207 protein-coding genes, 1 tRNA gene and 2 pseudogenes (1 of these 210 only partly in view) are annotated in these 225324 nt (G+C 65.7%); 110 read left to right on the top strand and 100 right to left on the bottom strand.

Features of this window, described 5'->3' with window-relative positions:
• The first annotated feature begins 234 nt into the window (after positions 1 to 234).
• Together AC1ZV1_RS02900 and AC1ZV1_RS02895 are read left to right on the top strand one after the other, a co-directional pair.
• Entirely contained in the window at positions 235 to 1005 is a 771-nt protein-coding gene (locus tag AC1ZV1_RS02900; RefSeq protein ID WP_484295459.1) for an XRE family transcriptional regulator, read from the top strand.
• Positions 1006 to 1126: 121 nt separating this feature from the next.
• On the top strand, positions 1127 to 1453 hold the full coding sequence (locus AC1ZV1_RS02895) for a pyocin activator PrtN family protein (protein WP_484295458.1): 327 nt from the start codon (positions 1127 to 1129) through the stop codon (positions 1451 to 1453).
• Between the two features lie 163 nt (positions 1454 to 1616).
• On the opposite strand, the gene trpE is transcribed toward AC1ZV1_RS02895, so the two are convergent.
• The 10 genes from trpE to AC1ZV1_RS02845 form a co-directional block, all read right to left on the bottom strand.
• Positions 1617 to 3110 carry an anthranilate synthase component I gene (gene trpE / locus AC1ZV1_RS02890; RefSeq protein ID WP_484295457.1) on the bottom strand — a complete coding sequence of 498 codons (1494 nt, stop codon included), beginning with the start codon at positions 3108 to 3110 and terminating at the stop codon, positions 1617 to 1619.
• 214 nt (positions 3111 to 3324) lie between these two features.
• A complete protein-coding gene (locus tag AC1ZV1_RS02885; protein WP_484295456.1) occupies positions 3325 to 4143 on the bottom strand; it encodes a phosphoglycolate phosphatase in 819 nt (272 codons plus the stop codon).
• Entirely contained in the window at positions 4143 to 4817 is a 675-nt protein-coding gene (rpe, locus tag AC1ZV1_RS02880) for a ribulose-phosphate 3-epimerase (protein WP_484295455.1), read from the bottom strand. Before rpe ends, AC1ZV1_RS02885 begins: the two co-directional genes overlap by 1 nt.
• 189 nt (positions 4818 to 5006) lie before the next feature.
• The gene (locus tag AC1ZV1_RS02875; protein WP_484295454.1) at positions 5007 to 5834 is read right to left on the bottom strand and encodes an ABC transporter permease; all 828 of its coding nucleotides are present in this window, start codon (positions 5832 to 5834) and stop codon (positions 5007 to 5009) included.
• A gap of 13 nt (positions 5835 to 5847) precedes the next feature.
• Positions 5848 to 7095 (bottom strand): ABC transporter permease, encoded by a 1248-nt coding sequence (locus tag AC1ZV1_RS02870; protein ID WP_484295453.1) that lies wholly within the window; start codon positions 7093 to 7095, stop codon positions 5848 to 5850.
• Between the two features lie 123 nt (positions 7096 to 7218).
• Positions 7219 to 8268 carry an ABC transporter substrate-binding protein gene (locus AC1ZV1_RS02865; protein ID WP_484295452.1) on the bottom strand — a complete coding sequence of 350 codons (1050 nt, stop codon included), beginning with the start codon at positions 8266 to 8268 and terminating at the stop codon, positions 7219 to 7221.
• A gap of 68 nt (positions 8269 to 8336) precedes the next feature.
• Positions 8337 to 9446 (bottom strand): ABC transporter ATP-binding protein, encoded by a 1110-nt coding sequence (locus AC1ZV1_RS02860; RefSeq protein WP_484295451.1) that lies wholly within the window; start codon positions 9444 to 9446, stop codon positions 8337 to 8339.
• Positions 9447 to 9636: 190 nt separating this feature from the next.
• Positions 9637 to 10674, bottom strand: a complete 1038-nt coding sequence (locus AC1ZV1_RS02855; protein WP_484295450.1) for an ABC transporter substrate-binding protein — start codon at positions 10672 to 10674, stop codon at positions 9637 to 9639.
• Between the two features lie 165 nt (positions 10675 to 10839).
• Positions 10840 to 11469, bottom strand: coding sequence for a response regulator (locus AC1ZV1_RS02850; RefSeq protein WP_138212997.1), 630 nt, complete (start codon positions 11467 to 11469; stop codon positions 10840 to 10842).
• Positions 11470 to 11520: 51 nt separating this feature from the next.
• Entirely contained in the window at positions 11521 to 13932 is a 2412-nt protein-coding gene (locus tag AC1ZV1_RS02845) for a PAS domain-containing sensor histidine kinase (RefSeq protein ID WP_484295449.1), read from the bottom strand.
• Positions 13933 to 14099: 167 nt separating this feature from the next.
• Here AC1ZV1_RS02845 and AC1ZV1_RS02840 point away from each other — a divergent pair, with 167 nt between their 5' ends.
• Complete coding sequence (locus AC1ZV1_RS02840; RefSeq protein ID WP_484295448.1) at positions 14100 to 15152, top strand: alpha/beta hydrolase family protein; 1053 nt, start codon at positions 14100 to 14102, stop codon at positions 15150 to 15152.
• A 12-nt stretch (positions 15153 to 15164) separates the two neighbouring features.
• Here AC1ZV1_RS02840 and AC1ZV1_RS02835 read toward each other — a convergent pair whose 3' ends face one another.
• Genes AC1ZV1_RS02835 through AC1ZV1_RS02825 form a run of 3 tightly spaced genes read right to left on the bottom strand, consistent with a single transcriptional unit; the run spans position 15165 to position 17624 of the window.
• Complete coding sequence (locus AC1ZV1_RS02835; protein WP_484295447.1) at positions 15165 to 15929, bottom strand: DnaJ domain-containing protein; 765 nt, start codon at positions 15927 to 15929, stop codon at positions 15165 to 15167.
• 1 nt (position 15930) lies between these two features.
• Positions 15931 to 16605, bottom strand: coding sequence for an N-acetylmuramate alpha-1-phosphate uridylyltransferase MurU (gene murU / locus AC1ZV1_RS02830; RefSeq protein ID WP_484295446.1), 675 nt, complete (start codon positions 16603 to 16605; stop codon positions 15931 to 15933).
• On the bottom strand, positions 16602 to 17624 hold the full coding sequence (locus tag AC1ZV1_RS02825; RefSeq protein ID WP_484295445.1) for an aminoglycoside phosphotransferase family protein: 1023 nt from the start codon (positions 17622 to 17624) through the stop codon (positions 16602 to 16604). The genes murU and AC1ZV1_RS02825 overlap by 4 nt, the downstream gene beginning before the upstream one ends.
• A gap of 129 nt (positions 17625 to 17753) precedes the next feature.
• Between AC1ZV1_RS02825 and AC1ZV1_RS02820 the strand changes: the two genes are divergently transcribed.
• The 12 genes from AC1ZV1_RS02820 (at position 17754) to AC1ZV1_RS02765 (ending at position 32508) form a co-directional block, all read left to right on the top strand.
• Positions 17754 to 20525, top strand: a complete 2772-nt coding sequence (locus AC1ZV1_RS02820; protein ID WP_484295444.1) for an LPS-assembly protein LptD — start codon at positions 17754 to 17756, stop codon at positions 20523 to 20525.
• Entirely contained in the window at positions 20506 to 21798 is a 1293-nt protein-coding gene (locus tag AC1ZV1_RS02815; RefSeq protein WP_484295443.1) for a peptidylprolyl isomerase, read from the top strand. Before AC1ZV1_RS02820 ends, AC1ZV1_RS02815 begins: the two co-directional genes overlap by 20 nt.
• Positions 21799 to 21927: 129 nt before the next feature.
• Positions 21928 to 22929: a 4-hydroxythreonine-4-phosphate dehydrogenase PdxA gene (gene pdxA, locus AC1ZV1_RS02810; RefSeq protein ID WP_484295442.1), complete on the top strand. Its 1002-nt coding sequence runs from the start codon at positions 21928 to 21930 to the stop codon at positions 22927 to 22929.
• Between the two features lie 116 nt (positions 22930 to 23045).
• Positions 23046 to 23873 carry a 16S rRNA (adenine(1518)-N(6)/adenine(1519)-N(6))-dimethyltransferase RsmA gene (gene rsmA / locus AC1ZV1_RS02805; RefSeq protein ID WP_484295441.1) on the top strand — a complete coding sequence of 276 codons (828 nt, stop codon included), beginning with the start codon at positions 23046 to 23048 and terminating at the stop codon, positions 23871 to 23873.
• Positions 23870 to 24250: a Co2+/Mg2+ efflux protein ApaG gene (gene apaG, locus AC1ZV1_RS02800; RefSeq protein ID WP_484295440.1), complete on the top strand. Its 381-nt coding sequence runs from the start codon at positions 23870 to 23872 to the stop codon at positions 24248 to 24250. The genes rsmA and apaG overlap by 4 nt, the downstream gene beginning before the upstream one ends.
• Entirely contained in the window at positions 24250 to 25074 is an 825-nt protein-coding gene (locus tag AC1ZV1_RS02795) for a symmetrical bis(5'-nucleosyl)-tetraphosphatase (RefSeq protein WP_484295439.1), read from the top strand. Before apaG ends, AC1ZV1_RS02795 begins: the two co-directional genes overlap by 1 nt.
• A 42-nt stretch (positions 25075 to 25116) precedes the next feature.
• Complete coding sequence (gene glpE, locus AC1ZV1_RS02790; protein ID WP_484295438.1) at positions 25117 to 25446, top strand: thiosulfate sulfurtransferase GlpE; 330 nt, start codon at positions 25117 to 25119, stop codon at positions 25444 to 25446.
• A 288-nt stretch (positions 25447 to 25734) separates the two neighbouring features.
• The gene (locus tag AC1ZV1_RS02785; protein WP_484295437.1) at positions 25735 to 27657 is read left to right on the top strand and encodes a PrkA family serine protein kinase; all 1923 of its coding nucleotides are present in this window, start codon (positions 25735 to 25737) and stop codon (positions 27655 to 27657) included.
• A 104-nt stretch (positions 27658 to 27761) separates the two neighbouring features.
• Positions 27762 to 29033, top strand: a complete 1272-nt coding sequence (locus AC1ZV1_RS02780) for a YeaH/YhbH family protein (RefSeq protein ID WP_484295436.1) — start codon at positions 27762 to 27764, stop codon at positions 29031 to 29033.
• Positions 29030 to 30583: a SpoVR family protein gene (locus AC1ZV1_RS02775; RefSeq protein WP_484295435.1), complete on the top strand. Its 1554-nt coding sequence runs from the start codon at positions 29030 to 29032 to the stop codon at positions 30581 to 30583. Before AC1ZV1_RS02780 ends, AC1ZV1_RS02775 begins: the two co-directional genes overlap by 4 nt.
• 58 nt (positions 30584 to 30641) lie before the next feature.
• Positions 30642 to 31151 (top strand): DUF4136 domain-containing protein, encoded by a 510-nt coding sequence (locus AC1ZV1_RS02770; protein ID WP_484297493.1) that lies wholly within the window; start codon positions 30642 to 30644, stop codon positions 31149 to 31151.
• Between the two features lie 127 nt (positions 31152 to 31278).
• Positions 31279 to 32508 (top strand): multifunctional CCA addition/repair protein, encoded by a 1230-nt coding sequence (locus tag AC1ZV1_RS02765; protein ID WP_484295434.1) that lies wholly within the window; start codon positions 31279 to 31281, stop codon positions 32506 to 32508.
• 91 nt (positions 32509 to 32599) lie between these two features.
• On the opposite strand, the gene folK is transcribed toward AC1ZV1_RS02765, so the two are convergent.
• The gene (gene folK, locus AC1ZV1_RS02760; RefSeq protein ID WP_484295433.1) at positions 32600 to 33136 is read right to left on the bottom strand and encodes a 2-amino-4-hydroxy-6-hydroxymethyldihydropteridine diphosphokinase; all 537 of its coding nucleotides are present in this window, start codon (positions 33134 to 33136) and stop codon (positions 32600 to 32602) included.
• Positions 33127 to 33480, bottom strand: a complete 354-nt coding sequence (folB, locus tag AC1ZV1_RS02755; RefSeq protein ID WP_484295432.1) for a dihydroneopterin aldolase — start codon at positions 33478 to 33480, stop codon at positions 33127 to 33129. Before folB ends, folK begins: the two co-directional genes overlap by 10 nt.
• Positions 33481 to 33560: 80 nt before the next feature.
• Here folB and plsY point away from each other — a divergent pair, with 80 nt between their 5' ends.
• The gene (gene plsY, locus AC1ZV1_RS02750) at positions 33561 to 34130 is read left to right on the top strand and encodes a glycerol-3-phosphate 1-O-acyltransferase PlsY (RefSeq protein ID WP_484295431.1); all 570 of its coding nucleotides are present in this window, start codon (positions 33561 to 33563) and stop codon (positions 34128 to 34130) included.
• Positions 34131 to 34224: 94 nt separating this feature from the next.
• Here the strand turns inward: plsY and tsaD are convergent, their stop codons facing one another.
• Positions 34225 to 35250, bottom strand: a complete 1026-nt coding sequence (gene tsaD / locus AC1ZV1_RS02745) for a tRNA (adenosine(37)-N6)-threonylcarbamoyltransferase complex transferase subunit TsaD (protein WP_484295430.1) — start codon at positions 35248 to 35250, stop codon at positions 34225 to 34227.
• Between the two features lie 200 nt (positions 35251 to 35450).
• On the opposite strand from tsaD, the gene rpsU reads away from it, so the two are divergent.
• From rpsU to AC1ZV1_RS02720, 5 genes are all read left to right on the top strand, one after another.
• Entirely contained in the window at positions 35451 to 35666 is a 216-nt protein-coding gene (rpsU, locus tag AC1ZV1_RS02740; RefSeq protein ID WP_003085057.1) for a 30S ribosomal protein S21, read from the top strand.
• A 200-nt stretch (positions 35667 to 35866) separates the two neighbouring features.
• Positions 35867 to 37891, top strand: coding sequence for a DNA primase (gene dnaG / locus AC1ZV1_RS02735; RefSeq protein WP_484295429.1), 2025 nt, complete (start codon positions 35867 to 35869; stop codon positions 37889 to 37891).
• Positions 37892 to 37969: 78 nt separating this feature from the next.
• The gene (gene rpoD, locus AC1ZV1_RS02730; protein ID WP_484295428.1) at positions 37970 to 39820 is read left to right on the top strand and encodes an RNA polymerase sigma factor RpoD; all 1851 of its coding nucleotides are present in this window, start codon (positions 37970 to 37972) and stop codon (positions 39818 to 39820) included.
• A gap of 105 nt (positions 39821 to 39925) precedes the next feature.
• Entirely contained in the window at positions 39926 to 43660 is a 3735-nt protein-coding gene (locus tag AC1ZV1_RS02725) for a bifunctional diguanylate cyclase/phosphodiesterase (protein WP_484295427.1), read from the top strand.
• 16 nt (positions 43661 to 43676) lie between these two features.
• A tRNA-Ile gene (locus AC1ZV1_RS02720) sits at positions 43677 to 43753 on the top strand.
• Positions 43754 to 43860: 107 nt separating this feature from the next.
• Here AC1ZV1_RS02720 and AC1ZV1_RS02715 read toward each other — a convergent pair.
• Entirely contained in the window at positions 43861 to 44460 is a 600-nt protein-coding gene (locus AC1ZV1_RS02715; RefSeq protein WP_484295426.1) for a serine acetyltransferase, read from the bottom strand.
• A 421-nt stretch (positions 44461 to 44881) separates the two neighbouring features.
• Between AC1ZV1_RS02715 and AC1ZV1_RS02710 the strand changes: the two genes are divergently transcribed.
• From AC1ZV1_RS02710 to AC1ZV1_RS02700, 3 genes are all read left to right on the top strand, one after another.
• Positions 44882 to 45205, top strand: coding sequence for a hypothetical protein (locus AC1ZV1_RS02710; protein ID WP_484295425.1), 324 nt, complete (start codon positions 44882 to 44884; stop codon positions 45203 to 45205).
• 165 nt (positions 45206 to 45370) lie between these two features.
• Complete coding sequence (locus AC1ZV1_RS02705; RefSeq protein WP_484295424.1) at positions 45371 to 47551, top strand: putative bifunctional diguanylate cyclase/phosphodiesterase; 2181 nt, start codon at positions 45371 to 45373, stop codon at positions 47549 to 47551.
• Positions 47548 to 49116, top strand: a complete 1569-nt coding sequence (locus tag AC1ZV1_RS02700; protein WP_484295423.1) for a methyl-accepting chemotaxis protein — start codon at positions 47548 to 47550, stop codon at positions 49114 to 49116. The genes AC1ZV1_RS02705 and AC1ZV1_RS02700 overlap by 4 nt, the downstream gene beginning before the upstream one ends.
• Here the strand turns inward: AC1ZV1_RS02700 and AC1ZV1_RS02695 are convergent.
• The 5 genes from AC1ZV1_RS02695 to AC1ZV1_RS02675 form a co-directional block, all read right to left on the bottom strand.
• Entirely contained in the window at positions 49113 to 49271 is a 159-nt protein-coding gene (locus AC1ZV1_RS02695) for a YqaE/Pmp3 family membrane protein (RefSeq protein ID WP_017516589.1), read from the bottom strand. The two genes, AC1ZV1_RS02700 and AC1ZV1_RS02695, sit on opposite strands and share 4 nt — an antisense overlap.
• Before the next feature lie 531 nt (positions 49272 to 49802).
• Positions 49803 to 51152, bottom strand: coding sequence for a glutamine synthetase family protein (locus AC1ZV1_RS02690; RefSeq protein WP_484295422.1), 1350 nt, complete (start codon positions 51150 to 51152; stop codon positions 49803 to 49805).
• Between the two features lie 173 nt (positions 51153 to 51325).
• On the bottom strand, positions 51326 to 51877 hold the full coding sequence (locus AC1ZV1_RS02685; protein WP_192296265.1) for a helix-turn-helix domain-containing protein: 552 nt from the start codon (positions 51875 to 51877) through the stop codon (positions 51326 to 51328).
• Positions 51878 to 51890: 13 nt separating this feature from the next.
• On the bottom strand, positions 51891 to 53180 hold the full coding sequence (locus tag AC1ZV1_RS02680) for an NAD(P)/FAD-dependent oxidoreductase (RefSeq protein WP_484295421.1): 1290 nt from the start codon (positions 53178 to 53180) through the stop codon (positions 51891 to 51893).
• 106 nt (positions 53181 to 53286) lie between these two features.
• Complete coding sequence (locus AC1ZV1_RS02675) at positions 53287 to 54006, bottom strand: COG4705 family protein (protein WP_484297492.1); 720 nt, start codon at positions 54004 to 54006, stop codon at positions 53287 to 53289.
• A 334-nt stretch (positions 54007 to 54340) separates the two neighbouring features.
• Between AC1ZV1_RS02675 and fnr the strand changes: the two genes are divergently transcribed.
• Positions 54341 to 55042 (top strand): fumarate/nitrate reduction transcriptional regulator Fnr, encoded by a 702-nt coding sequence (gene fnr, locus AC1ZV1_RS02670; RefSeq protein ID WP_484295420.1) that lies wholly within the window; start codon positions 54341 to 54343, stop codon positions 55040 to 55042.
• Positions 55043 to 55202: 160 nt separating this feature from the next.
• Here the strand turns inward: fnr and AC1ZV1_RS02665 are convergent, their stop codons facing one another.
• On the bottom strand, positions 55203 to 57176 hold the full coding sequence (locus tag AC1ZV1_RS02665; RefSeq protein WP_484295419.1) for a PhoX family protein: 1974 nt from the start codon (positions 57174 to 57176) through the stop codon (positions 55203 to 55205).
• Positions 57177 to 57389: 213 nt separating this feature from the next.
• Entirely contained in the window at positions 57390 to 58097 is a 708-nt protein-coding gene (locus AC1ZV1_RS02660; RefSeq protein ID WP_484295418.1) for an MOSC domain-containing protein, read from the bottom strand.
• Positions 58098 to 58197: 100 nt separating this feature from the next.
• On the opposite strand from AC1ZV1_RS02660, the gene AC1ZV1_RS02655 reads away from it, so the two are divergent.
• Positions 58198 to 59076, top strand: coding sequence for a LysR family transcriptional regulator (locus tag AC1ZV1_RS02655; protein WP_484295417.1), 879 nt, complete (start codon positions 58198 to 58200; stop codon positions 59074 to 59076).
• 433 nt (positions 59077 to 59509) lie between these two features.
• Here the strand turns inward: AC1ZV1_RS02655 and AC1ZV1_RS02650 are convergent, their stop codons facing one another.
• From AC1ZV1_RS02650 to bioB, 11 genes are all read right to left on the bottom strand, one after another.
• Positions 59510 to 61288, bottom strand: a complete 1779-nt coding sequence (locus AC1ZV1_RS02650; protein ID WP_484295416.1) for an acyl-CoA dehydrogenase C-terminal domain-containing protein — start codon at positions 61286 to 61288, stop codon at positions 59510 to 59512.
• 208 nt (positions 61289 to 61496) lie between these two features.
• Entirely contained in the window at positions 61497 to 63293 is a 1797-nt protein-coding gene (locus tag AC1ZV1_RS02645) for an acyl-CoA dehydrogenase C-terminal domain-containing protein (protein ID WP_484295415.1), read from the bottom strand.
• A 119-nt stretch (positions 63294 to 63412) separates the two neighbouring features.
• A complete protein-coding gene (locus tag AC1ZV1_RS02640) occupies positions 63413 to 64693 on the bottom strand; it encodes a GGDEF domain-containing protein (RefSeq protein WP_484295414.1) in 1281 nt (426 codons plus the stop codon).
• Between the two features lie 171 nt (positions 64694 to 64864).
• Entirely contained in the window at positions 64865 to 66670 is a 1806-nt protein-coding gene (locus AC1ZV1_RS02635; RefSeq protein ID WP_484295413.1) for a phenylacyl-CoA dehydrogenase, read from the bottom strand.
• 310 nt (positions 66671 to 66980) lie between these two features.
• Positions 66981 to 67211: a hypothetical protein gene (locus tag AC1ZV1_RS02630; protein ID WP_484295412.1), complete on the bottom strand. Its 231-nt coding sequence runs from the start codon at positions 67209 to 67211 to the stop codon at positions 66981 to 66983.
• A 74-nt stretch (positions 67212 to 67285) separates the two neighbouring features.
• Complete coding sequence (bioD, locus tag AC1ZV1_RS02625; RefSeq protein ID WP_484295411.1) at positions 67286 to 67969, bottom strand: dethiobiotin synthase; 684 nt, start codon at positions 67967 to 67969, stop codon at positions 67286 to 67288.
• Positions 67970 to 67996: 27 nt separating this feature from the next.
• A complete protein-coding gene (gene bioC, locus AC1ZV1_RS02620) occupies positions 67997 to 68794 on the bottom strand; it encodes a malonyl-ACP O-methyltransferase BioC (RefSeq protein WP_484295410.1) in 798 nt (265 codons plus the stop codon).
• A complete protein-coding gene (locus tag AC1ZV1_RS02615; protein WP_484295409.1) occupies positions 68787 to 69512 on the bottom strand; it encodes an alpha/beta fold hydrolase in 726 nt (241 codons plus the stop codon). The genes bioC and AC1ZV1_RS02615 overlap by 8 nt, the downstream gene beginning before the upstream one ends.
• On the bottom strand, positions 69505 to 70710 hold the full coding sequence (gene bioF / locus AC1ZV1_RS02610) for an 8-amino-7-oxononanoate synthase (protein ID WP_484295408.1): 1206 nt from the start codon (positions 70708 to 70710) through the stop codon (positions 69505 to 69507). Before bioF ends, AC1ZV1_RS02615 begins: the two co-directional genes overlap by 8 nt.
• Positions 70711 to 70757: 47 nt before the next feature.
• The gene (locus AC1ZV1_RS02605) at positions 70758 to 71135 is read right to left on the bottom strand and encodes a hypothetical protein (RefSeq protein ID WP_484295407.1); all 378 of its coding nucleotides are present in this window, start codon (positions 71133 to 71135) and stop codon (positions 70758 to 70760) included.
• Between the two features lie 29 nt (positions 71136 to 71164).
• Positions 71165 to 72223, bottom strand: coding sequence for a biotin synthase BioB (bioB, locus tag AC1ZV1_RS02600; RefSeq protein WP_054907998.1), 1059 nt, complete (start codon positions 72221 to 72223; stop codon positions 71165 to 71167).
• A 241-nt stretch (positions 72224 to 72464) separates the two neighbouring features.
• On the opposite strand from bioB, the gene AC1ZV1_RS02595 reads away from it, so the two are divergent.
• The 8 genes from AC1ZV1_RS02595 (at position 72465) to rarD (ending at position 78801) form a co-directional block, all read left to right on the top strand.
• On the top strand, positions 72465 to 72758 hold the full coding sequence (locus AC1ZV1_RS02595; protein ID WP_484295406.1) for a hypothetical protein: 294 nt from the start codon (positions 72465 to 72467) through the stop codon (positions 72756 to 72758).
• A 40-nt stretch (positions 72759 to 72798) separates the two neighbouring features.
• Positions 72799 to 73533, top strand: coding sequence for a double zinc ribbon domain-containing protein (locus tag AC1ZV1_RS02590; protein ID WP_484295405.1), 735 nt, complete (start codon positions 72799 to 72801; stop codon positions 73531 to 73533).
• Between the two features lie 163 nt (positions 73534 to 73696).
• Complete coding sequence (locus tag AC1ZV1_RS02585; protein ID WP_484295404.1) at positions 73697 to 74359, top strand: class I SAM-dependent methyltransferase; 663 nt, start codon at positions 73697 to 73699, stop codon at positions 74357 to 74359.
• 70 nt (positions 74360 to 74429) lie between these two features.
• Entirely contained in the window at positions 74430 to 75194 is a 765-nt protein-coding gene (locus tag AC1ZV1_RS02580) for a TOBE domain-containing protein (RefSeq protein WP_484295403.1), read from the top strand.
• A 120-nt stretch (positions 75195 to 75314) separates the two neighbouring features.
• The gene (locus AC1ZV1_RS02575) at positions 75315 to 75686 is read left to right on the top strand and encodes a hypothetical protein (protein WP_484295402.1); all 372 of its coding nucleotides are present in this window, start codon (positions 75315 to 75317) and stop codon (positions 75684 to 75686) included.
• A gap of 68 nt (positions 75687 to 75754) precedes the next feature.
• Positions 75755 to 76729, top strand: coding sequence for a serine/threonine protein kinase (locus tag AC1ZV1_RS02570; protein WP_484295401.1), 975 nt, complete (start codon positions 75755 to 75757; stop codon positions 76727 to 76729).
• A gap of 57 nt (positions 76730 to 76786) precedes the next feature.
• Positions 76787 to 77782, top strand: a complete 996-nt coding sequence (locus AC1ZV1_RS02565; protein ID WP_484295400.1) for a lysozyme inhibitor LprI family protein — start codon at positions 76787 to 76789, stop codon at positions 77780 to 77782.
• 131 nt (positions 77783 to 77913) lie between these two features.
• Entirely contained in the window at positions 77914 to 78801 is an 888-nt protein-coding gene (gene rarD / locus AC1ZV1_RS02560; RefSeq protein ID WP_484295399.1) for an EamA family transporter RarD, read from the top strand.
• 647 nt (positions 78802 to 79448) lie between these two features.
• Here rarD and AC1ZV1_RS02555 read toward each other — a convergent pair.
• Positions 79449 to 79967, bottom strand: a complete 519-nt coding sequence (locus AC1ZV1_RS02555; protein ID WP_484295398.1) for a glycine cleavage system transcriptional repressor — start codon at positions 79965 to 79967, stop codon at positions 79449 to 79451.
• A gap of 19 nt (positions 79968 to 79986) precedes the next feature.
• The gene (locus AC1ZV1_RS02550; protein WP_484295397.1) at positions 79987 to 80436 is read right to left on the bottom strand and encodes an N-acetyltransferase family protein; all 450 of its coding nucleotides are present in this window, start codon (positions 80434 to 80436) and stop codon (positions 79987 to 79989) included.
• A 294-nt stretch (positions 80437 to 80730) separates the two neighbouring features.
• Between AC1ZV1_RS02550 and AC1ZV1_RS02545 the strand changes: the two genes are divergently transcribed.
• Positions 80731 to 82908, top strand: coding sequence for a malate synthase G (locus AC1ZV1_RS02545; protein WP_484295396.1), 2178 nt, complete (start codon positions 80731 to 80733; stop codon positions 82906 to 82908).
• Between the two features lie 368 nt (positions 82909 to 83276).
• Positions 83277 to 84806 carry an NCS1 family nucleobase:cation symporter-1 gene (locus AC1ZV1_RS02540; protein WP_484295395.1) on the top strand — a complete coding sequence of 510 codons (1530 nt, stop codon included), beginning with the start codon at positions 83277 to 83279 and terminating at the stop codon, positions 84804 to 84806.
• Between the two features lie 45 nt (positions 84807 to 84851).
• Here the strand turns inward: AC1ZV1_RS02540 and pcaD are convergent, their stop codons facing one another.
• Positions 84852 to 85649: a 3-oxoadipate enol-lactonase gene (pcaD, locus tag AC1ZV1_RS02535; protein WP_484295394.1), complete on the bottom strand. Its 798-nt coding sequence runs from the start codon at positions 85647 to 85649 to the stop codon at positions 84852 to 84854.
• A 96-nt stretch (positions 85650 to 85745) separates the two neighbouring features.
• On the opposite strand from pcaD, the gene AC1ZV1_RS02530 reads away from it, so the two are divergent.
• Entirely contained in the window at positions 85746 to 86621 is an 876-nt protein-coding gene (locus AC1ZV1_RS02530; protein ID WP_484295393.1) for a LysR family transcriptional regulator, read from the top strand.
• Here the strand turns inward: AC1ZV1_RS02530 and AC1ZV1_RS02525 are convergent, their stop codons facing one another.
• The gene (locus tag AC1ZV1_RS02525; RefSeq protein ID WP_484295392.1) at positions 86622 to 87374 is read right to left on the bottom strand and encodes a glutathione S-transferase family protein; all 753 of its coding nucleotides are present in this window, start codon (positions 87372 to 87374) and stop codon (positions 86622 to 86624) included. It lies immediately after the preceding gene.
• Between the two features lie 187 nt (positions 87375 to 87561).
• Between AC1ZV1_RS02525 and AC1ZV1_RS02520 the strand changes: the two genes are divergently transcribed.
• The 3 genes from AC1ZV1_RS02520 to AC1ZV1_RS02510 all read left to right on the top strand — a co-directional run bounded on the left by AC1ZV1_RS02520 (position 87562) and on the right by AC1ZV1_RS02510 (position 91588).
• Positions 87562 to 88065 (top strand): RNA polymerase sigma factor, encoded by a 504-nt coding sequence (locus AC1ZV1_RS02520; RefSeq protein ID WP_484297491.1) that lies wholly within the window; start codon positions 87562 to 87564, stop codon positions 88063 to 88065.
• Complete coding sequence (locus AC1ZV1_RS02515) at positions 88062 to 89024, top strand: FecR domain-containing protein (RefSeq protein WP_484295391.1); 963 nt, start codon at positions 88062 to 88064, stop codon at positions 89022 to 89024. The genes AC1ZV1_RS02520 and AC1ZV1_RS02515 overlap by 4 nt, the downstream gene beginning before the upstream one ends.
• A gap of 155 nt (positions 89025 to 89179) precedes the next feature.
• A complete protein-coding gene (locus tag AC1ZV1_RS02510; protein WP_484295390.1) occupies positions 89180 to 91588 on the top strand; it encodes a TonB-dependent siderophore receptor in 2409 nt (802 codons plus the stop codon).
• A gap of 126 nt (positions 91589 to 91714) precedes the next feature.
• On the opposite strand, the gene AC1ZV1_RS02505 is transcribed toward AC1ZV1_RS02510, so the two are convergent.
• Positions 91715 to 92572 carry a protein phosphatase 2C domain-containing protein gene (locus AC1ZV1_RS02505; protein ID WP_484295389.1) on the bottom strand — a complete coding sequence of 286 codons (858 nt, stop codon included), beginning with the start codon at positions 92570 to 92572 and terminating at the stop codon, positions 91715 to 91717.
• Positions 92573 to 92653: 81 nt separating this feature from the next.
• Between AC1ZV1_RS02505 and AC1ZV1_RS02500 the strand changes: the two genes are divergently transcribed.
• Both AC1ZV1_RS02500 and AC1ZV1_RS02495 read left to right on the top strand, forming a co-directional pair.
• Positions 92654 to 93604, top strand: coding sequence for a Vgb family protein (locus AC1ZV1_RS02500; protein ID WP_484295388.1), 951 nt, complete (start codon positions 92654 to 92656; stop codon positions 93602 to 93604).
• 25 nt (positions 93605 to 93629) lie between these two features.
• Complete coding sequence (locus AC1ZV1_RS02495; protein WP_484297490.1) at positions 93630 to 94259, top strand: glutathione S-transferase family protein; 630 nt, start codon at positions 93630 to 93632, stop codon at positions 94257 to 94259.
• A gap of 261 nt (positions 94260 to 94520) precedes the next feature.
• Here AC1ZV1_RS02495 and AC1ZV1_RS02490 read toward each other — a convergent pair whose 3' ends face one another.
• From AC1ZV1_RS02490 to rloA2, 6 genes are all read right to left on the bottom strand, one after another.
• The gene (locus AC1ZV1_RS02490) at positions 94521 to 94820 is read right to left on the bottom strand and encodes a hypothetical protein (RefSeq protein ID WP_484295387.1); all 300 of its coding nucleotides are present in this window, start codon (positions 94818 to 94820) and stop codon (positions 94521 to 94523) included.
• 11 nt (positions 94821 to 94831) lie between these two features.
• Positions 94832 to 96268 (bottom strand): cell envelope integrity protein CreD, encoded by a 1437-nt coding sequence (creD, locus tag AC1ZV1_RS02485; protein WP_484295386.1) that lies wholly within the window; start codon positions 96266 to 96268, stop codon positions 94832 to 94834.
• Between the two features lie 125 nt (positions 96269 to 96393).
• Positions 96394 to 97338: an IS110 family transposase gene (locus AC1ZV1_RS02480; RefSeq protein WP_484295385.1), complete on the bottom strand. Its 945-nt coding sequence runs from the start codon at positions 97336 to 97338 to the stop codon at positions 96394 to 96396.
• A 239-nt stretch (positions 97339 to 97577) separates the two neighbouring features.
• Positions 97578 to 98996, bottom strand: a complete 1419-nt coding sequence (gene creC, locus AC1ZV1_RS02475; RefSeq protein WP_484295384.1) for a two-component system sensor histidine kinase CreC — start codon at positions 98994 to 98996, stop codon at positions 97578 to 97580.
• Positions 98996 to 99685, bottom strand: coding sequence for a two-component system response regulator CreB (gene creB, locus AC1ZV1_RS02470; RefSeq protein WP_484295383.1), 690 nt, complete (start codon positions 99683 to 99685; stop codon positions 98996 to 98998). Before creB ends, creC begins: the two co-directional genes overlap by 1 nt.
• Positions 99686 to 99750: 65 nt before the next feature.
• The gene (gene rloA2 / locus AC1ZV1_RS02465; protein ID WP_484295382.1) at positions 99751 to 100272 is read right to left on the bottom strand and encodes a retropepsin-like aspartic peptidase RloA2; all 522 of its coding nucleotides are present in this window, start codon (positions 100270 to 100272) and stop codon (positions 99751 to 99753) included.
• A 135-nt stretch (positions 100273 to 100407) separates the two neighbouring features.
• Between rloA2 and AC1ZV1_RS02460 the strand changes: the two genes are divergently transcribed.
• Positions 100408 to 101307 (top strand): acyltransferase, encoded by a 900-nt coding sequence (locus AC1ZV1_RS02460; protein WP_484295381.1) that lies wholly within the window; start codon positions 100408 to 100410, stop codon positions 101305 to 101307.
• A gap of 6 nt (positions 101308 to 101313) precedes the next feature.
• Here AC1ZV1_RS02460 and AC1ZV1_RS02455 read toward each other — a convergent pair whose 3' ends face one another.
• Positions 101314 to 101877, bottom strand: coding sequence for a DUF2780 domain-containing protein (locus AC1ZV1_RS02455; protein WP_484295380.1), 564 nt, complete (start codon positions 101875 to 101877; stop codon positions 101314 to 101316).
• Positions 101878 to 101974: 97 nt separating this feature from the next.
• Positions 101975 to 102517, bottom strand: a complete 543-nt coding sequence (locus AC1ZV1_RS02450; protein ID WP_484295379.1) for a DUF2780 domain-containing protein — start codon at positions 102515 to 102517, stop codon at positions 101975 to 101977.
• A 290-nt stretch (positions 102518 to 102807) separates the two neighbouring features.
• On the opposite strand from AC1ZV1_RS02450, the gene mdtD reads away from it, so the two are divergent.
• The gene (gene mdtD, locus AC1ZV1_RS02445; protein WP_484295378.1) at positions 102808 to 104244 is read left to right on the top strand and encodes a multidrug transporter subunit MdtD; all 1437 of its coding nucleotides are present in this window, start codon (positions 102808 to 102810) and stop codon (positions 104242 to 104244) included.
• On the opposite strand, the gene rloA3 is transcribed toward mdtD, so the two are convergent.
• Both rloA3 and AC1ZV1_RS02435 read right to left on the bottom strand, forming a co-directional pair.
• The gene (gene rloA3 / locus AC1ZV1_RS02440; protein WP_484295377.1) at positions 104245 to 104757 is read right to left on the bottom strand and encodes a retropepsin-like aspartic peptidase RloA3; all 513 of its coding nucleotides are present in this window, start codon (positions 104755 to 104757) and stop codon (positions 104245 to 104247) included.
• Positions 104758 to 104867: 110 nt separating this feature from the next.
• Positions 104868 to 105077, bottom strand: coding sequence for a cold-shock protein (locus tag AC1ZV1_RS02435; protein ID WP_017520182.1), 210 nt, complete (start codon positions 105075 to 105077; stop codon positions 104868 to 104870).
• A gap of 321 nt (positions 105078 to 105398) precedes the next feature.
• Here AC1ZV1_RS02435 and dbpA point away from each other — a divergent pair, with 321 nt between their 5' ends.
• Positions 105399 to 106775 (top strand): ATP-dependent RNA helicase DbpA, encoded by a 1377-nt coding sequence (gene dbpA, locus AC1ZV1_RS02430; protein ID WP_484295376.1) that lies wholly within the window; start codon positions 105399 to 105401, stop codon positions 106773 to 106775.
• 148 nt (positions 106776 to 106923) lie between these two features.
• Positions 106924 to 109119: a YccS family putative transporter gene (gene yccS, locus AC1ZV1_RS02425; protein ID WP_484295375.1), complete on the top strand. Its 2196-nt coding sequence runs from the start codon at positions 106924 to 106926 to the stop codon at positions 109117 to 109119.
• 141 nt (positions 109120 to 109260) lie between these two features.
• Here the strand turns inward: yccS and AC1ZV1_RS02420 are convergent, their stop codons facing one another.
• The 6 genes from AC1ZV1_RS02420 to rpmE all read right to left on the bottom strand — a co-directional run bounded on the left by AC1ZV1_RS02420 (position 109261) and on the right by rpmE (position 114871).
• The gene (locus AC1ZV1_RS02420) at positions 109261 to 109995 is read right to left on the bottom strand and encodes a substrate-binding periplasmic protein (protein WP_484295374.1); all 735 of its coding nucleotides are present in this window, start codon (positions 109993 to 109995) and stop codon (positions 109261 to 109263) included.
• Between the two features lie 60 nt (positions 109996 to 110055).
• Positions 110056 to 110829: a phosphatase PAP2 family protein gene (locus AC1ZV1_RS02415; RefSeq protein WP_484295373.1), complete on the bottom strand. Its 774-nt coding sequence runs from the start codon at positions 110827 to 110829 to the stop codon at positions 110056 to 110058.
• Between the two features lie 178 nt (positions 110830 to 111007).
• Entirely contained in the window at positions 111008 to 112276 is a 1269-nt protein-coding gene (locus AC1ZV1_RS02410) for a malic enzyme-like NAD(P)-binding protein (protein ID WP_484295372.1), read from the bottom strand.
• Between the two features lie 103 nt (positions 112277 to 112379).
• Positions 112380 to 113831: a M48 family metalloprotease gene (locus AC1ZV1_RS02405; RefSeq protein ID WP_484295371.1), complete on the bottom strand. Its 1452-nt coding sequence runs from the start codon at positions 113829 to 113831 to the stop codon at positions 112380 to 112382.
• Positions 113828 to 114631 (bottom strand): thermonuclease family protein, encoded by an 804-nt coding sequence (locus AC1ZV1_RS02400; protein WP_484295369.1) that lies wholly within the window; start codon positions 114629 to 114631, stop codon positions 113828 to 113830. The genes AC1ZV1_RS02405 and AC1ZV1_RS02400 overlap by 4 nt, the downstream gene beginning before the upstream one ends.
• 24 nt (positions 114632 to 114655) lie before the next feature.
• Positions 114656 to 114871, bottom strand: a complete 216-nt coding sequence (gene rpmE / locus AC1ZV1_RS02395; protein ID WP_017520174.1) for a 50S ribosomal protein L31 — start codon at positions 114869 to 114871, stop codon at positions 114656 to 114658.
• 216 nt (positions 114872 to 115087) lie between these two features.
• On the opposite strand from rpmE, the gene AC1ZV1_RS02390 reads away from it, so the two are divergent.
• From AC1ZV1_RS02390 to AC1ZV1_RS02345, 10 genes are all read left to right on the top strand, one after another.
• Complete coding sequence (locus AC1ZV1_RS02390) at positions 115088 to 117307, top strand: primosomal protein N' (protein ID WP_484295367.1); 2220 nt, start codon at positions 115088 to 115090, stop codon at positions 117305 to 117307.
• A gap of 203 nt (positions 117308 to 117510) precedes the next feature.
• Complete coding sequence (gene argS, locus AC1ZV1_RS02385) at positions 117511 to 119250, top strand: arginine--tRNA ligase (RefSeq protein ID WP_484295366.1); 1740 nt, start codon at positions 117511 to 117513, stop codon at positions 119248 to 119250.
• Positions 119251 to 119256: 6 nt separating this feature from the next.
• On the top strand, positions 119257 to 120069 hold the full coding sequence (locus AC1ZV1_RS02380) for an SPOR domain-containing protein (protein ID WP_484295365.1): 813 nt from the start codon (positions 119257 to 119259) through the stop codon (positions 120067 to 120069).
• A gap of 143 nt (positions 120070 to 120212) precedes the next feature.
• Entirely contained in the window at positions 120213 to 120749 is a 537-nt protein-coding gene (gene hslV, locus AC1ZV1_RS02375; RefSeq protein ID WP_017520170.1) for an ATP-dependent protease subunit HslV, read from the top strand.
• Positions 120750 to 120777: 28 nt separating this feature from the next.
• Positions 120778 to 122118: an ATP-dependent protease ATPase subunit HslU gene (gene hslU / locus AC1ZV1_RS02370; protein WP_484295363.1), complete on the top strand. Its 1341-nt coding sequence runs from the start codon at positions 120778 to 120780 to the stop codon at positions 122116 to 122118.
• Positions 122119 to 122210: 92 nt separating this feature from the next.
• Positions 122211 to 122582 (top strand): gamma-butyrobetaine hydroxylase family protein, encoded by a 372-nt coding sequence (locus tag AC1ZV1_RS02365; RefSeq protein ID WP_448678819.1) that lies wholly within the window; start codon positions 122211 to 122213, stop codon positions 122580 to 122582.
• Positions 122583 to 123106: 524 nt separating this feature from the next.
• A complete protein-coding gene (gene phaC, locus AC1ZV1_RS02360) occupies positions 123107 to 124786 on the top strand; it encodes a class II poly(R)-hydroxyalkanoic acid synthase (protein WP_484295362.1) in 1680 nt (559 codons plus the stop codon).
• A complete protein-coding gene (phaZ, locus tag AC1ZV1_RS02355) occupies positions 124783 to 125787 on the top strand; it encodes a poly(3-hydroxyalkanoate) depolymerase (RefSeq protein WP_484295361.1) in 1005 nt (334 codons plus the stop codon). The genes phaC (AC1ZV1_RS02360) and phaZ overlap by 4 nt, the downstream gene beginning before the upstream one ends.
• 332 nt (positions 125788 to 126119) lie before the next feature.
• On the top strand, positions 126120 to 127802 hold the full coding sequence (gene phaC / locus AC1ZV1_RS02350) for a class II poly(R)-hydroxyalkanoic acid synthase (RefSeq protein WP_484295360.1): 1683 nt from the start codon (positions 126120 to 126122) through the stop codon (positions 127800 to 127802).
• Between the two features lie 260 nt (positions 127803 to 128062).
• A complete protein-coding gene (locus AC1ZV1_RS02345; RefSeq protein ID WP_484295359.1) occupies positions 128063 to 128677 on the top strand; it encodes a TetR/AcrR family transcriptional regulator in 615 nt (204 codons plus the stop codon).
• Positions 128678 to 128755: 78 nt separating this feature from the next.
• Here AC1ZV1_RS02345 and AC1ZV1_RS02340 read toward each other — a convergent pair whose 3' ends face one another.
• The 3 genes from AC1ZV1_RS02340 to AC1ZV1_RS02330 all read right to left on the bottom strand — a co-directional run bounded on the left by AC1ZV1_RS02340 (position 128756) and on the right by AC1ZV1_RS02330 (position 130554).
• On the bottom strand, positions 128756 to 129688 hold the full coding sequence (locus AC1ZV1_RS02340) for a phasin family protein (RefSeq protein ID WP_484295358.1): 933 nt from the start codon (positions 129686 to 129688) through the stop codon (positions 128756 to 128758).
• Positions 129689 to 129698: 10 nt separating this feature from the next.
• On the bottom strand, positions 129699 to 130109 hold the full coding sequence (locus AC1ZV1_RS02335) for a phasin family protein (RefSeq protein WP_484295357.1): 411 nt from the start codon (positions 130107 to 130109) through the stop codon (positions 129699 to 129701).
• A 169-nt stretch (positions 130110 to 130278) separates the two neighbouring features.
• Positions 130279 to 130554, bottom strand: coding sequence for a polyhydroxyalkanoic acid system family protein (locus tag AC1ZV1_RS02330; protein ID WP_024767449.1), 276 nt, complete (start codon positions 130552 to 130554; stop codon positions 130279 to 130281).
• A gap of 150 nt (positions 130555 to 130704) precedes the next feature.
• Between AC1ZV1_RS02330 and ubiE the strand changes: the two genes are divergently transcribed.
• From ubiE to AC1ZV1_RS02260, 14 genes and pseudogenes are all read left to right on the top strand, one after another.
• A complete protein-coding gene (gene ubiE, locus AC1ZV1_RS02325) occupies positions 130705 to 131487 on the top strand; it encodes a bifunctional demethylmenaquinone methyltransferase/2-methoxy-6-polyprenyl-1,4-benzoquinol methylase UbiE (RefSeq protein WP_045212891.1) in 783 nt (260 codons plus the stop codon).
• Positions 131484 to 132110, top strand: coding sequence for a ubiquinone biosynthesis accessory factor UbiJ (locus tag AC1ZV1_RS02320; protein ID WP_484297489.1), 627 nt, complete (start codon positions 131484 to 131486; stop codon positions 132108 to 132110). The genes ubiE and AC1ZV1_RS02320 overlap by 4 nt, the downstream gene beginning before the upstream one ends.
• Complete coding sequence (gene ubiB, locus AC1ZV1_RS02315) at positions 132107 to 133717, top strand: ubiquinone biosynthesis regulatory protein kinase UbiB (protein WP_484295356.1); 1611 nt, start codon at positions 132107 to 132109, stop codon at positions 133715 to 133717. Before AC1ZV1_RS02320 ends, ubiB begins: the two co-directional genes overlap by 4 nt.
• A gap of 83 nt (positions 133718 to 133800) precedes the next feature.
• The gene (gene hisI / locus AC1ZV1_RS02310; RefSeq protein ID WP_484295355.1) at positions 133801 to 134214 is read left to right on the top strand and encodes a phosphoribosyl-AMP cyclohydrolase; all 414 of its coding nucleotides are present in this window, start codon (positions 133801 to 133803) and stop codon (positions 134212 to 134214) included.
• The gene (locus AC1ZV1_RS02305) at positions 134204 to 134542 is read left to right on the top strand and encodes a phosphoribosyl-ATP diphosphatase (RefSeq protein WP_017520156.1); all 339 of its coding nucleotides are present in this window, start codon (positions 134204 to 134206) and stop codon (positions 134540 to 134542) included. Before hisI ends, AC1ZV1_RS02305 begins: the two co-directional genes overlap by 11 nt.
• A 27-nt stretch (positions 134543 to 134569) precedes the next feature.
• Entirely contained in the window at positions 134570 to 134818 is a 249-nt protein-coding gene (locus tag AC1ZV1_RS02300; RefSeq protein ID WP_484295354.1) for a twin-arginine translocase TatA/TatE family subunit, read from the top strand.
• Between the two features lie 3 nt (positions 134819 to 134821).
• The gene (tatB, locus tag AC1ZV1_RS02295; RefSeq protein WP_484295353.1) at positions 134822 to 135346 is read left to right on the top strand and encodes a Sec-independent protein translocase protein TatB; all 525 of its coding nucleotides are present in this window, start codon (positions 134822 to 134824) and stop codon (positions 135344 to 135346) included.
• Positions 135343 to 136140, top strand: a complete 798-nt coding sequence (gene tatC / locus AC1ZV1_RS02290) for a twin-arginine translocase subunit TatC (protein WP_484295352.1) — start codon at positions 135343 to 135345, stop codon at positions 136138 to 136140. Before tatB ends, tatC begins: the two co-directional genes overlap by 4 nt.
• A complete protein-coding gene (locus tag AC1ZV1_RS02285) occupies positions 136137 to 136844 on the top strand; it encodes a 16S rRNA (uracil(1498)-N(3))-methyltransferase (protein WP_484295351.1) in 708 nt (235 codons plus the stop codon). Before tatC ends, AC1ZV1_RS02285 begins: the two co-directional genes overlap by 4 nt.
• 145 nt (positions 136845 to 136989) lie before the next feature.
• A pseudogene (locus AC1ZV1_RS02280) lies at positions 136990 to 138021 on the top strand (methyl-accepting chemotaxis protein); the annotation flags it as partial.
• A gap of 48 nt (positions 138022 to 138069) precedes the next feature.
• Positions 138070 to 138942 (top strand): methyl-accepting chemotaxis protein, encoded by an 873-nt coding sequence (locus AC1ZV1_RS02275; RefSeq protein ID WP_484297488.1) that lies wholly within the window; start codon positions 138070 to 138072, stop codon positions 138940 to 138942.
• A gap of 352 nt (positions 138943 to 139294) precedes the next feature.
• A pseudogene (locus AC1ZV1_RS02270) lies at positions 139295 to 140335 on the top strand (methyl-accepting chemotaxis protein); the annotation flags it as partial.
• A 33-nt stretch (positions 140336 to 140368) separates the two neighbouring features.
• Positions 140369 to 141241, top strand: coding sequence for a methyl-accepting chemotaxis protein (locus AC1ZV1_RS02265; protein ID WP_484297487.1), 873 nt, complete (start codon positions 140369 to 140371; stop codon positions 141239 to 141241).
• 100 nt (positions 141242 to 141341) lie between these two features.
• On the top strand, positions 141342 to 141776 hold the full coding sequence (locus tag AC1ZV1_RS02260) for a UPF0158 family protein (protein WP_484295350.1): 435 nt from the start codon (positions 141342 to 141344) through the stop codon (positions 141774 to 141776).
• A gap of 293 nt (positions 141777 to 142069) precedes the next feature.
• On the opposite strand, the gene AC1ZV1_RS02255 is transcribed toward AC1ZV1_RS02260, so the two are convergent.
• The 3 genes from AC1ZV1_RS02255 to mexA are packed head-to-tail and all read right to left on the bottom strand — an operon-like array spanning position 142070 to position 147845.
• Complete coding sequence (locus tag AC1ZV1_RS02255; protein ID WP_484295349.1) at positions 142070 to 143527, bottom strand: AdeC/AdeK/OprM family multidrug efflux complex outer membrane factor; 1458 nt, start codon at positions 143525 to 143527, stop codon at positions 142070 to 142072.
• A 1-nt stretch (position 143528) separates the two neighbouring features.
• The gene (locus AC1ZV1_RS02250) at positions 143529 to 146672 is read right to left on the bottom strand and encodes an efflux RND transporter permease subunit (RefSeq protein WP_484295348.1); all 3144 of its coding nucleotides are present in this window, start codon (positions 146670 to 146672) and stop codon (positions 143529 to 143531) included.
• A 15-nt stretch (positions 146673 to 146687) separates the two neighbouring features.
• Positions 146688 to 147845, bottom strand: coding sequence for a multidrug efflux RND transporter periplasmic adaptor subunit MexA (gene mexA, locus AC1ZV1_RS02245; protein ID WP_484295347.1), 1158 nt, complete (start codon positions 147843 to 147845; stop codon positions 146688 to 146690).
• 270 nt (positions 147846 to 148115) lie between these two features.
• On the opposite strand from mexA, the gene AC1ZV1_RS02240 reads away from it, so the two are divergent.
• Entirely contained in the window at positions 148116 to 148550 is a 435-nt protein-coding gene (locus AC1ZV1_RS02240; RefSeq protein ID WP_484297486.1) for a MarR family winged helix-turn-helix transcriptional regulator, read from the top strand.
• Between the two features lie 51 nt (positions 148551 to 148601).
• On the opposite strand, the gene AC1ZV1_RS02235 is transcribed toward AC1ZV1_RS02240, so the two are convergent.
• From AC1ZV1_RS02235 to AC1ZV1_RS02225, 3 genes are all read right to left on the bottom strand, one after another.
• Entirely contained in the window at positions 148602 to 149177 is a 576-nt protein-coding gene (locus AC1ZV1_RS02235; RefSeq protein WP_236172723.1) for a YceI family protein, read from the bottom strand.
• 28 nt (positions 149178 to 149205) lie between these two features.
• A complete protein-coding gene (locus AC1ZV1_RS02230) occupies positions 149206 to 149760 on the bottom strand; it encodes a cytochrome b (RefSeq protein WP_484295346.1) in 555 nt (184 codons plus the stop codon).
• A gap of 176 nt (positions 149761 to 149936) precedes the next feature.
• A complete protein-coding gene (locus AC1ZV1_RS02225; RefSeq protein ID WP_484295345.1) occupies positions 149937 to 151424 on the bottom strand; it encodes a flavin monoamine oxidase family protein in 1488 nt (495 codons plus the stop codon).
• Between the two features lie 192 nt (positions 151425 to 151616).
• Here AC1ZV1_RS02225 and AC1ZV1_RS02220 point away from each other — a divergent pair, with 192 nt between their 5' ends.
• Entirely contained in the window at positions 151617 to 153020 is a 1404-nt protein-coding gene (locus AC1ZV1_RS02220) for an adenosylmethionine--8-amino-7-oxononanoate transaminase (protein ID WP_484295344.1), read from the top strand.
• A gap of 65 nt (positions 153021 to 153085) precedes the next feature.
• A complete protein-coding gene (locus AC1ZV1_RS02215; protein ID WP_484295343.1) occupies positions 153086 to 153805 on the top strand; it encodes a 16S rRNA (uracil(1498)-N(3))-methyltransferase in 720 nt (239 codons plus the stop codon).
• Positions 153806 to 153818: 13 nt separating this feature from the next.
• On the opposite strand, the gene AC1ZV1_RS02210 is transcribed toward AC1ZV1_RS02215, so the two are convergent.
• The 10 genes from AC1ZV1_RS02210 to pilG form a co-directional block, all read right to left on the bottom strand.
• Positions 153819 to 154430 carry a LysE family translocator gene (locus tag AC1ZV1_RS02210; RefSeq protein ID WP_484295342.1) on the bottom strand — a complete coding sequence of 204 codons (612 nt, stop codon included), beginning with the start codon at positions 154428 to 154430 and terminating at the stop codon, positions 153819 to 153821.
• Positions 154431 to 154504: 74 nt separating this feature from the next.
• Positions 154505 to 155305, bottom strand: coding sequence for an AraC family transcriptional regulator (locus AC1ZV1_RS02205; RefSeq protein ID WP_484295341.1), 801 nt, complete (start codon positions 155303 to 155305; stop codon positions 154505 to 154507).
• A gap of 7 nt (positions 155306 to 155312) precedes the next feature.
• Entirely contained in the window at positions 155313 to 155828 is a 516-nt protein-coding gene (locus AC1ZV1_RS02200) for a chemotaxis protein CheW (protein ID WP_484295340.1), read from the bottom strand.
• Between the two features lie 11 nt (positions 155829 to 155839).
• Positions 155840 to 156874 (bottom strand): chemotaxis protein CheB, encoded by a 1035-nt coding sequence (locus AC1ZV1_RS02195; RefSeq protein WP_484295339.1) that lies wholly within the window; start codon positions 156872 to 156874, stop codon positions 155840 to 155842.
• On the bottom strand, positions 156867 to 165299 hold the full coding sequence (locus tag AC1ZV1_RS02190) for an Hpt domain-containing protein (protein WP_484295338.1): 8433 nt from the start codon (positions 165297 to 165299) through the stop codon (positions 156867 to 156869). Before AC1ZV1_RS02190 ends, AC1ZV1_RS02195 begins: the two co-directional genes overlap by 8 nt.
• Positions 165300 to 165323: 24 nt before the next feature.
• Positions 165324 to 166187: a protein-glutamate O-methyltransferase gene (locus AC1ZV1_RS02185; protein ID WP_484295337.1), complete on the bottom strand. Its 864-nt coding sequence runs from the start codon at positions 166185 to 166187 to the stop codon at positions 165324 to 165326.
• A 62-nt stretch (positions 166188 to 166249) separates the two neighbouring features.
• On the bottom strand, positions 166250 to 168298 hold the full coding sequence (locus AC1ZV1_RS02180; protein WP_484295336.1) for a methyl-accepting chemotaxis protein: 2049 nt from the start codon (positions 168296 to 168298) through the stop codon (positions 166250 to 166252).
• A gap of 83 nt (positions 168299 to 168381) precedes the next feature.
• Entirely contained in the window at positions 168382 to 168918 is a 537-nt protein-coding gene (locus AC1ZV1_RS02175) for a chemotaxis protein CheW (RefSeq protein WP_017520132.1), read from the bottom strand.
• Positions 168919 to 168972: 54 nt separating this feature from the next.
• Positions 168973 to 169338, bottom strand: a complete 366-nt coding sequence (gene pilH / locus AC1ZV1_RS02170) for a twitching motility response regulator PilH (protein ID WP_024766237.1) — start codon at positions 169336 to 169338, stop codon at positions 168973 to 168975.
• Positions 169339 to 169384: 46 nt separating this feature from the next.
• Positions 169385 to 169792 carry a twitching motility response regulator PilG gene (gene pilG / locus AC1ZV1_RS02165; protein ID WP_015475142.1) on the bottom strand — a complete coding sequence of 136 codons (408 nt, stop codon included), beginning with the start codon at positions 169790 to 169792 and terminating at the stop codon, positions 169385 to 169387.
• A gap of 269 nt (positions 169793 to 170061) precedes the next feature.
• Here pilG and gshB point away from each other — a divergent pair, with 269 nt between their 5' ends.
• The 7 genes from gshB (at position 170062) to AC1ZV1_RS02130 (ending at position 176041) form a co-directional block, all read left to right on the top strand.
• The gene (gene gshB / locus AC1ZV1_RS02160; RefSeq protein ID WP_484295335.1) at positions 170062 to 171024 is read left to right on the top strand and encodes a glutathione synthase; all 963 of its coding nucleotides are present in this window, start codon (positions 170062 to 170064) and stop codon (positions 171022 to 171024) included.
• 56 nt (positions 171025 to 171080) lie between these two features.
• A complete protein-coding gene (locus tag AC1ZV1_RS02155; RefSeq protein ID WP_484295334.1) occupies positions 171081 to 171974 on the top strand; it encodes an energy transducer TonB in 894 nt (297 codons plus the stop codon).
• A gap of 75 nt (positions 171975 to 172049) precedes the next feature.
• Positions 172050 to 172619 (top strand): YqgE/AlgH family protein, encoded by a 570-nt coding sequence (locus AC1ZV1_RS02150; protein WP_484295333.1) that lies wholly within the window; start codon positions 172050 to 172052, stop codon positions 172617 to 172619.
• Positions 172616 to 173053 carry a Holliday junction resolvase RuvX gene (ruvX, locus tag AC1ZV1_RS02145; protein ID WP_484297485.1) on the top strand — a complete coding sequence of 146 codons (438 nt, stop codon included), beginning with the start codon at positions 172616 to 172618 and terminating at the stop codon, positions 173051 to 173053. Before AC1ZV1_RS02150 ends, ruvX begins: the two co-directional genes overlap by 4 nt.
• Before the next feature lie 157 nt (positions 173054 to 173210).
• Complete coding sequence (pyrR, locus tag AC1ZV1_RS02140; RefSeq protein WP_138519690.1) at positions 173211 to 173723, top strand: bifunctional pyr operon transcriptional regulator/uracil phosphoribosyltransferase PyrR; 513 nt, start codon at positions 173211 to 173213, stop codon at positions 173721 to 173723.
• A 45-nt stretch (positions 173724 to 173768) separates the two neighbouring features.
• The gene (locus AC1ZV1_RS02135) at positions 173769 to 174773 is read left to right on the top strand and encodes an aspartate carbamoyltransferase catalytic subunit (RefSeq protein ID WP_484295332.1); all 1005 of its coding nucleotides are present in this window, start codon (positions 173769 to 173771) and stop codon (positions 174771 to 174773) included.
• Positions 174770 to 176041, top strand: coding sequence for a dihydroorotase (locus AC1ZV1_RS02130; RefSeq protein WP_484295331.1), 1272 nt, complete (start codon positions 174770 to 174772; stop codon positions 176039 to 176041). Before AC1ZV1_RS02135 ends, AC1ZV1_RS02130 begins: the two co-directional genes overlap by 4 nt.
• Before the next feature lie 117 nt (positions 176042 to 176158).
• On the opposite strand, the gene AC1ZV1_RS02125 is transcribed toward AC1ZV1_RS02130, so the two are convergent.
• The 5 genes from AC1ZV1_RS02125 to pilT all read right to left on the bottom strand — a co-directional run bounded on the left by AC1ZV1_RS02125 (position 176159) and on the right by pilT (position 181679).
• Entirely contained in the window at positions 176159 to 177328 is a 1170-nt protein-coding gene (locus AC1ZV1_RS02125) for a trans-sulfuration enzyme family protein (protein WP_484295330.1), read from the bottom strand.
• Positions 177325 to 178698: a pyridoxal-phosphate dependent enzyme gene (locus tag AC1ZV1_RS02120; RefSeq protein WP_484295329.1), complete on the bottom strand. Its 1374-nt coding sequence runs from the start codon at positions 178696 to 178698 to the stop codon at positions 177325 to 177327. The genes AC1ZV1_RS02125 and AC1ZV1_RS02120 overlap by 4 nt, the downstream gene beginning before the upstream one ends.
• A gap of 199 nt (positions 178699 to 178897) precedes the next feature.
• On the bottom strand, positions 178898 to 179302 hold the full coding sequence (locus AC1ZV1_RS02115; RefSeq protein ID WP_484295328.1) for an NINE protein: 405 nt from the start codon (positions 179300 to 179302) through the stop codon (positions 178898 to 178900).
• A 91-nt stretch (positions 179303 to 179393) separates the two neighbouring features.
• Positions 179394 to 180539: a type IV pilus ATPase PilU gene (pilU, locus tag AC1ZV1_RS02110; RefSeq protein WP_236172740.1), complete on the bottom strand. Its 1146-nt coding sequence runs from the start codon at positions 180537 to 180539 to the stop codon at positions 179394 to 179396.
• Between the two features lie 105 nt (positions 180540 to 180644).
• Positions 180645 to 181679, bottom strand: coding sequence for a type IV pilus twitching motility protein PilT (pilT, locus tag AC1ZV1_RS02105; protein WP_484295327.1), 1035 nt, complete (start codon positions 181677 to 181679; stop codon positions 180645 to 180647).
• Between the two features lie 73 nt (positions 181680 to 181752).
• Here pilT and AC1ZV1_RS02100 point away from each other — a divergent pair, with 73 nt between their 5' ends.
• From AC1ZV1_RS02100 to AC1ZV1_RS02040, 13 genes are all read left to right on the top strand, one after another.
• The gene (locus AC1ZV1_RS02100; protein ID WP_484295326.1) at positions 181753 to 182442 is read left to right on the top strand and encodes a YggS family pyridoxal phosphate-dependent enzyme; all 690 of its coding nucleotides are present in this window, start codon (positions 181753 to 181755) and stop codon (positions 182440 to 182442) included.
• Positions 182443 to 182459: 17 nt separating this feature from the next.
• Positions 182460 to 183293 carry a pyrroline-5-carboxylate reductase gene (gene proC / locus AC1ZV1_RS02095; RefSeq protein WP_484295325.1) on the top strand — a complete coding sequence of 278 codons (834 nt, stop codon included), beginning with the start codon at positions 182460 to 182462 and terminating at the stop codon, positions 183291 to 183293.
• A gap of 5 nt (positions 183294 to 183298) precedes the next feature.
• On the top strand, positions 183299 to 184513 hold the full coding sequence (locus AC1ZV1_RS02090; protein ID WP_484295324.1) for a hypothetical protein: 1215 nt from the start codon (positions 183299 to 183301) through the stop codon (positions 184511 to 184513).
• A 142-nt stretch (positions 184514 to 184655) separates the two neighbouring features.
• Positions 184656 to 185249: a YggT family protein gene (locus AC1ZV1_RS02085; RefSeq protein WP_045212986.1), complete on the top strand. Its 594-nt coding sequence runs from the start codon at positions 184656 to 184658 to the stop codon at positions 185247 to 185249.
• A 6-nt stretch (positions 185250 to 185255) separates the two neighbouring features.
• Entirely contained in the window at positions 185256 to 185546 is a 291-nt protein-coding gene (locus AC1ZV1_RS02080) for a DUF167 domain-containing protein (protein WP_484295323.1), read from the top strand.
• Positions 185547 to 185664: 118 nt separating this feature from the next.
• Positions 185665 to 187632 (top strand): dynamin family protein, encoded by a 1968-nt coding sequence (locus AC1ZV1_RS02075; RefSeq protein WP_484295322.1) that lies wholly within the window; start codon positions 185665 to 185667, stop codon positions 187630 to 187632.
• A 98-nt stretch (positions 187633 to 187730) separates the two neighbouring features.
• Positions 187731 to 188870: a homoserine O-succinyltransferase MetX gene (gene metX, locus AC1ZV1_RS02070; RefSeq protein ID WP_484295321.1), complete on the top strand. Its 1140-nt coding sequence runs from the start codon at positions 187731 to 187733 to the stop codon at positions 188868 to 188870.
• An 8-nt stretch (positions 188871 to 188878) separates the two neighbouring features.
• The gene (gene metW, locus AC1ZV1_RS02065) at positions 188879 to 189499 is read left to right on the top strand and encodes a methionine biosynthesis protein MetW (RefSeq protein ID WP_484295320.1); all 621 of its coding nucleotides are present in this window, start codon (positions 188879 to 188881) and stop codon (positions 189497 to 189499) included.
• A gap of 34 nt (positions 189500 to 189533) precedes the next feature.
• Complete coding sequence (locus AC1ZV1_RS02060) at positions 189534 to 189956, top strand: DUF4426 domain-containing protein (protein WP_484295319.1); 423 nt, start codon at positions 189534 to 189536, stop codon at positions 189954 to 189956.
• A complete protein-coding gene (gene rdgB, locus AC1ZV1_RS02055) occupies positions 189953 to 190546 on the top strand; it encodes an RdgB/HAM1 family non-canonical purine NTP pyrophosphatase (RefSeq protein WP_484295318.1) in 594 nt (197 codons plus the stop codon). Before AC1ZV1_RS02060 ends, rdgB begins: the two co-directional genes overlap by 4 nt.
• Positions 190543 to 191730: a radical SAM family heme chaperone HemW gene (gene hemW, locus AC1ZV1_RS02050; RefSeq protein WP_484295317.1), complete on the top strand. Its 1188-nt coding sequence runs from the start codon at positions 190543 to 190545 to the stop codon at positions 191728 to 191730. Before rdgB ends, hemW begins: the two co-directional genes overlap by 4 nt.
• Positions 191731 to 191814: 84 nt before the next feature.
• On the top strand, positions 191815 to 192138 hold the full coding sequence (locus AC1ZV1_RS02045; protein WP_017520106.1) for a DUF3392 domain-containing protein: 324 nt from the start codon (positions 191815 to 191817) through the stop codon (positions 192136 to 192138).
• A gap of 44 nt (positions 192139 to 192182) precedes the next feature.
• Positions 192183 to 192437, top strand: a complete 255-nt coding sequence (locus AC1ZV1_RS02040) for a hypothetical protein (protein ID WP_017520105.1) — start codon at positions 192183 to 192185, stop codon at positions 192435 to 192437.
• Between the two features lie 71 nt (positions 192438 to 192508).
• Here AC1ZV1_RS02040 and AC1ZV1_RS02035 read toward each other — a convergent pair whose 3' ends face one another.
• From AC1ZV1_RS02035 to AC1ZV1_RS02015, 5 genes are all read right to left on the bottom strand, one after another.
• Complete coding sequence (locus AC1ZV1_RS02035; RefSeq protein WP_484295316.1) at positions 192509 to 193855, bottom strand: DUF1329 domain-containing protein; 1347 nt, start codon at positions 193853 to 193855, stop codon at positions 192509 to 192511.
• 167 nt (positions 193856 to 194022) lie between these two features.
• Positions 194023 to 194694 carry a tRNA (guanosine(46)-N7)-methyltransferase TrmB gene (gene trmB / locus AC1ZV1_RS02030; RefSeq protein ID WP_484297484.1) on the bottom strand — a complete coding sequence of 224 codons (672 nt, stop codon included), beginning with the start codon at positions 194692 to 194694 and terminating at the stop codon, positions 194023 to 194025.
• A gap of 136 nt (positions 194695 to 194830) precedes the next feature.
• Positions 194831 to 195637, bottom strand: a complete 807-nt coding sequence (locus tag AC1ZV1_RS02025; RefSeq protein ID WP_484295315.1) for a thiazole synthase — start codon at positions 195635 to 195637, stop codon at positions 194831 to 194833.
• A gap of 59 nt (positions 195638 to 195696) precedes the next feature.
• Positions 195697 to 195897, bottom strand: a complete 201-nt coding sequence (gene thiS, locus AC1ZV1_RS02020; RefSeq protein WP_205338666.1) for a sulfur carrier protein ThiS — start codon at positions 195895 to 195897, stop codon at positions 195697 to 195699.
• 100 nt (positions 195898 to 195997) lie between these two features.
• A complete protein-coding gene (locus AC1ZV1_RS02015; protein WP_138519710.1) occupies positions 195998 to 196366 on the bottom strand; it encodes a DUF423 domain-containing protein in 369 nt (122 codons plus the stop codon).
• A 32-nt stretch (positions 196367 to 196398) separates the two neighbouring features.
• Between AC1ZV1_RS02015 and mtgA the strand changes: the two genes are divergently transcribed.
• Positions 196399 to 197121: a monofunctional biosynthetic peptidoglycan transglycosylase gene (gene mtgA / locus AC1ZV1_RS02010; RefSeq protein WP_484295314.1), complete on the top strand. Its 723-nt coding sequence runs from the start codon at positions 196399 to 196401 to the stop codon at positions 197119 to 197121.
• Here the strand turns inward: mtgA and AC1ZV1_RS02005 are convergent.
• The 5 genes from AC1ZV1_RS02005 to ftsY form a co-directional block, all read right to left on the bottom strand.
• Complete coding sequence (locus AC1ZV1_RS02005) at positions 197118 to 197732, bottom strand: hypothetical protein (RefSeq protein ID WP_484295313.1); 615 nt, start codon at positions 197730 to 197732, stop codon at positions 197118 to 197120. The two genes, mtgA and AC1ZV1_RS02005, sit on opposite strands and share 4 nt — an antisense overlap.
• 83 nt (positions 197733 to 197815) lie before the next feature.
• Positions 197816 to 198670, bottom strand: a complete 855-nt coding sequence (gene rpoH, locus AC1ZV1_RS02000; RefSeq protein WP_484295312.1) for an RNA polymerase sigma factor RpoH — start codon at positions 198668 to 198670, stop codon at positions 197816 to 197818.
• A 110-nt stretch (positions 198671 to 198780) separates the two neighbouring features.
• Positions 198781 to 199791 carry a permease-like cell division protein FtsX gene (ftsX, locus tag AC1ZV1_RS01995; RefSeq protein ID WP_484295311.1) on the bottom strand — a complete coding sequence of 337 codons (1011 nt, stop codon included), beginning with the start codon at positions 199789 to 199791 and terminating at the stop codon, positions 198781 to 198783.
• Positions 199791 to 200462, bottom strand: coding sequence for a cell division ATP-binding protein FtsE (gene ftsE, locus AC1ZV1_RS01990; RefSeq protein WP_138519714.1), 672 nt, complete (start codon positions 200460 to 200462; stop codon positions 199791 to 199793). Before ftsE ends, ftsX begins: the two co-directional genes overlap by 1 nt.
• Positions 200459 to 201892 (bottom strand): signal recognition particle-docking protein FtsY, encoded by a 1434-nt coding sequence (ftsY, locus tag AC1ZV1_RS01985; protein WP_484295310.1) that lies wholly within the window; start codon positions 201890 to 201892, stop codon positions 200459 to 200461. The genes ftsE and ftsY overlap by 4 nt, the downstream gene beginning before the upstream one ends.
• Before the next feature lie 206 nt (positions 201893 to 202098).
• On the opposite strand from ftsY, the gene AC1ZV1_RS01980 reads away from it, so the two are divergent.
• Genes AC1ZV1_RS01980 through AC1ZV1_RS01965 form a run of 4 tightly spaced genes read left to right on the top strand, consistent with a single transcriptional unit; the run spans position 202099 to position 206139 of the window.
• The gene (locus tag AC1ZV1_RS01980) at positions 202099 to 203469 is read left to right on the top strand and encodes a M16 family metallopeptidase (RefSeq protein WP_484295309.1); all 1371 of its coding nucleotides are present in this window, start codon (positions 202099 to 202101) and stop codon (positions 203467 to 203469) included.
• Positions 203462 to 204973 carry a M16 family metallopeptidase gene (locus AC1ZV1_RS01975; protein ID WP_484295308.1) on the top strand — a complete coding sequence of 504 codons (1512 nt, stop codon included), beginning with the start codon at positions 203462 to 203464 and terminating at the stop codon, positions 204971 to 204973. Before AC1ZV1_RS01980 ends, AC1ZV1_RS01975 begins: the two co-directional genes overlap by 8 nt.
• The gene (gene rsmD / locus AC1ZV1_RS01970; RefSeq protein WP_484295307.1) at positions 204973 to 205581 is read left to right on the top strand and encodes a 16S rRNA (guanine(966)-N(2))-methyltransferase RsmD; all 609 of its coding nucleotides are present in this window, start codon (positions 204973 to 204975) and stop codon (positions 205579 to 205581) included. Before AC1ZV1_RS01975 ends, rsmD begins: the two co-directional genes overlap by 1 nt.
• 3 nt (positions 205582 to 205584) lie before the next feature.
• Positions 205585 to 206139, top strand: a complete 555-nt coding sequence (locus AC1ZV1_RS01965) for a hypothetical protein (RefSeq protein WP_484295306.1) — start codon at positions 205585 to 205587, stop codon at positions 206137 to 206139.
• Positions 206140 to 206144: 5 nt separating this feature from the next.
• Here AC1ZV1_RS01965 and AC1ZV1_RS01960 read toward each other — a convergent pair whose 3' ends face one another.
• Both AC1ZV1_RS01960 and AC1ZV1_RS01955 read right to left on the bottom strand, forming a co-directional pair.
• On the bottom strand, positions 206145 to 207140 hold the full coding sequence (locus tag AC1ZV1_RS01960; RefSeq protein ID WP_484295305.1) for a tetratricopeptide repeat protein: 996 nt from the start codon (positions 207138 to 207140) through the stop codon (positions 206145 to 206147).
• A 71-nt stretch (positions 207141 to 207211) separates the two neighbouring features.
• Positions 207212 to 207565: a hypothetical protein gene (locus tag AC1ZV1_RS01955; protein WP_484295304.1), complete on the bottom strand. Its 354-nt coding sequence runs from the start codon at positions 207563 to 207565 to the stop codon at positions 207212 to 207214.
• A 108-nt stretch (positions 207566 to 207673) separates the two neighbouring features.
• On the opposite strand from AC1ZV1_RS01955, the gene AC1ZV1_RS01950 reads away from it, so the two are divergent.
• Together AC1ZV1_RS01950 and AC1ZV1_RS01945 are read left to right on the top strand one after the other, a co-directional pair.
• A complete protein-coding gene (locus tag AC1ZV1_RS01950; RefSeq protein ID WP_484295303.1) occupies positions 207674 to 208669 on the top strand; it encodes a hydrolase in 996 nt (331 codons plus the stop codon).
• Positions 208670 to 208751: 82 nt separating this feature from the next.
• Positions 208752 to 209168 carry a GNAT family N-acetyltransferase gene (locus AC1ZV1_RS01945; protein WP_484295302.1) on the top strand — a complete coding sequence of 139 codons (417 nt, stop codon included), beginning with the start codon at positions 208752 to 208754 and terminating at the stop codon, positions 209166 to 209168.
• 7 nt (positions 209169 to 209175) lie between these two features.
• On the opposite strand, the gene AC1ZV1_RS01940 is transcribed toward AC1ZV1_RS01945, so the two are convergent.
• A complete protein-coding gene (locus AC1ZV1_RS01940) occupies positions 209176 to 209829 on the bottom strand; it encodes a TetR/AcrR family transcriptional regulator (RefSeq protein ID WP_484295301.1) in 654 nt (217 codons plus the stop codon).
• A 245-nt stretch (positions 209830 to 210074) separates the two neighbouring features.
• On the opposite strand from AC1ZV1_RS01940, the gene AC1ZV1_RS01935 reads away from it, so the two are divergent.
• The 6 genes from AC1ZV1_RS01935 (at position 210075) to ggt (ending at position 216625) form a co-directional block, all read left to right on the top strand.
• Positions 210075 to 211505 carry a coniferyl aldehyde dehydrogenase gene (locus AC1ZV1_RS01935; protein ID WP_484295300.1) on the top strand — a complete coding sequence of 477 codons (1431 nt, stop codon included), beginning with the start codon at positions 210075 to 210077 and terminating at the stop codon, positions 211503 to 211505.
• Between the two features lie 48 nt (positions 211506 to 211553).
• Positions 211554 to 212099: a twin-arginine translocation pathway signal protein gene (locus AC1ZV1_RS01930; protein WP_484295299.1), complete on the top strand. Its 546-nt coding sequence runs from the start codon at positions 211554 to 211556 to the stop codon at positions 212097 to 212099.
• A gap of 39 nt (positions 212100 to 212138) precedes the next feature.
• Positions 212139 to 213734 (top strand): GMC family oxidoreductase, encoded by a 1596-nt coding sequence (locus AC1ZV1_RS01925; RefSeq protein ID WP_484295298.1) that lies wholly within the window; start codon positions 212139 to 212141, stop codon positions 213732 to 213734.
• Between the two features lie 199 nt (positions 213735 to 213933).
• Positions 213934 to 214413, top strand: coding sequence for a pantetheine-phosphate adenylyltransferase (gene coaD, locus AC1ZV1_RS01920; protein ID WP_024767001.1), 480 nt, complete (start codon positions 213934 to 213936; stop codon positions 214411 to 214413).
• Positions 214414 to 214546: 133 nt separating this feature from the next.
• On the top strand, positions 214547 to 214798 hold the full coding sequence (locus AC1ZV1_RS01915; RefSeq protein WP_484295297.1) for a YfhL family 4Fe-4S dicluster ferredoxin: 252 nt from the start codon (positions 214547 to 214549) through the stop codon (positions 214796 to 214798).
• 123 nt (positions 214799 to 214921) lie between these two features.
• Positions 214922 to 216625 carry a gamma-glutamyltransferase gene (ggt, locus tag AC1ZV1_RS01910; RefSeq protein ID WP_484295296.1) on the top strand — a complete coding sequence of 568 codons (1704 nt, stop codon included), beginning with the start codon at positions 214922 to 214924 and terminating at the stop codon, positions 216623 to 216625.
• On the opposite strand, the gene AC1ZV1_RS01905 is transcribed toward ggt, so the two are convergent.
• The 6 genes from AC1ZV1_RS01905 to nudE all read right to left on the bottom strand — a co-directional run bounded on the left by AC1ZV1_RS01905 (position 216626) and on the right by nudE (position 221941).
• The gene (locus tag AC1ZV1_RS01905; protein WP_484295295.1) at positions 216626 to 218473 is read right to left on the bottom strand and encodes a Na/Pi cotransporter family protein; all 1848 of its coding nucleotides are present in this window, start codon (positions 218471 to 218473) and stop codon (positions 216626 to 216628) included.
• Between the two features lie 73 nt (positions 218474 to 218546).
• Entirely contained in the window at positions 218547 to 218885 is a 339-nt protein-coding gene (locus AC1ZV1_RS01900; RefSeq protein WP_484295294.1) for a multidrug transporter, read from the bottom strand.
• Positions 218886 to 218968: 83 nt separating this feature from the next.
• Positions 218969 to 219547 carry a lysophospholipid acyltransferase family protein gene (locus AC1ZV1_RS01895; protein ID WP_484295293.1) on the bottom strand — a complete coding sequence of 193 codons (579 nt, stop codon included), beginning with the start codon at positions 219545 to 219547 and terminating at the stop codon, positions 218969 to 218971.
• A 97-nt stretch (positions 219548 to 219644) separates the two neighbouring features.
• Entirely contained in the window at positions 219645 to 220457 is an 813-nt protein-coding gene (gene mutM, locus AC1ZV1_RS01890; protein ID WP_484295292.1) for a bifunctional DNA-formamidopyrimidine glycosylase/DNA-(apurinic or apyrimidinic site) lyase, read from the bottom strand.
• A gap of 99 nt (positions 220458 to 220556) precedes the next feature.
• A complete protein-coding gene (cysQ, locus tag AC1ZV1_RS01885; protein ID WP_484295291.1) occupies positions 220557 to 221375 on the bottom strand; it encodes a 3'(2'),5'-bisphosphate nucleotidase CysQ in 819 nt (272 codons plus the stop codon).
• Complete coding sequence (nudE, locus tag AC1ZV1_RS01880; protein WP_484295290.1) at positions 221375 to 221941, bottom strand: ADP compounds hydrolase NudE; 567 nt, start codon at positions 221939 to 221941, stop codon at positions 221375 to 221377. The genes cysQ and nudE overlap by 1 nt, the downstream gene beginning before the upstream one ends.
• 126 nt (positions 221942 to 222067) lie before the next feature.
• Between nudE and yrfG the strand changes: the two genes are divergently transcribed.
• A complete protein-coding gene (yrfG, locus tag AC1ZV1_RS01875; RefSeq protein ID WP_484295289.1) occupies positions 222068 to 222730 on the top strand; it encodes a GMP/IMP nucleotidase in 663 nt (220 codons plus the stop codon).
• Positions 222731 to 222782: 52 nt separating this feature from the next.
• Here the strand turns inward: yrfG and lysM are convergent, their stop codons facing one another.
• Complete coding sequence (lysM, locus tag AC1ZV1_RS01870; protein WP_484295288.1) at positions 222783 to 223220, bottom strand: peptidoglycan-binding protein LysM; 438 nt, start codon at positions 223218 to 223220, stop codon at positions 222783 to 222785.
• Positions 223221 to 223369: 149 nt separating this feature from the next.
• Between lysM and AC1ZV1_RS01865 the strand changes: the two genes are divergently transcribed.
• From AC1ZV1_RS01865 to AC1ZV1_RS01855, 3 genes are all read left to right on the top strand, one after another.
• Positions 223370 to 224269 (top strand): LysR family transcriptional regulator, encoded by a 900-nt coding sequence (locus AC1ZV1_RS01865; RefSeq protein WP_484295287.1) that lies wholly within the window; start codon positions 223370 to 223372, stop codon positions 224267 to 224269.
• 93 nt (positions 224270 to 224362) lie between these two features.
• Positions 224363 to 225199 (top strand): formate dehydrogenase accessory sulfurtransferase FdhD, encoded by an 837-nt coding sequence (gene fdhD, locus AC1ZV1_RS01860; RefSeq protein WP_484295286.1) that lies wholly within the window; start codon positions 224363 to 224365, stop codon positions 225197 to 225199.
• A gap of 28 nt (positions 225200 to 225227) precedes the next feature.
• Positions 225228 to 225324, top strand: the 5' end (the start) of a protein-coding gene (locus AC1ZV1_RS01855) for an FdhF/YdeP family oxidoreductase (protein ID WP_484295285.1). Its footprint extends 2225 nt past the window's final position; only the first 97 of its 2322 coding nucleotides appear in the window; its start codon is at positions 225228 to 225230; the stop codon falls past the right edge of the window.

Below are 225324 nucleotides of genomic sequence, written 5' to 3'. Positions count from 1 at the left end.
GCGCGGGCGGTGCCTTCCCGGCCCGCCCGCGCCCTCCAGCCTGCCCCGCGCATCGCGCTTCGCAGGCAACCCACGGCGTCCTTGCCGCGGTGAAGGGGAAGCCGTTCGCTTCCCATCAGCCAATCGGACTTTGTCTGTCCGATGGACTGCTGGCTTTTATAATTACAACCATAGCTATATCAAGTCAACACCAAAGCTATTTACACGCTACAACCCAGGAGGTAGAGTGCCGCCATGGACAAGACTTCCTCATCGACGCTGGCCGACCGCCTGAAACAGGCGATGGCCTCGCGCAACCTCAAGCAGGAAACCCTGGCCGAAGCCGCCGGGGTTTCGCAGAACACCATCCACAAGCTGACCTCGGGCAAGGCGCAGAGCACGCGCAAGCTGATCGAGATCGCCAGCGCGCTCGGGGTCTCGCCGACCTGGCTGGCCACCGGCGAGGGATCGCCGACGCCGGGCACCAGCGCACCCGCGCCGCGCCCTGCCGACGGCAGCCCGTTGCGTCTGGAACCGCTGCACCCATGGGATAGCGACACACCGCTGGACGAGGACGAAGTGGAACTGCGCCTGTACAAGGAAGTGGAACTGGCGGCCGGCGCCGGCCGCACTGCAGTGCGTGAGATAGAGGGGCGCAAGCTGCGTTTCTCGTACGCCACGCTGCGCGCGGCGGGGGTCGATCCAGCGGCCGCGATTTGCGCCCAACTCACTGGCAACAGCATGGAGCCGCTGATCATGGATGGCTCCACCATCGGCATCGACACGGCCACCACGCACATCACCGACGGCGAGATCTACGCCCTGGAACACGAGGGCATGCTACGGGTGAAGTTCGTCTACCGCCTGCCGGGTGGGGGCATTCGACTGCGCAGCTTCAACCGCGATGAATACCCCGACGAGGAGTACCCGCCGGAGCAGTTCGACAGTGGGCAGATCCGCATGATCGGCTGGGTCTTCTGGTGGTCCACGGTGCGCCACCGTCGCGCACCGACACTGGTGCGCTAACACTGATTGGCAGACAAACAGCCCCGCTTCGGCGGGGTTTTTCTTGCGCGCCGATTGAAGAGAAATACAACCTTTGCTATATTTGATCCTGTCGCCACCACCATCGGAACAGGAGAGTCCCATGCAGTCGACCGCAGATATCCGCCCCGCCCCGCGCCCGGAGACGGTGAGCCTGGTCTATCAGATCTTCGGGGATGTCCTGGTGCCACTGGAGCAGGTGCGCGAGCGCTGGTTCCGCAACCTGAACCGGGAAAATTTCAGCAAGGCGCTGTCCTGCGGACGGATCGCCCTGCCGGTGACCACGCTGGACGACAGCCACAAGGCCATGCAGTACGTCGCGGTGGATCACCTGGCGGCCTATGTGGAAGAGCGTTCGCAGCAAGCGGACGCCGCGCTGGCCCGGCGCAGGGCGAACCTGCAGGTGGTGGAGGCGCGGCAGGCAGGCTGACCAAACCTGTAGGAGCGAGCTTGCTCGCGAACCGCCCAGAGACGGAGCAGCCGGAATACTCTGTTCGCGAGCAAGCTCGCTCCTACGAAGAGCCGCCCAGGCGACAACTTCGAGCCCAATAAAAAGCCCCGCCGAAGCGGGGCTTTTTCATCCAGTCAGCAACTCAGTCGCGACCATGCACCTTGGCGGTGTGCTCGGCCAGCGCCACGGCGCGGAACATCGCGCGGCGCTTGTTGATGGTTTCTTCCCACTCCGCCGCCGGCACCGAGTCGGCAACGATGCCGCCGCCGGCCTGGACGTGGAGTTCGCCGTTCTTGATTACCGCGGTACGGATCGCGATGGCGGTGTCCATGTTGCCGTTCCAGGCGAGGTAACCCACGGCGCCGCCGTAGACGCCGCGCTTGACCGGCTCCAGCTCGTCGATGATTTCCATCGCTCGGATCTTCGGTGCACCGGACAGAGTACCGGCCGGCAGGATGGCGCGCAGGGCGTCCATCGCGCTCAGCTCCGGCTTGAGCTGGCCGTTGACGTTGGAAACGATGTGCATGACGTTGGAGTAGCGCTCGATCACCATCTGCTCGGTAACCTTCACCGTGCCGGTGTCGGACACACGGCCAACATCGTTGCGGCCCAGGTCGATGAGCATCAGGTGCTCGGCGATTTCCTTGGCGTCGGACAGCAGGTCCTCTTCCAGCGCGCGGTCCGCCTCTTCGGTCGCGCCACGCGGGCGGGTGCCGGCGATGGGGCGCACGGTGACCTCGCCATCCTCGACGCGTACCAGCACTTCCGGCGAACTGCCGACGACGTGGAAGTCGCCGAAGTTGAAGAAGTACATGTAGGGCGTCGGGTTGAAGCAGCGCAGCGCACGGTACAGGTCGATGGGCGCGGCGGTGAAGTCGATGGACATGCGCTGCGACGGCACGACCTGCATGCAGTCGCCGGCGAGGATGTATTCCTTCACGGTGTCCACTGCGCGCTCATAATCCTCGCGGGTGAAGCTGGCGCGGAACTGTGGTTCAGGGGCGTTCACCGCGCTGAAATCCAGGCCGCGGCGCGGAGTGATCGGCTGGCGCAGGCGCTCCAGCAGCTCTTCCAGCTGGGCCAGGCCGTTGTCGTAGGCATCGGCCTGGGCCGGATCGGCAAGGACGATCGCGTGCATCTTGCCGGCGAGATTGTCGAACACGACCACCGCGTCGGAGACCATCAGCAGGATGTCGGGATTGTTCAGCGGGTCCGGGTTCGGGCACTGCGCCAGGCGCTGCTCGACGTAGCGCACGCAGTCGTAACCGAAGTAGCCGACCAGCCCACCGTTGAAGCGCGGCAGACCGGCGATGGTCGGTACGCGGTAGCGCTCCTTGAACTCCTCGACGAAGGCCAGCGGGTCGGCGCATTCGAAGCTCTCGGTCTCGACACCGTCGACCTTGATGCTCGCCCGGTGGCCGTACACTCGCAGCACGGTGCGGCTGGGCAGACCGATGATCGAGTAACGCCCCCACTTCTCGCCACCCTGGACGGATTCGAGCAGGTAGGTGTTGGGGCCGTCGGCCAGCTTCAGGTAGATCGACAGCGGGGTGTCGAAGTCGGCCAGGGTTTCGCAGGTCAGCGGAATGCGGTTGTAGCCTTCGGCGGCCAGGCGCTGGAATTCTTCGCGGGTCATGATCAGCCTCGTGGAATAAGAGCCTGTTTAGGATCTCGCGAGCTAGAGCGGAACAAGGCGAAATCGTTTGAGAGAGCGGAGTTTACACGCAGTAAATGAGCTTCTCGAAAGCGATTTCAACGCGGTGCCGCCGACGCGCAGCAGATAGTAAACGGGCTCTGAGGGGGGAAACGGACTTGGGTGCACACACGCCGGTCACACCGGCCACAGGATGTCAGGCGCGCCAGCGCCAGCGGGCCAGGGCCTTGATGACCTTCATCCAGAGTGTGTGGGGAGCCGTTTCCACGGTGCTGTCTCGCTGAGCGGGAGTTGAGGCGGAGTCGGGCAACACTATCGCTTTGCCCGAGTCGAAGCAAGGCAGCAGATGGCGCAGGTCGTCGAGCACCAGCGTCGGGGCTTCCTCGGCGATGGGGCGGCCGTGGTTGTAGCCGTAGCTCAGGCCCACGCTACGCACGCCGGCGGCCTTGGCCGCGAGAATGTCGTTGCGCGAGTCGCCGACGAACAACGCCTGCTCCGGCGAGACACCGGCCATCTTCATCACGAACAGCAGCGCGGCCGGGTCAGGCTTCTGCTGTGGCAGCGTGTCGCCGCCGATGATCCAGCGGAAGAACTTGCCCAGCTTCATCTCGTCCAGCAACGGGCCGACGAACCGCTCGGGCTTGTTGGTGATCAGCGCCAGCTCGACGTCACGCTTCTTCAGCCACTTCAGGGTCTCGATCACGCCGGGGTAGACCACGGTCAGCGCATGGCTGTCAGCGTAGGCATCCATGAACAGTTCGAGGGCGCGCTCGGTGTCTTCCTCGCTGACGTCATCGTGCTCGATGTCATTGGCCAGGGCGCGGCGCACCAGCACCCGCGCACCGTTTCCGACCCAGTGGCGCACGGCGTCGAGCCCCGCTGGCTGGCGACCGAGCGCCAGCAGCATCGTGTCCACCGCAGCGGCCAGATCGGGAACCGAATCCACCAGGGTGCCGTCCAGGTCGAACATCACCAGACGCGGCAACCCGGCGAACGGCAGTTGTGCAGCACTCATCACGTGCGCGCCTGCGCCAGCTCAGCGTGCATGGCGCGGATGACCTCGGCGTAGTCCGGTGCGTTGAAGATGGCGGAGCCGGCGACGAAGGTGTCGGCGCCCGCTTCGGCGATCTCGCGGATGTTCTTCACGTTCACCCCGCCGTCGATCTCCAGGCGGATATCGCGGCCGGAGGCGTCGATCAGCGCGCGGGCTTCGCGGAGCTTGTCGAGGGTGCCGGGGATGAACTTCTGCCCGCCGAAGCCGGGGTTCACGCTCATCAGCAGGACCATGTCGATCTTGTCCATCACGTACTTCAGCGCGTCCAGCGAGGTGGCTGGGTTGAACACCAGGCCGGCCTTGCAGCCGCCGTCCTTGATCAGTTGCAGGGAGCGGTCGATGTGCTGCGAGGCTTCCGGGTGGAAGGTGATGTAGGTGGCGCCGGCCTCGATGAAGTCACCGATGATGCGGTCCACCGGGGAGACCATCAGGTGCACGTCGATGGGCGCGGTGACGCCGTACTTGCGCAGCGCCGTGCAGACCATCGGGCCGATGGTCAGGTTCGGCACGTAGTGGTTGTCCATCACGTCGAAGTGGACGATATCGGCACCGGCAGCGAGCACCTTGTCCACATCCTCACCCAGGCGGGCGAAGTCGGCGGACAGGATCGACGGAGCGATGGCGTAGGGTTGCATGGCGCACCTCTGTGGGCGGAAATCACGGATGGCGCGCATTGTAGCCGCTCGGGCGACTCGAAGGGGATTCGACCGATAGCCGATGCGAAAAGTACTGGAGGGGCAGGAAAGTCAGGCAAAAAAAATCGCGGCTCGGCCCCGCCCCTGTGGGTGAGCACAGGGGCGCGACCGTCCGCGAAACACTGTGAATCAGGACGTCGGTGCGGTACGCAGTTTCTCGCTGCGGCCGCGCAGCCACTCGAGGGTCAGCAGGAGCACGACGGAGAAGCCGATCAGCAGGGTCGCCGCGGCGGCGATGGTCGGGCTGAGGTTCTCGCGGATGCCGCTGAACATCTGGCGCGGCAGGGTGGCCTGCTCGGGGCCGGCGAGGAACAGGGTCACCACCACTTCATCGAAGGAGGTGGCGAAGGCGAACAGCGCGCCGGAAATCACACCGGGAGCGATCAGCGGCAGGGTGACCTTGAAGAAGGTCAGCACCGGCGGCGCGCCCAGACTGGCAGCGGCGCGCACCAGGTTGTAGTTGAAGCCCTGCAGGGTCGCCGACACGGTGATGATCACGAACGGCACACCCAATACGGCGTGGACGATGATCAGCGAGATGTAGCTGTTGCCCAGGCCCAGCGGCGCGAAGAACAGATAGCTGGCCACGCCGATGATCACCACCGGCACGACCATCGGCGAGATCACCAGGCTCATGATCAGCGCCTTGCCGCGGAACTCGCCGCGGGTCAGGCCGATCGATGCCAGGGTGCCGAAGACCATCGCCAGCACGGTGGCCGCCGGGGCGACGATGATGCTGTTGGTCAGCGCACGCATCCACTCGGCGGAGTTGAAGAAGTCGGCATACCAGCGCAGGGAGAAGCCCTGCAGCGGGTAGACCAGGAAGGTGCCGGAGTTGAACGACAGCGGCACGATGACCAGTACCGGCAGCACCAGGAACAGCAGGATCAGGCCGCAGAGGGTGCGCAGGGTGTAGAACCACACGCGCTCGATCGGGGACATGTAGGGGCTCAGCATCTTCTTCTCCTCATCAGCCCAGGCGCAGGCGGCTCGCGCCCACCAGCCAGCCATAGATCACGTAGAGCACCAGGGTGGCGAACAGCAGTAGGCCGCCCAGGGCCGTGGCCATGCCCCAGTTGATGGTGGTGTTGGTGTAGAAGGCGACGAAGTAGCTGACCATCTGATCGTTCGGGCTGCCCAGCAGCGCCGGGGTGATGTAGTAGCCGATCGACAGGATGAACACCAGCAGGCAACCGGCGCCGACGCCGGCGACGGTCTGCGGGAAGTAGACCTTCCAGAAGCTGGCGAACGGATGGCAGCCCAGCGAGATCGCGGCGCGCATGTAGCTGGGGGAAATACCCTTCATCACGCTGTAGATCGGCAGGATCATGAACGGCAGCATGATGTGGACCATGGAGATGTACACGCCGGTGCGGTTGAACACCAGCTGCAGCGGCTGGTCGATCAGGCCCATCTTCAGCAGCGCGCCATTGATCAGGCCGCCCGACTGCAGCAGGACGATCCACGCGGCGACGCGTACCAGGATCGAGGTCCAGAATGGCAGCAGCACCATGATCATCAGCAGGTTGGACTTGCGGGTCGGCAGGATCGCCAGCAGGTAGGCCAGCGGGTAGGCCAGCGCCAGGCAGATCAGGGTGATCACCGCGCCCATCCAGAAGGTACGGGCGAAGATGTCCAGGTAGATCGACTGGTCGGGCGTGGCGCGGGCGATTTCGCCCAGGTCATCGATGCGGTGATCGAGCGCCGCCAGCAGGTAATAGGGGGTGACGGAGCTGGCGTTGCGACGGATCGCCTGCCAGTAGGCCGGGTCGCCCCAGCGCTCGTCGAGACCTTCCATCGCGTCCTTGTACGACGCCGGCTGCTCCTTGAACGGCAGCGCGCGGGCGGTCTTGGACAGCAGGCTGCGGTAGCCGGCCAGCTCCATGTTCAGGCGCTTGGACAGGTCACCGATGGTCTGGTTCTTGCGCGCGGCGACCAGGTCGTCGCTCAGCGCCTTGTACACCGCGTCCGAAGGCAGCGACTTGCCGTCCCATTCGGAAATGGCGTTGACGGTCAACGGCAGTGCGCCGACGACCTCGGGGTTGTTCACGCTCTTGTAGAGCAATGCCGCGATGGGCACGAGGAAGGTCAGCAGGAGGAAGAGCAGCAGGGGCAGGACCAGCGCCTGCGACTTCAGGCGGTTCATCCGCTCCGCGCGCGCCAGGCGCTGCTTGAGGGTGGGGCCGGCGACCTCGTTCATCGACACAGCGGTGGCCATAGCGAACTCCGGTAAAACGGGCCGCCCGGGAGCGGCCAAGGTGTGGTGTCAGGAGGAGCCGCCGCGAGGGGGCGGCGGTTCCGGTCCGTCGCGGCTCGGGCAGCCGCGAGGGTCAGGGGACGCTTACTTGGCAGCCCAGGCGTTGAAACGCTGTTCCAGCTGCTCGCCATAGTCAGCCCAGAAGGTCACGTCCATACCGACCTGGCCCTGCATGTTTTCCGGGGTGGTCGGCATGTCTTTCAGCAGTTCCTTGCTCAGCAGCGGTACGGCGTTCTTGTTGACCGGGCCGTAGGCGATGTTTTCGGAGTAGGTCTTCTGCTGCTCGGGCTGAACCGAGAAGGCGATGAACTTCAGGCTCTCGTCGACCTTCTTGGCGCCTTTCGGGATGGCCCAGGCGTCGAAGTCGTAGATGCCGCCGTTCCAGACGATCTTGAGGTTGCTCTCTTTCTGCACGGCGGCGATGCGGCCGTTGTAGGCAGAGCTCATGACCACGTCACCGGAGGCGAGGTACTGCGGCGGCTGAGCACCGGCTTCCCACCACTGGATGCTCGGCTTGATCTCGTCGAGCTTCTTGAACGCGCGGTCCTGGCCTTCCTTGGTAGCCAGCACCTTGTAGACGTCCTTCGGCGCAACGCCGTCGGCCATCAGGGCGAATTCCAGGGTGTACTTGGCGCCTTTGCGCAGGCCGCGCTTGCCCGGGAATTTCTGGGTGTCCCAGAAATCGGCCCAGCTGGTCGGTGCGGTCTTCAGTTTGTCGGCGTTGTAGGCCAGGACGGTGGACCACACGAAGAAGCCGACGCCGCAGTTGCTCACGGCACCCGGGACGTAGTCTTCGGCCTTGCCGAGAATGGCCGGGTCGATGGTCTCGAACAGGCCTTCGTCACAACCGCGGGCCAGCTCCGGCGATTCGACTTCCACCAGGTCCCAGGAGACGCTGTTGGTATCGACCATGGCCTTCACCTTGGCCATTTCACCGTTGTACTCGCCGGCGACGATCTTGTTGCCGGTGCTCTTCTCGTAGGGGCCGTAGAACGCCTTCACCTGGGCGTTCTTGTTGGCGCCACCGAAGGACACCACGGTCAGGTCGGTGGCGGCCATGGACTGGGCCGCGAAGGCCACGCCCAGAGTCAGCGCTGCGAGTTTGAGCCCCGATGCTTTCAAGGACTTCGACATTATTGTTGTCTCCACAGTGTGCAGGTTTGTTTTTCTTGGATGCGTCCGGGAGTGGCCGGGCCGCGCTGTTACACCGCGGACAGTGGGTCGAGCGCGCGGACGTGCTCGACTTCCCAGCCCAGCGGAACCACGTCGCCAACACTGAGCGCAGGATCGAGCTCGGCGATCGGCTGTTTGACGAAGAAATCGGTACGGCCGCAGACCTCCAGGCGAATGCGCACGTGGTCACCCAGGTAGATGAACTCGGCGACGCGGCCGGAGAAGCGGTTCACGCAGTTTTCGCTGTGGCCGTTCAGGCGCACGCGCTCGGGGCGGATCGACAGGCTGACGGTGTCACCAACATTGCCGACGTTGATCGCCAGTGCCTCGACCTTCTCGCCACGGGCCAGACCCACGGTGCAGCGGTCGCCATTGCGGGCCTGGAGCTGGCCGGCAATGCGGTTGTTCTCGCCGATGAAGTTGGCGACGAAAGAGTTGCGCGGGTGTTCGTAGAGCTCGGCCGGCGGGGCGATCTGCTGGATCTCGCCCTGATGGAACACGGCCACGCGGTCGGACATGGTCAGGGCTTCGCCCTGGTCGTGGGTCACGTAGACCACGGTCACGCCCAGACGCTGGTGGATGTGCTTGATCTCCATCTGCATGTGCTCGCGCAGTTGCTTGTCGAGCGCACCCAGGGGTTCGTCCATCAGTACCAGCTGCGGCTCGAAGACCAGCGCACGGGCCAGGGCCACGCGCTGCTGCTGACCACCGGAAAGCTGACCGGGATAGCGACCGGCGAAGGTGTCGAGCTGGACCATCGACAGCGCACGCTTCACACGTTCGCTCACATCGGTCTTGCTCATGCCGCGCACGGAGAGCGGGAAGGCGAGGTTCTCGGCCACCGTCATGTGCGGGAACAGGGCATAGTTCTGGAACACCATGCCGATGTCGCGCTTGTGCGGGGGGACGTTGTTGATGGCGCGGCCGGCGAGCTGGATTTCACCGGCGGTGGGAGTTTCGAAACCAGCCAGCATCATCAGGCTGGTGGTCTTGCCGGAACCGGACGGCCCCAGCAGTGTCAGGAATTCGCCTTTGCGAATGTCCAGATTGAGGTCCTTCACGATGAGGGATTCGCCGTCGTAGCTCTTCTGGACGCCACGGAAACTCACCAGCACATCGTTTGCCTGATTCTCGGCCATCACCGCACCTTTGTTTTTTTGTAAATGCCGTTGATCTCAAGCCTAGAGAAGCTGGACCGGCGCGCAAATCGGGCGGTATGAGAGATTGCTATAAGGCTTAGAGAGGATGCTTTGTAGGGATCGCCCTACAAAAAATAGCGAATTGGCATGTCGGACCCGCAGCGCGTGCAGCGGGTCCCGACGGCAGCCGTCAGCGCTTGGCCCAGGCCTGGAAACGCTGCTCCAGCGCATCCCCGTGCTCGGCCCAGAACGCCACGTTCATGCCCACGGCATTGGCGATGTTCTGCGGCGCGGTGGGTAGGTTGGCGGCGACGTCCGGCGCCAGCAGTTCCACGGCCTTGCGGTTGGTCGGACCGTAGGAAATGTTCTCGGCGAAGGCCTTCTGCTGCTGCGGCTGGCCGGCGAAATTGACGAACTGTTCGGCCAGTTCCTTCTTGAACACGCCCGAGGGCAGCGCCCAGAAATCGAAGTCGTAGATGCCGCCGGCCCAGACCATGCGGAAGCCCTTCTGCTCGGCCTGTGCCGCGGCGATCCGGCCGTTGTAGGCGGAGCTCATCACCACGGTGCCGTCGGCGAGATCACGCACCGGGTCCTGGCCGGACTTCCACCAGTTGATGTTCGGCTTCAGCTCATCGAGCTTGCGGAAGGCACGGTCGACGCCGTCATTGGTGGCGAGCACCTTGTAGACGTCCTTGGGCGCGACGCCGTCGGCCATCAGGGCGAATTCGAGGCTGTACTTGGCGCCCCAGCGCAGGCCGCGCTTGCCGGGGAATTTCTTCGTGTCCCAGAAATCCGCCCAACTGGTGGGCGTGCCCTGCAGCTTGCTCTGGTTGTAGGCCAGCAGCGTGGTCCAGACGAAGATGCCGACGCCGCAGGGCTGCACGGCGCCGGGAACGAAGTCGGCGGTGTTACCCAGGGTCTTGGGATCGAGCTTCATGAACAGCCCTTCCTCGCAGCCGCGTGCGAGCTCGGGGGCCTCGACTTCCACCACGTCCCAGGAGACATGGCTGATTTCCACCATGCGCTTGAGCTTGGCCAGGTCGCCGTTGTAGGAGCCGTGGACGACGGCGTTGCCGGTCACTTCCTTGAACGGCTTGTAGAAGGCCGCTTCCTGGGCCTGCTTGTTGGCGCCACCGAAAGAAATCACCGTGACATAGTCCGCCAGCGCCGGCATCGCAGCGCTCCCCAGCAGGCCGAACAGCAGCCCTCCCCTTACCGCTCGCAACATCTTCTTCTCCTTGTTATCACGACGTACTGCATGAAGCCGGCCATCATTCCCTGCCTCACGCCCGCTAGATAGACGGCTTGTTACAGAAATCGGACACGTCGCACAGAGTGAAGGGAAAATTCAGCGAGCCATCTGCCGCAGATCAAGTCGGCAGCGCGGGCGGGATCAGACGAGCTTGTGCTCCATGGCGTAGCGCACCAGATCCGCCACCGAGTTGGCGTTGAGCTTCTGCATCAGCCGCGCCTTGTGGGTACTGATGGTCTTGCTGCTGACCGCCAGTTGCTGGGCGATCTCGTTCACGCCTTCGCCCTGCACCAGGCGCTCGAACACCGAGAATTCGCGTTCGGAAAGCAGCGCGTGGGGCGGCCGCGAGTCGGTGAGACCGACTTCGAAAACCATGCGATCGGCGAGATCGGGATCAATGTACCGACCGCCGCTGGCGACCTTGCGGATCGCCGTGAGCAGCAGCGCCGGATCGCTGTCCTTGGTGGCGTAGCCGGCGGCACCTACCTTCAGTGCGCGGGCGACCATCTGCACCTCGTCGTGCATGGACAACATGAGAATCGCTGGCGGGTTGTTCAGTGCGCGAATGCGCGGGATGGCTTCGAGGCCGTTGACACCGGGCATGGAGATGTCCAGCAGGACCACTTCGCAGGGCGTCTGGCGCAGGGTTTCGAGCAACTGCTCGCCGTTGGTGGCTTCCCCCACCACCTGCAGGTCCTTGGCCATGCCGATCAGTTGCTTGATGCCCTCGCGCACGATCGTATGGTCTTCCGCCACCAGCACTCGAATCACCGCCTTTCCTCCCGTTCCACGCTTGTCATTGTCGTTATGGTTGTCGCCCGGTTACCCGCCTCGTGAGCGCAATGGCACCCGGATCAACAACGTGGTGCCCTCCCCGGGCTGGCTGTCGATCTGCAGGGTGCCGCCGAACATCAGCACCCGCTCGCGCATGCCGACCAGGCCAAAGGAAACACCCTGGCGCGTGGCATGCGGGTCGAAGCCCACCCCGTCATCGGCGATGCGCAGGCACAGCTCGCGCCCTTCGACACTCAGTTGCAGTTCCACAGTATGCGCCTGGGCATGGCGCATGACATTGGTCAGCGCCTCCTGGAGGATGCGGAACAAGCCGATGGCCTTGGCGTCGGACAGCTCCGGCGGGTTCTCCGGCACCTCCACCAGGCAGGGAATCTGCGTGCGCGATTCGAAGCGGCGCGCCTGCCATTCGACCGCGGAGCCGATGCCGGCATCGAGGATCGGCGGACGCAACGCGGTGGCCACGTCGCGCACCAGCTGGAACAGCTGGGCGATCAGGCGCTTCATGTTGTCCAGGCGCTCGCGCAGGCCGCTGTCCAGCTCGGCATAGGCCAGTTCGCACATGGAGGTTTCCAGCTTGAGCACGGTGAGCACCTGGCCCAGCTCATCGTGCACTTCGCGGGCGATGCGCGCCTTCTCCTCCTCCCGCACGCTCTCCAGGTGCGCCGACAGCTCGCGCAGCTGCGCGCGGGAATCCTGCAGCTCCAGCTCGATCTGCTTGTGCTCGGTGATGTCCCAGACCACGCCGTCCCAGGCCGGCCGGCCGTCATCCAGGGTACGCACCGTGGCCTTGATGTCGACCCAGCGCGGCTCGTGGCTGCGGGTGAGGATACGACCCTGCCACAGCCAGTTGCGGTGGCCTTCCACGGCGTCCAGTTGGCTGGCCAGATAGCTCTCGCGCTCGGACGGATGCACCAGGCCCATGATGCCCAGGCCGCTCTCGCGCAGGTAACCGGGTGAGTAGCCGAGCGAGGTTTCACTACCACCGGTGATGAAGCTGATATAGGCGAAATCGGAGTCGTCGTCCGGTGCGTTCGGCTCCAGGCGGAACACCAGCCCCGGCACGTTGGCGGCGATGCCCTGCAGGCGCGCCTCGCTCTCCTCCAGCGCGGCGCGGGCGCGGCGGCGCTCGGTGACGTCGGTAAGGAACACCAGCAGGTACTCCGAATCGCCGAAGCGCAGGAAACTCAGCGATACATCCGCCGGCAGCCACTGGCCGTCGGCGCGCAGGCAGCGAGTCTCGAAGCTCAGCGGCGCCTCGTCGGCGTTGCGCGCACGGCGCCAGAGGTTGAGCCAGCGATCCATGTTCAGGGTCGGTTCGAAGTCCGACAGCGGCCGGTCCACCACGGCGCCCGGCAGGTAGCCGAGCATCTCTTCCGCGGCGCGGTTGGCGTAGCGCACGTGGCTGTCCCAGTTGACCCAGAGGATGCCCACGGTGCTGCTGTCGATGGCGAACTGGGTCAGGCGCAGCGCCTGCTCCGCCGCCTGGCGCAACTCGATATCGCGGCGGGCGGCGAGCAGGCGCGACTCCAGCGCGCGGTGCTGGCGACGCAGCCAGAGCAGCGCGGCAACCGCGAACAGCAGCAGCAGGCCAAGCAGAATGCAGAGGTTCTGCCAGAAGCCGGGCGAGGAGCCCAGGCGCGGATAGGTCGGCTGCAACCAGCGCTCGTGAAGCTGGTCGAGATCCTTGGCCGGGACCGCGCGCAGCGCAGCGTCGACGATCCCTGCCAGCTCGGGCAGCCCGCGACGGGTCGCCACGCGCAGCAGTTGCGGGTAGCCGATGTCGGCTACCACGGAAAGGCCGGTGAACTCGGTTTCCCGGGTCAGGCGTGCCAGCTGTGCCTCATCGATCACCGCGTAGTTGGCTTCGCGGCCGAGCACCTTGCGCAGGACTTCGCGGTCACTGTCGACGACCTGCAATGTCAGCCCCGAATAGGTTCCGCGCAGGTAGTCGACCACCGAACCGGGCCCGCGCACGGAGACGGACTCGCCTTCGCCGAGGGTGTCCAGTTCCACCGACGTACCACTGCGACGGTCTCCCACAACGAGGCGCGGCACGCGCAGGTAGGGGTCGGAGAACAGCCAGTCACGCAGCGTCGCGGGGGTCTGGCTGACACCGGGCGCAAGGTCGATTTCGCCGGCGCGCACGGCCTTTTCCAGCGCTGCCTGGTCGGGATAGGTGCGCCACTCCAGGCTGACGTGCAGGGCCTTGGCCAGCCACTCCAGCAGCTCGACATTGGCCCCGGAGAGCTGCTGCAGACGGCGGTCCTGCTGCACGTAGGGAGCCTCGAGCACAGCGCCGACGCGCAGCTGCGGGTGCTCCGCGAGCCAGGCAAGCTGCGCCGCATCCAGCGCCAGCGGCGGCGTGGCGGTTTCCGCCACGGTCAGCATGGGCAGGCAGCAGAACCAGGCCAGGCAGGCTTTCCAGAACAGACGACTCATGCCGACAGCACCATGGATTTCACTCGGGTCAACGCAAAGGGCCGGCATACCTTACAGCAACCCCGGTTGAACCCGGCACGCCTGCGCCTGACAAAGCTACTACAAGCCGCTAGGCTGGCCGCACTCTCGCCCGCCGCTTGCTGCCCACCAAGACTGGGATATCACCGATGCCGCACTTGCCTCGCCCGACACTTCTTGCCCTCTGCCTGTCCCTCGGCCTGTCGCCGCTGTGCACCAGCTGGGCCGAAGACGCCAAGCCCGCCGCCGACCAGAAGCCGGCCGCCGAACCGGTGGCAAGGCCGGCGGTCAGCGAGCGCAGCCAGGACGAAGCCAGCGGCCTGGTGCGCCAGTTGCCCGAAAGCGAGCGCCAGGAGCTCAAGGCCGGCGACGAGACCTTCCTCGCCCTCTGGCTGCCGGCCAACACCGCCGACGCCGAAGGCGCGGTGGTCCTGGTCCCTGGCGACGGCGAAAGCGCGGACTGGCCGGTGGCGGTCGGCCCGCTGCGACGCAAGCTTCCCGACGCCGGATGGCAGACCGTGGCCGTCACCCTCCCTGACCCGCAGAGCACCGCGCCTGTGCCGCGTCCGAAGGAGTCACCCGACAAGGCCAGCGCCGACACCGACGCCAGCGCTGCCGACAGCGCCAGCAAGCCCGAGGTGAAAGGCAGCGCTGGCAGCGCAACGCCGACGCCTGAAAGCACCGGTGAAGCGGGTAGCGCCGAACCGGCCCAGGCCAGCGCCGAGGCCCCACCGCCGCCCACTGACCCGGTGGAACTGCGCAAGGCCCACGCCGAACGGGTGCTGGCGCGCATCCAGGCCGCCGTCGAACTGGCCCAGCAGCACCATCCCAAGACCATCGTCCTGCTCGGCCACGGCACCGGCGCCTACTGGGCGACCCGCTACCTGGGCGAGCGCACCCCGGCCGAGATCAAGAACCTGCTGCTGGTGGCGCCGGAGATGCCACGCGACTTCAAGCCGTCGCTGGAAGAGACCGTGCCACTGCTGAACCTCGCGACCGGCGACTTCTACTACAAGGACAGGGACCCGGACGTGGCGGCCGCGAAGCGGCGCCTTCAGGCCAGCAAGCGGCAAAAGGCGCCGAACTACGTGCAGATCGGCATGAGTGCCCTGCCCGGCGACCTGGGCACCGAACAGGACCAACTCTACCGGCGCATCCGCGGCTGGCTGTCGATGCACCTGGAACCGATCGAGCAGCCCTGACGGCTGCCCGACTCAGCGAAAACCGCGGCGCTGGCGCACTAGCAGGTAGGCCGCCTGGATTTCGCGGGTCCTGCTGGTCGCCGCGGCGATCCGCTCGGGGCTCGCGCCCATGCCTTCGAGCTTGTCCGGGTGGTTCTGGCTGATCAGTTTGCGGTACGCGCGCTTGATCTCATCCGGCTCGCTCTCGGTCGTCACCCCCAGTAATCGCAGCGCTCCGGTATAAGACTCGCGCGGCGTGGCCGGCGGCTTCGGTGGCTCTGCGCCCGCCGCCAGCGCCAGCACTCTCGAGCGCGAGAGCCCCAGTGCATCGCCCCACTGCAGCAGCAGACTCTTCTGCGCAGCGCTCGGCGTACCCCCTGCCCAGGCCATCCGCCAACACGCCTGGATCAGGCCCTCGGCAGTGGCCTCCTGGCCATTGCGCTGGCGCAGACCAACGTCAAGCAACTCGCCGCCCGGCTTGCCACGACCGAAGGCATCGATGGCCTGGCGACGAGCCTTATCGTCCAGTTGCAGGCGCTGCATCTCGCTGCGTGCCTGCTGGATGTGCGCCTCGACCACGCGGCCTCGCACCTTGGCCAGCCGACCGAGCAACAGGAACAGCAACTCCTGGTCGCCCACCTGCGGCCCACCGCGCAGCGCCTCAAGCAGGCCTCGCCAGGTGCGCTTCTTCAGACGCCGGTCGAGTACCTGGCCGAGCAACGCCCCGAGCATCGCACCCGGAATGCTCGCCAACGCCCAACCGGCGATGACTCCGACCAGAGTACCCGGCCAGAACACCTCAGCCCTCCGCCAACTGGCGTTCGACTTCCGCCAGACGCTCGTGGGTACCGACATCGATCCAGCGACCACGGTGGTGCACGCCGCTCACGCGCCCGGCCGCCATCGCCTGGCGCAGCAGCGGCGCCAGCTTGAAGGCGCCGGACTCGCAGCCTTCGAACAGTTCCGGGCGGAGGATGGCAATACCGCTGTAAGTCAGGCTCGGATGACCTTCGCGGTAATCGCTGACGCGACCGCCAGTCAGGCAGAAATCACCGCGTGCGTGATGGTCCGGGTTGTCCACCAGCACCAGGTGCGCCAGGTCACCCTCGGCCAGCGCACCCTGCAGGCTGGCGTAGTCGAAGTCGGTCCAGATGTCGCCGTTGGCGATGACGAAGGCGTCGGCTCCCAGTAGTGGCAGCGCCTTGAAGATGCCGCCGCCGGTTTCCAGCGGCTCGCCCTCGGGCGAGTAGCGGAGGCTCACGCCGAAGGCCGATCCATCACCCAGGTGATCCTCGATCTGCTGGCCCAGCCAGGCATGATTGATCACCAATTGATCGAAACCGGCCTTGCGCAGAGCCTGTAGCTGGTACTCGATCAGCGGCACGCCACCGGCACGCACCAGCGGCTTGGGCGTGTGAAGGGTCAGCGGGCGCAGGCGTTCGCCCTTGCCCGCGGCGAGGATCATGGCCTTCATGCGGGATGCGTCTCGTCGTTGGGCAGGCTGGCCAGCAGGGCAGCGAGGTCAGCCAGTTCCGGCCGGCGCGCGATGACGCTTCCCAGGTAACGGAAGAAGCGCGGCACGTCGCCCAGGTAACGCGGCTTGCCATCGCGGTGGCAGATGCGCGCGAAGATCCCGATCACCTTCAGGTGGCGCTGGGCGCCCATCAGGTCGCTGGCGCGGAAAAAGGCATCGAAGCTGTCCGGCAGTGGAATGCCGGCGGCCTGCGCCTTGCGCCAGTAGCGGGACAGGCCGTCATGCACGCGCGGCTCCGGCCAACTGAGGAAAGCGTCCTTATAAAGGCAGGTCACGTCGTAGGTCACCGGGCCGTAGACCGCGTCCTGGAAATCCAGGATGCCGGGGTTCGGCTCGCTGAGCATCAGGTTGCGCGGCATGTAGTCGCGGTGCACGAACACCCGCGGCTGATCCAGAGCGCTTTGCACCAGCAAGTCGCAGGTGCGCTCCCAGCGGGCGAGCTGCTCGCCGTCCAGGGTCACGCCCAGGTGACGCTGCAGGTACCACTCGGGGAACAGTTGCAGCTCGCGGCGCAGCAGGGCTTCGTCGTAGGTCGGCAGGCGCTCGGCGACATCGACCTGCTGGAACGCGACCAGGGCATCGAGGGCGTCCTCGAACAGCGCTTCGGCATTCTGCGCGGTGAGCACGTCCAGGTAGGTCTGGCGCCCCAGATCATCGAGCAGCAGGAAGCCCTGCTCGACATCCTCGGCGAGAATCTTCGGCACGTGCACACCGGCCTCGGCCAGCAAGCCGGCGACCTTGATGAAGGGGCGGACGTTCTCCTGGGGCGGTGGCGCATCCATCACGATCAGGCTGCGACCGTCGCCCTGCCAACGGAAATACCGGCGGAAACTGGCGTCGCTGCTGGCCGCCGTGAAGCTGGCCTCGGGCACCGGGCCCCAGCCCTGCGCGTTGAACACTGCGGGCAAACTCAAGTCCAACCAGCCGATCATCTGCTGGTAACGGGCATCCTGTGACATCTTTATGGGTTCTCCACGGCCCTAGCCGTTGCGCGGGTCATGCTTTATTATCCAGCATCTTTTTGAGCCCATCGAGAGGCGTGCGGTCCGCTTTGGGCCGATGGCTCGCAGGAAGCCCGGATTAACAAGATGGCAGTGAATTTCCCCGTGTTCCGTAGAAAATTCCCCTTACTGGTGACCGGTGGCCTGCTGGCTATCCAGCCGCTCGCCACTGTGACCGCGGCACCCGGTGAGCAGTTCGCCTGCCAGCCTTCCGCGTCCGGCGCCTGGGACTGCTCCTCGCAGAGCAGCGCCAGCAGCGTACCGCGTCCGCAGCATGGCGCCAGCTCGGTCAGCGCCGGCGGCACTGCTGCGGCCAGCAGTTCGAAGTCCTCGGGCAGCTCGAGCAGCAGCGCTGGCGAAGCGCCGAAGCAACTGGTCACCGAGTCCGGCGGCCGCGGCCTGAAGTCGCGCAGCAGCGACTACAGCCACCTCGACTGGATCCCCCGCGACAAGCTTACCGCCGCCCAACAGGCGGAGATCGGTCCGTACTGCGGCGGCGAATACGTCGAGCCGATCCGTCCGGGCATGAACGACAAGACCCCGAACGACGAGGCACCGACCTACGTCTCGGCGAAAGTGTCGCGCTACGAGCAGGAAAAGCAGATCGCCACCCTCGCGGGCAACGTGGTCCTGCGCCAGGGCAGCATGCAGGTCGAGGCCGACGAGGCCAACCTGCACCAGGCCGAAAACCGCGGCGAACTGGTTGGCAACGTCAAGCTGCGCGACAACGGCGCGCTGATCGTCGGTGACCATGCCGAACTGCAACTGGACAACGGCGCGGCGAAGATCGAGAACGCCGAGTACGTCATGCACCAGGCGCAGATCCGCGGCAGCGCGCTGTACGCCAAGCGCCAGGAAGACGCGATCATCCAGCTCAAGGACGGTACCTACACCCGCTGCGAACCCAACAGCAACGCGTGGGTCCTGAAGGGCAACAACATCAAGCTGAACCCGGCCACCGGCTTTGGCACCGCGACCAACGCGACCCTGCGGGTGAAGGACATTCCGGTCTTCTACACCCCGTACATCTACTTCCCGATCGACAACCGTCGTCAGTCCGGCTTCCTGGCACCCTCCTTCGCCAGCTCGACCGACACCGGGTTCACGCTGACCACGCCGTACTACTTCAACCTGGCGCCCAACTACGATGCCACGTTGTACCCGCACTACATGGTCAAGCGCGGTCTGCTGATGGAAGGCGAATTCCGCTACCTGACCCACAGCAGCGAAGGCCAGGTCAACGCCGCCTACCTGAACGACAAGAACGACGACCGCAAGGACTTCCCGCAGTACACCGATACCCGTTGGCTGTACGGCTGGAAAAACGTCAGCGGCCTCGACTCGCGCGTCCTCGCTCAGGTGGACTACACCCGCATCAGCGACCCGTATTACTTCCAGGACCTGGATACCTCGCTGGGCATCGGCTCGCCGACCTACGTCAACCAGCAAGGCATCCTGACCTACCGCGGCGACAGCTACACCGCCCGCCTGAACGCCCAGGCCTACCAGCTGGCGACCGTGACTGACGTCACCCCGTACGATCGTCTGCCGCAGCTCACGCTGGATGGCAAGCTGCCATTCAACCCGGGCGGACTGAACTTCACCTACAGCACCGAAGCCGTGCGCTTCGACCGCGATCTGGATGAGGGCTACTACCGCCTCAACGAAACCGATCCGACGCTCTACGCACGTCCAGATACCTACCTGCGCGGCCTGGCTCGCGCTACCGGCGATCGCTTCCACGCCGAACCAGGTATCAGCCTACCGATGAACCGCAGCTGGGGCTTCCTGACGCCCACCGTCAAGGCCATGTACACCAAGTACGACCTCGACCTGGACAGCCAGGGCAAGGCCACTCTGCCGAGCTACATCAACTACGACAGCAGTCCTGATCGCTCGCTGGGCCTGGCCAAGCTGGACAGCGGCCTGTACTTCGACCGCGACACCACCTTCGGCGGAACCAAATTCCGTCAGACCCTTGAGCCGCGCGCGATGTACCTCTACGTGCCGTACAAGGACCAGGACAACCTGCCGACCTTCGACACCGGCGAATTCACCTTCAGCTACGACTCGCTGTGGCGCGAGAACCGCTTCACCGGCCGTGACCGTATCGGTGACGCCAACCAGTTGTCCCTCGGCCTGGGCTCGCGCTTCATCGAGGATGATGGTTTCGAGCGCGCCTACATCGCCGCCGGCCAGATCTACTACTTCAGCGACCGCCGTGTTCAACTGCCGGGCCTGACCGAGAACGACCTGCTCGCCAGCGGTGCGAAGAACCCAGACGCCGACACCTGGCGCTCGCCCTACGCGCTGACCGGCATCTACCGCTTCGACCATGACTGGTACGCGAGCTCGGACTTCAACTGGAACCCGAACACACACCACACCGACAACGGCAATCTGATGTTCCACTATCAGCCTGAAGCCGATCCTCGCAAGGTGCTCAACGCCGGCTACCGCTATCGAGCGGACAGCAAGCGGTTCAACCCGAGTACCGGCCAGTTCGAATACGGCAGCGACGAGTACAAGATCGAACAGCATGATTTCTCGTTCATGTGGCCGGTCCTGCCGCAGTGGGCTGCCATCGGCCGCTGGCAGTTCGACTACAACCAGAGCCGCACGCTGGAAGCCTTCGGTGGCTTCGAGTACGACAGCTGCTGCTGGAAGCTGCGCCTGATCAATCGTTACTGGGTCGACTACGACGACGAGCAGTTCGTGACCTCGACGTCCAAAGCCGACCGCGGTGTTTTCCTGCAAATCATCTTGAAGGGCCTTGGCGGCGTAGTTGGCAGTCAGGTGGAAGGCTTCCTCGACCAAGGTATCCAGGGTTATCGTCAACGTGAAGACAATTCTATGTAAGGCCCTGCGCCCGCTGATGCTGGGCGCGCTGTTGGCAAGTTCCGTCGTACACGCCGAAGTGATTCCACTGGACCGCGTGGTCGCCATCGTCGACAACGACGTGGTGATGCAGAGCCAGTTGGACCAGCGCCTGCGCGAAGTCCGTGCAACCATCCAGAAGCGCGGCGCGCCGCTGCCGCCCGAGCACGTGCTGACTCAGCAGGTGCTCGAGCGACTGATCATCGAGAACATCCAGTTGCAGATCGGCGACCGCTCCGGCGTTCGCATCACCGACGAAGAGCTGAACCAGGCCATGGGCACCATTGCCCAGCGCAACAACATGAGCCTGGATCAGTTCCGCGCCGCCCTGTCCCACGACGGCCTGTCCTACGATGAGGCCCGCGAGCAGGTGCGCCGCGAGATGATCATCAGCCGGGTGCGCCAACGCCGTGTGGCCGAGCGCATCCAGGTCAGCGAGCAGGAAGTGCAGAATTTCCTCGCCTCTGACCTGGGCAAGATCCAGCTCTCCGAAGAGTACCGTCTGGCCAACATCCTGATCCCGGTTCCCGACAGCGCCTCGCCGGAAACCGTCCAGGCTGCCGCCCGCCAGGCCCAGGAGATGTATCAGCAGCTCAAGCAGGGCGCCGACTTCGGCCAACTGGCGGTATCCCGCTCGGCCGGCGACAACGCCCTAGAAGGCGGCGAGATCGGCTGGCGCAAGGCTGCCCAGCTGCCCTCCCCGTTCGACAGCATGATCGGCAGCCTGGCCGTGGGCGACGTGACCGAGCCGGTCCGCACCCCGGGCGGCTTCATCATCCTCAAGCTGGAAGAGAAGCGCGGCGGCAGCAAGATGCTGCGTGACGAAGTCCACGTCCGCCACATCCTGCTCAAGCCCAGCGAAATCCGCAGCGAGGAAGAGACCCAGCGCCTGGCCGAGAAGCTCTACGAGCGCATCCAGGCCGGCGAGAGCTTCGCCGATCTGGCGAAGAAGTTCTCCGAAGACCCAGGCTCCAAACTCAACGGCGGCGACCTCAACTGGGTCGACCCGGAATCCCTGGTACCGGAATTCCGCGACGTGATGAACAACGCGCCGCAAGGCCAGGTGACCAAGCCGTTCCGCTCGCCATTCGGCTGGCACGTCCTGGAAGTCCTCGGCCGTCGTGCCACCGACAGCAGCGACAAGTTCCGCGAGCAACAAGCCGCCCAGACCCTCCGCGCACGCAAGTACGACGAGGAACTGCAGGCCTGGCTGCGCCAGATTCGCGACGAAGCCTACGTCGAGATCAAGCAGTAAGCCGCTTGAGTCGCCCATGAAGAAACCCGGCCTTGGCCGGGTTTCTTTTTGCCCGCCGAACGCTACGAAGAACCAAGGCTTCGTCGTAGAGTAGAACCATCCGCTGCAAACCCTGACTTGAGAGTCCTGATGAGCAACTCCCACCTGTTCGCCCTCACCCCCGGTGAACCTGCCGGCATCGGCCCCGACCTCTGCCTGCTGCTGGCCCGCGACGCGCAACCGCATCCGCTGGTCGCCGTCGCCAGCCGAGAGCTGCTGGGCCAGCGCGCCACCCTGCTGGGGCTGGGCATCGACCTGCAGGAAGTCGGCCCCGGCCACTGGCCCAGCGCCGCCGCGCCGGCCGGCACCCTGTATGTCTGGGACACCCCACTCGCCGCTCCGGTCGAGCCGGGCAAGCTGAACCAGGCCAACGCCGCCTATGTGCTGGAGACCCTGACCCGCGCCGGCCAAGGCTGCCTGGACGGGCATTTCGCCGGGATGATCACCGCGCCGGTGCACAAAGGCGTGATCAACGAAGCCGGCATCACCTTCTCCGGCCACACCGAATTCCTCGCCGACCTCACCCACACCGCCCAGGTGGTGATGATGCTCGCCACCCGCGGCCTACGTGTGGCGCTGGTGACCACGCATCTGCCGCTGCGTCAAATCGCCGATGCGATCACGTCGGATCGCCTGGAACGCGTCACCCGCATCCTCCACGCAGACCTGCGCGACAAGTTCGGCCTGGTCAATCCGCGCATTCTGGTCTGCGGCCTGAATCCCCATGCCGGCGAAGGCGGTCACCTCGGCCACGAAGAGATCGACGTGATCGAACCGACCCTGGAGCGCCTGCGCAACGAGGGCATGCAGCTGATCGGCCCGCTGCCGGCCGACACGCTGTTCACCCCCAAGCACCTGGAGCACTGCGATGCGGTGCTGGCGATGTACCACGACCAGGGCCTGCCGGTGCTCAAGTACAAGGGCTTCGGCGCGGCGGTGAACGTGACGCTGGGCCTGCCGATCATCCGCACCTCAGTGGACCACGGCACCGCGCTGGACCTTGCTGGAACCGGGCGGATCGACAGCGGCAGCCTGCAGGTCGCACTGGAAACCGCTTACCAGATGGCCGACGCCGGCGCGGGAACCCGCTGATCCCCGGCATTCCGCTCAGCCAGCGTTTCGTGCTGGCCGCGCCGGGCTGGTAAACTGATGGTTTTTCCGCCTCCAGCCGGCCGCCGCAAGCGCCCGGCTGCTCTCCGGAGCCTTCGATGTCCGAACTTTTCCAGCACCGCGCCCGTAAACGCTTTGGGCAGAACTTCCTGCATGACGCCGGGGTGATTCACAAGATCCTGCGTGCCATCGCCGCCAAGGAAGGCCAGCACCTGCTGGAAATCGGCCCGGGCCAGGGCGCCCTGACGGAAGGCCTGGTGGACAGCGGCGCGAAGCTCGACGTGATCGAGCTGGACCTGGACCTGATCCCGCAGCTGAAATGGCGCTTCGGCCTGAAGCCCAACTTCAGCCTGCACCAGGGCGATGCCATGAAGTTCGACTTCGCCACCCTGACGGCCTCTCCCGAGGACAAGCTGCGCGTGGTCGGCAACCTGCCCTACAACATCTCCACCCCGCTGATCTTCCATCTCCTGGACCACGCGTCGCTCATCCAGGACATGCACTTCATGCTGCAGAAGGAAGTGGTGGAACGCCTGGCCGCCGAGCCGGGCAACGGCGACTGGGGCCGCCTGTCGATCATGGTGCAGTACTTCTGCCGCGTGGATTACCTGTTCACCGTCGGCCCGGGCGCATTCAACCCACCGCCGAAGGTCGAGTCGGCCATCGTTCGCCTGGTGCCCTACGCTGATCCCCCTCATCCGGCCAAGGATCGCCGTGTACTGGAGCGCATCGTCCGCGAAGCCTTCAACCAGCGCCGCAAGACCCTGCGCAACACCTTGCGCACCCTGATGAGCGTCGAAGACATCGAAGCCGCCGGCGTCGACCCGACCCTGCGCCCCGAACAGCTCAGCGTCGCCGACTTCGTCAGCCTGGCCAACCGCTACAGCGAAACCAACCCGGAAGCCGAGCAAGGACCGACCGCATGAGCGACCCGCGCTACCAGGTCAGCGTCAGCGTCACCACCCGCCACCTGCCCGAGCAATCCCATCCGGAGCAGCAGCGTTACGTGTTCGCCTACACCGTGACCATCCACAACCACGGCGAGCTGGCCGCCAAGCTGCTGACCCGCCACTGGGTCATTACCGACGGCGATGGCCACGTGCAGGAAGTGCGCGGCGCCGGCGTGGTCGGCGAAAAGCCGCTGATCGAACCAGGCGCCAGCCACACCTACACCAGCGGCACCGTGATGGCCACCAAGGTCGGCAGCATGCACGGCAGCTACCAGATGGTCGCCACCGACGGTCACCACTTCGAGGCCGAGATCCCGGCCTTCCGCCTCGCCGTACCGGGGGCGCTGCACTGATGGCCACCTATGCCGTCGGCGACCTGCAGGGCTGCCTGGAGCCGCTCAAGTGCCTGCTCGATCAGGTGAAGTTCGACCCGGCCCAGGACAAGCTGTGGCTGGTCGGCGACCTGGTCAACCGTGGTCCGGCGTCGCTGGAGACCCTGCGCTTTCTGTATGCCATGCGCGATTCGCTGGTTTGCGTGCTGGGCAACCACGACCTGCACCTGATTGCCGTGGCCTACAACGCCGAACGCCTGAAAAAGAACGACACCCTGCGCGAGATCATCGAGGCGCCGGATTGCGCACAACTGATCGAATGGCTGCGGCAGATGCCGCTGATCCATCACGATGCCCAGCGCGACATTACCCTGGTGCACGCCGGCATCCCGCCGCAGTGGACCGTGGAGAAAGCGCTGCTGCGCGCCGCCGAGGTCGAGAAAGCCCTGCGCGACGACAGCCAGTTGCCGATGTTCCTTGACGGCATGTACGGCAACGAGCCGGCCAAATGGGACAAGAAGCTGCACGGCATCGAGCGCCTGCGAGTGATTACCAACTACTTCACGCGCATGCGCTTCTGCACCCCCGACGGCAAGCTCGACCTGAAATCCAAGGAAGGCCTGGACACCGCCCCGCCAGGCTACGCCCCCTGGTTCAGCTATGCCGAGCGCAAGGCTGCCGGGCGCAAGATCATCTTCGGCCACTGGGCCGCGCTGGAAGGCCAGTGCGACGTCCCCGGCCTGTTCGCCCTCGACACTGGCTGCGTGTGGGGCGGCAGCATGACACTGATGAACGTCGACACTCTCGAGCGCATCCACTGCAGTTGCGCCGACAAACCAGAATGATTGCAGCGGAGCCAAAAGCTCCGCGCCTTGCGAGGTAACACCATGAGCGACTTCAAGCGCATCGCCCCCGACCTGGCCCAGCAACTGCGCGAAACCGGCGCCCAGGTCGTCGACATCCGCGACCCGCAGAGTTACGCGATGGGCCACATCAGTGGCTCGCGGCACATCGACAACTACTCGGTGGCCGACTTCATCCGCGAGGCCGACATGGACGCACCGCTGGTCGTGGTCTGCTACCACGGCAACTCCAGCCAGAGCGCCGCGGCCTATTTCGTCCAGCAGGGCTTCTCCGAGGTCTACAGCCTCGATGGCGGCTTCGAACTGTGGCGCAGCGTCTATCCCGCGGATACCAGCGCCGGCGGCTCCGACTGAAAGCCCTTACGAAAGGGGCGGATTAGCCCCTTCAAAAAATCTGTAACTTCTCGCTCTTTCGTCCTTTACACATCGAAGAACGAACTATCCTTTCCCTCAGGCCATCCAAAAAAGGGAGAGCCGGCACACCGGCTTCCGGTTAATCGGCAGTGACCATTGGGGGCGGATCAGGGCAGTGGCCAGGTTCCGTTGGAGTTCTGGGGGATTCTCGCCTGCAGCGCTGGCAGCCCGACCGCACCCGCACAGACCGATCCGGCGCCGGCTCCATGCATCGAGCGAGGAGACGTCATGAGCATTTTCAGTCACTTCCAGGAACGCTTCGAAGCGACCCGTCAAGAAGAGTACTCCCTCCAGGAGTACCTGGATCTCTGCAAGCAGGACAAGATCGCCTACGCCACGGCCGCCGAGCGGATGCTGATGGCCATCGGCGAGCCTGAACTACTCGACACATCCGTCGATTCCCGCCTGTCGCGGATCTTCTCCAACAAGGTGATCCGCCGTTACCCGGCCTTTGCCGACTTCCATGGCATGGAGGAGTGCATCGACCAGATCGTCTCCTTCTTCCGCCACGCCGCCCAGGGCCTGGAAGAGAAGAAGCAGATCCTTTACCTCCTGGGCCCGGTCGGCGGCGGTAAATCCTCCCTCGCCGAGAAGCTCAAGCAACTGATGGAGCACGTGCCCTTCTACGCCATCAAGGGCTCGCCGGTGTTCGAATCGCCCCTGGGGCTGTTCAATCCGGACGAAGACGGCGCGATCCTCGAGGAAGACTACGGCATCCCGCGCCGCTACCTGCGCTCGGTGATGTCGCCCTGGGCGACCAAGCGCCTCAACGAATTCGGCGGCGACATCAGCCAGTTCCGCGTGGTCAAGCTGCACCCCTCGATCCTCAACCAGATCGCCATCGCCAAGACCGAACCGGGCGATGAGAACAACCAGGACATCTCCGCGCTGGTCGGCAAGGTGGATATCCGCAAGCTGGAAGAATTCCCGCAGAACGACGCCGACGCCTACAGCTACTCGGGCGCGCTGTGCCGGGCCAACCAGGGCCTGATGGAATTCGTCGAGATGTTCAAGGCGCCGATCAAGGTCCTGCACCCCTTGCTCACCGCGACCCAGGAAGGCAATTACAACAGCACCGAAGGCCTCGGTTCCCTGCCCTACAGCGGCATCATCCTCGCCCACTCCAACGAATCGGAATGGCACAGCTTCCGCAACAACAAGAACAATGAGGCTTTCATCGACCGGATCTACATCGTCAAGGTGCCGTACTGCCTGCGCGTCTCCGATGAAATCAAGATCTACGACAAGCTGCTGATCAACAGCTCCCTGGCGCACGCCCACTGCGCACCGGACACCCTGAAGATGCTCTCGCAGTTCTCCGTGCTGTCGCGCCTGAAGGAGCCGGAAAACTCCAACATCTACTCGAAGATGCGCGTCTACGACGGCGAGAACCTCAAGGACACCGATCCCAAGGCCAAGTCGATTCAGGAGTACCGCGATACCGCCGGGGTCGACGAGGGTATGGCCGGGCTTTCCACCCGTTTCGCCTTCAAGATCCTCTCCAAGGTATTCAACTTCGATCCGCATGAAGTCGCCGCCAACCCGGTGCACCTGCTCTACGTGCTGGAGCAGCAGATCGAGCAGGAGCAGTTCCCCCCGGAAACCCGCGAACGCTACCTGCGCTTCCTGAAGGAATACCTGGCGCCGCGCTATGTCGAGTTCATCGGCAAGGAAATCCAGACCGCGTACCTGGAGTCTTACAGCGAGTACGGCCAGAACATCTTCGACCGCTACGTGCTGTACGCCGACTTCTGGATTCAGGACCAGGAATACCGCGATCCGGAAACCGGCGAGATCCTCAACCGCGCCGCCCTCAACGAGGAGCTGGAGAAGATCGAGAAACCGGCTGGCATCAGCAACCCGAAGGACTTCCGCAACGAAATCGTCAACTTCGTGCTGCGCGCCCGTGCCGGCAACAACGGCAAGAACCCCAGCTGGCTGTCGTACGAGAAGCTGCGCGTGGTGATCGAAAAGAAAATGTTCTCCAATACCGAGGACCTGCTTCCGGTCATCAGCTTCAACGCCAAGGCGAGCAAGGAGGATCAGCAGAAGCACAACGACTTCGTCAAACGCATGGTCGAGCGCGGCTACACCGAGAAGCAGGTGCGCCTGCTGTCGGAATGGTATCTGCGGGTTCGCAAGTCGCAGTAGTCTGCCATCGGCGCGGCGGCATTCCCGCCGCGCCGGTCGCCGTCGCATTCGGACCTGTCCGTGGCGGCTCCACGCCGTTGCGCAACAGGCCCTGAGGAGCATTCATGAGCTACGTCATCGACCGGCGTCTGAACGGCAAGAACAAGAGCACGGTGAATCGCCAGCGCTTCCTGCGGCGTTACCGTGAGCACATCAAGAAGGCGGTCGAAGAGGCCGTCAGCCGCCGCTCCATCACCGACATGGAACACGGCGAGCAGATCAGTATTCCTGGCCGCGATATCGACGAGCCGGTCCTGCACCATGGTCGTGGCGGCCGCCAGACGGTGATCCACCCCGGCAACAAGGAATTCACCACCGGCGAGCACATCCCGCGCCCCCAGGGCGGCGGCGGCGGTCGTGGCGCCGGCAAGGCGAGCAACCAGGGCGACGGGATGGACGACTTTGTCTTCCAGATCACCCAGGAGGAATTTCTCGACTTCATGTTCGAGGACCTGGAGCTGCCCAACCTGGTCAAGCGCCACCTTACCGGCAGCGATACCTTCAAGACCGTCCGCGCCGGCATCAGCAACGAGGGCAACCCCTCGCGCATCAACATCGTGCGCACCCTTCGCTCCGCCCACGCGCGGCGCATCGCCCTGTCCGGCTCCACCCGCGGCAAGCTGCGCGCGGCGATGGCGGAGCTGGAACGCCTGAAGCGCGAGGAACCGGACAACCTCGGCGACATCCAAAACCTGGAGCAGAAGATCGCTGCCATGCGCGCGCGCATCGACAAGGTGCCGTTCCTGGACACCTTCGACCTCAAGTACAACCTGCTGGTGAAACAGCCCAACCCGACCTCCAAGGCCGTGATGTTCTGCCTGATGGACGTCTCGGGCTCGATGACCCAGGCCACCAAGGACATCGCCAAGCGCTTCTTCATCCTTCTCTACCTGTTCCTCAAGCGGAACTACGAGAAGATCGAGGTGGTATTCATCCGCCACCACACCAGCGCCCGTGAAGTCGACGAGGAAGAATTCTTCTATTCCCGAGAGACCGGCGGGACCATCGTCTCCAGCGCCCTGAAGCTGATGCAGGAGGTGATGGCCGAGCGCTATCCCACCAACGAATGGAACATCTACGCCGCCCAGGCTTCGGACGGCGACAACTGGAACGACGACTCGCCGGTCTGCCGCGACATCCTGATGAAGCAGATCATGCCGTTCGTCCAGTACTACACCTACGTCGAGATCACCCCGCGCGAACATCAGGCGCTGTGGTTCGAGTACGAGAAGATCCGCGACACCTTCGAAGACAGCTTCGCCCAGCAGCAGATCGTCTCCGCCTCGGACATCTACCCGGTGTTCCGCGAGCTGTTCCAGAGGAGGCTCGTCGCATGAGCAAGCGCCAGCCGATCGCCACCGGCTCGGAGTGGACCTTCGAGCTGATCCAGCAGTACGACCGCGAGATCAGTCGTCTCGCCGAGCGTTATGCGCTGGACACCTACCCCAACCAGATCGAGGTGATCACCGCCGAGCAGATGATGGATGCCTACGCTTCGGTCGGCATGCCCATCGGTTACAACCACTGGTCCTACGGCAAGCACTTCCTCAGCACGGAAAAGAACTACAAGCGCGGCCAGATGGGCCTCGCCTACGAGATCGTGATCAACTCCGATCCGTGCATCGCCTACCTGATGGAAGAAAACACCCAGTGCATGCAGGCATTGGTGATCGCCCACGCCTGCTATGGGCACAACAGCTTCTTCAAGGGCAACTACCTGTTCCGCACCTGGACCGATGCCACCTCGATCATCGACTACCTGGTGTTCGCCAAGTCCTACATCAACAAGTGCGAGGAGCGGTACGGCATCGACGCGGTGGAAGACCTGCTCGACTCCTGCCACGCGCTGATGAACTACGGCGTGGACCGCTACAAGCGACCCTACCCGATCTCCGCCGAGGAAGAGAAACAGCGCCAGAAGGAGCGCGAGGAGCAGATCCAGCGCCAGGTCAACGACCTCTGGCGGACCATCCCCAAGGCCACCGGCAAGGACAAGGAACAGGGCCTGGCCCGCTACCCCAGCGAGCCGCAGGAAAACATCCTCTACTTCATCGAGAAGAACGCCCCGCTGCTCGAACCCTGGCAGCGCGAAGTGGTGCGCATCGTGCGCAAGGTGGCGCAGTACTTCTACCCGCAGCGCCAGACCCAGGTCATGAACGAAGGCTGGGCGACGTTCTGGCACTACACCCTGATCAACGACCTCTATGACGAAGGCCTGGTCAGCGACGGCTTCATGATGGAGTTCCTCCAGTACCACACCAGCGTGGTCTACCAGCCCGGCTTCGACAGCCCCTACTACAGCGGCATCAACCCCTATGCGCTGGGCTTCGCCATGTACCGCGACATCCGACGCATCTGCGAGAACCCCACCGAGGAAGACAAGCGCTGGTTCCCGGACATTGCCGGCAGCGACTGGCTGGCGACCATCAAGTTCGCCATGAAGAGCTTCAAGGACGAGAGTTTCGTCCTGCAGTTCCTCTCACCCAAGGTGATTCGCGAGTTCAAGCTGTTCAGCATCCTCGACGACGACCAGAAGGACGACATGCTGGTCGACGCCATCCACGACGACGACGGCTATCGCAAGATCCGCGAAACGCTGGCCGCCCAGTACAACCTCGGCAACCGCGAGCCGAACATCCAGATCTGGGACGTCGACCGCCGCGGCGACCGCTCGCTGACCCTGCGCCACCAGCAGCACGACCGCAAACCCCTGGGCGAATCCACCGACGACGTGCTCAAGCACCTGCATCGCCTGTGGGGCTTCGACATCCACCTGGAGACCCTGCAGGGCGAGAACATCGTCAACACCTTCCACATGCCCCCAAAGGGTGAACGCGACAGCGAGGAGGGTTACCCGCGGCTCGACCTGATCATCCCACCCATTTGATCGGTTGACCGGAGCAACAGGCATGACAAGCATGGCGGCAACCCCGCTGGAGACCGCCATGCGTCTGTTCGCCATTCTCCTGCTCTGCCTTGCTGTCGCGACCTGCAGCAACCCAACTCCCCACGCCCAGGTCGCGCATCCCGCCGATGCGCGCCTGGCCGGGCTGCTCGACTTCCAGCTGATGCCGCCGGAAAACGCCGTCGACGCCCTGCCCTACCGAAGCCGTTATCCCCTGATCAACGCCCAGGTGCGCCAAGGGCTGATCGAGCGCGGCTACCGCGAAAGCGCCACGCCGCAGCTGCGCGTCTATTACTGGCTGGCGCTGCAGGATGCGCCGCTGGAATTCAAGGTCGACGTCCCACCGCCCGACCCGCTCGGCCCCTACCTCGCCATCCACCGCCTGCGCGATGAAACCGGCACCCTGCGCCTGCGCCTGACCGATGCACAGGAGCAGACCCTCTGGGAAGGCACCGTCAGCACCGGCCTGAGCCCCGCCCACGCCAGCACCGCCCTGCTGCAGGACGCCGTCGGCGCACTGCTCCAGCAGATTCCCGCCGCCGCACCGTAATTCCGCTCCTACGCGAAACCTCAGCCAACCTGTAGGAGCGAGCTTGCTCGCGAACCGCCCGAACACCCTCAGCTTGAAGCGAAGGCCCAGAACCCCGAAGCTATCCTGCAGAACAGGAGACAGCTTCATGCAGATCTACAAGGTGGGCGGCGCCGTCCGCGATCGCCTGCTCGGCATCCCCTTCAGCGACACCGACTGGGTGGTGGTCGGCGCCAGCGCCGACGACATGCTTGCCCGGGGCTACCGCCCGGTCGGCGCCGACTTCCCGGTGTTCCTCCACCCGAAGACCGGCGAGGAATACGCCCTCGCCCGCACCGAACGCAAAAGCGGGCGCGGGTACGGCGGATTCACCTTCTACGCCAGCCCCGACGTCACCCTGGAAGAAGACCTGATCCGCCGCGACCTGACCATCAACGCCATGGCCGAGACCGATGACGGCCAGGTCGTGGACCCCTACCACGGCCGGGAAGACCTCGCCGCCCGCCTGCTACGCCACGTCTCCCCGGCCTTTGCCGAAGACCCGCTACGCGTCCTGCGCGTCGCGCGCTTTGCCGCGCGCTATGCCCCGTTGGGCTTCAGTGTGGCGCCGGAAACCCTGGCGCTGATGCGCGCGCTGTCCGAATCAGGCGAACTGGAAGCCCTGACCGCCGAACGCAGCTGGAAGGAAATTTCCCGCGCGTTGATGGAGTCACGCCCGGATGTATTCATCCAGATCCTGCGCGACTGCGGCGCCCTGGCTGTGCTGATGCCGGAAGTCGACGCCCTGTTCGGCGTGCCGCAGCCGCCAGAGCACCACCCGGAAGTGGACACCGGCGAGCATGTGTTGGCCGTCCTGCGCGAATGCGCCAGGCACGACCAGCCACTGAGCGTGCGCTGGGCCTGTCTGGTCCACGATGTAGGCAAGGGCGAGACTCGCGAGGAGGAATGGCCCAGGCACCACGCCCACGAACACCTGGGGCTGCCGCTGATCGACGCGATCAACGCGCGCTTCAAGGTCCCGCGGGAATGCCAGGAACTGGCGCGGCTGGTGGGCGAGTACCACACCCACTGCCACCGTGCACTGGAGCTGCGGCCCAACACCCTCCTTGAGCTGCTGCAGTCCTTCGACGTCTACCGTCGGCCGCAGCGCTTCGAAGAGTTCCTCGCCGCCAGCGAGATGGACGCCCGCGGCCGCCATGGGCTGGAGGATCGAGCCTATCCGCAGGCGGAGTACCTGCGTGGCGCCGCGCAGGCCGCCCGCGCGGTCGCGGTGCAGCCGCTGCTGGAGAAGGGATACAAGGGCGCCGAGCTGGGTGAAGCGCTCAAGCGCGAGCGCCTGACAGCCCTCAAGGCCTACAAGGAAAGCCACGGCGCCTAAGAGCACCGCGGAGGGATGAACGACGGGCTCTCACTGCAGGAGCGGGCCGTACCCGCGATGGCGCCCATGGGGCGCTCCTACAAGTGAGGCGTCAAGCCGCCGGATGCGCCTCGATCAGCGCCGCCGGCGTCAGCTCCGCGCCGCGCCACTGGAAGGGAACCGGCCAGAGTTTCTGCGCGATCTGTGCGCCCGCCCACAGGTCTGCAAAGGTACGTTGCGCCCCCGGATACTCAATCTCGGGCGCCAGCAACGCCAGCGGCCAGAGCACGAAGGCATTTTTCAGCACCTCGGCGCGCGGCAGTGTCAGGCCGTCGAACTCACCGTGCAGATCGCCATACAGCAGCACATCGATGTCCAGCGGCAGACCCTTGCGCTCCGGCGCATAGCGGCCGTTGTCCGCCTCGATGTGCTTGAGCCGCAGACTCAGCTCCGCCAACGGCAGATCGGTGTGCGCGACGATCACGAAGTTGTAGAAGGGGCCGCTGCGAATGCCCACCGGCTCGCTCTCGAAGACCGGCGAGCAGCGGATGTCCTCGAGGAAACCGTCCAGCGCTTCCAGGCCCGCGAGCAGATGGCGCTCGCGCTCGATGTTGCTGCCCAGCCCGAGGTACACCGTCGTCAGCGGCATCCGCGTTCGATCTCCACACCCACGCCGATAGCGGCCGCAACGGCGCCGGGCTTGGTGACTTTCAGGCGCAGCCACTGAATGCCGAACTCTGCCATCAGCAGCTCGGCGAGGCGCTCGGCGAAGGTTTCCACCAGTTGGAAGTGCGCGTCACGGGCGAACGCCAAGACGCGCTCGGAGAGCACGGCATAGTCCAGGGCCTTGGCAATATCGTCGTCGGCCGCTGCCGGGCGGTTGTCCCAACCCAACGTCAGGTCCAGGCGCAGGCACTGCCGGATACCCCGTTCCCAGTCGTAGACGCCGATCACGGTGTCCACTTCCAGCCCCTCGATGAAAACTCTGTCCACTGACTGCATGCTCCAAGGCGACACGACAAGCGGCCGGCGCCCCGTTAGAATCGGAAACGACCTCGTCTCCGGTGGAAACCATGTTCTGGTTCTTGGCGATCCTCGCCTACCTGCTCGGATCACTGTCCTTCGCGGTACTCCTCAGTCGCCTGTTCGGCACCGCCGACCCGCGCGCCAGCGGCTCGGGCAATCCCGGCGCTACCAACATGCTGCGCCTGGCCGGCAGGAAGATCGCCATCCTCACCCTGCTCGGCGATCTCGCCAAGGGGCTGCTGCCCGTGCTCGTCGCCCGGCTGATCGGCCTGACCGATGTGCAGCAGGCCTGGGTCGGGCTGGCAGCGGTGATCGGTCACCTCTACCCGCTGTATTTCAATTTCCGTGGCGGCAAGGGTGTCGCCACCGCCGCCGGCATGCTGCTGGCCCTGTACCCGCCGGCCGCCCTGCTCGCCGCAGTCGCCTGGCTGGTGACCTTCAAGCTGTCGCGCACCAGTTCGCTCGCTTCCCTGGTGGCCACACCGCTGACCCTGCCACTACTGGCCTGGCAGGAACCTTCGGCCCTGCTGCCGATGACCGTGCTCACCGGCCTGATCGTCTGGCGTCATCGCAGCAACCTGCGCGACCTGATCGCCGGACGCGAACGTCACTTCTGAAGCGGCGAGCTTCCCGGCCCGCGTACCGCACTGCAAGCGAAAAAACGGCCCATGCCGCTCAGAGCATGTGCCGCGTCGTATGCAGCGTCATTATTCAGATCGCTGGCAGCGACTCCATTGGCCAACGCGCCTGGACGCCGATCGCCGGGCCGTCCTGCTGCCCGGCTGCCAGCCGCTGGCAGCCAGCATAGGCGATCATCGCGCCGTTATCGGTACAGAAGCGCGGACGGGCATAGAACACCTGGCCCTTCATCTCGCCGAGCATCTTTTCCAGATGCTGCCGCAGCGCCTGGTTGGCGCTGACGCCACCGGCAATCACCAGACTCTTCAGGTGTGTCTGCTTGAGCGCGCGCTTGCATTTGATCGTCAGGGTCTCGACCACCGCGGTCTGGAACGCCAGGGCAATGTCGCAGCGGGTCTGATCGCTGTCGTCACCTTCGGCGACGCAGCGCTGCCAGGTATTCAGGGCGAAGGTCTTGAGCCCGCTGAAACTGAAATCCAGGCCCGGACGGTCGGTCATCGGTCGCGGGAAAACGAAGCGACCAGCCATACCGCGCTCGGCCAGGCGTGCGATCTCCGGACCACCGGGATAGGCCAGGCCAAGCAGTTTGGCAGTCTTGTCGAAGGCTTCGCCGGCGGCGTCGTCCACGGACTCACCGAGCACCTGGTAACGACCAATGCCATCCACTCGAACCAACTGAGTGTGACCACCGGACACCAGCAAGGCGACAAACGGGAACTGCGGCGGCTGTTCTTCCAGCATCGGCGCCAGCAGATGACCTTCCATATGGTGCACGCCGACGGCCGGTATGCCCCAGGCGAACGCCATGGCCTGTGCACAGGACGCGCCGACCAGCAGCGCGCCCACCAGGCCGGGGCCGGCGGTGTAGGCGATGGCATCGATGTCTTCGGCGGTGCGGCCGGAGTCGTCCAGCACCTGGCGAATCAGCGGCAGCATACGCTTGACGTGATCACGGGAGGCCAGCTCGGGAACTACGCCGCCATAGATGCGGTGCAGATCGATCTGGCTGAACAGCGCGTCGGCCAGCAGGCCTTTCTCGCTGTCGTACAGGGCGACGCCGGTCTCGTCGCAGGAGGTTTCCAACCCCAGCACTAGCATGGGTTTGAGCCTTTACTCTGGGCAAAATTGAAGCCGCGCATCATAATCGCCGGCTGGGCTTCGGACCAGTGCTTTTCGATCGGAGGCTTTGCATTCCTCCGCCCGAACGTTTAATATCCGCAACCCTTGAAAACCGCCGACTCCGAACAACCGTCAGGAGCGCGATAAATCCTCCGGTAATCATTGAAGGTACGACCTGGATGCCCGCCGTCAAAGTTAAAGAGAACGAACCCTTCGACGTAGCTCTGCGTCGTTTCAAGCGCTCCTGCGAAAAAGCAGGCGTACTGGCCGAAGTCCGTAGCCGCGAATTCTACGAAAAGCCGACCGCCGAGCGTAAGCGCAAGGCCGCTGCCGCTGTTAAGCGTCACGCCAAGAAAGTGCAGCGCGAACAGCGCCGCCGCGAGCGCCTGTACTGAGTTACAGCGCTTCGTCGCACGCTTTCCGCATCGCCCGGCCCACTCGCCGGGCGAGTGCCTGAAACACGGCACCCCACTCCGATTCGCGTTCGCGGACTTCGGAGTTTTTGCTTTTCAAGCCCCATGCTTAGTCTCAAGCCTCGCTCGCGGCCTTGTCGCCCCGCGCTATGCTTGGGTCCACCCAGTGTCCCGATGAGTCTATGGCCGGCCTGATTCCACAATCCTTCATCGATGACCTGCTCAACCGCACCGACATTCTCGACGTGGTGAGTTCGCGCATCCAGCTGAAGAAGACCGGCAAGAACTACAGCGCCTGCTGCCCGTTCCACAAGGAGAAGACCCCCTCCTTCACCGTCAGCCCGGACAAGCAGTTCTATTACTGCTTCGGCTGCGGCGCCGGCGGCAACGCGCTCGGCTTCATCATGGACCACGACCAGCTGGACTTCGTCCAGGCCGTCGAGGACCTGGCCAAGCGCGCCGGAATGGACGTGCCCCGCGAGGAAGGCCGACGCGGCAACAAGCCCCGTCAACCAGTCGACTCGCCACTGTACCCACTGCTGGCCGCCGCCGCCGAGTTCTACCGCCAGGCGCTGAAAGGCCACCCGGCGCGCAAGGCTGCGGTGGAATACCTCAAGGGCCGCGGCCTGACCGGTGAGATTGCCCGCGACTTCGGCCTGGGCTTCGCCCCGCCGGGCTGGGACAACCTGCTGAAGAACCTCGGCGGCGACAACCTGCAGCTCAAGGCCATGCTCGACGCCGGCCTGCTGGTGGAAAACCCCGACAGCGGCAAGCGTTACGACCGCTTCCGCGACCGCGTGATCTTCCCGATCCGCGACAGCCGCGGCCGGGTCATCGCCTTCGGCGGCCGGGTACTGGGGGACGACAAGCCGAAATACCTGAACTCGCCGGAAACCCCTGTCTTCCATAAAGGGCAGGAGCTCTACGGCCTGTACGAGGCGCGGAAGAACAACCGGGATCTCGACGAGATCATGGTGGTCGAAGGCTACATGGACGTCATCGCACTGGCCCAGCAGGGCATCCGCAACGCGGTCGCGACCCTGGGCACAGCCACCAGCGAAGAACACATCAAGCGACTGTTCCGCATTGTGCCGAACATCCTCTTCTGCTTTGACGGCGACCAGGCTGGCCGCAACGCCGCCTGGCGTGCGCTGGAGTCGGCGCTGAGCAACCTGCAGGACGGACGCAAGGTGCGCTTCCTGTTCCTGCCCGAAGGCGAAGACCCGGACAGCCTGGTCCGTGCCGAAGGTCCCGACGCCTTCCGCGCCCGCCTCGCCCACCAGGCCCAGCCGCTGGCGGATTACTTCTTTCAGCAACTGACCCAGGAAGCCGACCCCAGCACGCTGGAAGGCAAGGCGCACCTGGCGACCCTGGCCGGACCGCTGCTGGAGAAGATTCCCGGCAACACCCTGCGCCTGCTGATGCGCCAGCGCCTGGGCGAGATCACCGGCCTGTCCGCCGAGGCCCTCAGCCAGATCAGCGCACCACGCTCCGGCCTTTCCGCCCAGGGCAGGCCCAGCCATGCGGCATCCCCTGTGCAGACGCACGGCTCGGACCAGCACGCCCACGAGTATGCCGACTACGACATGGGCCAGTTCGCAGAGCAGGGCGACAGTCATTATCAGGATGCTTCGAACTACTTCGAGGCGCCGATGGAGTTTTCCGCCGGGAACGGCGGAAGCAAGCAGGGCAAGAAGCCCTGGAAGGGCGATCGCAAATGGGACGGCAAAGGCAAGAAGGGCGATTTCGCGCCACGCCAGCCGCGCACCGAGATCAGCGTCGAATCACCGACCCTGACCGCGCTGCGCACCCTGCTGCACCATCCTCAACTGGCGCAGAGCGTCGAGGACGCAAGCCACTTCTCCAACGAGGGACAAACCTATTCGCAACTGCTCGCCGCACTGGTCGAAGCGTTGCAGAAGAATCCGAAGCAAAGCTCGATGCACCTTATCGCACGCTGGCACGGAACACCCCAAGGGCGCCTGCTACAGGTGCTGGCGGGGAAAGAGTGGCTGATCGATGACGGCAATCTTGAAAAGCAGTTCATCGACACCATTACTACACTTGCACACAACCAGCTGCTCAGCAGCCGTGAAGCCCGCCTGCACAGCGTGCTGCGAAAGAATCCCAGTGAACTGACCGACGAAGAGAAAGCGTTACTGCGGGAGCACTACAGCACCCCCTCTTCAACAGGCAGCCAGAGCTGAACTGGCGTCTGAAGCCTCGAATCTGGTATAATCCTCGGCTTATTTCAGCCCGCCAAGACCTTCAGTGGATAGGGTGTTATGTCCGGAAAAGCGCAACAGCAATCTCGTCTCAAAGAGTTGATCACCCGTGGTCGTGAGCAGGGTTACCTGACTTACGCGGAGGTCAACGACCACCTGCCGGAGGATATCTCTGATCCGGAACAGGTAGAAGACATCATCCGCATGATCAACGACATGGGGATCAACGTATTCGAGACAGCCCCGGATGCGGATGCCCTGTTGCTGGCGGAAACCGATACCGACGAAGCTGCCGCCGAAGAAGCCGCTGCCGCCCTTGCCGCGGTAGAGAGCGACGTTGGCCGCACCACCGACCCGGTGCGCATGTACATGCGTGAAATGGGTACCGTGGAACTGCTGACCCGCGAAGGCGAGATCGAAATCGCCAAACGCATCGAGGAAGGCATTCGCGAAGTCATGAGCGCCATCGCCCAGTTCCCTGGCGCGGTGGACGGTATCCTTGAAGAGTACAACCGCATCGTCGCCGAAGGCGGCCGTCTGTCGGACGTGCTCAGCGGCTATATCGACCCGGATGACGGCAGCCTGCCGGCAGAAGAAGTCGAGCCAGTCGGCCTGAAGGATGACGCCGAAGCCAAGGAAAAGGACGAAGAGGACGAAGAGTCCGACGGCGACAGCTCCGATGACGACGAAGGCGATGGCGGTCCGGACCCGGAAGAAGCCGCCCGTCGTTTCGGCGCCGTTTCCGAGCAGCTGGAAAAAGCCAAGAAGGCCCTGAAGAAACACGGCCGCGGCAGCAAGCAAGCCAGCGAGGAACTGCTCGCCCTGGCCGAACTGTTCATGCCGATCAAGCTCGTGCCCAAGCAGTTCGACGTGCTGGTCGCCAAGGTCCGCGATTCGCTGGACAGCGTCCGTCGCCAGGAACGCGCCATCATGCAACTGTGCGTGCGTGATGCCCGCATGCCGCGCGCCGACTTCCTGCGCCAGTTCCCCGGCCACGAAACCGACACCGCCTGGGTCGACACCGTACTCAAGGGCAAGCCCAAGTACGCCGAAGCCATCGAACGCCTGCGTGACGACATCCTGCGCAACCAGCAGAAGCTGGTCGACCTGGAAACCAGCTCGCAGCTGACCGTCGCCGAGATCAAGGACGTCAACCGCGCCATGTCCATCGGCGAGGCGAAAGCCCGTCGTGCGAAGAAGGAGATGGTGGAGGCGAACCTGCGCCTGGTGATCTCCATCGCCAAGAAGTACACCAACCGCGGCCTGCAGTTCCTCGACCTGATCCAGGAAGGCAACATCGGCCTGATGAAGGCGGTGGACAAGTTCGAATACCGTCGCGGCTACAAGTTCTCGACCTATGCCACCTGGTGGATCCGTCAGGCGATCACTCGCTCGATCGCCGACCAGGCCCGCACCATCCGTATTCCGGTGCACATGATCGAGACCATCAACAAGCTCAACCGTATCTCCCGCCAGATGCTGCAGGAGATGGGCCGTGAACCGACCCCGGAAGAGCTTGGCGAACGCATGGACATGCCGGAAGACAAGATCCGCAAGGTCCTGAAGATCGCCAAGGAACCGATCTCCATGGAAACGCCGATCGGTGACGACGAAGACTCGCACCTGGGCGACTTCATCGAGGACTCCACCATGCAGTCGCCGATCGAAGTGGCGACCAGCGAGAGCCTCAAGGAAGCCACCCGCGAAGTCCTCGCCGGCCTCACCGCTCGCGAAGCCAAGGTCCTGCGCATGCGCTTCGGCATCGACATGAATACCGATCACACCCTAGAGGAAGTCGGTAAGCAGTTCGATGTGACCCGTGAGCGTATCCGCCAGATCGAAGCCAAGGCGCTGCGCAAGTTGCGCCACCCGTCGCGAAGCGAGCATCTGCGCTCCTTCCTCGACGAGTGATGAAGAACCCCCGGCCTGAAACCGGGGGTTTTTCTTTGGGTCTTCCACGGGGCAAAGTGCCACGTCTACACTTCGGCGTAGTCCCCGCTTGGAATGAGGCCCTTCATGCCGCGTCTGCAGGCAGTTCTACTGTGGTGCCTCGCATTCTGGGCGGGACAGGCATTCGCCCTGAGCCTCACGCCCGAGGAGCAGCAGTGGCTGCAAGCGCATCCCACCTTGCGCCTGGGCGTCGATGCCTCCTGGCCTCCGTTCGAATTCCGTGACGTAGAGGGCCGTTACCAGGGCCTCGCGCCGATCTACGTGAAGTACATCAGCGAACAGCTCAAGGTGACGCTGGAGTCGGTGGAGCCATCCAACTGGACCGACCTGCTGCAACGGGCCCGAGACAATCGCATCGACCTGCTCCCCGGCGTCATGGCCACGCCCACGCGCCTCGATTACCTCAGCTTCACCCGCCCCTACCTCGATTTCCCGATCATCATCCTCGCGCGCCGGAACGGCCCGGAGCCGGCAAACGTGAAGGAGCTCTACGGGCTGAAGGTCGGCGTGGTCGCCCACTACGCACCCCACGAGCTGCTGGTCGCCAACCACCCCGATCTCAACCTGCAACCGCTGCCGAGCATCGCCGCCGGCCTGCAGGCCCTGGCTACCGGACAGGTCGACGCCTTCGTCGGCGACCTCGCCTCCAGCGTCTGGAACCTGCGCCAGCTCAAGCTCGAAGGCCTACAGATCAGCGGTGAAACGCCGTATCGCTACCAATTGGCGATGGCCGTGCCGAAAGACCAGGCGATCCTCGTCGGCATCCTCGACAAGGTCCTCGCCGACATGACGCCCGAGCAGATCGAGGCTCTACAGGCTCCCTGGGTTGGCGGTCTGGTGGATCGTCGCAGCGTCTGGCCCGAGGTGTTCCGCGTCGTTCTCCCCATCGCCCTGCTGACGGCCCTCATCCTGCTGGTGCTGTTCACCATGAACCGCCGCCTGCGCGGAGAAATGCAGCGCCGCGAGAAGCTCGAACAGGCCCTGCGCGACAGTGAACAGCACTACCGCGGCCTGGTGGAAAGCCTCACCGCCATCGCCTGGGAAATGCGCCTGACGGAGAACCGTTTCACCTACGTCTCGCCCCATGCCCAACGGCTGCTCGGCTACCCGATCAAGGACTGGCTCGAACCCGGCTTCTGGCAGCGCACCCTGCACCCGGAAGACGCTGAGCGCGCCATCCACTTCTGCCTCACCGAAAGCCAGGCCGGGCGCAACCACAGTTTCGACTACCGCATGCTCGCGGCCGATGGACGAATCGTCTGGATACGCGACATCGTCACGCTGATCCACCACGGCGACGACCTGATCCTGCGCGGCCTGATGATCGACATCACCGAAGCGACGCATACCGAGCAGGCCCTGCGCCTGTCCGAACAGAAATTCGCCTCGGTGTTTCACCACTGCCCGGACATCATCGTCCTCGCCCGCCGCGTCGACGGGCAACTGCTGGCGGTGAACAGCACCTTCGAGCAACAGATCGGCATTCCCGCCAGCGAGGCGCTAGGCAAGACCTCCACCGAACTGGGTATCTGGGGCGAACCCGGCATGGGCCCGGCGATGCTCGCGCGTCTGCAGGACGATCAACTGAACAACGTCGAGATCCCGCTGAACCGTCGCGATGGCACGCGCTTCACCGGCCTGCTGTCCGCCCAGCACGTCGTCCTCGACGACACGCCGGCGCTGGTGGTGGTCGTACGCAACATCTCCCAGGTCAAGGAAACCCAGGAACAACTGCGCGTCTCCGAGGAAAAATTCGCCAAGGCCTTCCACGCCTCGCCCGACGGCATGCTTATTTCGCGCATCAGCGATGGCCGGCTGGTAGAGGTGAACCAGGGATTTACCCGCATCACCGGCTACAGCCGCGAGGAAGCCACCGAGCGCTCCACCCTCGACCTGCGCTTGTGGGCCAATCCGGCCGACCGCAGCAAGTTGCTGGGCATTCTCGACAACACCCCCAGCGCCCCGGACTTCACCGCGCAGATCCGCACCCGCGACGGCAGCCTGCGCCTGTGCGAACTGTCCGCCCACCGCATCACCATCGGTAACGACGACTGCATGCTGACCATCGCTCGCGACATCACCGAGCAGCAGCAGATGCAGGAAAAGCTCCGTCTCGCCGCCACCGTTTTCGAGAGCACCGCCGAAGGCGTGATGATCACCGACGCGCGGCAGCAGATCATCGCGGTCAACCGCGCCTTCACCGAGATCACCGGCTACAGCGAGCAGGAAGCCCTCGGCAGCTCGCCGCGCCTGCTCGCCTCCGGCCAGCACGACAGCAGCTTCTATGTTGCCCTCTGGCATCAGCTCAATGCCGAAGGCCACTGGCAGGGCGAAATCTGGAATCGCCGGAAGAACCAGGAGCTGTACCCGGAATGGCTGACCGTCAGCGCCGTGCGCAATGCCGACGGCGAACTGTCGCACTACGTCGGCGTATTCGCCGACATCTCCACCCTCAAATACGCCCAGGCACGACTCGACTACCAGGCGCACCACGACCCACTGACCGGTCTGCCCAACCGGTTGCTGTTCGAAAGCCGCCTGAACGCCTCGCTCAAGGAAGCCCAGGAAGACGATCATCAGGGCGCCGTGCTGTTCCTCGACCTCGATCGCTTCAAGCACATCAACGACAGCCTCGGCCATCCGGTCGGCGACCTGCTGCTCAAATCCATCGCCACGCGCCTGCGCGAACAACTGCGTGACGTCGACACCGTGGCCCGCCAGGGTGGCGACGAGTTCATCATCCTGCTGCCCGGATTGCACCACGCATTGGACGCCGAACACGTGGCGAACAAGCTGCTGATCTGCTTCGACAAGCCGTTCATCGCCGGTGAGCAGGAGTTCTTCGTCAGCGCCAGCATCGGCATCTGCCTCTACCCCAGCGACGGCAGCGACGTCGCGACTCTGGTGAAGAATGCCGATGCCGCCATGTACCGGGCCAAGGCCCAGGGTCGCAACCGTGTCGAATTCTACACCCGCGAACTGACCTTCCAGGCCACCGAGCGCATGGCCCTGGAGCATGAACTGCGCCGCGCCCTGGAGAGCGACCAGTTGCAGCTCTACTACCAGCCCAAGCTCTCCCTGAGCACCGGCCTGCTCGTGGGCGCCGAAGCCCTGATCCGATGGAGACATCCGCAATTCGGCGCCATCTCGCCGGACCGTTTCATTCCCCTCGCCGAGGAGAACGGCCTGATCCTGCCTCTGGGCGACTGGGTGCTGCGCGAAGCCTGCCGGCAGATGAGCCGCTGGCAGGACAGCCACGCCGCCTTCGGTCCGCTGTCGGTCAACCTGGCTGGCGCCCAGCTGCGCCAGACCAACCTGGTCGAACGCATCCGCGAGCTGCTGACCCAGTACAACCTGCAGTCCTCGCGCCTGCAGCTGGAGATCACCGAAAGCTTCCTCATGCACCAGACCGAGGAAGCCCTGGCCATCCTGCACAGCCTCAAGCGCCTGGGCGTGCAACTGGCCATCGACGATTTCGGCACTGGCTACTCCTCGCTCAGCTACCTGAAGCAACTGCCGCTGGACACCCTGAAGATTGACCAGTCTTTCGTCCACGGCCTGCCGGACGACCCGCATGACGCCGCCATCGCCCGCGCCATCATCGCCCTGGGCCGCAGCATGAACCTCACGGTGATCGCAGAAGGTGTGGAACACGAAGCCCAGGAGCGCTTCCTCGAAGCCGAAGGCTGCGACCAGATCCAGGGCTACGCCCTGAGCGCCCCGCTGCCGGCCGACGCCTTTGCCAACAGGTTCCTGGTCCCGCTGCATCCGGTTGGCGCAAGCCAGAACGCACCGGTATAATCCGCCCGCCTTCTGGGGGCCTATAGCTCAGTTGGTTAGAGCAGAGGACTCATAATCCTTTGGTCCACGGTTCAAGTCCGTGTGGGCCCACCACCCTTCACAAACACGAAAGCCGCGCTTTGCGCGGCTTTCGTGTTTGTGGCCCTAGGAGAACCTGGCTAAAGTGACGATTGCGTCCCCCTGTAAGCCAGGTTGGACGATCATCGATCCGCTCGCTTGGACGTAATAGTCGCAAGATGGCGTGTATAGCAAACACTGTTATCTGGAACATCCCTGTTTACGAAGGCCATCGCCCCGATAGTGACGTTATCGCCGATGCGAATATTGTCGCCGATGATACAAACGTTGGCGCCCAACTCAACGTTATCGCCAATATGAATCAGTCCTGACTGTTTGGGAGAGATCACACCAATGGTGGTGTTCTGGCGAATGGACAAGTTCTCGCCTATTCGCACCTTGTCGGCAATGACGATGCTGGCGCGGTGAGCGATGCTCAGCCCAGCGCCTATTTCCGCTCCCAACATGATGTCGATCCCGTGGGTACGGATCAGCCGGCCATGTATGCGTCGCGCAACCTTCTTGTAGTTAATGAGCCCCTTGGGACGGCGATGCAGGTACTGAGCCAGCCGGAACCAGAACAGATAGTGTTTCTGCTCCTTATGGCTGATACGCCGGAGGATGGTTCTGATCTTCAGCTTCTTCCGTCCGCCGCCCATCACCTCAACACGCCAGTGCTGCTTGAGGCCTTCCCAATCCATGTACTTCACCTGCACCTCATCAAACGGGATGGATCCACTCACCTGTCCATCCCAAAACCGTATTATGAAATTCATCGAATTGTAACGAATCAGTATCTTTTCCAATACGATCCGGAAGGCAGAGGGTCAACGGACAGGACCAGTCGATACATTGAACGCGTAGATCAAGCTCTTGATTCGCTGGAACGGCACCGCGGGGGAATGCTCCGCGTGTACAACCACCCACGTCGATCAAATGCCATCTATCGGCTAATGGCTCCCCCAAACGTCAGAAATTAGCGCGACCAGCTTCCCGCAGTAGTTTTCCGCGGCAATTCGCGGCAGTTTTCCATCGCCGCAATGCGATCCACTTCACACCAGCCGTCGACCATCTGGCGCGCGTATCCTATCGACATGACAGGGGTCAATATCAGATAGCCACTAGCCATTAAATTGGCATCTCCCTGATATGAGTGAGCCCCTCATGACTCTCCACCGGTATCCAGTCCAGTTGCTGGTCACTTCCCAGGACCCGGCGCTGGCGCGCCAGGTTCGTGCACTGCTGGCGGCCTATGAACTGCCTTGCGCGGTGATGGAAGGACCACGCAACTGCGAACAGGCGCCGCTGTGCCGATGGTTCAAGGACGCGCCCTTGAGCGATTCGGCCCGTCTGCTGGCGCTGCTGGCCGATGCCATCGGAGTGCTGGAAAGGACCCGACATGCCTTCCGCTCCCGCGAGCTGGGCGAGCTGCGCCAGCGGCTGAGCGGCGCGTTGCAGGAGTTGTCGGGCCCTCGCTCCCTGGTGTAAAAGACTCCCACCCGCGTTCCGCCGTTGCGGAAGCTGGCTTTGCCGGGCAGGACTTGTGGGCCTGCAAGACAAAGCGCCGAGTTTGTCGCCGTCGATTTCGACTGGACGACGAGCCGGCGCTTTTTTCATGCCCGACAAAAACAGCAGACCCGCAAGGAGCCGAACATGGGCCTGGGACCGAAGCTCGATAGCGTGCTCGAGCGCATCGGCCTGTCGACGATGGAAGTCGATCAGCGCCTGAGTTACCTGGAGTGGCGAGAGGAGGATGGCGGCCATCTCCACGGCCGCGCCACCGAACTGGAAGGCTGCCACGAGCGCTTCATCGAGCAGCTCTACGACCACTTGCGCCACTACCCGCCGCTGGGAGCGATCCTCGCCGAGCCGGCAACGTTGGCGCGGCTGAAATGCAGCCAGTTCGAATACTACCGCCAGCTGTGGGACGCCCCGCAGGACGCCGACTACGTGCGCGACCGCCTGCGCATCGGGCTGGTGCACCAGCAGGTCGGCGTCGAGCTGAAGTGGTACATGGGCGCCTACCGCCTGTACCTGGACCAGATGCTCGCCGATCTGATGGGCGACGCTCCGGAAGCCAAGACCTACGCCAGCCTGCTCAAGCGGGTGTTCTTCGACATGTCGCTGGCCATCGACACCTACGGTGCTGCCCAGCGCCAGGCCCTGGAAGACAGCGAGGCGCGCTTCGCCCGCGCCCTGCGCGGCGCCAACGACGGTATCTGGGACTGGGACCTGGGCAACGACCGCCTCTACGTGTCCGACCGCTGGGCGCGCATGCTCGGCCTGACCCGCGACAACCTCGGCGAAGGCAGCACCAGCTGGTTCGCCCGCGTGCACCCGGACGACCTGCCCGGCCTGCGCAAGGCCATCGACGCACACCTGCGCGGTAGCAGCGCGTTGCTCAGCCACGAGTACCGCATCCGCCAACGCGACGGGAACTACCTCTGGGTGCTCGCGCGCGGTGTGGTCACTGACGGGCGCATGGCGGGTTCGCAGACCGATATCAGCCAGCACAAGGCCAGTGAGCACCAGCTCAGCCACGCGGCGCGGCACGACCCGCTCACCGGCCTGGGCAACCGACTGCGCCTGGACGAGTTGCTGCAGCAGGCCCTGATGCGCCAACGCCGCCCTGGCGCGCGCGAGTCCGGCCTGCTGTTCATCGACCTCGACCGTTTCAAGCTGATCAACGACAGCCTCGGCCACGCGGTGGGTGATCGCGTGCTGGTGGAAGTTTCCCAGCGCCTGCTGCGCTGCCTGCGGCCTGGCGACCACCTGGCACGTTTCGGCGGCGACGAGTTCGTCGTACTGCTGGACGACCTCGCCAGCCTGGTCGACGCCGAGCAGGTCGCGCAGCGCATGCTCGATTGCCTGCGCCAGCCGCTGCATGTGGACGGCCGCACCCTGGTGGTCAGCGCCAGCATCGGCATCACCGGGCTGATGACCGACGGCCAGACCATCGACACCCTGCAGGCTGCCGACCTCGCGCTGTACCGCGCCAAGGAAGCCGGCAAGGCGCAGTACGCACGCTTCAGCCTGGAGTTGCAGGCCGAGGCGCAGCGTCGACTGGATCTGGAAAGCGCCCTGGCCCAGGCCCTGCGCCGCGAGGAATTCAGCCTGCACTACCAGCCCATCGTCCGCCTGGACCGCGACTCGCCGCACTGGGAGGCCGTCGAGGTGCTGCTGCGCTGGAAACACAACGGCCAGTCGATCTCGCCGCTGGACTTCATCCCGGCGCTGGAGGAATCCGGCGAGATCGTTCCGGTAGGCGACTGGGTGCTGCGCCAGGCGTGCCGGCAGACCGCGCTGTGGCAGAGCCAGGGGCATCGCAACCTGTACTGCTCGGTCAACCTGTCGAGCCGGCAATTGCAGCAGCCGGGCTTCGCCGCGCGGGTGCAGCAGATTCTCGCCGAGAGCGGCCTGTCGCCGCGCAGCCTGGTACTGGAGATCACCGAAAGCCTGCTGATGCAGGACGGCGCGGAAACCCTCGCCTGCCTGCGCGAGCTGGCCGCCGAGGGTGTGCGCCTGGCGCTGGATGACTTCGGCACCGGCTATTCCTCGCTCGGCTATCTCAAGCGCTACCCGCTGCACATCCTCAAGGTCGACCGCAGCTTCATCACCCGCGTGCCGGACGATTCGGAACTCAGCGCCATTTGCCGCGCCATCATCGGCCTGGGCCACAGCCTCGGCCTGGAAGTGGTCGCCGAAGGCGTGGAGCGCCAGGAGCACCTCGACTTCCTGCGCAAGGAAGGCTGCCGCCACGCCCAGGGCTTCCTGTTCAGCAAGCCGCTGGCGCCGGAACAGCTCTTCCAGCCCCGCCTGGAGCACCAGCGATGAAGCAGAACCTGCCGATCACCGGGCGCCAGGTGGATGTCCCGGTCAATGCCAACATCCTCTCCACCACGGACCTCAAGGGAGCGGTCACCCATGTGAACCCGGACTTCATCCAGATCAGCGGCTTCGACGCCGAGGAGCTGGTCGGCTTCAACCACAACCGGGTGCGCCATCCGGACATGCCACCCGCTGCCTTCGCCCACCTCTGGCAGACACTGCAAGCCGGGCGCAGCTGGATGGGCCTGGTGAAGAACCGCTGCAAGAATGGAGACCACTATTGGGTCAGCGCCTTCGTCACGCCGATCCGCCATGGCGGCAAGGTGGTGGAATACCAGTCGGTGCGCACGCGACCCGGCGCCGAGCAGATCGACGCCGCGGAGCACCTCTACGCTCGCCTGCGCGCGGGCGCAACACTGAGCCGCCCTCGCCTGCCACTGGTGGCACAGCTGCTGCTCGGCCTGCTGCTGGGCCAGGCGGGCGGCGCCTTGCTGGCGCTGCTGCTGCCCAAGCTGACGGCCCTGGCCTTCCTGCTGGCGCTGGGCGTGTCCGGCGCCTGGCTGGTACTTCGCCTGCAACCGCTCGGCGCGCTGCTCGGGCGTGCACGGAAGATCGCCGACAACCCGCTGAGCCAGCAGCTCTACTCAGGCCGCACGGACGAGTTCGGCGAACTGGATTTCGCCCTCCGCATGCTGGAGGCGGAAACTGCCGCCGTGGTCGGGCGCATGGCCGACGCCTCGCATCAACTGGCCGAACACGCTGCGGCGCTGGCCGACGCCATGGCGGGCGGCAGCGCCGCCTCGCAACTGCAGCAGCGCGAGACCGAGCAGGTCGCCAGCGCGATGCAGCAGTTGGCACAGAGCGTCCAGCAGGTCGCCCGTCACGCGCAGCACAGCGCGGTGGCGGCGCAATGCAGCGAGCGCATCACCCAATCCGGGCATGAGGACGTACACGGCACGCGCGGGCAACTGGCCGCGCTGGAAGCCGGTGTACGCGCGGCGAGCACAGCAGTCGAACAACAGAAGGAACATAGCGAGGCGATCTCGCGAATGCTCGAGGTGATCCGTGACGTCGCGGGGCAGACCAACCTGCTGGCGCTCAACGCCGCCATCGAGGCCGCACGCGCCGGGGAAAGCGGGCGCGGTTTCGCGGTGGTTGCCGATGAGGTTCGCGCGCTGGCATCGCGCACGGAAAACTCTGCGCGGGACATCCAGTCGCTGGTCGGCAACCTTCAGCAGGGTGCCGAAGATTCGGTGCGGGCGCTATGGCACTGCTGCGACCAGGCAGCGGCCAGTCTGGCCCAGGCCGGGCAGGCGGCGGGAACGCTGGAGCGCATCAGCGAGCAGGTCTCGGCGATCCAGCGGATGAGCCTGGAGATCGCCGAAGCCATCGAGGAACAGGGCGTCGCCAGCGAAGACGTGCAGCGCAGCCTGCACGCCATTCGCGGCTCGGCCGACAGCAACGCGACGAAGGTCGACACCTGCCAGCGCAGCGCCGCGCGCATGGCGGAACTGTCGGCGGAGCTGCGGAGGCTGGCGGAGCATTTCTGGGAGGGCAGCCGGGCACTCTAGCGCTTGGCGATGATGTACACGGCGTGGACGATACCGGGGATGTAACCGAGCAGCGTCAGCAGGATGTTGAGCCAGAACGCGCCGCCGAAACCGACCTGGAGGAACACGCCCAGCGGCGGCAGAAGGATGGCGATGAGGATGCGGATGAAGTCCATGCGGTGGCTCCTTGTGAGATTGCTACGTGCATGGAGTGGACCGCAGGCAAGCGGAGCGGGTTCAGAGAATCTGGGTGGCTGCGACGCCTGCCTGCAGGAGCGCCCCATGGACGCGATTGCGAGCATGGCCCGCTTGTGAAGTTCTGCGCAGGGGCAGCCCTCTCCCCCGCCCTCTCCCTGAAGGGAGAGGGAGCTATCTGTGCCGGCTGACACTGTGGTTTCAGCCGCCACCCAACCAGTCCCCTCTCCCTTCAGGGAGAGGGTTAGGGAGAGGGAAAGCCCAAGTACGGACTTTCAGAGAAAGACAGTTGCTCCTACAGGTGGAGTCCGTGCCGGAGCCGCCCTCACCCCAGCCCTCTCCCAGAGGGAGAGGGAGCCGTCCGGCATGGCGGCGGGATTAGCGTTCGCCGGGGACCTCGGCTTTTCGTAGGATCGAGGGGGCGCCTAGTTCTTGCTCGCGAACCCGGCCCCGCTGCGGAGCTGTTCGCAAGCAATGACGATGGCGTCCCCCTCGCTCCTACAGGTTCAGCGTCACAGGAACCAGCGGTACTCCCGCGCGCTGACTTCGTTCATGAAGTCCAGGTGGTCGTGGCGCTTGTTCTCGCAGTAGACGAAGACGAACTCGCTGCCCAGGCCCTCCTTCACCACCGGGTGGTCTTCCATCTCGGCGACGGCGCCGAGCATGTCGCGGGGGAAGTCGATGCCGCTGGCGCGGTCTTCGTTCAGCGGCGGGATCGGCTCCTGGCGGGCTTCCAGGCCGTGTTCCATGCCGGTGAGGATCGCCGCGAGCACCAGGTACGGGTTGGCGTCGGCGCCAGCGAGGCGGTGCTCGATACGCAGGTTCTTGCCGTCAGACTCCGGAATGCGGATGCACGCATCGCGGTCTTCGAAGCCCCAGCTGGCCTTGCTCGCCGCGTTCACGCGGGAGCCGTAGCGGCGATAGGCGTTGTGGTTGGCGGCGAAGATCGGCATGCAATGCGGCAGCAGCTCCAGGCAACCGGCCACGGCGTGGCGCAAGGCCTGCTGGTTGTCACGGTCGAGCAGGTTGTTGCCGTCGCGGTCGTACAGGCTGACGTGCACGTGCATGCCGCTGCCCGGCGCATGCAGGTAAGGCTTGCTCATGAAGCTGGCACGGTAGCCATGCTTGAGGGCCACGCCGCGCGTGGCGCGGGTGAACAGCGCGGCCTGGTCGGCGGCGTGCAGGCCGTCGTCGCAGTGGGCGAAGTTGATCTCGAACTGGCCCGGGCCGATCTCGGCGGTGATGACGTTGGCGTCCACGCCCTGCTCGCGGGAGGCGTCGACAATCTCGTGGAGCACGTCGGAGAAGCGCGACAGGCGCTCGATGTGCATGTTCGGCTGGTCGTCCTCGTCGTCGCACAGCGGGTCGCGCGGGTACTGCGGCAGGCCGGCATCGAGCTTCTTGTCGAACAGGTAGAACTCCAGCTCGAAGGCCACCACCGGGCGGATGCCCTTGGACTCCAGGCGCTGCATGACGCGGGCGAGCACTTCGCGCGGCTCGAACTCGATGGGCGCTTCGGTGCCGTCGGAGCTGATCAGCATCTGCCCCAGCGGCTGGTTCTCCCAGCGCACCGGCTTGAGCGAGCTGGGGATCAGGCGGCGCGGCGCATCCGGATCGCCATCGTTGAAGCAGTAGTCGCCGATGGGATGCAGGCCGCCCTGAACGCCCAGCAACACGCAGTTCTGTGGCAGCTTCAGCGGGCTGCCGGCGGCGACCTTCTCGAGCATGTCCACAGGGTAGCGCTTGCCGTAGAAGTGGCCGGGAATGTCCAGGCAGATCAGGTCGACGTAACGAATGTCCGGGTATTGCTGGCGGAAGGCGCGGACTTCGCTGAGCAGGTCGGGATGCATCGGGCGGTTCATTGAGGTTGCCTTTTTGTTCTCGGGCGCTGGGAGAAATTTCGGGGCGGGACCGTCGCGAGCGAAGGCCAGGCAAGGCGGGAGTCGGCTCGGATGCGGAGTTTAGGCCGCTAAATGAGCAGTCCGAGCCGACTTCCAACGTCGCATGGGCGAGCCCAGCAGGTACCGGTCGAAATTCACGTGAAGATCCACAGCACCCTTGTCGGTTTGTCGGTGAGGTTGCCGTAACGGAACTGGCTGTGCGGCGGCAGCTGGAAACTGTCGTTGGGGTAGAGGGTGACGGTGTCGTCCTCGTACCAGATGGTCAGTTCGCCTTCGAGGACGAACCCGCCCTGCTCCGAGCTGTCGTCCAGGTGGCCCTCGCCGCTGGTGGCGCCGGGGGCGAGGATGCTGTCGAGCAGTGAGAAGCCGCCGGACATGTTCGGCGAGGCGAGGATGTCGGTGACGCCACCGGCGTAGTACAGGGTGCGGCGGTCGTTCGGCCGGGTCACCCAGTCGCGCTCGCGGCGGGTGTCGCCGGCGTAGAAGTAGGTCGTCGGCACGCCCAGCGCTTCGCTGATGGCGGTGAGGTCGGCGACGGTTGGTTGCGAGAGGCCGCGCTCGACCTGGGAAAGGAAGCCCACCGAGCGGCCGATCTGCTCGGCAAGCTCGCCCAGGGTGAGGTTCTTGTGCTTGCGCAGGTCGCGGATCAGCGTGGCAAGGTGTTCGTTGGCAACCGTCTGGGTCATGGCGAAATCCGATTCAGATGAAGTCCCGCAATCGATACCAGGCCTTGCCGACGGCTTCCAGTGGCGCGGCGAAGCGCTGGCCGCCGGGGAACCCGGGATTGCGGATGCGTTGATAGAGGTCAAGCTCGTCGCTGCGGCCGAACATGGCTTCGCTCACGGCATGGGCCGCGGCCAGGCTCGGCAGCACACCGTGGCCGGAGTAGCCCTGCAGCCAGTAGAGGTCGCCGCGCCGGCCGATGTCCGGGGTACGCCGCATGCTGCAGTCGATGTGCCCGCCCCAGGCGTATTCCAGCTCCACACCCTTGAGCTGCGGGAAGACCCGCTCGACATACGGGCGCGTGGCGGCGCGGATGTCCGAGGGCATGCCGCCCAGGTAGGTGCAGCCGCCGCCGAACAGCAGGCGATGATCGGGGGTCAGGCGGAAGTAGTCGAGGACGAACTGGTTGTCGGTGACGCAGCAGTTCTTCGGCAACAGCGAGCGCGCCAGTTCCTCGCCCAGCGGCGCGGTGGCGACCTGGTAGGTGCCTACTGGCAGGATGCGCTCGGAGACGTCGCGGTCCAGCCCGTCGATGTAGGCGTTGCAGGCCAGCACCAGGGAGGCGCAGCGCACGCTGCCATGCTCGGTGGTGACTTCATAGCCGTTGCCGCTCTCGCGGAAGCTCAGTGCACGGGTCTGCTCGTAGATGCGGCCACCGGCACGCTCGATGGCGCCCGCCAGGCCGTAGGCCAGTTTCAGCGGGTTGAGGTGAGCGGAGTTGGGGTCGTAGAGACCGGCCTGGTAGCGGTCGCTGGCGATCCACTGTGGCAGCTCTTCACGCGGGATGACCTGCAGGCCTTCGTAGCCCCAGCGGCGGTTGGCTTCGGCCTGCCAGTCGTAGAGCGAGCCGACCCGGCGTTGCAGCACGGCGGTCCACAGGTGGCCGATGCGGTAGTCGCAGTCGAAACCGTGGCGTTGCGGCAGGTCGCGCAGCTCGTGGGCGGCCCAGAGCATGCCTTGCCACAGGCGCAGCGCGCCTTCGTGGCCGAGGTCGTCCTCGATGGGGCCCAGGTCGCTGGACCAGCCGGGCAAGGCCTGTCCGCCGTTGCGCCCGGAGGCGGCCCAGGCGATGCGACTGGCTTCGATCATGCAGACCTGGCGGCCACCTTCGACCAGTTGCAGCGCCGTGTGCAGGCCGCTGAACCCGGCACCGATCACCAGGACTTCGCATTCCAGCGGCTCACGCAGCGCGTCGCGCGGCTGGATCAGCTCGGGGTTTGCGCCGGCGTAGTAGGTGCCGACCGGCTCAGGCGAACGCAGGAACATTGCAACCTCGTGAAATTGTTCTGATTATTTTTCATGAAAAATAACAGAACAAATTTCACAAGGCTAGCCCGTCGTCACTTTCGCGAGAGGGGCCGAGTGCGCTGGGTCAGGAAGACAGCACCGCGGCGCCGCCCTGCTCCTCGCGTTTCTGCCGCACGCTGACCACCACCACCAGCGCCACCAGGATGCCGGCGAGGATGGCCGAGGAACCGATGGTGCCGAAGTCCAGGCCGCCCTTCTCGTGGGACTTGGTCAGCACGTCGCCCAGGGTCGCGCCGAACGGACGGGTCAGCACGAAGGCCACCCAGAACAGCAGCACCGAGGACAGCTTGGTGAAGTAGTGCAGCACCACCACCACGGCGATCAGGCTGCCGATCAGCAGCGCGCCGCCGGCGAAGCCCAGGCCGGAGTCGTCGGCGAGGAAGTCGCCCAGTGCGGTGCCCAGGGTGTTGGAGAAGAGGATCGCGATCCAGTAGAACATCTCGCCCTTGAAGTTGCGGATGTTGTCCACCGACAGCGAGATACCGCTGAAACGCCAGGCCGCGAAGATCGCCACCAGGATACTGACGAGGATCGCCGAACCGGTGGCGTAGCCGAGCCCCAGGGTACGGTCCATGAAGTCGGACATGGTGGTGCCGGCGGTACTGGTGGAAAGGATCACCAGCCAGTAGAGCCAGGGTACGTAGCGCTTGCTGGCGAGCTGGCCGACCAGGGTGATCAGGAACAGGCTGATGAGGATCAGCGAGCTGACTGCGTAGCCGACGTTGAGGGTCATCGACAGCAGGTCGCCTGCGGTTTCACCCAGGGTGGTGGCGCAAATCTTCATCACCCAGAAGGCCAGGGTGATCTGTGGCAATTTGTTGTTCACGGGTCTGTCTCCGGAAATGAGCGGGATCGACGCAGGTCTTACCGAGTGATTGCGTCGCTGCACCCCGGAGTTGGCGGTCTCCCCCGATAACCCCCTGGCGCATGGTCGGGGAGACTGAAGGTGGCGCAGTGAAGAAAGGGTCAAGCGGGTATGAAAAATCCATTGGCCAACTTCGCGCCCGGCCCACCGACGGATGACAGATCACGTTCAGTTGCTATGGTTTTACGTGGGGGCAATGCGCCCGAGGACCGCTTGACTACGCGCGTGGCGCATGGGGATAGGGATGAATCAGATGATCAAACCGCAACCGTACTGCAAGAACTGCCGGCTGGCGCCGCCGACCCTGAGTGACGACAAGGTCCAGGAGCTCGAGGCGATCATCAAGCCGGGGCACCTGCTGCACAAGGGTGACTTCGTGTTCCGCCAGGGCGATCCGTTCCACAGCGTGTACCTGGTGCGCTCCGGTTCGATCAAGACCTTCACCACCAACGAGCAGGGGCTGGAAAAGATCACCGGCTTCTACTTCGCCACCGAGATCTTCGGCTTCTCCGGCATGGGCGAAGGCAGTTACCCGGTGTCGGCGCAGGCACTGGAAAGCACGCTATGCAGCGAGATCCCGTTCAGCCAGCTCGAAGAGCTGTCGATCCAGATTCCGGGGCTGTCGCACCAGATCATGCTGATGATGAGCCGCAAGATCCGCGAGGATCAGCAGATGAAGCTGCTGCTCTCGCGACTGAACTCGGACTCGCGCATCGCGGCCTTTCTGCTGAACATTTCCGCGCACTTCCGCGAGCGCGGCTTCTCCGCCACGCGCTTCCGCCTGAGCATGTCACGCAACGAAATCGGGGATTACCTGGGGCTGGCGGTGGAGACGGTTTCGCGTAGCTTCACCCGCCTGCAGAAACACGGCTTGATCCGAGTCGACGGACGGGAGACGGAAATCGTCGACTTCACCGAGCTGTGCGCGCTGGCCGGGGGTGAGGTCGAACTTTAAGGTTCCAGCGGACCTTGTTTGCGAGCAAGCCCGCTCCTACAGGGTCCGCATTCCCCCGATAGTTCCGTGCCAGCTCCTGCTTCTGCATGAGCCAGCTTGCTCGCAAACCACCCGAGCGGCGAGTCTCGCTAAAGCCCCCTCACCCTCGCCACTCTGCTCATCACGTCCCGATCACGCCACCATCGTCCTTGGTGATCACCAGCGTCGTGGAGCGCGGGATACTCTTGCCGTCGCTGGCCGGGAAGCTGATCCCTGGATGCTGGATGTTCACCCACAGCGTCTTGCCGTCCGGGGTCTGGGTGATGCCGGTCAGCTCGCAGCCGCGCGGGCCGACCAGGAAGCGGCGCACCTCGCGGCTGCTCGGGTCGGCGCAGAGCAGCTGGTTGCAGCCCATGGCCTGCATCGCCGGGACGTCATCGTCGTAGTCGGTCTCGATCCACAGGCGTCCGGCGGCGTCGAAGTACAGGCCGTCCGGCGAGGAGAAGATGTCGCCGTTGATGGTGCCGATCAGGTTTTCCGGCGCGTTGGCGCCCTGGTGCTCGCCGGCCAGCAGGAAGATGTCCCACTGGAAGGTGGTGGCGGTCGGGTCGCCGCCGGCTTCGTTCCAGCGCAGGATCTGCCCGTGGAGGTTTTCCTTGCGCGGGTTGGCGGCGTCCACCGGTTGCTTCTTGCCACGCCCGTCGTTGTTGGTGAGGCTGACGTAGACCTCGCGGGTGGCCTGCTGCACGGCGACCCACTCGGGGCGGTCCATCGGTGTGGCGCCCAGCTTGTCGGCGGCGGCGCGGGCGTTGACCAGCACCTCGGCCTGGCTGGCGAAACCGTTCTCGGCGGTCAGGCCGTTCTGCCCGTGCACCAGCGGCAGCCACTGGCCGCTGCCGTCGGCGTTGAAGCGCGCGACATAGAGCGTGCCTTCGTCGAGCAGGTCGCGATTGGCGGCGCGATCATCCGGGTTGAATGTGCCCGCCGGGACGAACTTGTAGACGTACTCGCCCTTGGTGTCGTCACCGTAATAGAAGGCCATTCGGTTGTCGGCGCCCAGCGAGAGGGTCGAGCATTCGCGGCAGAAACGGCCGACGGCGGTGCGCTTCTTCGGCGTGGAAGACGGGTCGAACGGATCGATCTCCACCACCCAGCCGAAGCGGTTCGGTTCGTTGACGTGGCCGCCGTGGGGCTGGTCGGCCCTGGGCGTGGCGTCGAAGCGCTCATCCACCGCTTCCCAGGCGTAGTAGTTGCTGAACGGTCCGTTGGACAAGCCGTAGCGCTTGTGCGAAACGCGCTTGGCGTAGTCGTCCTTGTCGCGGTTGACGAAGTACTGGTGCCAGTTTTCTTCGCAGGCGAGGTAGGTGCCCCACGGCGTGACGCCCATGGAGCAGTTGTTCAGGGTGCCGAGCACCTGTTTGGCCTCGGGATCGCTGGCGGTGCGCAGCAGGTCGTGGCCGGCCAGCGGGCCGGACAGGTCCAGCGGCGAACTGCCGGTGATGCGGCGGTTGTAGCTCGAGCCTTCGACGCGCAGCCACTGGCCGCCGGCGTCCTTCTTCACCTCGATCACGCTGAGGCCGTGGGCGGCGATTTCCTTGCGCACCTCGCCTTCCGGGCGGCCGCGCGAACCATCGGGGCGGTCCTCGAAAGTCTGGCCCTTGGGGTGCAGCGTCGGGTTGATGTACTCATGGTTGATCACCAGCAGGCCGTGACTGTCCGGCGCGTCCGGGAAGGGGAAGTAGTGCATGCCGTCATGGTTGTCGCCGGCCTGCAGCTCCTGGGCTTTCCAGTCTTCGCTGGCGTCGCCTTTCCAGGCCGGCGAGCCGCTCACCACGGCGTCGCCCCAGGAGAAGAACGGCCGCGCGCTGTAGCCCTCGGCGACGATCACTCGGTCGAACCTCGGGTCCTGCTGCACCGGTACGCCCTTGAAGCCGAGCAGCGCCGTGGGCACCGGGGCGTCGGCGGCGAACAGCGAGCGGCCGGGCAACAGGCCGCCGCCGAGGAAGCCGACCGCGCCCAGCACCAGGCTGTTCTTCAGCAGGCGACGGCGCGAGGCGTCAATGATCTCGCTCATCGGGACGTTGCCGGAGGGGTTGATCGATTGATCGTCGAAGGCGGCCAATCGCTCGTGAAAATCCTGGAAACGTTCGCTCATCAGAAGGTTCCTTCCGCACGGCCGCCTGTCTGACGGCTCGGATTGTCAGTAAAGCTCTCGGCGGAAGGTTAGGAACGGGGTGTTACGTCGGCATGACAACGCCGCCGAGCCTGATGGCAGGCTCGGCGGCGGGAATAAAAGCCGCCCCACAGGACCAAGACGACGTCCGGAGGCGGGCGCGAGGGCATTTGCGAAACAGTGCGGCGCAGCCACTCAGCTGTGCAGGCCGCCCTGCTCCGAACATTCGGGGCCCGCCAGGCGGGCCGTCCAGTCTTCGAGCACGCCACTGGTCAGGCGTTGCGCGGCGGTCTTGCGCCAGCGCAGGGAAAGCGCATCGCAGGCCATCATCAGGCGCAGCCCGGTGCGTTCCAGCGGATGGCCGAAGTACCAGTCCAGCAGGCTCGCCACGGTGAGCTGCGGGTAGTGCCGCTGCACCAGCTCCAGCGGCGCATCCGCGGCGACCATGCCGGAACGGCGCACCCGATAGAACCAGCCGCAGCGCCCCTGCTCCTGCACCTCTAAAGGCAGCTCGGGCAGGTTCCAGCGCCGTGCCAGGCGGTAGCTGGGCGAGCGCGGCTGGCTGACCTCGATCAGCGCGTCGCCCCAGCGGAACAGGTCGCCGATGCACACCTCGTGCTCATTGAGGCCAAAAGTCGACAGGTTCTCGCCGAAGGCCGGCTGTCGCCAGCGCGTCTGCGGATGCCGCTTGCGCCAGTGACGATAATGCTCGGCCGGATAGTGGTGCAGCGCGCGGTCCAGGCCGCCGTCGCGGCGCAGGTCGGACCGTCCCTCCCCGGGCAGCCCTTCGGCGCCGAGCCAGACTTCCTGATGCGCTTCCAGCCTGTCGATTTCGCTGAGCAAACCGCCCCAGCTCTCTTCGACTTTGCCTATGAATACGCCCTGGATGACGATGCTTTCCACCTTTGTCTACCCATCTGAGACAGCGGACAAGCGCTAGAGTAGAGGCCTGGATGGGTGACACTCCATTTCGATTTTCCAGTTTCGTTGATAAGCAGATCTTATGAACTTCCGCCAGCTCCGCTATTTCGTCGCGCTCTACGAGGAAGGCCATGTCGGACGCGCCGCCGAACGCCTGGCGATTTCCCAGCCGGCGCTGTCGCAGCAGATCCGACAACTGGAGCAGAACCTCGACGTCGCGTTGTTCCAGCGCAGCGGCAAGCGCCTGCTGCCGACCGCTGCCGCACACACGCTGTACAACCACGCGGTGCCGCTGCTCGAAGGCCTGGAGCGCGCCCGCGAGGCGCTTCGCGGCTTCCGTGGGCAGAGCGCGCGCAGCCTGGTCATCGGCGTGCTGCAAACGGTCAACGCGAGCCTGGTACCGCACCTGGTGGAGCGCCTGCACGCCGCGCAGCCACATCTGCAGGTGCGCATCTACGAACTCTCCGGCGTGGAGATCGAGCGCCGTCTGCTGATCGGTCAGTTGGACATTGGCATCGGCTTCCTGCCTCCTCGCCAGCCGGCACTGCACGGCGTCGAGTTGTACCCGGACGAACTGCAACTGGTGATCCCGGCGGACCATCCGCTCAAGGACTTCAAGAAGGTCTCGCTGGCCCAGGCGGCGGAACTGCCGATGTTGCTGCTCGGCGAAGAATTCCGCGCCCGGCAGATCTGGCAAGAACAGCTTGCGGCCATAGGCCGGCGACCACGGGTGCAGGCGGAGCTGAACCACATGGGCGGCATTCTCGACAGCCTGCCGCAGAGCCGCTTCGCCACCGTGCTCCCCGGCCGCGCACGGCAGATGCACAGTCATCCGAATCTGTTGTGGAAGCCGCTGAGCGAGCCACGCATCCCGTTGAGCGTAGGGCTGGTGTATCGCGACGCGCAGCGGCAGCAGCCGACAGTAGAGTTGTTGCGCTCGCTGCTGGACGGGGCCGTGTGATAGCGCTGGCGCCGACGAAAGCGGCTACCGGCCAGCCTGGAATTTCCCTGTGGGAGTGGGCCATTCCCGCGATCGCGCGCGTGGCGCGCGCCTGCAGGTCGGCGCCGTCCTGCCCCTCCAGCACACAGCCGATCGAAATCGCGGGCAAGAAAAAACCCCGCTTCTTGCGAAGCGGGGTTTTGCAGACCGATATCCTGACGTCCGTGCTAGCCACCGTCCTTGGTGGATTCCCTTGTTTCCGTATTGTCGTTGGCGCTTCCTGCGCAATGTCCTGACTGAGGAGAAGGTTACCGCCGTAAGCCTTTGTCAGAAAGACGCCGATCACCACCGCTGCTTGTAAGCTTTGGCTTACACGGTTTCGTTCTAGCGCCCTTCGGATAGGAAATATCCCCATAAAAAAGCCCCGCCGGAGCGGGGCTTTCGGGTCGAGCACTCAGAACTGCGCGGCGTCCAGCAGGTACAGCGACTCGCTGCCCGCCTTCACCGAAGCGCTCAGGGAGTGGATGCGCGGCAGCAGGCGGGCAAAGTAGAAGCGCGCGGTGCCCAGTTTGCTGGCGTAGAACTCGTCCTGGCCTTCCTTGCCCAGCGCAGCGCGAGCCATCAAGGCCCACATGTAGGCGTAGGCGGTGTAGCCGAAGGCGTGCAGGTACTCGACCGAGGCGGCGCCGATTTCGTTCGGGTTGCCTTTGGCACGGTCGAGGACCCAGGCGGTCAGCTCGTCGAGGTTCTGCACAGCGGCGTTCAGCGGGCCGGTGAACTCAGCCAGCTCGGCGGAGGCCGAAGCGGTGAAGGCGCGGATCTCGTCGGTGAACAGCTTGGCGTAGGCGCCGCCGCTGCCGACAATCTTGCGGCCCATCAGGTCCAGCGCCTGGATACCGTTGGTGCCTTCGTAGATCTGGGTGATGCGGCAATCGCGCACCAGTTGCTCCTGGCCCCACTCGCGGATGAAGCCGTGGCCACCGAAGATCTGCTGGCCGTGGATAGTGGTTTCCAGGCCCATGTCGGTGAGGAAGGCCTTGGCCACCGGGGTCAGCAGGGCGACCAGTTCCTCGGCGCGCTTGCGGGTGGTCGGCTCTTCGCTGTACTTGGCGGTGTCCAGCTGCATGGCGACGTAGCTGGAGAAGGCGCGGCCGCCCTCGTTCAGTGCCTTCATGGTCAGCAGCATGCGGCGCACGTCCGGGTGGACGATGATCGGGTCGGCGGCTTTGTCCTTGGCCACCGGGCCGGTCGGCGCGCGGCTCTGGATACGCTCGCGGGCGTACTCCACGGCGCTCTGGTAGGAACGCTCGCCGGTGGCCAGGCCCTGGATGCCCACGCCCAGGCGCTCGTAGTTCATCATGGTGAACATGGCGGCCAGGCCCTTGTTCGGCGCGTCGACGATCCAGCCGGTGGCGCCATCGAAGTTCATCACGCAGGTGGCGGAACCCTTGATGCCCATCTTGTGCTCGATGGAGCCACAGGACACGGCGTTGCGCTCGGCCAGGGAACCGTCGGCATTGACCATCACCTTCGGTACCAGGAACAGCGAGATGCCCTTGGAGCCGGCCGGCGCGTCGGGGAGCTTGGCCAGCACCAGGTGGATGATGTTCTCGGTCAGGTCGTGCTCGCCGCCGGTGATGAAGATCTTGGTGCCGGAAATCTTGAAGCTGCCGTCGGCCTGCGGTTCGGCCTTGGTGCGGATGATGCCCAGGTCGGTGCCGGCGTGCGGCTCGGTCAGGCACATGGAGCCAGCCCAGGTGCCGGCGTACATGTTCGGCAGGTACTTGGCCTTGAGTTCTTCGCTGGCATGGTTGAGCAGCGACAGGCAGGCACCGGCGGTCAGCATCGGGTACAGGCCGAAGGACAGGTTGGCCGAGTTGACCATTTCCTCGACCTGGGCGCCGATCACCTTGGGCATGCCCATACCGCCGAATTCCGGCGCGCCACCCACGCCCACCCAGCCGCCTTCGGCGTAGGTGCGGTAAGCCTCGGGGAAGCCAGCCGGGGTCTTCACGCCCTCGGCGCTCCAGCTGCAGCCTTCTTCGTCGCCGCTGCGGTTCAGCGGGGCGATCACACCGCCGGTGACCTTGCCGGCTTCTTCGAGGATCGCCGACGCGGTTTCGGCATCGACGGTCTCGGCCAGGGCGGGCAGTTCGGCCCAGAGATTGGCGACCTCGAAGACTTCATTGAGGACGAATTGCATGTCGCGCAGGGGAGCTTTGTAGTCAGCCATGATGGATCCTCGAACGAAAACGACGGCTGAACAGGCAGCCAGCGGTATCAGAATAGGAGGTACACGAAGGTACGCCGCCGGAGTTTACTCCAACAACTTTTCAGACTTTAAGCGTCATGTTGTGACCGTACAACTACAGATTGGTCACAATATGTAGCAAAAAACGAGGAGGCCCGCGGGATGCGGGCCTCCTCGTCTGGCGCGGGGATTAGAGGGCGAACTGCTCGGCCGACAGGCGCATCAGCACCTCGGAACCGGCTTCCGCCGCCGCCACGTGAGCCAGGGCGCGCGGCAGCAAGCGGCTGAAGTAGAACTCGGCGGTGGCCAGCTTGGTCTGGTAGTAGGCCGACTCGCTGGTGCCCTCGTCCAGCTTCTGCTGGGCGACGAGCGCCATGCGCAGCCAGAAGTAGCCGAGGGTGACGTAGCCGGAGAACATCAGGTAGTCGACCGAGGCGGCACCGACTTCGTCCGGGTTCTTCATGGCCGCCATCCCGACCTTCTGGGTCAGCTCGCCCCACTGCTTGTTCAGCGTCGCCAACTGGGCGACCTGCGCGTTCAGCTGCGGGTGCTCGGCGTGCTGCTGGCAGAACTGGTGCACGAGCTTGGTGAAGCCCATCAGCAGCTTGCCCTGGCTACCGAGGACCTTGCGGCCCAGCAGGTCCAGCGCCTGGATGCCGTTGGTGCCTTCGTAGATCGGCGCGATGCGGCAGTCCCGCACCAGCTGCTCCATGCCCCACTCGCGGATGAAGCCGTGACCACCGAATACCTGCATGCCGATGTTGGTGACCTCCAGGCCGGTCTCGGTCATGAAGGCCTTGCAGATCGGCGTGAGGAAGGCCAGCAGGTTGGCGGCGCGCTCGCGCTCCTCGGCGTCCTGGGACAGGTGTTCGATGTCCAGCAGTTGCGCGGTGAAGTAGGCCAAGGCGCGGTTGCCTTCGTTGAATGCCTTCATGGTCAGCAGCATGCGGCGCACGTCCGGGTGGACGATGATCGGATCGGCGGGCTTGTCCGGCGCCTTCGGGCCGGTCAGCGAACGCATCTGCAGGCGGTCCTGGGCGTAGCGCACGGCACCCTGGTAGCTGGTCTCGCCCAGGCAGAGGCCCTGCATGCCGGTGCCCAGACGCGCATGGTTCATCATGGTGAACATGCAGGCCAGGCCCTTGTTGGCTTCGCCGATGAGGAAGCCCTTGGCGCCATCGAAGTTCATCACGCAGGTGGCCGAGGCCTTGATGCCCATCTTGTGCTCGATGGAGCCGCAGGCGACGGCGTTGCGCTCACCGGCCTCGCCGTTCGCGTCCAGGTTAAACTTGGGCACGATGAACAGCGAGATGCCCTTGGTGCCCGCCGGCGCGTCAGGCAGCTTGGCCAGGACCAGGTGGATGATGTTCTCGCTCATGTCGTGTTCGCCGGCGGAGATGAAGATCTTGGTGCCGGTGATCGCGTAGCTGCCGTCCGCGTTGGGCACGGCGCGGGTCTTGATGATGCCCAGGTCCGTGCCGCAATGCGGCTCGGTGAGGCACATGGTGCCGGTCCAGACCGCACTGGTCATGCGCGGCAGGTAGGTGCTCTTCTGCTCTGCGGTGCCGTGGGCGTGGATGGCGGCCATGGCGCCCTTGGTCAGGCCGGGGTACATGCCCCAGGAACAGTTCGACGCGCCGATCATCTCGCTGACCAGCAGGCCAAGGGACGGCGGCAGCCCCTGGCCACCGAATTCCGGATCGCTGGAGACGCCGTTCCAGCCGGCCTCGACGTACTGCGCGAAAGCTTCCTTGAAGCCCTTGGGCGTGGTCACTACACCATTGTCGAAGTGGCAGCCTTCCTCGTCGCCGGAGCGGTTCAGCGGGGCGATCACCTGCTCGCAGAACTTCGCGCCTTCCTCGAGGATGGCGGCGAACATGTCCGGGGTAGCGTCGGTGGCGCCGAGGGCTTCGTAGCGGCCGGTGAAGTCGAAGACTTCGTCGGTGAGGAAGCGCACGTCGCGCAGGGGGGCCTTGTACTCGGGCATCGCGAATCTCCGTTCGGTTCAGGGCGCCAGAGCGGCGCGGAAACCTCGAACCTAACGGTCCATGAGCGCTCGGACAATCACGCTGCACGTGCTGAATGCGCGGTCATAACGCAGGCCGTTCAGGCGGTGCGCACCGCCCCGCGACGCGACTGCCCATGCACTGCCACGCGGTTGCGTCCGCCGCTCTTGGCCGAGTACAGCGCCTCGTCTGCGCCCTTGATCACTTCTTCCGGGCTACGCCGCTCGCCGTCGCGCTCGGCGACGCCGACGCTGATGGTCACCGAGACGGTCTGCGCCTCCTTGCCAGCGCGCTTGTTGCGGCCCTGGCGATCGTCCTTGGGCCGGTTGCCGCGGTCGCGCAGGTGCATGGCGTAGCCCTCGATGGCCTGGCGAACGCCGTCGAGGTAGGGCAGGCACTGCTCCACCGTCTTGCCGGCAAACACCAGGGTAAACTCCTCGCCGCCATAGCGATACGCCTTGCCGCCACCACCGGTGCGGCGCAGTTGGCTGGCGACCATGCGCAGCACCTGGTCGCCGACGTCATGGCCGTGGCTGTCGTTGAATTTCTTGAAGTGGTCCACGTCGACCATCGCCAGCACGTACTGCTGGCCCAGGCGCTGGAAGCGCTCGTTCAGCGCGCGACGTCCCGGCAACCCGGTGAGCTCGTCGCGGAAGGCCATCTGGTAGGCCTCGTGGGCCACGGCGCCGGCCAGGGTAAGCATCACCAGACTGGTCATCACGGTGAGCGCATGGGGCAGGATGAACACCTTGGGCAGCATCCACAGCAACCCGAGCAGGCCCAGCAGTTGCGCCGCGTGCAGCGGCCGCGGCTGGCGCACATAGGCGGCGACCAGGGCGATGAAAGCCAGGAGAAAACCGAGGTAGGACAGTTGCGCCAGGTTCATCCAGTGGCCGTGCAGCGCCGGCCAGTAGGTATCGCTGAGCAACTCCGCAAGGCCCTGCGGGAAGCGCTTGGCCAGGGCCGTCGCCACACCGGCCACGGCAATCAGCGCGGCGCTGCGGGCGAGCAGGTCCTGCAGCATGTGCATGCGCTCCTGCCAGATGCCGTACAGGCCGTAGAGCAGCGGCAACAGCACGCAGCAGAGATGGAATATCAGCGCTGCGTCCGGCATCACCACGCGGTGCGCCTGGAAGTAGTCGACCTGGTTGTCGAGCAGGAAGTAGGCGATATAGACCACCGATAGCATGAACAGCTGCCGCTGCCGGCCGTAGACCATGCACAGTGCGCCGCCGAGCAGGAGCAGCAGGGTCGGCAGGACGTTGAACAGCGAGATGAAGAAGTCGGACAGTTCGCCCACGGTGCCGACAGCGATGCCGGCCGGAATCAGCAACAGGGGGGTAAGGAAGTGGCTGAGCCGGTAGGGGGCTGTGGGTCGCACAGGGGGTTCCGCAGAGTGGGTGCCGGGCTCGCGGTCAGTCGATCGGCAAGTGGCGTAATGATGGCATTTTCTGCGGGGATTTGTGTGGGTTCGGATACGAAAAAGCCCGCCTTGCGGCGGGCTTCTTCCTGTTCAGCAGACGGACGGCGAACCGTCCGTCCAGAGCGCTGATCAGTAACCGAGGGCGAAATCTTCCTCGGCCAGGTCCATCAGGTTGTTAGCGCCGGACAGCATGGCACCCACGTGCGCGCGGGTACGCGGCAGGATGCGCTGGAAGTAGAAGCGCGCGGTCTTCAGCTTGGCCTGGTAGAAGGCCTCTTCGCTGGTACCGGCAGCCAGCTTCTCGGCAGCCAGGCGAGCCATGTCGGCCCAGAAGTAGGCCAGGCAGGCGTAGCCGGAATACATCAGGTAATCCACCGATGCAGCGCCGACTTCCTCGCGGTCCTTCATGGCAGCCATGCCGACCTTCATGGTCAGGTCGCCCCACTCCTTGTTCAGCGCAGCCAGCGGTGCAACGAACTCCTTCACGGCGTCGTTGGCTTCGTTGGCCTGGCAGAACTTGTGCACGATCTTGGTGAAGCCCTTGAGCGCTTCGCCCTGGGTCATGAGGATCTTGCGACCCAGCAGGTCCAGCGCCTGAACGCCGGTGGTGCCTTCGTACAGCATGGAGATGCGGCTGTCTCGGACGTTCTGCTCCATGCCGTGCTCGGCGATGAAGCCGTGGCCGCCATAGATCTGCACGCCGTGGTTGGCGGCTTCGAAGCCCACTTCGGTCATGAACGCCTTGGCGATCGGAGTAAGGAAGGCCAGCATCGAGTCAGCGGCTTTCTTCTCTTCTTCGTTCTGGCTGCGCTGGACGATGTCGACCTGCTTGGCAGCGAAGTACAGCATCGCGCGGTTGCCTTCGGCGAACGCCTTGGCGGTCAGCAGCATGCGGCGTACGTCAGGGTGCACGATGATCGGGTCAGCGGGCTTCTCCGGTGCTTTCGGGCCGGTCAGCGAACGCATCTGCAGACGCTCGCGAGCGTAGGCGATGCCACCCTGGAAACCGATTTCGGCGTGGGCCAGGCCTTGCAGCGCGGTACCCAGGCGAGCGGTGTTCATGAAGGTGAACATGCAGTTCAGGCCCTTGTTCGGCGGGCCGATCAGGAAGCCGGTAGCGGCGTCGAAGTTCATCACGCAGGTGGCATTGCCGTGGATGCCCATCTTGTGTTCGATGGAGCCACAGGAAACGGCGTTGCGCTCGCCCACGTTGCCTTCGGCGTTGGGCAGGAACTTCGGCACGATGAACAGCGAGATGCCCTTGGTGCCTTGCGGGGCGTCGGGCAGGCGGGCCAGCACGATGTGGACGATGTTGTCGGCCATGTCGTGTTCGCCAGCGGAGATGAAGATCTTGGTGCCGGTGATCTTGTAGGTGCCGTCAGCCTGGGGCTCGGCCTTGGTGCGCAGCATGCCCAGGTCGGTGCCGCAATGCGGCTCGGTCAGGCACATGGTGCCGGTCCACTCGCCGGAGACCAGCTTGGTCAGGTAGGCGTGCTGCTGCTCCGGGGTACCGTGGGCATGCAGGGTGTTCATGGCGCCGTGGGACAGGCCCGGGTACATGCCCCAGGACCAGTTGGCCTGGCCAACCATCTCGCTGATGGCCAGACCCAGGGATTCGGGCAGACCCTGACCGCCGTGCTCGACGTCATGGGCCAGGCTCGGCCAGCCGCCTTCGACGAACTGCTGGTAGGCCTCTTTGAAGCCGGTCGGCGTCTTGACGCCTTCCGGGCTCCATTTGCAGCCTTCCAGGTCGCCAGTGCGGTTCAGCGGAGCGATTACCTGTTCGCAGAACTTCGCACCCTCTTCGAGGATGGCATTGACCATGTCCGGGGTGGCGTCTTCGGCACCCGGCAGGTTCTGGTAGTGCGCTTCGTAGCCCAGCAGCTCGTCGCGAACGAAACGGATATCACGCAAGGGGGCCTTGTAATCAGGCATAGCGGTAAACCTCTACGAAGGGTTCTGGTTAATGGGCGACCGGTTGCTGCGGTCGCAGTGCGGGAGCATTCCCGGCCGCCCAGTCGGTGCGCGCACGCATCCGGACAGTCAAACAGGCGTTTGAAACATACGTTTACGCCATACCCTTGTCAAGCGCGCAAACCGACCATGCGGTCACGCTCGCCGGGCTGATCGCGGGGTGCTTTCGCGCAACGCTCATGAGGCTAATTAAAGCCCATGGCAGAGCGGCCGGCGTGTCTCAAGGACAGCCGGCCGCTCGGAAAGATTCAGGGATGGAAAACGGTTGCCGTCAGGCGCGGATATCGATGAGGGTGCCGAGCGTTTCGTCGGCGGCCTGGATGACCTTGGCGTTAGCCTTCACTTCGTGCTCGCCGCGGCGCAGGTCGACCAGGCGGTCGTTCAGCACTTCGCTGGGCGCGCTGCCAGCGGTGGAGATGTCGGTGCTGGCGCGGTCGACGCGGCGCTGGCCGTTCTGCACGCCATACAGGCCCGCAGAGAAAGCATTACCGGAGATTTCCATCGACACACCTCCACAACCGAAAGCAGCAAGTGGCCACTATTCAAGCAGACGACGTCCGCCAGGCCAAGGCCCGGTTACAAATCCAGGATACCCAGGTCCAGGTGCGCCGCCACTGCCGCCGGCGTCGCGCAGTCCAGGCGCGGCACGCGTCCGACGCAAGGTGCGGGGAGGCGTTCGGCAAGGGTCGCGAGGTTTTCTTCCAGACGAGAGGTCGTCGGGTCGACGATGTTCGCCACCCAGCCCGCCAGCACCAGGCCGTCGCGCTGGATCGCCTCGGCGCTGAGCACGGCGTGATTGATGCACCCCAGGCGTACGCCGACGACCAGGATCACCGGCAGTTCCAGGGCGATGGCCAGGTCGGAGAGGTTCTCCTCCCCTGCCAGCGGCACGCGCCAGCCTCCGGCGCCTTCCACCAGGGTGAAATCGGCGCCCTGTTCGAGTACCGAACGCACGGGCCCCTTCAACGCCTCAACCGTCAGCTTCACACCCTGCTCACGGGCGGCGAGGTGCGGTGCGATGGCGGGCTCGAAGGCGAACGGGTTCACCTGTTCGTAGGCCAGCGGCACGCTGCACTCGCCCAGCAGCGCCAGCGCGTCGGAATTGCGCAGGCCCTCTGAACTGCGCTCGCAGCCGGAAGCCACCGGTTTGGCGGCTGCCGTGGACAGCCCGGCCAGCCGCGCTGCATGCAGCAGGCCGGCGGCGATGGTGGTCTTGCCGATCTCGGTGTCGGTGCCGGTCACGAAGTAGGCGTGGGTCATGGCGTTCCTCTGCTGGTCTTGCCGGATTCAGTTCTTGCGCAGGACGGCGTAGACCACCCGGTAGGTCGCCGGCAGCCCCTCGGGCTGGCGGAAGTGCTCGTAGGCGGCGATCAGCGCACGTACTCGCTCGCGCCCGGTGAGGCCGTCGGGCCGCCCCGGGTTGAGGTTGTGCGCGCCGAGCGCCTTGAGTTCGTGGGTCAGGCTGCGCAGGTCGGAGAAGTGCAGGACGCGATCCTCGGTGCGCAGCTCCAGCACTTCGAGGCCGCTGCCCGCGCAGTGCTGCTGGTACTGCTCGAAGGCACGGAAGCGGTTTACGTGGACGAACCCGTCCACCGCTTCCCAGCTCTGCCGCAGCTCGCCCAGGGTGCCGATGCACAGGCTGCTGAAGGCCGCGACGCCGCCCGGACGCAGCACGCGGCGCGCCTCGCCCAGCACCGCAGGCAAATCCGCGCACCACTGGATCGCCAGGCTGGAAAACAGCAGGTCGCAGGCCGCATCGCGCAGTGGCAACCGCTCGGCGTCACCACCGATGAAGTGCTGTGCGCCGCCCTGCTCGCGGGCGTGGCGCAGCATGCCCTCGGCGATGTCGACAGACAGGCCCTGTGCCTGTGGATAGCGCGCCGCCAGGGCTCGGGTGAAGTAACCGGTGCCACTGCCCAGGTCGATCCAGCGCTGCGGCGCGCTCTGCGCCGGCAACAGCTCCAGCAAACGGTTCCCCACCGCACGTTGCAGTTCAGCCACCGCGTCATAGGTCGACGCGGCACGGGAGAAGGAAGCGGCCACCTGGCGTTTGTCGGGCAGCGCGCGGGTACTGCAATCAGGCATCGTCGCCCTCGTGGATGAAGTTCAGGATGGCGCCTGCCACTTCGTCCGGCTGCTCCAGCGGCAGGCCGTGGCTGGCACTGGGCAGCAGGCTCACTTCGACGTCCGGCAACCACTCCAGCAGCGCGTCGGCGGCGCTCGCCGGGACCAGCGCATCGTTGCCGGCGAACAGGTGCAGTTGCGGCCCCGGATAGCGCCCGAGTGCCGCGCGCGTATCGAGCTGGCCGAGCAACTGCAGGCCGGCGGTGAGGCCTTCGACATTCATCTGCGGCAACGCCACCTGCAGCTGGCGGGCGAGGGTGCGCGCATCGCGGGCGCCCTGGCTGACCAGCATCGTGAAGCGTTTGCGCACCAGGTGCGGTTCCAGCAGGAAGGCTTCGAAGAAGTCCTCGAAGACGTCGTTGGCCATGGCCTCCGGCCAGTCCTCGCGACGGCGGAAACAGAGGTTGCTGGCGATGGTGACCAGCCCCCGACAGGACTCGCCACGGCGCGCTGCCAGCTCGGCACCCAGCATGCCGCCCAGCGACCAGCCTGCGATCCAGGCGTCGTGAGCGACGTTGTCGTCCAGCTCGTCGAGCCAGACGTTCGGGTCGGCGTCCGCCGGCAGCGGCTCGATCTGCACGTTCAAATGCGGCGCCTGCTCCAGCAGCGCATCGCGCAGCGGTTCCAGGGGAGCGCTGCCCAGGCCCCAGCCCGGCAGCAGAATCAGTTGGTCACGCATCATCGCCCTCCTCGGCATCGATCTCTGCCAGAAGGCTAGACGACACGCGCTGCCAGCTTTCGGCGAGCGCCAACAGCAGGCGGTCGACCTGCGCCTCGGTGTGCGAGGCGGAGAGGGTCACGCGCAAACGCGCAGTGCCTGCCGGCACCGTGGGCGGGCGAATCGCCCCTACCAATATGCCGCGCTGGCGCAGCTCGGCGGAGAGCGCCATGGCCTGCGCACTGCCGCCGATGAGGATCGGCTGAATGGGCGTCGGGCTGTCCATCAGGCGCAGACCGATGGCCTCGGCGCCAGCACGGAAGCGCGAGATCAGGGCATTCAGATGGTCACGGCGCCAACACTCGGCGCGCAGCAGCTCCAGGCTTTTCAGTGTCGCGCAGGCCACGGCGGGCGGCTGGCTGGTGGTGTAGATGTAGGGGCGGGCGAACTGGATCAGCGTTTCGATCAGCGCCTCGCTGCCGGCAACGAAGGCGCCAGCGGTGCCAAACGCCTTGCCGAGAGTGCCAACCAGCACAGGCACGTCGTCCAGGCCCAGGCCGAAGTGTTCGACGATACCGCCACCGGTCGCGCCCAACGGGCCGAATCCGTGAGCGTCGTCGACCATCACCCAGGCACCTTTTTCCCGAGCCCTGGCGCAGAGCGCGGGCAGGTCGGCGAGGTCGCCGTCCATGCTGAACACGCCATCGGTGACGACCAGCGTGCTGCCTTCGGCCTTCTCCAGGCGGGAGGCGAGGCTGGCGGCATCGTTGTGCAGGTAGCGCGAGAAGCGCGCACCGGAGAGCAGCCCGGCGTCCAGTAGCGAGGCATGGTTGAGGCGGTCCTCCAGCACGCTGTCGCCTTTGCCGACGAGGGCGGTGACGGTGCCGAGGTTGGCCATGTAGCCGGTGGAGAACAGCAGCGCCCGCGGGCGACCGGTGAACTCGGCGAGTGCCAGCTCCAGCTCGTGGTGCGGGCCGCAGTGGCCGTTGACCAGGTGCGAGGCGCCACCGCCGACGCCCCAGCGCTCGGCGCCGGCACGCAGGGCGGCGATCACCTCGGGGTGATTGGCCAGGCCCAGGTAATCGTTGGAACAGAAGGCCAGCATCGGCTGGCCGTCGATGACCACGTCCGGTCCCTGCGGCGATTCCAGCAGCGGACGGCGGCGGTAGAGGTCCTCCGCCTGGCGCTGGGCCAGGCGGAAATCGAGGTCAAAGGACATCCCTGACGCTCCTTCAAATACGGATTATTGCCTCTATGGAAGCAGGCTCAGGACAACAGCAACCTGAACTCGGAGAGCGGCGGGCTGAATCGCAGAATCGCTCCAGATGTGGAGAGAACGACCACTTTGCTTCCCTTGATCTCGATTTGATCAAATGGGTTGGACCGCTCCGACATCAACAACCACAGAAGCTCACCGCCTGACTCCAGCGCGACGAAACCAATAGAGCCATGGGCAGCAGACTCACCGCACTTGATGCGAAAGCGGCCATCCTGAGTTGTCAATTGCGCCAGCACGCAGTCCGCATCTATCCAATGTTCAGCAGGCGCTGCTTCGGGCAGCAGAATCGGGATTCCCTCTACCAGGGTGTAAAGAGAACCATCGGCGACATGCAAGCCTTCGCTATCCGGCATCAGCCCATTCATCCACTGCGCCCGAAGCATCGCAGGCAAGATCAGGCCGAAGCCGCGTTGTAGAACAACTGGGAGTCGCGTTGTTCCACCAGCGCCTGCTCGATGGCGGCCTGGTGCACCTCGTCGGCGTGCTCCTCGCGCTCCTCGGGCTTGATGCCCAGACGCGCGAACAGCTGCATGTCCTTCTCGGCCTGCGGGTTGGTGGTGGTCAGCAGCTTCTCGCCGTAGAAGATCGAGTTGGCGCCGGCCATGAAGGCCAAAGCCTGCATCTGCTCGTTCATCTGCTCGCGGCCAGCGGACAGGCGCACGTGGGACTTCGGCATCATGATGCGGGCGACTGCCAGGGTGCGGATGAAGTCGAACGGATCGACGTCCTTCTCCTCGGCCAGCGGAGTGCCCTTTACCTTCACCAACATGTTGATCGGCACCGATTCCGGGTGCTCGGGCAGGTTGGCCAACTGGATCAGCAGGCCGGCGCGGTCGTCCACCGACTCGCCCATGCCGAGGATGCCACCGGAGCAGATCTTCATCCCCGCTTCGCGCACGTACGCCAGGGTCTGCAGGCGCTCGCTGTAGGTACGGGTGGTGATGATGTTGCCGTAGAACTCCGGCGAGGTATCGAGGTTGTGGTTGTAGTAGTCCAGACCTGCTTCAGCCAGGGACTGGGTCTGCTCCTGGGTCAGCTTGCCCAGGGTCATGCAGGTTTCCAGGCCGAGCTTCTTCACGCCCTTCACCATTTCCAGCACGTAGGGCATGTCCTTCGCCGACGGATGCTTCCAGGCGGCGCCCATGCAGAAGCGCGTCGAGCCGATGGCCTTGGCTTCGGCAGCGGCCTGCAGCACCTTCTGCACTTCCATCAGCTTTTCCTTGTCCAGGCCGGTGTTGTAGTGGCCGGACTGCGGGCAATACTTGCAGTCTTCCGGGCAGGCGCCGGTCTTGATCGACAGCAGGGTGGACACCTGCACGCGGTTCGGGTCGAAATGCGCGCGGTGCATCGTCTGCGCCTGGAACAGCAGGTCGTTGAACGGCTGTTCGAACAGGGCGCGGACTTCGGCAAGGGTCCAGTCGTGGCGGGTTACTTGGGCTGCGGTGGCACTCATCGGCAAAGTCCTTCGACGCTTGGGGGCGCCTCTTGTCTAGGGTGCCCCGGCGGCGCGCCACCGGGGAAATCAGGCTCAAGGCATCATAGGTGGAGCTGTGACGCTGTCAACCACTCTCGCGACACAGGTCGACAAGTGACTATTATTTGATCAATGACGACCATCTGGTTGCCGCTGCGGCCGAACCGATCCAGCCAATCACCGCTCCAATCAGACAGGACACTCAGGAGTCATACCCCAGATGGGAACAGAAGGATTCTTCGACGGCCTCGGCCAGATGGCCGGCAAGGCCATCCGCTTCATCGTCGATCTGCTGTCGGGCCTGCTCGGCGGGCTGTGGCGTGCGATGGACGACTTTTTCCACGGCCTGGCCCGGGCTGTGGGAATCGACGTCTCGATCTTCAGTTTCGTCCTGCTCTTCATCGGCCTGCTGTTTCTCTACAGTGGCATCCGCGCCTTCCTGCGGCGCTCGATCTTCGGTGGACTGATCTGGACGGTGCTGGGCCTGGTGGTGTTGAGCTGGCTGATTCACTGAGCCGCTCGCCTGCGAGCAGCCCCACCCATGGAGGGGCTGAATGCGGTTTCAGGATTGGCGCCCTAGCTGCTGGCGCGCTCACGTTCACTGTCTGCTTTGCGGCGCAACGGCGGAACACGTCGGCCTGCCGCTCTGCACCGGTTGTGACGACGACCTGCCCTGGCTCGGCGGACACTGCGCGATCTGCGCCCTGCCCTTGTCCGCCACCGGTTTGATCTGCGGCCACTGCCTGCGCCGCGCGCCGGCCTTCCAGCGCGTGGAGACGCCGCTGCGCTATGGCTTTCCCGTCGATGCGCTGATCACGCGCTTCAAGCACCAGGCCAATGCCCCACTGGGACGGTTGCTTGGTCAGTTGCTGGAGCGGCATCTGCTGCATGCCTACGAAGACGGGCTGCCGCGTCCGGATCGACTGATCCCCGTACCGCTGTCACGCCAGCGCGAGCGGCGACGCGGCTTCAACCAGGCGCAATTACTGGCAGGATGGCTGGCTGCTCCGCTCAAACTGCCTGTGGATAACCGCATTCTGCGCCGCACACAGGATACTCCGGCCCAGCAGGACCTGGATGCTGCCACGCGCAAACGCAACCTGCGCAATGCTTTCGCCCTGGCCCCTGGCGCAGCCGCCGAAGGCCTGCACCTGGCCTTGGTAGATGACGTGCTGACCACCGGCGCCACCGCCGAGAACATCGCCCGATTACTGAGCAGGGCCGGGGCCCGGCGCGTGGATGTCTACTGCCTCGCGCGGACACCCAGAGACCACTGGCTGCACCCCTGACGTAGCGCCGCACCGAGTGATCGGCTTCCGCCACGCTCACGACGCGGCAGATAACAAAATGACCAGCCTCCGCGTCATGCTCCCGAGACCTTCATTTCTTGATAGTTGGCACAGCGCTCGCCCGTGAGCTGTCTGCCCTCCCCTATCGGATCTGGAGTACGCAATGCCAAGTCAACCCAAGTCGCTTTATAAAGGACGTGAAAAATACACACCGACCACCGCCCGGAACTACGAGCAGAACCGCAAGCCAGCCACACACCGCGCCGAGATGGAATTGCTCGATCGGGTCTTCGAAATGATTCCACGCCAGCACTGGATACTGGACCTGCCATGCGGTGGTGGCCGGGTCACCCGCCACCTCGTCGAGCGGGGCTACCAGGTCATCGCCGGCGACCTCTCCGATTCCATGCAGGATCTGGCGCGCAACAACCTGCAGGACCTGCCCACGGAAACTGCGATCCTGAATCTGGACATCGAGCGCATTGCCCTTACTGATCGGAGCATCGACACCCTTCTGTGCTTTCGCCTGTTTCACCACTTCCCCGATCCGGCAACTCGCCAACGCGCCATTGCCGAAATGTGTCGGGTGGCGGACCGCTTCGTCGTCCTGTCCTACTTCAGCCCGCTGGCAATCACCTCGTTCAAACGCCAGCTGCGCTTCCAGCTGACTGGACGCACGTCACTGAAATACGCCACCTCACTGGCGGAAGTCAGCAGCTATTTCGCGCCTCTGGGTTTCCGCCTGCGCGCCAACTTTGCGCGCCTTCCCTGGCTGCATACCTTGCATGTAGCCCTGTTTGAACGCGACGAACGCTTCATCTGCTAGGTCCGTCGCGCTTGCGTTTTCCAACAGGCTGTCGGAGCCTCGTGGCATTCCAATAAGTACCCGCGAAACCATGACCACCCTCAGCCTGTTGACCCAACACGTAACCCGTCGCCCGCAGCGCATCGCCCTGCTGGCGCAGATCGCCCAGCTCGGCTCGATCACCCACGCCGCCAAGGCCGCGGGGATGAGCTACAAGACCGCCTGGGACGCCATCGACGAACTGAACAACCTCTCCGACCGGCCGCTGGTGGAGCGCAGCGTCGGCGGCAAGGGTGGCGGCGGCGCGCGCCTGACCCCCGAGGGCGAGCGCCTGCTGGCGCTGTACCAGCGCCTGGAGGCCCTGCGCGAACACATTGTCGAGCACGTCGAACACCAGGCCGACCTGGAACTCATCGGCCGCCTGATGATGCGCACCAGCGCGCGCAACCAGCTGCACGGCCGTGTCTGTGCGGTGGAGCCGTCCGGCCTCAACGATCTCATCAGCATCGAGCTGCCCGGCGGCTCGCGCATCCAGGCCCGCGTCACCCGCGAAAGCACCGAGAAGCTGGAGCTGGCCGATGGTGTGCCGGTGGTCGCGTTGATGAAGGCTGGTTGGCTGTATGTCGACCTGCCGCACATCCCCTGCCCGGAAGGCCTGAACACGCTGGAAGGCCACGTCGACGACATCCGTGAAGCCGAAGACGGCCCCAGCGAGGTGCGCATCCAGCTGCCCAGCGGGCAGATGCTCTGCGCCCTCACCGACCCGGAGCGCATCGAGATCCTTCACCTTCAGCCCGGTTCACCGGTGCGCGCGCAGTTCTCGCCCGCACAGGTGATCCTTGGCACGCCGCTGTAGCCTCGCGGCCACATGAGTTTCCCTGCCTCATATCAAACCCCGCGACGCCGGGTCGCGCTCCAATAGCCGACAGAGTTCCGCCCGGGCCGGGCGGAACCTTGGCTAACCGGAGTCCCCACCATGCGCCACCCACTCCTGCTGCTCACCCTGCTTTTTCTGCCCTTCGCCAGCTACGCCGGCCCCGACGTGCTGCGGGTTGGCGCCAGCCACGATCTGATGCCGATCCTGGAACCGGTGGTGGACCAGTACCAGATCGAGACCCACAATAAGGTGCTGCTGATTGGCGGCGTCGAAACCGAACTCGCCGAGCAGGTCCGTCAGGGCACGCCCTACGACCTGCTGCTGACACCGCTGCACAGCGCGGACAAGCAGGCCCAGCCGGTCAAGTGCAAGGTCCGCACGATGCAGAAACTGACCCTGGTACAGGGCGAGCGTCGAGCGCTGGCCACGGACTTCGTCGAGTACCTGAGGAAACACTGCGCCGACCGCTGAGGCGACTGCGCACCCAAAGGAGGCGGACTGGGTAAACTAGGCAGCTTTACCATTGCCGGAACGTCGCCATGTCCCATCCCTTTTCCGACCTCACCCCCGACCTGGTGCTGGATGCGGTGGAAAGCATCGGTTTCCTCAGCGACGCCCGCGTACTCGCGCTCAACAGCTACGAGAACCGCGTTTATCAGGTCGGCATCGAGGACAGCGAGCCGCTGATCGCCAAGTTCTATCGCCCAGGTCGCTGGACCACCGAGGCGATCCTCGAAGAACACGCCTTCTCCGCCGAACTGGCCGAGTGCGAAGTTCCCGTAGTCGCGCCGCTGGTGCATGAAGGCACGACGCTCTTCGAGCATGCCGGCTTCCGCTTCACCCTGTTTCCCCGCCGCGGCGGTCGCGCGCCGGAGCCGGGCAACCTCGACCAGCTCTATCGCCTCGGCCAGTTGCTCGGTCGCCTGCACGCCGTGGGCGCCAGCCGCCCGTTCGAGCACCGCGAGGCGCTGACGCCGCAGAACTTCGGCCATCAGTCCCTGGCCACCCTGCTGGAGGGCAATTTCGTTCCCAGGAGCCTGCTGCCGGCCTACGAATCCGTAGCCCGCGACCTGCTGAAGAAGATCGACGACCTCTATGCGCGCGTGAAGTACACACCCATCCGCATGCACGGCGACTGCCACCCCGGCAACCTGCTGTGCCGCGACGATACCTTCCATGTCGTCGACCTCGACGACTGCCGCATGGGCCCTGCCGTGCAGGACCTGTGGATGATGCTGGCCGGCGAACGCCAGGAGCGCCTCGGGCAGCTGTCCGAACTGGTGGACGGCTACCAGGAATTCCACGACTTCGACCCGCGCGAACTGCCGCTGATCGAAGGCCTGCGCGCCCTGCGACTGATGCACTACAGCGCCTGGCTGGCGCGGCGCTGGGACGACCCGGCGTTCCCGCCGAGCTTCCCCTGGTTTGGCACCGAGCGTTACTGGGGCGAACAGGTGCTGGTGCTGCGCGAGCAACTGGCGGCGCTGGATGAGGAGCCGTTGCGGCTGTTCTGACTTCTCCGTGCCGACGCAGGGGTGCTCGGCACTGTTTATCTTCAAGGAAGACACACCATGAAACGACTGCGCCTGCTCTTCATCGCATGCTTGTCGACCACTCTGCCTTCGGCGCTGGCCGCCAGTTTCGACTGCCAGAAAGCCAACACGCCGATGGAGCAAGCCATCTGTGCAAGCGATGACCTTTCAGCACTCGATGAGCAATTGGGTCTGACGTACCGCGCGCAGTTGGTCAGCCCTGAACTGGACCCGGTTCAACTGAAGAAAACCCAACGCAGTTGGCTGCGAAACACCCGGCAACGCTGTGAAGCCACCGAGGACATGACTGGCTGCTTGAGAGACGCCTACCGCGAGCGTCTCGAAGGGCTGGGACCTGCGACCAGCGTCGATGCCCAGGGCCGCGATTGGACGCAGGCGCTAAAGATCAGCAACGCCGCGCCGGGCTATGACTTTTTGCTCGACATGCAGCCTTGCACCGAGCGGACCTGCGAGGGCCCGGCCTTCCTCGGTATCCAGCGCACCGGCAGCACCACGGTGGCACAAGCGATCTACCTGCCCAATGTTTTCCTGACGCGGCAGGAGAACGGCCAGCCACTGGTGAACTCGGCCAGGCTTTACGATTACCAGGGCGTGATCAATGCCGGCGATTTCAACTTCGATGACCAGCCGGACTTTGCCGTGCAGAACGGCAACCGCGGCTCCTATGGCGGCCCGAGCTATGACGTATTCCTCTTTGATGGGGTGCGTCAGCGCTTTATCTACAGCCCGGATCTGAGCGGGCTGACCCTGGAAAACCTGGGCTTCTTCGATATCGACGGCAAGCGCAAACGGCTGATCACCTTTTCCAAGAGCGGCTGTTGCTACCACGAGAAGAGCGAATACGTGGTGGAAGGCAATCAACCGATCGAAGTGAAACGTGAGATAGAGGACGCTACAGGCGGCAGTGGAGATCCCGAGATGGTCCTGCTGAGCACCGAAGAACGGGTCGAAGGCCAATGGAAGACCACCGCCTCCCGCAAGGTGCCCTTCAAGGAACTGTACGGTGACCAGTAGTGAGCCGTAACGGCATCGTTACGTTCATTCGCCGGCGTCCCCAGGACATCCGGCGAAGCAGCACAGACAAGCCAGCGCGCGCGCCCTAGAATTGTGCAGCCACTCATTAGCTGCCTAACCAAGGATGTTCCATGGCCACCGCCAATCCCCGCCGGGGCTACGCCCTGGGCCTGACTGCCTATGTCATCTGGGGACTCTTCCCGATCTACTTCAAGCTGCTCGAACGCATTCCCGCCCTGGAGATCATCACCCACCGGGCCATCTGGTCGGCGGTGTTCGGCGCCCTGCTCCTGCTGGTGTGGAAGCACCCCGGCTGGTGGCGCGAGTTGCGCGAGAACCCCAAGCGCATCGCCGTTCTCACCGCCAGCGGCCTGCTGATCGCCAGCAACTGGCTGGTCTACGTCTGGGCAGTGAACAACGGCCACATGATCGAGGCCAGCCTCGGCTATTACATCAACCCGCTGGTCAACGTACTGCTGGGCCTTGTGCTGCTACGCGAGCGCCTGCGCCCGCTACAGTGGGTCGCGGTCGGCCTGGCCGCACTGGGCGTGGCGCAGCAGCTGTGGCAGCTGGGCAGCCTGCCCTGGGTATCGCTGGCGCTGGCGCTGACCTTCGGCTTCTACGGGCTGATCCGCAAGCAGGCGCCGGTCGCCGCGCTGCCGGGGCTGGTGGTGGAAACCTGGATCCTGCTGCCACTGGCGATCGGCTACCTCGTGCTGTTCGCCGACGGTCCGAGCGTGCATGCGGACTTCTGGACCACCAAGGACGCCATCTGGCTCGCCGCCGCCGGCCCGATCACCCTGGTGCCGCTGGTGTGCTTCAACGCCGCCGCCCGCCACCTGCCCTATGCGACCCTCGGCTTCCTGCAGTACCTGGCGCCAACCCTGGTGCTGCTGCAGGCGATCCTGTTGTTCGGCGAGCACCTGGACAGCACGCGCCTGATCTCCCTCTGCTGCATCTGGGCTGGCCTGTTCGTCTACAGCGTGGACATCTGGTACCGACTTTCCCGCGGCGACTGATCATTAATCGATCCACCGCCTGCAGGCCTTGCCCACCGTGGCTTACAGGCGGTCACCACCAGATTGTCCACAGCTCCATCCCGCAATGACGGGGATAACGGCCGTTTCGTCCACATGCCAGCACAGCGTGATATCCCCGCAGCGTTCTGCTCCGACCGCGCAACGTAGGCCGATCATTTATTGATCGATTATCTGCAGGCCCCGCTAGTAAAGGCCCGCAGCGATATTCCCCCGGCTTTTCCACAGACTGATCCCCGCTTCGTGTGGACGGAGAAAGGCTGTCCGATCAGAAAGTGGACAACTCCCTGTAACTCTCGGATAGCATGGCCTGCAGCATTTCATGAACGGCTTTTCCACAGGGTCTTCCAACAGATTTGTGCACAGCCATCGAATCCCCCAAGACGCAAACGTCCCCAGGGAAATCCTGAACAAAAAACGACCAAACCTTCGTATCGACCGAGAACAGTGGCTTTCAGAGACTTATCAACAGATTGCCCACGGCGCGATCCCCGTAATCTGCGCACAGGCTCAAAGCATTGAGTGGATAATCCAATCGCCCTGTAAGCCAACTAAAATGGGCCCTCCGTTAATCCGTCAACAGAGAGCCCACAGGTTTTTCCACAGAACCTGCGATCAGTGCACAGCACTCACTCGCCGCTGTGGAAATTCAGCTCGACCATCAGGTCGTCCGCCAGCTCTTCCAGCTTCTGCTGCAGGGTTTCCAGCGGCAGGGTCAGCGGCACGGCCAGCAGTGCCTCGGCATGGAACAGCGGCTCACTGCTCATCGGCGCAGGCAGCACCTCGGTCGTCAGGCGCTCCAGGTTCACGCCATGCTCGGCCAGCAGCTGGGTGATGTCACGAACGATGCCGGGGCGGTCGTTGCCCACCAGGTCGAGGTGGATCGGCTTCCAGTTGCACGCCGGCTCGATGCCGCTCTCCGCCAGCAATACCCGAATGCCATGCTCGCTCAGCTCCTGCAGGCCCTCCACCAGCTCGTCATAGCCCTCGGCGGGCACGGCCACGCGAAGGATCCCGGCGAACTGCCCGGCCATGCGCGACATGCGGCTTTCCAGCCAGTTGCCGCCGTGAGCGGCGATGCATTTGGCCACGCGCTCCACCAGACCGGGCTGGTCCTGGGCGATGACGGTCAATACGAGGTGGTCCATGAGCAGTCTCCGCGAAGGGCTAGGCCGTGAGGTCCAGCCAATAGGTGTAGAACTTGTCGTCCCGCTTGTAGCCCAGGCGTTCGTAGAGCGACTGGCCAGCGTGGTTGGTCTTCGCCGTCTCCAGCATCAGGCCGCATGCGCCCGTGCGTTCGCCGTGTGCTCGAGCAGCATTCATCAGCGCTTCGCCATACCCGTCGCGGCGCGCGGCGGGTAGGACGTAGAGGTCACTGACCAGCCAGGACGCCTGCAGCGCCAGGGAAGCGAAGAACGGGTACAACTGCACGAAGCCCACCGCCAGCCCATCGATGCTGCGCGCGATGAAGACCGTGGACTGCCCGCTGCCGATGCGCGCCGCGAGGAACTCGCGAATCGTCGCGTGGGGCGCGGGTACCTCGTAGAAATCCAGGTAGCCGGAAAACAGCGGAACCAGATCGTCCAGATCGGTGGGGGTGGCAAGCGTCACGGACATGCGGGATTCTCCAGGAGGGAAGAAGCAGTATAGGCACGGCGAGGTTAGCCGGCTGCGACGGGCTGCCACAGGTACCCATTCGGGTAATGCGTGTACAGTTTTAAGATTTATCTGGAACAATCCAAAGGATATTTGCGAACATAAGACCTGCTACGTGACTGATATGCGTACTTTGGTCTAACCGCGACGCTAGCCCACTGATTTTTCCCACGGCATCATGTAGTATTCCGCGGCTCGGACTACAAGGCGTTTTGCCTGTGTCCAGAGCTGGTCCTGAGCAGAGTGAGGCAAGCAATGACTGAACGCGTTCAAGTCGGTGGCCTGCAGGTCGCCAAAGTCCTTTTCGACTTCGTGAACAACGAAGCCATTCCCGGCACCGGCGTTGACGCCGGCAAGTTCTGGGCAGGCGTAGAAACCGTAATCAACGACCTGGCCCCCAAGAACAAGGCCCTGCTCGCCAAGCGCGATGACCTCCAGGCGAAAGTCGACGGCTGGCATCAGGCCCGCGCCGGCAAGCCGCATGACGCAGCCGCCTACAAGGCCTTCCTGCAGGAAATCGGTTACCTGCTGCCCGAGCCGGCCGACTTCCAGGCCAGCACCCAGAACGTCGACGAAGAAATCGCCCGCATGGCCGGCCCGCAGCTGGTCGTTCCGGTGATGAATGCGCGCTTCGCCCTGAACGCCGCCAACGCCCGCTGGGGCTCGCTGTACGACGCACTGTACGGCACCGACGCGATCAGCGAAGAGAACGGCGCCGAGAAGGGCAAGGGCTACAACAAGGTCCGCGGTGACAAGGTGATCGCCTTCGCCCGCGCCTTCCTCGATGAAGCCGCTGCGCTGGAAACCGGCTCCCACGTCGACGCCACCGCCTACGTGGTGAAGAACGGCGCCCTGGCCGTGACCCTGAAGAACGGCAGCGAGACCGGCCTGAAGAACGCCGCTCAATTCCTCGCCTTCCAGGGCGACGCTGCCAAGCCGAAGGCCGTGCTGCTCAAGCACAACGGCCTGCACTTCGAAATCCAGATCGACCCGACCAGCCCGATCGGCCAGACCGACGCCGCTGGCGTGAAAGACGTCCTGATGGAGTCCGCGCTGACCACCATCATGGACTGCGAAGACTCCGTGGCTGCCGTCGACGCCGCCGACAAGGTCGTGGTCTACCGCAACTGGCTGGGCCTGATGAAAGGCGATCTCGCCGAGCAGGTTTCCAAGGGCGGCAGCACCTTCACCCGCACCATGAACCCCGACCGCGTCTACACCAGGGCCGATGGTTCCGAGCTGAGCCTGCATGGCCGCTCCCTGCTGTTCATCCGTAACGTTGGCCACCTGATGACCAACCCGGCGATCCTCGACGCCCAGGGCAACGAAGTGCCCGAAGGCATCCAGGACGGCCTGTTCACCAGCCTGATCGCCATTCACAACCTGAACGGCAGCGCCACCCGCAAGAACAGCCGCACCGGCAGCGTCTACATCGTCAAGCCGAAGATGCACGGCCCGGAAGAAGTCGCCTTCGCCGCCGAGATCTTCAGCCGCGTCGAGGACCTGCTGGGTCTGCCGCGCAACACGCTAAAAGTCGGCATCATGGATGAAGAGCGCCGCACCACCGTCAACCTGAAGGCCTGCATCCAGGCCGCCGCCGAGCGCGTGGTGTTCATCAACACCGGCTTCCTCGACCGCACCGGTGACGAAATCCACACCTCCATGGAAGCCGGCGCCATGGTGCGCAAGGGCGCCATGAAGACCGAGAAGTGGATCGGTTCCTACGAGAACAACAACGTCGACGTCGGCCTGGCCACCGGCCTGCAGGGCAAGGCCCAGATCGGCAAGGGCATGTGGGCCATGCCCGACCTGATGGCCGCCATGCTCGAGCAGAAGATCGCCCACCCGCTGGCCGGCGCCAACACTGCCTGGGTTCCGTCGCCGACCGCCGCCACCCTGCACGCGTTGCACTACCACAAGGTCGACGTGTTCGCCCGCCAGGCCGAACTGGCCAAGCGCGCACCGGCTTCGGTGGACGACATCCTGACCATTCCGCTCGCCCCGAACACCAACTGGAGCGCGGAAGAGATCAAGAACGAGCTGGACAACAACGCCCAGGGCATCCTCGGCTACGTGGTCCGCTGGATCGACCAGGGCGTCGGCTGCTCCAAGGTGCCGGACATCAACGATGTCGGCCTGATGGAAGACCGTGCCACCCTGCGCATCTCCAGCCAGCTGCTGGCCAACTGGCTGCGCCACGGCGTGGTCACCCAGGAGCAGGTGCTGGAAAGCCTCAAGCGCATGGCTTCGGTGGTGGATCGTCAGAACGCCGGTGACGCCCAGTACCGCGCGATGGCGCCGAACTTCGACGACAACGTGGCCTTCCAGGCCGCGCTGGAACTGGTCCTCGAAGGCACCAAGCAGCCCAACGGCTACACCGAGCCGGTCCTGCACCGTCGCCGTCGCGAGTTCAAGGCCAAGAACGGTCTGTAAGAACCTCGCGCCGCGTTGAAGAAACCGCCCTCCGGGGCGGTTTTTTTTATGGCCGCTGCTCTCTGCATCGAATGCGACCTATAGGAACGGCAGTGCGAGGCGTAACGCATGTGCACAATTATTGTGTACAAAATCCCCACCATGCATTTCCGTGGATCGCGACCAAGCTGACTCTCAAGTCAATGATTGTTATGGGGAATTAAATTCGTGCCGCCTTGGATGCCTTCCAGGGCCGCACCCATAAAGGGCTCAACGAAATTCGCACCTGTTGTCAGCGAGGCCTGGAAGGCTGACGATGGTTGCGCTGGCATGGTTCTGGCTTTGCACACAAACCACAAAAAGCCGTGCATACAAATACCGAGCAGCCCATGAACTCCAGCCCTACCCATCTGTCCGGCGTTTCCCCTGTCCAACCTGCCGCTGGCGCGGCCTCCTCGACGACTGCCGCGCCAACCCTGAGCCCGCGCCTGTACAGCGCCGATCTTGCACCGACCAAGGCTGCAGGCCGCAATTGGGGGCGCTACAGCCTGTTCGCGCTGTGGACCAACGATGTCCACAATATCGCCAACTACTCCTTCGCCATCGGCCTCTTCGCGCTGGGCATGAGCGGCGCGCAGATCCTCGCCGCGTTCGCCCTCGGTGCGCTGGTGATCTACGGCCTGATGAACCTGTCCGGCTACATGGGCCAGAAGACCGGCCTGCCCTACCCGGTGATGTGCCGCATCAGCTTCGGCATCCACGGTGCGCAGGTGCCGGCGTTGATCCGCGCAGTGATCGCCATCGCCTGGTTCGGCATCCAGACCTACCTCGCGTCGGTGGTCCTGCGCGTGCTGCTCACCGCCATCGCGCCGGACCTGAAAGCCTACGACCAGGACTCGATTCTCGGCCTGTCGACCCTTGGCTGGATCGCCTTCCTCGGCATCTGGTGCGTGCAACTGGTGATCTTCGCCTACGGCATGGAGATGGTGCGTCGCTACGAATCCTTTGCCGGCCCGATCATCCTGGTGGCCTTCGCCAGCCTTGCCGGCTGGATGTACTGGCGCGCCGGCCTGTCGATCGCCTGGTCCAGCGGCAACGCACCGACCGGCTCGACCGTGTGGCTGAAGGTCCTGGGGGCCGCCGCACTGTGGGTCTCGCTGTACGGCACCATGATCCTCAATTTCTGCGACTTCACCCGCAACTGCCCGGACCGCCGCACCATCAGCGTCGGCAACTTCTGGGGCCTGCCGGTGAACATGCTGGGTTTCGCGCTGATCGCCGTGGTACTGGCCGGCGCGCAGTTCAGCATCGACGGCAAGCTCGTGCAGAACCCCACGGAAATCGTCGCCGCGATCCCCAGCACCTTTGGCCTGGTGCTGGCCTGCCTGGCCTTCCTGATCGTCACCGTGGCGGTGAACATCATGGCCAACTTCGTCGCCCCGGCCTACGTGCTCACCAACCTCGCACCGAACCTGCTGAACTTCCGCCGCGCCGGCCTGCTCAGCGCCACCATCGCGGTGCTGATCCTGCCCTGGCACCTGTACAACAGCCCGGCGGTGATCGTGTATTTCCTCGGCGGCCTGGGCGCGCTGCTCGGCCCGCTGTACGGGATCATCGTCACCGACTACTACCTGGTGCGCCGCAGCCGGGTGAACCTGCCCGAGCTGTACAGCGAGAGCCGCGACGCCGCCTACCACTACAGCGGCGGCGTGAACCTGCGCGCCGTGGCAGCGTTCGTCCCGGCGGCACTGATTGCCATCGTGCTCGCGCTGGTGCCGGCGTTTGAGGCGCTGTCGCAGTTTTCATGGTTCTTCGGCGCCGGACTCGGCGCGCTGATCCACTACACCCTGGCCGACCGCAAGCGCAACTACGCGGACGTCTGCGGCGAGCCCATCGCAGTGGATGCCGCTCATCATTGAGCGCGTGGATCGACAACAAGGCCGCCCTCGGGCGGCCTTGTTCATTCAGGGCGCCAGCAGGAAATCCAGCACGGCGCCTTCGAACTCGCGGGGAAACTCGATGTTCGACAGGTGCACCGCTGGCAGCGTGAGCAGTCGCGCGCCGGGTATCTCGCGGGCGATCAGCTCCCCGTGGCTGGCGGCAGTGACGGTATCGAACTCCCCGGCGATTACCAGCGTGGGCAAACGCACGTCGCGCAATGCGGTGCGCAGGTCGGTCTCCTGCACTGCGGCGAAGGAGCCGGCCAGCCCATGCCGATTGGTCGTCAGCAGGGTGGCACGGAAGGGTTCCACCTCCGGCCGCTGCGGCTCCAGCCAGGCCGCCGGGAACCAGTTGGCGAGGAAGGTCGCCGCGGTGCCCTGCAGATTCTCCGCTGCCAGCACCTCGGCGATACGCGCATCCCACTGTTGCTGCGGCCCAAGCCAGGCCGAGGTGTTCGCCAGCACCAGGCGCTCGATGCGTTGCGGGACGTTCAGCGCCAGCCACTGGCCGACGAAGCCGCCGAGGGAAAGGCCGAGGAAATGCGCCCGCTGCACGCCCAGCGAGTCGAGCAGATCAATCACATCCTCGCCCAACCGCGCCAGCGAATAAGGCCCCGACGGCACGCTCGAAGCGCCGTGCCCGCGCGCGTCATAGCGCAGCACGCGGAAGTGCTTGCCGAACGCGGCGATCTGCCCGTCCCACATGTGCAGGTCGGTGCCGATGGAGTTGGACAGTACCAGCAGCGGCCCCTCGGTGGGGCCATCCAGACGGTAGGCGATGCGGGTGTTGTCGCGGGTGGTCAGGTAGTGCAGCGGGCTCATGGCAGCCTCTCCTCAGTGATGATGGAGGCGAGGCTAGTTGCGGCTCGCTTTCGAAGAAATTACAAAGAGTGAACGCTCTCTGTCAGGAAAGCTGACATGCATGATTTCACGCTGCACGACCTGCACTGTTTCGTCGCGGTGGTCGAGGCCGGCGGCTTCCAGGCCGCTGCCCAGCAACTGCATCGCTCGCATCCGGCGGTTTTCGCCGCGGTCGCCCGGCTGGAGCACCAGCTCGGCTTCGAGCTGCTGGACCGCAGCGGCTATCGCGTCGCCCTGACCGCCGCTGGCGCATCGTTCCATCGCCGCGCCCAGGGCCTGTTGCGCGAGCTGGGCAGCCTGCGTGACCACGCCGCACACCTGGCAGCCGGCGAGGAAAGCGAACTGCGCGTCGTACTCGGCGATTTCTGCCCGCGCCCGGCCTTGCTGGAGAAGCTCGCACGCTTCTTCGCCACGCAGCCGCGCACACGCCTGCAGCTGTACTTCGAAAGCGTGAGCGGTCCGCTGGAACGGCTGCTCGATGGCGAGGCCGATCTGATCCTGCACCGCGTGGACAAGGCCGATCCGCGCCTGGAGTGGCTGGAGCTGGGCGAGGTGGACTTCGTCCCGGTGATCGCGCCGGCGCTGCTGGCGGACACCACGGACATCCGCCCCGAGCGGTTGCGCGCGCTCACCCAGTGCGTGATGCGCGACAGCGCCCGGCACTCCCCGCCGGTGGACTACTTCACCCTCGACGGCGCGCCGCAATGCACGGTCCCGGACCAGGCGATGAAGAAGGAACTGGTGCTGCACGGCCTGGCCTGGGGACATCTGCCGCGCTACCTGATCGAAGAAGAGCTGGCTGACGGTCACCTGCGCGATCTCAGCGGGCCCCACCTGCCCGGACGCCGCGAGGAGCTGGTCGCCGCGCGCCTGCGCGACCGCGCCCACGGCCCGGTGGCGCAACGGCTCTGGGGTTTTCTGCGGGAGTCCTGATCAACTGCGGCTCATCGGCCCGCGCACCGGCTGCTCATTCATCAGACTGGTTGCGCTGACCGGTGCACCCGCGGCGATCAGCGCCTGACGCTGCTGGACGATGGGCGTACGCGCGATGGCCAGTTCGAAGCGATGCAGTGTCTGGAACGCCTCCAGGGCAAAAGCGGCCTCCAGCATCGCCGCCAATTTCGGCCAGCGCGTGGCGTCCAGCGTATAGCGGGCGAACTGGGCGTTGCGCATGAAGCAGGCGACGCTGATGTCGGCGATGGACAGCTCGCCGAACAGCCAGCCACGGGCCGGCAACTGCGCGTCCAGGTAGTCGAAGATCGACGGCAGGTCCTGCTGGTAGGTCTTCTCCAGCACCGCCGCATCCGGCTCGCGACCCCACACGCCACGCCCGATCACCAACTGGTCGAACAGCTGCCAGATCACCACCTGGCCCATGCGGCTGTCGGCGAACTCCTCGATCCAGCGCGCGCGGGCGCGGCTGGCAATGTCTGCCGGGTACAGCGCGGGCTGCGGATAACGCTCCTCCAGGTACTGGCAGATCACCGAGGAATCGTTCAGCACCAGCTCACCATCCACCAGTACCGGCACCTGGCGCAGCGGACTCAGGCGCTCGAACTCTCCGTTGCCGAAGAACGGCACGACGGAGTCGATGCGGTAGTCCACACCCTTCATTTCCAGCAGGACCAGCGCCTTGCGCACATAGGGTGACAGGTACGAACCGATGATCAGGACGGGATCGGACATGGCGAGGCGTTCCGCGAAAAGGGTCACCCGATTGTAGAACGGCGCCGAAAGCCGGGCGACTGGCGGCAAAAGCCGACGGGCGCCAATTGCACACGTGACTGCACTTTGCGATCATTTGCGAATGGTTATCGTTTTTTAACTTGATCCCATTCGAGATCATTGGGGGAGTAGCTTGTCGGCCATCCAGATGGGTAGCGGCGAACTCGTTGGCACCTTGTATCGCGATCACCGCGACTGGCTGACTGCCTGGCTGAACCGCAGCCTGGGTTGTCCGCAACGCGCCGAAGACCTGAGCCAGGACACCTTCGTCCGCGTGCTCGGCCGTCGCGAACTGCCTTCCCTGCGCGAACCCCGCGCCTTCCTGGTGACCGTCGCCAAGGGCCTGCTGGTGGATCACTGGCGCCGCGTGGCGCTGGAACAGGCCTACCTCGACGAACTGAAATGCCTGCCCGAAGCGGTGCAGCCCTCCGCCGAGGAGCACTGCCTGATCCTCGCCGACCTGCGCGAAATCGACCGCCTGCTGGGCACGCTGTCCACCCGTGCGCGCAGCGCCTTCCTGCTCAATCGCCTGGACGGCCTGGGCCACGCCGAGATCGCCGAGCAACTGGGCGTTTCCGTACCGCGCGTGCGCCAGTACATCGCCCAGGGCCTGCGCCAGTGCTACATCGCACTCTACGGCGAGCCGACGTGAAGGGACCGGTTTCCCTGCAGATCCTGGATGAGGCGATCAGTTGGCAACTGCGCCTGGGTTCCGGTGAATCGCGTCCTGACGACGAAGCCGCCTTCGCCCGCTGGCACGCCGCCCACAGTGAACACGCCCGCGCCTGGAGCCAGTTGGGCATGCTCGACCGCAGCCTGGCCGGCGCAGCACCGAAGGCTGCACGCGGTGCGCTGCTGCGCTCGCCGAGCGAGACGCGGCGCAAGGTGCGCCGCCTGGCGGGCACCGGGTTGTCGTTGCTGCTGGTCGGCGCGCTGGCGTTGGGCGTCGGCAACCGCTACACGCCAGTGCGCTACGCCTTCTCCGATCTCGTCACCGCCACCGGCGAGCAACATGAACTGCGCCTGCCGGACAACACCCGACTGGTGCTCAACAGTCGCACCGCGGTCGACGTGCGTTTCGACGCCGAGCAACGGCGCATTGTCCTGCTGAGCGGCGAGATCCTGGTCGAGACCGCCCACGGCGACAGCCGCCCGTTCATCGTCGAGACCGATGAAGGGCGTCTGCGCGCGCTCGGTACCCGCTTCCTGGTAGAGCGCGACGACGGCGACAGCACGCTCCTGAGCGTCCTGCAATCCGCCGTGGCCGCGCGACCCGAGCGACTGGCGGACGAGCGCGTGATCAACCAGGGCCAGCAGGTGCGCGTACACGCCGATGGCTTCGACACGCTGAGGACCAACAGCGCCACTGCCGACGCCTGGACCCACGGCATGCTGGTGGTGGACAACGTGCGCCTGGCCGACCTGATCGACCAACTGGCGCGCTACACCCCCGGCTACCTCGCGGCAGACCCGGCCCTGGCGGACCTGCGCATCACCGGCAGCTTCCCGCTGAAGAACATCGACCTGGCACTCAGCTCGCTGGAGCCGACGCTGCCGGTGCGCATAGAGAAGCACGGCCAGTGGTGGTCCCGCGTGGTACCACGCGACTGATGCAGGCGCGGACCCTGTCCGCGATTTCGCCCACCGGGTGCTCCTGCGGGAAATGAACAACCACCCTGAAATTTTTTTCACCCGGCCCTATCACTTTTTGAATCTCGTCCGGCAAGGAGGCATCGAGAAACGTTTTCATTCAGGAGTCGTTTTCAATGCGCCGCCCGTTCGAACTGCCGCTCCGCCCTTGCCTGCTGGCCACCGCCATCCTGTTCGCCACCTCGTCGGCCTTCGCCGCCGACGCCGTGCGGGACTACCAACTGCCGTCCGGCCCGCTGGCCAGCACCCTCAACCGTATCGCCGCCGAGGCCGGCCTCAGCCTCAGCCTCGACCCGGCACTGGCCCAGGGCCGCAGTGCGCACGCCGTGCAGGGTCGCTACGATGGCGCCGGTGCGCTGCGCCAGGCGCTGCAGGGCACCGGGCTGGAGCTGGTGGAAAGCGAATCGGGCAGCTTCAGCCTGCGCCCGGTACCGAGCGACACCCTGTCGATGTCGGCCACCACTATCAGTGGCACCCAGGAAGACCCCGACGGCCCCGCCGTCGGCTACCTTGCCACGCGTACCCGCGCCGGCACCAAGACCGACACCCCGCTGCTCGAAGCCCCGCGCTCCATCTCCGTCGCCACCCGCGAGCAGATGCAGGACCGCAACGTGCAGAGCCTGGACGATGCGGTGCGCTACATGCCCGGCGTGATCGCCAGCAGCTATGGCAACGACACCCGCGCCGAGTGGCTGAAAGTGCGCGGCTTCGAGCCGACCCAGTTCCTCGACGGCCTGCCGCTGCCCAAGGGCTCCTACGTGATGCCCAAGCTGGAAACCTGGGACCTGGAGCGCGTCGCCCTGCTGCGCGGCCCGGCGTCCTCGCTGTACGGCCAGACCCCGCCCGGCGGCCTGCTGGACATGACCAGCCGCCGCCCGCAGGCCGAGAGCAGCCATGAAGTGCAGCTGCAGGTCGGCAGCTACGAGCACAAGCAGATCTCCTTCGACAGCACCGGCAAGGTCGATGACGCCGGCAACCTGCTCTACCGCGTCAGCGGCGTGGTGCGCGACAGCAACACACAGGTCGATCACGTCGACAACAAGCGCTACAACATCGCGCCGAGCCTGACCTGGAACTTCGACGAAGACACCAAGCTGACCTTCCTCTCGCAGTTCAACCGCGACGATACCGGCATCACCAGCCAGTTCCTGCCGCTGCAGGGCACCAAGCTGTCCACCCCGGCAGGCGAGGTGAAGTACCACGAGAACCTGGGCGACCCGGACTGGGAGTTCTACGACAAGACCTACTACGCCCTGGGTTACGCCTTCGAGCACCGCATCAACGATGTCTGGCAGTTCCGCCAGAACCTGCGCTACACCAAGAGCGACCTGTCGTTCCAGGGCATTACCGCCGGCGGCAGCGCGACCTCGGTGGCCGACGACGGCACCCTCTCCCGTGGCGCCAACGTGGTGGATGAAGACATCAGCCAGTTCGCCATCGACAACAACCTGCAGGCCGACTTCGCCACCGGCCCGCTCAAGCACACCCTGCTGCTGGGCCTGGATCACCAGCGCGCCAACACCAACTACAAATGGCTGTACGGCACCGCGCCGACCAGCAACATCACCCAGCCGATCTACGGCCAGGACTTCAGCAACGTCGTCTACACCGCGTACAACGACTACAACCAGAAGATGCGCGACACCGGCCTGTACGCACAGGACCAGATCGCCCTGGACAACTGGCGCCTGACACTCGGCGGCCGCCAGGACTGGGCCCACACCGGTTCGAAGTTCTACAACGCCGGTGGCGCCACCGATACCCGTCGCGACAGCCAGTTCAGCGGCAACGCGGCGCTCAGCTACGTGTTCGAGAATGGCGTGGCGCCCTATGTCTCCTACGCCGAGTCGTTCCAGACCGAAGCCGGCGGCACCAACGGCGCGGCCTTCGAGCCGAGTACCGGCAAGCAGGTGGAACTGGGCGTTAAATACCAGCCGGTCGGCACCGACCTGATGCTCAGCGCTGCCGTCTACGACCTCACCCGCAAGAACATCGTCCTCACCGGCAGCGATTTCATCAGCCGCCCGGTCGGCGAGGCGCAGGTACGTGGCTTCGAGCTGGAAGCGGTCGGCAACGTCACCGAGAACCTCAAGGTGACCGCGGCCTATACCTACGCCAACAGCAAGATGACCAAGGTCGCCAACCCGCTGGACAAGAACCGTCCGCTGCCGCTCACCCCGGAAAACCAGGCCTCGCTGTGGGCCGACTACACCTGGCATGACGGCCTGCTCGACGGCTTCGGCCTGGGCTTCGGCACCCGCTACGTCGGCGAGACCCACAACATCGCCATCGGCAGTATGGGCTACGTGCGCGACAAGTCAGACGGCGACACCGGTTCCTACACCGTCTACGACGCCGCGGTGCACTACGACCTCGGTCGCCTCGACAACAGCCTCAACGGCCTCAACGTCGCGCTGAACGCCAATAACGTATTCGACAAGGAATACATCTCCACCTGCGACGGCTTCTACTGCTACTACGGCGACCGGCGCAACGTGGTGGCGAGCGTCAACTACAAGTTCTGACACCGCAGGCCGCCGCAGAGCGGATAACGCGCCAGCGTTATTCGCCAGCGGCACGGAAATTCCTGTCGGAGCGGGCCCTGCGCGCGATCGCGGGCAGGGCCCCCTCTGACAGGGAAACGCCGGAATTCAACGCACCACCTCTCCCCAGACCACGCTCGCATCGTCATGGATCTTCAGGCGCGGATAGTCCAGCGCCTGGCCATCGGCGCTCTCCAGCGCGCGCAACTCGTCGATCAGCGCGTCCACGCCCCGCTCGGGCAGCGCCGCAAACAGCACATCCAGGTCGTAGCGGCGAAAATCCCGCAACCGGTCGAAGCCATCGGTCACCAGCATGAACGCCTTCAGCCCCGTCGGATCGAGCACCCGGCGTTGCACATGGGGAATCCAGCGTTCGCTCGGGTCCAGGCACCAGTAACCTTCCGGCGTATTGGCCAGCGCACGGTTGCGTCGCACCCATTCGCGGCTGGCCTGCCAGAGTTGCGCGTGGCTCCAGTGCGGATTCGCCTCGCGCAGCGCCAGCAGGCGTTGCACCGACTGGCGATCGATCTCCTCCAGCGGCGTATCGCCGAAGCTCTCGACGTGGCCGTCATCCCAGGCCAGGTGGATGCAGGTATCACAGAGGTTGAGCAGCTCCAGCGAACCATCGCCCAGCACCCGCAGCAGGCTCAGGCAGGCGGTCGGCAGCGAGAGATCAAGGCTCACCGCCACGCCGGCATCGCGCTGGAAATCCTCGGCGATACCCGCCTGCAAGTGCACCAGCAAGTCGCTGGTCGGTCGATACGGCTGCTCATCCAGCAGCCGCTGCAGATGCGCATTGGCGCTCTGCGCCAGCCAGCGCGCATCGCTCTCGCCACCCACCAGTCCTTGCCCGAGACTGGTCGCACCGTCCAGCACCCAGGCCGCCTGCGCGGTGTAGCCGATGGCATCGTCGTTCACCGGTGAACCCTGGCGGCAGGCCGCCCCGCGTACGGAAATCGTCGTCACACCCCGTTCTCCTTCGTTTCGTCGGCCACACTGACCGGCGTACAGTCTCATCACCCATCGGACTCTGCCAAGGAGAGCCCCATGCTCCGCGTCCTGCCCCTGTTCCTCGCCGGCCTGCTGCTGACCACCGGTGCACCTGCTGCCGAGGTGAAGTACTTCGACCTGCCCAAGGGCTCCGGTCCACACGACGTAGCCCCCACCGACGATGGCAAGGTCTGGTACACCGCGCAGAAGCTCGGCGTGCTCGGCCGCCTCGATCCACGGACCGGGCAGACCGAGCAGATCAGCCTCGGCAAGGGCTCCAGCCCCCACGGCGTGGTCGCCGACGGCAACGGCGATGCCTGGATCACCGACAGCGGCCGCAACGCCATCATCCATGTCGACGCGCAGCGGCTGGGTATCGAGGTCATTCCACTGCCCAGGGAAGTCGCCAACGCCAACCTCAACACTGCGGTATTCGATGACGATGGCGTGCTGTGGTTCACCGGACAGAACGGGGTCTATGGCCGCCTTGATCCGAACAGCCGCGACATGAAGGTCTGGCCGGCACCGCGCGGCAAGGGTCCGTATGGCATCGCCGTGGCACCGGACGGCGGCATCTGGTACGCCTCACTGGCGGGCAACTACATCGGCCAGATCGACGACATCACTGCGGGCGCCACCACCTATGAATCCCCCACCCGGGACGGCGGCCCGCGCCGCCTCTGGGCCGACTCGGTGGGCCGGCTGTGGGTCAGCCAGTGGAGCGCGGGGAGCCTTGCGCGCTTCGACCCCAGCGACAACCAGTGGAAAACCTGGAAGCTGCCGGGCGATCATCCGCAGCCTTACGCGCTCTATGTCGATGCGATGGACCAGGTGTGGCTGAGCGACTTCGCCAGCAACGCGCTGCTGCGCTTCGACCCGCAGAGCGAGCGCTTCACCGTCTTCCCGAGCGACCAGGAGCACGCCAACGTCCGCCAGCTGATGGGCCGGCCCGGCGAGGTGTGGGGCGCCGAATCCGGCACCGACCGCCTGGTGCAGATCCACGATTGAACCGATGACCGAACCCCAGGAGTTGCTGTCGATGAGTACCCGCCCCGTCCTGTTCCACGCCGCCGCTTCGCCCTTCGTGCGCAAGGTCATGGTCCTTCTGCACGAGACCGGCCAGATCGGCACCGTGGACCTGTACGCCGCCGTCCACACCCCCATCGCGCCGGACGCCGGCGTGCTGCAGGACAACCCGGCCGGCAAGATTCCCGCGCTGCGCCTGGCCAATGGCCAGACCCTGCACGACAGCCGGGTGATTCTCGAGTACCTCGACCAGCAGCACGACGGCGCGCCGCTGATTCCCCGTGATGGTGCAGAGCGCTGGCGCCGTCTCACCCTTGCCTCGCTGGCCGATGCGGTGCTCGATGCCGCCGTGCTGATCCGCTACGAAACCGCCATGCGCCCGCAGGAAAAGCACTGGGACGCCTGGCTGGACAACCAGCAGCTGAAGATCGTCCGCACCCTCGCGTACTTCGACGGCCCGGCCCGTGCCGAACTGACCGGTCGCTTCGACGTCGCCGCCATCGGCGTGGCCTGCGCCCTGGGCTACCTGGACTTCCGCCAGCCGCACTGGAACTGGCGCGCCGACCATTTGCAACTGGCCCAGTGGTTCGCCGAGGTCAGCCAGCGCCCGTCGATGCAGGCGACGGTGCCGGGCTGATTCAGCTCAGCCCGCGGGCCGGCGTGCTCCATACCCGCCAGCCCGCCCCACCCAGCGCCCTCTCCCGGCTGGAGAGGGGCGGGATGAGCGGCAGCCTGGCACGCCAGCTCCTCGCCCTCGGCTGAGTGTGCCGCACCACCCGCCGCTGGAACCGCTCATCGCGTACCGCACGCCGCTCCAGCCCCCACTCGAACAACCCGGCAATCCGCCGCGACAGTCGCCGTCCCACCTCGCGATCCTCGCGCAATCCACGCCAGGCACTCACGACGCCCTCCCCAGCCGGTAGATCGGCAGCGCCAGCAACAGGCCGAGCTGGCCCACGCCCATGCACATTTCCAGGAAGGAGCGCACATGGGGATTGTTTGCCGCGTCCTCGACGCCGGTGAGTTGCGTCCACGGATCGCCGGGCAGCAACAGCACCAGGTGCGCCAGCGGCTTGCCGGTAGCCACCAGCAGGGCGATCCAGTCGAAACGACCGAGCAGCATCAGCACCGGCAGGCACAGGCCACTGATCAGCAGACCGGCGAACAGGCACAGGGAAAAACGCATCAGGTTGGGCATTTCGGTTCTCCTCAGCGCTGCACGCGCACGTCTTCCAGGGAATATTCCAGGTCATCGCCACGGGGCTTGCCGATGCCGTACCAGTCCAGGTGGCGGGTCAGCACCATCACACCACCGAGCACGCCGAACAGCAGCAGCGAGCCCATCAGCAACGCGTAGTCCTCGGCGCTGAGCAGCGCGTAGAGCATCCCGTAGAGCCCGGCCAGACCGACGCTGAACCCGGCACCGCGCCACAGGCTGTGCAGCACGTGGCAGAGGTAGAAGCCGATCAGCCCGACGCAGGCGCCAGCGGACAACAGGTAGGCCAGCTCGAAGCCGACATGCTCGGAGAGCGACAGCAGCAGCAGGTAGAACAGCGCCAGCGCCATGCCGACCAGGGCGTACTGGATAGGGTGTACCGACAGGCGCTTGAGGACTTCGAAGAGGAAGAAGCCGGCAAAGGTGAGGACGATGAACAGCAGTGCGTACTTCACCGCACGGTCGGTCTTCAGGTACTGGTCCACCGGGTCCACCAGCGCCACGCCGAAGCGGTGCTGGCCGAATTCACTGCACTCGGCGGAAGAGGCACGGACGGCCTCCGCATCGTCTACGGTCACCGCATGGGCAACATCTGCCGACGCGGTGCAGGCACGTAGCTGGTCCTCCAGGTTGGTGGCGAAGAAGCTGGTGCGCCAGCGCGCGCTGAAGCCCTGGTCGCTGATGCTGCGCTCGGTGGGCAGGAACTCGCCGCCGAAGCTCGGATGCGGCCAGTCGGAAACCAGGTTGACCTGGCTGTCGCGGCCGACCGGGGTGATGTCCAGACGGCTGCTGCCCAGCAGCGACAGCTCGAAGGCGTAGTCGAATTGCTGCTCGTGATCGCTGGCCTTGATCGGCAGCACGGCGTGCACGCCGTTGCCGAGGAACTGGCTTTGGGTCCCCGGCTGGAAATCGCGCAGCTCGTCGCCGACCTTCAGCTTCGGCGCGTTCTCGATGCCGCGCACATCGCTGATACCCACGGCCAGCAGTGGGTCGCCGAAACGGTAGCTGTCCAGGTCGCTGGCGATGCCGTAGTTGGCCGGCAGGACGAAGCGGCCGCTGACCTGGCTGTCGGCATGGAACAGGCGCGCCTCGTAGATACCGCGATGGCGCAGCTCGGTGCGCATCTGCCCATCGAGGCTGAAGACTTCCGGCAGGAAGTACAGACGCCCACGCACCTCGCGCTCCTGCAGCACCCGCTGCTGGCTCGTCTTGTCCAGGCGCCAGCCACGGATGGTGCGGGTGTAGGGCACGACCACCAGCGGGCCGGTTAGCTGCTGGCTGTAGCTGGCGCTGCGGGCGATGTCCTGCAGGACTTCGTCGCGGTAGTTCTGACGCTCGTCGACCAGGCCGTCGATCATCAGCAGGGGGATGAGCAAGAGGACGATCAACAGCGCGATGGCGCCGAGCTTGATGCCGAGGTGGCGGTTCATCGAGGGTTCTCCGTAGGTGGACGACGGAGCAAGCCTGGAGCCCGCGCGTGGAAGCGCTCGGGGCGGAATGTGGAGACTGTGTGGGTTTTATGTGGCGCAGGAGCAACCTGTAGGAGATTCTATGTCTACCCCACCGTATCGGCGGCAGGCCGATACGGCTGTTGAGTCTTCATCAGTGCAAAGGCAATCCGGGCCAATTTGCGGGCGAGGATGGTCAGCGCTTCAATCCTTTTCAGCCCGCGCTGCAGGTAGCTTTGATAGAGGGCTTGCCAGCGCTGCGTGCGGGCTGCGGCCATGGCGGCGTTGTGCAGTAGCCGACGGACTTCCGGATCACCCTGCTTGGTCAGTTTGCGCCGACCGCTGTAGCGGCCCGATTCTTTCAGGCGAACGTCCAGGCCGATAAAGGCGATGAATGCATCGCTGTTGCGGAACTCTCCGCGCAGGAAGGCCATGTTCAAGGCCGCTGCGGTCAGCGGTCCGATACCCTCCACTGTCTGGCAGCGCTTGCTCTGGGCTGTCAGGCCAGCTTCCTCCAGCACGCACTGGATAGCCTCTTCCAGCTTCTTCTCCAGGGCGGACAGACGCTTGAGGACTGGCTTCAGCGCACTTGCCAGTTGCCGGTCCTGGGAGAAGCTCTGGCGCAGGGATGTCGCACTGCGAACGACGACGGCCCGGCGATGCAACATAGCCTGCAGGCGGGTGTATACCTTGCTCGGCGGCTGCCAGGGATCCAGGTGCGTCTGTTCGTGGGCCAGGTAGCGAGCCAGCAGTTGGGCATCGCGGCGATCATCTTTGTTTCGCCCACCGATTCCCTTGCGGTAATTGCTCAGGCGATAGCCGTTGATGACGTAGATCCGGTGACCACGGGCATGGGCCAACGTGGCGACCAGGACGTGGTAGATCCCCGTCGCTTCGATAGCGATCGAACAGCCAGAGGGCAGAGTCTTGAGCCAATCTTTGATCGGGCGGGACTCATTGCTCAGCTCGAATACTTCGCCCGTCCGGGCATCGCAGATACTCAGCGAGTCCTTGGCGACATCAATTCCGATAACCGCAACCTGACTTGTCATGGGGCCCTCCGACGCTGAAGATGGGAAATGCCTGTCGGGGGCTCACAGTGGCGCAGGCTTGCCGGTATCGTCGGTTCGAGCGGCGAACTCAACCGATGGATTCCTTATCGGCGCTTGTCGTGAGCGCGTGGGTGGGGGAAGTCTCCTACCGTCTGGCTTGCAGAAGCGGGTCTTGTCCCTCCACCCCCGACAGGTTCCTACCCTAACGCCATACAAGCGGGCCATGCCCGCGAGGCGCTTTATGTCGACGGCAGAGACAGACCCGCGCGCACGCCTCCTTCGACGTTCTCGACACTCAGCCCACCGCCATGCAGCGCCGCCACTTCGGCGACGAAGTTGAGGCCGAGGCCGGTGCTCTTGCGTCCACTCGCCGGGCGCGGCAACGAATAGAAACGCTCGGTCAGGCGCGGCAGAGCGAACGCCGGAATGGCGTCGCCCTGGTTGAACAGCTCCACGCGCCAGCCCTCGCCTTCCGGCTGCGCAGCGAAACGAATCACGCCGCCGGCCGGGGTGAAGTCCAGCGCGTTGTCCAGCAGGTTGCCCAGCGCCTGGCGCAGCAGGAAACGCTCGCCCCGTACGGTCGCCTGCTGGGGAATCACATTCTCCATCTGCACCCCCTGAACCCGGACCAGGCGCTCGTTGATCAACTCGTCGGCCAGCTCACGCAACGCCACCGGCACATGCTCCTCCAGTCCCTGGCGTTGCTCCACCTGGGCGAGGTTCAGCAGGCGCTCGATCAGTTGCTGCAGGCGCTCGCTCTCCCCGGCGATGTTGCCGACGAAGCGCGCCCGCTGCTCGGCGGGCATCTCGCCTTCGAGCAACTCCGCCGCGCCACGGATCGCCGCCAGAGGGCTCTTCAGCTCGTGGGTCAGGGTATGCACGTAGCGCTCGACGTAGTCCTTGCCCTCGAGCTGCACGCGCATGTGCTCCACCGCGCCGGCCAATTGCGCCATCTCGCCCCCGCGATAACGCGGCAGCTCCGCACGGCGCCCTTCGCTCACGGCCTGGGCGTAGCGGGTCAGGCGATCCAGCGAACGGCTCAGCCACCAGGACAGCCCCGCGCCGACCAGCAGGCCGAGCACGATCAGCCCGGCGCCGAGCCACGCCAACCGGCGCTGCGAGCGGTCGATATAGGGCTGCAGGGTGCGGTTGGGCTTGGAGACCGAAACGACACCGATGATCTTCTCGCCGTCACGGATCGGCGCGGCGACGTACATCACCGAGGACTCCGGATCGTCTGCCGACTCACGGCTGGAGCGCGCACCGTACTGGCCGTTCAGGGTCCGATAAACGTCGTTCCAGCGCGAGTAATCCTGGCCCACCGCCTGGCCGAGGGAGTCCAGCAGGACGATGCCGCGCGCGTCGGTGACGTAGATGCGATGGTTCACCGCCGTCTTGCTCACACCCCAGATGTCCGCCTGCGGACTGCGTGCGCCATAGGCGCGGAGCATCGCCGGCAGTCGGCTCTGGTCGAGGGTGCCGCGCTTCACGTCGGCCTGGAGAATCTCGGCCAGCAGGTTGGCGGTATCCACCAGCGTCTCTTCGCTGGACTGGCGCACGCCGGGGCGGATTTCGTCCATCACCGTGCGCAGGACGAACCAGCCGGTCAGCCCGACGAAGAAGAAGTAGACCAGGAAGATCCGCAGCGACAGGCGCATCAGCTCTTGTCCGGCGCGTAGCTGTAGCCCAGGCCGCGATGGGTCTGGATCGGTTCGGCGGCAGGGGCGACCTGGCGCAGCTTGGCGCGCAGGCTCTTGATGTGGCTGTCGACGTTGCGCTCATAGCCCGCGTCGGCGGCGACACCCAGGGCATCGAGCAACTGCTCGCGGCTGAAGACACGTTCGGGCCGTGCCAGCAGCGTCTGCAGCAGGCGGAATTCGTGGCGGGTCAGGGTCAGCGACTGGCCGTGGTAGCGGATCTGGAAGCGTTCCTCGTCCACCTCGAACGGGCCGTTGCCGACGGGCACCTGGGCAACTGCTTCGCGCGGCGCGGTGCGCTTGAGGATGGCCTTCACCCGTGCGGCGACTTCGCGCGGGCTGAAAGGTTTGACCACATAGTCGTCGGCACCGATCTCCAGGCCCACCACACGATCGATCTCGGCATTGCGCGCGGTGAGGAAGATCACCGGCACCTCGGAAAAGCGCCGCAGTTGCTTGCAGGCTTCGAAGCCGCTGATGTCGGGTAGGCCGACGTCGAGGATGACCAGGTCGAAGGCATCGTGCTGCAGGCGCTCGAGGGCGGTACCGGCCAGGTTCAGCCAGGTCGTCTCGAAACCTTCGGCCTGCAGGGCATAGAGCAGGGTGTCGGCGATGGCGGCTTCATCTTCGACGATGAGGATGTGGGGCATGGGATTCCGATTCCCGGGAAAGTCCCGGAAGGGTCCATCATGCCCCGCGCCGCGTCAATCGAGGATCAGGAGCAGCTCGGCTTGCCGGCGACGAAACGCTCGCCCGGGTCGACGGCGGCGTGGAATTTGCGCAGGCCCTTGGCGCCCATCAGGAAGGGATAGTTGAAGTGGCTGCGGTCGGTGAGGTTGACCTCGATGGTGCGCTGGTCGCCGCCCAGGCACACCGGCAACTCGATCACCGGACGCTGGCTGAGACCGGGACTGGCTTCTTCCTCCTCATCCTCGCCACCGGTCTCGGAGCGGTTCTTGATCTTCGAGATGCGCGACAGCTTGTGCTCGTACACCGAGTCACCGCCGTCCTTGGTGGCCAGCTTGAAGCGCACCCAGTCCTCGCCGTCACGCTGGAAGATCTGGATGTCCTTGGCCGACAGCGAGGAGGTGTAGGCGCCGGTGTCCATCTTGGCCTGCAGGGTCTGGCCGAGTTCGGGCAGGCTGACCCATTCGTAGCGGCCGTAGAGCTTGGTCTCGGCGGCCAGTGCAAGGCCGGGCAAAGCGAGAAGGGAAAGCAGGGCGAGGGCGCGTTTCACGCGAAATCTCCGGGGGTGGAATACGTCGCATAGGACTAGCACGGCGGCCATTGGTTCGCCATACCCGCACCGCTTGGGCCGGAACCATTGTCTGCGTATCATGGCCGCGCCACCGTCGCACAAGGAAAGGACCTCATGCGGGCACGCCCTCTGCAAACGCTGGCCGGCGTCATCGCCAGCCTCCTGCTGTTGCTCAACACCGTGATCCTGATCGGACCCATGATGCTGATCGCGCTGCTCAAGCTGATCGTTCCCGGCCAGGCCGCGAAGGACGCCTGCTCGCGCGGGGTGATGTGGATCGCCGAGACCTGGGCGGAAATCGACAAGGCGATCTTCGCCCTGATGACCCCGACCGTCTGGGACATCCGCGGCGCCGCCCAGTTGCGCGGCGACACCTCCTACCTGGTGATCAGCAACCACCAGTCCTGGGTCGACATCCCGGCGTTGGTGCAGGCGTTCAACCGCAAGACGCCCTACTTCAAGTTCTTCCTGAAGAAGGAGCTGATCTGGGTGCCGTTCCTCGGCCTGGCCTTCTGGGCGCTCGACTACCCCTTCATGAAGCGCTACAGCAAGGCCTTCCTGGAAAAGCACCCGGAACTCAAGGGCAAGGACCTGGAAATCACCAAGGCCGCCTGCGAGAAGTTCAAGCGCATGCCGGTGACCGTGGTGAACTACCTCGAAGGCACGCGCTTCACCCCGGCCAAGCAGGCCCAGCAGCAGTCGCCTTACCAGAACCTGCTACGCCCCAAGGCCGGCGGCGTGGCCTTCGTGCTCGCGGCGCTCGGCGAGCAGCTGGATACCCTGCTGGACGTCACCCTGGTCTATCCAAAAGGCCCGCGACCGGGCTTCTGGGATCTGCTGTGCGGGCGCGTACCGCGGGTGATCGTCGACATCCAGGCCCGCGAGATCGACCCCGCGCTGTGGCAGGGCGATTACGAGAACGATGCGGAATTTCGCCAGTACGTGCAGGACTGGGTGTCGCAGCTGTGGGAGCAGAAGGATGCCCGTATCGAACAGCTGCGCCAGACGTTCTGACGCGGCTTACGCGCCTCGCCCCGCCAACGGCGCAGCCGGCGTCAGCGGGGCGGCCGGCGTTCCCCAGAGACCGCCGAGCGTACCGAGCAACTGGCTGCTCAGGCCCTGCTCGGTGAAGTAGTCGAGGATCACCCCGGCGAAGCGGCCGATCATCGACTGATCCATGCCCAGCACGCCGAAGATCTGGTCGACGTCCTGCAGGTTGTTGATCCCGCCCAGCAGCGCCGCGGCGCTGCCCAGGCCGCCGAAACCACCCAGTGCGCCACCCAGATCGCCCAGCGAGCTGTTGCCGGCGAGCTGGCCGAGGTTGGGCAGGGACTTCTGCAACTGCGCCGTGTCCGTCTCCTTCAGGCTGTTCATCGCCAGTCCCAGCAAGGCGCCGGTGCCACCGATGGCCTGCTGCTCGCTGACACCCAGCTGGCGGGTGAGGTTGCCCAACAGCGCAGTGGCCGCCGGCGGCACGCTCTGCGTCTCGGTGACGGGCTCGCTGGTCTCGGTAAACGTGGCGGCGAACACCGGGGAGGCGGCCAGCCAGGCGGCGGCCAGGAAGACGACGGAACGGGTGGGCATCGACGGCTCCGGAAAGCGGATGTCCGGCCCCAGGGCAGGGCCGGATCGTCGATAGGACCGAGGGTCCGCGCGGCGGTTCCGCGCCGCCCGGCGGATATCAGGCGCCGGTGCCCCAGAGGCTGCCCAGCGTGCCGAGCAGGTCGCTGTTCAGGCCCTGCTTGCCGAGGTAGTCGAGCAGCACGCTGGAGAATTTCCCGGTCATGTCCTGGTCCATTCCCAGAGCGCCGAACGCCTTGCTGACGTCGCCCATGTTGCTGACATTGCCCAGCAGGCCGCTGGATGCCCCGCCGCCGAGGTTGCCGAGCTGGCCGCCGAGGCCACCCAGCGCGTTGCTGCCAGTGAGTTTGTCGAGGCCGGGAACCGTCTTCGCCAGTTGCGAGTAGTCGGTGGTGCTGAGCTTGTTCTTCGCCAGGCCGAGCAGGGCGCCGGTACCGCCAAGCGCCTGTTCGTCGCTGACACCGAGCTGGCCGGTCAGGGCATCGAGCAGGCCGCTGGTCTGCGGCGTGGAAGCGACGCGCGAGGTATCGGAGCCTGTCGCACCGGACACCGCCTTGGCGGCGTCACCCAGGTTGAAGGCGAACGCGGAGGAAGCCGCCAGCAGGGCGGCCAGTGCGAGCGTGACACGGGGTTTGACGGACATCGCTGACTCCTGGGAGATACGGAACGCCATATCGACCGGAACGCCGAGGCATTGTTCCGCCGTGGCCCGCGCGACGACGCGAGAATGCGGCTCGGTGAGCCCGGCACGAATGGGCCCGTGTCCAGGACGTTATCCGCGCTTCATCGCATCGCGGCAGCGGGCAAAAGGTCATTCGTCCAATCCCGTTCCCCGTCGCTGCCGGACAATCTTCGCAGTACCGGGGCGGCGTTTTTTCCCGCGATCGCCAAAGATTCCCTAAGCTAGAGCCATTCCCGCCCGACGGACCGACCATGAGCGAACCCTTCATCCTCACGCCCCGCGTGGCTCGCCTGCTGCCCTGGCTGGTGGCCATCGCCTTCTTCATGCAGGCCCTGGACGGCACCATCCTCAACACCGCGCTGCCCAACATGGCCCGCTCGCTGGAAGAAGACCCGCTGCGCATGCAGGGCGTGGTGATCGCCTACCTGCTCACCGTGGCGCTGCTGATCCCCTCCTCCGGCTGGATTTCCGACCGCTTCGGCACGCGACGGGTATTCCTCTTCGCGATTTTCCTGTTCAGCTTCGGCTCGCTGCTCTGCGCGCTGTCCCCCAGCCTCGGCACCCTGATCGGCGCCCGCGTGGTGCAGGGCATTGGCGGCGCACTGATGATGCCGGTGGGGCGCCTGGTGATCCTGCGGGTCTACCCGCGCACGGAGCTGGTGCGCATCCTCAGCTTCGTCACCATCCCCGGCCTCCTCGGTCCGCTGACCGGCCCGACGCTGGGCGGCTGGCTGGTTGAGTACGCCAGCTGGCACTGGATCTTCCTGATCAACCTGCCGGTGGGGCTGCTCGGCTTCATCGTCGCCCTGCGCCTGATGCCGGACCTGCGCGGCGTACGCGCGACACGCTTCGACTCGATCGGCTTCCTGCTGTTCGGCGGCGCCATGGTGCTGATCACCATCGCCCTGGAAGGCCTGGGCGAACTGCACATGCCCCACGTGCGCGTGGTCCTGCTGCTGGTAGGCGGCCTGGTGCTGTTGGCGGCCTACTGGTTGCGTGCACTGCGCATCGAATCGCCCCTGTTCCCGCCGGCGCTGTTCCGTACCCGCACCTTCGCGGTGGGCGTACTGGGCAATCTGTTCGCGCGCCTGGGCAGCGGCTCCCTGCCCTTCCTCACGCCGCTGCTGCTGCAGATCGGGCTGGGCTTCTCGCCGTCACGGGCGGGCATGACGATGATCCCGATGGCCCTGGCGGCCATGGTGATCAAGTCGCTGGCGCGGCCGCTGCTGGACCTGTTCGGCTACCGCAGGCTGCTGGTGGGCAACACGCTGCTGCTGGGAGCGATGATCGCCAGTCTCGGCCTGGTGGACCAGAACACACCCTACGTGTTGCTGCTGGTGCAACTGGCGGTGCTCGGCGGGATCAACTCGCTGCAGTTCACCGCGATGAATACCCTGACCCTGATCGACCTGCGCGACGACAACGCCAGCGCCGGCAACAGCCTGCTTTCGGTGGTCATGCAACTGTCCATCGGCATGGGCATCGCCTGCGCCGCAGCACTGCTGGGCGGCTTCAACGGCGATCAGGAAAGCGCCCAGGGCGACGTGCTGTCAGCCTTCCACGCGACCTACTTCAGCGTCGGCATCCTCTCGATGCTGGCGGCGGCGATCTTCTTCCAGCTCAACGCCGAGGACGGCCGCACCACGCCCCGCCGGGTCGAGCCGGAGCATGGTGTCGACGAGCACTGATCAGGGCTTGCAGGCAGGGGCGACGGTCTGGGTCTTCGAGGCGTCCACCGCGCCCAGGTGCTCGAGCGTGCGGCGGCCGAGCAGCACCGGATAATCCAGGGTCTGGCGATCACGCAAGGTGAATTGCTCGCGGTAGACCTTGCCGCCCAGGCAGACGTCCATCAGCACCACCGGGCTGCGCTCGACGCCGCTCTCGCTCTTGAACTTGAGCACTCGCTCGACGCGCCGCTCGAAGGGCAGGCGCTGCTCCTTGCCGGTGGCCGGGTCGGTAAGCATCACGTCGTACTGCACCCAGCGCTCACCGTTCTTCTTGATCCGGGTGATGTTGCGCGCATCCATCACCGAGGTCTGCGCCCCGGTATCCAGCTTGGCCTTGAGCGGCGCCTGCTCGGGCATCAGCATGAGCGTTTCGACCCAGCCCCAGGTAGTGGGCTGCGCGGGCGCGTCGGCGGCCAGGGCGCTGCCCGAGACGAGCAGGCCGGCGAGCAGCAGGCGGAAGGCGGGCGATGGCATGGATGGCGGCTCCGGAAAATCGATGGCGGCACTATAGGCAATAAGAACATAGGCAATAAAAAACCCCGGATGTTTCCACCCGGGGCTTATTTGGCTGTCGCCAGGGGATCTTAGATCACCTGTACGCGCTCGGCCTGCATGCCTTTCTGGCCCTGCACGACTTCGAAGCTGACTTTCTGGCCTTCGGCCAGGGTCTTGAAGCCGTTACCTTCGATAGCACGGAAGTGTACGAACACGTCCGGGCCGCTTTCCGGGGTAATGAAGCCGTAGCCTTTGGTCTCGTTGAACCACTTGACGGTGCCGTTCTGACGATTCGACATGGTGTTCTCCTTGGAACGTATTTTTAAAATTAGCCACGAATGGCCAGGAACTGAGTTGCAAGGAGTTACAAGGAGTCGAGCAGGACGGGGTGGAATAACCGACCGCATCAGGTCACGATCGACGGCGACCCATGCAAACACAGTCCGGAAACTCTACGACAAAAATCTGCGGAAAGCGAATCTCTTGAAAAAACCACCGAGCGGCACTTCGGGAAATTCGGACGAGTGGCCTCAAACCCTTGCCATATCAGCTTCTCAGCCCTCCTGAGGGTGCTCTCCTGCTACACTGCGCGGCCATATGGATTCACCCGGGCTCCCTTCGTGACCACCTCTGCATTTTCCAGCCTCGCGCTGTCGGCCGACCTGCTGGCCAACCTCGACTCTCTCGGCTATCGCGAGATGACGCCGATCCAGGCCGCCGCCCTCCCGGCGATCCTCAAGGGCCGCGACCTGATCGCCCAGGCCAAGACCGGCAGCGGCAAGACCGCCGCCTTCGGCATCGGTCTGCTGAGCCCGCTGAATCCGCGCTACTTCGGCTGCCAGGCGCTGGTGCTGTGCCCGACCCGCGAGCTGGCCGACCAGGTCGCCAAGGAGATCCGTCGCCTGGCCCGCGCCGCCGACAACATCAAGGTGCTGACTCTCTGCGGCGGCGTGCCCTTCGGCCCGCAGATCGGCTCGCTGGAGCATGGCGCCCACGTGGTGGTCGGAACGCCGGGGCGGATCCAGGAGCACCTGCGTCGCGGCACCCTGAAACTCGACGGCCTGAACACCCTGGTGCTCGACGAAGCCGACCGCATGCTCGACATGGGCTTCTACGACAGCATCGCCGACATCATCGGCCAGGCGCCCGCGCGCCGACAGACCCTGCTGTTTTCCGCCACCTACCCTGACGGCATCGATCAGTTGGCAGCGAAGTTCCTGAAGAATCCCGAGCGCGTGGAAGTGGAGGCGCTGCACGACGACAGCCAGATCGAACAGCATTTCTACGAGATCGATCCCAAGCAGCGTCTCGATGCCGTCGTCCGCCTGCTTCAGCATTTCCGGCCGCAGTCCTGCGTCGCCTTCTGCCATACCCGCCAGCAGTGCATGGAAGTGGTGGAGCAACTGAATGCCCGCAAGATTTCCGCCCTGGCGCTGCACGGCGATCTGGAGCAGCGCGAGCGCGACCAGGTGCTGACCCTGTTCGCCAACCGCAGCTGCAGCGTGCTGGTCGCCACCGACGTGGCCGCGCGCGGGCTGGATATCGCTGCGCTGGAAGCGGTGATCAACGTCGAGCTGTCGCGTGATGCGCAGGTCCACGTGCACCGAATCGGCCGCAGCGGCCGGGCCGGCGAGAAAGGCCTGGCGCTGTCGCTGGTCACCCCCGCAGAGGCCAACCGCGCACAGGCCATCGAAGACCTGCAGGGCGCGCCGCTGAACTGGGAACGCATCGACTTCCTCAAGGCCAACGACGCCCCGCTGCTGCCGCCGATGACCACCCTTTCCATCGCGGGCGGTCGCAAGGACAAGCTGCGCCCCGGCGATATCCTCGGTGCACTGACCGGCGACGCCGGGCTCAAGGGCATCCAGGTCGGCAAGATCGCCATCTTCGACTTCCAGGCCTTCGTCGCCGTGGAGCGTGATGTCGCCAAGCAGGCGCTGAAGCACTTCAACGAAGGCAAGATCAAGGGTCGCTCGTTCAAGGCGCGCATTCTCTGACATCGCTCACCCTGCAGGAGCGGGCATGCTCGCCATCGCGCGTGGCGCGCTCCTGCAGGCGCGACACGCAACCTGTCGCGCTCGCGATAGCCGCGCCCGGAGCGATCCGCTAGTCTGAGCGGCAGACATCCGGAAGTCCCGCACGCGCATGTTTTCCTCCCCACTGCTCCAGTCTCTGCGGCGCCTCTGGGCGCTGGACAAGTTCGCTTACAGCCTGCGGGTGTTCGTCGCCCTCAGCGGGGTCATGCTCGCGTGCTGGCTGCAGGGTCGGCCGGAGCTGGTGATCCCGCTGTTCCTCGGGGTCATCGCCAGCGCCCTGGCGGAAACCGACGACCACTGGCTCGGCCGCCTGCAGGCGCTGCTGGTGACACTGGCCTGCTTCACCATCGCCTCGCTGGCCGTGGAGTTGCTGTTCCCCTACCCGCCGCTGTTCGTCGCCGGGCTGGCGCTTTCCACCTTCGCCATGACGTTGCTCGGCGCCCTGGGCGAGCGCTATGCGGCGATCGCCTCGGCCACCCTGATCCTGTCGATCTACACCATGATCGGCGTCGACCAGCGCGGCGGCACGCCCACCGACTTTTGGCGCGAACCGCTGCTGTTGGTGACCGGCGCGGGCTGGTACGGCTTGCTCTCGGTGCTGTGGAACGCGCTGTTCGCCAACCAGCCGGTGCAGCAGAGCCTGGCGAAACTGTTCCTCGAACTGGGCGAGTACCTGAAGATCAAGTCGACCCTGCTGGAGCCGCTGCGCCAGCTCGACGTGGAAGCCCAGCGCCTGGCCCTGGCGCGACAGAATGGCCGGGTCGTGGTCGCGCTCAACCAGGCCAAGGAAACCATCCTTGCGCGCCTGTCCCACGGGCGGCCGGGCCCGAAGATCAGCCGCTACCTGAAGCTCTACTTCATCGCCCAGGACGTCCACGAGCGCGCCAGCTCCTCGCACTATCCGTACAACCAGTTGGCCGAAGCCTTCTTCCACAGTGACGTGCTGTTCCGCTGCCAGCGCCTGCTCAACCAACAGGGCAAGGCGTGCAAGGCGCTGGCGAAGGCGATCCAGCTGCGCCAGCCGTTCGACTACAACGACAGCGAACTGGCCCTGGCCGATCTCAATGCTTCGCTGGACTACCTTCGCCAGCAGGGCAACCCGGCCTGGCGCGGACTGCTGCGCTCGCTCGGCGCGCTGGCGGCCAACCTCACCACCCTGGACCGCAAGCTCAGCGGCGCGAGCAACCCCGATGCACTCGACGACGAGCAGGACAGCACCCTGCTGGACCGTTCACCACGCTCGTTCAAGGATGCGCTGGAGCGCATCCGCCTGCAGGTTTCGCCGACCTCGCTGCTGTTCCGCCACGCGCTGCGCCTGTCGCTGGCACTGGCCGCCGGCTACGGCATGCTGCACCTGATCCACCCGACCCAGGGCTACTGGATCATGCTGACCACGGTGTTCGTCTGCCAGCCGAACTACGGCGCGACGCGCATCCGCCTGGTGCAGAGGATCCTCGGCACGCTGATCGGTCTGGTGGCCGGCTGGGCGCTGATCGACCTGTTCCCCAATCCCCTGATCCAGTCGCTGCTGGCGGTGGTCGCCGGGGTCGCCTTCTTCGCCACGCGTAGCACGCGCTACACCCTGGCCACGGCGGCGATCACCCTGCTGGTGCTGTTCTGCTTCAACCAGGTGGGCGATGGCTACGGCCTGATCCTGCCGCGCCTGTTCGATACCCTGCTCGGCGCGCTGATCGCCGGCATCGCGGTGTTCCTGGTGCTGCCCGACTGGCACGGGCGCAGCCTGCATCGCCTGGTGGGCGGCACCCTGGCCTGCAACAGCCGCTACTTGCGCGAGATCATGCAGCAGTACGCCAACGGCAAGCGCGACGACCTTGCCTACCGCACCGCCCGGCGCAACGCGCACAACGCCGACGCGACGCTCTCCACCACGCTGTCGAACATGCTGCTGGAGCCCGGACACTTCCGGAAGGACGCGGAGATCGGTTTCCGTTTCCTCGTGCTGTCCCACACCCTGCTCAGCTACCTCTCCGCCCTCGGCGCGCACCGCCACCAGCTGCCGCCGGACGTCAATGACGACCTGATCGCCGAAGCCGCCGAGCGCCTGACCCACAGTCTCGACGACATCGCTGCGCGCCTGAATGAGCGACGCCCGGTGGAGATCTACAGCGACGCCGAGGACGACCTGGCCAAGCGCCTGGAGGAGTTGCCCGAGGAACAGGACGACGCCCACCGCCTGGTGCAGACCCAACTGGCACTCATTTGCCGACAGCTCACACCGCTGCGCACCCTGGCGGCGCACCTGCTGAAGAAGGATATCGGCGCGGAACAGGCCGAAGCCGCCTGACGCGAACCGGCAGGAGCGCGCCACGCGCGCGGTCGCGGCCATGGCCCGCGCCGACAGGGAAAGCTCAGAGCTCGCGCCCCCCAATCCCTTCGGCGGAAAGAGAACCCTCAGTAACCCGACCTCCAGTGAATGCGGCGCCCGCTACAACCCGTGCTCGCGCATCAGTTCGTCGTAGCTGCCGTCGGCGCGCATCTCGCGGATCGCCTTGTCGAACGCCGCGACAATGGCGGCGTGATCCGGCACGTGGCGGCCGACCAGAATGTGCAAGCCGTTCTCCGCCAGCGGCACCGGCAGGAACTCCAGCTGCCCCTTGAGCGCCGCCAGATCACCGTTGAAGTGCACGCGGGCGGTGATCTCGTCTTCCAGCGTCAGGTCCACCCGGCCCGCCTGCAACATCAACGCGGCGTTGACGAAGCTGAACACCGGGATCCGCTGCAACTTGGGGTCGTTGTCGAAGGCCTCGGAATAGGCGTAACCGCGCACCATGGCGATGCGGTAGGGGTAGAGGTCGGCCAGCTTGCCGAAGGTGATGGGCGAACCCTGGCGCTTGATCAGGCGCACGCGATTGATCAGGTAGGGCTCGGAATACACGCCGAAGGATTCCCGCTCCGGCGTATACCAGGCGTCCGCCACCAGGTCGTACTCGCCGTTCGCCACGCCATGCAGCACGCGCGGCCAGGGCACTTCGACGTATTCGCTGGCATAGCCGGCACGCTTGAGCGCCGCCTGCACCAGGTGCACCGCCACGCCGTTGCCGGGTAGCTGACGGTCCGCATAGGGCGGCCAGCGGTCGGCAGCGATGCGCAACACTTCCCCGGCCCGAGCCGCGCTGGAAACGCACAGGAACACGAAGATCAGCAGCAGGCGCAACGGCATCGAGGTGTCGTCCAGGGAGAAGCTCTCAGACTAGACGCTGTCCACGACGCCGCGCCAACCTCAGAACAGCATTGCCGCGCGCAGGCTCATGCCGCCACCGGTTTCCGGTACCACCGCCACGTTGTAGCGCTGGCTCTCCGGCCCTTCCAGGAACAGGTTGTAGGTGAAGTTGGCGAAGAAGTTGCCTACCGCCATCCCCACCAGCACGTCGGTCGGGTAGTGCTTGTCCCCCTCCACGCGCGACAGCGCGGTCAGCCCGTCGAGGGTGTAGAGCCCGGCCTTGGCGGTGTAGCGCCAGGTCGGGTCCATGTCGATGTAGTCCAGGTTACGCCGGGTAAAGCTGGTGTGCACCGCGGTCACGGCAGTGTGCTTGGACGGGAAGGAGTCGTCGGGAATGCCGTCCGGCCGCTCGCGTCCGGACCACTCCTTGGCCTCCTCGACGAAGCCGGTCACCGCATAGCGATCGACCGTCAACAGTGCCAGGTTGCGCCCGCGCCACTCCCACTTGTCCTCGCTGCTCACGTCCTTGGGCGAGGCCACCAGGGCGGTGACGACGCTCAGGCCGGTAGCGAGATTGAGCATACGGTCGGCGGCCTGGTTGGCGTCGCCGCCGAAGAACCAGTCGTGATTGCTCGCCGACTTCTGCCACTTGTGGTCCCAGTTGCCTGCGGCGATCACCGCCGCACCGGCCACCGGGCCCCAGACGTCGGCGCTGGTGACAGCGCGCTGCGCCGAATCCCCCACCCGCTCCCAGCTCATCTGCGGTGCTCCTGCGCAACCGATGAGCGCGGCGCTGGCCGCCAGGGTGGCGACTGCCAGCAAAGTCCGATTCATGATGTCCCCCATGCGCCCGGCCCGCTCCGGAGCAACGGACGCGTCAATGCATGAGCCGGGAAGGATAGTCGGCACGAAACTGCCAGCGCCTGCCTTCAGTCATTAATCGGTAACTCTTCTTTTCATTCAGCGGAAAAAGAAAACCCCGCCGAGGCGGGGTTCTCCAGATCAGACGGAATCAGCCTTTGAAGACGTCTTCCACCGACTGCAGCGGGTAGTGCTTCGGATACGGCAGGGTCGCCACGCCGGTCTCGATGGCTGCCTTGGCCACGGCATCGGAAACGATGGTGATCAGGCGCTTGTCCATCGGCTTCGGAATGATGTACTCGCGGCCGAACTCGATGGCGCTCACGCCGTAGGCGTCGCACACGTCCTTGGGAACCGGCTGCTTGGCCAGGTCACGCAGGGCCAGGGCGGCGGCGATCTTCATTTCTTCATTGATGCGGGTGGCGCGAACGTCCAGGGCACCGCGGAAGATGAAGGGGAAGCCCAGCACGTTGTTGACCTGGTTCGGGTAGTCCGAACGGCCGGTGGCCATGATCACGTCGTCGCGAGTGGCGTGGGCCAGTTCCGGCTTGATTTCCGGATCCGGGTTGGAGCAGGCGAAGACGATCGGGTTGGCCGCCATGCGCTTGAGGTCTTCCGGGCTCAGCAGGTTGGCGCCGGAGAGGCCGACGAACACGTCGGCGCCGTCGAGGGCGTCGGACAGGGTGCGCTTGTCGGTCTCGGTGGCGAACACGGCCTTGTACTGGTTCAGGTCGTTACGACCGGCGTGGATCACGCCCTGACGGTCGATCATGTAGATGTTCTCGACCTTGGCGCCCATGCTCACCAGCAGCTTCATGCAGGAGATGGCGGCAGCGCCGGCGCCCAGGCAGACGATCTTCGCGGTTTCCAGCTTCTTGCCGGCGATTTCCAGGGCGTTGAGCATGCCGGCAGCGGTCACGATGGCGGTGCCGTGCTGGTCATCGTGGAAGACCGGGATGTCGCACTGTTCGATCAGGGCGCGCTCGATCTCGAAGCACTCGGGGGCCTTGATGTCTTCCAGGTTTATGCCGCCGAAGGTGATGGAGATGCGCTTGACGGTGTCGATGAAGGCCTGCGGGCTCTCGGCGTCGACCTCGATGTCGAACACGTCGACACCGGCGAAGCGCTTGAACAGCACGCCCTTGCCTTCCATGACCGGCTTGGAGGCCAGCGGGCCGAGGTTGCCCAGACCGAGGATGGCGGTGCCGTCGGAAATGACCGCGACCAGGTTGCCCTTGCCGGTGTACTTGAAGGCCAGTTCCGGATCACGCGCGATTTCGCGCACCGGCTCGGCGACGCCCGGGCTGTACGCCAGCGACAGGTCGCGGGCGGTGACGGTCGGCTTGGTCAGCTCGACGCTCAGTTTTCCGGGGCGGGGTTGGGCGTGATATTCGAGGGCAGCGGTCTTGAGATCAGACATTTGGGCACTTCCGCTTTTGTTGCTTGTTGGACAGACGGGGGTCCGAGCATACGCACAAACCCCGCACCTGCCAAGGTAGCCCAAGCCCCTGCTGTCAAGACCTCTAGCGTACGACTTTCAGCCAATCCCCAGGTTTTGGCTGACCAGTTGGATACAAGTCATTCAATAAACGTATACGATTTATCGAGTCAGTTTCCGGACCGGACTCCTCCTTCGCAAACTGCTCGACAGTCTGCCCGGATTTGACCTGAACGACGGCGATCCGGCGCGGTTGTGCGAATTTCTGCTCGTCCGCACGCATCGGCCGGAAGCTGCGGATGACCTGCATGAAGTGGTCGTCTTCGCTTTCCAGCGAGGCGCGACCTTTGACCACACCGATGAACAGGTAGGCGTGGTCCTTCTGGTAGACCACCGCCACACGGCGTGCCGGGGAGCCGGGCACCACGCCGGTAGCAACGTCCAACCCGGCCTGCTGGAAACTTTCTTCGTTCGATAACCGCCCGCCAGCCCCTTTGCGCAGGTATTCCGCCGGAGTCAGCTTGCCTTCGAGCGGCACCAGCTTCATGCCGATGTACGCCTGCTGGTCGGCGGTGTAGCCCACCAGGGCGCTCGGCTGGTTGAGGATGCCCCAGCCCGCCGGGTAGGTGAGGGTGAAGTCCAGCTCCGCGTGATAGAAGCTCTGCCCGCGACGCACGCCACTGGCGGCTGAATCGCCGAAGGGCATGCCGTCGATGGCTTTCAGGTAGCGCTCCGCGCCGACCTCGTGCTGGCTGTTGCCGGCCAGGGCCTGGGCGGGACCGATGACCTCTTTGAGGCGTTGGTCGTTGTCCGGGTGAGTGTCGAACAGCCCGTGGTAGCCGACCGGCTGGGCGGCCTGCCCCTTGCGCGCGGCCTCGTCGCGGGCGAAGTCTTCCTGGTTCTTCAGTACCCGCACCACCTGGATCATGGCGGTCGGGTCGTAGCCGGCGCGAGCCAGGTACTTGGCGCCCAGGCCGTCGGCTTCCAGCTCCATGTCGCGACCATAGCCACGCACGAAGGCGGTGCCGAGCACGTTGGTCAGGTCGGCGGCGGCGCCCACGCCGGTACCGATGGCCACGGCCTGGCCGAGGATGCTCCAGGCGCTGGACTGGCTCTGCTGGCGCACGCTATGGCGGGCGGTAACGTGGCCGACCTCGTGGCCGAGCACCGCGGCGAGCTCCGCTTCCGAGCCCAGGTACGCCATCAACCCGCGGTGGATATAGATGTAGCCGCCAGGCAAGGCGAAGGCGTTGATGTCAGGCGTGTCGATGACGGTGAAGTGATACTGGAGGGTCGGCCGGTCACCGGCGCGGGCGACGCGCTCGCCGACCTGCTGGACGTAGGCCTGCAGCTTGGCATCCTCGTAGCGCGGGTACTGCTTGAGGATTTCCTGGCTGTACTTCTGCCCCATCTCCAGCTCGCTCTGCTCGCTCATCATCACGAAGTCAGACTTGCCGGTGGCCGGGTTGGTGGCGCAACCACCGAGGACGCTCAGCAGCGCCAGCAAGGCCAGGATTCCGAACGAGCGCACGCTCATGGCAATACCTCCATCATCGCCGGGTCGGTCACAGGCAGCATCCAGCGTGCCTGTCCGGGTTTCACACCACCACGCTCGGCACGGTCGATGACCCAGCCGCGCGCCTCCACCTGTCGACCCTTGAGATCGCGCAGGGTTGCATCGTCGAAGCGCTTCACGAGCCTGGCCTCGATCCGCAGCACCAGCGGGCCATCGAGATCGATCCACAGGCCACCGCGATTGCGCTGCACCTGCTCGACCTGCCCGCGCACCAGCGCGAACCCGCTGTCGTGAAGCTGCTGCGCCGTCTGTACCGGCGCGCGCTTCCATAGGCCGAGCCCGGCTCGGCGGGCCTCTCGCTCAGCAGCCTGCTGGCAGGCCGTGAGATCGGTATTGGGCGCGATCGCTACAAGGTAGCCCAGGCCCTCGGCAAGCAGACGCGATTCCAGGTTGTTACCGCCGGCATCATAGGCGTGGGCCAGGGTTCGGCCGTACTTGTCCTTGCCCTGCCGACCGGCAACCAGGCCGACCTCACCGTCATTGGCCGCCACCAGCTCCTGGAGGCGGCGCTGGGCGGCGACGGCAAAGGGCTCCTCGGAGCGGCCACGGTGGGCCAGTTCCGGAGCGTTCACGCCGATCAGGCGGACGCTGCGGCCGTCGGCCAGCTTGAGCGTGTCGCCATCCACCACCCGCGCCACGCGCACCGTCTCAGGCGACGAAGGCGTCGGGCAGGCAGCGGCGCTGGCGTCCAGGGTAAAAAGGACGGCCATAAAAAAGGCGCCCACGAGGGACGCCTTTTTCGAGATACCGTAAAAAACCATGGAGGTCTTTTCCGGAAATCGATCTTACTTCTTGCCGCCGAACATGGCGAAGCGCTGGTTGAAGCGATCGATACGGCCGCCGGTGTCCAGGACTTTCTGCTTGCCGGTGTAGAACGGGTGGCATTCGGAGCAGACGTCCAGGTGGATAGCCTTGCACAGGGTCGAACGGGTCTTGATCACGTTGCCGCAGCTGCAGGTGGCTTCGATTTCTTCGTACGCGGGATGGATTTCCGGTTTCATGGTCTCTTCCTCTCGGTGGTGTGCCGCCACCCAGTCTCTGGCAGAAGCCGAGCCACGGCCATCAAGGACCGCGGGCGGGATCTTTTACCGGGCACCGCACGAAATTAAGGGCGTGGATCATACCAGAGATCGCTTTCAACGCAAGATCAGGCATGACCGACCGTCGCATCGCCCATGCTACCATCCGACGCTCCTTGCCGCCCCGGAATCCGTCGCGTGCCCTCACCCGCCATCCTGCGTCTCGCCCTGCCCTCGCCGCTGCGCCGCCTGTTCGATTACCTGCCCCCGCGCGGAGTCGACGTAGCGCGCCTGCAGCCGGGCGTACGCCTGCGCGTGCCGTTCGGCCGCCGCGAGATGGTCGGCGTGCTGGTCGACAAGGTAGAGACCTCCGACGTACCGGCGGACAAGCTGCGCCCGGCACTGGCCGTGCTCGACCGCGAGCCGCCGATGCCGGCGCACCTGCTGGAGCTGTGCCGCTGGACGGCGCAGTACTACCAGCACAGCCTCGGTGACACCTTCTCCTGGGCACTGCCCAACCTGCTGCGCCAGGGCGACCCCGCCGAGGCGCGGCAGCAGCGTTTCTGGCATGCCGAGCCCGGCGCCCGCGAAGAAGACCCGCGGCTGGCCCGCGCACCGCGCCAGCGCGAGACGCTGAAAATACTCAAGCAGCATCCCCACGGCGTCGCCCATGACCTGCTCAGCCAGTTGCAGATCAACAAGGACAGCCTCGACCTGCTGCAGGAGAAAGGCCTGGTCACCCTGGAAGTGCGCGTCCACAGCGTGCCGCCGCACCACGGTCCGTGGCTGGCGCAGGCGGAGCTGCCGCTGAACGCCGAGCAGCGCGCCGCCTTCGAAGCCGTACGTGCCGGTTTCGGCAGCTTCCACAGCTTCCTCCTGGCCGGCGTCACCGGCAGCGGCAAGACCGAGGTCTACCTGCAACTGATCCGCGAGACCCTGGAGGCCGGCAAGCAGGCGCTGGTGCTGATCCCCGAGATCAACCTCGGCCCGCAGACCCTGAGCCGCTTCGAGCGCCGCTTCAACGCGCGCATCGCCCTGCTGCACTCCGCGCTGACCGACCGCGAGCGCCTCGACGCCTGGCTGGCGGCTCGCGACGGCGAGGCGGACATCATCATCGGCACCCGCTCGGCGCTGTTCACCCCCATGAAGAATCCGGGGCTGATCATCATCGACGAGGAGCACGACGCTTCCTATAAACAGCAGGAAGGCCTGCGCTACCACGCCCGCGACCTGGCCATGGTGCGCGCGCGGCTGGAGAACGTGCCGATCCTGCTCGGATCGGCCACGCCCGCACTGGAAAGCCTGCACAACGCCCAGAGCGGCCGCTACGGCCTGCTGCGCCTGACCCAGCGAGCCGGCGGTGCGCACCAGCCGACGTTCCACCGCCTGGACGTGAAGAGCCTGCCGCTGGATTCAGGCATCTCCATGCCGCTGCAGCGGTCGATCAAGGAAACACTGGCCGCCGGCCAGCAGGTGCTGGTCTACCTCAACCGTCGCGGCTTCGCCCCGACCCTGCTGTGTCACGATTGCGGCTGGATCAGCCAGTGCCCGCGCTGCGATGCGCGGATGACCGTGCACCAGGGCAGCGGCGAGCTGCGCTGCCACCACTGCGACCACCGCGAGCGGCCGCCGCGCAATTGCCCGAAATGCGGCACCGTGGACCTGCGCCCGGTCGGCGCCGGCACCGAGCGCGCCGAAGAACGCCTGCGCACCCTCTTCCCCGATTACCCGGTGCTGCGCATCGACCGCGACAGCACCTCGCGCAAGCACGCCATGCGCGACCTGTTCGCCACCATCAACAAGGGCGAGCCGTGCATCCTGGTGGGCACGCAGATGCTCGCCAAGGGGCACCATTTCCCGCGCGTCACCCTGGTGGCAATCCTCGATGCCGATGGCGGGCTGTTCTCCGCCGACTTCCGCGCCAGCGAGCGCATGGCCCAGCAGATCGTCCAGGTCGCCGGCCGCGCCGGACGAGCCGAAGAGCCAGGCCGCGTACTGATCCAGACCCACCTGGCCGACCATCCGTTGCTGGTGCAGCTCACCGAGCAGGGCTACTTCGCCTTCGCCGACCAGGCCCTCACCGAGCGCCGCTCCGCTGGTCTGCCACCCTTCTCGCACCTTGCGCTGCTGCGCGCCGAGGCGCACAAGCCGGGGCAGGCCGAAGGCTTCCTCGACGAGGCCTGCGCCGAGGCCGAACGGCTGCAGGCCACGCTGGGCCATGACGTGGAGCTCCTCGGCCCGGTGCCGGCGCCCATGGAGCGCCGCGCCGGCCGCTACCGCGCACAGCTGCTGCTGATGAGCACTGCCCGCGCGCCGCTGCACCGCCTGCTCACGCCCTGGCTGCAGACGCTTGAAGGCATGCCCAGCGGACGCCAGGTGCGCTGGTCCCTGGACGTGGACCCGATCGACCTCTTCTGACAGATGTTCCCTGCGGATAGAACCGCTTGAGCTTGCACATCCGTCCTACATTGACTTCCATCAGCCGCGACGGATGGCACAGCGGCGAGACTGAACTTGGAGCGCTCCGCGGTTGGCAAGCCATGCCCGGCCACGGATAATGCGCGGTTCTGAGCCCGATAACCGGTCGCGCGCGCCGGATGCACGCGAGCACGGAGAAAACCATGAAAGACACGATTCGCCACCTGATCCAGCAAGCCCTTGTCAGCCTCACCGAAGACGGCACCCTGCCGGCCGGCCTGACGCCTGACATCCAGGTGGAGAACACCAAGGACCGAACCCACGGCGACTTCGCCAGCAACATCGCCATGATGCTGGCCAAGCCGGCCGGCATGAAGCCGCGCGACCTCGCCACCAAACTGGTCGCGGCACTGCCGCAGAGCCCGGAAGTGGCGAAGGTCGAGATCGCCGGTCCCGGCTTCCTGAACTTCTTCCAGGACCAGGCCTGGCTCGCCGCCAGCCTCGACAAGGCCCTGGCCGACGGCCACATCGGCGTACGCAAGGCCGGCCCGGCCCAGCGCGTGGTGGTGGACCTGTCCTCGCCGAACCTGGCGAAGGAGATGCACGTCGGCCACCTGCGCTCGACCATCATCGGCGACGCCGTCAGCCGCGTCCTGGAGTTCCTCGGTGACACCGTGATCCGCCAGAACCACGTGGGCGACTGGGGCACCCAGTTCGGCATGCTACTGGCCTACCTGGAAGAGCAACCGGTGGACGCCCAGGCCGAACTGCACGACCTGGAAGTCTTCTACCGCGCCGCCAAGAAGCGCTTCGACGAGTCCCCCGAGTTCGCCGACCGTGCCCGTGAGCTGGTGGTGAAGCTGCAGGCCAACGATCCCAAGTGCATCGCTCTGTGGACCCGCTTCAACGACATCTCCCTGTCGCACTGCCAGAAGGTCTATGACCTGCTGGGCGTGAAACTGACCATGGCCGACGTGAAGGGCGAGAGCGCCTACAACGACGACCTCGCCCAGGTGGTGGCCGACCTGACCGCCAAGGGCCTGCTGGTCGAGAGCGACGGCGCCCTGTGCGTGTTCCTCGACGAGTTCAAGAATGCCGAAGGCGAGCCACTGCCGGTGATCGTGCAGAAGGCCGGCGGCGGCTACCTCTATGCCACCACCGACCTGGCTGCCATGCGCTACCGCCACAAGGTGCTGCACGCCGACCGCGTGCTGTACTTCGTCGACCAGCGCCAGGCCCTGCACTTCCAGCAGGTGTTCGAAGTCGCCCGCCGCGCCGGTTTCGTCCCGGCCAGCATGGACCTGGAGCACATGGGCTTCGGCACCATGAACGGCGCCGACGGCAAGCCGTTCAAGACCCGCGACGGCGGCACCGTGAAGCTGATCGACCTGTTGATCGAAGCCGAAGAGCGCGCCTACACCCTGGTGAAGGGCAAGAACCCCGACTTCAGCGAGCAGGACCTGCGCCAGATTGCCCACGCCGTCGGTATCGGCGCGGTGAAGTACGCCGACCTGTCCAAGCACCGCACCAGCGACTACAGCTTCAACTTCGACCTGATGTTGAGCTTCGAGGGCAACACCGCGCCGTACCTGCTGTATGCGTACACCCGCGTGGCGAGCATCTTCCGCAAGCTGGGCAAGGGTTACGACCAGGTGGGTGGCAAGATCGTCCTGCAGCAGCCCCAGGAAATCGCCCTGGCCGCGCAGCTGGCGCAATTCACCGACCTGCTCAACAACGTCGCCGTGAAGGGTGTCCCGCACATCCTCTGCGCCTACCTGTACGAGCTGGCCGGCCTGTTCTCCAGCTTCTACGAACACTGCCCGATCCTCACCGCCGAAGACCCGGCGCAACAGGAAAGCCGCCTGCGCCTCGCCGCGCTGACCGGCCGTACCCTCAAGCAGGGCCTGGAGCTGCTGGGCCTGGAAACCCTGGAGCGCATGTAAGCACCCATGGCGAAGAAGAAACCCGCTCCCAAGCGCGGCGCCAGCCGCTACCAGGCCCCGGCCAAGAAGACGTCGGTCCCCGGCTGGGTCTGGCTGGTCGCCGGCCTGGCCATCGGCGGCTTCATCATGTTCCTGATGAAGCTGGAGCCGGGTCGCAACGACGTCAAACGCGAGAAGCCGGAGGCGCCCAAGACCGTGGTCGGCTCCAACAAGCCCTCCGGCACCGTGCAGCCACAGCAACCGGCCGCCCCCACCGGGGTGAAGCCCAAGTACGACTTCTACACCCTGCTGCCCGGCTCGGAAGTCGCCGTGCCGCCGGAAGCCGTGCCGCCGCCAGCCAAGCCGCAGCAGCCGGCAACCGTGGTCGCAACCAAGGAAGAAGCCGAGAAGATCGACACCCAGCGCGCCCTGGCTGCGCTGAGCGGGCAGAATCCGCCGCCGCCCGCGGTGGTCAAGCCGACAACGCCCGCCACGCCGCCCGCGACCCAGGTCGCCAGCGCGCAGAAGCAGGCTCTGCCGCAGGCTCCAGCCAGCGACACGGCGCCGGCCAAGCCGACGCCGCCGCCGGCGGTGGCCGCAACCCAGTACTACCTGCAGGCCGGCTCGTTCCGCAAACAGACCGACGCCGACCACCTGCGCGCGCAGATCATCATGATGGGCCAGAACGCCCGCGTGGAGTCCGGTACCGTCCGCGACGAAACCTGGTACCGGGTGATGGTCGGCCCCTACGGCGACCGCGCCAAGGCCTCCGCCGCACAGAAGCAACTCGCCGGCAACGGGTTCAGCAACCTGCTGTTACAGCAGCGCCAGACCCGCTGACCCCCGGCCACCGCAAGGCTTGCGCCGACGGGCGGCGCGCGAAATGCGCGCTACTCGTCCGGCGCAGGACTTGAACCCCGCCTTCGTAGTCCCCATCTGACTCTGCATTCGGGCACAACGCCCCGCAGTGTGGAGTAAGACCCTTGACCACCATCGTATCTGTCCGCCGCAATGGCAAAGTCGTCATGGGCGGCGACGGCCAGGTTTCCCTGGGCAACACCGTGATGAAAGGCAACGCGAAGAAAGTCCGTCGCCTGTACCACGGTGAAGTACTGGCCGGCTTCGCCGGCGCCACCGCCGATGCCTTCACCCTCTTCGAACGCTTCGAGCAGCAGCTGGAAAAACACCAGGGCCACCTGGTGCGCGCCGCCGTCGAGCTGGCCAAGGACTGGCGTACCGATCGTTCCCTGAGCCGCCTGGAAGCCATGCTGGCCGTGGCCAACAAGGACGCCTCCCTGATCATCACCGGCAACGGCGACGTGGTCGAACCCGAGCATGGCCTGATCGCCATGGGGTCGGGCGGCGGCTTCGCCCAGGCCGCGGCGCTGGCCCTGCTGCAGAAAGGCAGCGACGACATGAGCGCCCGCGAGATCGCCGAGACCGCGCTGAACATCGCCGGCTCCATCTGCGTGTTCACCAACCAGAACCTGACCCTTGAGGAGCTCGACAGCGCCGTTTAAGCGCTGTCGTTCCGGAGTAGCCCGTCACATGTCCATGACTCCCCGCGAGATCGTCCACGAACTCAACCGCCACATCATCGGCCAGGACGACGCCAAGCGCGCCGTCGCCATCGCCCTGCGCAACCGCTGGCGGCGCATGCAGCTGCCGGTCGAGCTGCGCGCCGAAGTGACACCCAAGAACATCCTGATGATCGGCCCGACCGGCGTCGGCAAGACCGAGATCGCCCGTCGCCTGGCCAAGCTGGCCAACGCACCATTCATCAAGGTGGAAGCGACCAAGTTCACCGAAGTCGGCTACGTCGGCCGTGACGTCGAGTCGATCATCCGCGACCTCGCCGATGCCGCGATCAAGATGCTCCGCGAGCAGGAAGTGCAGAAGGTGAAATACCGCGCCGAAGACGCCGCGGAAGAACGCATTCTCGACGCCCTGCTGCCACCGGCGCGCACCACCGGTTTCGGCGACGAGCCGGCACGCGAGGATTCCAACACCCGCCAGCTGTTCCGCAAGCGCCTGCGCGAAGGCCAGCTGGACGACAAGGAAATCGACATCGAGGTCGCCGATATCCCTTCGGGCGTGGAAATCATGGCCCCGCCCGGCATGGAAGAGATGACCAACCAGTTGCAGAGCCTGTTCTCCAACATGGGCAAGGGCAAGCGCAAGAGCCGCAAGCTGAAGGTCGCCGAGGCCATGAAGCTGATCCGCGACGAGGAAGCGCAGCGCCTGGTCAATGAAGAAGACCTCAAGGCTCGCGCCCTGGAAGCGGTCGAGCAGAACGGCATTGTCTTCATCGACGAGATCGACAAGATCGCCAAGCGCGGCAACGTGGGCGGCGCCGATGTCTCCCGCGAGGGGGTACAGCGCGACCTGCTGCCGCTGATCGAAGGCTGCACCGTGAACACCAAGCTGGGCATGGTGAAGACCGACCACATCCTGTTCATCGCCTCGGGCGCGTTCCACCTGTCCAAGCCCAGCGACCTGGTACCGGAACTGCAGGGCCGCCTGCCGATCCGTGTCGAGCTGAAGGCACTGAGCCCGAGCGACTTCGAGCGCATCCTCAGCGAGCCGCATGCGTCGCTGACCGAGCAGTACACCGCGCTGCTGAAGACCGAGGGCCTGGACATCGAGTTCGCCGCCGACGGCATCAAGCGCCTCGCGGAAATCGCCTTCCAGGTCAACGAGAAGACCGAGAACATCGGTGCCCGTCGCCTGCACACCCTGCTCGAGCGCCTGCTCGAAGAGGTGTCCTTCGATGCCGCCGACCTCGCCAGCGAGCACAGCGACAAGGCCATCGTGATCGACGCGGCCTACGTCAACGGTCACCTGGGCGAACTGGCCCAGGACGAAGACCTGTCCCGCTACATCCTCTAAGCGATCCACATCGCTGCGACGGGGCGCCTCAGGGCGCCCCGCTGTTTTTCCGCCGGCGCTACAATGGCGGAATCGCCGTTCAGGAGCCGTCCATGCGCATCCCTTCCGCCATCAAGCTGCACAAGGCCTCGAAGAAGCTCTCGCTGACCTACGGGGAGCAATCCTACGAGCTGTCCGCCGAGTTCCTGCGGGTGCATTCGCCGTCGGCGGAAGTCCAGGGCCACGGCAACCCGGTGCTGCAGGTGGGCAAGCTGAATGTCGGCCTGAGCAACCTGGAGCCGGCCGGGCAGTACGCGCTCAAGCTGACCTTCGACGACGGCCACGACAGCGGCCTGTTCACCTGGGACTACCTCTACGAGCTGTGTATGCGCCACGACGAGATGTGGGCCGACTACCTGGCGCAACTGGAAAAGGCCGGCAAGTCGCGCGATCCGTCGGAGTCTGTCGTCAAACTCATGCTGTAGGTTTTCCCTGCAGGAGCGCCCATGGGCGCGGTCGCGCCCACATGGCTAGTCTGCGTAGCAGCCCGCTCCTGCAGAGATGAATCGACTCGCGCGCCAATCCGCGCCTCCAACTCGCTCGATCCTTGCTCTCCACCTCCCCCTGCTCACCAACCTTCGTCGGGCAATCGTCCAGGGCACGCCATTTGCAACATTCCTCCGGCAGACTGCTGCTCGCGTGGCCGCCGTCAGGAGATTGGCGAGATGCCCCCGCTCTAGGGCGCGTTTTCTAACTTTTCCCGACATACTCCTAGGAGAAGGCCCACGCTGCACCAGCTTGCGCGGCGAAGGAAACTCGGGTAACCAAGGCAGTGCAGTGCACGGAAGAATCAGTGCATGAAGCGTGGCCACCTGACTTTCCAGTGATGCCGCCAAGTGATGAATCGCGTGGAGCTGTCTCCACGTTCCGCAACCCCGAGAAGTACTTGGCCTTACGTCACCCAGGTGAGCCCCGCCAGTATGCGTCTCAGGACAATGGAGCGTCGCCGATGACCCAGAAGAACAACAGCGATCTACCCCAGCAAGCCGCGGAAAACACACTTGCCCTGAACCCGGTGATCGGGATTCGCGGCAAGGACCTGCTCACCTCTGCCCGGATGGTGCTGCTGCAAGCGATCAAGCAGCCCTTCCACAGCGCCAAGCACGTGACCCACTTCGGCCTCGAACTGAAGAACGTGCTGCTCGGCAAATCCGAACTCAAGCCATCAGACGACGACCGCCGCTTCAACGACCCGGCCTGGAGCCAGAACCCGCTCTACCGTCGCTACCTGCAGACCTACCTCGCCTGGCGCAAGGAGCTGCACACCTGGATGGGCGAGAGCGATCTGTCGCCCCAGGACATCAGCCGCGGCCAGTTCGTCATCAACCTGATGACCGAGGCGATGGCGCCAACCAACACGCTGTCCAACCCGGCAGCGGTCAAACGCTTCTTCGAGACCGGCGGCAAGAGCCTGCTCGACGGTCTCACCCATCTGGCCAAGGACCTGGTGAACAACGGCGGCATGCCCAGCCAGGTCAACATGGACGCCTTCGAAGTCGGCAAGAACCTGGCCCTGACCGAAGGCGCGGTGGTGTTCCGCAACGATGTGCTGGAGCTGATCCAGTACAAACCGATCACCGAGAGCGTGCACGAACGCCCGCTGCTGGTGGTGCCGCCGCAGATCAACAAGTTCTACGTCTTCGATCTGTCACCGGAGAAGAGCCTGGCGCGCTTCTGCCTGCGCAATCAGGTGCAGACCTTCATCGTCAGCTGGCGCAACCCGACCAAGGCGCAGCGCGAGTGGGGCCTGACGACCTACATCGAAGCGCTCAAGGAAGCCATCGACGTGGTCCTGGCCATCACCGGCAGCAAGGACCTGAACATGCTCGGCGCCTGCTCCGGCGGCATCACCACCGTCACCCTGCTCGGCCACTACGCCGCCCTGGGCGAGAACAAGGTGCATGCGTTCACGCAGATGGTCAGCGTGCTGGACTTCGAGCTGGACACCCAGGTCGCCCTGTTCGCCGACGAGAAGACCCTGGAAGCCGCCAAGCGCCGCTCCTACCAGTCCGGCGTGCTCGAAGGCAAGGACATGGCCAAGGTGTTCGCCTGGATGCGGCCCAACGACCTGATCTGGAACTACTGGGTCAACAACTACCTGCTGGGCAACGAGCCGCCGGCCTTCGACATCCTGTTCTGGAACAACGACACCACACGCCTGCCGGCCGCGCTGCACGGCGAACTGGTCGAGATGTTCAAGACCAACCCGCTGACCCGTCCCGGCGCGCTGGAGGTCTCCGGCACGCCGATCGACCTGAAGCAGGTCACCTGCGATTTCTACTGCGTGGCTGGCCTGTCCGACCACATCACGCCCTGGGAAGCCTGCTACCGCTCCGCGCGCCTGCTGGGCGGCAAGTGCGAGTTCATCCTCTCCAACAGCGGGCACATCCAGAGCATCCTCAATCCGCCAGGCAACCCCAAGGCCCGCTTCATGACCGGCCCTGAGCTGTCGGCCGATCCGAAGACCTGGCAGGAAAACGCCAGCAAGCATGCCGACTCCTGGTGGCTGCACTGGCAGAACTGGCTCGCCGAACGCTCGGGCAAGACGCGCAAGGCACCGACCGCCCTGGGCAACAAGGCCCACCCGGCCGGCGAAGTCTCCCCCGGAACCTACGTACACGAACGATGAAAACAGAACTCCTCCCGCAAGCCGGCGCCGTGGACGACGCCAACACCCCAGAATCGTCGACGGCCATGGAAGTGGCCGCGCCGACGAGCCGGCGCGCGCGCAGCAAACGCAGCGACGAGGAGATACTGCCGAGCAAGGCGCCGGCGGCGCAGCCCTTCGAGTTCCGCACCATCGAACTCGACGGGCAGACCATCCGCACCGCCGTGCGTCCGGGCAAGGAACACATGACGCCGCTGCTGATCTTCAACGGCATCGGCGCCAACCTGGAACTGGTATTCCCCTTCGTCGCCGCGCTGGACCCGGACCTGGAGGTAATCGCCTTCGACGTCCCCGGCGTCGGCGGCTCGTCCACCCCGAGCACGCCGTACCGTTTCCCGGGACTGGCGAAGCTGGCCGCGCGGATGCTCGACTACCTGGACTACGGCCAGGTAACGGCCATTGGCGTGTCCTGGGGCGGCGCCCTGGCGCAGCAGTTCGCCCATGATTACCCCGAGCGCTGCAAGAAGCTGATCCTCGCCGCCACCGCCGCCGGCGCGGTGATGGTGCCGGGCAAGCCGGCGGTACTCTGGCGCATGGCCAGCCCGCGCCGCTATATCCAGCCGTCCTACGGCGTGCACATCGCCCCGGACATCTACGGTGGCGCCTTCCGCCGCGACCCGAAACTGGCCATGGCCTTCGCCAGCAAGGTGCGTTCGTCCGGCAAGATGGGCTACTACTGGCAGCTGTTCGCCGGCCTCGGCTGGACCAGCATCCACTGGCTGCACAAGATCCGTCAGCCGACGCTGATCCTGGCCGGCGACGACGACCCGATCATCCCGCTGATCAACATGCGCATGCTGGCCTGGCGCATCCCCAACTCCGAGCTGCACGTGATCGACGACGGCCACCTGTTCCTGGTGACCCGCGCGGAAACCGTCGCACCGATCATCATGAAATTCCTCCAGGAAGAACGGCAGCGCGCGATCATTCACCCGCGTCCCTTCGCACCCAAAGCCAGCTGAAGCATCACAGCTTCGTCACAGTCGGTGGGCATCCTGCCTTGACCGATCGCTCTGCAGGCACTTTTTTTAAAGAGCCGAACAACAAACAGGCGTGTTCACGGGTATCGACACGTAGCGCCTGATTCGGGACCCGCGCTACGGCCACCTCGAAGGTGACCGCAGGGCAACCCGGTTGCTGATCCGCTGCCCTGTTTTCGGGCAGCTATCCTCTCGCGTCGATACCCGTGCACACCCCTCGAACCGGCGGCAGGCGTCTGGAACGGGCTATTCCCCGTTCTGGTACAGGGCTTGCGTCGCCATTGGCAGGTCGGACCCTTTACGGAGTGCTGTTCATGCGAGAGAAAGCTGAGCCTGGTAGCGTCCCCGTCCCCACCGAGTACATGAATGCGCAAAGCGCGATGGTCGGCCTGCGCGGCAAGGACATGCTGTCCACCCTGCGCATGCTCGCCCTGCAGGGCGTGCGCCAACCGATGCATTCGGCACGGCATCTCGCGGCCTTCGGCAAGCAGGTCGGCAAGGTGCTGATCGGCGATTCGCCGCTGCAACCCAACCCGCAGGACGCCCGCTTCCAGGATCCGTCCTGGCGCCTGAATCCCTTCTACCGACGCACCGTGCAGACCTATCTCGCCTGGCAGAAGCAGCTGCTGGCCTGGGTCGACGAGAGCGACCTGAACAGCGATGACCGCGCCCGCGCGCGCTTTCTGCTGTCGATTCTCTCCGACGCCGCCTCGCCCTCGAATACGCTGCTCAACCCGCTGGCGGTGAAAGAGCTGTTCAATACGGGCGGGCAGAGCCTGCTCAAGGGCGCGCAGCACCTGCTCGACGACCTGATGCACAACGGCGGCATGCCCAGCCAGGTCAACCGCAGCGCCTTCGAGATCGGCCAGAACCTGGCCACCACGCCCGGCGCGGTGGTGTTCCGCAACGAGGTGCTGGAGCTGATCCAGTACAAGCCGATGGGCGAGCACCTGTATGCCAAGCCCCTGCTGGTGGTGCCGCCGCAGATCAACAAGTTCTACATTTTCGATCTCACCACGGAAAAGAGCTTCGTCCAGTACGCCCTGAAGAACAATCTGCAGCTGTTCATGGTGAGCTGGCGCAACCCCGACGCACGCCACCGCGAGTGGGGCCTGTCGACCTACGTCACCGCACTGGATGAAGCCACCGAGGTGTGCCGCTCCATCAGCGGCAGCCGCAGCATCAACCTGATGGGCGCCTGCTCCGGCGGCCTGACCATCGCTGCCCTGCAAGGCCACCTGCAGGCGCGCCGGCAACTGCGCAAGATCGCCAGCGCCACCTACCTGGTGAGCTTGCTGGACAGCCAGGTAGAAACCCCCGCCGCGCTGTTCGCCGACGAGCAGACCCTCGAGACCAGCAAGCGCCGCTCCTACCAGCACGGCGTGCTGGACGGCCGCGACATGGCCAAGGTGTTCGCCTGGATGCGGCCCAACGACCTGATCTGGAACTACTGGGTCAACAACTACCTGCTGGGCAAGCAGCCGCCAGCCTTCGACATCCTCTACTGGAACAACGACAACACCCGCCTGCCCGCCGCGCTGCACGGCGATTTCCTCGATTTCTTCAAGCACAACCCACTGGCCCGCCCCGGCGCGATGGAAGTCAACGGTACCGCCATCGACCTGAAGAAGGTCGCGGTGGACAACTTCCACGTCGCCGGCATCACCGACCACATCACACCGTGGGACGCGGTCTACCGCTCGGCCCAGCTGCTGGGCGGCGAGACCCGCTTCGTGCTGTCCAACAGCGGGCACATCCAGAGCATCCTCAACCCGCCGGGCAATCCCAAGGCCTGCTACTTCGAGAACGGCAAGATCAGCTCCGACCCGCGCGCCTGGTACTACGACACCAAGCGCCAGGAAGGCAGCTGGTGGCCGCTGTGGCTGGAATGGATCCAGGAGCGCTCGGGCGAACGACGCCCGGTGAGCTTCGACCTGGGCAACGCCGAATACCCGCCCAGGGAAGCGGCGCCGGGGACCTACGTGCACGTGCGCTGATCTCGGCAACCCGAAACGAATTGCCCAGCCAGCACCGTGAAGGCTCTTGTAGGACGGGTGGAGCGCAGCGATACCCATGCCGTCGGCGCGCGGAATTGATGGGTATCGCTGCGCGCCACGCCATCCTCCGAAAAACTCTCCCGGCTACCCTTGGAGCGAAGCGCAAAGAATGCTCCGTGCAGAAGTTTGCCGCACAGCCATTGGCAGTCACCCTCCCCACGGCTATCGTCGGCCCCACTGCGGCTGGAGCCTGTACACGGATGAAAACGCGCGACCGGATTCTCGAATGCGCCCTGCAGCTGTTCAACGAGCAGGGCGAGCCCAACGTGTCCACCCTGGAGATCGCCACTGAACTGGGCATCAGCCCCGGCAATCTCTACTACCACTTCCATGGCAAGGAACCGCTGGTGCTGGCGCTGTTCGAGCGCTTCCAGGACGAACTGGCGCCCCTGCTCGACCCGCCGGAAAACGTGCGGCTGGGTGCCGAGGACTACTGGCTGTTCCTGCACCTGATCGTCGAGCGCCTGGCGCACTACCGCTTTCTCTTCCAGGACCTCTCCAACCTTGCCGGGCGCCTGCCCAGGCTCGCCCGCGGCGTGCGCGCCTGGCTCAATCAGCTCAAGCGCACCCTGGCCACCCTGCTGGCGCAGCTCAAGGCGCAGGACGAACTGGTCAGCGACACCGAGGCCCTCGGCCAACTGGTGGAGCAGATCACCCTGACCCTGCTGTTCTCCCTCGACTACCAGCGCATCCTCGGCCACGAAGGCGACGTCCGCCAGGTGGTGTTCCAGGTCATGATGCTGGTGGCGCCGCACCTGCGCCCGGATTCGCAATTGATCGCCGAACGTCTCGCCAAGCGCTACCTCGCGCCCTGACTTTCCCCAGCAAGCCGTTCCCTTGAGAGAATGAAAACGCCCGGCGCGAGGCCGGGCGTGGATGTTGCAGCAGACCGATCAGGCCTGGGACGGCGGCGTTGCCGGAGCCGCGGCGGACGGCGTCACGGCCGGTGCGGCGGCGGGAGCCGACGGTGCCGGGGTGGCGGCCGGAGCGGCAGCCGGTTTTGCAGCGGCCGGCTTGGCGGTGGCTTTCGGTGCAGCGGGCTTCTTCACGGCAGGTTTCTTCGCCGCGGCCGGCTTGGCTGCAGGTTTCGCAGCGGCAGGCTTGGCGGCAGCAGCCGGTTTTGCAGCGGGCTTGGCAGCCGGCTTCGCGGCGGCTTTCGCTGCAGCGGGCTTGGCGGCCGGTTTTGCGGCGGGCTTGGCCGCAGCCTTGGCAGCCGGCTTCGCGGCAGGCTTGGCAGCGGGTTTCGCAGCAGCCTTGGCAGCCGGTTTGGCGGCGGCTTTAGCGGCGGGCTTGGCAGCAGGCTTCGCTGCAGGTTTGGCAGCAGCCTTGGAAGCCGCGGTCTTCACAGCGGGTTTCGCGGCCGGCTTGGCGGCGGCTTTCGCTGAGGGTTTCGCGGCGGCCTTGGCGGCCGGTTTGGCAACGCTGACGCCGGTGAGCTTCTCGATCTGCCTGGTGAGGCTGTCGACCTTGCTGTGCAGGTCTTTCACTTCACGGCTGCTCGGTACGCCCAGGCGCGAGATCGCGCTGTTCAGGCGCTTGTCGAAAGCCTCTTCCAGCTCGCCCCACTTGCCGATCGCGGCGCCCTTGACGGCATCGACGCGCGACTTCGCGGAACGGGCGGAGGTCTTCACCGCACCTTCGACTTCGGTCTTGGCCAGTTTCTCAGCCTTCTCGCCGTCCTTGACCAGGGTCTCGAACACCTTGCTGCCGTCCTTGCTGACCTTCGAGTAGGCCCCCAAGCCGGCCAGCCAGATCTGCCGCGAGTATTTCTCGATCTCGCCGATCCAACTGGACTCTTTTTTATCGGTAGTTTTTTTGCCAGCCATCCTGCTCTCCTTATTGAGTTCTCGCGACACGCTCGAGCACTGCGCTCAGCTCATCCAGCTTAGCAGAGAGCGCCTCCACATCACGTCTGGAGGGAATTCCGATGCGATTGAGGGCGGACGCGACACGCGCGTCGAACGCCGCTTCGATCTTCTCGAAGTTGAGCTTGGCCTTGACGCTGTGCAGGCGACCTTTGACGCTGTCGTTGGCGGCGTCGATCTGGGTGCTCACCAGGTCGCGGCCTTTCTTCTCCACGGACTCGCCGGACTTGACCAGTTCCTTGAAGTACTCGCTGCCTTCGGCGCCCACGCGAGCATAGGTCCCCAGGCCCGCGAGCCAGATCTGCCGGGCGTAGTGCTTGGCGTCCGAATAGAGGGAGGATTCGAGTTCTGCGACTTTCTTCTTGCTGACAGCCTTGGCCATGGTGGCACCTCACAGGGTTCAGATTCGATGATGTCGAATAACCGCCCGCATCAGGCGGGACTGTGAGCCAAGGTAGCGAGGAAAATTAGAAAACACATACCAGGCTTTGCGGCCGCAGCCGACGCCGCCGGAAAGCGGCATGGCCCCGCCGGGAGCGGGGCCGGGGGAATCAGGCCAGGGCCTTGTCCAGCGCGCGCTCGATCTCGCCCTTGAGCAGGCCGCCCATGGCCGAGAGCATCAGGCCCAGCTTCACATCCACCGCGACCTTGTCCGCGCCCACCTCGATGCGCCCGTCCACGCCGCTGCGCTTGAACAGCAAGGTGTCGCCCTGCCACTCACTGCTCACGCCGTGCTCGCGGCCGAGCTTGTCGGCGAGCTTCTCGGCCTTGGCGCGAGCGGCTTCGAGGCCGAGGGAGTGGGAACGTTCGACGTGGATACGGGACATGCTGGAACTCCGCGATTGACTGACCCAGCCGATCATACGCGCCGCGCCGTATCGCCGCACCCCGGCAGCCCTCACGGGGTGGCGACCGGGGCGGCGTTTTCCGTGCTTCCTGTTAGAATGCCCGCCACTGACTTCCAGGGTAGAAATGCCATGAGCGAACCGCGCAAGCCCCAAGCCGGCCAGGACGGCGCCGATCCCACCACGCACTTCGGCTACAAGACCGTGCGCGAGAGCGAGAAGGCCGAGAAGGTCGCCGAGGTCTTCCACTCGGTCGCCGCCAAGTACGACCTGATGAACGACCTGATGTCCGGCGGCATCCACCGTCTGTGGAAGCGTTTTACCATCGAACTGTCCGGCGTGCGCGCCGGCAACCGGGTGCTGGACATCGCCGGTGGCACCGGCGACCTGACCCGCCAGTTCTCCCGCCTGGTCGGCCCGACCGGCGAAGTGGTGCTGGCCGACATCAACGCCTCGATGCTCAAGGTCGGCCGTGACAAGCTGCTCGACAGCGGCGTCGCCGGCAACGTCAACTTCGTCCAGGCCGACGCCGAGAAGCTGCCGTTCCCCGATAACTACTTCGACGCGGTGACCATCGCCTTCGGTCTGCGCAACGTCACCCACAAGGACGAAGCCATCCGCTCCATGCTGCGGGTGCTCAAGCCCGGCGGCCGCCTGCTCGTGCTGGAGTTCTCCAAGCCCACCAGCAGCCTGCTGTCCAAGGCCTACGACGCTTACTCCTTCACCCTGCTGCCGCTGATGGGCAAACTGGTGACCAACGATTCCGAGAGCTATCGCTACCTCGCCGAATCGATCCGCATGCACCCCGACCAGGAAACGCTGAAGTCGATGATGGTGGAGGCCGGTTTCGACCGCGTCACCTACCACAACATGACCGGCGGCGTGGTCGCCCTGCACCGCGGCATCAAGCCCTGATGACGCTGCTCCTGCAGGCCGCCCTGGCCAGCGCCGAAGCCACCGTCAACCGCGTGCTGCGGCTCGACGGCGTGGCCCTGCGGCGTCTTGGCCGGCTCGCCGGCAAGGTGCTGGAAGTGGACTGCCAGGCGCCCGCGCTGCGGTTGTTCATCCTGCCCGACGCCGACGGCCTGCACCTGGCCGCGCACCACGAGGCAAAGGCCGACTGCACCCTCGTCGCGCCCGCCGGCAGCCTGCTGCAACTGGCGCTGGCCAAGGACAAGACCCGCGTCCTGCACAGCCCGGACGTGACCATGGGTGGCGACAGCGCGATGCTGCTGGAGCTGGCCGACATCCTCCAGAGCCTGGAGCTGGATTGGGAATACGAAGTGTCCCGCTGGCTGGGCCCGGTGCCCGCACACCTGCTTGGCGCGCGCGTGCGCGGCGGCATGGCGTGGGCCGGCGACAGCCTGGAAAGCCTGCGCCTGAGCCTCGCCGACTACCTCGCCGAGGAGAGCCGCACCCTGGTCGGCCAGCATGAAGCCGAAGCGCGCTTCGCCGAGCTGGACCAGTTGAAAATGTCCCTCGACCGCCTCGACGCGCGGATCACCCGCCTGACCCAGAAGATCAAGCCCGACGCATGAAGCTGCTCGCCTTTCGCCGCCTGCTGCGCATCCAGCGCGTAGCCATCCGCTACCGTCTGGACGACATGGTCCTCGAACTGCCTTTCCTGCCCTGGTGGCTGCGCCTGCTCGGCGGTTTGCTGCCCTGGCGCTGGCTGCCGCGCAAGCCGCTGGACCTCAGCCGCGGTGCGCGCATCCGCCTGGCGCTGGAGGACCTCGGACCGATCTTCATCAAGTTCGGCCAGATCCTCTCCACACGCCGCGACCTGCTCCCCGACGACATCGCTCTGGAGCTGGCCTTCCTGCAGGACAAGGTGCCGCCCTTCCCGCCGGAACAGGCCGTGGCGCTCATCGAGCAACAGCTGGGCGCGAAGATCGAGCAGGTGTTCTCGCGCTTCGAACGCGAGCCGCTGGCGTCCGCCTCGGTCGCGCAGGTCCACACCGCGCAGCTGAAGAGCGGCGAAGAGGTGGTGGTCAAGGTGATCCGCCCGAACCTGGAACCGGTGATCCGCTCCGATATCGCCTGGCTGCACATTCTCGCCCGTACCGCCGAGCGCATCTCCGCCGATGCCCGCCGCCTTCACCCGGCCGAAGTGGTCAGCGATTACGAGAAAACCATCTACGACGAGCTGGACCTGCTGCGTGAAGCGGCCAACTCCTCGCAGCTGCGGCGCAACTTCGACGGCTCGCCGCTGCTCTACGTGCCCCAGGTCTACTGGGACTGGTGCCGCCCGAAGGTCCTGGTGATGGAGCGCATCTACGGCATCCCGGTCACCGACCTGGAGACCCTGCGCGACCAGCGCACCGACTTCAAGGCACTGGCCGAGCGCGGTGTGGAGATCTTCTTCACCCAGGTGTTCCGCGACAGCTTCTTCCACGCCGACATGCACCCCGGCAACATCTTCGTCAGCACCCGCACGCCATGGAGCCCGCAGTACATCGCGGTGGACTGCGGCATCGTCGGCAGCCTGACCGACGAGGACCAGGACTACCTGGCGCGCAACCTGATCGCCTTCTTCAAGCGCGACTACCGCAAGGTCGCCCAGCTGCACATCGACTCGGGCTGGGTGCCGGCCGAGACCAAGGTCAACGATTTCGAGGCAGCCATCCGCACCGTGTGCGAGCCGATCTTCGAGAAGCCGCTCAAGGACATCTCCTTCGGCCAGGTGCTGTTGCGCCTGTTCCAGACCGCGCGACGCTTCAATATGGAAGTACAGCCCCAGCTGGTGCTGCTGCAGAAGACCCTGTTGAACATCGAAGGCCTGGGCCGCCAGCTCTACCCGGAGCTGGACCTGTGGACCACCGCGCAACCCTACCTGGAACGCTGGATGCGCGAGCGCATGAGCCCCGGCACCCTGATGCGCAACGCCCAGCAGCACATCGAGCAACTGCCGCACCTGGCGCAGATGACGCGCGAAACCCTGGAACGCCTGTCCCGCGATCCCGATCCGGACAAGCGCCTGGTCATCGAGACCCGCAGCCCTGGCGCGGGCGCGTGGCCGGCGCGACTGATCGGCGCGGTGCTGGTCGCCGGCGCCGCCGAGACCGGGCTCTCCACCGATAGCCTCGCCGCCTGGCCGGCGTGGGCGATGCTGGCCGGTGGTCTGTATCTGATTCTGCGCCGATAGCCAGTCGCCGCACTGGCTGGCACACTTAACCGCTATACACAGTGGCTCCGGGCACCGCGCGTGCCCGCTGTACGGAACCCGAGATGAAAGACTGGCTGGACGAAATCAAGTGGAATGCCGATGGACTGGTGCCGGCGATCGCCCAGGACCATCGCACCGGCCGCGTGCTGATGATGGCCTGGATGAACCGCGAGGCCCTGGCCCTGACCGCTGCCGAGAACCGCGCCATCTACTGGTCGCGCTCGCGCGGCAAGCTCTGGCGCAAGGGCGAGGACTCCGGGCACGTGCAGAAGCTGCATGAACTGCGTCTGGACTGCGACGCCGACGTGGTGATCCTGATCGTCGAGCAACTGGGCGGCATCGCCTGCCACACCGGCCGCGAAAGCTGCTTCTACCGGGTGTTCGAGAATGGCGCCTGGCAGACGGTCGATCCGGTCCTGAAGGACCCGGATGCCATCTACTCCCACGTAGGTACAGGAAAACCCCATGAGCACTGATACCCTCGCCCGTCTGGCGGAAGTCCTCGAAGCGCGCAAGAATGCCGCACCGGACAGCTCCTACGTGGCCAGCCTGTATCACAAGGGCCTGAACAAGATCCTGGAGAAGGTGGGCGAGGAGTCGGTGGAAACCATTCTCGCCGCCAAGGACGCCGCCAGCAGTGGCGACTGCACGGACCTGATCTACGAAACGGCCGACCTCTGGTTCCACTCCCTGGTGATGCTCGCCGCCCTCGGTCAGCACCCACAGGCAGTACTGGACGAGCTGGATCGTCGCTTCGGCCTTTCCGGGCATGACGAGAAGGCCGCGCGCCAGCCGTCTGCCTGAACCCGACAACATTGCGAGGAAAACAAGATGGGCATCTTTGACTGGAAACACTGGGTCGTCATCCTGATCGTCGTGGTCCTGGTGTTCGGCACCAAGCGCCTGAAGAACCTGGGTTCGGACGTCGGCGAAGCCATCAAGGGCTTCAAGAAGGCGATGAACACCGAAGAAGACGAGAAGAAGGACTCGAACGCCGCTGCCGGCAACCCGTCGCTGAACCAGCCGCACACCATCGATGCCCAGGCGCAGAAGGTCGAAGAGCCGGCGCGCAAGGACTGATTCATGTTCGGTATCAGCTTCAGCGAACTGCTGCTGGTTGGCCTCGTCGCCCTGCTGGTGCTCGGTCCCGACCGCCTGCCGGGCGCCGCGCGCACGGCAGGCCTGTGGATCGGCCGGCTCAAACGCAGCTTCAACGCCATCAAGACGGAAGTGGAGCGCGAACTGGGTGCGGATGAAATCCGCCGCCAGCTGCACAATGAACACATCCTGCAGATGGAACAGGAAGCCAAGAAGCTGATGGCGCCGTTGACCGACCTGCAGGAGCAGGCCCGGGAAACCTTCAATCCGCAGCAGCCATCGGCCCAGCCCGACGGTCAGGGCACGCCTGCCGAGCCGCCCGCGGCCCCCAGCATCGCGCCCAACAGCCGCCTGAACAGCCTGCCAGGCGCGGGCATTGCGCCCGCCACCCCGCAAGCGCCCACCGTCGCACCGACCGAGCCCGCTGCCGCGCCGCAGCCCCCTCAACCGGGCCTGTCCGAGCAGCCGAGTCAGCCGCCCGCTTCGTCCGAGACGCCGCGTACCCCATGAGCGCCGAAAAGCCCGACCAGCCCGAACACGACCAGGAAATGCCCCTGGTCTCGCACCTGACCGAACTGCGCACGCGCCTGCTGCGCTGCGTGGTCGCGATCTTCGTGATCTTCATCGGCCTGCTGTACTTCTCGCAGAAGATCTACGCGCTGGCGTCCGAGCCGTTGCGCCGCTTCCTGCCCGAAGGCGCGACCATGATCGCCATCGACCCGGCGTCGGCCTTCCTCGCGCCACTGAAGCTGACCATGATCGTCGCCGTGCTGATTGCCATGCCGGTGATCCTTGGCCAGGTCTGGGGCTTCATCGCACCCGGCCTGTACAAGCACGAAAAGCGCGTCGCCCTGCCGCTGCTGGCCTCCAGCATCGTGCTGTTCTATGCCGGCATGGCCTTCGCCTACTTCCTGGTGTTCCCGTTGATGTTCCACTTCTTCCTTGGCCAGGCGCCGGAAGGCGTGACGCCGATGACGGACATCAACAGCTACCTGGACTTCCTCACCCTGCTGTTCGCCTTCGGCGTCGCCTTCGAGATTCCCGTGGCCACCGTGCTGCTGGTGTGGATCGGGGTGGTGGACGTCGCCTACCTGAAGAAGATCCGCCCCTACGTGATCATCGGCTGCTTCGTGGTCGGCATGGTCCTCACCCCGCCGGACCCGCTGTCGCAGACCCTGCTGGCGGTACCGATGTGGATGCTGTTCGAGGCCGGCGTGCTGTTCAGCCACCTGATCCGCAAGCGTGGGCCGGAAGAGGACGAAACCGAATCCAAGGGCGACCAGCCGCCGGCTACACGCCCTTGAACCTGCTGCTGCTCGACGACGCCGACTTCGTCGCGGCGGACCGCGTGATCCTGCGCGACCGCCGACTCACCCACATGCAGGAGGTCCATCGCGCCGAAAGCGGTGATCAGGTGCGCGTCGGCCGCCTGGGCGGCCTGATGGGCGAAGGCCGCCTGCTGCGTCTGGACGCCAGCGAGGCCGAGTTGCAGGTCAGCTTCGACCAGGCTCCGCCGGCCAAACTGCCACTGACCCTGCTGCTCGCCCTGCCCCGCCCGAAGATGCTCCGTCGCGTGCTGCAGACCGTCGCCGCCATGGGCGTACCGCGCCTGGTTCTGCTCAACAGCTACCGGGTGGAAAAGAGCTTCTGGCAGACCCCCTTCCTCGAGCCCGGCGCCGTGCGCGAGCAACTGATCCTCGGCCTCGAGCAGGCCCGCGATACCGTGTTGCCCGAGGTGATCATCGAGAAGCGCTTCAAGCCCTTCGTCGAGGACCGCCTTCCCGCCATGGCTGCCGGCAGCCTCGGCCTGATCGGCCATCCCGGTCCCTGGCCCGAGTGTCCCCGTGCGCTGAGCGAACCCGCGACCCTGGCCATCGGCCCCGAAGGCGGCTGGATTCCCTACGAGGTCGACAAGCTGCGCGAAGCCGGCCTCACCCCCGTGCAACTGGGCGAACGCATCCTGCGCGTCGAGACCGCGGTGACCGCACTTCTGGCACGCCTGTACTAACGGAGAATGGCTAGAGGCCAGTAACCACGCGGCCTCCAGCGTGAACCACCAGTCAGAAAATTACCGCAAAACCCTTCAGTTCCCCGCAGCGAAGCCGATATCAGCGGTACCGGTCGTCCCCACTCTGCGCATTTCCTGCTCAGCCATGCGTACCGGCCCCGTTCACCCCTGGAGCGCCGCCTTCATGTTTCGCTGGTTCAACAACCTGACTGTCAAACTCAAACTCGCCTCGGGCTTCGGCCTGGTGCTGCTGCTCACCCTGCTGATCGCCCTCACCGGCTGGATCAACCTGGGCAACGTGATCAGCCGCGGCGACAAGCTCGGTGAGATTTCCGAGCTGATCGCGATCGCCAAGGACTTGCGCATCGCCCGCCTCAAATTCCAGTCCACCCGAGCGCCGGAAGACGCCAAGGCGGTGCTCGATACCCTGGACAAGCTGGACCAGCGCCACCGTGGGCTAAATGAGCGCTTCACCGAGGCCGAGGACCGCCGCGTCATCGACCAGCAGCATGAGCTGAGCGTGGAATACCGCAAGCTCTACGCCCAGTTGCTCAAGTCCTTCGAAGAGCGCGATGCCGCCAAGCAAGCGCTGATCAAGGCCGCTGGCGCGGTCAGCGAGGGTATGCAGAAGGCCGAGCAGAAGCTGGTCAGCAACGGCAGCCCGGAAGGCCTGCAGCACCTGCAGGACCTCGCCGGCCTCGGCCGTGGCGTGATGCAGGCACGCCTGCAGGTGATGGCCTACACCAGCACCGACGCGCAGAACCTCGAGCAGCCCGCCTTCGCCGCCCTGCAGACGCTGATCGACGGCGTGAAGAGCGACATGAGCACTTCGCCGGCCGAACTGAACAGCGAGTTCCGCGCCACCCTCGACGCGCTGGAAACCTACCGCAACGCGCTGACCAACTACCGCAACGAGGTCAACGACAGCCAGGCCGCCCGCGACCGCATGCGCGACGCCGGCCAGCAGATCGAGAAGCTGAGCAGCGACCTGACCACCACCCAGACCGCCAAGCGCGACGCTGGTGTCGCCCAGGCCAAGACCCTGCTGGGCCTGGCCTCGCTGATTGCCCTGGTGCTGGGCAGCATCGCCGCCTGGATCATCACCGGGCAGATCGTCAATCCGCTGCGCGACGTGCTGGGCCATGCCGAGCGCATCGCCGACGGCGATCTCAGCCGTGATATCCCCACCACTCGCCACGACGAGCTGGGCCAGTTGCAGAAGAGCATGCAGCGCATGAACCTTTCCCTGCGCGAACTGATCGGCCGCATCCACGACGGTGTGACGCAGATCGCCAGTGCTGCCGAGGAGCTGTCCGCGGTGACCGAGCAGACCAGCGCCGGGGTGAACAACCAGAAGATCGAGACCGACCAGGTCGCCACCGCCATGAACGAAATGGCGGCCACCGTGCAGGAAGTCGCACGCAACGCCGAAGAAGCCTCCGAAGCCGCCTCCGCCGCCGACCGCCAGGCCCGGGACGGCGAAGGCGCGGTGAACGAAGCCGTGACCCAGATGGACCGCCTGGCCGGCGAAGTCGGCCGTACCAACGAATCGGTGCTCAAGCTCAAGCGCGAAAGCGAGAAGATCGGCAGCGTGCTGGACGTGATCAAGGCGGTGGCCGAACAGACCAACCTGCTGGCACTCAACGCCGCCATCGAAGCGGCCCGCGCGGGCGACGCCGGCCGTGGCTTCGCCGTGGTGGCCGACGAGGTGCGCGGCCTGGCACAGCGCACCCAATCCTCCACCGAAGAGATCGAAGAGCTGATCGCCGGCCTGCAGAGCGGTACCCAGCAGGCCGTGCAGATGATGGAAACCAGCCGCGACCTGACCGTCAGCACCGTCGACCTGACCCGTCGCGCCGGCGAACGTCTGGGCGCCATCACCCGCACCGTGTCGACCATCCAGTCGATGAACCAGCAGATCGCCGCCGCTTCCGAGCAGCAGAGCGCCGTGGCCGAAGAGATCAACCGCAGCGTGATGAACGTGCGCGACATCTCCGAGCAAACCGCCGCCGCCAGCGAGGAGACCGCCGCGTCCAGCGTGGAGCTGGCTCGCCTGGGCAACGAGCTGCAGGTACTGGTCAGCCGCTTCCGCGTCTGATCCGCATCGCCGCGCAAAAAAGCCGGCGCAATGCGGGCTTTTTCTGGCCGCCACTCCCGAGCATCGCCCCAGCGGCTTTTCGCAGGAGCGAGCGTGCTCGCGAACCGCCCCCCCCTGCAGGGCTTGTTTGCGAGCACGCTCGCTCCTGCAGGTTTCGCCGCGGTACTCGGCGCAATGCCGAGCCGCGGCGGAAACATCGCGACCAATTCCCGCCTTCAGTTTCGCTTTTCGCGGCCGATAGCCTCTGACGCACGAAGATGCGTCCCGACAATTTTGCCTCGCCTCTGCACTTTTCGCTCTTGCCAGCCCCGGGCCGTCGATCCCGCGGCGACGCCTGCCTGGAGTATTCGACATGTACGATTGGCTAGTAGTACAGCTGGGACGCCTGAACGTCAGCCTGAAGCTGGTAGTGGGCTTCGGCATCCTCCTCTTCCTGACGCTGCTGGTGCTGCTCAGCGGCCTGGGCAGCCTGGATAACCAGGCCCAGCGCGGCCAGCAGATGGCGACCATCACCGAACTCAACGACCTCAGCCAGCAGGCCAACCTCGCGCGCCTGCAATTCGAGCTGGGCGGCGATCGCAGCCAGGCCGAGCGCGTCGAGCAGCACAGCACCAGGATGCTGGAGCTGATCGAGCAGCGCCTGAAGGGCAGCGACATCGACGTCAAACAGCTGGATGCCGCTCGCCAGGCCGTCAGCGAGTATCGCGAAGCCTTCGCCGCCCTGACTCGTGCCGTGGACCAGCGCACCCAGGCCCGCGGCACCCTGGTGGGAAGCGCGCAGAGCGCCCTGCAGGCCTTCGAAGCGCTGGACAAGCGACTCTTCGAGCTGCTCGCCGAACAACCTGGCGACACCCAACTGCTGCACAGCGCCCAGGCGGTCGGCCAACTGCACCAGCAATTGCTGGTGGTGCGCTACCAGGTGCGCGGCTATGTCTTCGAACAATCCGCCAGCGCCGAGCAGTCTGCCTTCGCCGCCTTCGACACGCTGCGCGACACCGGCACCGCCCTGCAGAGCCAGTTGCCGCCCATCGCCACCGACGGCCTGAGCACCGCACTGAAGGACCTGCAGAACTACCGCCGCGGTATCGAACATTTCCGTGACGGCGTCAACGCCACCCTGCAGGCACGCAAGGGGCTGAACGGCGCCAGCGAGGCGGTGCTCACGGCCGCCACCCGACTCTATGACGACACCCTGGCGCGTAACGACGCCGAGACCGCTGCCGCCAAGACCCGGCAGATCCTCATCGCCGTGCTCGCCCTGGCGTTCGGCCTGCTGTCGGGCTGGGCGATCAACCGCCAGATCGTCCGCCCGCTGCACGAAGCCCTGGAGCTGGCCGAGCGCATTGCCCAGGGTGATCTCTCCCAGGGGCTCTCCCGCGACCTTAACCTGCAACGCAGCGACGAGCTGGGCCAGCTGCAGCGGGTGATGCTGCGCATGCGCGAAAGCCTGGCGCAGTTACTCGGCCACATCGGTGGCAGTGTCAGCCAACTGGCTACCGCCGCTGACGAGCTTTCCGCCGTCACCGAACAGACCCGCGCCGGCGTGAACAGCCAGCGTGTCGAGACCGAACAGGTCGCCAGCGCCATCCATGAAATGGCCGCCACCGTGCAGGAGGTCGCGCGCAATGCCGAGCAGGCCTCTGCCGCCGCGCAACAGGCTGACCAGCAGGCCCGCGAGGGCGACCAGGTGGTGCAGAATGCCGTGAACCAGATCGATCGCCTGGCGACCGAGGTGGATCGCTCCGCCGAGGCCATGGAGCTGCTGCGCAAGGAAAGCGAGAAGATCGGCAGCGTGCTGGACGTGATCAAATCGGTGGCGGAGCAGACCAACCTGCTGGCGCTAAACGCCGCCATCGAGGCCGCCCGCGCCGGCGAGGCCGGGCGCGGTTTCGCCGTGGTCGCCGACGAGGTGCGCGGCCTGGCCCAGCGCACACAGTCGTCCACCGCCGAGATCGAGGGCCTGATCGCCGGCCTGCAGCGCGGCGCGCAGGAGGCAGTGACGCGCATGGACGACAGCCGCCGCCTGACCGGCAGCTCGGTGGAACTGACCCGCCGCGCCGGCGAGGCGTTGGGCGTGATTGCCCGTACCGTGGCCGATATTCAGGGCATGAACCTGCAGATCGCTTCGGCTGCCGAGGAACAGAGCAGCGTCGCCGAGGAGATCAACCGCAGCGTGGTGCAGGTCCGCGAGATCGCCGACCAGTCCGCCGCTGCCAGCGAGCAGACTGCCAGCTCCAGCACCGAGCTCGCGCGCCTGGGTAACGAGCTGCAACTGCAGGTGGGGCGCTTCCGCCTGTAAGGCAGCAGTCGGTCGGTGCGCCCGCGCCGACCGACAAGGGCAGGACAGTTGTCATGCGCATGGCGTAGGATCGGTCACTCGCCATATAGGGAGAGTGACCATGCGCCCGCTGACCATCGACCTCGACGAGCTGGCCTTCGCACTCGATACCCAGGGTATCGATCACTACCTCGACCTGTTCAGCGGCCAGGTGCTGCTGATCCCGGAAGAAGACCCCGACCCGGAGCTGGCCGAGCTGCTGCAGCGAGAGCCGGAACGCCTGCTGCCCATTGAGCCCTTGAGCAGCAGCCAGTCGCTGGACCTGATGCGCGATTTCCTCCGCGAAGTGCCCGAACCCCACGCCTATTCCGCCCTGGCCAATGCCATCGAGGGGCGCAAGCCGTTCAAGGCCTTCCGCCATGTGCTGATGGGCTATCCCGAGCTGCTGCAGGCCTGGTACGTCTATCAGGGCGAACGGCTACGCGAGTGCGCGCTGGACTGGCTGGCGGACAACCAGATCCAGCCGGCCGGACGCAGCCCCGGCGCTTATCTGTAGAGCGGCCCCGACCATCGATGCAACCCGCAGGTTCTCGAGCAAGCTCGCTCCTGCAGGCAGCCGGCCAACACGGAGCGCTCGGGCTTGCTCGCGAACCGGTCCGAACCTGGTCGCCCGCTGTAGGAGCGCCCCATCGGCGTGATCGCGGGTATCGCCTGCTCCTGCACGGAGCACCGTGCTAACCGTTGGCGCAGGAGCAGACTCCGTCCGCGATCGGCCACGCCCACGCGGCAGACCATGCCCCGCGCCCAAACAAAAACGCCGCCCCGAAGGGCGGCGTTGCTGTTTTTCGATCAGAACAATCGGCCTTCTGGAGCCTCGCTGGAGATCGGCTTGGCTTCCGCCGCCGTCGCCTGCCAGCCGCCGCCGAGGGCCTTGTACAGGTTGACCTCGCTGGTCAGCTGGTTGAGGCGGTCGGTGATCAGCTGCTGCTGGGCACTGAACAGCGAGCGTTGCGCGTCGAGCAGGGTGAGGTAGTTGTCCACACCGGTGCGGTAGCGCTTGTCGGCCAGGCGGTAGTACTCGCTGCTGGCGTCCACCAGCGCGCGCTGCGCCTGCAGCTGCTCGTTGAAGGTGCCGCGTGCGGCAAGACCATCCGCCACCTCGGAGAACGCCGTCTGAATGGCTTTCTCGTACTGTGCGACGTTGATGTCCTTCTGCACCTTGGCCAGGTCCAGGCTCGCACGCAGGCTGCCGGCGTTGAAGATCGGCAGGCTGATCGACGGCTTGAACAGCCAGGTGCCGGAACCGCCGTCGAACAGGCCGCCGAGGTCCGGGCTGATAGTGCCGGCATTGGCCGTCAGGCTGACACTCGGGAAGAATGCTGCCCGCGCCGCGCCGATGTTGGCGTTGGCCGCCTTGAGCTGGTGCTCCGCCTGCAGGATGTCCGGACGACGTTGCAGCAGGTCCGAAGGCAAGCCCGCCGGCACGGTGGCCAGCAGTTCGTCGCCCAGGCCGCGCCCTTGCGGCAGGTCCGCCGGCAGACCGGAACCGAGCAGCAGCACCAGCGCATTCTGATCCTGCGCCACGAGGCGGGTGTATTGCGCCAGGGTGGCCCGCGCGCTTTCCACCGAAGTCTGTGCCTGGCGCAGATCCAGCGCCGAAGCGACACCTACGTCGTAGCTGCGCTTGGTCAGGTCGTAACTCTTCTGGTAGGTGCCCAGGGTGTCGCGGGTCAGTTGCAGCTGGGCCTGGTCAGCGCGCAGCGTCAGGTAGGCGTTGGCAACGTTGGCCACCAGGCTGGTCTGGGTGCTGCGACGGGCCTCTTCGGTGGCGAAGTACTGCTCCAGCGCCTGGTCACGCAGGGCGCGCAGGCGGCCGAACAGGTCGATTTCCCAGGCAGTGATGCCCAGGGTCGCGCCGTACTGGCTGCTGATCATCGAACTACCGGTCTGCGACAGGTCCGCCGGCAGGCGCTGACGCGAGCCGTCGAAGCTGGCATCGACCGCCGGGAACAGGTCAGCCCGCTGGATGCGGTACTGCGCCCGATAGGCTTCGATGTTCAGCGCGGCGACGCGCAGGTCGCGGTTGTTTTCCAGCGAGACTTCGACGAGTCGCTGCAGTTGCGGGTCCTTGAAGAACTCGCGCCAGCCGATGTCGGCGCCGGCATTGGCCGGCTGCGCCGCGCCGTAGGCGTCGCCCTGCGGATAGGCCCCGGCCACGGGCGCCTCGGGGCGCTCGTAGTCGGGGATCAGCGAGCAGCCGGACAGCACGACTGCCGCGACCGCGAGGGACAGGAAGGACTTTCTCATATCAATGCCCCTTCTCGGTGGCTTCCTGTTCCTTGGACAGCTTGTCCTTGAACAGGGTACTGACCACCACATAGAACAGCGGTACCCAGAAGATCGCGAGGATGGTCGCGGTGACCATGCCGCCGATCACGCCGGTACCGATTGCGTGCTGGCTGCCCGAGCCTGCACCGGTGGAGATCGCCAGCGGCAGCACGCCGAGGACGAACGCCAGGGAGGTCATGACGATCGGACGCAGACGCATCCGGCATGCCTCGATAGCGGCCGCAACGATGGGCTTGCCCTCTCGTTCGTGCAGCTCCTTGGCGAACTCCACGATGAGGATGGCGTTCTTCGCCGACAGGCCGATGGTCGTCAGCAGGCCCACCTGGAAGAACACGTCGTTGGACAGGCCACGCATCGAGGTCGCCAGCAGCGCACCGATGACGCCCAGCGGCACCACCAGCATCACCGAGAACGGGATCGACCAGCTCTCGTACAACGCCGCCAGGCAGAGGAAGACCACGATCAGCGACAGTGCGTAGAGCGCGGGGGCCTGCGAGCCGGACAGACGCTCCTCGTAAGACAGGCCGGTCCAGGAGTAGCCGACACCCTTGGGCAACTGCTTGACGATGTCCTCGACCGCCGCCATGGCCTCACCGGTGGAACGGCCTGGGGCCGGTTCACCAAGGACTTCCATGGCTGGAACGCCGTTGTAGCGCGCCAGTTTCGGCGAACCGTAGCTCCACTCGCCGGTGGCGAAGGCGCTGAACGGCACCATCTCCCCGGCACTGTTGCGCACGTACCACTTGTCCAGGTCTTCCGGGCTCATCCGCGCGTTCGGGCGGCCCTGCAGGTAGACCTTCTTCACCCGACCACGGTCGATGAAGTCGTTGACGTAGTTCGAGCCCCAGGCGATGGACACGGTGGTGTTGATGTCCGCCAGCGAGACGCCTAGCGCACTGGCCTTCTCGTCGTCGATCAGCAGCTTGTATTGCGGTTCGTCGTTCAGGCCGTTGGGACGCACTCGCTGCAGCGCGGGGTTCTGCGCGGCCAGGCCGAGGAACTGGTTGCGCGCCTGCATCAGCACGTCGTGGCCGACGCCGGCCTGGTCCTGGAGGAAGATGTCGAAGCCCACGGCGTTACCCAGCTCGAGCACCGCCGGCGGGGCGAAGGCAAACACCATCGCATCCTTGAAGCTGAAGAAGTGCATCTGCGCGCGCTGAGCCAGCGCGAACACGCTGTTCTCCGCACCTGGGCGCTCTTCCCAGGGCTTGAGCATGATGAACGCCATGCCCGAGCTCTGGCCACGGCCGGCGAAGTTGAAGCCGGTCACGGTGAACACCGAGGCCACCGAGCTGCTTTCCTTGTCCAGCAGGTACTCGCGCATGGAGTCCACCACCACCTGGGTGCGCTCGGCGGAAGAACCGGCCGGGGTCTGCACCTGGGCGAACAGCACGCCCTGATCCTCGTCGGGAAGGAACGCAGTGGGGATGCGGGTGAACAGGTAGACCATGCCGCCAAGGATCAGCACGTACATCAGCAGGTACGGCATGCGGTGGTTGAGGATGGAGGTGACGCCGCGCTCGTAGCCGTGGGTGGTGGCGAGGAACTTGCGGTTGAACCAGCCGAAGAAACCGCGCTTGTGCTCGCCATGGTCGCCCTTCTCGATGGGCTTGAGCATGGTGGCGCACAGTGCGGGGGTGAGGATCAACGCCACGATCACCGACAGGGCCATGGCCGAGACGATGGTGATGGAGAACTGGCGGTAGATCACCCCGGTGGAGCCGCCGAAGAAGGCCATCGGCAGGAATACCGCCGAGAGCACCATGGCGATACCCACCAGCGCACCCTGGATCTGGCCCATGGACTTGCGCGCCGCCTCCTTGGGCGACAGGCCCTCCTCGGCCATCACCCGCTCGACGTTCTCCACCACGACGATGGCATCGTCCACCAACAGGCCGATCGCCAGCACCATGCCGAACATGGTCAGGGTGTTGATCGAGAAGCCGAAGGCGGCGAGCACGCCGAAGGTGCCCAGCAGCACCACCGGCACGGCGATCGTCGGGATCAGCGTGGCGCGGAAGTTCTGCAGGAACAGGTACATCACCAGGAACACCAGCAGGATCGCTTCACCCAGGGTCTTCACCACCTCATGAATGGAAGCGGAAACCACCGGGGTGGTGTCGTACGGGTAGACGATCTTCATGCCCTGCGGGAAGAACGGCTCCAGCGTGGCCAGGGTGGCACGGATCGACTTCGCAGTGTCCAGCGCGTTGGCGCCGGTGGCCAGCTTGATCGCGATACCCGAGGCCGGTTTGCCATTGAACTGGGCGTTGATGCTGTAGTCCTGGCCACCCAGGGCGACATCGGCGACGTCCTTCAGGCGAACCTGAGAGCCGTCGGCGTTGACCTTGAGCAGGATGTTCTGGAACTGCTCGGCACTCTGCAGACGAGTCTTGCCGATGATCGTGGCGTTGAGCTGCTGCCCCTTGACCGCGGGCAGACCACCCAGCTGGCCGGAGGAGATCTGCACGTTCTGCGCCTGGATCGCCGTCTTCACGTCGCCCGGGGTCATCTGGAAGCTGTTGAGCTTCGCCGGGTCCAGCCAGATACGCATGGCGTACTGCGAACCGAACACCTGGAAGTCACCCACACCCGCAGTCCGCGACAGCGGGTCCTGGATGTTGGACACGATGTAGTTCGACAGGTCTTCCTTGGTCATGCTGCCGTCTTCGGAGACGACGCCGACCACCATCAGGAAGTTCTTCACCGCCTTGGTCACGCGGATGCCCTGCTGCTGCACTTCCTGCGGCAGGAGCGGCGTGGCCAGCTGCAGCTTGTTCTGCACCTGAACCTGGGCGATGTCAGGGCTGGTGCCCTGGTCGAAGGTCACGGTAATGGTCATGCTGCCGTCGGAGTTGGACTCCGAGGAGATGTAGCGCAGATGGTCGAGACCGTTCATCTGCTGCTCGATGACCTGCACCACCGTGTCCTGCACCGTCTCGGCGGAGGCACCCGGGTAGCTCACCTGGATGGCGATGGCCGGCGGCGCAATGGCCGGGTACTGGTTTACCGGCAACTTGAGGATCGACAGACCGCCCGCCAGCATGATCACCAGGGCGATTACCCAGGCGAAGATGGGCCGGTCAATGAAAAACTTCGACATTACGAATCCCCTTGATTAACCCTGCTTGGCCGGTTCTGCGGCGGCGGGCTTGTCGGCGGCACCCGCGGTGGGCGCCACGTTCTTCGCGGGTACTGCCTTGGCCTGGGCGCCCGGTTGGACGTACTGCAGGCCTTCGGTGATCAGGCGGTCGCCAGGCTTCAGGCCATCGCTGACCAGCCAGTAGGCGCCGATGGTGCGATCGGCCTTGATGGTGCGCAGCTCGACCTTGTCCTCGCCATTGAGCACAAGCGCCGTCGCCATGCCGCGGAAGTCACGGGTGACGCCCTGTTGCGGCGCCAGGATGGCCTGCTTCTTGATGCCCTCCTCCAGCTGCGCATGGACGAACATGCCCGGCAGCAGCTCCTTGTTAGGGTTGGGGAAGATCGCGCGCACGGTCACCGAGCCGGTGCCCTGATCAACCGAGACCTCGGAGAACTCCAGCTTGCCCTCGATGGGGTATTCGGAGCCGTCTTCCAGGTACAGCTTGACCTTGGCGGCGTTGTCGCCGGCCTTCTCCAGTTGCCCGGCAGCCAGCTCGCGGCGCAGGCGGATCAGCGAGGTGGAAGACTGGGTAACGTCCACGTAGATCGGGTCCAGCTGCTGCACGGTCGCCAGGGCTGTGGCCTGGCCGTTCTGCACCAGGGCGCCTTCGGTCACGCTGGAACGGCCGATGCGGCCGGAGATCGGCGAGTAGACCTTGGTGTAGCGCACGTTGATCTGGGCGCTGTCGACGGTGGCCTTGGCCTGCAGGTAGGCGGCCTGGGCATCGGCGTATTGCTGCTTGCTCACCGCCTCGTCCTTGACCAGTTCCTTGTAGCGCTCGGCCTGCTGCTGGGTGGACACCAGGTTGGCCTGGGCACTCTGCAGGGTCGCCTCATAGGTGGCCGGGTCGATCTGGTACAGCTGCTGGCCTTCCTTGACGTCGCTGCCTTCCTTGAACAGGCGCTTGAGGATGATGCCGTTCACCTGCGGGCGAACTTCGGCAATGCGATACGCGGTGGTACGGCCCGGCAGTTCGGTGCTCAGGGTCACCTCCTGCGGTTGCAGGGTGACGACACCGACCTCGGGGATCTGCTTCTCCTGCGGGGCCTGGGCTTTGTCGCAGCCGGCAAGAGTGGCCATGGCGACGAGCAGGGCCGGGACCAGGGCGCGCATGGCTGGCTTTCGTTGCATATCGTTGTCCTCGTGAGCAAAGCATCCGGTTTGGCTGTGGGCTTGCCGGTCCGGAAAAGCTGGCAAAAATACTTACATTCAGCTCTGTTTGTAAACGTCCGAAAGCCCTGAGGGAAAACTACTGAAACGTTTTAGCCAATGGCTGATGTCGCAGTAGGTTTCCCGCAAGGCAGTCGCGGCGACGAACAAAGTTGATATCATCAACTAAAATACGAAAAAATGGTTGAGCCGATCAACCTGATTTACACAAGACTTACCGTGACCGAGCCGATGACCCACAGCGTGAATCCCGACCTGCCACAGACCCTGATGAAGGTTCTCGACCACTTGCGCGAGCGCCTCCAGGATGAACTGTGCGCCGAAGGCATCGACCTCACGCCGCCGGACATCCGCCTACTCGAATTGATCGGCGCCGATGCCGGCCAGAGCCTGCAGAGCCTGGGTCGCAAGATGTGCCGAGACAAAGCGCTGGTGACCCGCAAGATTCGTGAAATGGAGACTCTCGGCCTGGTTCGCCGCGAACGCAACCCCGACGACCAGCGCAGCTTCCAGCTGTTCCTCACCGAGGCCGGGAATCGTGTCGACGAGCGCACCCAGGCCATCCTCGCACGAACCCATGACAGTCTGTTCGCACCACTGGACGACGAGGAACAACGCACCCTCACCCAGCTCCTGCGGCAATGCCTGCAGGGTCACGCGGACTGACGCCACAAACGAAAACGCCGGCATTCGCCGGCGTTTTCGCATTCCTGCGTCTTACTGACGCACCCCTTCTACCGACAGGGTCAGCTCGACTTCCTGGGAAGCCGGGCCGAGGTCGCGCTGAATGTTGAAGTCCTTCAGCTTGAGGGTGGTGGTACCGAGGAAACCGGCACGGTAGCCGCCCCACGGATCATCGCCCTGACCGACCAGCTCAGCCTTGATGGTGACCGGCTTGGTCACGCCGTTCAGGGTCAGGTTGCCGGTGATCTCGGCATTCTTGCCATCGGCCTTCACGGCGGTGGATTCGAAAGTCGCGGTCGGGTTCTTCGAGACATTCAGGAAGTCCGCGCTGCGCAGGTGCTTGTCACGCTCGGCGTGGTTGGAGTTCACGCTATTGGTGTTGATGGTCACCTTGACCTTGTCGGCGGACGGGTTCTTCTCGTCGAAGGTGAAGGCACCGTCGAAGTCGTCGAAGCGGCCGTACAGCCAGCTGTAGCCCAGGTGCTTGATGCGGAACTCGATGAAGGCGTGCTGGCCTTCCTTGTCGATCTTGTAGTCCGCGGCCATGGCCTGGCCAGCGGAGAACAGGGCGGTACCCAGCGCCAGAGCGGCAAACGTCTTCTTCAGCATTGAAGCAATCTCCCTTTGAGGTGAGGTGTTATTTCGCGGCACGACCGAGCATGCGCACCAGAGTCGCATCGCGGTCGAGGAAATGGTGTTTGAACGCCGCCAGGGCGTGCAGCACGGCCAGCACCACCAGGGTCCAGGCCAGGTACAGGTGGATCGCACCGGCGATATCGGCCTGGTCGGTGATACCGCTCAGCGTGGCGGGCACGTCGAACCAGCCGAACACGCTGATGGGTTTTCCCTCGGCGGTGGAAATCAGGTAGCCGGCAATGATCACGGCAAACAGCAGCGCGTAGAGCGCCAGGTGGCCGAGCTTGGTGGCCACGCGGGTCATCTGCCCGTGGTTGGCCGGCGCCGGCGGCGCCGGGCTGATGAAGCGCCAGAGCACGCGCACGATCAGCGCAATGGCCAGGAGGATGCCGATGCTCTTGTGGATTTCCGGGGCGCGGTGGTACCAGGTGTCGTAGTAGTCCAGCTCGCGCATCCACAGGCCCAGGCCGAACAGGCCGAAGACCACCAGCGCGCTGCCCCAGTGCAGGAACAGGCTCACCAGTCCGTAGCGAGCGGGGGAATTACGCCATTGCATCGATCGACATCCTTGATTACGGGAGCTCAAGACTAGCGGTTAATACATCGAATAAAAGCAGAAAAATCTGCTTTGAAACATCGACTGACAAGATAGGTCACGGTCTGAAACGCCCGTCCCAGAGCCAGAAACGACAATGCCGGCTTTCGCCGGCATTGTGGAGGGAGCTGCGTGGATCAGAACGGCAGCCAGGACATGATGCCCTTCTTCTCGCCCTTCTCGGCCGGCTTGTCGCTGGCGGCCGGCTTGTTGTCAGCGACCATCGTCGCGCCTTCGAGCACCGGCGTCTTGCCGGCGTACAGGTCGCGGACCTGGCTGGCAGCACGCTTGCCGCTGCGCAGGGCGCCTTCGATGGTGCCCGGATAGAGCGCATCGGTGTGCTCGCCGGCGAAGGCCACGCGGGACACCGGGGTCTCCCACACACGCCAGAAGCGGCTGATCTGGCCCGGACCATAGGCCAGATAGGAACCGCCCGTGCCGGCGTCGATGCTGTAACGACGCATTTCGTAGCCGTCGTAGGCACCGCGCATCTTCGGATAGTACTTGTTCATGCGGATCAGCACCTGCTCGGAAAGCTGGCGGTCACCGAAGGCCTGCATCACGCGGGCGTTGTCGCCGGACAGGTTGATCAGCACGTTGGCGCCGCCCTTGGTCGCGGGCTCGACCCAGATCATGCCCAGGCCCTGGTCGCTATAGATCTCGCCGGACAGGCGAGTCTTGTCGTCCCACACCGGCCGCTTGAACTTCATCAGGATCTGGTCGCGCCAGCCGTAGTTGGTGCCCTTGAGCGCCGCCAGCTGCTTGTCGTTCAGGCCTGGGGTCAGGGTGATGTTGCCCAGGGCGCGCAGCGGGACGGCCAGCACCAGGTAGTCGGCGCTGTAGCCGGTAGCGCCGACCTTGACGGTCACACCGTCCTTGTCCTGGCTGATCGAGGTGACCTTGGCGTTGGTCTTGATGGTCTTGATCTGCTTGACGAAGGCCTGGGCCAACACCTGGCTGCCGCCGGGCAGGCGTGCCGCACGCAGGTCGCGGTCGTCGACGCCACGGTACACACGACCCTGCTGGGCGAGGTAGAGCAGCGACAGGCGCGACGGCTCGTCGTAATGCGAGCGGATGCGCTGGTTGACCAGCAGGCGCGCGGTCGGCGACAGGTTCAACTTGTCCAGCCAGCGTGCGGCGGTGAGCTGGTCGAGGGCGAACAGGGTCTTGTTCGCCAGCGGATTGAGCGGGTCGTCGATGGAGGCGGACAGCTCGTTCAGCGACTTCTCGAAGCGCTCCAGGTCAGCGGCGACGGCCGGCATCTTCGCCTTCAGGTCAGCGCTGGTGTAGTAGAGGCCGTCGATCAGGTAGCTCGGGGTACGGACGAATTCCGGCGCCGGCACCGAGTTCACCTTCAGGGTGTCCAGGTAGCCGTTGAGGGTCGGCTGGACCTTCTTGTTGCCGATCCATTCGCTGGTGGCCAGGCCCGAACGGCCGCCCACCTGCGGCTTGGCTTCCAGCAGGGTGACCTGCCAGCCCGCCTCCTGCAATTCGTAGGCCGCGGAAAGACCGGCGAGCCCACCACCGACCACGATGGCGGTCGGTTGTTTGTCCTTGCCCAGCGCTACCGCACTGAACACCCCCAGAGCAAGCAACGCGGCAGCGCGCAGCCATCCCATTTTCATCGCCAGACTTCCCCGAATTGGTGCAAAGGCGCGAAGCATACGTCAGCGCCCGAGAGCCGAATAGCCGTCTTGGTCGGCTGCCTGGAGCCTGTGCCCCGGGACGCGTCCTTGTTCATCTCAGGTGCATTGCATAGGCTTGCCCGATCCGGGCGAGTCGACCGTCTGACGAGCCATCATTTCAAGGAGCAGACCATGGGCCTGAACGCCGAGTGGATGCAGCGCGATCTCGAGGTGCTGTGGCACCCCTGCACCCAGATGAAAGACCACGAACGCCTGCCGGTGATCCCGATCCGCCGCGGTGAAGGCATCTGGCTGGAGGACTTCGAGGGCAAGCGCTACCTGGACGCGGTCAGCTCCTGGTGGGTCAACGTGTTCGGCCACACCAACCCGCGCATCAACCAGCGCATCAAGGACCAGGTGGACCAGCTGGAGCACGTGATCCTCGCCGGCTTCAGCCACCAGCCGGTGATCGAGCTGTCCGAACGGCTGCTGCGCCTGGCGCCGGCCGGCTTCTCCCGGGTGTTCTACGCCGACAGCGGCTCGGCCGGCATCGAGGTCGCGCTGAAGATGAGCTACCACTACTGGCACAACCTCGGCCAGCCGGAGAAGAAGCGTTTCATCACCCTGACCAACAGCTACCACGGCGAGACCGTGGCGGCGATGTCGGTGGGCGACGTGGCGCTGTTCACCGAGACCTACAAGTCGCTGCTGATGGACACCATCAAGGTGCCGACTCCCGACTGCTACCTGCGCCCCGAGGGCGTGAGCTGGGAGGAGCACTCGCGGACGATGTTCGCCGCCATGGAGCAGGCGCTGGAACAGCACCACCAGGAAGTCGCGGCGGTGATCGTCGAGCCGCTGGTGCAGGGCGCCGGCGGCATGCGCATGTACCACCCGGTCTACCTCAAGCTGCTGCGCGAGGCCTGCGACCGCTACGGCGTGCACCTGATCCACGACGAGATCGCCGTCGGCTTCGGCCGCACCGGTACCATGTTCGCCTGCGAACAGGCCGGCATCACCCCGGACTTCCTCGTGCTGTCCAAGGCACTCACCGGCGGCTACCTGGCGATGAGCGCGGTGCTCACCACCGACAAGGTCTACCAGGCCTTCTACGACGACTACGCCACCCTGCGCGCCTTCCTCCACTCGCACACCTACACCGGCAACCCGCTGGCCTGCGCCGCCGCCCTGGCGACCCTGGACATCTTCGAGCAGGACAACGTCATCGAGGCCAACAAGGCCCTGGCGACCAGGATGGCCAGCGCCACCGCGCACCTGGCCGACCACCCGCACGTCTCGGAAATCCGCCAGACCGGCATGATCCTCGCCATCGAGATGGTCCAGGACAAGGCCACCAGGACCACCTACCCGTGGCAGGAACGCCGCGGCCTGAAGGTCTTCCAGCACGGCCTGGAGCGCGGCGCGCTGCTGCGCCCGCTGGGCAGCGTGGTGTACTTCCTGCCGCCGTACATCATCACCCCCGAGCAGATCGACTTCCTCGCCGAGGTCGCCAGCGAAGGCATCGACATCGCCACCCGCGACAGCGTGAGCGTGGCGGTCAGCGAACGCTTCCCCGAGCATCGCGATCCGGGCTGATCGGCTACAAGCGGCAGGCCGAAAGCTTTAAGCTTGCCGCTTTCCCCCATCAGTTCGACATCGCCATGCGCCTCTCCCGTTTCTTCATCGACGCCCCGCTTTCCCTCGGCCAGCACGAGCTGCCCGAAGCCCAGGCCCACTACATTGGCCGCGTGCTGCGCCATTCGGCCGGTGACGCGGTGCAGCTGTTCGACGGCTCGGGCCGCGAGTACCTGGGCGAACTGATCGAAGTCGGCAAGAAGACCGTCCGCGTGGAACTGCGCGAGGCCTTCGACGGCCAGGCAGAATCACCGCTGCGCGTGCACCTGGGCCAGGGCCTGTCCCGTGGCGAGCGCATGGACTGGGCGATCCAGAAAGCCACCGAACTGGGCGCCAGCGAGATCACACCGATCGTCAGCGAACGCTGCGAAGTGCGCCTGAAGGACGAACGCGCCGACAAACGCATGGCGCACTGGCGCCAGGTGGCGATCAGCGCCTGCGAACAATGCGGCCGCTCGGTGCTGCCGGTGCTCAACGCCCCGATCACCCTCGCCGACTGGCTGGAGAGCTGCGAGGCGCAGCTCAAGCTGGTGCTGCACCCGGTGGCAGAGCCGCTGACCAGCCATGACCGGCCATCCAGCCTGGCCTTTCTGATCGGCCCGGAGGGCGGCTTGAGCGAGGCGGAAGTGGAGCAGGCCAAAGGCACCGGCTTCCACGCCGCGCGACTGGGGCCGCGCGTGTTGCGCACCGAGACCGCCCCCGTGGTGGCGCTGAGCGTAGCGCAGCAGCTGTGGGGCGATTTCTGAACGCTTCGCCGCGTCAGAGCCCTCTCAGCGCCAACCCCGCCAGGACCAGCAGCACCACCCCGCACAACGCATGGCTCACCCGGTGCCAGCGCGGCGAAGCATTGCGCCGCAGCCAATCCACCAGCGCTGCGCAAAGGAAGCAGCAGAGCACCGACGCGGTCATGAAGCCGGCGAAGAACACCAGCGAGTCCGCCAGCGACGGCACGCCGTCCACCAGCCCTGCCATGGCGCCGCCCAGCGCGCCCCAATAGACGATGTTCTTGGGGTTAGACAGCGACAGCATCGCGCCGGACGCGAAAGCCCCGGCGTGGTGCTCACCGGTGTCGCCCGTCTCCACCACGCCGACTTCACGGGCATCGCGCAGGCTCTGCAGGCCCAGCCAGGCCAGGTAGGCGGCACTGGCCAGGGTCAGCGGCAGGCGCAAGGTTTCATGGCCGAACAACAGCGCCAACCCGGTGAGACCGATCAGTGCCCAGACGGCATCGCCGATCAGCGAGCCGAACTGCACCAGCAATGCCGGGCGGAAACCGCCCTTCAGGCCGCGGCGCAGGGTTTCGGCGAGGACCGCACCGGGAGACAGGCAGAAGACGGCGCCAAACAGCAGCGCGGCGAAGAACAGGGTCATGGATCAACTCTCGAACAGGATGGCGATGGGACGATTCTGCCTGGGTCACGGCCGTCGGACTTGAACCGGATTGCTCAGCGCAGAGCGCGTTGGAAGTGTCCTGGCGACACGCCATAGGCTGCGCGGAAGTGACGGTTCAGGTGGCTCTGGTCAGCAAAGCCCAGCTCATGCGCCACGTCGGTGGCCGGCAGGCCGGCGCGCAGCAGCGCCTGGGCGCGACGGGTGCGCAGTTGCATGGCCCACTGACGGGGACTGAGGCCCACCTGTTTCTGAAAGCTGCGCAGGAGGTGGAAGCGCGACAGGCCGAGATGGGCCGCCATTTCGTCGAGGCTCGGTTGCCGCGCCAGATCGGCCGCCAGCCAGTCCTGCAGGTCGGCGATCCGCCCGCCACTCTCCGCCGCTTCGAGGGGCAGGCGCACGCCCATGGCGCGAGCGATCTCGGCCAGCAGCAGCGTCAGGTGTTCTTCGCCGCGCTGGCGGACGAAGGCGTCATCGCCGAGCACGCGCTCGACCGCATCGGCCATCGTGGCGGCCAGGGCCGGCAGACGGTCGGTGGGTCGCTCGAATTCCAGGCGCTGCAGGCCGAGCATCGCGGCCAGCTGGTCGGGGGCAAGGTAGAGACTGACGAATTGCCAGGGCTGGCCTTCGGCAACGCCGCCGCCCTGGATCTGGCCGGGGTTGTAGCAGGTGAAGCAGCCGGGGCCAGCGTCGAAGGTGCGGCCGTCCAGCCAGACGCTCTCTTCACCACGCAGGTTGGCGCTGATGACGAACTCGTCGTGGCTGTGGCGTTCGAAACGGTGGCCGCCGAGGGTGGCGCCAGCGACCTCGAAGCCGGGTTGGTCCCCCAGCTGGGCGAGGCGCAGGCCACCGTTCATGGCAGGCTCAGATCAGACCGGAGTCGGCCAGTTTCTGCTCCAGCGCGGCCAGGTCGGGAATGCGCGCCTGGGCATCGCCCAGGTCCACCGCGTCCAGCTCCAGCGGCGCCAGCGGCACGTCGAGGCGCTTGAGATCGGCACCGACCTTCAGCGAGCGCGGGATGCCCTGCACCAGCAGGGCGAAGAATTTCACGTTGGGCCGTCCGCCCAGGGCGTTGACCACGATCACCCGCGCGCCAGGGCTGACTTCGGCCTGACCATCGGAGGCTGCTTCGAAGGACAGCAGCGGCAGCCGCAGGTCGCGCCAGGCGACCTGGCCCAGGTACCAGGACGGCAGACCCTCCACCGGGTGTGGCGCGCGGTAGGTGATCAACTCGGCCACCGCGACGTTGGGCAGCAGCAGGTTGCGGTCGGCCAGCGGTACCAGCAGACCGGTCAGGCTGCTGGGGGCGGCGTTGGCCGCGGCACCGTTGGCAACAGCGGTATTGGCGACGCCGGCATTGGCGACGGGGAGATCACTCATCGGGCCTTATCTCACTGCGTGACTGCGCCGACGCATTGCTCGGCAAGGTGGTTGACCAGCGCCGCGGCGAGTTCGCGCGGGTCGCCGGACAGGGTGCTGTAGCCGCCTTCGCGCAGGCTGTCGGGCATGCTGGAGCAGGCGCAGCTGTCGGCGCGCTGGGTCCAGATCGGCGCCCCCTGGCGACGCACGTAGGCGGCGGCGGCGCTGCCGTCGCTGCACATGCCGCTGAACACGATCACGCCGCAACGATCACCGTACTGCTGGGCGAGGTTGAGCATCATCTGGTCGATGGACGGGCTGTAGGGTTCCGGCCAGCTGCGATCTTCGACACGCATGCGTGCCGAGTCGTCGAAACCCAGCTGCTGGGTGATCGGTACTACCACGACTTCGCCGCAGCGCACCGGATCGCCATCGCGCACGGTGTTGACGTGCCACTGGCTGTGACGGCCGACCGCTTGCGGCAGGTTGGCTTCGAAGGACGCATCGATGTGCTGGGCATACAGGAAGCCCACTGGCAGACCGCCTGGCAGCGCATCGAGGAAGGTTTTCACTGCTGCCGGGCCACCCAGCGACGCGGCCAGCAGCCACACCTGCGCGGCCGGCTCGCCCGCCTTGAGCGGGGAGGCCGCGAGGTCATCGGGCAGCGTCACGCGGGTCGGGCGCTGCGCTTCATCGAGCAGCGCCGCCAGGCTGCGGCCGACGCCGGCGCTGGGATCACCCACCAGCTTGCGCAGCTTGGAGACCAGACGGCGCTCCCAGCGCGGGTAATGTTCGGAATGCCGCTCCGGCGCATGGCCTTCGCCGAACAGCACGGGCACCCGCGACTGTTCCAGCAGGTTGTCCACCAGCGGCGAGTCTTCCTGCTGCGCCAGGTCCACCAGCCACAGGTCGGTCTCGCAGGCGTCCAGCTGGTCGCCTTCCAGGCGCGCCGGGTCCGCATTAAGCACCACCTGGTAGCCGTGGCCGGCCAGGGCTTGCGCCAGCACGTGGCGCTGCAGGGAGGTATCGGCGATCACCGCGATCCGCGGCGTGCTCTGCTCAGACATGAGCCTTCACCAGCTTGTGGATGTTCTCCAGCAGCTCGGACTCCTGGTACGGCTTGCCCAGGTACTGGTTGACGCCGATGGCCAGAGCACGGTCGCGGTGCTTCTCGCCGGTACGGGAGGTAATCATGATGATCGGCAGGTCCCTCAGCTGTTCATCGTGGCGCACCAGCGTGGCCACCTCGAAGCCGTCCATGCGTGGCATCTCGATGTCCAGCAGCATGATGTCGGGCTTGTGTTCCTGCAGCTGGGCAATGGCGTCCACCCCGTCCTTGGCGGTGAGTACGTTCATGCCATTGCGCTCCAGCAGGCGGCTGGTGACCTTGCGCACGGTAACCGAATCGTCCACCACCATGACCAGGGTCGGGCGCTGGTGCTCGATTTCCGCCGCCGTCGGGCCGGCCAGTTGGCGACGCGGTTGCGACTGCAGGGCATGGGCATGGCGCACACGGATGGTCGCCAGCAGGTCGAGAATCACCACCACGCGACCGTCACCGAGGATGGTCGCGCCAGAGATGCCGCTGACGCCGGCGAACTGCGCGCCGAGGCTCTTCACCACGATTTCGCGCGAGCCCGCCAGGGCATCGACCTGCACCGCCACGGCGTGGTCCGCCGAGCGCACCAGGATCACCGGTAGCGGCAGCGACTGCCCGACCAGCTTGGGATGCTGGCCATTGTTGAGCAGGTCACCCAGGTATTTCAGCTCATAGCTCTGGCCGGCGTAGTCGAAGCGCGGCGCAGCGCCGGTCTCGTCGGCGGCGGCCTGCTCGTACAGCGCCTCCAGTTCGTACGGGGAGACCCGCACGATACCTTCGATGGTGTTCAGCGGCAGGGCGTACAGGTCCTCGCCGGAGAGCACCATCAGCGCGCGGTTCACCGACACGGTAAACGGCAGGCGGATGTCGAACTGGGTGCCTTCGCCGACGCTCGAGTGGATGCTCATGGAGCCGCCGAGCTGTTTCACCTCGGAGTTCACCACGTCCATGCCCACGCCACGGCCGGAGATCTGCGTGACCTTCTCGGCGGTACTGAAACCCGCCTCGAGGATGAACTGCAGCACCTCGTGGTCGTTCAGCTCGCTGTCGTCGGTCATCAGACCGCGCTCAATGGCCTTGCGGCGCACCGCTTCCAGGCGGATGCCGGCGCCGTCGTCAGCCAGGGTCAGGAGGATGTCGCCACCCTCGCGGCCCAGCGTCAGGCGGATGGTGCCCTGCTCCGCCTTGCCGGCGATGCGGCGTGCCTCGCCGGACTCGATGCCGTGGTCGACCGCGTTGCGCAGCATGTGCTCCAGCGGCGCGACGATACGCTCGAGCACGGTGCGGTCCATCTCGCCTTCAGCGTTGCTGACCACAAACTCCACCTGCTTGCCCAGCTCGCTCGCCACCTGGCGGACGATCCGGCGCAGGCGCGGCACCAGGCGGTCGAAGGGCACCATGCGGGTGCGCATCAGGCCTTCCTGCAGCTCGGTATTGACCCGCGCCTGTTGCAGCAGCAGGGTCTCGGCGTCGCGGTTCTTGGCGGCCAGGGTTTCCTTGAGGTCGAACAGGTCGGAAGCGGACTCGAACAGCGCGCGGGAGAGCTGCTGCAGTTGTGAGTAACGGTCCATTTCCAGCGGGTCGAAATCTTCGTAGCCGGCGCGCTCGGCGTCGGCCTGATGGCGCGAAAGGATCTGCGCCTGGGTTTCGGTGTCGAGGCGGCGCAGCTGATCGCGTACCCGCTCAATGGTCGCGTCCATCTCGCCCAGAGTCGAACCGACGTCGCTCACCTGCTGCTCGACGCGGCCGCGGAAGATGGACGTCTCGCCGGCGAGGTTGACCAGGCCTTCGAGCAGCTGTGCAGGCACCTTCACCAGTTCCTGCGGCGCACGCCGCGCAGCGGCCTCCTGGGCAGCTTCCTGGGCACGGCGGACGAAGGGCAGCACCACCGGCGCGTCGACACGCTGCGGAACGGCCGCTGCCATGATCGCTTCGGGCAGCGCCGGTAGGCTCACTGCGGCAGGCGGTTCGGCAATCGGTTGCTCGTCCAGCGCTTCGGGCTGGCTCTCCGCGCTTTCGACTTCGCCCAGGTGCAAGCGCAGTTGATCGACCTCATCCTGCAGACCTTCGAAGCCGGATTGTACGTCCAGCAACAGGCTTTCCGGCCAGGGCGCACCCTGCTGTTGGGCTTCACCCAGGTGCTGTTCGAGGTCATGGGCCAGATCGCCCAGGCCGGTCTGGCCAGCCAGGCGCGCACCGCCCTTGAGGGTGTGAAGAATGCGCAGCAACTCATCCAGTGCACCGTTCTCGCGTTCGGCGTCCCAGCGCCCCAGGGCCTGCTCCATGCCTTCGAGCAGGTCATCGGCCTCTTCCAGGAAGATATCCAGGATGTCGGCTTCCGGGCCTTCCGGCACGGCATGCGAGGAACCGACTGCCTGCAGGCTGACGCTGCTGGGGATACTCAGTTGTTCTTCGGGGTTGGCACGAAATCGGTGGATCGCGTCGATCAGCGATTCACCTCCCGGAATCCGGCGATGCTGCTGGACCGCTTCGAGCATCTCGGCGAGACGGTCGTGGCAGCGCTGCAGCAGCTCGAAGAGCGTCGGGCTGGCGCGCAGACGCCCGCCGCAAAGGCCTTCGTAGAGGAATTCCAGTTCGTGCGAGAGGTCGCCGATGGGGCGAATCTCGGCCATCCGCGCGCCGCCCTTGAGGGTGTGCAGGTCGCGTTGAAGCGCTTCCAGCTCGACGCTGTTGTCGGGGTTTTCCATCCAGCGCTGCAGAGCGCCGGACGAGCTTTCAAGGATGTCGAAACCTTCTTCGAGGAAGATTTCCACCAGTTCCTGGTCGCGGTCCTCGTCCAGCTCGTACTCGCTGTCCTGCACACCTGGCAGGTCGTCTGGGACAGGAGCGGCGGCAGGCTCGACGATCTCCGGCTCCGCGGGCAGCGAACCGGGGGCTTGGGCGCCGGGGGCGCTGCGGAAGGCCTGCAGTTCGACCTCTTCAGGTGCAATCTCCGCCTCGGCGGTGACATCGGGAAGGCCGGCGTCGAGGTCGATGACCTCAGGATCGGCAAGCTTGAGCCCGTCAGCGGCCTCGTCCTGCGCTGCAGCCTCGACAGGCAGCTCCGTTTCGATGTCGTCTTCGATGACCGGCGACAGCTCGACGGCCTCGTCCTCCTCGGCCACGGCATCCTGCTGCTGCGCAGCCAGGGCGTGCGGCGATTCGAGGCCGGCAGCCGGGTTCTGGCGGAAGGTGCGAATGGTCTGCACCAGATCGGCCGGATCGGTCAGCGCCTGGCCGGCCTGCAATTGATCGAGCTGGGTCGCCAGACGGTCGTGGCAGGTGCGCAGCAGGTCGCCCAGCGGCTGGCTGTGCTGGAAGCGATGGTCCAGCAGGCCTTCATAGAGCGATTCGAGCTCATGGGACAGGTCGCCGATTTCGCGGATTTCCGCCATGCGCGCGCCACCCTTGAGGGTGTGCAGATCGCGTTGCAGGGTCGAGAGCGCGGCGAGCCCCTCCGGCGAGGCCAGCCACTGCTCCAGCGCCTGGCCGGCGTTGTCCAGGATATCGACCGCCTCTTCGAGGAAGATCGCCACCATTTCCTCGTCCAGCGCACGCGGTGGTTGCTGCGGCGCAGGATGGCCATGCGGCGTCTCGGCGGTGACGACGTCATCATCGTCATCATCGGCGGCGCCGTGCGGGGCACCGTGGTTGTCAGCACGTGGCGACCAGCTCAGGCCGTCAGGCAGGTTGTCGTCGTCCACCGGACGGCTGTCGATGAGGAATTCCTCATCTTCGGCGGGGAAGTCCTCGGCGGTCAGGCGCTCCAGGTCGACGAACTCGATGTCGGCGTCATCCCGGGGTTCGTCGGCAGCACCCTCTGGCGCGGCGACCGGAGCATCCAGCAGGCGATGCAGTGCCTCGACCTGTTCCGGATGGGCGCTGACCTGCAGGGCGGCGGCCACCTGGTCCATCATGCCGATCAGCGCCTCATGGGCGGTCTCGGCAGCGGAGAAGAAGGCATCGCCGGTTTCCAGGCGACCCTGGCGCACGGCGCCGTAGACCGCCAGCAGCGCGTCGGCGAGTTCTGCCATCTGCGGCAGCTCGGCCATCTGCGCGCCACGGCTCAGGGTTTCCAGTTCGTCGTAAAGGGCCCCCAGCTCGTGACGTTCCTGCGGGTGCTCGCGCCAGCGGCGCAGCAGGTCCTCGGCGTCCAGCAGGATGTTCATGCCCTCGGCGAGGAACATGCCGATCAGCTGCGGATCGTTGCCACTGCCCTCGCCGCTCTCACCGCGACGCTTGGCCTCGGCGGCCTCCAGGCGCTCCTGGTGGATCTGCGCGATGCGCGCCAGCAGCTCCGGGCTGCCTTCGATGGGTGCCAGCGGGCGACCTTCGACGAGCTGGTCGAGCCCCATGCGGAACAGGCCTTCAGCGGCGTGCAGCAGCTCGGCCTCGCGCAGGTCGACCTGCAGCAGGTTGGTCTTGAATTCCTTCACCAGCCGCTCCAGCGGCGTGGCAATTTCGGCGATCGGCAGAATGCCGGCCATGTGCGCGCTGCCCTTGAGGGTGTGCAGGGCGCGCTGCAGGTCGTCGGTCACCGGCTGCGGCAGCTGCTGCGCGCAATCGGCGAGGAAGCCGACCAGGGTTTCCAGATGGGCTTCGGCTTCGTTGCGGAAGATCTCCAGCAACTGCGGATCGAGGCTATCGTCGAGCCCTTCGTCGGCCGCTTGCCCGGCGATTTCCTGGACATCGATCAGTTCAGGGGTGATCTCCTCGACCGGCGGCGCAGCCTCAGGCAGCCCACCGCCGGGCGGCGGCACCGGCTGCCCCTTGGCCAGGGCATGGGCGGTGGCCGCCAGGCGGTCGACATCGTCGCGCTGGCGCTGGGCGCTGGCGGCGTATTCCTCGACCAGTTCAGGCATCAGCGCAACCACGTCCTGCACCACCTGCAACACTGCTGGCGAGGCGGCGATGCTGCGGTCGAGCACGCGGTTGAGCAGGTTCTCGATGGACCAGGCCAGCTCGCCGATCACCAGCGCGCGAACCATCCGGCCACTGCCCTTGAGGGTGTGGAAGGCGCGGCGGATCTCGGTCAGCGACTCACGGTCGTCGGTGCTGACCAGCCAGGTCGGCAGGTGCTCGCCGATGGTCTCCAGCACTTCACCGGCTTCTTCGATGAAGACTTCGCGCAGCTCTTCGTCGATCGGTTCTTCGTCGGCGGGCGGCGGCAGCAGGCTGGGCGGCACGTCCTGGGCCGGCGGATTGATCGCCTGGACCGGGGCAGCCATGACTTCGGCCAGGGACAGCGGCTTCGCTGGCGCCTCGGCGACCAGCTCAGGCTCGGCCGGCGGGCTGGGCAGCTCGACTTCCGGCAGGTCCAGGTCGGCGATGTTCTCGTCGCTCCAGGCCTCGGCCTGGAAGCTCGGGGCCTCGGCTTCAGCCAGCGGCTCCAGCGGCTCCAGCTCTAGCGGGGCGTCGAGGCTCAGGTCGACGCCAGCGTCGAGCACGGTCGGCTCGCTCAGCTCGCCCAGGGTCCAGTTGTCGTCACTGACCAGCGCCTCTTCCGGCACGGACAGCTCGCCAGTAGCCGGCTGAGCAGCGAGGCCCAGGTCGTCCAGCGACTCCAGGCCTTCCAGCGCCGCGGGTTCCAGCGTCTCCAGGCTGGCGAAGTGTTCGTCCAGCTGCAGGGACGGCGCGGGCGACTCGGCAGCCGGCTGCGTCAGGTCGATGCTGAACCAGTCTTCCTCGACGGGCTTCTCGCCGGTCGGGGTGAGCGACTCCATGTCCCAGGTCAGCTCGTCCACCGGGGCCGGCGTGGCTTCCAGCGATGGCAGGCTGGCGAAGTCTTCGAGCAGCTCCGGCGACGCAGGGGTTTCGGCCTGCGGTGCGGAGAGGTCCAGGGATTCCCAGGTCTGCGCGGCAATCGGCGTGTCCAGCTGAGCCGGCTCGTCAAAACGAGGGGGCTCGGCCAGCGGAGCGGCGTCATCCAGGCTCCAGCTCAGCTCATCGGCCAGCGGCTGCGAGGGCGTTTCTTCCACCGTCTCGAGGCTGAACTCGATGCTGTCGGCCTTGTGGCTGTCGTCCAGCGACCAGCCCTCGTCGGCCAGGGTGGTGTCGGTGATTGGCGCGGCCGGCTCCAGCTCGATGTCCCAACTGAGGCTTTCCGGCTCCAGGGTGGCGGTCGGCGCGCTCGGTTCGGTAGAGGCGGCCAGCGGCTCGATCTCGTCCAGGGTCCAGGCGCGCAGTTCGGCGGTGGGCTCGGCGGCCGGCAGGCCGGAGTCCAGCTCCAGGGGTTCGAAGGTAAAGCCCGATTCGGCTTCGCCGGCGAGCGGGGCGTTGGACTCGGCAGTGAGCTCGATGTCGGCCAGCACGGCAGGTTCTTCCGCGGCAACGGGCGCGACGACTGGCTCCAGGGACTCGAACGTGAAGGGCTCTTCGCTGCCCGCCACGGGTTGCGGCGCGTCGAAATCAACCGGGTCCAGGGTCGGTTCTTCGACCGGCGCCGGCGCTTCGATGGATGCCAGCTCGGACGGCAGTTCCAGCGGCGGCTCTTCGCGCGGAGCCGTATCGAGGCTGACCGGCTCGAAGCTGTCGGCGATTTCCACCGGCGCGGCCAGTTCAGGGACCTCGTCCACCGGCACCGCTTCGGTCGGCTCGGCCAGCGGTTGTGCGGCCAGCACGTCGATTTCGTCGAGCGGATTGTCCAGAGGTGCAGGTTGCGGCGCCGAGGCATGCGCTTCCGGCTCCGCATCGAGGATCGACGGACGCGGCGTGAGCGAGTAGCCCAGGCTGTCCAGGCTCTCCTCGGCCACGTCGAGGATCATGTCGCCCTGGGTGTTGTGGTCTTCCGACAGGCGCTCGAGGTAGTACTCGACGCTGGTGATGGCGTCGGCCAGGGTGTCCAGGCTGTGCCAGTCCGGTACGGCCTGGCGTACCAGCAGTTGTTCCTGGATGTAGCGATTGCAGTTTTCCAGCAGTTTCGCCGCACGCTCCTGGGAGATCATCGCCAGGCCGCCGCGAACCTGCGTCAGCAGTTCCGGCACGCGGGCCAGGTGCTCGTGGTTCCACTGCGAGGCGATGAACTCGATGATCGCGTCCTTGGCCAGTTCCAGGCCATTGCGCGCTTCCTTGATCACCACCTGGTGGATCTGTTCGACGTCGGTGGTCGGCAGGACGTTCTCTTCGCTACCCGGCTCTTCGCTCGGGCCGACCATGCCGGCCAGGGTGGCCTCGACATAGAGCAGCGCGCCGGCGACGTCCATCAGGATGGCGTCGTTGGGCTGGCGCTGGCCGTGGGCCAGGGCACTGACCACGTCGATCTGGTCGAGGATGACCTTGCGCGGCTGGCCGAAGCCCAGCACGGCGAGGGTGTCGGCGATCTGCTTGAGCGGCGCCAGCAGGCTGCCCAGTTCGTTCACGCCGCTGCGGTCGCTGCGCACGAAGAGGTCAAGGCTGTCCTTGACCCGCACCAGCTCCTCGCACAGGGCGCCCACGACCGAACGCATGGCGTCACGGTCGGGCCCGGCGAGACGGGCGCGCTCCTCGTCCACCAGGGCCGCGCCCGGCAGGGCGTCGTCCAGGCGGTACTCGTCCTTCACCGCACGCACGCGCGGCGACTGGTCGGAGGCCTTGGCCACGTAGAACAGCAGGTTCTTGATCAGTTCGTCCGGCGCCGGCTGGTTCATGGCGTCGGCGCCCTGGTCGACCAGGCGCTTGAATTCGCGGTCGACCTGGCGCAGCAGGTTACGCACCGAAGTGCCGTTGGCGATGCTGCCGTTGGCCAGGCCTTCGATCATCGCCGAAGCGATGATCCACAGGCGGCCCAGCGGGGCGTCCTTGCACAGGGACTCGAGGCGGGCGAAGACACGCGCCAGGTAGCCCAGGTTGGTCGGCAGGTCCTGGTTGCGGATGACGCCGACCAGGGCGACCTGCAGCATCTGCCGCAGCTTGCGCAGCAGGGCCGGCAGCTCGGCGGTACGCAGGCGCGCCAGGGCGTCCACCGGCAGTACCGGGGATTCGCGGGACAGATCGGGGGAGAACAGGCTGGTTTCCGAGAGCAGCTTTTCGCCACGCGCGGTACGCAGGTCATTGAGCAGCGGCAGCACGACCAGCGGCAGGTCGCGGCGGGCGCTCTGGATGCGTTCGAGGTACGCCGGCAGCTGCAGGATGGCCTGCATCAGCACTTCCAGCGCTTCGCTCTGGCTGGAGGCCTTGCCGTCGATCAGCGCCTGGGTCAGGTACTCCATTTCTTCGGCGAGCAGGGCCGCGCCGTAGAACTCCACCATCTGCAGGGTGCCACGCACCTGGTGGATATAGGCCAGGCAAAAGCCCATCCGCGTCGGGTCCTGGGGGTTCTCGACGTAGGATTCGAGGGCTTGCCGCGCCTGCTTGAGCGTTTCGGCAATCTCGCCTTTTACCCATTCCAGGGCGACATAATCGTGCCGATCACCCATAGCCACTCCACTCATGTGTCTGTGTCATCCCTTCCGGGTAAAGGCCAGAACGCGCTCATCGGCGACCGGTTCGAGCAGCGGGTGGTGCCAATCGGCGACCTCACCCACTCCGATCACCAGCAATCCCCCAGGCGCCAGGCGCTCGGCCAGGCGGTTGAGGATTTCCCGCCGCCGCCAGCGGCGGAAATAGATCAGCAGGTTCTGGCAAAAAATCACGTCCATGCCGGACATTGGCGCCTTGGCCAGTTCCAGCACATTCAGCCGGGCGCAACAGACGCGCCCAGCGAGATCGGGTATCACGGCGTATCGACCGTCATCCTGCGCGCTGAAGTAGCGCGTGGCCAGTTCCGGGTCGATATCCGCAAGCTTGCGTGCCGCATAGATCGCCTCACGCGCCCGGTTCAGGGCATTGAGGCTGATGTCGGTGCCGGTCACGCCGAACAGCGGCGCAAGACCTGCGTCTTCCAGTACCTTGGCGGCCACCATGGCGAGGGAGTATGGCTCCTCGCCGCTGGAACAGCCGACGCTCCACAAGGCCAGCGGCCGGCTCGGGCCGACCTGTCCGAGGCGCAGGCGCAGAAAGCTCTCCAGCACCTCGAACGAAGCCTTGTGGCGAAAGAAACGGGTTTCCTGAACGGTGAGACGGTCCAGCAGGTTCGACCACTCGACCGCGCCGCGCGGGCCATCGGTGACCTGCCGGTAATAGGTACCGTAGTCGGCGATGCCCAGTTCGCGCATCCGCGCGCCCAGGCTGGTCTGCAGGAAGGCGCGGCGCTGCTCGTTGACCACGACGCCGGTCCGGTCTTCCAGCAGTGCCTGCCAGTCGCGGAAATCCGCGGCCGACATGTCGGCCAACGGCTGCAACGACCAGACGCCAGTTGCCTGCATGTCGCGCCCCTCGCTCAAGATTGTCGTGCGCTACCCGGCAAAGAGCAGCGCACCTCCTCTGCTCAGGCCTGTTCGGCGGTGTCCGGCAGTTTGAAGCCGGATACGGAGTGGCGCATCTCGCCGGCCATCTTGGCCAGGTTACCAATGCTGCGCGCGGTGGCAGTGGTACCGGCGGAGGTCTGCGAGGTGATCTCCTGGATCACGTTCATGGTGTTGGAAATGTGGCCGGCGGAGGAAGCCTGCTGACGGGCGGCGTTGGAGATGTTCTGGATCAACGCTGCCAGGGTCTTGGATACCTTCTCGATCTCTTCCAGGGACACACCGGCGTCCTGCGCCAGGCGGGCACCCCGCACCACCTCGGAGGTGGTCTGTTCCATCGAGATCACCGCTTCGTTGGTGTCGGTCTGAATGGTCTTCACCAGCGCCTCGATCTGCTTGGTCGCCGCCGAGGAACGTTCCGCCAGACGCTGTACTTCGTCCGCTACCACGGCGAAGCCGCGGCCCGCGTCGCCCGCCATGGACGCCTGGATCGCGGCGTTCAGTGCGAGGATGTTGGTCTGGTCGGCAATGTCGTTGATCAGGCTGACGATGTCACCGATCTCCTGGGACGATTCACCGAGGCGTTTGATCCGCTTCGAGGTGTCCTGGATCTGCTCACGGATGTTGTCCATGCCGGTGATGGTGTTGTGCACCACTTCGTTGCCCTTGTTGGCGATGGCTACGGAACGTTCCGCTACCGCCGAGGACTCGGAGGCGTTCGCCGATACCTGGTCAATGGACACGGCCATTTCGTTGATCGCGGCGGAGGCGCCGGCGATTTCCTGGGCCTGGTGCTCGGAAGCCTCGGCCAGGTGCATGGCGGTGGCCTGGGTTTCCTGGGCGGCGGCGGCCACCTGCACGGCGGTCAGGTTGATGGTTTCCACCAGCTCCCGGAGCTGGTCGATGGAGTAGTTGATGGAGTCCGCGATCGCACCGGTGAAGTCCTCGGTCACAGTCGCGGCCACCGTCAGGTCACCGTCGGCGAGGTCGGCGATTTCGTCGAGCAGTCGCAGAATCGCCGCCTGGTTACGTTCGTTCTTCTCGGCGGTCTCGGCCAGTCGGCGGTTGGTTTCACGCACCATCACCAAGCCGATGAGGATGATCGCGCCCAGGGCGATGATACCCAGCGCGGCGCTGGCAACCTGGTTGAACACGCGGCCTTCGGTCAGGTTCTCGAAGCCGGCGGCAAGGTTGGACGCCTTGTCCAGCAAGGTCTGGGAACCACCGAAGATGGTGTTGGCGGCTTCACGGACCTGGAACAGTTCCGGGGAGGTCTCGAGGATCTCGTCCACCGAGCCGGAAACGAATTCGAAGAGTTCGGAAATCTCGTTGAGGCGGTCGGTGGCCTCGGCGTTGGTCACCTTGGAGATGCTCATCGCCGCGTTGCCTTCCTTCATGCCCTTGAGTACGCGGCCGAAGAGGCTGGCGTCACGGCCGAAGCTGTCGGCTGCCTGCACGGAGTTCTCGTCACCGGCCAGCACCTTGTTCACCGAGCCGAGGATACGTTCGGCCAGCAGCGACTGGCGCTGGGCTACCGCGACCTGGTCGGCCGGGGCGCCGTTCTCCAGCAGGATGTCGACGACCTCTTCGTACTCCACCTGCAGTTGCGGGATGGTCTCGGCGAGGGTCGCGGCCACCTGGTGCAGGGACAGTACGGTCTGTTCGCTGGCGAGGATGGAGTCAGCGTTCTTGCGCAGGGTGTCCCAGTCCTTCTGCACATCCGCCATCTGCGGCTGTACCGAATCCGGGCTCGGCGGCAGGCCGGTGCTTTCGTCACCCTTGGTCAGGATGTTCCAGCGCTTCTCGAAGTCGTTGCGTGCTTCTTTCAGCAGCTTGAACGCCTCGCCCTTGCCCGCCGCGGCTTCCGTGGCGTTCTTGGCGATACGCTGGGACAGCACGCGCAGTTCGCCGGCATGGCCGATGTACTGCTTGTCGTGGTTCGCCTGGGTGTTGAGGTAAGCGAAGTTCGCGAACAGCAGAACGATCGCCACGATCAGGACCACGAAGAGCCCAAGGATCAGCGAGCTGCTACGCGCACCCGAAAAAAGACTGCCTGCCTTTATATTTTTCATATTCGGCCCCCGCCTGGACCCACCACGATTACGGTTTCCATGTCACAACAAGGGCCGGCAACGCCGGCCCAACCGGTCAAACTCTAGCTGGCGACATCCAGGAACCCCGGGTGTTGAGCCAGCGCATGCGGACTGAACACGAGCCAGGGTTGCTCCCGGTGGAAGACGCCATGAATAAAGGGTTGCAGGACCGCTTCGAGGGGCGGCAGCTGCTCGGAGAAGGTGTCCACCGGGAAGTGCTGCATGCCGAATACCTCATCGACGATGAGGCCGGCGAAGACTTCCTGGTGTTCCACGACGAGCACGCGCCGCTGTTTGCGCAGAGGCGAAAGCTCCGCGCCGAGGAAGCCGCACAGGTCCATGATCGGCAACAGGCGGCCGCGCACGTTGGCGACCCCCTTCACCCAGTCACGGACGCCGGGCAGCAGTGTGTAGCGCGGTTCGTGAAGAACCTCGCCGACCTCCCCCATGGGCGCAACGAACAGGCGCCCAGCCATGCGAAAGCCGATGCCGTTCCAGCTCTGCACCACCTCGCGCTGGGCGGGCAGGCCCGCAGCCAGCTGCCGACAGCGCTGATCGATCTGGACGAGAACCTCGAAAGGACTCTGGACTTCCGCCATGCCGGCCCTGGCCTTCTCTAATAATTATGTGCTGTACGTGCAGGCACGGCTGTATCAGCCGGCGAGCACCGAATTGATGGTCTTGAGCAGTGTTTCTTCGTCCACCGGCTTGGTCAGGTAGTCGCGAGCGCCCTGGCGCTTGCCCCAGACCTTGTCGGTCTCCTGGTCCTTGGTGGTGACGATGATGACCGGAATCGCGCTGGTTTCCGGGTCCTTGGACAACTGACGGGTCGCCTGGAAGCCGTTCAGGCCGGGCATGACGATGTCCATCAGGACGACGTCCGGCTTCTCCTGGCGAGCCAGGGCCACGCCATCGGCGCCATTTTCGGCCTTGAGCACCTGATGCGAGTGCTTCTCCAGCATCGCGGTCAGCTTGTACATCTCGGTCGGCGAGTCATCAACAATCAGAATTCGAGCCATTGTGGTCCCCATACGGAATAGGCGTCACCGGCGCATGCGCCGGACTTCAGGAAGCGTGCTCCACCGGGGTGAAGTCGGGCACATGGGTCTTGATCGCGCCGAGCAGTTCTTCCTTGCTGAAGGGCTTGGTGAGGTACTGATCGGAACCGACGATGCGACCCTTGGCCTTGTCGAACAGACCGTCCTTGGAGGACAGCATGATCACCGGCGTGGATTTGAAGGCACTGTTGTTCTTGATCAGGGCGCAGGTCTGATAGCCATCCAGGCGCGGCATCATGATGTCGACGAAGATGATGCTGGGATGGGTATCGGCGATCTTGGCCAGCGCATCGAAGCCGTCGATGGCTGTAATGACATCGCAGCCGACTTTCTTCAGCAGGGTTTCAGCCGTGCGACGAATCGTCTTGGAATCGTCGATCACCATTACTTTCAAACCGTCGGAATGCTGTTCCATGTTCGCCCTTACCATCTCGGTGAGTCGTTTTTCCGCTTTTTATTTCAGTGCGCGAGCGCCCTGCCACCGTCGGGCTGCGACCCAATCGTGGGAACCTTTTACCACAATCGCCAGAATCTTTACCACGCCCAGCAAATTCAGGCCATAAGACCCGGAACACGCAGGCTTTTTCCTTGACCGAGCGCACATCCAGCGCCACCCTGAGCGTCCATTTTCAGCCTTTTCGGCGCGACTCCAAGTCGCAGCCTCGAGTCCCAGGAGGACATCCCATGAGCGTACGCCTCGGGATCGTGATGGACCCCATCGCGCAGATCAGTTTCAAGAAGGACAGCTCCCTGGCCATGCTGCTCGCTGCCCAGGCTCGCGGCTGGGAGCTCTTCTATATGGAACAGCAGGACCTTTACCAGAAGGAGAACGTCGCCCGCGGCCGCATGCGTCCGCTCAAGGTGTTCTACGATCCGGCCCACTGGTTCGAGCTTGAAGACGAAGTCGACCAGCCGCTGTCGGACCTGGACGTCATCCTGATGCGCAAGGATCCTCCCTTCGACAACGAGTTCGTCTACTCCACCTACCTGCTGGAACAGGCTGAAACCGCCGGCACGCTCATCGTCAACAAGCCGCAGAGCCTGCGTGACTGCAACGAGAAGTACTTCGCCACGCTGTTCCCGCAGTGCGCGCCGCCGACGGTGGTCACCCGCCGGGCCGATATTTTGCGCGAGTTTGCATCACAGCATCGTGACATCATTCTCAAACCCCTGGACGGCATGGGCGGATCGATGATCTTCCGCCACCGCGAAGGCGACCCGAACCTCTCGGTGATCCTCGAGACCCTGACCCGCCACGGACAGGAACAGGTCATGGCGCAGCGCTACCTGCCGGCCATCAAGGACGGCGACAAGCGCATCCTGATGATCGACGGCGAGCCGGTGGAATACTGCCTGGCGCGCATCCCCGCCCAGGGCGAGACCCGCGGCAACCTGGCCGCCGGCGGCCGGGGCGTAGCCCAGCCACTGACCGAGCGCGACCGCTGGATCGCCGCACAGGTCGGCCCGGAGCTGCGCAAGCGCGGTCTGTTGTTCGTCGGCCTGGACGTGATCGGCGAGAACCTCACCGAGATCAACGTGACCAGCCCGACCTGCATCCGCGAGATCGATGCCGCCTATGACACACGCATCGGCGAGCGACTGATGGCCGTCATCGACGAAAAGCTCAAGGCGCGCAGTGCGTCATAGACTTTTATAAGCCTCGTCGGCAGACTTCCGCCCCACCCTGGCCTACGCGACCCGCAATGAACGCTGCAACCCACCAAGACTTCCCCGTGTCCTCCGGCGTCCGTCCGGCGGACCGTCTGGGTTTCACCCTGTTCGTCGCGGCCATCCTGCACGTGGCCGTGCTGCTGGGGGTGGGCTTCACCATGCCCAGCCCCAGCCAGCTGAGCAAGACGCTGGAAATCACCCTGGCCAGCTTCAAGAGCGAGAAGGCACCGGAAAAGGCCGACTACCTCGCCCAGATGAACCAGCAGGGCAGCGGCACCCTGGAACACAAGGCGATCCCCAAGACCACCGAGCAGGCGCCGTTCCAGGACACCGAAGTCAAGAAAGTCTCGCCTCCGGCCACCCCGCGCCAGGCCAAGAGCCCGGAAGCACCCAAGACCGCCGTCGCCACCCGCACCCCGCGCCCGGACAAGGTGCAGACCAAGCAGCAGACACCCAAGGCCGAGACCGTCGCCAAGCCGGCGCCACAGTTCGACTCCAGCCAGCTGTCGGCGGAAATTTCCAGCCTCGAGGCTGACCTCGCCCGCGAGCAGCAGGCCTACGCCAAGCGCCCGCGCATCCATCGCCTGAGCGCGGCCTCGACCATGCGCGACAAGGGCGCCTGGTACAAGGAGGAATGGCGCAAGAAGATCGAGCGCATCGGCAACCTCAATTACCCGGACGAAGCCCGTCGCCAGCGGATCTACGGCAACCTGCGCCTGCTGGTGTCGATCAACCGCGACGGCTCCCTCTATGAAGTCCAGGTGCTGGAATCTTCCGGCCAGCCCCTGCTCGACCAGGCCGCCCAGCGCATCGTGCGCCTGGCCGCGCCCTTCGCGCCCTTCTCCGGCGACCTGAACGACATCGACCGCCTGGAAATCATCCGCACCTGGCGCTTCGAGCGCGGCGATCGCCTGTCCAGCAACTGAGCCGACGCGCCCGGCAGCACCAGCTGACGCTTTCAAGTCTTGTCCCTTTGGCCCCCAGGCCTGAAACTAGCCGGCATGAAAAGCACAGCAGCCAGCTACCTCAAGCACCATTTCCTGATCGCCATGCCGCACATGGCGGACTCCAACTTTGCCCAGACCGTCACCTACCTCGTCGAGCACAACGAGCAGGGTGCCATGGGCCTGATCATCAATCGCCCCAGCGGCCTGAGTCTTGCCGACGTTCTCGAGCAACTGCGTCCGGACGAATTGCCACCGGTGCGCTGCCAGGGCATGACCATCTATACCGGTGGCCCGGTGCAGACGGATCGCGGGTTCGTCCTGCACCCCGCCGGACGCAGCTACCAGGCCACCCTGGAGCTGGGCGAGCTGTCGCTGTCCACCTCCCAGGACGTGCTGTTCGCCATCGCCGACGGCAGCGGCCCTGCCCAACACCTGATCACCCTCGGCTATGCGGGCTGGGAAGCCGGCCAGCTGGAAGCCGAACTGGCCGACAACGCCTGGCTGACCTGCCCCGCCGACCCGACTGTGCTCTTCGAGGTACCGGCCGAGCAGCGCCTGTCGGCGGCCGCCGAGCGGCTGGGGGTCAACCTCAGCCTGCTGACCGCCCAGGCCGGGCACGCCTGATGAGCAGCAAGCCCCTGCGCCTGCTCCTTGGCTTCGACTACGGGACCAAGCAGATCGGCGTTGCCGTCGGCCAGGCCATCACCGGCCAGGCCCGCGAGCTCTGCGTGCTCAAGGCACAGAACGGCGTGCCGGACTGGAACCGCGTCGAAGCCCTGATCAAGGAGTGGCAGCCCGACGCCATCGTCGTCGGCCTGCCGCTGAACATGGACGGCACCCCCAGCGACATGAGCGAGCGCGCCGAGAAGTTCGCCCGCCGCCTGCACGGCCGCTACAACCTGCCGGTGCACACCCACGATGAACGCCTGACCACCTACGCCGCGAAGGGCGAACGCCTGGCCCAGGGCCAGCGCGACGGCTACCGCGAGCGCCCGGTGGACGCCCTGGCCGCCACCCTGCTGCTGGAGGGCTGGCTGGCCGACAACGCCCCCGCTTGACCCCAGGTCGCCTCCCTCGCCTGCCGCAGCGCCTCTTGACCTGAAGCAGCGCCAGGGGAGCGAAAGCCACTAAGCTTGCCGGACCACTCCTTCCCGGAACGGTCCGCCCCGATGGCCGCCCGCGCCGGGTGGCCCCGCCAACCGAACCGGAGACGTCATGACCCTGCCCAGCCCCGCCGAACTCATCCCCCGCATGGCCACCGACCTGCGCAACTACCTGGCACAGCGCGGTATCGACGCGCCGCGTTTCGTCGGCATCCACACCGGCGGCATCTGGGTCGCCCAGGAACTGCTCAAGGCACTGGGCAGCGACGAGATCCTCGGCATTCTCGACGTCTCCTTCTACCGCGACGATTTCACCCGCAGCGGCCTGCACCCGCAGGTCCGTCCGTCGGAACTGCCGTTCGAGATCGACGGCCAGCATCTGGTGCTGGTGGACGACGTGCTGATGAGCGGCCGGACCATCCGCGCCGCGCTCAACGAGCTGTTCGACTACGGCCGCCCGGCCAGCGTGACCCTGGTCAGCCTGGTCGACCTGAACAAGCGCGAACTGCCGATTCGTCCGGATGTCGTCGGCGAAACCCTGTCATTGGCACCCAACGAGCGGGTAAAATTGCGCGGTCCCGCACCACTTGTCCTCGAGCGCACGCTTCTCAGCACCGCGCTGTAACCCCGCGCGCCCGGACATCCACCCCCAACTTTCAGGGCCTGCCACATGCCGACCGACGCCAAGCGCCCGCTGCAGCTCAACGATCTGGGCCAGCTGCGCCACTTCCTCTCGCTCGACGGGTTGTCCCGCGAACTGCTGACTGAAATCCTCGACACCGCCGACTCCTTCCTCGAAGTCGGCGCCCGCGCAGTGAAGAAAGTCCCGCTGCTGCGCGGCAAGACCGTGTGCAACGTGTTCTTCGAGAACTCCACGCGCACCCGTACCACCTTCGAACTGGCCGCCCAGCGCCTGTCCGCCGACGTCATCTCGCTGAACGTGTCGACTTCCTCGACCAGCAAGGGCGAGACGCTCACCGACACCCTGCGCAACCTAGAAGCCATGGCCGCCGACATGTTCGTCGTGCGCCACAGCGACTCGGGCGCCGCGCACTTCATCGCAGAGCACGTCAGCCCCAACGTCGCCGTGATCAACGGTGGCGACGGCCGCCACGGCCACCCGACCCAGGGCATGCTCGACATGCTCACCATCCGCCGCCACAAGGGCAGCTTCGAGAACCTCTCGGTGGCCATCGTCGGCGACATCCTGCACTCGCGGGTAGCGCGCTCCGACATGCTCGCGCTGAAAACCCTCGGTTGCCCGGACATCCGCGTCATCGCCCCGCGCACCCTGCTGCCCGTGGGCCTGGAAGAGCAGTACGGGGTGAAGGTGTTCACCGACGCCAACGAAGGCCTGAAAGGCGTCGACGTGGTGATCATGCTGCGCCTGCAGCGCGAGCGCATGGCCGGCGGCCTGCTGCCCAGCGAAGGCGAATTCTTCAAGCTCTACGGCCTGACCCAGAAGCGCCTGCAGCTGGCCAAGCCCGACGCCATCGTCATGCACCCCGGCCCGATCAACCGCGGCGTGGAGATCGACTCAGCGGTGGCTGACGGCGAACAGTCGGTGATCCTCAACCAGGTCACCTACGGCATCGCCATCCGCATGGCCGTGCTGTCCATGGCCATGAGCGGCCAGAACGCCCAACGCCAGCTGGAACAGGAGGACGCGCAATGACCGTCAGTATTCGTGGCGCCCACCTGATCGACCCGGCCAGCGGCCTGGACAAGGTCTGCGACCTGCACATCGAGGCCGGCCGCATCATCGCCATCGGCGACGCCCCCGAAGGCTTCCACGCCGCCCAGGAAATCGACGCCGCCGGCCTGGTCGCCGCGCCCGGCCTGGTCGACCTGAGCGTCGCCCTGCGCGAGCCGGGCTACAGCCGCAAGGGCAGTATCGAGAGCGAAACCCGCGCCGCCGCGGCCGGTGGCGTCACCAGCCTGTGCTTCCCGCCGCAGACCAAGCCGGTACTGGACACCTCCGCCGTCGCCGAACTGATCCTCGACCGCGCCCGCGAGGCCGGCAACGCGAAAGTCTTCCCCATCGGCGCGCTGACCAAGGGTCTGGCCGGTGAGCAGTTGTCCGAACTGGTCGCCCTGCGCGATGCCGGCTGCGTGGCCTTCACCAACGGCCTGGCACCGATGGCGAGCAATCGCGTACTGCTGCGCTCGCTGGAGTACGCGGCGACCTTCGATCTGACCGTCATATTCACGTCCCAGGACAACGACCTGGCCGAAGGCGGCATCGCCCACGAAGGCCCGACCGCCAGCTTCCGCGGCCTCGCCGGCATTCCGGAAACCGCGGAGACCGTGGCCCTGGCGCGCAACCTGCTGCTGGTGGAGCAATCCGGCGTCCGTGCGCACTTCAGCCAACTGACCAGCGCCCGGGGCGTCGAGATGATCGCCCAGGCTCAGGCCCGCGGCCTGCCGGTCACCGCCGACGTGGCGCTGTACCAGCTGATCCTCACCGACGAAGCGCTGGCGGACTTCTCCAGCCTGTACCACGTGCAGCCGCCGCTGCGCTCGCACAAGGACCGCGACGCCCTGCGCGACGCAGTGAAGAGCGGCGTGATCCAGGCCATCGCCAGCCATCACCAGCCCCACGAGGCAGACGCGAAGAACGCCCCGTTCGCCGCGACCGACCCGGGCATCAGCAGCGTCGAACTGCTGCTGCCGCTGGCCATGACCCTGGTCCAGGACGGCCTGCTCGACCTGCCGACCCTGCTCGCACGCCTCTCCAGCGGCCCCGCCGCGGCGCTGCGGCTGCCGGCCGGCAAGCTGGCAGTGGGTGCGGCAGCAGACGTGGTGCTGTTCGAAGCCGACGGCCAGACCCTGGCAGGCGAAACCTGGCACTCCCGTGGGCAGAACTGCCCGTTCCTCGGCCACTGCCTGCCGGGCGTAGTGCGCTGCACCCTGGTGGATGGGCATATCGTCCACGCGGTGTAACGCTCCATCGCGCCATGAAAAGGCCCGCCGATTGGCGGGCTTTTTCATGCAGGGAAGTCGGACGTAGCATGGCCTGCGCGGTTTCGCGCCCTTGTAGAAATGGTCCGGCGCAGGGCGTCAGATCATCGCCAACGCCTTGGCCAGGTCCGCGCGCAGGTCCTCCACATCCTCCACGCCCACCGACAGGCGAATCAGCGAATCGCCGATGCCCAGCGCCGCGCGGTTTTCCGGCGGGATGCTGGCGTGGGTCATGATCGCCGGGTGCTCGATCAGGCTTTCCACGCCGCCCAGGCTTTCCGCCAGGGCGAACAGCTGGACGCTCTCCAGGAAGCGCCGCGAGCCGGCGAGATCGGTATCCAGGTCCAGCGAGATCATCCCGCCGAAGCCCTTCATCTGCGCGCGTGCCAACTCGTGCTGCGGGTGCGATGCCAAGCCGGGATAGTAGACGCGCTTCACTTGTGGCTGCTGTTCCAGCCACCGCGCCAGCTCGAGCGCATTGGCGCAGTGCCGCTCCATGCGCAGGGCCAGGGTCTTCACCCCGCGCAGGGTGAGGAAGGCGTCGAACGGCCCGGCGATGGCCCCCACCGAGTTCTGCAGGAAGCCCAGGCGCTCGGCGAGGTCGGGATTGTCGCCGACAATGGCGATGCCACCGATGACGTCGGAGTGGCCGTTCAGGTACTTGGTGGTGGAGTGCACGACGATGTCGAAGCCCAGGTCCAGCGGCCGCTGCACATAGGGACTGGCGAAGGTGTTGTCGGCCACGCAGAGGATGCCGCGCGCGCGGCAGGTGCGGGCGATGGCGGCGAGATCCGTCAGGCGCAGCAGCGGGTTGCTCGGGGTTTCCACCCAGACCATGCGCGTCTTGTCGGTCAGCGCCGCTTCCAGGGCGCCGGGCTGGGCCAGGTCGGCGAAGTGGAAGTCATGCCCGGCGCTGCGCCGACGTACCCGCTCGAACAGGCGGAAGGTGCCGCCGTAGAGATCGTTGCCGGAGACGATGTGCGAGCCGGCATCGAGCAGCTCCAGCACGGCCGAGATGGCCGCCAGGCCCGAGGCGAAGGCGAACGCCTTGCTGCCACCTTCCAGGTCCGCCACACAGCGCTCCAGCGCCCAGCGAGTCGGATTGTGCGAGCGGCCGTAGTCCAGTCCCTTGTGCACGCCGGGGCTGTCCTGGCGGTAGGTGGAGTTGGCGTAGATCGGCGGCATGATCGCCCCGGTGGACGGGTCCGGCTCCTGCCCGGCGTGGATTACGCGGGTGGCGAAACCGAGGCGGTCGTCGTGCTGGCTCATGCGAGGGTCCTCCGCAGATGGTTGAGCAGGTCGAATCGGGTAATCAGGCCGTGGAAGCCCGAGGCGTCGGCGATGATGGCTACCAGGCCGCGCCCGAGCACGGCTTCCAGTTCGGCGAGGCTGGCGCCGGGAGCCAGGGTTTCCGGGGCGTCGCTCATGGCGCTGGAGACCTCGCAACGGTAGTGCGCCGGGTCGTCATGCACGCCCATGAGAATGTCGGACTCGTCGATCACGCCTACCAGACGCTTGCCGTCGAGTACAGGCAGCTGGGAGATGTCTGCCAGGCGCATGCGCTGGAAGGCGGTGAGCAGGGTGTCGCCGGGACCGACACTGACCACCCGCCCTTCTTCGAAGCGGCGCGCGACGATGTCGCGCAGGTCACCGTAGCGCTTGCGCTGCAGCAGGCCCTGGTCGGTCATCCACTGGTCGTTGTAGATCTTCGACAGGTAGCGCGTGCCGGTGTCGCAGACCAGGCTGACCACGCGCTTGGGTTCGGTCTGCTCGCGGCAGAAGCGCAGCGCGGCGGCCAGCAGCGTGCCGGTGGACGAGCCGGCGGCGATGCCTTCGTTGCGCAGCAGCTCACGGGCAGTGGCGAAGCTTTCCTCATCGCTGATCGAATAGGCGTGGCGCACGCTGGAGAGGTCGGCGATCGACGGCACGAAGTCTTCGCCGATGCCCTCCACCGCCCAGGCGCCGGGCGTACCGATGGCGCCGGTGCGCGAGTACTCGGCCATGATCGAGCCGACCGGGTCGGCCAGGACCATTTCCAGCTCGGGCTGGACCTTCTGGAAGAAGCGCGTGAGACCGGTGAGCGTGCCGGCGGAGCCGACGCCGACCACCACGGCATCGAGATCATGGCCGGTCTGCGCCCAGATTTCCGGGCCGGTGCCGGTCTCGTGGGCCAGCGGGTTGGCGGGGTTGTTGAACTGGTCGGCGAAGAAGGCGTCGGGCAGGTCTTTCGCCAGCCGCGCGGCGACGTCCTGGTAGTACTCCGGGTGCCCCTTGCCGACATCGGAGCGGGTGATGTGCACCTCGGCGCCCATGGCGCGCAGGTGCAGAACCTTCTCGGTGGACATCTTGTCCGGCACCACCAGCACCACCCGGTAGCCCTTGGCGCGACCTACCAGCGCCAGGCCCAGGCCGGTGTTGCCGGCGGTGGCCTCGACGATCACGCCACCGGGCTTGAGCCGACCGTCGCGCTCGGCGGCCTCGATCATGGCGACGCCGATGCGGTCCTTGATGGAGCCGCCAGGGTTCTGCGATTCGAGCTTGAGGAACAGGGTGCAGGGTCCGGTATCGAAGCGCGTCACGCGGACCATGGGGGTATTGCCGATCAGGTCGAGCACGGCAGGGCGGGATTCGTTGCTCATGGCAGCCACTCCTTCTGCGGCGCCACGGGGATCGCCCGGCGGCGCCTGCTACTGTCCTCCTGACCTTAGGCGGGAGGCACAGGTCGCGCCAGGCGGCGCGACGAAAGACGACAGCGCAGGAACCTGCAGGAGCGAGCCATGCCCGTGGTCGTGCACGGGGCGCGCTCCTGCAGGGGAGTACAGCGCCACGGGAGCGAGGTCAGATACGCTGCGGCCCGTTGCGCTCGGAAATCTGGCTGTTCAGCGTCCAGAAGTCATAGAGCACGCCGATGAAGAACAGCCCGCCGGTGAACAGGTAGAGGATGCCGGTGAGCCACTTGCCCATGTACATGCGGTGCACGCCGAACACGCCGAGGAAGGTCAGCAGGATCCAGGCGACGTTGTAGTCCACGCCACCGGCGCGGTAGCGCTGGTCCGCGGCGTCATCCATCGAGGGGATGAGGAACAGGTCGATGATCCAGCCGATGAAGAACAGGCCCAGGGTGAAGAACCAGAGGGTGCCGGTGATCGGCCGACCGTAGTAGAAGCGGTGCGAGCCAGTGAAGCCGAAGATCCAGAGCAGGTAGCCGATGACCTTGCTGTGGGTGTCAGGGTTGGCGGACATGCCTTTCTCCCGTTGCATGACAAGGCCATCAGCATAAACGAAAAGCCCGCACGGGCGGGCTTCTCAGGCGCTATCCGTTCGCAGGGCAGGTTCAGCGGAAACGGCGGCTGGGGTCGTCGTCGCTCATCTCCAGGGTCAGCCCCTGGGTCATGGTGGTCAGGTGGTCGGCGTCGGTCTCCGAGCCCAGCTTGATCATCAGGCGCAGGTCGTTCGCCGAGTCGGCGTAGGCCAGCGCATCTTCGTAGGTGATCTCGCCCTGGGTGTAGAGCTGGTACAGCGCCTGGTCGAAGGTCTGCATGCCCTGCTCGGTGGAGCGCTTCATCAGCGGCTTGAGCTCATGGACCTCGCCCTTGCGGATCAGGTCGGCGGCCAGCGGGGTGTTCAGCAGTACCTCGATCACCGCGCGACGGCCCTTGCCATCCGGGGTCGGCACCAGCTGCTGGGCGACGATGGCCTTGAGGTTGAGCGACAGGTCCATCCACACCTGGCCATGACGGTCGGCCGGGAAGAAGTGGATGATCCGCTCCAGCGCCTGGTTGGCGTTGTTGGCGTGCAGGGTCGCCAGGCACAGGTGGCCGGTTTCGGCGAAGGCCACAGCATGGTCCATGGTCTCGCGCGAGCGCACCTCGCCGATCATGATCACGTCCGGCGCCTGGCGCAGGGTGTTCTTCAGGGCGACCTCGAAGGTATCGGTATCCAGGCCCACCTCACGCTGGGTGACGATGCAGCCCTGGTGCTGGTGGATGTATTCGATGGGGTCTTCGATGGAGATGATGTGCCCGGTGGAGTTCTTGTTGCGGTAGCCGATCATCGCCGCCAGCGAGGTGGACTTACCGGTGCCGGTGGCGCCGACGAAGATCACCAGACCGCGCTTGGTCATCGCCAGCTTCTTGAGGATTTCCGGCAGCTTCAGGTCGTCGATGGTCGGGATGTTGGTCTCGATGCGGCGCAGCACCATGCCCACCAGGTTGCGCTGATAGAAGGCGCTGACACGGAAACGGCCGACGCCACGGGCGCTGATGGCGAAGTTGCACTCGTGGTTCTCGGCGAAGTCGCGGCGTTGCTGCTCGTTCATCACCGACAGCACGGTCTCGCGGGTCTGTTCCGGCGACAGCGCGGTCTTGGTGACCGGCAATACCTTGCCATTGACCTTCATCGACGGAGGTACGCCCGCCGTGATGAACAGGTCGGAGGCTCCCTTTTCCACCATCAGGCGCAACAGCTTCTCGAATTCCATGATCTTTCTCGCGCAGGTTCACGCTGACTACGACGGGGCTGTCGGATCACGAAGCGAGTGCGTGTGGCGCGCTCCGTGCGCCGGGCCGCAAGGGGCCCGGTGGGATTAGAAGTTTTCCGGGATCTTGGCTTTTTCCTTCGCCGCGTCGCGGGTCACCAGGCCCTTGGCGACCAGGCCCTTGAGGCACATGTCGAGGGTCTGCATGCCCAGCGCGCCGCCGGTCTGGATCGCGGAGTACATCTGCGCGACCTTGTCCTCGCGGATCAGGTTACGGATGGCCGGGGTGCCGATCATGATCTCGTGGGCCGCGACACGACCGCCGCCGATCTTCTTCAGCAGGGTCTGGGAAATCACTGCCTGCAGGGACTCGGAGAGCATGGAACGGACCATGGATTTCTCTTCGGCGGGGAACACGTCGACGATACGGTCGATGGTCTTGGCCGCGGAGGTGGTGTGCAGGGTGCCGAAGACCAGGTGACCGGTTTCCGCGGCGGTCAGCGCCAGGCGGATGGTCTCCAGGTCGCGCATCTCGCCCACCAGGATGATGTCCGGGTCTTCACGCAGGGCCGAGCGCAGGGCCTCGTTGAAGCCCAGGGTGTCACGGTGCACCTCGCGCTGGTTGACCAGGCACTTCTTCGATTCGTGGACGAATTCGATCGGGTCTTCGACGGTGAGGATGTGGCTGTACTTGGTGTTGTTCAGGTAGTCGAGCATCGCCGCCAGCGAGGTGGACTTGCCCGAACCGGTCGGGCCGGTAACCAGCACCAGGCCGCGCGGCACGTCGGAGACGCGCTTGAAGACTTCGCCCATCCCCAGGTCTTCCATGGTCAGCACCTTGGAGGGAATGGTCCGGAACACGGCGCCGGCACCGCGGTTCTGGTTGAAGGCGTTGACCCGGAAGCGCGCCACGCCAGGGACTTCGAAGGAGAAGTCGGTTTCCAGGAATTCTTCGTAATCCTTGCGCTGCTTGTCGTTCATGATGTCGTAGATCAGCGCGTGAACCTGCTTGTGCTCGAGCGGTGGCAGGTTGATGCGGCGCACATCGCCGTCGACGCGGATCATCGGCGGCAGGCCGGCCGAGAGGTGCAGGTCCGAAGCGCCCTGCTTGGCGCTGAAGGCGAGCAGCTCGGTAATATCCATGGGACTCCCCAATCAAGAGCAAGCAGGTAGAATGCCGCAGAACACGCAGCAGCCGGGCGGAAAAGCGACGGTAATGTCCACGATAGCAGAGAATATTGCAAAGGTTCGCGTACGAATCCGTGAGGCGGAACAAGCGAAAAATCGCACGCCTGGCTCGGTTCAGTTGCTTGCCGTGAGCAAGACGAAACCCGCCGCCGCCATCCGCGAAGCGTATGCCGAAGGCCTGGCCGATTTCGGCGAGAACTACCTGCAGGAAGCGCTGCTTAAGCAGGTCGAGCTCGCGGACCTGCCGCTGACCTGGCATTTCATCGGTCCCATCCAGTCCAACAAGACCCGGCCCATCGCCGAGCACTTCGACTGGGTTCACTCGGTGGACCGTCTGAAGGTCGCCCAGCGGCTTTCCGAACAGCGCCCGGCGAACCTGCCGCCGCTGAACGTGCTACTGCAGGTGAACGTCAGCGGCGAGGACAGCAAGTCCGGCTGTTCCCCTGCCGAACTGCCTGCCCTCGCCCACGCGGTGACGCAGTTGCCCCACCTGAAGCTGCGGGGCCTGATGGCGATTCCCGAGCCAACCGACGACGTTGCCGCGCAGCACGCCGCCTTCGCTCGCCTGCGCGAATTGATGCACGCCCTGAATCTCGGCCTGGACACCCTGTCCATGGGCATGAGCCATGACCTCGAAGCCGCCATCGGCGAAGGCGCCACCTGGGTGCGGATCGGTACCGCCCTGTTCGGCGCCCGCGACTACGGCGCCTCGCACTGAATAAAGGAAGAGACTCCATGAGCAGCACCCGCATTGCCTTCATCGGCGCCGGCAACATGGCCGCCAGTCTCATCGGTGGCCTGCGCGCCAAGGGCGTCGCTGCGAGCGACATCCGCGCCAGCGACCCGGGCGCCGAGCAGCGCGCGAAGATCGCCGCCGAGCATGGCATCGACGTGGTCGGCGAGAACGCCAGCGCCGTGGCTGGCGCCGATGTGGTGGTCCTGGCGGTCAAGCCGCAGGTCATGAAGGACGTCTGCCTGGCGCTGGCGCCGGCACTGTCGGAAAACGCGCTGATCGTCTCCATTGCCGCCGGCATCCCCTGCGCCAGCCTGGAACGCTGGCTGGGCGAGGTGAACGGCCGGCCGCGCGCCATCGTCCGCTGCATGCCCAACACCCCGGCGCTGGTCGGCCTGGGCGCCAGCGGCCTGTATCCCAACGCCAGCGTCAGCGCCGCCCAGCGCGAGCAGGCGCAGCAGTTGCTGAGCGCCGTCGGCATCGCCCTGTGGCTGGACGAGGAGCGCCAGATCGACGCGGTCACCGCCGTCTCCGGCAGCGGCCCGGCGTATTTCTTCCTGCTGATGGAAGCCATGACTGCCGCTGGCGAGAAGCTCGGCCTGTCCCGCGAAGTCGCCGGCCAGCTGGCCCGCCAGACCGCGCTGGGCGCCGCGCAGATGGCCACCACCAGTGATGTCGACCCGGCCGAGCTGCGCCGCCGCGTGACGTCGCCCAAGGGCACCACCGAAGCCGCCATCACCACCTTCCAGGCCAACGGCTTCGAGGCGCTGGTGGAGAAGGCGGTCGGCGCCGCCGACCACCGCTCCGCCGAGCTGGCCGAACAACTGGGCCGCTGATCGCAATGCCCCACACCACTGCGCGACCAGGGACGGTCGCACTGCCCCTTGCCATCTGCTTCCTGCTGGCCAGCGCCGCCGCCCAGGCGGCGCAATGCCCGGCGGCCCCAGCCATCGACGAGGCGGCCCGCACCGCCTATCTGGCCATGCAACAGGCCATGGCCAGCGGCTTCGACGACGAGGCGGACAACACGGTCTCGCCAGCGCTCAGCCAGGCCATCGAGCACTATAAGCAGACGCTGGCCAACGCCTTCGACGCTCATCTCGCCTGCGCTCCGGCCACGCCGGACCTCGAGGCCCTGCAGGCTGACCTGCGCCAGCGCCTGCTGCCCGCGCCGAAGCCGGTCAGCGACAGCGACATGTCGCCGCCCGACCAGAACGAGATCGTCGTCAGCCGCAGCGACAGCCCGACCCCGCTGCTGCTGGTCAGCGGTGGTTTCGCCATTCCCTGCGGCACCGACAATGTCCTGCGCGGCTACCGCCGTGAAGGCGACGCTTGGGTTCGCGCGCTGGACTGGCAGAGCGGCCCTTACCAGGATATCGCCGGCGCCTACGGCGACCTGTACCTGTACGAGCGCCTGTCCAACGGCGACATCGCGCTGATGCACGGCACCCCCTGGTGCACCTCGCGCTGGAGCCACCTCGCGCTGGACGTGGTACGCCCGGCCACGGTCGATCAGGCCCAACGCACCCTGCTGCACAACGAACACGACTACGTGCGCGACGATCACGAAGTGAAGCTCAAGGCACGCCCAGACGGCTTCGAGTGGCGCGCCGAAGTCGGCAGCCTGGACGGCGACCTGCTGACCCGCCCCGGCATCTTCCGCTACCGCCAGGACGGTGACGCCTTCCAGCGTGTTCAGCCCGCCGCGTCCAATGGCCGCGGCTTCGTCGATGAATGGCTGCGGGTGGACGCCGACCTCGCCCGCGCCTGGGCGGACCCCGCCGGCGCAGACACCGCCCTCGCGGCCCGCGAGGAACTGATCGGCCTGAACAGGCGCACCGGCGTCACCCTGGCCTACACCGCCGTACGCGGCTGCAGGGCAGACCCCAAGCGTTTTCAGGTAGACATCGAACTGGACAGCCCGCAGCCCCTGGCCGAGGGCAATCAGCGTTATGCCAGCATTCGCCAGGAATCCAACGGCTTCACCCTGCTCGGCCTCGGCCGCACCGCCGATCCGGCGTGCAACGGCCCCGACCTGATGGCCAAGCGGGGTTGAAATTGCACGCGACGAAACACACTTACACGCGACCGGCGACGATGAATTCCCTACAGTATGGCGTTACAGCGCCGTCGTTGACCGACCGCCCGATTCGCCCGGCCCTGCGCGCCGGGACCCAACGTTCACCAAGGACCGCCCAATGACCGGACTTTCCACAGCCGCCATCTATGTGATCCAGACACTTGGCAGCCTGTACCTGCTGATCGTGCTGCTGCGCTTCATCCTGCAACTGGTCCGCGCCGACTTCTATAACCCGCTCAGCCAGTTCATCGTGCGCGCCACCAAGCCGCTGCTGAACCCATTGCGTCGCGTCATCCCCGGCTTCGGTGGCATCGACTTCGCCTCGCTGGTGCTGGCGATCCTGATTCAACTGGTGCTGATGGTCGTGACCCTGACCCTGATGGGCTACGGCGTCGGCGGCTACATCCTGCAACTGCTGGTGTGGTCGATCATTGCGGTGACCTCGCTGTTCCTGAAGATATTCTTCTTCGCCCTGATCATCAGCGTGATCCTCTCCTGGGTCGCCCCCGGCAGCTACAACCCCGGCGCCCAGCTGGTGAACCAGATCTGCGAGCCCTTCCTGGCGCCCTTCCGCAAGCTGCTGCCGAATCTCGGCGGGCTGGATATCTCGCCGATCTTCGCGTTCATCGCGCTGAAGCTGATCGACATGCTGGTGATTGGCAACCTGGCAGCCATGACCGGGATGCCACAGATCCTTTCGCCCTTCATGTAACTGGCCATGCCGTTCTACCACTGGGACGGCGAGGACCTGATCCTCGACTGCCACCTGCAGCCCAAGGCGAGCCGCGACGAGTTCGCCGGGCTGCACGGTGAGCGCCTGAAGATCCGCCTGACTGCGCCACCGGTCGAAGGCAAGGCCAACGCCCACCTACTGGCGTTCCTCGGCAAGGCCTTCGGCGTACCGAAAAGCGCCGTGAAGCTGGAAAGCGGCGAACTGAACCGCCAGAAGCGCGTGCGCATTCCCCATCCGACGAAATTCCCGACAGAGCTGGAGATAGCCGCTCGGTAACCTTGGCCGACCTTACGCGTAGGAATGTGCTGTAGGCCAATTGCTATTCCTTCACGCCGTCGCATAATCCACGCCATCCATTCCCCGCGCAGGACGCGCCAGCCCAAGGAACGCCCGGATGAGCATGGAACGTCTCAGTCAGCAGATCGATGCCTACGTCACCTGGAAGCGCGAGCTGGTCCGCGAGATCACCCGCTATCGCAGCTGGCTGGAGCGCGCCCGGCTGAATACCCCGGACATCGAGAACCGCCTCGAGCGCACCCTGCGCCTGCTCCGCGTCGACCACATCACCCTGGCCTTCGTGGGCGAGTACTCGCGCGGCAAGACCGAGCTGATCAACAGCCTGTTCTTCTCCGACTATGGCCGCCGCATGCTGCCGTCCCAGGCCGGGCGCACCACCATGTGCCCTACCGAGCTGTTCTTCGACCCGCGCTCGGAGCGCCCGTACATCCGCCTGCTGCCCATCGAGACCCGCGTCGCCGACGCCAGCGTGGCACAGTTCAAGCGCATCCCGCGGCACTGGGTGAATATCCCGCTGGACACGTCCGACCCGGCGAACATGGCCGAAGCCTTCGCCCAGGTCGCCAAGACCAAACCGTTGCCGGTGGAACAGGCGATCCAGCTGGGCTTCCACCCGGACATGCTCGAGGCCACCGACAAGCCCGGTATCGTGCTGGTGCCGGCGTGGCGCCACGCGCTGGTCAACTTCGACCACCCGCTGCTGCGCCAGGGCCTGCGCATCCTCGACACCCCCGGCCTGAACGCCCTCGGCAGCGAGCCGGAACTGACCCTGTCGATGCTGCCCAGCGCGCAGTCGATCCTCTTCCTGCTGGCCGCCGACACCGGCGTCACCGCCTCCGACATGGCGATCTGGCAGGACCACGTGCGCCAGCTCGGCGAGGACGGCCATACCACCCTTTATGCAGTGCTGAACAAGATCGACGTGCTCTGGGACGACCTGGCCGGCGAAACCTTCGTGCAGAACGCCATCCGCCATATCCGGGACACCACCGCGCGCCAGCTCGGCATTGCCCGCGAGGACGTGCTGCCGCTGTCGGCCAAGCAGGCGTTGCTGGCCAAGGTGCGCGGCGATCGCGAGTTGCTCGTGCGCAGCCAGATGGAGTCCCTGGAGGAACTGCTCTGCGAGCGCATCGTTGCGCAGAAGGAACGCCTGCTCGAGGACGCCGTGGTCGGCCAGGTGCTGGCGCTGGTCAACAACAGCCAGCACAGCCTGCGCGTGCGCCTGGAGAAGGTGAAGGAGCAGCAGGCGCTGCTCAACGACCAGCAGCAGGACAGCGGCCAGTTGCTGTTCGAGCTGACTGCGCGGACCAAGGACGACCACAACCTGCACCACAAGCGCCTGCTCAGCCTGAAGACCAACCAGCGCCTGCTGCGCCACCAGGGCGAGCAGTTGCGCGAAGCAGTGCGCGCCGAGCGCCTGGAACAGCACCTGAAGAAAGTCCACGACAAGCTGCGCGGCAGCTGGACCACGGTCGGCATTCACCAGGCCATCCTGCAGTTCTTCCGCACCGTGGAAGGCGACCTGGTCGCCCTCGGCCACGAAGCGGAAACCGCCAACCGCATGGTCGCAGCCATCTACCTGCGGCATAACGAGGAAAACCCGCTCAACGCCCTGGACGCTCCGCAGTTCCGTGTCCAGCGCTACCTGCGTGACCTCGCCAAGCTGCAGGAGAAGGCCGACCGCTTCCGCCTGCACCTGAAGACCCTGCTCACCGAGCAACGCCTGCTGACCCGGCGCTTCTTCGCCACGGTCGCCCAGGAAGTCATCGGCCTGCACCAGCGCCTGCGCGAAGAAGCCGAGCAATGGGCAGCCGACGCGCTGATGCCACTGATGCAGTACAGCCTGGAGCACAAGCAGATGCTGGAAACCCACATGCTGCGCCTCAAGGCCCTGGCCCAGGAGACCCAGCAGGCGCGACAACGCTCGCTGCTGCTGGGGCGCTATACCGAGGAACTGGAACAGCAGCTCACCGAGGCCACCGACATCCTCCGCCAGCTGCGTCGCCCGGCACCGCTGCAACGCCAGGCCAAGGTCGTCACCCTGCCCACCTCTCAGCGCGCCTGACAGCCGCGCCGCACCCGCGCCACCCCTTCCAAGCACGCTTGCCGCAGGGGGCGGCGCTCTTTAGACTGGCCGTCCTTTTTTATTCATGAGCTGGGTCGATGCCAACAGTCTTCCCCGAAGATTCCGTCGGTCTGGTCTCTCCCCAGACGCTGCAGTTCAACGAACCGCTGCCCCTGGCCTGCGGCAAGACGCTGCCCGAATACCAGCTGGTGATCGAGACCTACGGCGAGCTGAACGCCACGGCGAGCAACGCCGTGCTGATCTGCCACGCCCTCTCCGGCCATCACCACGCCGCCGGCTACCACAGCGAAGACGAACGCAAGCCGGGCTGGTGGGACAGCTGCATCGGCCCGGGCAAGCCCATCGATACCCGCAAGTTCTTCGTCGTCGCGCTGAACAACCTGGGCGGCTGCAACGGCTCCACCGGGCCGACCAGCCTCAATCCCGCCACCGGCAAGACCTACGGCGCGGATTTCCCGGTCGTCACCGTGGAAGACTGGGTGCACAGCCAGGCACGCCTGGCCGACCGCCTGGGCATCACCCAATGGGCGGCGGTGATTGGCGGCAGCCTGGGCGGCATGCAGGCGCTGCAGTGGACCATCAGCTACCCCGAGCGTGTACGCCATTGCCTGTGCATCGCCAGCGCACCCATGCTGTCGGCGCAGAACATCGCCTTCAACGAAGTCGCGCGCCAGGCCATCCTCTCGGACCCGGAGTTCTTCGGCGGCCACTTCCAGGAACACGACGTCATTCCCAAGCGCGGCCTGCGCCTGGCGCGGATGGTCGGGCACATCACCTACCTCTCCGATGACGCCATGGGCGCCAAGTTCGGCCGCGACATGAAGTCGGAGAAGCTCAACTACGACCTGCACAGCGTCGAGTTCCAGGTGGAGAGCTACCTGCGCTACCAGGGCGAGGAATTCTCCACCCGCTTCGACGCCAACACCTACCTGCTGATGACCAAGGCGCTGGACTACTTCGACCCGGCCGCCGCCCATGGCGACGACCTGGCGCGCACCCTCTCGGGGGTGAAAGCGGACTTCTGCCTGATGTCCTTCACCACCGACTGGCGCTTCTCACCGGCGCGCTCGCGGGAGATCGTCGACGCGCTGCTGGCGGCGAAGAAGAATGTCAGCTACCTGGAAATCGATGCACCGCAGGGCCATGACGCCTTCCTGATGCCGATTCCACGCTACCTGCAAGCCTTCAGCGGTTACATGCACCGCATCAGCGTATAAGGATCACCATGCGCGCCGACCTGGAAATCATCCAAGACTGGATCCCCGCCGGCAGCCGCGTGCTCGACCTGGGCTGCGGCGACGGCGAGCTGCTCGCCTGGCTGCGCGACCACAAGCGCGTCGGCGGCTATGGCCTGGAGATCGATCCGGACAAGATCGCCAAATGCATCGAACGTGGCGTCAACGTCATCGAGCAGGACCTGGACAAGGGCCTGGGCAACTTCGCCAGCGACAGTTTCGACGTGGTGGTGATGACCCAGTCGCTGCAAGCCCTGCGCTACCCGGACAAGGTGCTGGCGGAGATGCTACGCGTGGGCAAGACCTGCATCATCACCTTCCCCAACTTCGGTCACTGGCGCTGCCGCTGGTACCTCGCGCGCAATGGCCGCATGCCGGTGTCGGAATTCCTTCCGTACACTTGGTACAACACGCCGAACATCCACTTCTGCACCTTCCGCGACTTCGAGGCGCTCTGCCACGAGCAGCACGCGAAAGTGCTCGACCGCCTGGCGGTAGACCACGAGCACCAGCATGGCTGGGCCTCGCGAATCTGGCCTAATCTGTTGGGTGAGATCGGCATCTACCGGATCAGCGGCGCTGGCGTGCAAGACCACCGCATCGCCGTCTGATCGCGGCTACCTGATAGAGCCCGGGAGAAACATCATGCGCCGCCTGCTTACCGTCCTCGCCTGCCTGGTCCTCGCCCTGCCCGCCTTCGCCGAACAGGTGAAGCGCCTGGGTGACCTGCAGGTGCACTACAGCGTGTTCAACTCCAGCTTCCTCCAGCCCAATGTCGCGCAAGCGGTCGGCGTGGTGCGCAGCAAGGCCCAGGGCGTGATCAACATCGTGCCACTGGACGCCACCGGCAAACCGGCCAACGCCACCGTTGCCGGCTCCGCCAAGAACCTGATGGGCCAGACCATTCCCCTGACCTTCAAGCGCGTGGTCGAGGAAGGCGCCGTCTACAACCTGGCGCAGTTCCCCATCGAAGGCCGCGAAACCCTGACCTTCTCCATCCAGGTCCAGTCCGGAAGCGAAGCCCCGCAAAGCTTCGACTTCATGCAGGAAATCTTCCCTGACGAATGATCAAGCTCGAACAACTGGTGCTGGCCAGTCACAACGCCGGCAAGCTCAAGGAACTCCAGGCCATGCTCGGAGCCCACGTGAAGGTGCGCTCCATCGGCGAGTTCAGTGACGTGGAGCCGGAAGAGACCGGCCTGTCCTTCGTCGAAAACGCCATCCTCAAGGCCCGCAACGCCGCACGCATCTCCGGCCTGCCGGCGCTGGCCGACGACTCCGGCCTGGCGGTGGACTGCCTCGGCGGCGCGCCGGGCATCTATTCCGCGCGCTACGCCGACGGCCAGGGTGACGCGGCGAACAACGCCAAGCTGCTGGACGCCCTGAAGGACGTACCGGACGAGCAGCGCGGCGCCCAGTTCGTCAGCGTGCTGGCCCTGGTCCGCCACGCCGATGACCCGCTGCCGATTCTTTGCGAAGGCCTCTGGCACGGCAGCATTCTGCGCGAAGCTCGCGGCGAACATGGCTTCGGCTACGACCCGCTGTTCTGGGTGCCGGAAGCCGAGTGCTCCAGCGCCGAGCTGCCGCCCGAGCGCAAGAACCAGATCAGCCACCGCGCCCGCGCGATGGCCCTGCTGAAGCAGCGGCTGGGTCTATGAGCCAGGCAGGAAGCCACGGGCTCGACGCAGGGCCGGTGGCTTCCTGCTTCCGCCTGCCACCGCTGTCCGCATACGTCCACATCCCCTGGTGCGTGCGCAAATGCCCCTATTGCGACTTCAACTCCCACGCCGCCGGCCCTGAGCTACCCGAAGACGCCTATGTCGAAGCGCTGCTGGCCGACCTGACGGCAGATCAGGGCTACGTGTATGGCCGCAAGCTGACCTCGATCTTCTTCGGCGGCGGCACGCCCAGCCTGTTCTCCGCCAAGGCGCTGGGGCGCATCCTCGAAGGTCTGGAGCAGCAAGTCGGCTTCGAGCGCGACATCGAGATCACCCTGGAAGCCAACCCCGGCACCTTCGAACAGGCCAAGTTCGCCGACTACCGGGCGCTGGGCATCAACCGGCTGTCCATCGGCATCCAGAGCTTCCAGGCCGAGAAACTCAAGGCGCTGGGCCGCATCCATGACGGCGACGAAGCCGTGCGCGCGGCCGAGATGGCCCGCCGCGCCGGCTTCGACAACTTCAACCTGGACCTGATGCACGGTCTGCCCGAGCAGAGCGTCGCCGACGCGCTCTCGGACCTTCAGCAGGCCATCGACCTGGCGCCGACACACCTGTCCTGGTACCAGTTGACCATGGAGCCGAACACGGTGTTCTGGAGCCAGCCGCCAGAGCTGCCCGAGGACGACCAACTGTGGGAAATCCAGGAGGCCGGCCAGGCGCTGCTCGCGCAGGCAGGCTACGTCCAGTACGAAACCTCGGCCTACGCCCGTGACGGCAAGCGCGCGCGGCACAACCTGAACTACTGGACCTTCGGCGATTTCCTCGGCATCGGCGCTGGTGCCCACGCCAAGCTGAGCACGCCGGAAGGCCGCATCCTGCGCAGCTGGAAGACCCGCCTGCCGAAGGACTACCTCAACCCGAACAAGCCGTTCCAGGCCGGTGAACGCGAGCTTGAGCCGGACGACCTGCCCTTCGAGTTCATGATGAATGCCCTGCGCCTGACCGAAGGTGTCCCAGCGGCGACCTTCGCCGAACGCACCGGCCTGCCGCTGACCGTCATCGAGGAAGCCTGCCGACAGGCGCGCAAGGACGGCCTGCTGCTGGACGATCCGCAACGGCTGGCACCGACCGAGCGCGGCCAGCTGTTCCTCAATGACCTGCTGCAGCGCTTCCTGCCCTGAGCCTCTGGCACGAGCAGCGCCGGGCGACTTCATCGTCGCCCGGCGTGTACACTCCCCGGCGACTCTGAATCCCAAGGAGCCCCAATGGACTTCGCGCTCGACCTGATTGCCAACGTCTCCCGCTGGTGCCGCGGGCATCTGTCCGACATCGCCCTGGCGATCATGGCCACGGTGCTGGTGCTGTTCGGCCCGGCGATCAACGCCTGGGTACAGCAACGCATCGGCAGCCTGAACTTCGTCTTCCGCACCCTGCTGTTCGTGCTGATCTGCGCCGTCGGCTACGGTCTGGCGATGGTCTTCGTCACCCCGTGGCTGGCCAAGGGCCTGGGTTACTTCAACAACTACACCCTGGCCCCCGTCCTGCTGCTAGTGTTCTTCGTGATTGGCATGATCGCCGACCGCAGCTGACCTGCGTTCCTCCGGCGGTTGGCCAGCAACCCGCCGGAGGACACATGAAGCCGATCAAGCATCTCTACCTGCACTTCTCCGATGGCCAGCGCCTGGCGCTGCGCTTCCCGCAACAGAGCGACGACCCCGCCGAAGTAGCCCGCGGCATCCGCAAACAGATGGAATCGCCGGTCATCAGCATCGAGGTGGACGGCGACCTGCTGATCATCCCGCGCACCAGCATCAAGTACCTGCAGATCAGCCCGGCGCCAATGCGCATGCCGGAAACCACCGTGCTGGGAGCGGAGTTGATCGAGTAGCGCACCGATTGCTTTCTGCTGGTCTTTCACGCGGATAGACAAAGGCCGCCTCGCGGCGGCCTCTGCTGGACTCAGTTGCCCTCGCGGCGCAAGGCCTGCGGGGTGAAGTCGCGCGGTCCCAGCGGGACCTTGAAGTCGTACATCGGCTCGTTGTTGTCCAGGCCGTCGACGAAGTAGCGCGCCCCTTCGAAGTCGTACAGCGCTTCCAGGGTGCTGAGCACCATGGGCACGTCGTAGTAGTTGATCGGGTGCACTTCCTGGGCGCGGATCAGCTTGCCGTCGGCGTTGTAGATGTCCGAAGCGAGGATCTGCCAGCTGTCTTCATCCAGGTAGAAGCGACGCTTGGCGAACGGATGACCCATGCCCTTGCGCAGGGTCGCCTCGACCACCCAGACGCGGTGCGACTCGTAGCGCAGCAGCTCGGGGTTGAGGGTCTTGGTCTTGAGAATGTCGGCGTAGGGAATGCCCTTCTGGTGCACTGCGTAGCTGTTGTACGGCACCAGCATCTCGCGCTTGCCCAGCAGCTGCCACTCATAGTGGTCCGGCGCGCCGTTGTAGACGTCCACGGTGTCGGCGGTGGCCAGGCCGTTTGTGTCCGGCTGCAGGGTGTCGTAGGCCAGGCTCGGCAGACGACGCACGCGGCGCTCACCGCTGTTGAAGCGCCAGGCCTTGCGGATCGAGAGCACCTGGTCGATGGTCTCCTGCACCACCAGCGCGGAGCCGGCGAGCTTGGCCGGGGCGACGATGTTGTACTTGTAGTAGAACAGCGTGTTGTTCAGGTCCTGCGGGGTCATGCCCTCGCGGCCGTAGTTGAAGTACACGTAGCGGTCGAGCTTGAGCAGGTTGTAGCTGCCGCTGGCGAGCACGGCGGCCTGGTTGGTCACCATGTGAATCTGCTCGCCGCGGTAGCGCATGATGTGGTTCCAGATGGCTTCCAGGCCGGTCCTCGGGATCGGGAACGGCACGCCGGCAGCGGCGCCCTGCACGCCATTGCCGTCGGCGATCAGCTCGGCATGTTCGGCATTGAAGCGGGTGGCGTCATAGATGCGCTGAGGCAGGGAAGCGCTGCGGCGACTGGGGAAGACGCGCAGGTAGTAGTCCGGGTTTTCCTGCAGCAGCGCCTGGGTACCGGGGGTAAGCAGCGCCTGGTACTGCGCCAGGTTCTTGCTGTCGATCTTGTACTGCACGGCATCGGCGGCGTACGGATCGAGGTGATGGGTGCCGGGCTGGTAGCCCGCCGGGGCACTGGTGATGCCACCGGTCCACGCGGGGATGGTGCCACTGGCGTTGCCGGCCATTTCCGCCCCCATCGGCGTCAGGTCGCGGCCCAGTCGAGCGGCCTCGGTGGCATCGACTTTCGCCTGCGCCGGCAGGGCCCACGCACCCGCCATCAGCAGTACAGCAAGTTTCTTCAACACAGCAGACTCCTTTGCGACGGACTCCTGTCCATCACTCTTATTTTCGTCCGCGGCGGATGCCGCTTTTTATTCAGGAGGTGAGGGTGGCCCGGGAGGCCTGCCGGGTGATCCCGGTCTATAGGGTGTACATCCGTGAAAAAGGCCTGCTGTGCAGGCCTTTCGGTACATCAGTCGACGCGCTCGAACTTCAGGTCCCAGACACCATGCCCGAGTCGCTCCCCGCGACGTTCGAACTTGGTGATCGGGCGCTCTTCCGGACGTGGCACGTAGGTATTATCGGCCGAAAGGTTGCGATAGCCGGGTGCGGCATTCATCACTTCCAGCATGTGCTCGGCATAAGGTTCCCAGTCGGTGGCCATGTGCAGCACGCCGCCCACCTTCAGCTTCTGCCGCACCAGCTCGGCCCAGGCCGGCTGCACGATGCGACGCTTGTGGTGGCGCGACTTGTGCCACGGGTCCGGAAAGAACAGCAGCAAGCGGTCGAGGCTGGCATCGGCCACGCAGTCACGCAGTACTTCGATGGCATCGCAGCTGTAGACGCGAATGTTGGTGAGATCCTGGGTCAGCATGCCATTGAGCAGCGCCCCGACGCCGGGACGGTGCACTTCCACGCCAATGAAGTCCTGATCCGGCGCGGCAGCCGCCATCTCCAGGGTAGCGTGGCCCATGCCGAAACCGATCTCGAAGGTGCGCGGCGCCTGGCGACCGAACACCTGGTCGAAGTCACGTGCGCCGTCGGCCAGCTCCAGGCCGAACTTCGGCCAGCCCTGATCGAGGCCGCGCTGCTGGCCTTCGGTCATGCGACCGGCACGCATCACGAAGCTCTTGATGGCGCGCATCGGACGGTTGTCGGTGTCGGGCTGGTTTTCGGGCTGATTCTCGGGAATGTCACTCATGACTCGGACCCTGCGGGGTAAATGCACACGCGGGCCGGCTGCCATTGGCTAACCGGCCCGCGCGTCGGGATGGAAATACTTAGTTGATCAGGCCCGTCATCGGCGACGACGCGCTGGCGTAAAGCTTGCGCGGCATGCGACCGGCCAGATAGGCCAGGCGGCCGGCGACGATGGCGTGTTTCATGGCCTCGGCCATCATCACCGGGTTCTGCGCGTGGGCAATGGCGGTGTTCATCAGCACGGCTTCGCAGCCCAGCTCCATGGCGATGGTCGCGTCGGAGGCAGTGCCGACGCCGGCATCCACCAGCACCGGAACGGTGGCTTCCTCGAGGATGATGCGCAGGTTGTACGGGTTGCAGATGCCCAGGCCCGAGCCGATCAGCCCGGCCAGCGGCATCACCGCGATGCAGCCGATCTCGGCCAGTTGGCGGGCGATAATCGGGTCGTCACTGGTGTACACCATGACGTCGAAGCCGTCCTTGACCAGCACTTCGGCGGCCTTGAGTGTTTCGACGACGTTGGGGAAGAGCGTCTTCTGGTCGGCCAGGACCTCCAGCTTGACCAGGTTGTGGCCATCCAGCAGCTCGCGGGCCAGGCGGCAGGTGCGCACGGCTTCGACGGCGTCGTAGCAACCGGCGGTGTTCGGCAGGATGGTGAAGCGATCCGGCGGAATCACGTCCAGCAGGTTGGGCTCGCCCGGGTTCTGTCCAATGTTGGTGCGGCGCACAGCGACGGTGACGATCTCGGCGCCCGAGGCCTCGATGGCGACACGGGTCTCCTCGAGATCCTTGTACTTGCCGGTGCCGACCAGCAGGCGCGAATGGTAGGTACGGCCAGCCAGGGTGAAGGGCTTGTCGACCGGCAGATTGGCGTTGGTGTGGCTCATCGGATCACTCCTGACGAAAAGGGAAGGCGGGCGGGGCCTGAAAGTCTGGGGGGCGGCCGTCAGCCGCCGCCAATGGCATGCACCACTTCCACCTGGTCGCCTTCGCTCAGGGCGGTGGCGGCGTGCTGGCTGCGCGGCACGATGTCCAGATTGAGCTCGACCGCGACACGCTTGCCGGTGAGGTCGAGACGCTCGAGCAGATTGGCGACGGTGTGGCCGTCGGGCAGCTCGAAAGGTTCGCCATTCAACTGAATACGCATGGGCGGGACGGTCGTTGCTGGAGGGGGTCGCATTCTAGCCCGATCGCGCCCGATGACCAAGTTACCGGAGCGTCGCACTCGGGCTTTTCTGACGCCCGGGTCAACCCAGTCGGAAGGCCGCGGCCAGCAGCAACGCCCAGCCGATGAGGAAGAACAGCCCACCGATCGGCGTGATGATGCCCACGCCCAGGCCAGCCAGGGTCAGCAGGTAGAGGCTGCCGGAGAACAGCAGGATGCCGACGGTGAAGGCCCATCCCGCGAGGCTGACCAGGGTGCCGCCGACGTGCGCCGAGAGCAGCGCCACACCGAACAGTGCCAGGGCATGCAGCATCTGGTAGTGCACGCCGGTCTGGAACACCGCCAGGTACTCGGGCGTCAGCTTGCTCTTCAGGCCGTGGGCGGCAAAGGCGCCGAGGGCGACACCGGTGAAACCGAAGAAGGCGGCGAGCATCAGGAAAGTACGCAGCATCGGAAAGCTCCAGGCAGATGAGTGCCGCTATAATGGCCCGCTCATCCGCCCAGTCAAAGCCTCGCATGCGCAACGTCCTCCGCCGCCTGTTCAAGATCGCGCTCTGGTTCGTCGCCATCAGCGTCGCGCTGGTCATCATCCTGCGCTGGGTGCCGCCGCCCGGCACCATGGTGATGGTCGAGCGCAAGGTGGAGTCCTGGTTCAACGGCAAGCCCATCGACCTGCAACGCAGCTGGCGCTCCTGGGACGACCTGCCGGACAGCCTCAAGCTCGCGGTGATCGCCAGCGAAGACCAGAAGTTCGCCGAGCACCACGGCTTCGACATGCCGGCCATCCAGAAGGCGCTGGCGCACAACGAGCAAGGCGGCACTGTGCGTGGCGGCAGCACCATCAGCCAGCAGGTGGCGAAGAACGTCTTCCTGTGGACTGGCCGCAGCTGGGTGCGCAAGGGCTTCGAGGCCTGGTTCACCCTGCTGATCGAGACCTTCTGGTCCAAGCAGCGGATTCTCGAGGTCTATCTCAACAGCGTGGAATGGGATGCAGGCGTGTTCGGCGCCCAGGCCGCCGCGCAGCATCACTTCGGCGTCGACGCCCAGCGCCTGTCGCAGCAGCAGGCCAGCCTCCTGGCGGCCGTGCTGCCCAACCCCCGCAAGTGGAGCGCCGGCAAGCCGGGCCCCTACGTGCGCCAGCGCGCCTCGTGGATCCGCCAGCAGATGTGGCAGCTGGGCGGCAGCGATTACCTCGAACGCCTTTAAGGCGCCTCGCTGACCTTGAGGGAATTGCGCGGCACCACGCGCACCCATTGCAGCGTGCCGTCGCGGTGCAGCAGGGTCATGCCCTTCTCGGGATAGACCCAGGCTTCGCCGCCATCCACCTGCAGGCGCAGGCGCGGATCACCCAGGCTCACTGCCAGACGACCGACCGCCAGATCTTCCTGTGGCGCCAGCGCCAGCTCGGAGACCGGCTTGTTGCCCAGTTGCCCCATCAGCTCGGCGCTCAGCGGCTGGTCCTTGCTGGTCGGCTGCATGCCGGTAGCCTTCGCCAGGCTGGCATGTTCGGCATCGCTCAGCGCCAGTTCCGCCTCGACGTGCCAGGGTCCCTCTTCCGTCACCAGCTTGCCACGGTAGTGCAACTGCGGACCGTCCTGGCTGGCGGTGAGCCAGAGCTCACCCGGCTGTTGGGTCTGCAGATCATTCAACGTGAGCCTGTCGTCGGCCAACGGCTCGAAGACCTTTTCCGTCCAGTCGTTGAACCATTGCGGCGGCTTGGGCGGCGCCGACGTGCGAGCGACCCAGGAGCCGAGACCGAAGGCCAGCAGGGCGATGACCAGGAAGAACATCCCGTGGACGGGACGCAGGCGCGGCATGGGACTCTCCAGACACAGACAAGCGGACAGAAAAAAACCGCACCAGGGTGCGGTTCGCGACTCGCAGGGCGCGCCGAAGCCGGTCAGGCTTCGATGCGACCCTTGAGTTTGTTCATCGCGTTCTTTTCCAGCTGACGGATCCGCTCGGCGGACACGTTGTACTTGGCCGCCAGGTCGTGCAGCGTCGCCTTATCCTCGGCCAGCCAGCGCTGGTAGAGGATGTCGCGGCTGCGCTCGTCCAGGCCTTCCAGCGCCTCGTGCAGGCTGGCGGTGGAACTGTCGCTCCAGTCCGCTTCCTCCAGCTGGCGCGCCGGGTCGTAGCGATGGTCTTCCAGATAATGCGCCGGGGACTGGTAGGCGCTGTCGTCGTCGGCATCCGCCGCCGGGTCGAAGGCCATGTCCTGCCCGGTGAGACGGCTTTCCATCTCGCGGACTTCGCGGGCCTCGACACCGAGGGTTTCCGCGACGCGGTGCACTTCATCGTTGCTCAGCCAAGCGAGTTTCTTCTTCTGGCTGCGCAGGTTGAAGAACAGCTTGCGCTGCGCCTTGGTGGTCGCGACCTTCACGATCCGCCAGTTGCGCAGGATGAACTCATGGATTTCCGCCTTGATCCAGTGGACGGCGAACGACACCAGGCGCACCCCCATTTCCGGGTTGAAGCGCTTCACGGCCTTCATCAGGCCGACGTTGCCTTCCTGGATCAGATCGGCCTGGGCCAGGCCGTACCCGGAATAACTCCGGGCGATATGCACGACGAAGCGCAGGTGCGCCAGAACCATTTGCCGTGCCGCTTCCAGATCTTGCTGGTAGAAGAGGCGTTCGGCCAGTTCGCGCTCCTGCTCCGGCGTCAGCAGCGGAATGCTGTTCACCGAGTGCACATAGGCTTCCAGGTTCGCACCGGGAGCCAGGGCATAGACAGGTTGCAGAGAAGTGGTCATGCGAATCCTCCGATTCACGAAACTCGCGCAGTGTAGCACTGCGAAATCTGACTGCAAGCGGGTGTAAAAGTTCCTTTACACCCGCTTAAGCCCTGCAAAATCAGGGGGTTTCAGCGCGGCGCCAGCTCGCGCAGGTGGCGCGCCACGGCCAGCCAGGCGCCGATCCAGCCGAGCAGCACGGCGCCCACGGTGAGCGACAGGCCGTCGTCGATGGGTACGCCCGCCAGTCCGAAATCACTGCCGTACAGCCCGGCCAGGTTGACCACGGAGCTGTTCAGCCAGTCCAGGCCGAAGGCCAGCAGGGCCCAGGACAGGATGCCCGCGCCCAGGCCGTACAGCGCACCCATATAGAGGAAGGGGCGACGCACGTAACCGTCCGTCCCGCCGACCAGCTTGATGACTTCGATTTCGTTACGGCGGTTTTCGATGTGCAGACGAATGGTGTTGCCGATCACCAGCAGCAGCGTCAGCACCAGCAGGATGGTCAGGCCGAAGACGAAGCGATCACCCAGCTTGAGGATCGCCGACAGCCGCTCGACCCAGACCAGGTCCAGCTGCGCCTGTTGTACACCTGGCAGCTCCGACAAGCGTTGACGCAAGGCATCCAGCTGGGCCTTGTCGATCTGCTTGGGTGTCACCGAGATCACCGCCGGCAGCGGGTTATCCGGCAGCTCCTTCAGCGCTTCGCCGAGGCCGGACTGCTCCTGCAACTCCTTGAGCGCCTCGTCGCGGCTGATCAGCTGCGCCTCGATCACATCGGGCATCTTCTCGATCTGCTCGCGCAGGTCCTGGCCCTGTGCCTCGTTGGCCTTCAGGTCGAGGAACAGAGAAATCTGTGCGGCGCGCTGCCAGGAGCCACCGAGGCGCTCGACGTTGTTCAGCAGCAGCGACAGGCCCATGGGCAGGCTCAGGGTGATGCCCATCACCAGGCAGGTGAAGAAGCTGCCGAAGGGGTGGCTGACCAGGCGGTGCAGGCTATCCATCAGGCTGGCGCGGTGGTTTTCCGCGTAGGCCGAAAGGGAGGCGCTGTGGTCCTGGTGCTCGTTGTCGTCCGGGCGCTCGCGCGTGTTGCGCGTCGGAGTGCCTTCTTCGTTGCCGCGAGGCAGGTCATTGGCACTCATCAGGCGTTCTCCTCGCGGTCGGCGATGATGCGGCCGCGCTGCAGCGTGATCATCCGGTGGCGCATGCGCGCGATCAGTGCCAGGTCGTGGCTGGCGATCAGCACGGTGGTGCCCAGGCGGTTGATGTCTTCGAACACGGACATGATTTCCGAAGCCAGGCGCGGGTCGAGGTTGCCGGTGGGTTCGTCGGCGAGCAGCAGGGCCGGACGGTGCACCACCGCGCGGGCGATGCCGACGCGCTGCTGCTGGCCGGTGGAGAGGTCGGACGGACGGTCCTCGGCCTTCTCCTTGAGGTTCACCCGGTCCAGTGCCGCCTCGACGCGGTAGGCGATGTCCGCCTTGGGCAGGCCGAGGATCTGCATGGGCAGCGCGACGTTGTCGAACACGCTGCGATCATCCAGCAACTGGTGGTTCTGGAACACCACGCCGATCTGCCGGCGCAGGAAGGGAATCTGCGCGGTGGAGATGCGCGAAACATCCTGCCCGCCGAGCAGCAGCTTGCCGGAAGTGGGCCGCTCCATCGCCAGGATCAGGCGCAGCAGGGTGCTCTTGCCGGCGCCGGAGTGGCCGGTGACGAACATGATCTCGCCGCGCGGCACGCGGAACGAAATCTCGTGCAGGCCGACATGGCCGTTGGGATAGCGTTTGCCAACCTGCTCGAAACGGATCATGCGATTTCCCGGGTCTCGAAGAGTGCACGGACGAAAGCGTCGGCTTCGAAGGTACGAAGATCGTCGATCCCTTCGCCAACGCCGATGTAGCGGATCGGCAGGCCGAACTGCTTGGCCAGGGCGAAGATCACCCCGCCCTTGGCGGTGCCGTCCAGCTTGGTCAGGGCCAGGCCGGTGAGTTCCACGGCGTTGTTGAACTGCTTGGCCTGGTTGATGGCGTTCTGCCCTGTGCCAGCATCCAGCACCAGCAGGACTTCGTGGGGAGCCGTCTCGTCCAGCTTGCCGATCACGCGGCGCACCTTCTTCAGCTCTTCCATCAGGTTGTCCTTGGTGTGCAGGCGACCGGCCGTGTCGGCGATCAGCACATCGACGCCACGGGCCTTGGCGGCCTGCACAGCGTCGAAGATCACCGAGGCGGAATCCGCGCCGGTGTGCTGGGCGATCACGGCGATGTTGTTGCGCTCACCCCAGACCTGCAGCTGCTCGACGGCGGCGGCACGGAAAGTGTCGCCGGCGGCCAGCATGACCTTCTTGCCATCCTGCTGCAGCTTCTTCGCCAACTTGCCGATGGTGGTGGTCTTGCCGACGCCGTTCACGCCGACCACGAGGATCACGTAGGGCTGCTTGTCGGGGGTGATGGCGAGCGGCTGCTCGACCGGACGCAGCAGGCTGGCCAGCTCGTCCTGCAGGGCCTTGTACAGCGCTTCGCTGTCGGCCAGTTCCTTGCGCGCGACGCGCTTGGTGAGGTTCTGCACGATAGTGGTGGTGGCCTCGACGCCGACGTCGGCGGTCAGCAGGCGGGTCTCGATCTCGTCGAGCAGGTCGTCGTCGATGGCCTTCTTGCCCAGGAACAGGCTGGCCATACCTTCGCCGAGGCTGGCGCTGGTCTTCGACAGCCCCTGTTTCAGGCGGGCAAAGAAGCCCAGCTTCGACGGCTCAGCGGCGGCAGGCCTGGCCTGCGGCTCGGGTTGTGGTTCCGGCTCAGCAATAGGTTCGGGCTCAGGCTGCGCGACCACGACGGGCGCGTCCGCGACCGGCTCAGGCTGCGCCGGAGCGACAATGGACGCGGGCTCGACCGGCTGAGCGATCGTGGGCGCCTCGACCGGCTGAACAGCGGGCTGCGACGCTTGGGCTACAGGTTGCTCAGGTTGAAGCGCGGGCTGCACCAACGGCTCGACCGGCACGCTGGCCGGCACGACGTCGATCACAGGCTCCGGCGTCGGCTCGGCGCGCGGGGCGACCGGCTCGGCCTGGGCAACCGGTGCTTGTTCCGGCGCAGGAACGGGCTCGACGGCAACCGGCTGTTCTACCGATTGCTCGACATCGGCGGCGGGCTGCTCCTCGGCCTGGGGCTTCTTGCGCCACCAGCCGAACAGACCCTTCTTCTCCCCGGCAGGCGGGGCCTTCTTGTCGTCGTTGGAACCAAACATGTAGGGATCGAATCTCTAGGGGGCGCCACACAGGCAGGTAACAAAGAGCCAGGCAGTAAAAAAGCCTCGAAACAGCTTTGAGAAGCCCTGAACGTGGCCGCCCGGAAAACGGATGGGTATCCTAGCATCTCCTCGCCCGCCGGGGTTAAGAGGCTGGCCGCCAGCCTGCATAGACCCCGCGGACAGCCCGAAAGGTTCAGTCCACGATGAAAACCCTTGCACGCCGTCACGCCGGCCTGCTGCTCGGTTCCCTGCTGCTGCCACTGATGGCGACCGCCGCGGAACCACAGCCCACCCACGAATACACCCTGGACAACGGCCTGAAGGTCGTCGTCCGCGAGGACCACCGCGCCCCGGTGGTGGTCTCCCAGCTCTGGTACAAGGTCGGCTCCAGCTACGAGACGCCCGGCCTCACCGGTCTCTCCCATGCCCTGGAACACATGATGTTCAAGGGCAGCCGCAAGCTCGGCCCCGGCCAGGCTTCGCTGGTGCTGCGCGACCTCGGCGCGGAGGAGAACGCCTTCACCACCGACGACTACACCGCCTATTACCAGGTGCTGGCCCGCGACCGCCTGCCGGTGGCGCTGGAGCTGGAAGCCGACCGCATGGCGCACCTCGCTCTGCCGGCCGACCAGTTCAAGAGCGAGATCGAGGTGATCAAGGAAGAGCGCCGCCTGCGCACCGAAGACAAGCCCAGCGCACTGGCCTTCGAGCGTTTCAAGGCCGCCGCTTACCCCGCCAGCGGTTACCGCACGCCGACCATCGGCTGGATGGCCGACCTGCAGCGCATGACCATCGACGACCTGCGCCACTGGTACCAGGCCTGGTACGCGCCGAACAACGCCACCCTCGTGGTAGTCGGCGACGTCACAGGCGACGAGGTGAAAGCCCTGGCGCAGAAGTACTTCGGCGAGATTCCCAAGCGCGACCTGCCCGCCGCGCGCAAACCGCTGGAGCTGGCCGAGCCTGGTGAGCGCCGCCTGAAACTGCACGTGCGCACCCAGCTGCCCAGCCTGATCATGGGCTTCAACGTGCCGACCCTGGGCAGCAGTGACGACGCCAAGTCGATCAACGCCCTGCGCCTGATCTCGGCGATCCTCGACGGCGGCTACAGTGCGCGTCTGTCCGCCCGCCTGGAGCGTGGCGAGGAAATCGTCGCCGGGGCCTCGGCCTCCTACGACGCCTTCTCCCGAGGCGACGGCCTGTTCTTCCTCTCCGCCACGCCCAACGTGCAGACCGGCAAGACCCTCGACCAGGTCGAGGCAGCGCTGTGGAAACAGCTGGAAGACCTCAAGCAGAACCCGCCGAGCCAGGAAGAACTGGAGCGCGTGCGCGCCCAGGTCATCGCCGGTCTGGTCTACGAGCGCGACTCCATCGCCGGGCAAGCCAGCACCATTGGCGAGCTGGAAAGCGTCGGCCTCGGCTGGCGCCTGGCGGACCAGGACCTGGAAGCCATCCAGGCCGTCACCGCCGACGACATCCAGCAAGCCGCCCGCACCTACTTCACCCGCTCCCGCCTGACCCTCGCCCAGGTCCTGCCGGAAGTCGCCACCGACAAGGAGCCGAGCCATGAGTGAACGCAATGGCCTGCGCTACGGCCTGGTCGGCCTGATCGTCATAGCACTGATCGCCGGACTGGTGCTGTTCGTTTCCCGCCCCGCCGCCGAAACCCAAGCGGTCGCGCCGGCATCCACCCAGCCAGCCGCCGCCGAGAACGCCGCGCCCACCGGCCTGCAATCGCTCGCCGAAGCCGCCGGCAAGGCGCCCAGCCACCGCACGCTGAACATCCAGCAATGGCAGACCGCCGAAGGCGCCCGCGTGCTCTTCGTCGAAGCCCATGAGCTGCCGATGTTCGACCTGCGCCTGACCTTCGCCGCCGGCAGCAGCCAGGACGGCGACAGCTACGGCCTGGCCATGCTGACCAACGCCATGCTCAATGAAGGCGTGCCCGGCAAGGACACCAGCGCCATCGCCGCTGGCTTCGACGACCTGGGCGCCAACTTCGGCAACGGCTCCTACCGCGACATGGCGGTGGCCAGCCTGCGCAGCCTGAGCGAGCCGACCAAGCGCGACGCCGCGCTGGCGCTGTTCGACCAGGTAATCGGCCAGCCGACCTTCCCCGAAGACGCCCTGGCGCGCATCAAGAACCAGGTCATGGCCGGCTTCGAGTACCAGAAGCAGAACCCCGGCAAGCTGGCTGGCCTCGAGCTGTTCAAGCGGCTCTATGGCGACCACCCCTACGCCCACTCCAGCGACGGCAACGAGCAGTCGGTGCCGAAGATCAGCGTCGCCCAGCTTCGCGCCTTCCACCAGAAGGCCTACGCCGCCGGCAACGTGGTTATCGCGCTGGTCGGCGACCTGACCCGCGAGCAGGCAGAAGCCATCGCCGGCAGCGTCTCCAAATCCCTGCCCAAGGGCCCCGCCCTGCCTGCGCCGGGCGAGCCGCAGATGCCCAAGGCCGGCGTCACCCACATCGAGTTCCCGTCCAAGCAGACCCAGCTGATGCTGGCGCAACTGGGCATCACCCGTAACGATCCGGACTACGCCGCGCTCTACCTGGGCAACCAGATCCTCGGCGGCGGCGGCTTCGGCACCCGTCTGATGGACCAGGTGCGCGAGAAGCGCGGCCTGACCTATGGCGTGTACTCCGGCTTCACCGGCATGCAGTCGCGCGGGCCATTCACCATCGGCCTGCAGACCCGCGCCGAAATGAGCGAAGGCACCCTCAAGCTGGTTCAGGACATCGTCCGCGACTACCTCGACAAGGGCCCGACGCAGAAAGAACTCGACGACGCCAAGCGCGAACTGGCCGGCAGCTTCCCGCTGTCCACCGCGAGCAACGCCGACATCGTCGGCCAACTGGGCGCCATCGGCTTCTACAACCTGCCGCTGGATTACCTCGAGACCTTCCTCAGCCAGGTCCAGGGCCTGAGCGTGGAACAGGTGAAGGAGGCCATGCGCCGACACCTCGACCCGGACGCGTTCGTCATCGTCACCGCCGGCCCCACCGTGCCGCAGCAACCGCTGCCGCCACCCACCGACAAACCCGCCGCACAACCTGCCGGCGTACCGGAGCACTGATGAGCAAACGACCCGGCAGCGCCCCGCGCGCTGCACCCAAGCCCCACGGCGGCCAGGGCCAGCTGCGCATCATCGGTGGCGAATGGCGCAGCCGCCGCTTCGCCTTCCCGGACGGCCCCGGCCTGCGCCCGACGCCCGACCGGGTCCGTGAGACCCTGTTCAACTGGCTCGCCGCGTACGTCCCGGGCGCCCGCGTGCTCGACCCGTTCGCCGGCAGCGGCGCGCTGTTCCTCGAAGCGCTGTCCCGTGGCGCCAGCTCGGGCCTCGCGCTGGATGCCAATGGCGAAGCGGTGGCCGCCCTGCGTGCCACCCTCGACACGCTCAAGTGCGGCAACGGCCAGTTGCTGATGACCGACTCGCTGCACTACCTCGATGCACCGGCCTCCCAGGCCTTCGACCTGGTCTTTCTCGACCCCCCCTTCCACCAGGACCTGCTGCAGAACGCCTGCCGCCTGCTGGAAGACCGCGGCTGGCTGGCCCAGGGCGCATGGATCTACACCGAAAGCGAAGCCGTGCCCTCCAACCTCGGCCTGCCGGGCAACTGGCGACTGCATCGGGAGAAGAAAGCGGGCTCTGTGCACTACGCGCTGTGGCAGAGAGAAGGCTGACGGATGGCGGACGGCATTCGCGAACAGTTGCTGGCGCTGGACGAGCGCTGTGCCGAGCAGCCCGCCAGCGATTGGGCCGGCGATATCGCCCTGCCTGCCGAGCTGGAACGCTACTACCGTGAGGTCGGTCCGTGCGACTGCACCCTGGATACCGCCGGCAACCCGTTCTTCATTCCCTCGCTGGCGAAACTGTGGAAGCAGCAGGCCGGCTATCGCTGGCACGGCCTGACCGGCGAGCGGCTGGCGGGATGGAGCGATGACTGGATCGTGGTGGCGGACCAGGGTGCCGATCCCCTCATCTTCGAATGCTCCAGCGGCCGTATCCTCTTCGATCAACACGGCGGCCCCTGGGACCCCGCGCCGATGTTCGATGATCTCTGGCAGATGACCGCCTGCCTCGCCACCTTCGCCCGGGTATGGCGTGGGGCTGGCGAAGATATCTTCGCCGAGGACTACAGCGTCAACCCGCTTTACCGCCGCGAACTGATCGGCGAACTGGCGCTGTTGCTCGGCGATGCCCGCCGCGCGGAAGACCTGGCCGACGAGTTCGGCTGGTAGCGAGCCTACTGGCTCGCCGGCTCCGCCGCGTCGACGGCCTCGGCTGCATCAACTGCGCTGGCCTCAACGGCCTCCGGTTCAGACGACGCGCTCTCCACACCGCGATTGGCGTGCCGGCGATCGGGCACGCCCGAGCAATCGGCGCTGCCGGACAGCTCGCCATCCAGCGCGGCGTGGGCCCAGTTTTCCAGGCGGGTGTACCAGGCCGCGTCCTCGGCAGTCTTCAGCCAGGCGATGGCTTCCGCGTCCTGCTGCTGTGCGGCCTTCTCCAGCCAGAGCCGCGCCTGCAGCTTGTTCATGCCCGCGCCGGTGCCATTCCAGTAGGCCTCGCCGACTTTGAACTGGGCACGGGCATTGCCTTGGCTCGCCGCCTTGCAGAACCACAGGAAGGCCTTTTCCCGGCTGGCGGCATAACGGTCCTGCAGTGCAGCCTCCTCCTCGGAGGTGGCGTCGTAGAGGCCCTGGGAGTCGTCCAGATAGAACCAGCCCAGGTTGGTCTCCGCGTCTTCGCTACCCGCCTCGGCCGCACGCTCGAACCAGCTGCCGGCCTTCACCCGGTCCTTGTCGACGCCTTCGCCACCCCAGTAGAGGACGCCCATTTCGTTCTGCGCGCCGGCATCGCCCTGCTCCGCAGCCTTGCGGAACCAGCGCGCCGCTTCGGTCTTGTCCTCGGGGCCGCCGTCACCGTCGCGATAGAGCATGGCCAACTGAATCTGCGCACGCGCCATTCCCGCGTCGGCAGCCTTGCCCCACCATTTGCGCGCGCCGGCGTAGTTCTGCTGCTGGTAGAGGTACGCGCCGAAATCGAACAGCGCCTGCGGCTCGCCTGTCTCGGCGGCCTGATGGAGGCGGGTGAACTCGGCGAACAGTTGCTCGCCGCGCTCGTCATCCTGCTCGGCGCCGGGCGGCACCTCGCTGAAGCCGGACGATGCGCCCTCGGCCGAGGCAGCGGTGGGCAGGGCAAGTGAAAGAGCGGACAGAAATACCCAGCGGCTGAACATTCGTGACAATCCTCATGTCGGTTGAAACGGTCGGCCGTCCCGGCTCGACCTTGTGGCAGTGGTTGCGGATATCAGATCGACTTGCCGACATCAACGGTGCTGGTGCGCACCAGCTCTACGCCGTCGACCACCATCTTCCACTGGCTGCCGTCCTGGTAGGGAGGCTTGGAGACCTTGAAGTGCGTGTCGAAGGGGCCGATTCCCACGGTAAAGCCATCGCTTTCGTAGCGCTTGATCGGCGCCTCGACCGAACGCGACGTACTGCCCGACACTCGCTTGTAGACGACGCGGCCATCCGCCGTCACCAGCAGGCTCATCTCCGGAGCCGTCCACAAGCCAACGTAGGAGCGGTGCTCCTGCGGCACTGGTTCGCCACACGCGGCCAGCCATACGACCAGGCTCAACGCCGCGACTTTCCTCCACATGCCATCCCCTCCTTTGCGTGGGTTTCCCTGGCCAAGGACGCACAAGGCATCCATTGCATGGCCGACTTGGCGTTACTATCACGGCTTGTCGGCCCCATTCGATTCGTGATGACTATACCCTCCTCGTTCAAACCCGCGTGGTGGCTTCCCAGCCCTCACCTGCAGACACTCTATGGCTCGCTCGTCCGCCAGTTGCCCAGCCTCGAGCGTATTCGCGAGCGTCTGTGGCTGGACGATGGCGACTTCATCGACCTCGACTGGCACGGCCCGCACGAGGCGGATGCGCCGCTGGTGCTGGCATTGCACGGTCTGACGGGCTCGTCGTCCTCGCACTACATCCTCGGCCTGCAGCAACAGCTGGCGGCGCAGGGCTGGGCCAGTGTCGCGCTGAACTGGCGCGGCTGTTCGGGCGAGTCGAACCTGCTGCCGCGCGGCTATCACTCGGGCGTCAGCGAGGACCTCGCGTCGGTGGTCGCTCACGTCCGCGCCAAGCGGCCGATGGCACCGCTCTACGCCGTGGGCTATTCGCTGGGCGGCAACGTATTGCTCAAGTACCTGGGCGAAGCCTCGGACAGCTGCCCGTTGAAGGGAGCGGTAGCGGTCTCGGTGCCCTTTCGCCTGGACCAGTGCGCCGACCGCATCGGCATCGGCTTCTCCAAGGTCTACCAGGCGCACTTCATGCGCGAACTGGTGGCCTATGTGCAGACCAAGCGGCAGGCCTTCGCCAGCGCCGGTCACGCGGAGAACCTCGCCGCCCTGGAACGCCTCGGTCCGCTGGACGGCATGCGCACCTTCTGGGACTTCGACGACCGGGTAACCGCGCCACTGCACGGTTTCGCCGACGTGCACGATTACTACCGGCGCGCCTCCAGCCGCTATTACCTGGGCGGGATCCGCGTACCGACGCTGATCATCCAGTCCAGCGACGACCCGTTCATCCACGCCCACAGCGTGCCGCAGCTGGACGAGCTGTCCGAATCGACGCAAATGGAGCTGCTGCCCCATGGCGGCCACGTCGGCTTCATCGGCGGCTCGCCCCGGCGCCCGGACTACTACCTGGAGCGCCGCATCCCGCAATGGCTGCGCGAACGGCGGGAAGCCTGACTGCGCTGGGTCAGCCCCCGGACGCGGGAATGAGGCAGACTGGAACTGCACCCGGAAGGAAACGCCAGGAAGGAGCGCCGCCATGCACGACACGCCGCTGACGATTCTGCACAACGAACCACTGAGCGATGCCCAGTGCGCGGGCATCGCCGCGCTATACCGCGCCGTGGGCTGGGGCTCGCCCGGTACCCAGGCGGAGCTGCGCGATCTCTACGAATTCTCCAGCTACTTCCTGCTGGCCCTGGACGGTGATCAGGTGCTCGGCCTGCTGCGCGCGGAAAGCGAAACGGCGCAGACCACCTGGCTGGCGGAAATCGCCGTGTTGCCGGGCTACCAGTCGCGCGGGATCGGCCTGGCGCTGATGGCGCGCTTCCTCGCCGATCACCCGAACCGCACGCTCTACACCGATGCCACCGAGGGCGTGGAAGCGTTCTTCCTGCGCCATGGCATCGCCTTGCGCCGGCCACGGGTGCCGGGGCCGCGCAAGATCGACGCCTGACAATGAATCAGTCTTCGAGCGGCACGTACAGCCGGTCGAACACCGCCGCCACCGCCCCGCGGAATGCCGGGGCGATGTGGCCGCTTTCCAGCGCCAGCACCTGGTAGATGCCGCGGCGCATCAGCGCTTCACTGAGGTCGCTGGCCACTTCGCGGGTGGTGCACAGGTAGCGCACCCAGGAGGTGAGGATGATCCAGGCGTTGAGAGTCAGGGCTTCGAGCTGGGGCTCGTCCATCTGCAGGATGCCGGCGTCGACAAAGCCGCGGTAGATCGCCTTGGCGTTGTCCATGGCGCGGCGGGCGAAGGCTCGGTAGCCGGCGGCCAGCTCCGGGTCGGAGTCCAGCAGGTGCTCCAGGTCGCGGTGCAGAAAGCGGTAGTGCCACATCGCGGCGAGCAGCGCCTCGAGGTAGAAGGTCTTGTCCTCCACCGTCAGCGCGCGGCCCTCGGGCAGGTGCAGGAACTGGTCGACGTGGCGTTCGTACTCGGCGAACAGCTGGGCGATGATCACCTGCTTGTTGCGGTAGTGGTAGTACAGGTTGCCCGGCGAGATACCCAGGTGCGCGGCGATGTGATTGGTGGTGACGCTGCGCTCGCCCTGGGCGTTGAACAGCTCCAGGCTGGCCTGGGCGATGCGGTCACGGGTGTTGATGCGTGGTGCCATTGCGAAAACTCGTCGAAGCGGACTGCGCGGACGCAAAGGTACACCGATTGCTACCACCTGACACAACTCCCCGGTTCGCCCAACTTTTCGTTGGCTGGGCCCGGCGGCGCGGAACCGGCATGCTGATTGACACTCTAGAGCAATTGCTCTAAAAAACCAGCGACAGTATAAAAACGCGAAGCATCCGGGAATCATGTGCGAATCATCGGAGAGCTTCCCCACCTGCTTCCGCCCAGGAGCCCGTCATGGTTGCCGATATCGCCTACCTGCAGCAGACCCAGCAGCAGATCAGCCAGCTGGAAACCCTTCTCGAACGCCAGCGCCAGGCGTACCGCGCCAACCCGATGCCCGACGCCGGCCAGCGCATCCAGTGGCTGAAAAGCCTCGCCAACCTGCTGGTGACCGAGCAGAAGGCGATCATCGAGGCGATCAACACTGACTTCAGCAACCGCTCCGCCGACGAGACCCTGCTTGCCGAGGTGATGCCCAGCCTGCACGGCGTGCATTACGCGGCCAAGCGCGTGAAGAAGTGGATGAAGCCTTCACGGCGCAGCGTCGGCATGCAGTTCATGCCGGCCTCGGCCAAGGTCATCTACCAGCCGCTGGGCGTGGTCGGCGTGATCGTGCCGTGGAACTACCCGCTGTTCCTCGCCATAGGCCCCCTGACCGGGGCGCTTGCCGCCGGCAACCGGGTGATGATCAAGATGAGCGAGTCCACCCCGGAATCCGCCCGCGTGCTGAAAACGCTGCTGGGCAAGGTGTTCCCCGAGGACCTGGTTGCCGTGGTGCAAGGTGAAGTGGATGTCGGCGTGGCCTTCTCCAAGTTGCCCTTCGACCACCTGCTGTTCACCGGCGCGACCAGCGTCGGCAAGCACGTGATGCGCGCCGCCGCCGAGAACCTCACCCCGGTCACCCTGGAACTGGGCGGCAAGTCGCCGGCCATCGTTTCCGCCAGTGTGCCAATGAAGGACGCCGCCGAGCGCATCGCCTTCGGCAAGTCGCTCAATGCCGGCCAGACCTGCGTGGCGCCGGACTACGTGCTGGTGCCGCAGCACCGCGTCGACGAATTCGTCGAAAGCTACCGCCAGGTGGTGCAGGGCTTCTTCCCGAAGCTGGAAAACAACCCCGACTACACCGCGATCATCAACGAGCGGCAGCTGTCGCGCCTGAACGGCTATCTCGCCGACGCCAAGGCCCGCGGCGCCACCGTCGTGCCGCTGTTCCCGCAGGCCCAGGGCCGCCGCTTGCCGCAGGCGCTGGTGCTGAACGTGACCGACGAGATGAAGATCATGCAGGAAGAGATCTTCGGCCCGCTGCTGCCGGTAATCCCCTACCAGAACCTCGATCAGGCGCTCAGCTACATCAACGAGCGCGACCGCCCCCTGGCGCTGTACTTCTTCGGCTACGACAAGCGCGAGCAGGACCATGTACTGGCCCAGACCCATTCGGGCGGCGTCTGCCTGAACGACACCCTGCTGCACGTCGCTCAGGACGACATGCCCTTCGGCGGTGTCGGTCCGTCCGGCATGGGCCACTACCACGGCCACGAAGGCTTCCTGACCTTCTCCAAGGCCAAGGGCGTGTTCAGCAAGCCGCGCTTCAACGCCGCGCGGGTGATCTACCCGCCCTACGGCAAGTCGCTGCAGAAGCTGGTCTACAAGCTGTTCATCCGCTGACCGCCGACATCCACCACAGGTGCCCTCTACACAGGTGACAGAACAAGAATGACAGACACCTCCCTGAGCGCGCCGGGACTCTCCCGGCGCGGCGTGCTCAAGATCGGCCTGCTGGGCGGGGCCTTCCTCGCCACGGCAGGCGTCACTGCCAGCCTGAGCGGCTGTTCGGCCAGTACCCCGGCCAACGGTTTCGCCGTGCTGCGCGACTCCGACCTGCCCTTCCTGCGTGCGCTGATCCCGGTGATGCTGGCCGGCGCGGTGCCTGCCGAGCGCATGGCCGAGGCGGTCAAGGGCACCCTCTCAAGCCTGGACAACACCCTCAATCATCTCTCCCCGGAAATGCTCAAGCTCACCGTGCAGCTGTTCGACGTGCTCGCCCTGCCGATCACCCGCGGGCCGCTCACCGGTATCTGGGGCAGCTGGGACAACGCCAGCACGGACGACGTGAAGAACTTCCTGCACCGCTGGCAGAACAGCGTCATCTCCCTGCTGAAGATGGGCCACAGCTCGCTGCTGCAACTGGTGATGATGGCCTGGTACGGCCGCACGGAATCCTGGGGCCATTGCGGCTACCCCGGTCCGCCGAAGATCTGATACCGCCAGAACAACAAGAATTCGCCTGAGAGATTCCCGATGCCCGTACCCGATCTGTTCGCCGAGGGCCTAGCCCGCGGCTGGAAAGTCCACAACGGCTCGCGCCTGGACAAGGACCTGACCCTGGAGGCCGATGTCGTGATCGTCGGCTCCGGCGCCGGCGGTGGCACCACTGCCGAAGCCTTGAGCGCCGCCGGCTACAAAGTGCTGCTGGTGGAAGAAGGCCCGCTCAAGACCAGCACCGACTTCAAGATGCAGGAATCCGACGCCTATCCCAGCCTGTACCAGGAAGGCATCGGCCGGATGAGCAAGGATGGCGCCATCACCATCCTCCAGGGCCGCGCCGTGGGCGGCACCACCCTGGTCAACTGGACGTCCAGCTTCCGCACCCCCGAGCCGACCCTGGAGCACTGGGCCAAGGAACACGGCGTGAAGGGCCACAGCGTCGCCGAGATGGCGCCCTGGTTCGAGAAGATGGAGCAACGCCTGGGCGTCGCGCCCTGGGCGATGCCACCCAACGCCAACAACGACGTGATCCGCAACGGCTGCGAGAAGCTCGGCCTGCACTGGAAGGTCATCCCGCGCAACGTCCGTGGCTGCTGGAACATCGGCTACTGCGGAATGGGCTGCCCGACCAACGCCAAGCAATCGATGCTGGTGACCACCATCCCGGCGACCCTGGAAAAGGGCGGCGAGCTGCTGTTCCTCGCCCGCGCCGACCGCCTGCTGCACGACGGCACCAAGGTCAGCGGCCTGGAATGCTCGGCCATGGACGAGCGCTGCGTCGCTCCCACAGGTCGCAAGGTCACCATCAAGGCGCGTCACTACGTGCTCTCCGGCGGCGGCATCAACACCCCGGCGATCCTCCTGCGCTCCAAGGCGCCGGACCCGAACGGCCGCGTCGGCCAACGCACCTTCCTGCACACGGTGAACTTCAGCGCCGCCCTGTTCGACGAGGTCATCAACCCCTTTTACGGCGCGCCGCAGTCGATCTATTCCGACCATTTCCAGTGGGACGATGGCGCTACCGGGCGCATGTCCTACAAGCTTGAAGTCCCGCCGCTGCAACCGGCACTCAGCGCCACCCTGCTCGGCCGCTTCGGCGAGGACAACGCGCTGCGCATGGAGCAGTTGCCGCACACCAACGTGATCCTCGCGCTGATGCGCGACGGCTTCCACCCGGACAGCGCCTCCGGCTCGGTCAGCCTGCGTGGCGACGATACCCCGGTGCTCGACTACCAGATGACCGACTACACCTGGGACGGCATCCGCCGCGCCTTCCACACCATGGCCGACATCCAGTTCGCCGCGGGCGCCAAGGCCGTGCTGCCGCTGCATGCCGATGCCGACTACGTGAAAAGCGCCAAGGAAGCGCACGCGCTGATCGACGGCCTGAGCCTGGAGCTCTACCGCACCCGCCTGGGCAGCGCTCACGTGATGGGCGGCTGCGCCATGGGCGAGGACCCGAGGCAATCGGTGTGCGACAGCCTCGGTCGCCACCACCAGCTTGAGAACCTGTCGATCCACGACGGCTCGCTGTTCCCCACCAGCATCGGCGCCAACCCGCAGCTCTCGGTCTACGGCCTCACCGCGCAACTCGCCGACGCCCTGACCAAGCGCCTGGGCAAGGCCTGATTCGCCGCCGCATCAGGCAATACCGCACGCGCAGGCTCTGGCACGGGGCCTGCGCGTGACTCACCGGTCTCTCGTCGGCTCTCTCAGGTAGTCCGTTCACAGAAGCACTACCAAGGTCGCTTGGCCCCACGGACATGCTGCGTTACCATCCGCCCGCTATTGCACCAGCCTGCCAACAAGAGCCGACCAGGACGCCGCGATGAATCGAGTGTTGTACCCGGGTACCTTCGACCCCATCACCAAAGGCCATGCCGATCTGGTCGAACGCGCCTCGCGACTGTTCGACCAGGTGATCATTGCCGTCGCCGCCAGCCCCAAGAAGAATCCCCTGTTCCCGCTGGAGCAGCGCGTAGAACTGGCCCGCCAGGTCACTTCGCACCTGCCCAACGTGGAAGTCGTCGGCTTCTCGACGCTGCTCGCCCACTTCGCCAAGGAACAGAACGCCAACATCCTGCTGCGCGGCCTGCGCGCGGTGTCGGACTTCGAGTACGAGTTCCAGCTGGCCAACATGAACCGCCAGCTCGCCCCCGACCTGGAAAGCATGTTCCTCACGCCGTCGGAGAAGTACTCCTTCATCTCCTCCACCCTGGTGCGCGAGATCGCGGCGCTGGGTGGCGACATCACCAAGTTCGTGCATCCCGCGGTGGCCAGCGCCCTGGCCGAGCGCTTCAAGCGCTGATCGCCGAGCCGCCAGGGAAGGCGGTTTCCGTCCACTGACTCCCCGTCTGCGTGCACTCAGCGCGCCGATACGGCACAATTTCACCCTTGTTGCTACCGATCGCCACGGCTGCCGCCTTGGTTGGAGTTGTTCGATGTCCCTGAAAATCACTGACGATTGCATCAACTGCGACGTCTGCGAACCCGAGTGCCCCAACGCCGCGATCTCCCAGGGCGAGGAGATCTACGTCATCGACCCGAACCTGTGCACCGAGTGCGTCGGTCACTATGACGAACCGCAGTGCCAGCAGGTCTGCCCGGTCGACTGCATCCCCCTCGACGAAAACAACGTCGAGAGCAAGGATCAGTTGATGGAAAAGTACAAGAAGCTCACCGGCAAAGCCTGACTTCGCGCGTTTCGACACGTTTTCATTGAGTTCTCACAAACCCGCGGCGTTGTGGATTGTCTATCCTCCACCTTCGCCCTATTCGGTTTTCCAGCCGGCCCTGCCGGCGGTTCGTGAGATGCCATGTCCCTGTTGAATTCCCGCTCCCGCGCCTCCTTGCTCGGCTTCTGCAGCCTGCTGCTGCTCAGCGCTGCCCTGCATGCCGCGGAACATCCGGCCCAGGCCAGCGTCGCCACGGCACACCCGTCGGCGACCGTCGCCGGCCTGGAAACCCTCGCCGACGGCGGTAACGCCTTTGACGCCGCCGTGGCCATCAGCGCCGCGCTGGCGGTCGTCGAGCCCTATGGCTCAGGCCTGGGCGGCGGCGGCTTCTTCCTGCTGCGCAAGGCCGGCAACCCGCCGACCTACCACTTCATCGACGCCCGCGAGCGCGCCCCGCTGGCTGCCCACGCACGGATGTACGAGCGCAACGGCAAGGTCGATCCGCAACTGTCGCTCAACGGCCCGCTGGCCGCCGGCATCCCCGGCCTGCCCGCCGCCCTGGCGGACATCACCAGCCGCTACGGCCGAAAGACCCTGGCGAACAACCTCGTGCCGGCGATCCGCCTGGCCACCGATGGCGTGTCCATCGACCGCGTCTACATCGACCGGGCGTCCTGGCGCCTCGACGCCATGCGCAAGGACCGCGAGACCGCGCGCATCTTCCTCGACCAGGGCAACCTGCCCGAGGAATACAGCCTGATGCGCCAGCCGCAACTGGCCAACACCCTGGAGAAGCTCGCACGTTATGGCCGCATCGGCTTCTACGAAGGCGAGACCGCCGAGAAGCTGGTCGACGGCGTCCGCGCCGCTGGCGGCGTCTGGAGCCTGGAAGACCTCGCCAGCTACCGCACCGTGGAGCGCCAGGCGCTGCGCTATCCGCTGGCCGACGGCCGCGAACTGATCAGCGCGCCGCCACCCTCCGCCGGCGGCGTGGCGCTGGCGCAGAGCCTGGGCATGCTGCAGCAGTTGCCCTGGCAGAAAGCCGAGCCGGTGCAGCGCGTGCATTACGTGGTGGAAGCCCTGCGCCGCGCCTACCGAGACCGCGGCCTGCTGGGCGACCCGGACCGCGTCGCCAATCCGGTCAACCAGTTGCTCGCGCCGGACTACCTGAAGCGCCTGGCCGCCGGCATCGACCCGCAGCGCGCCACGCCGAGTTCTTCCCTGCCACCGGCGCCGGCTTGGCGCGAGGGCGACCACACCACGCATTTCGTGGTGATGGATGCCGACGGCAACGCGGTGGCCGCCACCCTGTCGGTCAACCTGCCCTTCGGCGCAGCCTTCACCGTGCCGGGCACCGGCGTGCTGCTCAATGACGAGATGGACGACTTCGCCACCGACGTCAGCGGCGCCAATGCCTACCAATTGACCGGCAGCCAGGCCAACGCCGTCGCCGCCGGCAAGCGCCCGCTGTCGAGCATGAGCCCGAGCTTCATCGAAAGCCCCACGGAGCTGGCCGCCTTCGGCACACCGGGCGGCAGCCGGATTCCCAGCATGGTGCTGCTGGCAATGCTCGATTACCTGGATGGCAAGCCGGTGCAACGCTGGGTGTCCTCGCCGCGCTATCACCACCAGTTCCTGCCCGATGTGATCGAGCACGAGCCGCGTGCCTTCACCGCCGCCGACATGGCCGACCTGCAGCGTCGCGGCTACACGCTCAAGGATATCGGCCGGGCCTACGGCAACCAGCAGGTGCTGCTGTGGAACAAGAAGTCCGGCGAAGTGCAGTCCGCCAGCGACCCACGCGGCATCGGCCTGGCGACTGAACTGGCGGCGCCGCTGAAGTGATCAGGGCAGGATGAGCGGCGAGGCGTCCTCGACGTGCTGCTCGAACAATCCGTGCTCGGTGCCCAGTTGCAGCACATTGCGCAGGCTCTGGATGATGCGACTGACGTAGCCCAGGTCGTTCATCAGCGAACTCATCTGCAGGCCGTCCAGTTCCTGCAGGCGGACGGCCGCGAACAGGCGCTGGCGGAATGCCGCATCGAATTCCGCCGCACTCTCGTCGAGCAACTGCAGGCGCGCCACCAGCGCCTCTTCCGGCAAGTCGCCCCCCAGCAGCGATCCCAGCGCGCGCACTTCCCGCAGCATGGCGATGAGATGCCGGCGCAGCTCGACATAGGTGTCGCGTAGTGTCGAAGGCTCGCCCTGCAGCACCTGGCCGAGGTTCTTCTGCAGGTGCTTGGCATCCTTCACCGCGTCCACCAGTTGCAGCGCCACCACCTGGCAGGAAAGCCAGAAGCGCTGGTGCTCCTCGTCCAGCGGCACTTCCAGGCGGCTCATGAAGCTCAGCAGGTCGCCGTAGACGCCCTTGATGTGGCGCTGGTACAGCACTTCCGCGGCGAGCGCGTGACGATCCGGTGCGGCGCGCAGTTCGCTCTCATCGACACGCGGCTGGGTGAGCATGTCCACCGGCAGGTACAGCGCGTGGCAGATCACCTCGATGCTCAGCCGCCCCAGGTGCCGGAGCTCCTGCAGCACCGCGCTGGCGGCCGCGTCGGCGGAATCCAGCGCGCGTTCGTTGAGGTAGCGCGCATGGGTGCGCTCGATGGTCGGCAGCGCCGGTGCCATGTCGGTGATCAGCACCGCCGGTTCTTCCACCTCCGGCAGCCAGCGCACCAGCGCCGTGGCCAGCGCGCCTTGGACGGGCCAGAACAATGCCACGCCCATGCCGTTGAACAGGGTGTGGAACAGCGCCAGCTGGATCATCGGGTTGTCCGCCAGCCCCAGCGGCGTCACCAGCCAGTGCACCAGCCAGGTCAGCGGCGAGAGCAGCAGGAACGCCAGGATGCCGGTCACTACGTTGAACAGCACGTGCGCCAGCGCCAGTCGCTGCCCGCTGCGGTTGCCGCCCAGGGAGCCGACGAAGGCGGTGGTCACGCTGCTGCCGACGTTGGAGCCGATGGCGATCGCCAGGCTCTGGCCCAGCTCCAGCTGGCCGCCGGCCAGGGCGGCGAGGGTCAGCATCAGCGTGGCGTGGCTGGACTGCAGCACCACGGTGATGAGGATGCCGAAGGTGACGAACAGCAGCGCACCCAGCATGCCCTCCGAGCGCAGCTCGCTCATGTCCATGGCGTCGCCGAAGCTCTGGAAGCCGTCCTTGATCTGGTCGATACCGAGGAAGATGAAAGCGATGCCCAGCAGGATGCGCCCGGCGGCCTTGCTCTTGGCGCCGTTGAAGCCCATCAGTACACCGAACACCAGCAGCGGCAATGCCAGGGGGCTCAGGCTGAGGTTCTGTCCGGCCAGCGCCAGCAGCCAGATCCCGCTGGTGGCGCCGAGGTTGGCGCCGAAGAGGATCGCGATACCGCCCGCCAACTGGATCAGCCCGGTACTGATGAAGGCGATGGTGAGCAGCGAAACCAGGGTCGAGGACTGCAGCAGGAAGGTGCCGAAGAGGCCGAACAGCAGGCTCTTGCCCCGGGTCGCGGTGCTCTTCTCCAGCCAGCGCTCGAGCTGGCTGCCGGCGAGGTCGCGCAGGCCCTCTTCCAGGCACTGCATGCCGAACAGGAACAGCGCCAGGCCCGCTCCCAACTGCAGCAGACCGGCGCTGGACCAGAAGGTGTAGCCCAGGATGACGGCGGCCAGCAGCAGAAGCAGCGGACGCAGGTGCTTCTTCAAGCCGCTCGGTTTCATGGGCTACCTACAGGAGTTGCCCGGCGAGCCGAGCTGGCGAGGCGGCGGCGCCGCCCCGGAACCGGAGGACGGATCAGTCCTTCTTGTAGCCGCTGGTGGTGCAGCCCAGGCAACGCACAAACGCGGCCTTGCCCGGATCGACGACCAGCGCCTGGCCCGCTTCCTTGACGTTGCCACCGGCTGCACTGAACGGCAGCGTCACCACGAAGGCCGCAGTGCCAACCACGGTGGCGGCGATCAGCAGCGGGCGCGCGATCAGCAGGTCACCGATCATCGAATAGAACGGCGGGGCTTCGACGGTGTAGGTCGGGTCGCCGCTGACGTTGCTCACTTCTTCCTGAGCAACGGCCGGCAACACCGAGAATGCACAGACCAGGGCCATTGCAGTGGCGGCGGAGCGGAACACGTTCATGGAGGGAAGTCCTTTTTTGTGTAGTTGGGCAGGCAGACTGCCATAACTATAACAGCGCTCCATGACTTGTCGCGTGACAGCCTTCAATCGCCGAAGAATGCGTATTCGGGCTTTTTCGGCACGAAAGACCGGTAGAAAGCCAGCATGCGACGCAGGTCGGCTGACTCGTCGCCAGTCGGCCAGAACGGCTCGCCGATGACGATGCGTCGTCCCGGGTAGTCCAGCGCCGCCAGCACGATAGGCACGCCCGCGCCACGGGCGATATGGTAGAAACCCATTTTCCAGCGCTCGACCTTCTGCCGCGTGCCCTCCGGGGAGAGGATCAGCATCATCTCGCGGTTATCGTGGAAGGCCTGAATCGCCTGGTCCACGGTATTGAGCTTGCGGTGGCGCTGGATCGGGATGCCACCCCAGCGGCGCAGCAGGCCGCCAAAGGGCGCGCGGAAGAGGGTGTGCTTGCCGAACCAGCGAGCGTTCAGGCGCAGCACGAACTTGACTGCCAGGAACAGGATGAAGTCCCAGTTGGACGTGTGGTGTGCGCCGATCACCACGAATTTGTCGAGCGTGGGCAGGGCGCCCTCGATACGCCAGCCAGCCACGCGCAGCATGGCGTGGCCGAGCGCCTCGGCGAACGGGTTACGGGGCAGATAATTGCCGGACATGAATCACCTGAAGGCCCCTCGTCGGGAGCCATTGTTGTTATGAGAGACGGTGTAGCGGGGCAGATCGGGACGGCAGCTTAGCGACCGCCCCCGGTCTTCAGCGTTGGCAGCGCGGACAGTAGACGCTGGCGCGCTGGCCGAGGCGGACTTCCCGCAGGGTCGAGCCGCAGACCTTGCACGGCTCGCCGCCCCGCCCGTAGACGAAGAGTTCCTGCTGGAAATAGCCCGGCTGCCCGTCGCCGCCGACGAAGTCGCGCAGCGTGGTCCCGCCGCGCTCGATGGCGATGGCGAGGATGCGCTTGATCTCCTGGGCGAGCTTCACGTAGCGCGCCCGCGAGAGGCTCCCGGCCTCGCGGCGCGGGTCGATGCCGGCGGCGAACAGCGCCTCGGTGGCGTAGATGTTGCCCACGCCGACCACGACCGCGTTGTCCATGATGAAGGGCTTCACCGCCATGCTGCGGTTGCGCGACAGCTGGAACAGGCGTTCACCCTCGAAGGCGTCGGTCAGCGGTTCCGGGCCGAGGTGACGCAGCAACTCGTGCTCCAGCGGCGTCAGGCTCCAGAGCAGCGCGCCGAAGCGACGCGGGTCGGTGTAGCGCAGCGCCATGCCTGACTCCAGCTCGATATCCACATGCTCGTGACGTGCCGCCGGGGTGCCACATTCCACCAGGCGCAGGCTACCGGACATGCCCAGGTGGCTGATCAGCGTCCCCACCTCGGCATTGAGCAACAGGTACTTGGCGCGCCGCTCCACCTGCACGATGCGCTGCCCGGACAGGCGAACGTCCAGGTCCTCGGGGATCGGCCAGCGCAAACGGCGCTCGCGGACTATCACGCGACTGACGCGCTGGCCCTCGAGGTGAGGGGCGATGCCACGGCGGGTGGTTTCGACTTCGGGTAATTCAGGCATGGATCACAATATCTGAGGGACTTTTACGTAGGAGCGAGCTTGCTCGCGAAGCACTCGGCAAGTAAATGCCGGGCTCGCCACAACCGGATAAACGCCAGGTCAGTCCAGGGCGAGTGCCAACTGAATCAGGTCCGCGCGCCAGGGCGCCGCCTTGGGCAGCGCCAGGAAGGGCGAGTTGAGAAGGCTTTCCCGCGCTTCATAGGTGAAGGGCTCGCCACGCACGTCGAGCACTTCGCCGCCGGCGCCTTCCAGTACGCCCTGGGCCGCTGCGGTGTCCCACTGGCTGGTCGGTGCCAGGCGCGGGTAGCAGTCGGCCGAGCCTTCGGCCAGCAGGCAGAACTTCAGCGAGCTGCCGATATTGGCCAGGTTCAGGTCGCCGAAGCGCTGCGCAAGACCCGACAGCAACTTTTCCTGCTGCGGGCTGGAGTGGCGCTTGCTGGCCACCACGGTAAAGACGTCTTCCGGGCTGGTGCGCACTTCGATGGCCTCGGGCTCGCCACCGCGCTCCTCGCGCCAGGCGCCCAGGCCGGTGCCGCCGTAATAGCAGCGGCCGCTGGCAGGGATGCCGACCACGCCGAAGACCACGCGTCCTTGATCGATCAGGGCGACGTTGACGGTGAACTCGTCGCTGCCGGCGATGAACTCCTTGGTGCCGTCCAGCGGGTCCACCAGCCACCAGCGGGTCCACTGGGCACGCTGCTCCAGCGGGATATTGCAATCTTCCTCGGACAGCACCGGCACGTCCGGCGCCAGCGCGCGCAGGCCGTCGGCCAGCAGGCGGTGGGCGGCGAGGTCGGCGGCGGTCAGCGGCGACTCGTCGGACTTGCTCTGTACATCGAGGTCGCCCTGCCAGAACGGCAGGATCACATCACCCGCCTTGTGCACCAGATCGATCACGGCAGGCAGAAAAGCATTCATCACGGCTGGAATTCCCCTCGTTGGGTCAGCAGGTCGCGCACCAGGTACAGCGCGGCCAGGGCCCGTCCTTCGCTGAACTGGGCATTCTGCGCGAGACTGGACAGCTCGCGCAGGTTGATCTTGTCCACGCCCATAGGCTCCGGCTCGTCGCCGGGCAGCGATTCCTCATAGAGGTCGCGGGCGAGCACTACCTGGATGCGCTGGCTCATGTAGCCCGGCGACAGCGACAGTTCGGTGATGTATTCGAGCTGGCGCGCGCCGAAGCCGGCTTCCTCTTTCAGCTCGCGGTTGGCGGCATCGAGGATGTCCTCGCCCGGCTCAACCAGGCCCTTGGGCAGCGACAGCTGGTACTCGTCCACCCCGGCGCAATATTCCTCGACCAGCACGGCGTGTTCGGCGTCGAGCATGGCGATCACCATCACCGCGCCGTAGCCCTGCCCCTTGCCCACCAGGCGCTCGTAGGTACGCTCGACACCATTGGAGAAGCGCAACTGCAGCTCCTCGACAGCAAAGAGCCGGCTTCTGGCAACGATCTCTCGGGCGAGGACCGTGGGTTTCTGACGCATGGGGCGACTCCTGGGGGTGGCCGGGTCGGCTATGATAACCCGCCTTTTCCGATTCTCCGTGTCAGATATCGCGCCGATTCCGTCCACCGACCGCGCAATTGCGACACCCTTTTGCGAAAGCCCAGCATGCCACGCCTGCCCTGGAACCAGATCGATACCGTCCTGCTCGACATGGACGGCACCCTGCTCGATCTGCACTTCGACAACCACTTCTGGCTCGAACACCTGCCGCAACGCTACGCCGAACACCACGGCATCAGCCGCACCCAGGCCGACGCCGAGCTGCTGCCGCTGTTCCGCGACAATGCCGGCCAGCTCAACTGGTACTGCCTGGACTTCTGGAGCCGCGAGCTGAAGCTGTCGGTCCTGGACCTCAAGCACGAGGTCGCCGACCTCATCGCCCTGCGTCCGGATGCCGACCTGTTCCTCGCTGAACTGCGCCGCCACGGCAAGCGCGCGGTGCTGATCACCAATGCGCACCGTGATTCACTGTCGCTGAAGATGCAGCGGGTGGAACTGTCTCCCTGGTTCGACCGGCTGATCAGCTCCCACGACTACGGCTTCCCCAAGGAAGACCAGCAGTTCTGGCAGGCGTTGCACGCGGACGTCGGTTTCGATCCGGCGCGCAGCCTGTTCATCGACGACAGCCTGCCGATCCTGCGCGCGGCGCGAACCTTCGGCGTCGCCCACCTGCTGGCGGTGCGTCAGCCGGACAGCCGCCAGGGCCCAAGGGATACCGAGGAATTCGCCGCCCAGGAAGACTACCGGACACTGATCGAAGGCTTGTGAATCGGAGAGTTTCCGAAACAGCGAGCCCGGCGCGGGGCCGGGCTCGTCGACGTCACTCCGGAATCCGCAGCACCTGGCCGGGATAGATCTTGTCCGGATGGCTGAGCATCGGCTTGTTCGCCTCGAATATCTTCATGTAGGCGTTGGCGTTACCGTACTCGGCCTTGGCGATGGCGCTCAGGGTGTCGCCCTTCTTCACAGTGACGAAACGTGCCTCCGGCGCCGGGGTGGCGACGCTGATGTGGTCCTCCACGCCGGAAACCCCCGCGACGTTGCCCAGCGCCAGGAGGATCTTCTCCTTTTCTTCCTGGCTGGCCACTTCACCGGTAGCGATCACCTTGTCGCCCTGGACGCTGACCTGGATGTTCGGGTTGCCCAGGCCGACCTTGGCGATGTGATCCTTGAGCGACTCGGCGGCCTGCGCCTCCTGGCCCACCAGGCTCTCCCACAGTTTCTCGCCGGCTTCCTTCACGAACGCAAAAATGCCCATTTCCAACCTCCCTACGGTTACAGTGACCAGCGGCCGGCAGTGGCTGACCGCGCGCCCCTGGAGTCTAGACGCCGACCTCCATTGCGCCCGACGGAATAATCCCAATCCCGCCCCGCCCCGACAGAACGCCCCCCGGAGTCTTCCCGCCGATGGACATCAAGCAGCTGAAATTCCTCTGCGCCCTGGACGAAACACGGCACTTCGGCCAGGCGGCGGCGCGCTGTCATGTCACCCAGCCAACCCTGTCCATGCGCCTGCGCAGCCTGGAGGAAGAGTTGGGCCTGGAACTGGTGCGCCGCGGACAGCGCTTCGAGGGCTTCACCGAGGCCGGCGAGCGCGTGCTGGCCTGGGCCCGCAGCCTGCTGGCCGCCCACGACGGGCTGTACGCCGAGGCGGCCGCCTGCCGGGGGCAACTGGTCGGCACCCTGCGCCTGGGCCTGGTACCGCTGGCAGGGTTCGACCCCATGCGCCTGATCGAGCTGTTTGCACAGCGTCACCCGGAGCTTCGTTTCCAGCTGTTCGCCCTGAGCTCGGAAAACATCCTCGAAGGCCTGGGCCGCAATCAGCTGGACCTCGGCCTGTCGTACCTCGACCGACTCGATCGCGAGCACTTCGAAAGCCTGGAACTGGCCGCCACACGCATGGGCCTGCTGCATGACCGCCGGCATTTCCAGATCGAGGCCCCAGCCCTGAGCTGGGACGCCCTGGCGGAGCTGCCCCTGGGCCTGCTCTCGGCCGGCATGCACTTCCGCCAGTCCATCGACCACGGCTTCCGCAGTCGTGGCCTGACCCCCAGCGCCCGCCTGGAGACCGACGCCGTGCACCAACTGGTGCAGGCCGTGGAGCGCGGGCTGTGCTGCGCGATCATGCCCCTGGGCAGTGGGCTGGACGCCCAGGGCGAGCACTTCGTCCTCACACCGATCGAGGATGCCCGCACCCTGTCGCCGCTGGGCCTGATCCTGCGCCGCAGCGAACCCCGCTCGGCGCTGGCCGAAGCCTGCTTCCACGAAGCAGCGGCTCTACTGGGCGGCGATACGGTCAACCGATAAACCGCATCTATCACAAGATCGACAGCAGCCATTAGACGCTGTCCCGGCATCGGCATAGGCTGGTTGCATTACTAGAACCACAGGGCTCAGCCCATGCCTTGCCTGATCACCCGCCCGGCCAGTGCCGCGGTCCGGGCTGCCGTCGTGCCGGCCGACGGCTACCGCTACGCCGAACACACCCCTGAAGCCGCCACCGGCCACGCTGCGCTGGCCGGGGAAATCGCCCTGGCGATCGCCTACAACGGCCTCAGCCAGGCGGTGATGATGGTCTCGCCCAATGACCTGGAAGACTTCGTCCACGGTTTCAGCCTCGGCGCCGGCCTCGTCGAATCCATCGACGACATCTATGACGTGCACCTGACGCCCCACGGCGATGCCATCGCCGCCGACGTGCACGTCAGCAACCGCGCTTTCTGGGCCCTCAAGGACCAGCGCCGGCAGCTGGCCGGCAACACCGGCTGTGGCCTGTGCGGCGTCGAGGCGCTGGACCAGGCGCTGCCCGAGCTGCCGCTGCTGCCGCCAGCGCCGCTGCCACCCGCCGCACACCTGGAACACCTGCGCGAGCGCGTCAACGCCGTGCAGGAACTCGGCCGCCGCAGCGGCGCCCTGCACGCCGCGCTGTTCGTCGATGCCGCTGGCGAAATCCGCCTGTGCCGCGAGGACATCGGTCGCCACAACGCGCTCGACAAACTGGTCGGCGCGCTCAAGCGCCAGCGCCTGGAACTGGCCGGCGGCTTCGCCGTCGTCACCAGCCGCTGCAGCCTCGAACTGATCCACAAGGCCGTGCGCGGCGGACTCTCGACCCTGGTCAGCCTGTCCGCCCCCACCGCCCTCACGGTGCAGTGGGCGCGTGAGCACAACCTGAACCTGATCCACCTGCCGCACCGCAGCGCGCCCCGGGTCTACAGCCCGGCTCCGCCAGCCGCCTGAACGCCCGACGTCCCGACAAAGAGACCCCATGAGCCTGCAGCAAGAGAATCCCCGCTACCAACCCTACAAGGGCGCTGCCGCCGGCTGGGGCGCGCTGATCAGCGTCACGCGCTTCTGGCTGGACA

Source organism: Pseudomonas sp. BB438, from assembly GCF_057180225.1.
The sequence above is the reverse complement of the archived record's forward strand: the minus strand, read 5'-3'. Positions and strand labels throughout refer to the sequence as shown.

Coding starts and splice junctions, on each gene's coding strand:
- AC1ZV1_RS02705 (WP_484295424.1), top strand. CDS start 45,371: ATGGGCCTGGGACCGAAGCTCGATAGCGTGCTCGAGCGCATCGGCCTG.
- AC1ZV1_RS01935 (WP_484295300.1), top strand. CDS start 210,075: ATGGTTGCCGATATCGCCTACCTGCAGCAGACCCAGCAGCAGATCAGC.
- ftsE (WP_138519714.1), bottom strand. CDS start 200,462: ATGATCCGTTTCGAGCAGGTTGGCAAACGCTATCCCAACGGCCATGTC.
- AC1ZV1_RS02695 (WP_017516589.1), bottom strand. CDS start 49,271: ATGGACTTCATCCGCATCCTCATCGCCATCCTTCTGCCGCCGCTGGGC.
- AC1ZV1_RS02690 (WP_484295422.1), bottom strand. CDS start 51,152: ATGAACCGCCCGATGCATCCCGACCTGCTCAGCGAAGTCCGCGCCTTC.
- bioD (WP_484295411.1), bottom strand. CDS start 67,969: ATGACCCACGCCTACTTCGTGACCGGCACCGACACCGAGATCGGCAAG.
- mexA (WP_484295347.1), bottom strand. CDS start 147,845: ATGCAACGAAAGCCAGCCATGCGCGCCCTGGTCCCGGCCCTGCTCGTC.
- AC1ZV1_RS02075 (WP_484295322.1), top strand. CDS start 185,665: ATGAGCATGGAACGTCTCAGTCAGCAGATCGATGCCTACGTCACCTGG.
- AC1ZV1_RS02045 (WP_017520106.1), top strand. CDS start 191,815: ATGGACTTCGCGCTCGACCTGATTGCCAACGTCTCCCGCTGGTGCCGC.
- rpmE (WP_017520174.1), bottom strand. CDS start 114,871: ATGAAACCGGAAATCCATCCCGCGTACGAAGAAATCGAAGCCACCTGC.
- gshB (WP_484295335.1), top strand. CDS start 170,062: ATGAGCGTACGCCTCGGGATCGTGATGGACCCCATCGCGCAGATCAGT.
- ubiE (WP_045212891.1), top strand. CDS start 130,705: ATGAGCGAACCGCGCAAGCCCCAAGCCGGCCAGGACGGCGCCGATCCC.
- AC1ZV1_RS02655 (WP_484295417.1), top strand. CDS start 58,198: ATGAACTTCCGCCAGCTCCGCTATTTCGTCGCGCTCTACGAGGAAGGC.
- apaG (WP_484295440.1), top strand. CDS start 23,870: ATGAGCGACCCGCGCTACCAGGTCAGCGTCAGCGTCACCACCCGCCAC.
- AC1ZV1_RS02025 (WP_484295315.1), bottom strand. CDS start 195,637: ATGAGCCACACCAACGCCAATCTGCCGGTCGACAAGCCCTTCACCCTG.
- AC1ZV1_RS02605 (WP_484295407.1), bottom strand. CDS start 71,135: ATGAATGGGCTGATGCCGGATAGCGAAGGCTTGCATGTCGCCGATGGT.
- AC1ZV1_RS02460 (WP_484295381.1), top strand. CDS start 100,408: ATGCGGGCACGCCCTCTGCAAACGCTGGCCGGCGTCATCGCCAGCCTC.
- AC1ZV1_RS02250 (WP_484295348.1), bottom strand. CDS start 146,672: ATGTCGAAGTTTTTCATTGACCGGCCCATCTTCGCCTGGGTAATCGCC.
- AC1ZV1_RS02115 (WP_484295328.1), bottom strand. CDS start 179,302: ATGTCCGCCAACCCTGACACCCACAGCAAGGTCATCGGCTACCTGCTC.
- AC1ZV1_RS02665 (WP_484295419.1), bottom strand. CDS start 57,176: ATGAGCGAACGTTTCCAGGATTTTCACGAGCGATTGGCCGCCTTCGAC.
- ubiB (WP_484295356.1), top strand. CDS start 132,107: ATGAAGCTGCTCGCCTTTCGCCGCCTGCTGCGCATCCAGCGCGTAGCC.
- AC1ZV1_RS02365 (WP_448678819.1), top strand. CDS start 122,211: ATGCGCATCCCTTCCGCCATCAAGCTGCACAAGGCCTCGAAGAAGCTC.
- hslU (WP_484295363.1), top strand. CDS start 120,778: ATGTCCATGACTCCCCGCGAGATCGTCCACGAACTCAACCGCCACATC.
- creB (WP_484295383.1), bottom strand. CDS start 99,685: ATGCCCCACATCCTCATCGTCGAAGATGAAGCCGCCATCGCCGACACC.
- glpE (WP_484295438.1), top strand. CDS start 25,117: ATGAGCGACTTCAAGCGCATCGCCCCCGACCTGGCCCAGCAACTGCGC.
- AC1ZV1_RS02490 (WP_484295387.1), bottom strand. CDS start 94,820: ATGCCCAACCTGATGCGTTTTTCCCTGTGCCTGTTCGCCGGTCTGCTG.
- AC1ZV1_RS02555 (WP_484295398.1), bottom strand. CDS start 79,967: ATGGACCACCTCGTATTGACCGTCATCGCCCAGGACCAGCCCGGTCTG.
- mutM (WP_484295292.1), bottom strand. CDS start 220,457: ATGCCTGAATTACCCGAAGTCGAAACCACCCGCCGTGGCATCGCCCCT.
- fnr (WP_484295420.1), top strand. CDS start 54,341: ATGATCAAACCGCAACCGTACTGCAAGAACTGCCGGCTGGCGCCGCCG.
- AC1ZV1_RS02180 (WP_484295336.1), bottom strand. CDS start 168,298: ATGAAAAATATAAAGGCAGGCAGTCTTTTTTCGGGTGCGCGTAGCAGC.
- AC1ZV1_RS02405 (WP_484295371.1), bottom strand. CDS start 113,831: ATGAGCGTGCGCTCGTTCGGAATCCTGGCCTTGCTGGCGCTGCTGAGC.
- AC1ZV1_RS02685 (WP_192296265.1), bottom strand. CDS start 51,877: ATGACCCAGACGGTTGCCAACGAACACCTTGCCACGCTGATCCGCGAC.
- yccS (WP_484295375.1), top strand. CDS start 106,924: ATGTTTTCCTCCCCACTGCTCCAGTCTCTGCGGCGCCTCTGGGCGCTG.
- AC1ZV1_RS02120 (WP_484295329.1), bottom strand. CDS start 178,698: ATGAGCAACGAATCCCGCCCTGCCGTGCTCGACCTGATCGGCAATACC.
- AC1ZV1_RS01940 (WP_484295301.1), bottom strand. CDS start 209,829: ATGGCACCACGCATCAACACCCGTGACCGCATCGCCCAGGCCAGCCTG.
- phaZ (WP_484295361.1), top strand. CDS start 124,783: ATGAAAACAGAACTCCTCCCGCAAGCCGGCGCCGTGGACGACGCCAAC.
- AC1ZV1_RS02680 (WP_484295421.1), bottom strand. CDS start 53,180: ATGTTCCTGCGTTCGCCTGAGCCGGTCGGCACCTACTACGCCGGCGCA.
- argS (WP_484295366.1), top strand. CDS start 117,511: ATGAAAGACACGATTCGCCACCTGATCCAGCAAGCCCTTGTCAGCCTC.
- AC1ZV1_RS02265 (WP_484297487.1), top strand. CDS start 140,369: ATGCTGCGCATGCGCGAAAGCCTGGCGCAGTTACTCGGCCACATCGGT.
- AC1ZV1_RS02645 (WP_484295415.1), bottom strand. CDS start 63,293: ATGCCCGAGTACAAGGCCCCCCTGCGCGACGTGCGCTTCCTCACCGAC.
- AC1ZV1_RS02765 (WP_484295434.1), top strand. CDS start 31,279: ATGCAGATCTACAAGGTGGGCGGCGCCGTCCGCGATCGCCTGCTCGGC.
- AC1ZV1_RS02530 (WP_484295393.1), top strand. CDS start 85,746: ATGCATGATTTCACGCTGCACGACCTGCACTGTTTCGTCGCGGTGGTC.
- AC1ZV1_RS01905 (WP_484295295.1), bottom strand. CDS start 218,473: ATGAAACCGAGCGGCTTGAAGAAGCACCTGCGTCCGCTGCTTCTGCTG.
- AC1ZV1_RS02510 (WP_484295390.1), top strand. CDS start 89,180: ATGCGCCGCCCGTTCGAACTGCCGCTCCGCCCTTGCCTGCTGGCCACC.
- AC1ZV1_RS02420 (WP_484295374.1), bottom strand. CDS start 109,995: ATGCCGTTGCGCCTGCTGCTGATCTTCGTGTTCCTGTGCGTTTCCAGC.
- AC1ZV1_RS01865 (WP_484295287.1), top strand. CDS start 223,370: ATGGACATCAAGCAGCTGAAATTCCTCTGCGCCCTGGACGAAACACGG.
- AC1ZV1_RS02275 (WP_484297488.1), top strand. CDS start 138,070: ATGCAGCGCATGAACCTTTCCCTGCGCGAACTGATCGGCCGCATCCAC.
- AC1ZV1_RS02125 (WP_484295330.1), bottom strand. CDS start 177,328: ATGAGCCAGCACGACGACCGCCTCGGTTTCGCCACCCGCGTAATCCAC.
- cysQ (WP_484295291.1), bottom strand. CDS start 221,375: ATGAATGCTTTTCTGCCTGCCGTGATCGATCTGGTGCACAAGGCGGGT.
- AC1ZV1_RS02540 (WP_484295395.1), top strand. CDS start 83,277: ATGAACTCCAGCCCTACCCATCTGTCCGGCGTTTCCCCTGTCCAACCT.
- AC1ZV1_RS02380 (WP_484295365.1), top strand. CDS start 119,257: ATGGCGAAGAAGAAACCCGCTCCCAAGCGCGGCGCCAGCCGCTACCAG.
- AC1ZV1_RS02015 (WP_138519710.1), bottom strand. CDS start 196,366: ATGCTGCGTACTTTCCTGATGCTCGCCGCCTTCTTCGGTTTCACCGGT.
- tatB (WP_484295353.1), top strand. CDS start 134,822: ATGTTCGGTATCAGCTTCAGCGAACTGCTGCTGGTTGGCCTCGTCGCC.
- pilG (WP_015475142.1), bottom strand. CDS start 169,792: ATGGAACAGCATTCCGACGGTTTGAAAGTAATGGTGATCGACGATTCC.
- AC1ZV1_RS02090 (WP_484295324.1), top strand. CDS start 183,299: ATGCCCCACACCACTGCGCGACCAGGGACGGTCGCACTGCCCCTTGCC.
- dnaG (WP_484295429.1), top strand. CDS start 35,867: ATGGCCGGCCTGATTCCACAATCCTTCATCGATGACCTGCTCAACCGC.
- AC1ZV1_RS02135 (WP_484295332.1), top strand. CDS start 173,769: ATGCCGACCGACGCCAAGCGCCCGCTGCAGCTCAACGATCTGGGCCAG.
- ggt (WP_484295296.1), top strand. CDS start 214,922: ATGTCCCTGTTGAATTCCCGCTCCCGCGCCTCCTTGCTCGGCTTCTGC.
- AC1ZV1_RS02450 (WP_484295379.1), bottom strand. CDS start 102,517: ATGTCCGTCAAACCCCGTGTCACGCTCGCACTGGCCGCCCTGCTGGCG.
- AC1ZV1_RS02595 (WP_484295406.1), top strand. CDS start 72,465: ATGGGAACAGAAGGATTCTTCGACGGCCTCGGCCAGATGGCCGGCAAG.
- metW (WP_484295320.1), top strand. CDS start 188,879: ATGCGCGCCGACCTGGAAATCATCCAAGACTGGATCCCCGCCGGCAGC.
- AC1ZV1_RS02780 (WP_484295436.1), top strand. CDS start 27,762: ATGAGCTACGTCATCGACCGGCGTCTGAACGGCAAGAACAAGAGCACG.
- bioC (WP_484295410.1), bottom strand. CDS start 68,794: ATGCCTGATTGCAGTACCCGCGCGCTGCCCGACAAACGCCAGGTGGCC.
- ftsX (WP_484295311.1), bottom strand. CDS start 199,791: ATGAGTGCCAATGACCTGCCTCGCGGCAACGAAGAAGGCACTCCGACG.
- AC1ZV1_RS02300 (WP_484295354.1), top strand. CDS start 134,570: ATGGGCATCTTTGACTGGAAACACTGGGTCGTCATCCTGATCGTCGTG.
- AC1ZV1_RS02040 (WP_017520105.1), top strand. CDS start 192,183: ATGAAGCCGATCAAGCATCTCTACCTGCACTTCTCCGATGGCCAGCGC.
- rsmD (WP_484295307.1), top strand. CDS start 204,973: ATGAGCAAACGACCCGGCAGCGCCCCGCGCGCTGCACCCAAGCCCCAC.
- AC1ZV1_RS02550 (WP_484295397.1), bottom strand. CDS start 80,436: ATGTCCGTGACGCTTGCCACCCCCACCGATCTGGACGATCTGGTTCCG.
- metX (WP_484295321.1), top strand. CDS start 187,731: ATGCCAACAGTCTTCCCCGAAGATTCCGTCGGTCTGGTCTCTCCCCAG.
- AC1ZV1_RS02215 (WP_484295343.1), top strand. CDS start 153,086: ATGCGCCTCTCCCGTTTCTTCATCGACGCCCCGCTTTCCCTCGGCCAG.
- AC1ZV1_RS02155 (WP_484295334.1), top strand. CDS start 171,081: ATGAACGCTGCAACCCACCAAGACTTCCCCGTGTCCTCCGGCGTCCGT.
- AC1ZV1_RS02085 (WP_045212986.1), top strand. CDS start 184,656: ATGACCGGACTTTCCACAGCCGCCATCTATGTGATCCAGACACTTGGC.
- AC1ZV1_RS02255 (WP_484295349.1), bottom strand. CDS start 143,527: ATGAGAAAGTCCTTCCTGTCCCTCGCGGTCGCGGCAGTCGTGCTGTCC.
- ftsY (WP_484295310.1), bottom strand. CDS start 201,892: ATGTTTGGTTCCAACGACGACAAGAAGGCCCCGCCTGCCGGGGAGAAG.
- AC1ZV1_RS02100 (WP_484295326.1), top strand. CDS start 181,753: ATGTCCACGATAGCAGAGAATATTGCAAAGGTTCGCGTACGAATCCGT.
- AC1ZV1_RS02330 (WP_024767449.1), bottom strand. CDS start 130,554: ATGTCCCGTATCCACGTCGAACGTTCCCACTCCCTCGGCCTCGAAGCC.
- AC1ZV1_RS02260 (WP_484295350.1), top strand. CDS start 141,342: ATGCGCCCGCTGACCATCGACCTCGACGAGCTGGCCTTCGCACTCGAT.
- pilU (WP_236172740.1), bottom strand. CDS start 180,539: ATGGAATTCGAGAAGCTGTTGCGCCTGATGGTGGAAAAGGGAGCCTCC.
- AC1ZV1_RS02400 (WP_484295369.1), bottom strand. CDS start 114,631: ATGGTTTTTTACGGTATCTCGAAAAAGGCGTCCCTCGTGGGCGCCTTT.
- AC1ZV1_RS02235 (WP_236172723.1), bottom strand. CDS start 149,177: ATGCTGAAGAAGACGTTTGCCGCTCTGGCGCTGGGTACCGCCCTGTTC.
- rsmA (WP_484295441.1), top strand. CDS start 23,046: ATGTCCGAACTTTTCCAGCACCGCGCCCGTAAACGCTTTGGGCAGAAC.
- AC1ZV1_RS02225 (WP_484295345.1), bottom strand. CDS start 151,424: ATGAAAATGGGATGGCTGCGCGCTGCCGCGTTGCTTGCTCTGGGGGTG.
- AC1ZV1_RS01980 (WP_484295309.1), top strand. CDS start 202,099: ATGAAAACCCTTGCACGCCGTCACGCCGGCCTGCTGCTCGGTTCCCTG.
- AC1ZV1_RS02080 (WP_484295323.1), top strand. CDS start 185,256: ATGCCGTTCTACCACTGGGACGGCGAGGACCTGATCCTCGACTGCCAC.
- AC1ZV1_RS02340 (WP_484295358.1), bottom strand. CDS start 129,688: ATGGCTGGCAAAAAAACTACCGATAAAAAAGAGTCCAGTTGGATCGGC.
- AC1ZV1_RS02700 (WP_484295423.1), top strand. CDS start 47,548: ATGAAGCAGAACCTGCCGATCACCGGGCGCCAGGTGGATGTCCCGGTC.
- mdtD (WP_484295378.1), top strand. CDS start 102,808: ATGAGCGAACCCTTCATCCTCACGCCCCGCGTGGCTCGCCTGCTGCCC.
- rarD (WP_484295399.1), top strand. CDS start 77,914: ATGGCCACCGCCAATCCCCGCCGGGGCTACGCCCTGGGCCTGACTGCC.
- AC1ZV1_RS02335 (WP_484295357.1), bottom strand. CDS start 130,109: ATGGCCAAGGCTGTCAGCAAGAAGAAAGTCGCAGAACTCGAATCCTCC.
- AC1ZV1_RS02635 (WP_484295413.1), bottom strand. CDS start 66,670: ATGCCTGATTACAAGGCCCCCTTGCGTGATATCCGTTTCGTTCGCGAC.
- AC1ZV1_RS02710 (WP_484295425.1), top strand. CDS start 44,882: ATGACTCTCCACCGGTATCCAGTCCAGTTGCTGGTCACTTCCCAGGAC.
- hisI (WP_484295355.1), top strand. CDS start 133,801: ATGAAAGACTGGCTGGACGAAATCAAGTGGAATGCCGATGGACTGGTG.
- coaD (WP_024767001.1), top strand. CDS start 213,934: ATGAATCGAGTGTTGTACCCGGGTACCTTCGACCCCATCACCAAAGGC.
- pilT (WP_484295327.1), bottom strand. CDS start 181,679: ATGGATATTACCGAGCTGCTCGCCTTCAGCGCCAAGCAGGGCGCTTCG.
- folK (WP_484295433.1), bottom strand. CDS start 33,136: ATGCCGCTGACGACGGTGTACCTCGGGCTGGGCAGCAACATCGAGCGC.
- AC1ZV1_RS02820 (WP_484295444.1), top strand. CDS start 17,754: ATGGCAGTGAATTTCCCCGTGTTCCGTAGAAAATTCCCCTTACTGGTG.
- AC1ZV1_RS02185 (WP_484295337.1), bottom strand. CDS start 166,187: ATGCAGGCAACTGGCGTCTGGTCGTTGCAGCCGTTGGCCGACATGTCG.
- AC1ZV1_RS02520 (WP_484297491.1), top strand. CDS start 87,562: ATGGGTAGCGGCGAACTCGTTGGCACCTTGTATCGCGATCACCGCGAC.
- AC1ZV1_RS02615 (WP_484295409.1), bottom strand. CDS start 69,512: ATGCGTGACCAACTGATTCTGCTGCCGGGCTGGGGCCTGGGCAGCGCT.
- AC1ZV1_RS02410 (WP_484295372.1), bottom strand. CDS start 112,276: ATGTCTGATCTCAAGACCGCTGCCCTCGAATATCACGCCCAACCCCGC.
- AC1ZV1_RS02210 (WP_484295342.1), bottom strand. CDS start 154,430: ATGACCCTGTTCTTCGCCGCGCTGCTGTTTGGCGCCGTCTTCTGCCTG.
- AC1ZV1_RS01900 (WP_484295294.1), bottom strand. CDS start 218,885: ATGAACGTGTTCCGCTCCGCCGCCACTGCAATGGCCCTGGTCTGTGCA.
- AC1ZV1_RS02455 (WP_484295380.1), bottom strand. CDS start 101,877: ATGCCCACCCGTTCCGTCGTCTTCCTGGCCGCCGCCTGGCTGGCCGCC.
- AC1ZV1_RS02060 (WP_484295319.1), top strand. CDS start 189,534: ATGCGCCGCCTGCTTACCGTCCTCGCCTGCCTGGTCCTCGCCCTGCCC.
- AC1ZV1_RS02895 (WP_484295458.1), top strand. CDS start 1,127: ATGCAGTCGACCGCAGATATCCGCCCCGCCCCGCGCCCGGAGACGGTG.
- AC1ZV1_RS02565 (WP_484295400.1), top strand. CDS start 76,787: ATGAAACGACTGCGCCTGCTCTTCATCGCATGCTTGTCGACCACTCTG.
- creD (WP_484295386.1), bottom strand. CDS start 96,268: ATGAACCGCCACCTCGGCATCAAGCTCGGCGCCATCGCGCTGTTGATC.
- AC1ZV1_RS02795 (WP_484295439.1), top strand. CDS start 24,250: ATGGCCACCTATGCCGTCGGCGACCTGCAGGGCTGCCTGGAGCCGCTC.
- AC1ZV1_RS02240 (WP_484297486.1), top strand. CDS start 148,116: ATGACCCACAGCGTGAATCCCGACCTGCCACAGACCCTGATGAAGGTT.
- tatC (WP_484295352.1), top strand. CDS start 135,343: ATGAGCGCCGAAAAGCCCGACCAGCCCGAACACGACCAGGAAATGCCC.
- AC1ZV1_RS02500 (WP_484295388.1), top strand. CDS start 92,654: ATGCTCCGCGTCCTGCCCCTGTTCCTCGCCGGCCTGCTGCTGACCACC.
- AC1ZV1_RS02650 (WP_484295416.1), bottom strand. CDS start 61,288: ATGGCTGACTACAAAGCTCCCCTGCGCGACATGCAATTCGTCCTCAAT.
- AC1ZV1_RS01965 (WP_484295306.1), top strand. CDS start 205,585: ATGGCGGACGGCATTCGCGAACAGTTGCTGGCGCTGGACGAGCGCTGT.
- proC (WP_484295325.1), top strand. CDS start 182,460: ATGAGCAGCACCCGCATTGCCTTCATCGGCGCCGGCAACATGGCCGCC.
- plsY (WP_484295431.1), top strand. CDS start 33,561: ATGTTCTGGTTCTTGGCGATCCTCGCCTACCTGCTCGGATCACTGTCC.
- AC1ZV1_RS02845 (WP_484295449.1), bottom strand. CDS start 13,932: ATGAGTCGTCTGTTCTGGAAAGCCTGCCTGGCCTGGTTCTGCTGCCTG.
- AC1ZV1_RS02825 (WP_484295445.1), bottom strand. CDS start 17,624: ATGTCACAGGATGCCCGTTACCAGCAGATGATCGGCTGGTTGGACTTG.
- AC1ZV1_RS02190 (WP_484295338.1), bottom strand. CDS start 165,299: ATGGGTGATCGGCACGATTATGTCGCCCTGGAATGGGTAAAAGGCGAG.
- AC1ZV1_RS02580 (WP_484295403.1), top strand. CDS start 74,430: ATGACCACCCTCAGCCTGTTGACCCAACACGTAACCCGTCGCCCGCAG.
- AC1ZV1_RS02525 (WP_484295392.1), bottom strand. CDS start 87,374: ATGTCCGATCCCGTCCTGATCATCGGTTCGTACCTGTCACCCTATGTG.
- AC1ZV1_RS02130 (WP_484295331.1), top strand. CDS start 174,770: ATGACCGTCAGTATTCGTGGCGCCCACCTGATCGACCCGGCCAGCGGC.
- AC1ZV1_RS01950 (WP_484295303.1), top strand. CDS start 207,674: ATGACTATACCCTCCTCGTTCAAACCCGCGTGGTGGCTTCCCAGCCCT.
- AC1ZV1_RS02725 (WP_484295427.1), top strand. CDS start 39,926: ATGCCGCGTCTGCAGGCAGTTCTACTGTGGTGCCTCGCATTCTGGGCG.
- AC1ZV1_RS01955 (WP_484295304.1), bottom strand. CDS start 207,565: ATGTGGAGGAAAGTCGCGGCGTTGAGCCTGGTCGTATGGCTGGCCGCG.
- nudE (WP_484295290.1), bottom strand. CDS start 221,941: ATGCGTCAGAAACCCACGGTCCTCGCCCGAGAGATCGTTGCCAGAAGC.
- yrfG (WP_484295289.1), top strand. CDS start 222,068: ATGCCACGCCTGCCCTGGAACCAGATCGATACCGTCCTGCTCGACATG.
- AC1ZV1_RS01895 (WP_484295293.1), bottom strand. CDS start 219,547: ATGTCCGGCAATTATCTGCCCCGTAACCCGTTCGCCGAGGCGCTCGGC.
- rpoD (WP_484295428.1), top strand. CDS start 37,970: ATGTCCGGAAAAGCGCAACAGCAATCTCGTCTCAAAGAGTTGATCACC.
- bioF (WP_484295408.1), bottom strand. CDS start 70,710: ATGTCCTTTGACCTCGATTTCCGCCTGGCCCAGCGCCAGGCGGAGGAC.
- AC1ZV1_RS02415 (WP_484295373.1), bottom strand. CDS start 110,829: ATGAATCGGACTTTGCTGGCAGTCGCCACCCTGGCGGCCAGCGCCGCG.
- AC1ZV1_RS02630 (WP_484295412.1), bottom strand. CDS start 67,211: ATGGAAATCTCCGGTAATGCTTTCTCTGCGGGCCTGTATGGCGTGCAG.
- murU (WP_484295446.1), bottom strand. CDS start 16,605: ATGAAGGCCATGATCCTCGCCGCGGGCAAGGGCGAACGCCTGCGCCCG.
- phaC (WP_484295360.1), top strand. CDS start 126,120: ATGCGAGAGAAAGCTGAGCCTGGTAGCGTCCCCGTCCCCACCGAGTAC.
- mtgA (WP_484295314.1), top strand. CDS start 196,399: ATGGCCCGCTCATCCGCCCAGTCAAAGCCTCGCATGCGCAACGTCCTC.
- AC1ZV1_RS01915 (WP_484295297.1), top strand. CDS start 214,547: ATGTCCCTGAAAATCACTGACGATTGCATCAACTGCGACGTCTGCGAA.
- AC1ZV1_RS02860 (WP_484295451.1), bottom strand. CDS start 9,446: ATGGCCGAGAATCAGGCAAACGATGTGCTGGTGAGTTTCCGTGGCGTC.
- pyrR (WP_138519690.1), top strand. CDS start 173,211: ATGACCCTGCCCAGCCCCGCCGAACTCATCCCCCGCATGGCCACCGAC.
- AC1ZV1_RS02770 (WP_484297493.1), top strand. CDS start 30,642: ATGCGTCTGTTCGCCATTCTCCTGCTCTGCCTTGCTGTCGCGACCTGC.
- AC1ZV1_RS02205 (WP_484295341.1), bottom strand. CDS start 155,305: ATGAACGGTGGCCTGCGCCTCGCCCAGCTGGGGGACCAACCCGGCTTC.
- AC1ZV1_RS02840 (WP_484295448.1), top strand. CDS start 14,100: ATGCCGCACTTGCCTCGCCCGACACTTCTTGCCCTCTGCCTGTCCCTC.
- AC1ZV1_RS02855 (WP_484295450.1), bottom strand. CDS start 10,674: ATGTTGCGAGCGGTAAGGGGAGGGCTGCTGTTCGGCCTGCTGGGGAGC.
- AC1ZV1_RS02575 (WP_484295402.1), top strand. CDS start 75,315: ATGCGCCACCCACTCCTGCTGCTCACCCTGCTTTTTCTGCCCTTCGCC.
- thiS (WP_205338666.1), bottom strand. CDS start 195,897: ATGCGTATTCAGTTGAATGGCGAACCTTTCGAGCTGCCCGACGGCCAC.
- AC1ZV1_RS01975 (WP_484295308.1), top strand. CDS start 203,462: ATGAGTGAACGCAATGGCCTGCGCTACGGCCTGGTCGGCCTGATCGTC.
- AC1ZV1_RS02545 (WP_484295396.1), top strand. CDS start 80,731: ATGACTGAACGCGTTCAAGTCGGTGGCCTGCAGGTCGCCAAAGTCCTT.
- rdgB (WP_484295318.1), top strand. CDS start 189,953: ATGATCAAGCTCGAACAACTGGTGCTGGCCAGTCACAACGCCGGCAAG.
- AC1ZV1_RS01925 (WP_484295298.1), top strand. CDS start 212,139: ATGCCCGTACCCGATCTGTTCGCCGAGGGCCTAGCCCGCGGCTGGAAA.
- AC1ZV1_RS02305 (WP_017520156.1), top strand. CDS start 134,204: ATGAGCACTGATACCCTCGCCCGTCTGGCGGAAGTCCTCGAAGCGCGC.
- AC1ZV1_RS02230 (WP_484295346.1), bottom strand. CDS start 149,760: ATGCAATGGCGTAATTCCCCCGCTCGCTACGGACTGGTGAGCCTGTTC.
- AC1ZV1_RS02590 (WP_484295405.1), top strand. CDS start 72,799: ATGCGGTTTCAGGATTGGCGCCCTAGCTGCTGGCGCGCTCACGTTCAC.
- fdhD (WP_484295286.1), top strand. CDS start 224,363: ATGCCTTGCCTGATCACCCGCCCGGCCAGTGCCGCGGTCCGGGCTGCC.
- tsaD (WP_484295430.1), bottom strand. CDS start 35,250: ATGCTAGTGCTGGGGTTGGAAACCTCCTGCGACGAGACCGGCGTCGCC.
- AC1ZV1_RS02785 (WP_484295437.1), top strand. CDS start 25,735: ATGAGCATTTTCAGTCACTTCCAGGAACGCTTCGAAGCGACCCGTCAA.
- AC1ZV1_RS02005 (WP_484295313.1), bottom strand. CDS start 197,732: ATGCCGCGCCTGCGTCCCGTCCACGGGATGTTCTTCCTGGTCATCGCC.
- AC1ZV1_RS02775 (WP_484295435.1), top strand. CDS start 29,030: ATGAGCAAGCGCCAGCCGATCGCCACCGGCTCGGAGTGGACCTTCGAG.
- AC1ZV1_RS02345 (WP_484295359.1), top strand. CDS start 128,063: ATGAAAACGCGCGACCGGATTCTCGAATGCGCCCTGCAGCTGTTCAAC.
- AC1ZV1_RS02220 (WP_484295344.1), top strand. CDS start 151,617: ATGGGCCTGAACGCCGAGTGGATGCAGCGCGATCTCGAGGTGCTGTGG.
- bioB (WP_054907998.1), bottom strand. CDS start 72,223: ATGAGTGCCACCGCAGCCCAAGTAACCCGCCACGACTGGACCCTTGCC.
- AC1ZV1_RS02175 (WP_017520132.1), bottom strand. CDS start 168,918: ATGGCGGAAGTCCAGAGTCCTTTCGAGGTTCTCGTCCAGATCGATCAG.
- AC1ZV1_RS02870 (WP_484295453.1), bottom strand. CDS start 7,095: ATGGCCACCGCTGTGTCGATGAACGAGGTCGCCGGCCCCACCCTCAAG.
- rpsU (WP_003085057.1), top strand. CDS start 35,451: ATGCCCGCCGTCAAAGTTAAAGAGAACGAACCCTTCGACGTAGCTCTG.
- pcaD (WP_484295394.1), bottom strand. CDS start 85,649: ATGAGCCCGCTGCACTACCTGACCACCCGCGACAACACCCGCATCGCC.
- pdxA (WP_484295442.1), top strand. CDS start 21,928: ATGAGCAACTCCCACCTGTTCGCCCTCACCCCCGGTGAACCTGCCGGC.
- AC1ZV1_RS02865 (WP_484295452.1), bottom strand. CDS start 8,268: ATGTCGAAGTCCTTGAAAGCATCGGGGCTCAAACTCGCAGCGCTGACT.
- AC1ZV1_RS02200 (WP_484295340.1), bottom strand. CDS start 155,828: ATGAGTGATCTCCCCGTCGCCAATGCCGGCGTCGCCAATACCGCTGTT.
- lysM (WP_484295288.1), bottom strand. CDS start 223,220: ATGGGCATTTTTGCGTTCGTGAAGGAAGCCGGCGAGAAACTGTGGGAG.
- trpE (WP_484295457.1), bottom strand. CDS start 3,110: ATGACCCGCGAAGAATTCCAGCGCCTGGCCGCCGAAGGCTACAACCGC.
- AC1ZV1_RS02875 (WP_484295454.1), bottom strand. CDS start 5,834: ATGCTGAGCCCCTACATGTCCCCGATCGAGCGCGTGTGGTTCTACACC.
- AC1ZV1_RS02480 (WP_484295385.1), bottom strand. CDS start 97,338: ATGACAAGTCAGGTTGCGGTTATCGGAATTGATGTCGCCAAGGACTCG.
- AC1ZV1_RS02585 (WP_484295404.1), top strand. CDS start 73,697: ATGCCAAGTCAACCCAAGTCGCTTTATAAAGGACGTGAAAAATACACA.
- AC1ZV1_RS02195 (WP_484295339.1), bottom strand. CDS start 156,874: ATGTCTGAGCAGAGCACGCCGCGGATCGCGGTGATCGCCGATACCTCC.
- rloA3 (WP_484295377.1), bottom strand. CDS start 104,757: ATGCCATCGCCCGCCTTCCGCCTGCTGCTCGCCGGCCTGCTCGTCTCG.
- hemW (WP_484295317.1), top strand. CDS start 190,543: ATGAGCCAGGCAGGAAGCCACGGGCTCGACGCAGGGCCGGTGGCTTCC.
- phaC (WP_484295362.1), top strand. CDS start 123,107: ATGACCCAGAAGAACAACAGCGATCTACCCCAGCAAGCCGCGGAAAAC.
- AC1ZV1_RS02885 (WP_484295456.1), bottom strand. CDS start 4,143: ATGAGTGCTGCACAACTGCCGTTCGCCGGGTTGCCGCGTCTGGTGATG.
- AC1ZV1_RS02435 (WP_017520182.1), bottom strand. CDS start 105,077: ATGTCGAATCGTCAGAACGGCACCGTCAAGTGGTTCAACGAGACCAAA.
- trmB (WP_484297484.1), bottom strand. CDS start 194,694: ATGCGCGCCATCAAGAGCTTCGTGATGCGTGCCGGTCGCATGACCGAA.
- creC (WP_484295384.1), bottom strand. CDS start 98,996: ATGCGCCTGTCGCTGCGGATCTTCCTGGTCTACTTCTTCTTCGTCGGG.
- AC1ZV1_RS02675 (WP_484297492.1), bottom strand. CDS start 54,006: ATGAAGATTTGCGCCACCACCCTGGGTGAAACCGCAGGCGACCTGCTG.
- AC1ZV1_RS02900 (WP_484295459.1), top strand. CDS start 235: ATGGACAAGACTTCCTCATCGACGCTGGCCGACCGCCTGAAACAGGCG.
- rpoH (WP_484295312.1), bottom strand. CDS start 198,670: ATGACCACTTCTCTGCAACCTGTCTATGCCCTGGCTCCCGGTGCGAAC.
- pilH (WP_024766237.1), bottom strand. CDS start 169,338: ATGGCTCGAATTCTGATTGTTGATGACTCGCCGACCGAGATGTACAAG.
- AC1ZV1_RS02150 (WP_484295333.1), top strand. CDS start 172,050: ATGAAAAGCACAGCAGCCAGCTACCTCAAGCACCATTTCCTGATCGCC.
- AC1ZV1_RS01960 (WP_484295305.1), bottom strand. CDS start 207,140: ATGTTCAGCCGCTGGGTATTTCTGTCCGCTCTTTCACTTGCCCTGCCC.
- rpe (WP_484295455.1), bottom strand. CDS start 4,817: ATGCAACCCTACGCCATCGCTCCGTCGATCCTGTCCGCCGACTTCGCC.
- AC1ZV1_RS01945 (WP_484295302.1), top strand. CDS start 208,752: ATGCACGACACGCCGCTGACGATTCTGCACAACGAACCACTGAGCGAT.
- AC1ZV1_RS01930 (WP_484295299.1), top strand. CDS start 211,554: ATGACAGACACCTCCCTGAGCGCGCCGGGACTCTCCCGGCGCGGCGTG.
- AC1ZV1_RS02570 (WP_484295401.1), top strand. CDS start 75,755: ATGTCCCATCCCTTTTCCGACCTCACCCCCGACCTGGTGCTGGATGCG.